General features: G+C 34.2%; 180 protein-coding genes, 1 tRNA gene and 2 pseudogenes. 109 read left to right on the top strand and 74 right to left on the bottom strand.

Annotated elements, in window-relative coordinates; genetic code table 11:
* Positions 1-127 precede the first annotated feature (127 nt).
* From B0A65_RS13235 to B0A65_RS13200, 8 genes are all read left to right on the top strand, one after another.
* Positions 128-592 carry a hypothetical protein gene (locus B0A65_RS13235; protein ID WP_074662209.1) on the top strand — a complete coding sequence of 155 codons (465 nt, stop codon included), beginning with the start codon at positions 128-130 and terminating at the stop codon, positions 590-592.
* Positions 593-787: 195 nt separating this feature from the next.
* Positions 788-2,494, top strand: a complete 1,707-nt coding sequence (locus B0A65_RS13230; RefSeq protein ID WP_074662206.1) for a PAS domain S-box protein — start codon at positions 788-790, stop codon at positions 2,492-2,494.
* Positions 2,495-2,498: 4 nt separating this feature from the next.
* Positions 2,499-2,885 (top strand): response regulator, encoded by a 387-nt coding sequence (locus B0A65_RS13225; protein WP_074662203.1) that lies wholly within the window; start codon positions 2,499-2,501, stop codon positions 2,883-2,885.
* 244 nt (positions 2,886-3,129) lie between these two features.
* Positions 3,130-4,134, top strand: a complete 1,005-nt coding sequence (locus B0A65_RS13220) for a hypothetical protein (RefSeq protein ID WP_083370490.1) — start codon at positions 3,130-3,132, stop codon at positions 4,132-4,134.
* A 156-nt stretch (positions 4,135-4,290) separates the two neighbouring features.
* Entirely contained in the window at positions 4,291-4,830 is a 540-nt protein-coding gene (locus B0A65_RS13215) for a hypothetical protein (RefSeq protein ID WP_074662199.1), read from the top strand.
* Positions 4,831-5,006: 176 nt separating this feature from the next.
* Positions 5,007-5,408 (top strand): hypothetical protein, encoded by a 402-nt coding sequence (locus B0A65_RS13210; protein WP_123890347.1) that lies wholly within the window; start codon positions 5,007-5,009, stop codon positions 5,406-5,408.
* 162 nt (positions 5,409-5,570) lie between these two features.
* Entirely contained in the window at positions 5,571-6,311 is a 741-nt protein-coding gene (locus tag B0A65_RS13205) for a DUF2625 domain-containing protein (protein WP_207556431.1), read from the top strand.
* A gap of 164 nt (positions 6,312-6,475) precedes the next feature.
* Positions 6,476-7,453 carry a toxin-antitoxin system YwqK family antitoxin gene (locus tag B0A65_RS13200; protein WP_074662189.1) on the top strand — a complete coding sequence of 326 codons (978 nt, stop codon included), beginning with the start codon at positions 6,476-6,478 and terminating at the stop codon, positions 7,451-7,453.
* A 241-nt stretch (positions 7,454-7,694) separates the two neighbouring features.
* On the opposite strand, the gene B0A65_RS13195 is transcribed toward B0A65_RS13200, so the two are convergent.
* Both B0A65_RS13195 and B0A65_RS13190 read right to left on the bottom strand, forming a co-directional pair.
* Positions 7,695-8,927 carry a relaxase/mobilization nuclease domain-containing protein gene (locus B0A65_RS13195; protein WP_074662185.1) on the bottom strand — a complete coding sequence of 411 codons (1,233 nt, stop codon included), beginning with the start codon at positions 8,925-8,927 and terminating at the stop codon, positions 7,695-7,697.
* Positions 8,912-9,304, bottom strand: a complete 393-nt coding sequence (locus B0A65_RS13190) for a plasmid mobilization protein (protein WP_074662390.1) — start codon at positions 9,302-9,304, stop codon at positions 8,912-8,914. The genes B0A65_RS13195 and B0A65_RS13190 overlap by 16 nt, the downstream gene beginning before the upstream one ends.
* 717 nt (positions 9,305-10,021) lie before the next feature.
* On the opposite strand from B0A65_RS13190, the gene B0A65_RS13185 reads away from it, so the two are divergent.
* Positions 10,022-12,409, top strand: a complete 2,388-nt coding sequence (locus B0A65_RS13185; RefSeq protein ID WP_074662182.1) for an arylsulfatase — start codon at positions 10,022-10,024, stop codon at positions 12,407-12,409.
* Positions 12,410-12,486: 77 nt separating this feature from the next.
* Here B0A65_RS13185 and B0A65_RS13180 read toward each other — a convergent pair whose 3' ends face one another.
* Positions 12,487-12,882 carry a helix-turn-helix domain-containing protein gene (locus B0A65_RS13180; RefSeq protein ID WP_074662178.1) on the bottom strand — a complete coding sequence of 132 codons (396 nt, stop codon included), beginning with the start codon at positions 12,880-12,882 and terminating at the stop codon, positions 12,487-12,489.
* Between the two features lie 171 nt (positions 12,883-13,053).
* Here B0A65_RS13180 and B0A65_RS13175 point away from each other — a divergent pair, with 171 nt between their 5' ends.
* From B0A65_RS13175 to B0A65_RS13160, 4 genes are all read left to right on the top strand, one after another.
* Complete coding sequence (locus tag B0A65_RS13175) at positions 13,054-13,902, top strand: hypothetical protein (protein WP_074662175.1); 849 nt, start codon at positions 13,054-13,056, stop codon at positions 13,900-13,902.
* Between the two features lie 4 nt (positions 13,903-13,906).
* Positions 13,907-14,260 (top strand): hypothetical protein, encoded by a 354-nt coding sequence (locus B0A65_RS13170; protein WP_074662171.1) that lies wholly within the window; start codon positions 13,907-13,909, stop codon positions 14,258-14,260.
* Positions 14,261-14,455: 195 nt separating this feature from the next.
* Positions 14,456-14,725, top strand: a complete 270-nt coding sequence (locus B0A65_RS13165) for a hypothetical protein (protein WP_074662168.1) — start codon at positions 14,456-14,458, stop codon at positions 14,723-14,725.
* Between the two features lie 4 nt (positions 14,726-14,729).
* Positions 14,730-16,388, top strand: a complete 1,659-nt coding sequence (locus B0A65_RS13160) for a recombinase family protein (RefSeq protein WP_074662164.1) — start codon at positions 14,730-14,732, stop codon at positions 16,386-16,388.
* 589 nt (positions 16,389-16,977) lie between these two features.
* On the opposite strand, the gene B0A65_RS13155 is transcribed toward B0A65_RS13160, so the two are convergent.
* The gene (locus B0A65_RS13155; RefSeq protein WP_123890345.1) at positions 16,978-17,211 is read right to left on the bottom strand and encodes a hypothetical protein; all 234 of its coding nucleotides are present in this window, start codon (positions 17,209-17,211) and stop codon (positions 16,978-16,980) included.
* Positions 17,212-17,498: 287 nt separating this feature from the next.
* Here B0A65_RS13155 and B0A65_RS13150 point away from each other — a divergent pair, with 287 nt between their 5' ends.
* Positions 17,499-20,747 carry a hypothetical protein gene (locus B0A65_RS13150; protein ID WP_074662157.1) on the top strand — a complete coding sequence of 1,083 codons (3,249 nt, stop codon included), beginning with the start codon at positions 17,499-17,501 and terminating at the stop codon, positions 20,745-20,747.
* Between the two features lie 22 nt (positions 20,748-20,769).
* Here B0A65_RS13150 and B0A65_RS13145 read toward each other — a convergent pair whose 3' ends face one another.
* Both B0A65_RS13145 and B0A65_RS13140 read right to left on the bottom strand, forming a co-directional pair.
* The gene (locus tag B0A65_RS13145; protein WP_074662154.1) at positions 20,770-22,599 is read right to left on the bottom strand and encodes a UvrD-helicase domain-containing protein; all 1,830 of its coding nucleotides are present in this window, start codon (positions 22,597-22,599) and stop codon (positions 20,770-20,772) included.
* Between the two features lie 4 nt (positions 22,600-22,603).
* Positions 22,604-24,523: an ATP-dependent nuclease gene (locus B0A65_RS13140; RefSeq protein ID WP_074662150.1), complete on the bottom strand. Its 1,920-nt coding sequence runs from the start codon at positions 24,521-24,523 to the stop codon at positions 22,604-22,606.
* Positions 24,524-24,741: 218 nt separating this feature from the next.
* On the opposite strand from B0A65_RS13140, the gene B0A65_RS13135 reads away from it, so the two are divergent.
* The 5 genes from B0A65_RS13135 (at position 24,742) to B0A65_RS13115 (ending at position 30,339) form a co-directional block, all read left to right on the top strand.
* Positions 24,742-24,981 carry a hypothetical protein gene (locus B0A65_RS13135; RefSeq protein WP_074662147.1) on the top strand — a complete coding sequence of 80 codons (240 nt, stop codon included), beginning with the start codon at positions 24,742-24,744 and terminating at the stop codon, positions 24,979-24,981.
* Positions 24,978-25,751, top strand: coding sequence for a hypothetical protein (locus B0A65_RS13130; RefSeq protein WP_074662143.1), 774 nt, complete (start codon positions 24,978-24,980; stop codon positions 25,749-25,751). Before B0A65_RS13135 ends, B0A65_RS13130 begins: the two co-directional genes overlap by 4 nt.
* 304 nt (positions 25,752-26,055) lie before the next feature.
* Complete coding sequence (locus tag B0A65_RS13125) at positions 26,056-27,030, top strand: putative phage abortive infection protein (RefSeq protein WP_123890343.1); 975 nt, start codon at positions 26,056-26,058, stop codon at positions 27,028-27,030.
* A complete protein-coding gene (locus B0A65_RS13120; protein ID WP_074662136.1) occupies positions 27,030-28,181 on the top strand; it encodes a hypothetical protein in 1,152 nt (383 codons plus the stop codon). The genes B0A65_RS13125 and B0A65_RS13120 overlap by 1 nt, the downstream gene beginning before the upstream one ends.
* 7 nt (positions 28,182-28,188) lie before the next feature.
* Positions 28,189-30,339, top strand: a complete 2,151-nt coding sequence (locus tag B0A65_RS13115; protein WP_074662133.1) for a hypothetical protein — start codon at positions 28,189-28,191, stop codon at positions 30,337-30,339.
* Between the two features lie 216 nt (positions 30,340-30,555).
* Here B0A65_RS13115 and B0A65_RS13110 read toward each other — a convergent pair whose 3' ends face one another.
* The 6 genes from B0A65_RS13110 to B0A65_RS13085 all read right to left on the bottom strand — a co-directional run bounded on the left by B0A65_RS13110 (position 30,556) and on the right by B0A65_RS13085 (position 38,685).
* A complete protein-coding gene (locus tag B0A65_RS13110; protein WP_074662130.1) occupies positions 30,556-34,677 on the bottom strand; it encodes an NACHT domain-containing protein in 4,122 nt (1,373 codons plus the stop codon).
* A gap of 187 nt (positions 34,678-34,864) precedes the next feature.
* Entirely contained in the window at positions 34,865-35,938 is a 1,074-nt protein-coding gene (locus B0A65_RS13105; protein ID WP_074662127.1) for a hypothetical protein, read from the bottom strand.
* A 232-nt stretch (positions 35,939-36,170) separates the two neighbouring features.
* Positions 36,171-37,481 carry a PcfJ domain-containing protein gene (locus B0A65_RS13100; protein WP_074662123.1) on the bottom strand — a complete coding sequence of 437 codons (1,311 nt, stop codon included), beginning with the start codon at positions 37,479-37,481 and terminating at the stop codon, positions 36,171-36,173.
* Entirely contained in the window at positions 37,478-37,858 is a 381-nt protein-coding gene (locus B0A65_RS13095) for a PcfK-like family protein (RefSeq protein ID WP_074662120.1), read from the bottom strand. Before B0A65_RS13095 ends, B0A65_RS13100 begins: the two co-directional genes overlap by 4 nt.
* Before the next feature lie 28 nt (positions 37,859-37,886).
* The gene (locus tag B0A65_RS13090) at positions 37,887-38,246 is read right to left on the bottom strand and encodes a DUF7222 domain-containing protein (protein WP_074662388.1); all 360 of its coding nucleotides are present in this window, start codon (positions 38,244-38,246) and stop codon (positions 37,887-37,889) included.
* 46 nt (positions 38,247-38,292) lie between these two features.
* Positions 38,293-38,685, bottom strand: coding sequence for a single-stranded DNA-binding protein (locus B0A65_RS13085; RefSeq protein WP_074662116.1), 393 nt, complete (start codon positions 38,683-38,685; stop codon positions 38,293-38,295).
* Between the two features lie 300 nt (positions 38,686-38,985).
* On the opposite strand from B0A65_RS13085, the gene xseA reads away from it, so the two are divergent.
* From xseA to B0A65_RS13070, 3 genes are all read left to right on the top strand, one after another.
* Positions 38,986-40,422, top strand: a complete 1,437-nt coding sequence (gene xseA, locus B0A65_RS13080) for an exodeoxyribonuclease VII large subunit (RefSeq protein ID WP_074662112.1) — start codon at positions 38,986-38,988, stop codon at positions 40,420-40,422.
* Positions 40,397-40,606: an exodeoxyribonuclease VII small subunit gene (xseB, locus tag B0A65_RS13075; RefSeq protein WP_394335683.1), complete on the top strand. Its 210-nt coding sequence runs from the start codon at positions 40,397-40,399 to the stop codon at positions 40,604-40,606. The genes xseA and xseB overlap by 26 nt, the downstream gene beginning before the upstream one ends.
* Positions 40,607-40,937: 331 nt before the next feature.
* Positions 40,938-41,186, top strand: a complete 249-nt coding sequence (locus tag B0A65_RS13070) for a hypothetical protein (RefSeq protein ID WP_074662109.1) — start codon at positions 40,938-40,940, stop codon at positions 41,184-41,186.
* A gap of 379 nt (positions 41,187-41,565) precedes the next feature.
* Here B0A65_RS13070 and B0A65_RS13065 read toward each other — a convergent pair whose 3' ends face one another.
* The 4 genes from B0A65_RS13065 to B0A65_RS13050 form a co-directional block, all read right to left on the bottom strand.
* Positions 41,566-41,802, bottom strand: coding sequence for a DUF6965 family protein (locus B0A65_RS13065; protein WP_074662107.1), 237 nt, complete (start codon positions 41,800-41,802; stop codon positions 41,566-41,568).
* A 213-nt stretch (positions 41,803-42,015) separates the two neighbouring features.
* On the bottom strand, positions 42,016-44,007 hold the full coding sequence (mobC, locus tag B0A65_RS13060) for a conjugal transfer protein MobC (RefSeq protein ID WP_074662104.1): 1,992 nt from the start codon (positions 44,005-44,007) through the stop codon (positions 42,016-42,018).
* Positions 44,008-44,027: 20 nt separating this feature from the next.
* Entirely contained in the window at positions 44,028-45,311 is a 1,284-nt protein-coding gene (locus B0A65_RS13055; protein WP_074662101.1) for a relaxase/mobilization nuclease domain-containing protein, read from the bottom strand.
* Positions 45,299-45,688, bottom strand: coding sequence for a plasmid mobilization protein (locus B0A65_RS13050; RefSeq protein ID WP_074662098.1), 390 nt, complete (start codon positions 45,686-45,688; stop codon positions 45,299-45,301). Before B0A65_RS13050 ends, B0A65_RS13055 begins: the two co-directional genes overlap by 13 nt.
* 339 nt (positions 45,689-46,027) lie before the next feature.
* Between B0A65_RS13050 and B0A65_RS13045 the strand changes: the two genes are divergently transcribed.
* The 3 genes from B0A65_RS13045 (at position 46,028) to B0A65_RS13035 (ending at position 48,379) form a co-directional block, all read left to right on the top strand.
* Positions 46,028-46,318: a hypothetical protein gene (locus tag B0A65_RS13045; protein ID WP_074662096.1), complete on the top strand. Its 291-nt coding sequence runs from the start codon at positions 46,028-46,030 to the stop codon at positions 46,316-46,318.
* A 193-nt stretch (positions 46,319-46,511) separates the two neighbouring features.
* Entirely contained in the window at positions 46,512-48,053 is a 1,542-nt protein-coding gene (locus tag B0A65_RS13040; protein WP_074662093.1) for a MauE/DoxX family redox-associated membrane protein, read from the top strand.
* A gap of 62 nt (positions 48,054-48,115) precedes the next feature.
* Positions 48,116-48,379: a DUF6520 family protein gene (locus B0A65_RS13035; RefSeq protein ID WP_074662091.1), complete on the top strand. Its 264-nt coding sequence runs from the start codon at positions 48,116-48,118 to the stop codon at positions 48,377-48,379.
* A gap of 62 nt (positions 48,380-48,441) precedes the next feature.
* On the opposite strand, the gene B0A65_RS13030 is transcribed toward B0A65_RS13035, so the two are convergent.
* From B0A65_RS13030 to B0A65_RS13020, 3 genes are all read right to left on the bottom strand, one after another.
* Positions 48,442-50,949 carry a S9 family peptidase gene (locus B0A65_RS13030; protein WP_207556430.1) on the bottom strand — a complete coding sequence of 836 codons (2,508 nt, stop codon included), beginning with the start codon at positions 50,947-50,949 and terminating at the stop codon, positions 48,442-48,444.
* Between the two features lie 94 nt (positions 50,950-51,043).
* Complete coding sequence (locus B0A65_RS13025; RefSeq protein WP_074662086.1) at positions 51,044-52,435, bottom strand: RagB/SusD family nutrient uptake outer membrane protein; 1,392 nt, start codon at positions 52,433-52,435, stop codon at positions 51,044-51,046.
* 13 nt (positions 52,436-52,448) lie between these two features.
* Positions 52,449-55,478, bottom strand: coding sequence for a SusC/RagA family TonB-linked outer membrane protein (locus B0A65_RS13020; RefSeq protein WP_074662083.1), 3,030 nt, complete (start codon positions 55,476-55,478; stop codon positions 52,449-52,451).
* Positions 55,479-55,991: 513 nt separating this feature from the next.
* Here B0A65_RS13020 and B0A65_RS13015 point away from each other — a divergent pair.
* From B0A65_RS13015 to B0A65_RS13000, 4 genes are all read left to right on the top strand, one after another.
* Positions 55,992-56,243 carry a helix-turn-helix domain-containing protein gene (locus B0A65_RS13015; protein WP_074662081.1) on the top strand — a complete coding sequence of 84 codons (252 nt, stop codon included), beginning with the start codon at positions 55,992-55,994 and terminating at the stop codon, positions 56,241-56,243.
* A gap of 288 nt (positions 56,244-56,531) precedes the next feature.
* On the top strand, positions 56,532-57,722 hold the full coding sequence (locus B0A65_RS13010) for an ABC-three component system protein (RefSeq protein WP_074662078.1): 1,191 nt from the start codon (positions 56,532-56,534) through the stop codon (positions 57,720-57,722).
* Positions 57,719-58,213, top strand: a complete 495-nt coding sequence (locus B0A65_RS13005; protein WP_074662075.1) for a three component ABC system middle component — start codon at positions 57,719-57,721, stop codon at positions 58,211-58,213. The genes B0A65_RS13010 and B0A65_RS13005 overlap by 4 nt, the downstream gene beginning before the upstream one ends.
* Before the next feature lie 2 nt (positions 58,214-58,215).
* Positions 58,216-60,141: a DUF3732 domain-containing protein gene (locus B0A65_RS13000; protein WP_074662071.1), complete on the top strand. Its 1,926-nt coding sequence runs from the start codon at positions 58,216-58,218 to the stop codon at positions 60,139-60,141.
* A gap of 176 nt (positions 60,142-60,317) precedes the next feature.
* Here the strand turns inward: B0A65_RS13000 and B0A65_RS12995 are convergent, their stop codons facing one another.
* Both B0A65_RS12995 and B0A65_RS12990 read right to left on the bottom strand, forming a co-directional pair.
* Positions 60,318-60,494, bottom strand: coding sequence for a histone H1 (locus tag B0A65_RS12995; protein WP_074662069.1), 177 nt, complete (start codon positions 60,492-60,494; stop codon positions 60,318-60,320).
* 75 nt (positions 60,495-60,569) lie between these two features.
* Positions 60,570-62,249, bottom strand: coding sequence for a helix-turn-helix domain-containing protein (locus B0A65_RS12990; protein WP_074662066.1), 1,680 nt, complete (start codon positions 62,247-62,249; stop codon positions 60,570-60,572).
* Positions 62,250-62,583: 334 nt separating this feature from the next.
* On the opposite strand from B0A65_RS12990, the gene B0A65_RS12985 reads away from it, so the two are divergent.
* The 19 genes from B0A65_RS12985 to B0A65_RS12895 all read left to right on the top strand — a co-directional run bounded on the left by B0A65_RS12985 (position 62,584) and on the right by B0A65_RS12895 (position 78,031).
* Positions 62,584-63,276 carry a hypothetical protein gene (locus B0A65_RS12985; RefSeq protein WP_074662063.1) on the top strand — a complete coding sequence of 231 codons (693 nt, stop codon included), beginning with the start codon at positions 62,584-62,586 and terminating at the stop codon, positions 63,274-63,276.
* Between the two features lie 321 nt (positions 63,277-63,597).
* Positions 63,598-64,485: a helix-turn-helix domain-containing protein gene (locus tag B0A65_RS12980; protein WP_074662061.1), complete on the top strand. Its 888-nt coding sequence runs from the start codon at positions 63,598-63,600 to the stop codon at positions 64,483-64,485.
* Between the two features lie 36 nt (positions 64,486-64,521).
* Positions 64,522-65,715 (top strand): hypothetical protein, encoded by a 1,194-nt coding sequence (locus B0A65_RS12975; RefSeq protein WP_074662060.1) that lies wholly within the window; start codon positions 64,522-64,524, stop codon positions 65,713-65,715.
* A gap of 91 nt (positions 65,716-65,806) precedes the next feature.
* A complete protein-coding gene (locus B0A65_RS23690; RefSeq protein ID WP_074662057.1) occupies positions 65,807-66,001 on the top strand; it encodes a YqaE/Pmp3 family membrane protein in 195 nt (64 codons plus the stop codon).
* A gap of 237 nt (positions 66,002-66,238) precedes the next feature.
* Complete coding sequence (locus B0A65_RS12965; RefSeq protein WP_123890341.1) at positions 66,239-66,697, top strand: hypothetical protein; 459 nt, start codon at positions 66,239-66,241, stop codon at positions 66,695-66,697.
* 183 nt (positions 66,698-66,880) lie between these two features.
* Positions 66,881-67,165: a DUF4134 domain-containing protein gene (locus B0A65_RS12960; protein WP_394335684.1), complete on the top strand. Its 285-nt coding sequence runs from the start codon at positions 66,881-66,883 to the stop codon at positions 67,163-67,165.
* A 12-nt stretch (positions 67,166-67,177) separates the two neighbouring features.
* The gene (locus B0A65_RS12955; RefSeq protein ID WP_074662054.1) at positions 67,178-67,492 is read left to right on the top strand and encodes a DUF4133 domain-containing protein; all 315 of its coding nucleotides are present in this window, start codon (positions 67,178-67,180) and stop codon (positions 67,490-67,492) included.
* 33 nt (positions 67,493-67,525) lie between these two features.
* Entirely contained in the window at positions 67,526-69,994 is a 2,469-nt protein-coding gene (locus tag B0A65_RS12950; RefSeq protein ID WP_074662052.1) for a TraG family conjugative transposon ATPase, read from the top strand.
* Between the two features lie 13 nt (positions 69,995-70,007).
* Positions 70,008-70,691 carry a conjugal transfer protein TraI gene (locus B0A65_RS12945; RefSeq protein WP_074662050.1) on the top strand — a complete coding sequence of 228 codons (684 nt, stop codon included), beginning with the start codon at positions 70,008-70,010 and terminating at the stop codon, positions 70,689-70,691.
* Positions 70,692-70,706: 15 nt separating this feature from the next.
* Entirely contained in the window at positions 70,707-71,321 is a 615-nt protein-coding gene (locus tag B0A65_RS12940) for a hypothetical protein (protein ID WP_074662049.1), read from the top strand.
* Positions 71,322-71,331: 10 nt separating this feature from the next.
* Positions 71,332-71,967 (top strand): hypothetical protein, encoded by a 636-nt coding sequence (locus tag B0A65_RS12935; RefSeq protein WP_074662381.1) that lies wholly within the window; start codon positions 71,332-71,334, stop codon positions 71,965-71,967.
* Between the two features lie 67 nt (positions 71,968-72,034).
* Positions 72,035-73,174: a conjugative transposon protein TraJ gene (gene traJ / locus B0A65_RS12930; protein WP_207556432.1), complete on the top strand. Its 1,140-nt coding sequence runs from the start codon at positions 72,035-72,037 to the stop codon at positions 73,172-73,174.
* Between the two features lie 19 nt (positions 73,175-73,193).
* Positions 73,194-73,814 (top strand): conjugative transposon protein TraK, encoded by a 621-nt coding sequence (gene traK, locus B0A65_RS12925; protein ID WP_074662045.1) that lies wholly within the window; start codon positions 73,194-73,196, stop codon positions 73,812-73,814.
* 5 nt (positions 73,815-73,819) lie between these two features.
* A complete protein-coding gene (locus tag B0A65_RS12920; RefSeq protein ID WP_074662043.1) occupies positions 73,820-74,086 on the top strand; it encodes a hypothetical protein in 267 nt (88 codons plus the stop codon).
* 4 nt (positions 74,087-74,090) lie between these two features.
* Entirely contained in the window at positions 74,091-75,383 is a 1,293-nt protein-coding gene (gene traM / locus B0A65_RS12915; protein ID WP_074662041.1) for a conjugative transposon protein TraM, read from the top strand.
* A 12-nt stretch (positions 75,384-75,395) separates the two neighbouring features.
* Positions 75,396-76,256, top strand: coding sequence for a conjugative transposon protein TraN (gene traN, locus B0A65_RS12910; RefSeq protein ID WP_074662038.1), 861 nt, complete (start codon positions 75,396-75,398; stop codon positions 76,254-76,256).
* 17 nt (positions 76,257-76,273) lie between these two features.
* Complete coding sequence (locus B0A65_RS12905) at positions 76,274-77,434, top strand: hypothetical protein (protein ID WP_083370487.1); 1,161 nt, start codon at positions 76,274-76,276, stop codon at positions 77,432-77,434.
* Between the two features lie 2 nt (positions 77,435-77,436).
* Positions 77,437-77,727, top strand: a complete 291-nt coding sequence (locus tag B0A65_RS12900; protein ID WP_074662036.1) for a hypothetical protein — start codon at positions 77,437-77,439, stop codon at positions 77,725-77,727.
* Between the two features lie 25 nt (positions 77,728-77,752).
* A complete protein-coding gene (locus B0A65_RS12895) occupies positions 77,753-78,031 on the top strand; it encodes a helix-turn-helix domain-containing protein (protein ID WP_074662033.1) in 279 nt (92 codons plus the stop codon).
* A 350-nt stretch (positions 78,032-78,381) separates the two neighbouring features.
* On the opposite strand, the gene B0A65_RS12885 is transcribed toward B0A65_RS12895, so the two are convergent.
* The 6 genes and pseudogenes from B0A65_RS12885 to B0A65_RS12860 form a co-directional block, all read right to left on the bottom strand.
* Positions 78,382-79,689, bottom strand: coding sequence for a site-specific integrase (locus B0A65_RS12885; protein WP_074662028.1), 1,308 nt, complete (start codon positions 79,687-79,689; stop codon positions 78,382-78,384).
* A 292-nt stretch (positions 79,690-79,981) separates the two neighbouring features.
* A tRNA-Tyr gene (locus tag B0A65_RS12880) sits at positions 79,982-80,062 on the bottom strand.
* A 564-nt stretch (positions 80,063-80,626) separates the two neighbouring features.
* Positions 80,627-81,013, bottom strand: a pseudogene (locus B0A65_RS23685) (peroxiredoxin family protein); the annotation flags it as partial.
* 18 nt (positions 81,014-81,031) lie between these two features.
* Complete coding sequence (locus B0A65_RS12870) at positions 81,032-81,793, bottom strand: DUF4369 domain-containing protein (RefSeq protein WP_074662025.1); 762 nt, start codon at positions 81,791-81,793, stop codon at positions 81,032-81,034.
* 257 nt (positions 81,794-82,050) lie between these two features.
* Entirely contained in the window at positions 82,051-82,491 is a 441-nt protein-coding gene (locus B0A65_RS12865) for a KTSC domain-containing protein (RefSeq protein ID WP_072973585.1), read from the bottom strand.
* A 298-nt stretch (positions 82,492-82,789) separates the two neighbouring features.
* Positions 82,790-83,041, bottom strand: coding sequence for a hypothetical protein (locus B0A65_RS12860; RefSeq protein ID WP_074662021.1), 252 nt, complete (start codon positions 83,039-83,041; stop codon positions 82,790-82,792).
* 86 nt (positions 83,042-83,127) lie between these two features.
* Between B0A65_RS12860 and B0A65_RS12855 the strand changes: the two genes are divergently transcribed.
* The 10 genes from B0A65_RS12855 to B0A65_RS12810 all read left to right on the top strand — a co-directional run bounded on the left by B0A65_RS12855 (position 83,128) and on the right by B0A65_RS12810 (position 92,117).
* Positions 83,128-83,667 carry a hypothetical protein gene (locus B0A65_RS12855; protein ID WP_074662018.1) on the top strand — a complete coding sequence of 180 codons (540 nt, stop codon included), beginning with the start codon at positions 83,128-83,130 and terminating at the stop codon, positions 83,665-83,667.
* Positions 83,667-83,816, top strand: a complete 150-nt coding sequence (locus tag B0A65_RS23290; RefSeq protein WP_086065325.1) for a hypothetical protein — start codon at positions 83,667-83,669, stop codon at positions 83,814-83,816. The genes B0A65_RS12855 and B0A65_RS23290 overlap by 1 nt, the downstream gene beginning before the upstream one ends.
* An 85-nt stretch (positions 83,817-83,901) precedes the next feature.
* On the top strand, positions 83,902-84,135 hold the full coding sequence (locus tag B0A65_RS12845) for a hypothetical protein (protein ID WP_074662015.1): 234 nt from the start codon (positions 83,902-83,904) through the stop codon (positions 84,133-84,135).
* The gene (locus B0A65_RS12840; RefSeq protein WP_074662010.1) at positions 84,125-84,505 is read left to right on the top strand and encodes a YchJ family protein; all 381 of its coding nucleotides are present in this window, start codon (positions 84,125-84,127) and stop codon (positions 84,503-84,505) included. Before B0A65_RS12845 ends, B0A65_RS12840 begins: the two co-directional genes overlap by 11 nt.
* Positions 84,506-84,611: 106 nt before the next feature.
* The gene (locus tag B0A65_RS12835; RefSeq protein ID WP_074662006.1) at positions 84,612-85,730 is read left to right on the top strand and encodes a vWA domain-containing protein; all 1,119 of its coding nucleotides are present in this window, start codon (positions 84,612-84,614) and stop codon (positions 85,728-85,730) included.
* 140 nt (positions 85,731-85,870) lie between these two features.
* Positions 85,871-87,334, top strand: a complete 1,464-nt coding sequence (locus tag B0A65_RS12830; protein WP_074662003.1) for a sigma 54-interacting transcriptional regulator — start codon at positions 85,871-85,873, stop codon at positions 87,332-87,334.
* 173 nt (positions 87,335-87,507) lie between these two features.
* Complete coding sequence (locus B0A65_RS12825; RefSeq protein ID WP_074662000.1) at positions 87,508-88,101, top strand: 2OG-Fe(II) oxygenase; 594 nt, start codon at positions 87,508-87,510, stop codon at positions 88,099-88,101.
* Positions 88,102-88,153: 52 nt separating this feature from the next.
* Positions 88,154-89,008 (top strand): DMT family transporter, encoded by an 855-nt coding sequence (locus tag B0A65_RS12820; protein WP_074661998.1) that lies wholly within the window; start codon positions 88,154-88,156, stop codon positions 89,006-89,008.
* A gap of 465 nt (positions 89,009-89,473) precedes the next feature.
* Positions 89,474-90,760, top strand: coding sequence for a Glu/Leu/Phe/Val family dehydrogenase (locus tag B0A65_RS12815; protein ID WP_242670277.1), 1,287 nt, complete (start codon positions 89,474-89,476; stop codon positions 90,758-90,760).
* A 133-nt stretch (positions 90,761-90,893) separates the two neighbouring features.
* The gene (locus B0A65_RS12810) at positions 90,894-92,117 is read left to right on the top strand and encodes a sterol desaturase family protein (RefSeq protein ID WP_074661995.1); all 1,224 of its coding nucleotides are present in this window, start codon (positions 90,894-90,896) and stop codon (positions 92,115-92,117) included.
* Positions 92,118-92,531: 414 nt separating this feature from the next.
* On the opposite strand, the gene B0A65_RS12805 is transcribed toward B0A65_RS12810, so the two are convergent.
* Positions 92,532-94,130 carry a DUF6377 domain-containing protein gene (locus B0A65_RS12805; protein WP_074661993.1) on the bottom strand — a complete coding sequence of 533 codons (1,599 nt, stop codon included), beginning with the start codon at positions 94,128-94,130 and terminating at the stop codon, positions 92,532-92,534.
* Between the two features lie 485 nt (positions 94,131-94,615).
* On the opposite strand from B0A65_RS12805, the gene B0A65_RS12800 reads away from it, so the two are divergent.
* The 6 genes from B0A65_RS12800 (at position 94,616) to B0A65_RS12775 (ending at position 105,003) form a co-directional block, all read left to right on the top strand.
* The gene (locus B0A65_RS12800) at positions 94,616-95,137 is read left to right on the top strand and encodes a DUF5004 domain-containing protein (RefSeq protein ID WP_074661991.1); all 522 of its coding nucleotides are present in this window, start codon (positions 94,616-94,618) and stop codon (positions 95,135-95,137) included.
* A gap of 88 nt (positions 95,138-95,225) precedes the next feature.
* Positions 95,226-96,308 (top strand): hypothetical protein, encoded by a 1,083-nt coding sequence (locus B0A65_RS12795; RefSeq protein ID WP_074661988.1) that lies wholly within the window; start codon positions 95,226-95,228, stop codon positions 96,306-96,308.
* Between the two features lie 119 nt (positions 96,309-96,427).
* Positions 96,428-99,448, top strand: coding sequence for a SusC/RagA family TonB-linked outer membrane protein (locus B0A65_RS12790; RefSeq protein ID WP_074661984.1), 3,021 nt, complete (start codon positions 96,428-96,430; stop codon positions 99,446-99,448).
* Between the two features lie 24 nt (positions 99,449-99,472).
* Positions 99,473-100,984 (top strand): RagB/SusD family nutrient uptake outer membrane protein, encoded by a 1,512-nt coding sequence (locus B0A65_RS12785; protein ID WP_074661981.1) that lies wholly within the window; start codon positions 99,473-99,475, stop codon positions 100,982-100,984.
* 724 nt (positions 100,985-101,708) lie between these two features.
* Positions 101,709-102,953 carry a glycoside hydrolase family 71/99-like protein gene (locus B0A65_RS12780; protein ID WP_074661977.1) on the top strand — a complete coding sequence of 415 codons (1,245 nt, stop codon included), beginning with the start codon at positions 101,709-101,711 and terminating at the stop codon, positions 102,951-102,953.
* A gap of 25 nt (positions 102,954-102,978) precedes the next feature.
* Positions 102,979-105,003, top strand: coding sequence for a glycoside hydrolase family 97 protein (locus B0A65_RS12775; RefSeq protein ID WP_074661975.1), 2,025 nt, complete (start codon positions 102,979-102,981; stop codon positions 105,001-105,003).
* A gap of 198 nt (positions 105,004-105,201) precedes the next feature.
* On the opposite strand, the gene B0A65_RS12770 is transcribed toward B0A65_RS12775, so the two are convergent.
* Complete coding sequence (locus tag B0A65_RS12770; RefSeq protein ID WP_074661972.1) at positions 105,202-106,116, bottom strand: hypothetical protein; 915 nt, start codon at positions 106,114-106,116, stop codon at positions 105,202-105,204.
* Between the two features lie 171 nt (positions 106,117-106,287).
* On the opposite strand from B0A65_RS12770, the gene B0A65_RS12765 reads away from it, so the two are divergent.
* Positions 106,288-106,764 (top strand): MarR family winged helix-turn-helix transcriptional regulator, encoded by a 477-nt coding sequence (locus tag B0A65_RS12765; protein WP_074661970.1) that lies wholly within the window; start codon positions 106,288-106,290, stop codon positions 106,762-106,764.
* 139 nt (positions 106,765-106,903) lie between these two features.
* Entirely contained in the window at positions 106,904-108,325 is a 1,422-nt protein-coding gene (locus B0A65_RS12760) for an MATE family efflux transporter (protein ID WP_074661967.1), read from the top strand.
* Positions 108,326-109,040: 715 nt separating this feature from the next.
* On the opposite strand, the gene B0A65_RS12755 is transcribed toward B0A65_RS12760, so the two are convergent.
* Both B0A65_RS12755 and B0A65_RS12750 read right to left on the bottom strand, forming a co-directional pair.
* On the bottom strand, positions 109,041-109,475 hold the full coding sequence (locus B0A65_RS12755) for a DUF6526 family protein (RefSeq protein WP_074661965.1): 435 nt from the start codon (positions 109,473-109,475) through the stop codon (positions 109,041-109,043).
* Between the two features lie 362 nt (positions 109,476-109,837).
* Positions 109,838-110,326, bottom strand: a complete 489-nt coding sequence (locus B0A65_RS12750; RefSeq protein WP_074661962.1) for a DNA-deoxyinosine glycosylase — start codon at positions 110,324-110,326, stop codon at positions 109,838-109,840.
* A gap of 205 nt (positions 110,327-110,531) precedes the next feature.
* On the opposite strand from B0A65_RS12750, the gene B0A65_RS12745 reads away from it, so the two are divergent.
* Positions 110,532-111,566 carry a helix-turn-helix domain-containing protein gene (locus B0A65_RS12745; protein WP_074661960.1) on the top strand — a complete coding sequence of 345 codons (1,035 nt, stop codon included), beginning with the start codon at positions 110,532-110,534 and terminating at the stop codon, positions 111,564-111,566.
* Between the two features lie 106 nt (positions 111,567-111,672).
* Here the strand turns inward: B0A65_RS12745 and B0A65_RS12740 are convergent, their stop codons facing one another.
* The 18 genes from B0A65_RS12740 to B0A65_RS12655 form a co-directional block, all read right to left on the bottom strand.
* A complete protein-coding gene (locus tag B0A65_RS12740) occupies positions 111,673-112,872 on the bottom strand; it encodes an NAD(P)/FAD-dependent oxidoreductase (protein WP_074661957.1) in 1,200 nt (399 codons plus the stop codon).
* Complete coding sequence (locus tag B0A65_RS12735; RefSeq protein WP_074661954.1) at positions 112,869-113,399, bottom strand: low affinity iron permease family protein; 531 nt, start codon at positions 113,397-113,399, stop codon at positions 112,869-112,871. Before B0A65_RS12735 ends, B0A65_RS12740 begins: the two co-directional genes overlap by 4 nt.
* 1 nt (position 113,400) lies before the next feature.
* The gene (locus B0A65_RS12730; protein WP_074661951.1) at positions 113,401-116,214 is read right to left on the bottom strand and encodes an AsmA family protein; all 2,814 of its coding nucleotides are present in this window, start codon (positions 116,212-116,214) and stop codon (positions 113,401-113,403) included.
* Positions 116,215-116,388: 174 nt separating this feature from the next.
* The gene (locus B0A65_RS12725) at positions 116,389-117,267 is read right to left on the bottom strand and encodes an MlaD family protein (protein WP_074661949.1); all 879 of its coding nucleotides are present in this window, start codon (positions 117,265-117,267) and stop codon (positions 116,389-116,391) included.
* A 26-nt stretch (positions 117,268-117,293) separates the two neighbouring features.
* The gene (locus B0A65_RS12720) at positions 117,294-118,073 is read right to left on the bottom strand and encodes an ABC transporter ATP-binding protein (protein ID WP_074661946.1); all 780 of its coding nucleotides are present in this window, start codon (positions 118,071-118,073) and stop codon (positions 117,294-117,296) included.
* Positions 118,073-118,834: an MlaE family ABC transporter permease gene (locus B0A65_RS12715; RefSeq protein WP_074661944.1), complete on the bottom strand. Its 762-nt coding sequence runs from the start codon at positions 118,832-118,834 to the stop codon at positions 118,073-118,075. Before B0A65_RS12715 ends, B0A65_RS12720 begins: the two co-directional genes overlap by 1 nt.
* Positions 118,835-119,106: 272 nt before the next feature.
* Positions 119,107-121,377, bottom strand: a complete 2,271-nt coding sequence (locus B0A65_RS12710; RefSeq protein WP_074661942.1) for a glycosyltransferase — start codon at positions 121,375-121,377, stop codon at positions 119,107-119,109.
* Entirely contained in the window at positions 121,358-122,437 is a 1,080-nt protein-coding gene (locus B0A65_RS12705) for a glycoside hydrolase family 130 protein (protein ID WP_074661940.1), read from the bottom strand. Before B0A65_RS12705 ends, B0A65_RS12710 begins: the two co-directional genes overlap by 20 nt.
* A gap of 569 nt (positions 122,438-123,006) precedes the next feature.
* Entirely contained in the window at positions 123,007-123,474 is a 468-nt protein-coding gene (locus tag B0A65_RS12700) for a DUF1440 domain-containing protein (RefSeq protein ID WP_074661937.1), read from the bottom strand.
* A gap of 35 nt (positions 123,475-123,509) precedes the next feature.
* Positions 123,510-124,019, bottom strand: coding sequence for a DinB family protein (locus B0A65_RS12695; protein ID WP_074661934.1), 510 nt, complete (start codon positions 124,017-124,019; stop codon positions 123,510-123,512).
* A gap of 9 nt (positions 124,020-124,028) precedes the next feature.
* Positions 124,029-124,415, bottom strand: coding sequence for a VOC family protein (locus tag B0A65_RS12690; RefSeq protein WP_074661933.1), 387 nt, complete (start codon positions 124,413-124,415; stop codon positions 124,029-124,031).
* A gap of 304 nt (positions 124,416-124,719) precedes the next feature.
* Positions 124,720-124,902 carry a hypothetical protein gene (locus tag B0A65_RS12685; RefSeq protein WP_074661930.1) on the bottom strand — a complete coding sequence of 61 codons (183 nt, stop codon included), beginning with the start codon at positions 124,900-124,902 and terminating at the stop codon, positions 124,720-124,722.
* Between the two features lie 11 nt (positions 124,903-124,913).
* A complete protein-coding gene (locus tag B0A65_RS12680; RefSeq protein ID WP_074661928.1) occupies positions 124,914-125,294 on the bottom strand; it encodes a DoxX family protein in 381 nt (126 codons plus the stop codon).
* 602 nt (positions 125,295-125,896) lie between these two features.
* Positions 125,897-127,315 (bottom strand): TolC family protein, encoded by a 1,419-nt coding sequence (locus tag B0A65_RS12675; protein ID WP_074662374.1) that lies wholly within the window; start codon positions 127,313-127,315, stop codon positions 125,897-125,899.
* A gap of 130 nt (positions 127,316-127,445) precedes the next feature.
* On the bottom strand, positions 127,446-130,613 hold the full coding sequence (locus B0A65_RS12670; RefSeq protein WP_074661925.1) for an efflux RND transporter permease subunit: 3,168 nt from the start codon (positions 130,611-130,613) through the stop codon (positions 127,446-127,448).
* An 11-nt stretch (positions 130,614-130,624) separates the two neighbouring features.
* Entirely contained in the window at positions 130,625-131,842 is a 1,218-nt protein-coding gene (locus B0A65_RS12665) for an efflux RND transporter periplasmic adaptor subunit (RefSeq protein WP_074661922.1), read from the bottom strand.
* Positions 131,843-132,030: 188 nt separating this feature from the next.
* Positions 132,031-132,624, bottom strand: a complete 594-nt coding sequence (locus tag B0A65_RS12660; protein ID WP_074661920.1) for a TetR/AcrR family transcriptional regulator — start codon at positions 132,622-132,624, stop codon at positions 132,031-132,033.
* Between the two features lie 617 nt (positions 132,625-133,241).
* Positions 133,242-134,171 carry a ketopantoate reductase family protein gene (locus tag B0A65_RS12655; RefSeq protein WP_074661918.1) on the bottom strand — a complete coding sequence of 310 codons (930 nt, stop codon included), beginning with the start codon at positions 134,169-134,171 and terminating at the stop codon, positions 133,242-133,244.
* 99 nt (positions 134,172-134,270) lie between these two features.
* Here B0A65_RS12655 and B0A65_RS12650 point away from each other — a divergent pair, with 99 nt between their 5' ends.
* Positions 134,271-135,107 (top strand): helix-turn-helix domain-containing protein, encoded by an 837-nt coding sequence (locus B0A65_RS12650; protein ID WP_074661915.1) that lies wholly within the window; start codon positions 134,271-134,273, stop codon positions 135,105-135,107.
* Positions 135,108-135,143: 36 nt separating this feature from the next.
* Here the strand turns inward: B0A65_RS12650 and B0A65_RS23285 are convergent, their stop codons facing one another.
* Positions 135,144-136,064 (bottom strand): GNAT family N-acetyltransferase, encoded by a 921-nt coding sequence (locus tag B0A65_RS23285; RefSeq protein WP_074661912.1) that lies wholly within the window; start codon positions 136,062-136,064, stop codon positions 135,144-135,146.
* A gap of 510 nt (positions 136,065-136,574) precedes the next feature.
* The gene (locus tag B0A65_RS12635) at positions 136,575-137,498 is read right to left on the bottom strand and encodes an SMP-30/gluconolactonase/LRE family protein (protein WP_074661910.1); all 924 of its coding nucleotides are present in this window, start codon (positions 137,496-137,498) and stop codon (positions 136,575-136,577) included.
* 416 nt (positions 137,499-137,914) lie between these two features.
* Here B0A65_RS12635 and B0A65_RS12630 point away from each other — a divergent pair, with 416 nt between their 5' ends.
* The 6 genes from B0A65_RS12630 (at position 137,915) to B0A65_RS12605 (ending at position 143,124) form a co-directional block, all read left to right on the top strand.
* Positions 137,915-138,094: a type II toxin-antitoxin system HicA family toxin gene (locus tag B0A65_RS12630; RefSeq protein WP_074661907.1), complete on the top strand. Its 180-nt coding sequence runs from the start codon at positions 137,915-137,917 to the stop codon at positions 138,092-138,094.
* A 21-nt stretch (positions 138,095-138,115) separates the two neighbouring features.
* Positions 138,116-138,511 carry a hypothetical protein gene (locus tag B0A65_RS12625; RefSeq protein WP_026983304.1) on the top strand — a complete coding sequence of 132 codons (396 nt, stop codon included), beginning with the start codon at positions 138,116-138,118 and terminating at the stop codon, positions 138,509-138,511.
* Positions 138,512-138,704: 193 nt separating this feature from the next.
* Positions 138,705-139,718, top strand: a complete 1,014-nt coding sequence (locus tag B0A65_RS12620; protein ID WP_074661904.1) for a zinc-binding alcohol dehydrogenase family protein — start codon at positions 138,705-138,707, stop codon at positions 139,716-139,718.
* 99 nt (positions 139,719-139,817) lie between these two features.
* On the top strand, positions 139,818-140,261 hold the full coding sequence (locus tag B0A65_RS12615; RefSeq protein ID WP_074661902.1) for a cupin domain-containing protein: 444 nt from the start codon (positions 139,818-139,820) through the stop codon (positions 140,259-140,261).
* Positions 140,262-140,377: 116 nt separating this feature from the next.
* Positions 140,378-141,697, top strand: coding sequence for a gluconate:H+ symporter (locus B0A65_RS12610; protein ID WP_074661899.1), 1,320 nt, complete (start codon positions 140,378-140,380; stop codon positions 141,695-141,697).
* A 5-nt stretch (positions 141,698-141,702) separates the two neighbouring features.
* Positions 141,703-143,124, top strand: a complete 1,422-nt coding sequence (locus B0A65_RS12605) for a gluconokinase (protein WP_074662373.1) — start codon at positions 141,703-141,705, stop codon at positions 143,122-143,124.
* Positions 143,125-143,394: 270 nt separating this feature from the next.
* On the opposite strand, the gene B0A65_RS12600 is transcribed toward B0A65_RS12605, so the two are convergent.
* Genes B0A65_RS12600 through B0A65_RS12590 form a run of 3 tightly spaced genes read right to left on the bottom strand, consistent with a single transcriptional unit; the run spans position 143,395 to position 144,655 of the window.
* Positions 143,395-143,832, bottom strand: coding sequence for a VOC family protein (locus B0A65_RS12600; protein ID WP_074661897.1), 438 nt, complete (start codon positions 143,830-143,832; stop codon positions 143,395-143,397).
* 5 nt (positions 143,833-143,837) lie between these two features.
* On the bottom strand, positions 143,838-144,338 hold the full coding sequence (locus B0A65_RS12595) for an SRPBCC family protein (protein ID WP_074661894.1): 501 nt from the start codon (positions 144,336-144,338) through the stop codon (positions 143,838-143,840).
* Positions 144,335-144,655, bottom strand: a complete 321-nt coding sequence (locus B0A65_RS12590; protein ID WP_056192532.1) for an ArsR/SmtB family transcription factor — start codon at positions 144,653-144,655, stop codon at positions 144,335-144,337. The genes B0A65_RS12595 and B0A65_RS12590 overlap by 4 nt, the downstream gene beginning before the upstream one ends.
* Positions 144,656-145,008: 353 nt before the next feature.
* On the opposite strand from B0A65_RS12590, the gene B0A65_RS12580 reads away from it, so the two are divergent.
* Complete coding sequence (locus tag B0A65_RS12580; protein ID WP_083370485.1) at positions 145,009-145,983, top strand: 3-keto-disaccharide hydrolase; 975 nt, start codon at positions 145,009-145,011, stop codon at positions 145,981-145,983.
* A 172-nt stretch (positions 145,984-146,155) separates the two neighbouring features.
* Here B0A65_RS12580 and B0A65_RS12575 read toward each other — a convergent pair whose 3' ends face one another.
* Positions 146,156-146,968 carry a hypothetical protein gene (locus B0A65_RS12575; RefSeq protein ID WP_074661886.1) on the bottom strand — a complete coding sequence of 271 codons (813 nt, stop codon included), beginning with the start codon at positions 146,966-146,968 and terminating at the stop codon, positions 146,156-146,158.
* Positions 146,969-147,346: 378 nt separating this feature from the next.
* Here B0A65_RS12575 and B0A65_RS12570 point away from each other — a divergent pair, with 378 nt between their 5' ends.
* Positions 147,347-147,895, top strand: coding sequence for a type 1 glutamine amidotransferase domain-containing protein (locus B0A65_RS12570; protein WP_074661883.1), 549 nt, complete (start codon positions 147,347-147,349; stop codon positions 147,893-147,895).
* Positions 147,896-148,022: 127 nt separating this feature from the next.
* Here B0A65_RS12570 and B0A65_RS12565 read toward each other — a convergent pair whose 3' ends face one another.
* From B0A65_RS12565 to B0A65_RS12540, 6 genes are all read right to left on the bottom strand, one after another.
* Positions 148,023-148,697: a hypothetical protein gene (locus tag B0A65_RS12565; RefSeq protein ID WP_074661881.1), complete on the bottom strand. Its 675-nt coding sequence runs from the start codon at positions 148,695-148,697 to the stop codon at positions 148,023-148,025.
* Between the two features lie 87 nt (positions 148,698-148,784).
* On the bottom strand, positions 148,785-149,390 hold the full coding sequence (locus B0A65_RS12560) for an XAC2610-related protein (protein WP_074661878.1): 606 nt from the start codon (positions 149,388-149,390) through the stop codon (positions 148,785-148,787).
* A 209-nt stretch (positions 149,391-149,599) separates the two neighbouring features.
* Positions 149,600-149,770, bottom strand: coding sequence for a hypothetical protein (locus tag B0A65_RS23530; RefSeq protein ID WP_242670276.1), 171 nt, complete (start codon positions 149,768-149,770; stop codon positions 149,600-149,602).
* Positions 149,771-150,007: 237 nt separating this feature from the next.
* A complete protein-coding gene (locus B0A65_RS12550) occupies positions 150,008-150,430 on the bottom strand; it encodes a hypothetical protein (protein WP_074661875.1) in 423 nt (140 codons plus the stop codon).
* A 327-nt stretch (positions 150,431-150,757) separates the two neighbouring features.
* The gene (locus B0A65_RS12545) at positions 150,758-151,168 is read right to left on the bottom strand and encodes a hypothetical protein (protein ID WP_074661873.1); all 411 of its coding nucleotides are present in this window, start codon (positions 151,166-151,168) and stop codon (positions 150,758-150,760) included.
* 109 nt (positions 151,169-151,277) lie between these two features.
* On the bottom strand, positions 151,278-152,081 hold the full coding sequence (locus B0A65_RS12540) for a hypothetical protein (RefSeq protein ID WP_074661870.1): 804 nt from the start codon (positions 152,079-152,081) through the stop codon (positions 151,278-151,280).
* A gap of 596 nt (positions 152,082-152,677) precedes the next feature.
* Here B0A65_RS12540 and B0A65_RS12535 point away from each other — a divergent pair.
* The gene (locus B0A65_RS12535; RefSeq protein WP_074662370.1) at positions 152,678-153,592 is read left to right on the top strand and encodes a hypothetical protein; all 915 of its coding nucleotides are present in this window, start codon (positions 152,678-152,680) and stop codon (positions 153,590-153,592) included.
* A gap of 494 nt (positions 153,593-154,086) precedes the next feature.
* Here B0A65_RS12535 and B0A65_RS12530 read toward each other — a convergent pair whose 3' ends face one another.
* The 3 genes from B0A65_RS12530 to B0A65_RS12520 all read right to left on the bottom strand — a co-directional run bounded on the left by B0A65_RS12530 (position 154,087) and on the right by B0A65_RS12520 (position 159,968).
* Positions 154,087-155,175 (bottom strand): efflux RND transporter periplasmic adaptor subunit, encoded by a 1,089-nt coding sequence (locus B0A65_RS12530; RefSeq protein WP_074661868.1) that lies wholly within the window; start codon positions 155,173-155,175, stop codon positions 154,087-154,089.
* Between the two features lie 113 nt (positions 155,176-155,288).
* Positions 155,289-158,570: an efflux RND transporter permease subunit gene (locus B0A65_RS12525; RefSeq protein WP_074661865.1), complete on the bottom strand. Its 3,282-nt coding sequence runs from the start codon at positions 158,568-158,570 to the stop codon at positions 155,289-155,291.
* A 12-nt stretch (positions 158,571-158,582) separates the two neighbouring features.
* A complete protein-coding gene (locus B0A65_RS12520; protein ID WP_074661863.1) occupies positions 158,583-159,968 on the bottom strand; it encodes a TolC family protein in 1,386 nt (461 codons plus the stop codon).
* Between the two features lie 163 nt (positions 159,969-160,131).
* On the opposite strand from B0A65_RS12520, the gene B0A65_RS12515 reads away from it, so the two are divergent.
* The 3 genes from B0A65_RS12515 to B0A65_RS12505 all read left to right on the top strand — a co-directional run bounded on the left by B0A65_RS12515 (position 160,132) and on the right by B0A65_RS12505 (position 162,709).
* Positions 160,132-161,169 (top strand): sensor histidine kinase, encoded by a 1,038-nt coding sequence (locus B0A65_RS12515; RefSeq protein WP_074661860.1) that lies wholly within the window; start codon positions 160,132-160,134, stop codon positions 161,167-161,169.
* Positions 161,169-161,867, top strand: coding sequence for a LytR/AlgR family response regulator transcription factor (locus B0A65_RS12510; protein ID WP_074661857.1), 699 nt, complete (start codon positions 161,169-161,171; stop codon positions 161,865-161,867). The genes B0A65_RS12515 and B0A65_RS12510 overlap by 1 nt, the downstream gene beginning before the upstream one ends.
* A 368-nt stretch (positions 161,868-162,235) precedes the next feature.
* On the top strand, positions 162,236-162,709 hold the full coding sequence (locus B0A65_RS12505; protein ID WP_074661854.1) for a hypothetical protein: 474 nt from the start codon (positions 162,236-162,238) through the stop codon (positions 162,707-162,709).
* A 159-nt stretch (positions 162,710-162,868) separates the two neighbouring features.
* Here the strand turns inward: B0A65_RS12505 and B0A65_RS12500 are convergent, their stop codons facing one another.
* From B0A65_RS12500 to B0A65_RS12470, 7 genes are all read right to left on the bottom strand, one after another.
* Entirely contained in the window at positions 162,869-163,633 is a 765-nt protein-coding gene (locus B0A65_RS12500) for an SDR family NAD(P)-dependent oxidoreductase (protein WP_074661850.1), read from the bottom strand.
* 532 nt (positions 163,634-164,165) lie between these two features.
* Complete coding sequence (locus B0A65_RS12495) at positions 164,166-164,891, bottom strand: SDR family oxidoreductase (RefSeq protein WP_074661847.1); 726 nt, start codon at positions 164,889-164,891, stop codon at positions 164,166-164,168.
* A 251-nt stretch (positions 164,892-165,142) separates the two neighbouring features.
* Entirely contained in the window at positions 165,143-166,066 is a 924-nt protein-coding gene (locus B0A65_RS12490) for a helix-turn-helix domain-containing protein (protein ID WP_074661844.1), read from the bottom strand.
* Between the two features lie 237 nt (positions 166,067-166,303).
* Positions 166,304-166,867: a 2'-5' RNA ligase family protein gene (locus B0A65_RS12485; protein WP_083370484.1), complete on the bottom strand. Its 564-nt coding sequence runs from the start codon at positions 166,865-166,867 to the stop codon at positions 166,304-166,306.
* Between the two features lie 15 nt (positions 166,868-166,882).
* The gene (locus B0A65_RS12480) at positions 166,883-169,144 is read right to left on the bottom strand and encodes a CocE/NonD family hydrolase (protein ID WP_083370483.1); all 2,262 of its coding nucleotides are present in this window, start codon (positions 169,142-169,144) and stop codon (positions 166,883-166,885) included.
* Between the two features lie 92 nt (positions 169,145-169,236).
* Positions 169,237-170,604: an alginate export family protein gene (locus B0A65_RS12475; protein WP_074661839.1), complete on the bottom strand. Its 1,368-nt coding sequence runs from the start codon at positions 170,602-170,604 to the stop codon at positions 169,237-169,239.
* 358 nt (positions 170,605-170,962) lie between these two features.
* Positions 170,963-171,277 (bottom strand): hypothetical protein, encoded by a 315-nt coding sequence (locus B0A65_RS12470; RefSeq protein WP_074661837.1) that lies wholly within the window; start codon positions 171,275-171,277, stop codon positions 170,963-170,965.
* A gap of 345 nt (positions 171,278-171,622) precedes the next feature.
* Here B0A65_RS12470 and B0A65_RS23620 point away from each other — a divergent pair, with 345 nt between their 5' ends.
* Entirely contained in the window at positions 171,623-171,757 is a 135-nt protein-coding gene (locus B0A65_RS23620; protein ID WP_262490030.1) for a hypothetical protein, read from the top strand.
* A gap of 127 nt (positions 171,758-171,884) precedes the next feature.
* Here B0A65_RS23620 and B0A65_RS12465 read toward each other — a convergent pair whose 3' ends face one another.
* Entirely contained in the window at positions 171,885-172,916 is a 1,032-nt protein-coding gene (locus tag B0A65_RS12465) for a helix-turn-helix domain-containing protein (RefSeq protein WP_074661834.1), read from the bottom strand.
* A 107-nt stretch (positions 172,917-173,023) separates the two neighbouring features.
* Here B0A65_RS12465 and B0A65_RS12460 point away from each other — a divergent pair, with 107 nt between their 5' ends.
* The 3 genes from B0A65_RS12460 to B0A65_RS12450 all read left to right on the top strand — a co-directional run bounded on the left by B0A65_RS12460 (position 173,024) and on the right by B0A65_RS12450 (position 178,146).
* Positions 173,024-175,411 carry a TonB-dependent receptor gene (locus B0A65_RS12460; RefSeq protein WP_074661831.1) on the top strand — a complete coding sequence of 796 codons (2,388 nt, stop codon included), beginning with the start codon at positions 173,024-173,026 and terminating at the stop codon, positions 175,409-175,411.
* A 31-nt stretch (positions 175,412-175,442) separates the two neighbouring features.
* Positions 175,443-176,669: a DUF4374 domain-containing protein gene (locus B0A65_RS12455; protein WP_074661829.1), complete on the top strand. Its 1,227-nt coding sequence runs from the start codon at positions 175,443-175,445 to the stop codon at positions 176,667-176,669.
* Between the two features lie 73 nt (positions 176,670-176,742).
* The gene (locus B0A65_RS12450) at positions 176,743-178,146 is read left to right on the top strand and encodes a PepSY-associated TM helix domain-containing protein (RefSeq protein WP_074661826.1); all 1,404 of its coding nucleotides are present in this window, start codon (positions 176,743-176,745) and stop codon (positions 178,144-178,146) included.
* Positions 178,147-178,228: 82 nt separating this feature from the next.
* Here B0A65_RS12450 and B0A65_RS12445 read toward each other — a convergent pair whose 3' ends face one another.
* Positions 178,229-179,179, bottom strand: coding sequence for an alpha/beta hydrolase (locus tag B0A65_RS12445; RefSeq protein WP_074661823.1), 951 nt, complete (start codon positions 179,177-179,179; stop codon positions 178,229-178,231).
* Between the two features lie 437 nt (positions 179,180-179,616).
* Here B0A65_RS12445 and B0A65_RS12440 point away from each other — a divergent pair, with 437 nt between their 5' ends.
* The 9 genes from B0A65_RS12440 (at position 179,617) to B0A65_RS12400 (ending at position 190,941) form a co-directional block, all read left to right on the top strand.
* A complete protein-coding gene (locus B0A65_RS12440; RefSeq protein ID WP_074661820.1) occupies positions 179,617-181,212 on the top strand; it encodes an MFS transporter in 1,596 nt (531 codons plus the stop codon).
* Positions 181,213-181,254: 42 nt separating this feature from the next.
* Positions 181,255-182,571: an MFS transporter gene (locus B0A65_RS12435; protein WP_074661817.1), complete on the top strand. Its 1,317-nt coding sequence runs from the start codon at positions 181,255-181,257 to the stop codon at positions 182,569-182,571.
* Positions 182,572-182,659: 88 nt separating this feature from the next.
* Positions 182,660-183,496 (top strand): 5-dehydro-4-deoxy-D-glucuronate isomerase, encoded by an 837-nt coding sequence (gene kduI / locus B0A65_RS12430; RefSeq protein WP_083370482.1) that lies wholly within the window; start codon positions 182,660-182,662, stop codon positions 183,494-183,496.
* A gap of 5 nt (positions 183,497-183,501) precedes the next feature.
* Positions 183,502-184,296, top strand: a complete 795-nt coding sequence (locus tag B0A65_RS12425; RefSeq protein WP_074661812.1) for a gluconate 5-dehydrogenase — start codon at positions 183,502-183,504, stop codon at positions 184,294-184,296.
* Between the two features lie 17 nt (positions 184,297-184,313).
* A complete protein-coding gene (uxaC, locus tag B0A65_RS12420) occupies positions 184,314-185,720 on the top strand; it encodes a glucuronate isomerase (RefSeq protein WP_074661810.1) in 1,407 nt (468 codons plus the stop codon).
* Between the two features lie 149 nt (positions 185,721-185,869).
* Entirely contained in the window at positions 185,870-186,892 is a 1,023-nt protein-coding gene (locus B0A65_RS12415) for a sugar kinase (RefSeq protein WP_074661807.1), read from the top strand.
* Between the two features lie 11 nt (positions 186,893-186,903).
* Positions 186,904-187,572, top strand: coding sequence for a bifunctional 4-hydroxy-2-oxoglutarate aldolase/2-dehydro-3-deoxy-phosphogluconate aldolase (locus tag B0A65_RS12410; RefSeq protein WP_074661805.1), 669 nt, complete (start codon positions 186,904-186,906; stop codon positions 187,570-187,572).
* Between the two features lie 221 nt (positions 187,573-187,793).
* Positions 187,794-189,236 carry a tagaturonate reductase gene (locus B0A65_RS12405; protein WP_074661802.1) on the top strand — a complete coding sequence of 481 codons (1,443 nt, stop codon included), beginning with the start codon at positions 187,794-187,796 and terminating at the stop codon, positions 189,234-189,236.
* 88 nt (positions 189,237-189,324) lie between these two features.
* The gene (locus tag B0A65_RS12400) at positions 189,325-190,941 is read left to right on the top strand and encodes a UxaA family hydrolase (protein ID WP_074661799.1); all 1,617 of its coding nucleotides are present in this window, start codon (positions 189,325-189,327) and stop codon (positions 190,939-190,941) included.
* A 224-nt stretch (positions 190,942-191,165) separates the two neighbouring features.
* Here B0A65_RS12400 and B0A65_RS12395 read toward each other — a convergent pair whose 3' ends face one another.
* A complete protein-coding gene (locus tag B0A65_RS12395) occupies positions 191,166-192,194 on the bottom strand; it encodes a LacI family DNA-binding transcriptional regulator (RefSeq protein WP_074661797.1) in 1,029 nt (342 codons plus the stop codon).
* 286 nt (positions 192,195-192,480) lie between these two features.
* Here B0A65_RS12395 and B0A65_RS12390 point away from each other — a divergent pair, with 286 nt between their 5' ends.
* The 16 genes and pseudogenes from B0A65_RS12390 to B0A65_RS12315 form a co-directional block, all read left to right on the top strand.
* Complete coding sequence (locus B0A65_RS12390; RefSeq protein WP_074661794.1) at positions 192,481-193,920, top strand: glycoside hydrolase family 28 protein; 1,440 nt, start codon at positions 192,481-192,483, stop codon at positions 193,918-193,920.
* Positions 193,921-193,951: 31 nt separating this feature from the next.
* Entirely contained in the window at positions 193,952-197,083 is a 3,132-nt protein-coding gene (locus B0A65_RS12385; RefSeq protein ID WP_074661791.1) for a SusC/RagA family TonB-linked outer membrane protein, read from the top strand.
* Positions 197,084-197,096: 13 nt separating this feature from the next.
* Complete coding sequence (locus B0A65_RS12380) at positions 197,097-198,800, top strand: RagB/SusD family nutrient uptake outer membrane protein (RefSeq protein ID WP_074661789.1); 1,704 nt, start codon at positions 197,097-197,099, stop codon at positions 198,798-198,800.
* A 97-nt stretch (positions 198,801-198,897) separates the two neighbouring features.
* On the top strand, positions 198,898-199,833 hold the full coding sequence (locus B0A65_RS12375) for an alpha/beta hydrolase (protein ID WP_074661786.1): 936 nt from the start codon (positions 198,898-198,900) through the stop codon (positions 199,831-199,833).
* A gap of 13 nt (positions 199,834-199,846) precedes the next feature.
* Complete coding sequence (locus B0A65_RS12370) at positions 199,847-200,812, top strand: DUF4861 family protein (RefSeq protein WP_074661784.1); 966 nt, start codon at positions 199,847-199,849, stop codon at positions 200,810-200,812.
* 4 nt (positions 200,813-200,816) lie between these two features.
* Positions 200,817-202,028 carry a glycoside hydrolase family 88/105 protein gene (locus B0A65_RS12365; RefSeq protein WP_074661781.1) on the top strand — a complete coding sequence of 404 codons (1,212 nt, stop codon included), beginning with the start codon at positions 200,817-200,819 and terminating at the stop codon, positions 202,026-202,028.
* Between the two features lie 17 nt (positions 202,029-202,045).
* Positions 202,046-203,266, top strand: coding sequence for a glycoside hydrolase family 88/105 protein (locus tag B0A65_RS12360; protein ID WP_074661779.1), 1,221 nt, complete (start codon positions 202,046-202,048; stop codon positions 203,264-203,266).
* A gap of 21 nt (positions 203,267-203,287) precedes the next feature.
* The gene (locus B0A65_RS12355) at positions 203,288-204,511 is read left to right on the top strand and encodes a glycoside hydrolase family 88/105 protein (RefSeq protein ID WP_074661776.1); all 1,224 of its coding nucleotides are present in this window, start codon (positions 203,288-203,290) and stop codon (positions 204,509-204,511) included.
* A 164-nt stretch (positions 204,512-204,675) separates the two neighbouring features.
* Complete coding sequence (locus B0A65_RS12350) at positions 204,676-206,274, top strand: glycoside hydrolase family 43 protein (protein ID WP_074662365.1); 1,599 nt, start codon at positions 204,676-204,678, stop codon at positions 206,272-206,274.
* A 7-nt stretch (positions 206,275-206,281) separates the two neighbouring features.
* Positions 206,282-208,294 carry a pectate lyase gene (gene pelA, locus B0A65_RS12345; protein ID WP_074662362.1) on the top strand — a complete coding sequence of 671 codons (2,013 nt, stop codon included), beginning with the start codon at positions 206,282-206,284 and terminating at the stop codon, positions 208,292-208,294.
* A gap of 24 nt (positions 208,295-208,318) precedes the next feature.
* A complete protein-coding gene (locus B0A65_RS12340) occupies positions 208,319-209,668 on the top strand; it encodes a glycoside hydrolase family 28 protein (RefSeq protein ID WP_074661774.1) in 1,350 nt (449 codons plus the stop codon).
* A 120-nt stretch (positions 209,669-209,788) separates the two neighbouring features.
* Positions 209,789-210,532 carry a rhamnogalacturonan acetylesterase gene (locus B0A65_RS12335; protein ID WP_074661771.1) on the top strand — a complete coding sequence of 248 codons (744 nt, stop codon included), beginning with the start codon at positions 209,789-209,791 and terminating at the stop codon, positions 210,530-210,532.
* 564 nt (positions 210,533-211,096) lie between these two features.
* Complete coding sequence (locus tag B0A65_RS12330; protein ID WP_074661768.1) at positions 211,097-213,121, top strand: collagen-like domain-containing protein; 2,025 nt, start codon at positions 211,097-211,099, stop codon at positions 213,119-213,121.
* A gap of 290 nt (positions 213,122-213,411) precedes the next feature.
* Positions 213,412-216,669 carry a hypothetical protein gene (locus tag B0A65_RS12325; protein WP_074661765.1) on the top strand — a complete coding sequence of 1,086 codons (3,258 nt, stop codon included), beginning with the start codon at positions 213,412-213,414 and terminating at the stop codon, positions 216,667-216,669.
* 203 nt (positions 216,670-216,872) lie between these two features.
* Positions 216,873-218,168 carry a peroxiredoxin family protein gene (locus tag B0A65_RS12320; protein WP_207556429.1) on the top strand — a complete coding sequence of 432 codons (1,296 nt, stop codon included), beginning with the start codon at positions 216,873-216,875 and terminating at the stop codon, positions 218,166-218,168.
* A 619-nt stretch (positions 218,169-218,787) separates the two neighbouring features.
* A pseudogene (locus B0A65_RS12315) lies at positions 218,788-219,269 on the top strand (hypothetical protein); the annotation flags it as partial.

The raw sequence follows: 219,269 nt of genomic DNA, 5'->3' as shown, positions 1-219,269 counted from the left end.
CCAAACCCGCTGTAGTACCAGAACGTTATGCGTCAGTTGAAACCGAACTTACGCAGAAAAATTGTTTCCAAAAGAATAAATATTTACGCAAAAATTACAGAAACTGTAATGTCGAAACCAATAGAAAATGAATGAAATAACTTTTGAAATTAATTCTAACCAAGAAGTTTGGGAACTATTTGACAAAAATCTAAATTCAATATTTATTCATAGATTCAGTCCAAATCAGGTCATTGAATGGTGGAAAACAGATTTGAAAACAAAAAGCGGAACGGAATTCAAAAACTTATCAGTAAGACAAATGGAGTTTGACATTCAAACTGATTTAAGTGAATTAAAAAATATACTTGAGTTAAATACTGATCAATTGAGAATCTACCAATTCGACAAACCTATTTCAGACTCTCTTAAAATTGAAAGATTACCTGAAAAGTCTCTAAATCAGATTTTAAAGCAAAACGGATTAAGACACTACTTTTTTATTGATTTTGAAATTATAACTATTGGTAGTTTTGAAACTGATTTTATTAAATCAATTGAAACTAATCCAACCTTTGAAAGTAGAATTGCTGAACGAAAAAGAAACCTTTAAAGAGAATAATCAAGTTCAAACAACCGAACGCATAACAACTACTACAACGGATTTGGGCAATTGGCTTAATGGAAAGTTGGTTTTGTATTTGGTATGATTTGGCAAATCCGAGGAATGGTCTTAATTTAGTCCCAAACCCGCTGTAGTGCCAAGACGTTATGCACAAGTATAGACCAGACGATAAATAATTGAAAAATGAAAGCGAATAAACAAGACTCAAATATTTTCTTTTACCAGCAGGCTTCAAAACTCGCTAGAATTGGAAATTGGGAATTTGATGTTGCGGGTAACAAAGTATACTGGTCCAACATTGTCCACGAACTTCACGAAACAAACCCGAAAACTTTCACGCCTGATTTAGAAACAGGTCTAAGATTTTATAGGGAAGATTTTCGATCAATGGTAAATGACACTTTACAAAATAGCATTGAAACTGGTGCTGTATTTGACTTTGAAGCTGTTATAATCACTAAGAAAAAGAACGAGCGTTGGGTTCGGGTTATTGGAAATGTAGAAATGATTCAAGGGAAATGCCAACGGATATATGGCAGTTTTCAGGATATTCACGCTTACAAGTTGCTGGAGCTTCAAATTCGTGAGATTTTGGGAAGTATATCTGACGCTTTTTATGCTGTGGACAAAAACTGGAAGTTTACTTATTTCAACAAGGAAGCTGAGAACTTACTCTTAAAGAAAGCTGAAGATGTTTTGGGCAAGAATATTTGGGAATTATTTCCAGCCAGTGTAGATACCACCATTCACAAAATTTATAAAAGAGTCGCCCGTTCAAAAAAGAAGGAATCCTTTGAATACTATTACCCGGGAGATGAAAAATGGTATGAAATAAATGCCTATCCATCACAGGGTGGTGTATCTGCATACTTCAGGAATATAGATAAAAGTAAGCAGGAGGCAGAAAAACTTGATAGAGCCTATCAGGAGAAAATCAACATACTGGAAAGTATCGGAGATGCTTTTTTCAATGTAAACAAAGATTGGGTAGTAACTTATTGGAACAAAGAATCCGAAAAGGTTTTAGGTAAGAAAAGGGATGCCATCATTGGCAAAAACCTTTGGGATGAATATCCTGATGTCATTGAAACTGGCTTTTTCCGCCAATATCACAAAGCCATGGAAACTCAGCAAAATTTGACCTTTGAAGAGTTTTACCCGACATTGAATATGTGGCTCGAAGTGGCGGTATATCCATCAACCAACGGACTGTCTGTTTATTTTAAAGACATTACACTAAGAAAAGAGTCGGATATAAAACTGTTTCAATCCAATGAACGCTTTGAAAAAGTTACCGAAGCGACCCATGATGCGATATGGGATTGGAATATCACAGAAAACACCCTCTATTGGGGAGCTGGTTTCAAAAATCTGTTTGGATATCAAATTGAAAAAACCACCCCAACTTTAGAATCCTGGTCCAATCACATCCATCCTGAGGATCGGGAATGGGTATTGCAAAGTATTTATGGAGCACTCGAAAAATCTGACCAATCTAACTGGATTGGCGAGTATCGTTATCAAAAAAATGACAGTACTTTTGCCGATGTGATTGACAGGGGTGTTGTAATCAGAGATGGAAGAGGAAATCCTATCCGTATGGTAGGAGCCATGAATGATATCACGGAGCGAAAGAATTTTGAAATAAGCAGAGATAGATATGCGAAACAAATTGAAATACAGAATGAAAAACTCAAAAATATTGCCTGGACTCAGTCACATATAGTACGGGCTCCTCTTGCAAGAATGTTGGGGATTATGAATGTTATTGAGGATAATAATAAAAGTCTTGATGATACTTTAATGTGGTTAAAACATTTGAGAGATTCCGCAAATGAATTGGATGAAATTATAAAAGACATGGTTGATAAGGCACAACACTTAACATAAAGAAATGAACAAAACAGTACTTATAGTAGATGATGATCCAATTATCAGGTTAATTATCCAAAATATGATTCATAATTTGGATAGTTCCGTTAATTGTCATCAATGTGTTAACGGAGAGGTGGGTTTGACCGCATTAGAAACACTACAAAACTCAACCGATATTATTGTTGTCCTATTGGACATAAATATGCCCGTATTAAATGGATGGGGGGTTTTAGACGGCCTGCAAAAAATAAATCTTGATTCTTTTAATAAATTTCAACTTTACATTGTCACTTCCTCTATCGATGAAAGCGATAAGATAACAGCTCAATCGTATCCTGTGATTAAGAAGTTTTATCACAAACCGCTTACAAAACAAGATATCGAAGAAATTTTGAACTCACACTAATTAACTTGATCTTTACCTAGGCAATTTGACTTTAAATATTTTAATAAATAGACAAATACCTGTGCATAACAGCTACTACAACGGATTTGGGCAATTGGCTAATGGAAAGTTGGTTTTGTATTTGGGATGATTTTGCAAATCCGAAGAATGGGCTTAATTTAGTCCCAAACCCGCTGTAGTGCCAGAACGTTACCTGTAATTTTATATACGACCTTATAAACCTTGAATGAATAAAAAAATTTAAATGTTACAGCAAAACAGAATTGACAATCCTAAAACTATTGATTTTGATTATATTGATAAGGAGTTAAACGAGGGAAAACATGTTATAGTACAATTTTCAGAGAATGTTTATTCAGACGAAAACCTTTATATACTAAATAAACTATGTGCAAAATATGATGTGAATTTTGGCATTCGTTTCTATGGTCATTATTCGAGCACTTTTGATTTTAAGACAATCCTGAAAATTCCAGAAGTAATATGTCTTTATTTAGATTGCTTATTAGAAGCTGATAATATTATTGCTTTAAATTCGCTTCACAGATTACAAAAACTTTCGTTAGGTGTCTACGAGTTAAAAGAGACAGAGATACTAAATTATGAGAATCTTAAAGAGCTAACGGAACTGATTCTAACGGAGACAAAGACTCAAGCGCTAAATCTGGATTATTTGAAAGATTACAAAAATTTAAAATATTTGATAATTGGAGGCCATACAAAAAATATTCAGGCACTAGGAAATCTTATAGACTTAGAATATTTGTCCTTAAATTCAATAAAAAAAACTTCTGTTGAATTTATAAATAACCTAAAAAATCTGAAAACTTTAAAATTTATACTCGGAGGTCGTGAAAATATCGATGAAATCAACGACAACCAAATTGAGCATCTTGAAGTTGTTTGGGTAAGAGGTTTTAATGATATTAGCAATATTGGAAAATTCAAAAAATTAAAGTTTCTGCTATTGGAAGATAATATTAAGTTAGAAAAGGTTGAGTTTAATACTGAAATGCCTATGCTGAAAATACTATCTATATCAAACTGTAAGTCATTAAGTTCCCTGAAAGGTGTTGACAATTTATCCTCTCTCGAACGAATAGGTATTTATCAAACAAATATTAATTTCGAAACTTTCATTGAGCAAGATTTACCTACTAATCTTAAAGCAATTAGATTTTATACTTCAAAAAACAAACTAAATGAGCAAATAAAAATTCGACTTAAATCGAAAGGATATACAGAATAAAAAACTACAGGTAACAGCCGTTTCTCGCAATTGCGAATTTTGTGGTAAGTTCAAGTTTGCGTTTCGCAAGAATTTTTATCTTTAACAGAAAATAAAAATTTCCGAAGTTCGCAACTGACGAGAAGCGACGGAACGTTAGTGGCAAGCACAGAAAATATGGCATATATCAACGAAGTAAATTATCAAGATACAATAAGAAAAAAATCTATTGTTTTCAAATCAAAATGGTTTGATTTAATAGATTCATTTTTAGTTATTGTAATGTCGTGTTTTTTCATAGTTTGCTTAATCTTAATCTTTCGGGAAGCAGATTTGAACAGTCCAAATGATAGTTTTGTTGCATATTGGATTTTACCTTTTGCAATGGTTTTTACTTTATTTAGTCTCTACAAGAAAATTAGAGAAAAAAGACTTTTAATTATTGAAACTAATCTGAATAAGATTGAAGCAAGAAAAGAAATAGTTCATATTGTGGAATCTTGGGGGTGGAAAATTTATCGAAATAATGCAAATTATTTGCAGGCAACTACTGGTATGGGTCTTGCAGATTGGGGAAAACAAGTAATAATAATTTACGCTGATAAAAAGTTATTCGTAAATGTGATGTCGGACAATCCTAAAATTAGAATGCCTGTTTTATTTTCAGACAAATCAATCAAAAAAGATATAGAAAGGCAAATAACAGCCAGCCACTAACAGCTACTACAACGGATTTGGGCAATAGGCTTAATGGAAAGATGGTTTTGTATTTGGGATGATTTACTTTGTCTGTTCGCTTCGGCTCGGGTGGCAAATCCGAAAATAGGGCTTAATTTAGTCCCAAACCCGCTGTAGTGCCATAACGTTATGTGAAATCGCAAAAATGAAATCTTATGAATGCAAATCGTTATTTTCTGATTATAGTGATGATTTTTGTTTTTAGCTCTTTTAAAAAACGTGAAGCAACATTAATTGGAATTTGGAAACCTGAGTATTTTGATGAAAAAACTAAAATCGCAACATATAGCCAAAGTTCAAGTTTTAAAAAGAAAAGCGCAGGTATTCAATTTTTTACTGATGGAAAATTAAAGGTTAAACAAAGCACAGGTACCTGTGGAACTATGGATGCTAACGAAAAGATTAATTATGAAATAGTTGAGGGAACTTGGACAATAAGTTCTGATTCTATAATTGAATTAAAACATCCTCTTTGGGGACAAAACTTAACTGAGAAATATAAATTAAAAGAGTTAACAGAAAATAAATTGGTAGTGCAAATAATAGGTTTGCAATAGCAACTTCACATAACAGCCACTACAACGGATTTGGGCAATTGGCTTAATGGGAAAATGGTTTTGTATTTGGGATGATTTGGCTAATCCGAAAATTGGGCTTAATTTAGTCCCAAACCCGCTGTAGTACCAGAACGTTACTGACTATTTAAGACAAAACTGCAAATGAAGAAATTCACATTTATAATTTTAGTACTGATTTCTCTAACAACATTTTCTCAGACAAAAATGCGTCCTATCGAAGAACTAATAAACGAAAATGATTCTGGTTGGCCATTTGTAACAGAATGGATAAAGTCAGCAAAAAATAAAGTTGAAATCTTATCAGTTGACAAACAAAAGGCAAATGACGCTTTATATAAAACCCAAGTTACGACTCGTTCGCCAATGGGTTCAATCGTATTTGAAACAGGAGGAATTTTAGTTGATAATGGTTGGATTAGAATTCTTGGTTCAGGAAGTGAGAAACTAAAAAGAAGTTTGCCTGAATGGAATCTTGGAAAAGGTTTTGCTGAATTTGGACAACCATCATCATTTTTACTTGTTGCAGACGATGCAATTGGCGGTTTCTTTCTATTGAACGGTGGCGGACTTGGAAAAGACTTAGGGAAAATTTACTATTTGGCGCCTGACAATTTAGAATTTGAACCTCTTAACTTAACATATACGGACTTTTTAAATTTTTGCTTCAACAATGACTTAGACGAATTTTATAAAGGTTATAGGTGGAAAACTTGGAAAGATGATGTAGCAAAATTAGATTGTGATAGAGTTTTCAATTTCGTTCCATATTTATGGACAAAAGAAGGCAAGAATATTGAAAAAGCATCAAAAAAGGATGTGCCAATTGAAGAACAATACAGTCTGAATTTGGACTTTAGAAAGCAATTAGGAATAGAAAAATAAACAACCAGTAACAGCTACTACAACGGATTTGGGCAATTGGCTTAATTGAAAGTTGGTTTTGTATTCGGGACGATTTGGCAAATCCAAATAATGGGCTTAATTTAGTAGCAAACCCGCTGTAGTGCCAGAACGTTAGCGGTAACTATACCGAGAAAGAAAAACATATGACAAAAAAACTACTTACAATATTTATCACAATTCTAATTTATGGCTGTAATAATACAGACATAAATGACAAAGAAAAAAGAAATGAAAATTGGGTATATTGGATAGACACAAAGACTGGTGAAGCATCTTGGATCCCTGTTGGTGATAAAACAACAATAGAAGATGGAAGTTTTACATCATTCTATAATAATGGGAATATTTATCAAAAAGGTAAATTGAAAAATGGTAAGGGTATTGACACAATATATGATTATGATCTCAACAATAATCTTTTAGAATATGAAATCGTTAAACCTGACACTTTACTTCATTATTACATTAATGACGGACCTTACATTTCATATCTTCAGAACGGAAAAATTTTAGAAAAGGGAAATGTCGAAAATCATAAGATTGGTAACGAATGGACGAAATATTATGACAACGGTAAAATTGAGTGGACTAAAAAGCTTATAAATGGAACTGGTTGGAACCGTTGGTATTATGATAATGGACAAATGTCAGATCTTAATTATCATCTAAGCGGGAAAACCCACGGTGAAGTTAAAACTTGGTATAAAAATGGTAAAATTAAAGAAATTTCACATTGGGATAATGGCTTACAAAGTGGTTTATTTCAATTCTTCTATGAAAATGGAAAACTAGAAGAAAAAACAAATTGGTCGCTTGGTAAACCTGAGAAAACCGAAAGTTGGTATGAGAATGGTCAAAATAAAAACATTAAATTTTATAAATCGGGACTCATTGATGGAAATTATAAACAATGGTATCCTAATGGTAAAATTCAAATAAACGCAAATTATTCTTCGGGAAAAAAAAACGGAGAAGCAACTGTCTACTACGAAAATGGCCATCTTCAAACCGAACAATTTTATAAAAATGACCAACGAAATGGAATTTGCAATTGGTATGATGAAAATGGGAAACTGACAAAAACAGAAACATATGCTGAGGGACAACTTGTTGGTGAGTAAAAATAACTACCGCTAACAGCCGTTTGGCAAGATTGCGAATTGTGTGGTAAATTCACGTTTACGTTTCGCAAGAAATTATATCTTAGACAGAAAATAAGCAGTTCCGAACTTCGCAACCTCGCCAAGCGCCAGAACGTTAGCGGAAATTTTAGAAAACGAAGTCAACAAAGATTTTTTTTTAAATGTTATTATTAATCATCTTTTAGATAAAAATTATTGTGAACTTTTTGACATTTTGTTTTTAGATTCCTCTTCGAATTCTTTTTTTCTTCTTTTGTTTAATTTTTTTCGGTATATATTCATTTATGTTTTCGATACGAAATAGAATATCGGTAGTGCTATTTTTTAAATTACTTTGAGTATCGCAGATTTCTGAAAAGTGTACAGATTTCTGATGATTATGGTTTTGTAATGACTTGTTTACTATACATTTTTCCGTAATTCCTTTCGCGCTAAACTCTTTTCCGAGCGCGCTACCGTTGAAAACACAATTTGTTTTATGATCAACATAAGTTATTCCATAAAGCTGTCCATCTTTACTTTTTCTTAAAACAACATGAATGCCTTCGCTTTGAATAGAGTTTACTAATTTTTCTGGAGTTATGACTTTTTTATCATAGAAAGCGAGTCTTATAGCATTTTTTACATGGTTTTTATGTGATTCTTTTTTTATCTCATTAATCTTAAATCTTTCTTCTAAAAATTTCAAAGTCGGCTTATTGTAAAAATCGCTGGCCTTGATTGGCACTCCAACTGGTTTGGAATTTTCATCAAGTATTTTGTAAAGCAGTCCGTTGTTTTTAAAAACTCGAGAATCTTCAGTTCCTCTATCAGCATGAACATTGTATTGGTTTAAAACGGCATTGAGTTCCGGAAGACTTGAATATTTGTATTCAAATAAAACTTTGTTTAAAACTCCATTGATAGCCTTTTTGGACTCTGCTTTTCCATATTCTACTTTGCGGTTTGCAATAGGCTGTAAAGAAATTTGCTCTTTTGTTTTTCTTCCTTCTGCTTTTACAAGTCCAAATGTTTCTTCTATTTCTTTCCTGGCAGGTTCTGATTTTCTAATCCCCAACAAATGAAGATCAATCCTTTTGCCGTCTCTCTGAATATTATTTGTAATCACATGCAAATGAGGATGTCCTGCATCATAATGCTGATAAACCAGATAAGGCTGTTTACCGAATCCGATTTTTTCCATGTAAACCTTTGCAATTTCATTAAGTTTTTCTTTAGAATGGTTTTCCGAAGGATCAAAATTTAATGATATGTGTACAGCGTTTCGCTTAACGTTTTCGTTAAGCGAAGCCTGTTTTATAAAACGGTTGAGTTTTAAAGTAAAATTAAGTCTGTTGAGTTCCAGAGGAAAGTTAATAGCACTTATGCATTCTGCCTTTCCTTCTTTTACTTTTATCTCATTGTAGTTTAAAATACGCTGTACTGAATTACTGGTTTTTATAACTGCAACCATTGCTCTGAGAATTTTTGAGAGTGTATTTTAATTTCCTCCATTTTTTCGAATAGCTTTTTTTTATCTACTTCAAACCAGAATGCCTGTGTTTTAAATTCGGATATAGTCTTAAAAGAATTCATCTTTTTGGCAATCTGGTTGATGTTATTCCCTATTGAATTAAGCTCATTATTGAGCGTTATTGTTTCTTCTATATAATCATCAAAAGAGGCATTGCGGTAAGTTGTTACAATAGGTTTGTTAAATAAGTGCCTTCTTATAAGGTCACTTAATTTTCGGCAGGTACTTGCTCTAAATCTTTTTTCCAGTTCGGCATATTCCAGAGGAGTGAATCGCAGTCCCACGATTCGTGTTCTGTTTGAATTTTCTCTTTTCATCATGTTTCATTTTCATTGTTTTCAAACTCTTTTCTTTCTAGTGTCTCCACCACCGAGTTCCGAGGTAAAGGGTGGCAAGATAGGCGGTTGTTTAACAACCGTTCATCTTGCCAGACCACAGGAACGAGGTGGTCTTAGATATTTTTAAAGTTTAATACTAAATTAAAATGAAGTTTTGACAATTCCTATCCTGACCATATTTTACCTATGATAGCCGTGAATGGTAAAATTAAAAACATATTATAAAAAAGAAAAAAGGAAAAAAAGAAAGCAGTTAAAAAATGAGTATTAAGCAATTGAGGTGCTATAAGTCCCGAAGGGTGGCAAGTCGAGGAACGAGACTTGTCATTATGCGCACCTCATTTGCTTGATACTTAATAATTTTGGTTTTGTTTTTATTCTTTAATACTATCATATTTATTCAGATGTTATTGCAGCCAACTTATAAATCTAGAGCCTTGTTTAATCTAAAGGAAGATATACTTTCATATTTTTCAAGGAGGAACGTAATAAGTATTTTTATACAAAGGGATGCGAAAATTAAAAGTTCTATCTTTTTATTGACGACAAAAATTTAATTCTAATTCATTTGATTGTTTTTTATGTTGCATTTTATAAAATGAAACCTATTTTAATATTAAGACCTAAGTTGTTGTTTTATAATGCGATAACTTTATAGTCTCACCTACATTTAATCAATGTAAAAACAGTTTGACTATGAAAAGTAATATTTTACATGCAGCTATAATCACGATATTTGCTTTTGGCTTAGCAAATGCACAGGACAAATCTTCTCCTGCTAATTGGCCTGACCGAACGGTTTTACCAATTGAGCCTTATCAAAAAGTGGGCAAGGTAGCCCCGACTATTAAGGATTCTGATCCAATCGAATGGCCTAAGGAAATTAGCGCACCAGAAGGAGCTCCAAATGTATTGCTAATTATGATTGATGATGTTGGTTTTGGAGCGAGCTCGACTTTTGGTGGCCCGATCCCGACACCAAATTTCGATGCGCTTGCCAAAAATGGACTACGCTACAATCGTTTTCATACCACAGCTGTTTGTTCTCCTTCAAGAGCCGCTTTAATAACCGGAAGAAACCATCACACTGCTGCAACAGGTATTATTATGGAATTCTCAACGCCTTATCCGGGTTATAACAGCCTAGTGCCGCGTACTGTGGCGACCGTAGGTAAAATATTGACAGATAACGGATACGGTACCTCATGGTTTGGTAAAAATCATAATGTTCCGGACTGGCTTACTACGCCAGCCGGACCTTTTAATTTATGGCCAACAGGTTTAGGTTTCGAATATTTTTATGGATTTCTTGGTGCTGATGCGCATCAATTCAGACCGGCTATGTTTGAAGGAACAAAACCCGTGGATCCTTATTTAAAAGATGAAAAAGTAGATAGTGAATATATTTTAGATAAAGATTTGGCAGATCATGCCATTCACTGGATCCAGACACAAAAAAATGTTTCACCAAACAAACCTTTCTTTGCCTATTACACACCTGGAACCGCTCACGCACCGCATCAGGCTCCAAAAGAATGGATTGCAAAATTTAAAGGAAAATTTGATCAGGGATTTGATAAACAACGTATCGAAACTTACGAGAATCAAAAGAAATTAGGTATTATTCCTGCTGATGCGTTATTAGCGCCAACACCTCCGGAATATCAAAAATGGGATGCACTATCTCCTGGAATGAAAAAAGTAGCTGCCAGAGAAATGGAAGTGTATGCCGCGATGCTTGCGCATTGTGATTATCAAATTGGAAGGGTAATTCAATCTGTCAAAGATTTGGGAGAATTAGACAATACCCTTATTATTTTTATAATGGGTGATAACGGTTCGAGCGCCGAAGATCCAACAGGTCAGGGATTAACAAGCGAAATTGGTGTTTTGGTAAATGGACTTGTTGATACAGAAGACTATATGGTAAAACATTTGGATGATTTTGGAGGTCCATGGATGGCTGAGCATTTTTCGATGAGCTGGGCGCATGCCATGAATACTCCTTTTCAATGGGATAAAAAAATAGCATCACATTTAGGAGGAAGCCGTACTGGAATGGTTATTTCATGGCCGGCAAGAATCAAACAAACAGGTCAAATACGAAGCCAATTTTCTCATCTTACAGATATAGTCCCTACGATCTTGGAGGCAGCAAATATTCCCCAACCTAAAAAAGTTGATGGTTTTGAACAGCTTCCTATGGCAGGAAAAAGTCTTGTTTATACCTTTGATAATGCAAATGCTCCTGAAACCCATACAACACAATATTTTGAAGTTATTGCAAACAGAGGTCTTTATAAAGATGGATGGATGGCAAATACAACACCAAGAAACCTTCCGTGGCAAGGACATCCTGTACCTTCTCAAGATCCGGTAAAAGACTATAAATGGGAGTTGTATGATCTGACAAAAGATTACAGCCAGACAAATGACATTGCTGCAAAAAACCCGGAAAAGCTAAAAGAAATGCAAAAAGCATTTATGGAAGAAGCACAGAAATATGAAGTATTTCCGTTTGATGATCGTTACATCGACAGGGTTAATCCTGAAAATCGCCCAAATCTAAATAAAGGCAGAACCAAATTTACTTTTCATCAGGGCGTTTCGCGTATCACAGAAGGAATGGCACCAAACATGAAAAACACATCATTTACCATTACTGCTGATGTTGAAGTAAAAGCTGGTCAGGAAGGAATTATTATAACACAAGGTGGCTATTTTGCAGGATTAGCATTAATGCTTCAAAAAGGAAAGCCAACTTTCGCATATGCTTTTTCTCATTATCCTGAACATAAATGGACTGTACAATCGCCTACAGCGCTAACAGTTGGAAAACACACAATTGTAGTCAATTTTGATTATGCCGGCGGTGGTGTTGGGAAAGCAGCAAAAGTTACATTAATGGTTGATGGTAAAAAAGTAGCAAGCGGAGATATTCCAAGAACGGTTCCAAGTAGATTTTCAGCAGATGAAACATTGGATGTTGGGGAAGATTTCGGTACACCTGTAAACAGAACCTATGAAGTACCTTTTACTTTTCAGGGAAAAATTAATCAGGTTACCGTTGATTTAAAACCTTAAGATAACTATTTTTTAAATAGAAAAGAGACTCTAAGGAGTCTCTTTTTTTTGAATTAATATATCTTCTTAAATGAAGGTTATTTTGCCTTTAGTAATTTTTCTAAGTATTCAACTTTATCTTTTTCAGCTTGAACTAAACGTTCATATAATTCAACTACTTTATCAAGTGGGTTAAAATTGGGTTGTATGTTAATTGCGTTAATTGTTGAACTATCATGACTTGTGAAAGTATTGTTGATAACGTTTAATACAGTTTCATCACTATAATTTTTAATAGCTTCCGCAGATACTCCTAATACTTCAGCAATAGCTTTTAATTTATCCTCATCAACTGTTTCACTTCCTTCAATATTAGAAACAGACTGCTGGCTTACACCAATAGCAATAGCTAAAGCTTCCTGCTTCATTCCTCTAAGCTCTCTGATTCGGCTTATATTTCTTCCAATATGTTTTGGTTTTGTAGCTGTGTTCATGATTCAAAGATATTTAAATTTCCTTAAAATTTTCTGTTTTGGTAAAACACAAGCATTCATTTGTGTTATACAATTCCCTTTAGTTCGGTACGGTACAATCAATTGCTTACTTGCTATGTATTAAACAAAAATACAATTTTTCAGACAAGTATTAATTAAAAAAGTAAAATTATGAAAACAATTGACAGTACAGGATTGCAATTAATCAGCACCATTATTATCGAAAGAATTTCAACAAGCGGGATTTACTGCTTTGGAGAAAAAAAGAAAACTCAGGCAGTTCAGAATCCATTTCAGGAATCTCTATCCAAACACAAAGAGCACACACATTTTTATTTATTAGTTATTACTAATGAAATTATTGAAAACGCTTCATGTGATATTGCCGATACAATTAAGACAAAAACAGACGGACGTTATACTGTTACTCTACTTCTTCATAAAACTACGTCAGTAAGATTTTTAGCACCCCATAAAATGTTCTTCTTTCATGAAGTATTAACTAAAAGCCAGATGGTTTATGAACATGTGAATGTACCTCCAAATATTGCCTTTGATGAAATACCCATACGCAATTTAGAATCTATGCGCTCGCATTGGAACAATAGAAAAAGAATTGCTGAGGTATATCTTGAAAGTGAAAATCAGATTGATGGAAGCGACACGGAAGTTATACAGGAAGCTATGATGCATATTGCTGTTGAGCAATTATGCTTAGGGCTGATTGATGTTTTTCTAGGATATAATCCCAATCATTTTTCTATTGCCTATTTATTTGACCTATGTGAAATTTTCACAGACTTAACTTCCGAGACATTTCCCCGCAATACTCAGGAAGATAAAAAGCTTTTTGATCTTATAAAAGCGCATCCTAGCAAGCTTCGTTGGACTAGATTGAAAACAATGAATTTTCTTCATACGGAATTATTGCAGAAAAGATGTAATCTCTTTCAACAAAAAGCAATTGAATTGGCAGAAGCAGAATTAAATCGCTTGGAAAGTCTAAAATTTAAAAACTAAAGTCATGGAAACAGAAGAAAAAGATTTGCGCAGGGATTTTGTGAGCCTTATGAACAGGATTAATTATTTCACAAAGTTAAAGCCGGATCAAGAGAAAGAAAATTCGTTTGTTGTAGAACTAAAAGTTTCAGGTTATAATGAACTAAGTTTAATGATAGCAGATTTGCTTAAAGTAAGCATTCTGGCTTTAGAAAGTGATCCTCCTTATGTTTCAGAGCTGATACGAAATCCCGAGATAAATGTATTGGGAATAATAGAATTAGCTCTTCAGTTAATGCCACAGAGAGAATTTGAAATATTTGATGAATTGCACCAGTTTTATCTAAGTCAAAAGCTTGACTCAATTGCCGAGAGCTAATAATTGAGAAAATAGACTTTTATCATGAGTAAATTTTACTTATGACTATCAGTATTTTAGATTTTATCTTTGTAGTATCCCCACCATATTTTGATGGGGATAAAATGAAAAATAGGGAGTAGCTTTATAGCGATAAATGAAAGTTGAACAAAAAAGACCAGTGATGGTCTTTTTTTAATGAAGAGGAATTTTATAATGAAAAACGGAGCAACGGATGAGAAGAGAAGAATCACCCGAGGAAAAACTTTTGTAAATTTACAAATTGAAAAACAGGGGGTTAGGTTTGATGAAAGAGGAAGGATTGTTTGTGATGCAGAAAAAAAGCCCAAAACGAATGACGGGAAATTAACAATTGAAGAATTAAGAAGATGCAGAGGTTTTGAAGAAATTTCAGAATCAGATGGAAATGAAATAATTGAAAGCTTATTTCAATTAGCGATGATAGTTTATAATTTTAAAATGTAAAATTATGGGAATTGAAAGTTTTAAAAAATTTCAAAAAGAGAAATTAGCCCAAAGAGCTGAGGTAAAAGAAATCTGGGGTTATACTAGAGTAAGTTCCAAATTACAGCTGGTAAACAACAGCCTTGAAGAACAGCGTATAGAAATAATACAATTTGCTTCTAAAAATGGATATACACTCAAAAACATACTTGGGGGTACTTACGAAAGTGCATCAGGGGATTTTACCAGAAAAGAATTTACAAGATTATTAGAAGAGGTTAAAAGCGCAAAGCAGAAACCTTTTGCAATCGCTATCAAATTTATCAGCAGGTTTTCCAGAACTGGTGGCAACGCTATTAGTATTGTTCATGAACTGGTGGATAAACTAGGCGTGCATTTAATTGAAACTTCTTCAGGTCTCTGCACTAATGACGAATACAGCAAACTTGATATTTACAGCAAGCTTTTAGATGCCAGAAGGGAAAACATGGACAGGCTCGAAAAAACAATCCCAGGCATGAAAGCACTGCTCAGATCAGGAAACTGGCTTGGCAAAGCCCCCAGAGGTTACACCATGAGAGGAAAGAAGGTTGGAGATTATTCCTTAATGCAGGAAAAGCAGTCTATCACGATAAATCTGGAGGGAGAGATTTTAAAAAAAGCTTGGAAATGGAAGCTCGCAGGAGAGAGGGATTTTGTAATAAGAGAGAAACTAGAAAAACTTAATTTAAATATTACAAAACAATCACTCGGCTCTATGTGGAGAAATCCATTTTACTGCGGAATATCTGTCAATGCACTTCTTGAAGAGCCAGTGAAAGGAAACTGGACAGGATTAGTAAGTGAGGAAGATTTTCTGAAAGTTGACGCGATGCTCTCTGAAAGTAAAGTGCCAGTTAAAGAATACTCCAAAAGCAAGATCAATGAGTTCAGACCATTGACAGGTTTTTTAAGATGCGAATGCGGAAGCCTTCTCACAAGTTATGTGGTAAGAAAAAAGAATGCGCATTACTATAAATGCCAGAAATGCAGAAATGCCAGTTTTAACGCATTAACCACATCACATTCAAAAACGGAAGGATTGAATGATTCTTTTGAAAAACTGTTATCAAAATATACATTAAGTTCTCAATTTGTAGAACCTTTTAAATTTCAGCTGAATAAACTTTTTGAGATTGTGGAAAATGAAGGCAGGGAAGAGATGAAAGGTCTGCTTGCTAGGAAAAAAGATTTAGAATCGAAAATTGAAAATTTGGATAAACGCTATTTTGACAATCCGAATTTTGGGGATGAAAAATACAATAGATACTCACTTCAGTTTGATACGGAATTAAAGGATGTTGATCTTCAGATTGCCTCAAATAAAAAAATAATATCTAACCACAGCAGACATATTGATAAAGTGGTCGAAAAGGTTACAAATATCAATAAATACTGGAGAGATGGAGATATTGACAGTAAAATAAGAATCCAGAATTTAGTATTTCCAGAAGGATTGTCAATTAGGGCTGAAAACAGGGAATATCTAACTGGAAGAGTAAACTCTATTTTTGGCTTAGCCTCAACGTTTACAGGTATTGAGAGAGGTAGTAAAAAACAAAAAACCCATCAAAAAGTTGATGGGTTATTCTCTGTAGAGGGAGCGAGACTCGAACCAGTTAGCATAATAAAATTGCTAAATTAAAAATAGCGTATAATATATTCGAACCTAAACTTCTTAGGACTTGATTTTTCAGGGATTTTAGTTTTGTAAATTGCCTTGTGCCACGATTCTGCCACAAAACTCAAAGACTAATTTTTTGTATTATTTTTTGATTAGCATTATATAGAACCTTGATTTTAAACCCGTTGTTTTCCGGAGCTTTGCTACCTATAAAAAAGGTAGATCTTCTGTTGTTCTCACGATTTAGAAAAAATTTTCAAGTTAAATTAATTTTCATACTGGAGTCACAGGGATTACAATCTAACACCTAATTCCTATATTAATTTTTATAGATAAGCTTGAAAAAAGCCCTGAAGCCTTATGTTGAAAGGGATTGTTAAAAAATGATCTTGTGTTAATATCTATACTCATTTTTATATTTTGAATATTTTTTTTGATAAAACTGACCTTTTTTTATTAAAAGTTGATCTATAAGAATAGCCCAAGGTGTTCGACAGTTGAACACCTTGGTAATTGTAGTTATTGCTTAAGTTAAGGTTTGCTCATCGATACTTTTTAGTAATGCTTCATATTGACCAGAATCTTATTCTATTATTTTTTGTTCTCAGTTTTAAATCCAACCCTCACCATAACTACCTGTTTCATGTACCCATGTTTTAGAGCAAGTATTACATTTATAATAATGTTCATCGACATTTCCAAACATTGATTTTACTTCTTTATAACTAGTTTTTACTAATTTTTTGTGAGGAGAAGTGTACCTTTGTTTTCCTACAAGATTTTTACAATCCTCGCAAAGGACAATATTATTTTCCTCTGTACTTTTTAAGTTCTTATTTTTCATCAAAATCGTTTTTATTAAAGATTTGTATTTATCATTTCAAAATGACAGTTATTTAGTCTTTTATGAAAATCGATAGTAAATTTAGTTATTAATCTATTATACAATCTTTTATTATGCTTATACAATAAAGTTTTTTTTAACGTAAATTTATAATTAGAAAAATTAGCTGATTTTTTAGATTTCAGCTAAAGGGAAAATCATTTTAGACCAAAAGAGTAGTTAACTTGTCAGTTTTTTCTAGATTTGTAAGAAGACAAAATATCTATTTTATACATTACCAAAATTAAATGTCACTATCAAAACTTTCAATTTTTTCGAAAAAAACAGATGCTAATGAAGTTGTAAAGGGATATGAGTACCAAAAGTTGAGGACTCTTGAGAATTGGCTCAGCAATAAAGTCCATAATCGTGACGAAATAATTTACTGCGAATATGAGGATGACATTTTTGAGAGGAATATTAATGCAGGTGTTTCCAAATTTACGCAGATAAAATTATATGGATCTAGGCCTTTTAGTTTTAAAAGTGAAGAAATTACTAAGGCTATAACCAATTTTTTTATGCTGTTTGTTAAAGGCGAATATAGCTTTGATTCCGTTGAATTTGTTTTTGAAACAAATACAGGAATTGCTGCTAAATATGGTGATAATGATTCAGCGCTACTAAAGGATTGGTTTGAAAACCAAAATAATATAGATGCAATATTGCTTAAGAAAATCACAGAGAAAGTTAAGTCAATAGTTGTTAAGTATATAAACGAAGAGCTTCCTAAGGCCCAAAAAATCAGCAAGGCGGCAGCTGAGTCCGCAATGATTGATTTCAATGCACTGCCTGATTCAGTTTGGGAGGATTTTGTCAAATCAATAAAATGGATATTTAATGATATTTCTCCTGATGAAGCTGTTGAACAGGTTGTCAGTTCTATTAAAAAGTATATCAAAAAGTTGTCTTTTCCAGTTATTGCCGAAAAAATTGATACTGTGTTTACGACTTTATATTATGAAGTGACAGTAAAGATGTTCCAAAATACACCAGAGGATAGATGCCTGACAATCCACAGGATGGATGGGCTGATATTAAATCTTGGTGATGAAGCCGATAAGCAGTATAATATTGCATTGGAAGCTTGGAAAGATACCGAGGAAATAAAATATTTTAATCTTGCTGAATTTTTAGAAGTATTGTATTCTGCAAAACACTGCCGAGAATCAGCGTATCTTAAAACGCATGCTGCTATCTGGCAGAAATTGTTAAGTAAATTTATTCATTTTGCCCAAACGCCAGACCGATATAGGCACATGGCAGTATATGAGTTTTTGTGGGGTTCATTGCGTCCAATACCGGGGAGAAAACCACAAGGAACGCTTTTTGGGTGTAACGAACTAATAGAGTTATATTTTTCAGAATCCACAAAATTTGATGACCATGAATCCGTTGAAGACAGCTTATATTTACTGCATATTATTAGATTTTCGATAGAATATGATAAATCGGATCTGGATATTAGTAAAACTGAGAAGTGGCTTAATGATATAGAAGAAGTTGTTAATGCAAAATTGCAACAGAAGCACGGACCTAACGAAAGATGCTATTGGCTGGAACTGCGTGCTGCTTTTTACAGTACTAATTTAGATTTTACACAAGAGGTTTTAGAAAGCAGTATTGTCTTTGATACTTATGATGAGCTATTGGAATTACTTCCAAAGGCAGCATTATATAATGTAACGAGGCTCAGCAATATTTTAAACGAAGCGGTGAAACAACTGTTAAGAGCAGAAGCCAGCCGTGATTACATTGAAAAGCTGGAAAGTGTTGCAGATAAATTAATGTCGTTTGTTTCTCAAAGAAACGGTAATTATCAATATGCTAAGACTTATGTCGAAAGAGGTGCTAATTATTTAAACTCAACCAATTTACGTGATATCTCCAGGGCATTAAATTATTTTCATAAGGCAAAAGATATGTTTTTCCAGGAAGAAACTAAGGAAGGATACGTTTTGTCATTATTAAATATCAGCCAGCTGTATGCAGCTCTGAATATGAATTTTGCTGCAAAATATTATGCACTTAGTGCGGCCTGGTTTAGCATAAATAACAAGCCTGAAAAATTGGTAAAGAAAATAACCGATGCGTTTGGAATGCTTGTGTATTATGATTTCACTCAGGGTTCCTGGATACATGCATTGGAAATATTTGAATTTTTTGTAAGGGTAAGGGTAAATTTTGATCCAAGATCTATAGAGGAACTAGACGAGATACTGGGAAAATCATTTATTACTGTTGCAGGAATATTAACAATGGCACCTAAGATTTCTCCAGAACTTAATGGTTTTATTGAATCTCAAAAATATCAAATGAGCGATTTCTTTGCTCATTACATGGAACCTTTAATAAAGAGATACCAACAGATAATTCAGGATAGGGGACTAAAGGCACATTTAGAGAATAAATTAAGCAGTCCGCCAATTAATGATATAGGAGACATAAGAAAAATTGAATTTAAGGCATTAGGCAGTTTATGGATCATTTCATTTCCAAATACATGGCGTTCTAACGCATTAGGTGAAGAATTTACGGCGGTACTACAGGTTTTATTGGTTGAACTGGCAACAGCTGTTAAAGACCTGCACTTTTTCCGAACCGATATTGAAATTGAAATATTAGAGTCAGATAAATCAAAACAGCCTCAGCAGCATGCTTCGAATCAATCTTTTAAATGGACAGTTTATAGCTGTACTGTAAATCTTCCTGGAGCCGACAAAATAACAATGCAGAGTTCGAGTGTTATTCAAAGTATAAAATATGTGCTGCGGGATCTCAGCATGATTAAAGATGACGAGGTTTTTAATTTTATAGATGGTCTTTATAAGAATGAATCTTTAGCGGGAAAAACACTGACTAATGATCTCTATCAGAGAATTTACAGAAATGTTTATTCGGAAGAATCTTTTAAAGAATCAATGCAAAATTTGTTCTCGGGTAGTGGTTTTGAAATTAAACATAAAGAAAGTAAGGTACTCCGCTGGAATGATACAATCAGCCCGCTTTATCAAAAAGAGGAATCTCTAAAACAGATAGAAGGCAGATACAAAAATTCTATAAAATCGCTGTATCTAACCATTGAAAAACTTAAAAAGCAAGACGGGTATGACAGCTGGCTTAGCGGCCTAAGGGAGCAGGGATGGCTGGACTGGCAGATTTTATTGGCGATGCATAATCATGTGATAAGCTATAAGACTTCCAGATTTATTTCGGGAATGACATTTCAATCTGATTTGGAAAGGCAGGAAGTTTTTTACAGCAATTTTCATAATTTAAAAAAGAAAGATGAAAGTGAAATTTATGTTGATTTTCATTTAGATTATTTTCAAGGGGAGGTGTTTCAGTTTCAATTGCATCAGACTGTATTCTTAGTTTTAAAAGCATTGAATCTGGAAAACAGAAGTAGATTTCCAAATTTTCCTGCCATGAAAGATTTTTTAAATCATCGTTTTAATTTTGCTGTTGATGATTTAGAAGGCTTTAGTCCTCTTTAAAATTGCTAGAAGCCATCAATTTCTATGGGGTTAAACCAGCGATTGCGGGATCCGGAATTGGTTGTATTACAACATCAACACCAAATTTTTTTTTCAGCTCAACATCGGATATGCTGTCCGGGAATGCCATTGCCAGCAGATGCTGCGGTCTGGAGCAGGCAACATAAATTATTCTTTGTTTTTCGCTTGGAAATGTAGTTGTCTGGCTAAAATCCTTGAACGTAATGCTTTCCTTGCCGCTAACCTTATCAAAAAAGCACAACATGGCATCCATGGTACTGCCTTTAACCTGATGTACAGTTGTAATAGGAATATTTGCCTTTTTAGAAGCGGGTTTATTGAAATAGTTATCCACTTGTTCTTTTTTCAAGTCTTTCATCGTAAACCCATCCATTCTTTGCTTAAAAGTAAAAGCTTCCGAAGCATCAACACCGAATTTGTCTACAAACGCTTTCAAACAAAGTGTTGTCCAATCTTGTAAAGAATGTGATGTGGCTGGCAATTGATGGAAAAAAATCAAAAGCAGTGAGTTGAAATTTGAATCTGTTTTTCTTTCATTAAGTAATTCCTGCCTGTCATTATATGACAGGTTTGGATGTTCTAAAGTTGTGACAATAGCTCGTATCTCTGTAATGGCATTCCTAACATGCCCTGACTGAAAGTGAAAGATAGCTTTTAATATCAGTATTGGAATGAATGTCTTCCACGGATTAATATCAGTTGTATTTCCTGTCATTTTATCCTTAAGGGTGTTGCCTCGTACTACCACATGGCAATTTAAAAGACCATGATCGATACATTTTTGTTCAAAATGCTCCAATATATCCTTCGGGTTTGTGTCATTATATTTATAGACAATAATGGGTAATTTTTTGTCTTCGACTCCAAGAGAGTTAATTTTAGGATCTTTGGCAGTTCTCATTATACTAAAGCAGTCTATAATACGCTGAACGGATCTCCTGTTCTCATTTAAAGGCAGTCCGGTCCATCCAGCTGCAGTATACTTCGCTGTAAAAAGAGCTGGTTTAGCGCTTCGCCATTCGTACAGGCTCTGATAAGGATCTCCAATCATCTCTATATTGGAAAGACCTAAAGATACCAGTACATTAAATATTTCATGCTGAATATCAGAGTTATCCTGCGCTTCATCAATCAGTATGTATGGAAATCTTTGAATCAGTAAGTGGCCAATCCGTGGGATATCCCTCAGCAGGGTTAGTGCAAAAAAGGCGCTGTCAAGGTTTGATATTAGGCCCTTCTTCTTTTTAATTTTCATAATTGCTGCACCGTAAGCCTGAAAATCTGCATCAGCGACATTTTTTGGAACAGTTCCCTTAAAATTATATCTTCCGGTGGCATCAATCCACACAGCACTTGGTGTATATGAGCGTGCAAGCTGAGTGCCACTTGTTGTTGTGAATCTTCGTATTTCCGGTGAAAAAGCTTCCTGCTGTTTCCCATCCTTGAAATAATATACTTTACAGATACTATCAATTTGTTCTGCACTTTCTGCTATTTTCGGCCTCAGGCAGCCTGTTTCCATCAAATAGAAAAAGGGTAAGGTTATATAAGTATTTACAAAACTGTCAAGTGTAGATACTAAATGTGGGTATTCCAATTGATCACTATAAGATTTCCGGTACTTGTCAAGTATTTCGTCTTTGGCATTATTTGTAAAAGAAAGACATGCAATACCGGAATATTTTCCATAAGTATCCAGACATTCTTTTTTCAGCAAGGAAAGTTTATGTACAAGGCATGTCGTTTTTCCGCTTCCAGGACAGGCGCTCAGGATAATTTTCCCCCTCGCATCAAAATATGCCTTTCGCTCTAAAGTTATGTCAATTGTCATTGTATTATTTTTTCAAGTGGTTAAATGCCTCCACGATGTATGGCGGTACAACAAATGAAGTTTTTGCTTCAGCAATATTCTCGATGATATGAAGTGCAAAATCCTGTGCAAATACTGCTTTTCCCGGCATACATTTCCACATAAGGATTGCTAACTTTTGCTGTTCTTCTTCACTAAATTTTGACTTTAGGGAGCTTAGGTAAGGATCCATATGAAGGGCAACATCTGCGCAATTTGCCTTTAAATATTTGTAGAGGAAATTATTTTGCAGATCGGCGAGATTGTTTGGAATATTACTGTAGCAAAGATCATATTCAAGAGTCTGAAATGCTGCATTTACACTAATATTCGTTTGTTTATTTGCCACAGATTCTAGGTTTTTTATACGGTTACGGGTATTTGGCGCAATTAAAGATTTGTGAAGCGTTATATGGTTTTTATAGCTGTCTGCAACAAGATTATCGATATTATATATTTCCTCTTTTGATTTCGGGAACCGATCATCATCGGTGACTATAGCTATCTTTTTAGGAAGCTTTTTTTTGTTATCAGTACTGTTGAATAAGAACATGAAAGGATAAAAAGATATTCCGCCAACATTCACCATTTCAATACTATAATCTTCAAGGTTAAAACCTTCGACATTACAGAATGCAGAAAGCAGCAGTTCTTCCGAAATTCCCTCTACGAAAAGACAGGATTTAGCAAAAAACAACTGGGATTTGGTGACGTCTACATAACGCTGTAACTGCTTCATTTTGAAATTTATATCATCCTGCAGAAGTGGTTTTGTTTTGGATGTATCTTGAATTATCTTCTCGGACTCGCGGTCATTAAAAATCTCCTCGACAGTATAAGCATCATTATCCAAAACAATAAGATTGGAGAAAGGCACTTTTGAAGTAAGTGTCGGTGAGTGGGTTGTAATAAAGAGCTGGCTGTTTTCAGAACTGTTGGACTCTTTTAGGAAATTATAAAGGCTCAGCTGAAGCTGGGGATGTATGTGAGCTTCAGGTTCCTCGATTAACAACGCAAAATGAGGAATCGGGTCCTCTTTGATACGTTCTTTGATATCTCCCAGCACGGTAGCTATATAAATAAGGTTGTTGAATCCCAGACTGTTCTGCATCAGATTGAAACCCTCGTCCGAACCGGTTTTCATATCATGAGGTAGGTAGGGCTTAATTACATTTACAATATATTCGATTCTTGACTGTTCAACATGCAGACCGATCTGGTTATTATTGGTATTTTTATATATACTTTTTAAATTACTGTTTATATTATCCCTTGTTTCCTGGACTTCTGGTCTCTTTAATAACTTATCATTGGCTTCCTTGATAATTTCTTTAAACTTTTCCTCAGTTTTCTTCTGTTCTACAAGCCGTTTGATAACCTTTCCCAATAAATTTCCTCTTGTAGTCAATAGGTCTCTTGTGCTGTCTCGTATAGCACTCAAATAGTAGTGCTGGAAGAGCTGAAAGGTGTTATAATCGGCTTTTTGACCTTCAATAATTCCTGTAAAAAATGAAAATTTTGGATTATTTTTATCCTTTTTGTAACGCAGTTCTATTCTGGCGTAATCGTTTTTACTATCTGCAGGGTCAATTACCATATATTCATAGAATGCACCTTGCTGCTGCGGGCTTAATCCTCGGAATTCGTAACTTATGGTTATAAGATCAGTTGTATCTATTAGTAGTGCTCCTGCTGTATCAATTGAAATAGTTTCATGGAAATCTTCATTGGAAACGGTCAGTTCCCTGATAGGCTCGCCGATATTATATAAAAGACGTATAGCATCAATAAGTGCTGACTTACGTGCTCCATTTTCTCCGATAATAACATTGATCTTTTGTGAAAAATTGACTTCAAGATGGCGTATACCTTTATAGTTGTTGATGGTAATCTTTGATAAGTACATTCAAAATTATTTTAATTAATTTGCTTTTAGTTTTATTCTAGACCTTAATGCTAAAAATAAGATTCTATCTATTCACGGCACTATTTTATAAAAAAAATGATTACGAAATGCAATATACACTATCTTGGAATATCTTTTAAAAATGATGATAAAAAACCGTATTTATACCTGTATTTGTAAAACGCAGATGTACTATTTTGCATCTTAATTTTTTTTATATGTCACAAAGAATTATAGCTTATTCTCCTAATATGAAAGGAGATCTCGATGACGATTACACCTTATTTGAAGATGGCTCCATACTTCATGAATATGATGCTCATAGATATCCAGGTGGATATAATCTCAAGAAGAATTATTCAATACAAGAAGTTAATCATGAAGTTAAGAGAAGACTTTTTGAAGCTGCAAAACTCGAAGAGAAGGATATCGTTAAAAAGCTTTTGGGTTTGAAATGAAAGATAGTAATAGAAAACCTAACTATGATTTGAATCCAGCAGAATTATATAATTTTTTGAAGGAAAAAAAAATACTAGAATTATATCATGCAAATACGGTTGCTACTTCGTTATTATACTTGGAGCAAAAAAGCCTGCTTTCCAGACAGTTCGTAGAAGAAAATAATTGGTATCAGACTTTACAGTATACTGACGAGAAAGATAAAGCCCTTGGTATTTATGATAATATATTTCTTGATATGGTTGATATTCATTCGTACTTATCTCGACCTAATTTTTACGGTCCGTTTCTCTTTATTTTCGATATCGAAATTTTAGTTTCTGGTATAATTGAAGCAGTGAGGATCACTAAAAAAAATCCAGCGAATTGGGATCCTGCTGGTAGAACAGAAGATTGGTACTATTCAAATATCGAGGATTTTAAAGCTGACTATATGAAAGGTGATAAAATTGCAGATGTTGGAAAAATGATTATTCTGCAAAACTTAAATGGAAAACTTCCAATTGTACCTTACTGCTCAAGAATTATTCTCGATAATCCAGATGTGCATGTCACTATAGATAATCAAAAGATTTATCTCATTAATATTATAAAGGAGTATTTTGAGCCATATCTTCTAGATTCACATTATAAAAAAATAGATAAGGGGACTAGGCATAAAGATCTAGTTATAGGTTGCTCGTGCTGGAAGAAATATGGATCAAAATTCAATAAAGAACTCGCTGATTTTAGAAGATTATTTCATAAAACTCCTAATCTTAATCTGTAGCATATTTTGATAAATCCATATCACCAACTGAACAATTTTGTCTTAACATAGTATTTAATTTTGGTGATAGCTTGGTTGAAGAAGATAAAGAATTTATTAGAGTAGCAATATTTGAATAATGTTGATTTGCCACAGATTAATAGGTATTAGCAGTATTCCAATTTTTCCAGTTGATAAAATAAGAATATAATTATTCATAATATCAACTTTAGTAAGTTTAGATAAAAAAAGATGAGACACTTTTAATTATATTTACCAGAAATATTCTTTCAAAATTTAAGGTCTAATTAAAAAAATAAGTACTGTGAATAAAGAAAATGAAGCAATAAAGTTTGGTACAAGATTAAGCATCCTTTATATAATATTAGGTGTTATTGGTTTTGTGTTAATTATATTGCCAATGGTTTTTTATTCTAATGATAAATTGGAAAGCATTGGAATTATTGGTGATACAGTAGGTGGTATTTTAAGCCCAATTTTTGCTGTTCCTGCAACAATATTAACGTTTCTAGCTTTTTGGGTGCAATTTAAGGCAAATCAAGAAGTTCAATATCAATTTAAAATTCAGCAGTTTGAGAGTCAATTATATGAAATGATTCGCTTGTATAGAAATAATGTCGAAGAAATAAGTATTGGGAAAATTAGTGGTAGAAAATGCTTTGCTAGAATGTTGGATGAGTTTAAATTCATCTATTATGAGACAGAATATTATTTTAGAGATAAAGAATTAGAAGAGATCCTATTAAATGAGATTTCATACTACATTTTTTATTTTGGTGTAGGTAATAATATTAAAGAAATTTTATATGCAAAGTACCAAAATATCAATATTAATGATAATATAGATAATTTAATAACGAGACTTGAAAAGTATAAAGGTGAGCATATAATGGAAAATAAGATTATTTTCTATGATGATCGAAATATATTAAGAGAATATAATTTTCACTACATTCCTTTTAAAGGCCATATTTCGAGATTAGGGCACTACTTTCGCCATTTGTTTCAAACTGTATCCTATATCGTAGATTGCGAAATTATTGATGAAAAAACCAAATATAAATATATTAAATTGTTGAGGGCGCAACTTTCAAATTATGAATTAATTCTCTTGTATTTCAACGGCATTACAGATATGGGAATTGATTGGGTAGAAAGAGGATATTTTACAGATTATAAATTTCTTAAAAATCTGCCATATCAATTAATAAATTACAGTGTTAATCCTTTAGAATATTTAGGTGAATTAAATAATAACGGGGAAAAAATATTTGATTAATGGATATAAAAATAAAAAAAAATATAAGTTTTGAAGATATTGATTTGAATTATAAAATATTAAATAAATTCAAGAATGTCAATTTAGTTATTTCTAAGGATTTACAAATTAATAAATTTGGTATCCAGAGCGAACTGATATTGTTATTTATTACATGGTTTAGAAAATCAAATGGTAAATTAATATTGAATACAAAATCCATTGAATCTTCCGCATTGGATGATTTTGTTAATAAACATTATAATTTTTCAATAATAACTTTAGCTTTTAATAGAGGTATATATAATTTGGATAAATTGAATATTAGTAATGAAATTGTACCCTTTATTAAGAGAAAATTAAATGAAATTGAATCAAATCTTTTTTGGGGAAAAGGAGATCATAGTTATATCATAGCTCTCCAGAAGTCCTTAAACCCATATCCGAAAGCATTTTATCATAATGGTAAATTAAAGTCAAAAGCTGATTTCGAGAATCTTGCTAGCTATTTAATTTCAATTTCAATACAAACCAAGAACCTCTCCAATAAAGATGATAATAGATTACTCGACAGCTTACCAGTTGTAGGCCAGATTGTATATGAATTAATTGAAAACACTCATTATTGGTCTTTAACTGATTTTAATAACGAAGAAATAGGTGACGGTTATGGCCTGCGAAATTTATTAATATCAAATCATCATGGTGATTTAGAAGAATTAGTTAAAGGTGCGAAAGATGATGATTTTTTCTCTGCTTATTTATCCAATTTAAAAAATCAAGGCTATTCAAATATAGTTGAAATATCAGTAATCGATTCTGGTTGTGGTTTGGCAAGTAAATACTCAAATAAAGCAATTGAAAATTTTGCAAACTTTAGTGAGGTTTATGATGAGATTCAAAATTGCTTAGTAAAGTTTCATTCCTCTGAAAAAGAGAGTCCATATACAAGAGGTTTTGGATTGCATACAATAATGGAATTATTAAGTGAGAAGACTGGTTATTTGAAGCTACGAACAAATGGCTTAAAATTGTACAGAGACTTTAATAAAAATAAATTTGAAGGGAATAATTATGTTTTAGATAACTATTTCGAAAATGAAGTAAATTATAATTTCAAGAAATATCTTAATGAGGGAACTTTGTTTACTTTTTTCATACCTCTTAAATAGCCTGTAAATGTTTATAACATCTTATATAAATAGCAAGCAACAAAATTGTTGTATTATCTTTACTACACAGCAGGTTAATATAGATATAGATACCCCTATTAAAGATTATTTGTCAGAAAATATTAATCCAGAAATAGCGTACATTATTTTTAATTCAGAAATCAGTAATGTTGATAAAAGTGTTTTTGATAGGTTTAATTCATCAACGGTAAAAGTCTTTATTACTTATAGTTTGAATGGGGATTTTCAATTTGAAAATACAGTTGATGCAATTAAAGAGAAAGTAATAATTGAGCAAATCAAAGAACAAGTTTTAAAAGGTATTTTTTTAAAACATGATAGTATATTAAAAGCTAGTAGCGAATCATATTTTGTTGTCGCTTCACGAAAATTCGCTACACACTTTGTGAGAATTGCTAATTTGTTTAAAAATAGTAATGAGATAAGTATTATTTCAATTTTATTACTACCGTATATTACTAACAATATTGATTATATTTATTGTGATACTCCAACTATCTTCTCGTTAATTTATTCAAGTCTACTGTACAAACTTAAAGAAAACAAGGATTACAAAATTCCAGAAATTAGATTTTATTCGTCCTCGGATTTAAAATCTGAAGACTTTGATAAAACTAAAAATAGTATCTATATAATATCAACTTCGATAAATGGAACATTACCAACAAGAATTGTTGAATTTGGTATTGATTGGTCTAATATTATTGTTTTGTTTAGTTTTGATGAAATTAAAAAACCTCGGTACAAGTATTTATTTAAAGATAAAAGAAACGAGTTAATAGATCAAAGTTTTTATTCTTTACCTAAAGAAGAGTTTGAAAAAAAATACCCTCACAAAATATTCCCTATAAAATTTGAGGATCAACAATTTATTCCGACTCAGCCAATGGTTTCAAAATTTTTACTTGCGAAAGAAGATGCTCCGGATTTTGTAAATCTATTTCATAGTAACTATGGTAAGTATAATATTATAAGCTGTTTTAATGATTTAAATGCAATAGGTAATAAAAGAGATTTGTTTTTTGATATTACTAAACTTTTAGATGGAGAGAATTATTTTACAAATAAACTACACAAACAAGTAATTAATAAGCTGCCCAGTACAAAATTAATTTTCATATATATTGATAATGAAAATTCAAAAGCTTTATCGGATTACATTATACGAAAATCTAAAAGAAATATAATTAATAAATCAATAAGTGAATTCGAAAATGATAAGACTTTAGATGAAAACGGCAAATACAATTTTTATGTAATATCTTCCTGCATTTCCAATGGTAAAAAAGTTTCGAAATGTAGTATGCTTTTGAGAAAATTTAAAGACGCAAATATTAATTTTATATCTGGTTTTGTACGATGTAATGATAAAATTATTCTTCGAAATATAAAGGCAAATTTAACTTACGGGGAATATAGCTTTAGTACATATAGTTTTTATGCAATTGAAGAAATTTACCTGCCAAATGAAGACAGCTCTTCTTTATCTTGGGAGGGAGAGAAAAAGTTAATTGAGGAGGTTTTGAATGATCAGTATTCACAATTAAATATAGATAGAAGCTTGCCCTTAATTAAATATCTTAAAAAGAGAATAAATGTGTTAAATGGTAATGGGTTAATTAATGAACTTTATTTGCCTTCTATCAAATTGAAATCATTTGAATTAAACAAAAATTTTGCATTTTTTAAGGATACAGAATGGTTGCCTAAAGATATTAATCAGTCACAAGTGTATTTTACAATTTTGAGTGTCCTTCATAATTACAGACTTATAAAAGGGGTAAAGCAAACGTTATATGAAAGATATATTTTAGATCCTGAAAATTTTATTCGATTTAATGATAGTATTATTAGAGCAACATTTTTAAGATGCTGCACTAAAGAAGAGTTAAATTATGATTTAGATTTTAAAGCAAGTGAAAAAATGTTAAACATAATTTTAGGTTTAGTTAATGATTTAAGTAAAGGAGATAATATAATATATGAATTTTTGTTAGCAATATGTTTAAACAGGGTTAATTTGGATGTAATTCATTTAAAAGTGCTGCATTCTAAATTAATAGCTAGCAAGTATTCTTCTGATTATATATTGAAGTTTTATTTGCAATATATAAATGAGAAAATAATTTCATGTTAGAAATATTCATTTATATTATTCTTTTAAAAATATAATGCAACTAATTTTTCACCTAAAAAAAAATGATACTAAAACAAGTCGTAGCATTATTTAAAATTATAGATTATCTAAATGATAACAAGAAAGAATCCATGAGGCAAAGTTAATCAAAAAGCATGATTTTGCAATGCTCAACTTCAATGCTTACGGGTGTTGGCGAAAAAATATACTTTTAAACTATTTTATAATTTCTTCCACTTTCTGTAAAGCCTCTTTAAAATTCATTGCTTTAGACTGCGAGTTGATGTAGCTGTTTCTCGATTTGTCAATTAGGTGATTGATGAGATATAATTCATTATCAGAATTTTGTACTATGGCCATGGATTTTAGAAGTCCTAGCTCATCTTGAGTTAAATTGTAACTTTCTTTATTTTTTGATAAATTAGTAACATAGGTCACTATAAAATTTTCCAGTCCATCAAAGCCTAACTTTTCAGTTTCTCTCTTGTTAAGTTTACCCAAAAGATTTCCTAAAATTTCGTAATTGTCTATAGCATCATAATTCGAATACGAAACCTGATTTAGCGAAGGTAATTTGTCCTTACTTAAAAAATCAGAAACGTAATTGATTGCAAATAAGGAGTTTAGTTCAAACAGGACCGACAAAGCACTTGAACTATAATAATTCTTTTCATCCTCTATGTTTTCTTCAAGGTATTCAACTGCTTTCTGTTGACAGAAAGCTTGCTCTATTTTCAGTTTCATTAACAGTTGAATGGCTGACCAGTATTTGTGACTAGTAACTTCTGAACATAGATTTTTAAGCAGTTCATAATCTCCCGTCAGGGATATGTACTGCTCTAATTTCTTGTCGATATTATAATTGTAATCGGGCATCAAAAAATGTTCCCTGATTTTTTGAAATGCAGCACTCAGATTATTGTCCAACGCATATTGAATATGGATATTCAGGGGAAGAAACACCAGGTTTTTGGTATTAAGATTCTCTATAATTCTTTGGTTAAAAAGATGGTCATTATTGATTTTAAGCTTTAGCCATTCAAGTCTTTTAACTTCTTCGTCAGAGTTATTTACGTCAATGAATTCGATGCAATTTAAAAGAAAATCCTGCGAAAGGTTAAAATCAAATCGTGTTACAAAGAATAATATTGCTTTGAGTTTGCCATAATCCTCAAGGCCTCCGTATCGATCACTGCTGACATACTTTATTATTCTGTCGAAGCGAATTTTATGTGAGGCTTTTTTGCACCAGCTGTCCAGGTATGTTTTCTGACTACTGCTGATATTAAATTTATTATGTGTATCGTTTGAGGAATGAATTTGGGATTTTATTTCATTAATTATTATAAAATCATCTTTCAGCATGTGAGTGATATCGTTAAATTGTACCGCTTTGTCATGAATGTGTATAAGTCTTCTTAATATCGAAATACAAATATCTAGCTTATTACCACCGCCATTTTTACGAAACCAATCCGTTTGAATTTTTCTTATCAACGCGGAATCAATTGAAGCACCATACTCTGCAAAAACAGTTTTTATTTTTGAAATTAATTTGGTTTCGTTAAACAATATATCAAAATTGTCTTGTGGCAGATTTTTGAATTTTGTCACCCGGGTTTCATATTCTTCTTCTGATAACAGAACGTCCTTAAAGACAAAGCCTTTCTCGAGCATAGAATTATTAAAATGTTCTGCCAGTTTTCTTCTCCCGTGATTTGCTATTACATTTCTGTATAAGTCCAAATTAGTACTTTCAATTGAACCATCGGCAAATTTTTCAATGGCTAGATTAATATTTTGCTCATCGGCTATAGAGGCTAAGAAATAGCCAATCCTGTCGAAATGGATATTATCAGCCAAGTACTTAAAACCTTTTAATTGACTCTCCGGAGTCAGTCTTAAAATCAAAACCCTAAGAGCATCATCATTGATACTGAAATTTGCATTTTCAAAAAAGTAAGAGAGTAGGTCAGTTATAAAACCTTTATGGACATCTTCAAAATATAGACATCTTTTTATTATTTTTTCTATAAAGTCACTACTGCTATAGTTATCCTTAGTCTCGTCAAAATAGTGTTCAATCAGGGCAATGAAATGGGCATGATTTTCAAATCTCAGAATTAGTTCTTCCAGTATCCAACTAGTTCCTCGTATTACTTCATCCTTAACAATTCGTTCAATGTATCCGTTTTCCCTTAAAAATTCATCCTTAATGTACCAAAAGAAACTATCAATTTGCGGATAATAGTGAATTAAGGAAAGTAGAGCTCTGTTTACTTGTTTATTTGTTTCACTTTTAAAAAGGTCAAAAATATTTCGTAAATATTGTTCGTCCTGATCGCAAAGCTTTTGATCGGCAATGCAATCTATTATATGGGATTTAATCATTTCTGAGATCTGGGAGTCTTTTAGAAAATTTAAAAAAGCTGTTTTAAGATTTTCTTTACTGCCCATTGGAATAGAAAAATAACTTAAAAGCTCCAGAGCAGAAATGATTACCCTAAAATGACTTTCCTTATTGTTTATTATTGAAACCAAAAAATGGAAATTTTCTTCACAGTCACCAAATTCTGCGATTTCTTTTACTGAAAAGGTTGCAGATGAGATCCAAAAAGTTTTTTCAATACACTCTGTTTTAAAATATTCCTGAAAGACTTTAACCCGGAAATTTTCGGTCCTATTTTTATCGGCCTTAATTAGTAATTCAGGGTTGTGAGTTGAGAGCCAGTCGATCAGTAAATTATACTTATCACTACTTAAAATATTAATCAAAAAAGTAATTGTATTGAATAATGTCGGGTGCGTTTTATTAACTCCTTCAATGGAAATGAAATTAATTATCTGTTGAAAATCTAAATCACTAATAGCTGTTGCGGCAAAATATTCCTGATAATTTTTATGAATAAATTTGAAGCTACTGTTGTCAAATGAACTTTCAATGAAGCTTAACTTTGTGAATTTTTTATAAGTGATCCCAAAGAGATTTTTCAATTCTTTTTTATCTGCAGAAGTCTTTTTTGTGAGTTCTAAAACAAGGGCTAAAATTTTATAAAGTTCAAAATTCTCCGGTGGAAGTTCTGCTTTAATATCTTCAAAAATTTCTGAAGGTGTAACAGGCAATGCTGTATGATTTTTATAGTATCTGCCCAGCATTTCAAGTTTAAAGGGATCTTCCAGAACATCTTTAAACTTTACAGGGCTGATTTGATCAAATTTTTCCAGAGGAATTTTGTACTTTTTGCTTAACAAGTCGAAACTTTCCTGCGTACTTAGATCATTTAAATAAAAAACTGCTGGATTCAATGATTTTAGCTCATCCCCGTAAGCATATGTCCTGCATGAAATAACTATTTTGAAACTAATGTCGGTAGATGTCAGTAAACTTGTAATCTGTTTATTAAGCTGACTTTTAAATTCAAATTCATCCAATGCATCAAGCAGCAATACAATCTTCTGACTGGAACTCCAGTCACTTGGTAAAACGTCCTGAAATGTATTAAATTTATTGATATTTGCCAGGCTAATAAAAATTGGTGTTATTTCCTTTTCAATAATTTTCTCCTCGAAGTATTTGGAAATATTAATAAGCTCAGTTGTTTTACCGCTTCCTGGTTCTCCTAATAATAAAACAATGTCGTTGGTTTTGATTAAGTCCAAAAGACTTTTGTCCTGGAATGAAAAAGAAAACTTATTTGTTTTTAATTTCCTTTTTAAGTAGTATTTATTTTTAGGGTTAGATGCCTGTTCTAAATATTCCTTTCTCTTTTTTAAGGAACTAAAATTTGGAATTTCACCTTTAGAAAATAATAACTTGTGAAAGTATTCCAAAATACTATTATGGGTGTCCAGATCAGGCTTGGTAAATGTTTCACCGTATACTTTACAAAATATTTCCTCATTGAGCGACAAAATATCCTGAACATTATTGTTAGGTGTTAAAATGATTGTTTTGAATGGCTTAGTCTGGTTAAAGTAATCTTCCAAATGCTTTGGATTTGAATCCTGCGTACATTTGTTCAAATCAATTTTTGGTGACAAAAAAATGAATATTGAATTATTTTTATCATAGTCAGATCTGTCAAATTGTATTAATTTTTCATGTAATTGTGACTGTGCGAGCTTAGATTTATGGTAATTTTTGCACTCGATAAAAATGCCTCTTTTAAAAAAATCATCATTTAAAATAGCAACTTCAAATCCCACATCAAATCCAAACTGATAGCCGGATTTTTGTATCCAATTATTATTTACCTGAATATTTAATTGTTTAAATAAAAACAAAAAAAAATCCAATGTAATTTTCTCAAAGCTACTACCTAATTCCTGACTTGACATATTTAATAAATTTCTCTCAAATATATTAAAATACTATTGGAAGTCAGCATCATTTGGATCTGATTTGGAGTTGAAAAATAGTAGACAATCATTGAAAATCTGGGGATTAATTACAGGTTAAAATTTCTGAAATTATTAAGATAAAGAGGAAGTCTTTTGTAATGGTGCATTTTGGGATTAAACTCCCCTATGTAGCCTGATTTTTCATAAATCCAAACCACGCTTCAGGATTGTATTGCTCCATAGTTTCATCAATTGCACTAGAGCCATAAATCTTGTCAATTGCCCCTCCTGCGGTACCGATTAGAAATCCTAATGTTGGATCAGAAGTCAACATTGTACCCATTATAGTTGTTACCACTGAGACACCACCAAATCTTAGCCAGTCAATCCATTCATTTTTTGACGGAAGTTTTGATAGCGTCGTTTCATAGGCATCCCTGACATCAACATCTTTTTCTATATTTTCCTGAAGCCACTTTCTTAAATCAGATGCTTCGTGAGAATTAACGATATCTATCATCTTCTTAGTCGGATCAGAAGATGCCATTAATACGTTAATTAAACTAGGACAATTTTTATAACTATGTAATTTATCTATCATTTTACCTGAACCACTATTGAGTACAGGTGTGGATAATTTACTTTCTCTCAGAAATGAAGCTTTATCACATACATCGAGATAATAAAGCACTTCTTCATCGAATGTTGTTGATAATAGTCCACAATTCCAAAGTTCTCGGATTTTGTCAATTGCCTGATTGAACCCAATTTGAACATCCATACTAAAAAATGAGTCCCTTTGAATTCCGTGGTTATAAAATAGATCTTTTATTTCGTTTTCAAAAATTGAAAATTCATTGTCTGTAACTGTAGGCTGTAAAAGATTGTCTGATATCTGTTTTGCGATAATTTTACCAGATATGTCTTCTTTTAGTACATGTTTGGGAAATTTCGAAAAATGTTTTTCAATATGGTTAAGCCAATCCTGCTTGTACCCATTTTGGTATAGAGGCAGATAGAAACTTATTCTTTTATTTTCCAGCATTTCTGCCATTTCATTTTTGGTAAAGCACCCATATAATTCTTGTAGAGTCCATGCATCTGCCCTTATACTAACATTATCATGCACTAAGAACAAATCTGCAATTGTTGCTAAAACTTTCAATTCGGGCCTGTCCGAATATCCGCCTGTAAGCTTTAAATATTGCTTTGAAGGGACAAAAAGATCTCCTGCAAAACCAGTTACTTTTGGTATCATATTTTTGATTGTATACTATAAATGATTGATGTGGGAATTATGTCTAAGACGAGCAAATTTAATAATTTCCTAAATAGGGGAATCAGGTAAAAATACTTGGTTTACTTTATAAGTTGACGAGATGCAATATATTTATTTTATGAACTCTTTATGATTTTTCACCTCTCGGAGAAATAAACATGTCTGGGTATTACTAAGCGGAAAAACCGAAATTTCTTCGGTTTTTCCGCTTTTAGCAATTTTCTACTTTTTTCTTTTTCATTCTTGAACGAATCTGGTAAAGGTTTTTACACATCAGTTCCATAATGACTTTATGATGTTGTGAATAACTATTTTTATTACCATGGCATTGAGTAATTTCCATTTTAGAAAGAGAAACCTCTAGTGTTTCAATTGGTTTATTATCAATTCTTGCAGATAATATCAATGAATCTTTCTTTTTAAAATATTCATTTGTGAAAATGCAATGATGCAAAATATCTCCTTCGTCGAGGAAATCTTGTACATTTTCCAATACTCTAATTGTTAGGTTTTCATCTTTAAAAATAAGTCCGAAAAATTGCTTTTTTTCCTTCATATATTTTACCTGTGCTTGCTCGATTTCAGAACGCATTTTTAAAAGATATTTTTTTCTTTGCAACTCCCTTTTTTTGACAACCAATCTGTCATGAGCATCATGGAGATCTATAGGACAGACATAAGCGGGACTGCTGAGGTCTTTTTTAAACCAATTGAGAAGAGCAATATAATCTTCCCAAATTTTAAAATCCTCAATTTGGTACTTAGATTTCAGGCAGGTTTTAACCGCTTGCCAATTCTGTTTAATATTCTGATAATGCACATTAAGGTAGTAAGAAAGAAGTGAAGTCTGTGATGACTTTAAAAGCGTTTCAGTGATTGTATCTTTTAAGAGTGAAGTAAATAAAATCTGCGGAGCGATATTATAAAAACCACTTTTAAATCCGTTTCTTTTGAGTACAGGCAGAACTTTGATGTTTGGATAAATTTTATAAGGATTAATGCGAAATTTTGGAGAGTCCTGAAAATCTCTAGGACGGATTTCAAGAGGGGAATAATATTGCCATGCATCGTAAACATTTGAAAATACATTTGTAGTTAAGGACATTGTACGTACTTCGCCTTTAAAATTTATCCAATGTTGCATTACTTCCTTGTGAAAATAAGTTGGACTTGTATTTTTTTTCATGTGTTTGTGCGAACAGATAATTCGCACTACCTGAAATCCGCCACATACATCCAAAACGGCGGAATATTCAATTTCCTTAAAATGAACCTGATTGTATTGTTTCATTTTAAGCCTTCCTTCGCAGACAGTACATTTTATGTATTTATCACAGGATTTGCTTTGAGATTGAGGTTTCCAAGAGTGGGTGCATTCAAGGCAATTGAATTTTCCACGAGAGAGTACACCCCATTTAAGGAAAATGTTTTTTTCTGCCCAAGTATACACCTGAGTCTTAATAGGCTTAAGTGTAGCACTTAAATCAACTATCTCTTTCTCTATAATGGTTTTAGGTTTCATAGGTCAAAAAGTGTTAAGGTTTTCTCTACGTGTTTTGTCACTTGTTTTACTATAGTTTTCGACTGAGTAATCGGAGTGTCTAAGGGAGCGGACGAGAATAAATCAGCCACTACAGGCGGATTTGTGACCACTTTACAGCTAAAAGGAGCAGGAGCGACAATAGTGTCATCGGTGTAATATTTGACAGCCATGTCAAAGATTTCCTGATTGTCAAAGGCGCATAATCCTGTTTTTTTGACTTCACCGAAAATATAATTGATACAGCTTTCGATGTTTTTGGATACTTTACTGAGGTTTGGCGCAAAGACTAAGTCCGTTTGTGCCAAGTCGCTTAGATAATTTTCTATAGCGGTTTTAAATTGTTCGGAAGCTTTCATAAGGATAGATTTAAGATTGAAAAAGTGCTTACTCAAAACTGTTTCTGTAGATGTCAAAACAGTATTCCTCAAAGCATAGCCAACACATAAAGGTGTAGTGCGGACTTTCGTAACGGTTTGCAATTGGTTCCCCAAGGGAATCTTCCAAATCCTTTCTTATATCTTCGAGATCGTCAAGATGATTGATGTAAAAATCTTTGCAGTCAGAGTGATAAATAAATTCCCCTATCATACCGCTAACACAGCCACCACGTTGCATATCTTCCAAGAATGATTTAAGCTGTTCCTTCTTTTTTCCATCATAGCCTTCCATGTTGGCTAAGATTATCTTGTCAAACTCTGCGCTTACTGCGTACTCTCTGTAAATTGATTTTTCTAAGGCTTTCATAACTATTGATTTTTTGGCGTTGATATTCAATATTGGCTTGTAGGATTTAAAATGGGAGGTCATCGGGTTCATCCTTGCCGTTTTGCTGTGCTTTAGGATTTGGAGTGATTTCAGGTGTTTGTACTTTTTTGGCAAAAACCAAAATCTTAAGATTGTTCGTGTGAAAAGTCAAACTGCCTAAAGCCTTTCCGTCAGAGGATGTGTAAACATTTAGACCGATTCGACCAAAAAGCTGAACAAGAGCGCCTTTTTTTAGATAGTCAGCTGATTTGCTGTTTAGCCAATACGAACAATCGATATAGGTTACAATTTCTTTGTACTCGCTACTGTCTTTTGGCTTGTAGCTGTCATTTATGGCAATAGAGAAATTAACAACCTGTTTGTCATTTGAAATTTTGTGCACGGTGGCATCTTTTGTAATACGTCCTGTGATTTCCATGATTGAAAAATTTTATGATTAGAGATTTTTTTAATTTCTTCATCCCTGCCTTTCAAAAATTGTTTTCAAAAGAAAAAACGGGAAAAAAGAAAGCACGAGTAAAGTGTCCGGATAAGGAAGCCGGAGTGCTATAAGTCCCGAAGGGTGGCGCTAGCCGTTATGCGCATGCAGGTGACGGCGGACACTACTTTAGCTGCCCTTTTAACCCGTTTTGAATGAAAATAAAACTGTCCTTTTTTAGCCTTTTTGAGATTCCGTCCTAATATTTGTACCTTAGCAGGCAGTAAGAAATCCCGATCAATGGAACCCCAGCAGTATATCAGACTATCAGCGCTAAATGATATGATCCATGACACGATTAGCTCGCGTTTTGAAGGACAGCGTTTCTGGGTACTTGCCGATATCACCAATCATTCCTTTAAAGCCGATAAAAAGATTCATTACTTTGAGCTGGTGGAGAAGGCGCAGAATGGTAACGCCATTACAGCTAAGATGATGGGAAAATCATGGGGAGGAGGAGCTATTCGTATTGAGGAGTTTGAAAAAAATACAGGACAAACCTTTACCAACAACCTTCATGTCCTAGTTCAGGTGAGCGTGGATTATCATCCTTTGTACGGTTTATCAGTTAGTGTGCTGGATATCGACAGTAATTTTATGCTGGGAATACTCGAGCAGCAGCGAAATGCTACCCTTGAGCGCCTGGTCAGAGAAAATGAGTATATCCAAAAAGAAGGAGATGGTTACTCGACGTATAACAGCAGGCTACAGCTTCCTGTCGTAATTCAGAGGATAGCTGTTATATCTTCGAGCAGCTCGGCAGGGAATGAGGATTTCCGGCACACGATGCAGCATAATAATTTTGGATATGTTTTCCAGATTGATGACTATTATACCGTCGTGCAGGGGGATAACAATGCAAAATTATTCTTAAATAAACTCATTGAAATTTATAATACAGGGATAGCGTATGATGCTGTTGTGATTAACAGGGGAGGAGGCTCACAGTCTGATTTTCTGATTTTTGACAATTACAATATTGGAAGGGCAGTAGCCAAGTTTCCCATTCCGGTCATAACGGGTATAGGACACCAGAAAAATGTAAGTATAACGGACCTGATGGCACATACGAATACCAAAACACCAACCAAGGCGGCTGAGTTTATCATTGCACATAACCGAAGTTTTGAGCTTGAAATATTCTCACTGCAGCAAAATATAATCATAAAATCACAGAAACTTTTTCATGTCCATTACAAAGAACTAAGCGAGCTCAAGAACGACATTACTCGTTATACAAAAGAACTCATACAGATGCATGGGGAAGAGCTGACCCGAACTAATCATCGGATTATAAGCAATGCCAAGTCAGTATTGTATGAACACCAAAAGAGACTTATTTTAACTGTACATCAGCTGGCACAGAGCCCTAAAATGCTGATACAGCAGAATAAAAATGATTTAGTGAATATAAAAAATAGTATAAAGAATACAGCGAGTGAGTATCTTCGCCATGAGAAGCTCACTTTGGACTACCACCAGAAAAGTATTCAAATGATGTCCCCGAATAATATCCTTCGCAAAGGTTATGCTATTGTGAAGGTAAATGAAAAAATTATCAGCAGCGCCGAAAATATAGAGGCAGGGCAGGAGATAGAAGTGATCCTAAAAGACGCTAAACTTAAAAGTACCGTTAAAGAAAAAATACAATATGATGGAAGAGAAACTGACCTATGAGGCGGCAAAGTCCGAGCTGACAGCCATATCAAAAGAAATAGAAAACGAAGAAATATCAGTTGACGAATTGGCTTCAAAGGTAAAAAGGGCATCAGAGCTTATTGAGTTCTGCCAGACCAAGCTTAAAAACACAGAAGCGGAAGTTAATAAAATCATAAGCAGGATGGAGAATCCTGAGAACTAATAAGGGAAGGTATATAATAGACAAAAGGTTTCTTCGTTATGAAGATGTATAAACCGAATAAACAGGAATACTTAAAATTAAAAATTTTGATATTCAATTTATATATGCCTCTTACTTTATAAGTCCCATTAGAATATAATGGGATTTTTTTTGTCTTTTTATTCCATAATAATTAGAATAAAGCTGTCCTGTTTTTAGAAATAACAAGCTGATAGCCTCTAGGATTGGTAATGAAAGTACCAATATATTTTATTGAATCTTGAATTAGATATCATTAAATAATTTTTATATTTGATATCAAACAGCATCAATATTATTTAAATTAATTGCAATGGAAAAGGGGATGAAGCTTAAGGTTCGAAAAGAACTGGACGGCAGGCAGCAGTCAAATATTATTAAATTAAAAGGAAGTCTGATCTCAAAGGGCTACACAGAGATCATACATATTCTGGATCAGGATGATGAATTTCATATCAATTCTTTTGATATTGAAATGGGAACGGCTGGTGAAGTACAAGAATTTATCACTGCATTTATTGCCAAAGAAAACCTCACTGACAGCGTATCAATTTATAAGTAATCATTGCTTGTCGGATTTGAAATTCGAAAAAAAAATATGAAAAGTCACCTTTCAAAAGATGCTTCTTAATATTAGGATACAGTATTATATGGCAACGTTCAACAATTTAAATTTCTGTTGTATACCGAAAATTAAGATTGATACTGAGCAGCATCTCTATATTATTGAAAGTAGGAGTGTTTCTGATAAATATTCTGAAAATGCCTTTATAATAAAAAAGGATAGGTGACCTTGTACGAAAAAACTATTTCCAGTGTTTTGACAAAGTAAGTTTGACCCATCTCATAAAAGGCGGTAGCAAAATAAGATAACCAAAAAGTAAAAAATATAAGGGTGTAAGTGTAAAGACGCACTTAAAAAAGAGGATGAAATTTTGGCCTTATTCGGTTTGATTTTCGCTTTTAGGTTCCTGTGAATTTCGTCTAACAAGAAGATAAAAATCTTTCAAATGCCACCATGCCGGGCACATATCAAGACTTCCTTTATAATTGTTTATAGTTGAGTAACAGCTTTTGAGAAAAACCTGAGAGTTTGTGATTTTTGCCCAAGGCTTCCAATCCACTTCTTCTGGTGGAGGAGTGGCTTCAAAGTAGCGTTTTATTTCATCTGGAGTCATACTGCAAAATTAAGTAAAAAGCCCAACCAGGGCAAGTGTCAAGCCCGTTTTTGGATTTAAAATTCGCTGGATTTCTGCAGTGTTATCTTCACCTGTCTAAGGGTCATCGATTTAGATGATAAAAGAAATCGAATTAAAATTAAGTTAAAAGTTTAGTACAAAAATTAAGCCCCCAGAAGTTGAAAATCATAAGAGAGGATAAAGAAAATTAGATCAGGTTTTCTTTTTTTTCAAAAGTAGATGCAGACGGCTGTGGTCTTCAGAGATTGCATTAATTTCAGATTCTACAAGTTCCTGAATATCCATTTTAATCTGATCATAGACCCTGTTAACTATTGTATTGTTTAGGGTTCGAACAGGGGGGAAATCTATGTAGTTTTCTGTTTCCTTTTGCAGTGATTTATGATCGTTTATAATTTGTGCGTGAAATGTCTTAAGATCAATTCGGCAGTCGGGATTATCGGCAGTCATACCAACAAATTCACCCGAACTAAGAGAGGAAATTTTCGAGGCAGGAACGGCAGATTCAAGCTGACGCGAACGGCTGATTGAGGTATCAGAATTGTTAATTGAAAGGCTTTCGCGATCCTGCATAATTTTCCCAAAACGTTCCGAAAGCTGCTTGGCAGTATCCCCTGAAACCTGTCCTGAGATAATGTTTCCGGTGATGTTCATTACAACATCGGCCTGTTCGCGGCCATAATCTTTTTTAAGCTGGCTAAGGTCCTGAATGCCTAAACATGTAGCCACTTTATTGCTTCTGGCTGTAGCAATGAGGCTGTCTATATTGTTGAGGTAAACGGTTGGGAATTCGTCAAAAATCAGACTGCTTTTGAGTTTGTCTTTCTGGTTTACCTGTTTAATAAGGCGATTGATAAATAGTGAAAGGACAGCTCCGTAGGTTTGTATTTTTTGCGGATTATTTCCCATACATATGATTTTAGGTTCAAGGGGATTATTTATATCAAGGGAAAAATCGTTACCGCATAATACATAATATAGCTGAGGTGATGATAGTCTTGACATGGCAATTTTAGCCGAGGCGATTTGTCCCTCCAGTTGCTCTGACGCTTCATTTTGGAAGGCGCTGACAAAAGGATTAATAAGTACTTCAATTTCTTTTTCAGAGCGCAAAAGGCTAAAGAGGTTATGATATTCCAGCTGCATGAGCTCGATTACATGAGGCAAGGTGCAAAACTCTCCATTGTTGTGTTTTTTCAGATACCATATAACGGCAGTTAGAAAGTTAATGGGAGATTCAACAAAAAAATCTCCCTGCTTTTTGATCCATTCGCGGTTAAGTCCCAGAAGAATAGTGCGAGCGGATTCAGCAGCATCGGTGATGCCTGTCATTGATGAAGGTTCCAATGGATTGCATCTGTGACAGCGGTTAAGGTCGTCAAAATTGATGACAAAGAACTTTGGCTGAACAGCATACAAATGCCTGAATTTTAGGTAAGCGTTGTATGTAATTTTAGTGAGGTCATCAAATTTAAAATCATAGACAAACATTGTAAAGCCTTTTGAGATATGCTGGGTTATAATATGTCGAATGACAAAATAGGATTTACCGGATCCCGGTGACCCGCATACTAATAAACCGCGAAAAGGATTTATAATGTTGATCCAGCTTTTTCGGACTTTATCACGTAGATGATACTCAGCAGGGAGATTGATGGAATACTCATTTTGTAAAAGTCTTTCTTCTTGTGGAAATGTTTCGTTTTCTTTATTGAAAATGTCTTTACCATTTAATGTCCTGGTAATAATTCTGCTAAGTAGTGTTCCTCCAGAGATCACGAGGAGATAACCCAGGGAGGTAACAAAAATATACAACACGAAAACGGCTAAGTTTTTAGATTTCATCCATAGAATAAAAAAGCTTCCAAAGTATAAAAAGAGCCCGGCCAAGATAAAATATAATGCGGTTTTTAGCTTTAACTTTTCATCTTTACGTCCTTTGGCACCAAGAAGGGAAATAATTACTAGTAGCAGAACCAGCAACTTGGATTTATGAAAGTAACTAAAGAGACTTGTTCTGTAAATATTTTTCAGAATTCGGTCGCTGAACTTTGATGTAAAGCCGAGTTCAGCAAAAAGAGTGTAACCGTAATAATAAAAATGAATGACCAGAAGCGCAATGCTTATAAGACGGGTCATATCTAAAATTTTTCTCAGTGCCTGTTCATTTTCTCCGGTCTGCATAACTGAATTTTTTAAGTTTGTTAATTATTTGAAAGCCCTTTTCTTCTCCTTTTTTTCTTTTTTCTTTTCAGGTCAGACGGAAGAGTACTGCCTGGAAATTCTCTTTTAAAAAGTTTTATAATGAGCTCCTGTAATAGAGGTGTAAAAAGGTTTTTTGATTCGAGTATCCCTTGTATTTCAAAGAGTGTTTTAAGAGGTGACGGAAGTGAAATTTTGCCAGAGATAATATTCTGAATAATTTCTGATTCCGACTTCCTGCAGTTCTGTTGTATAGCAGCAGCTGAGAATTCTTTTCCGAGTTCACTTCCATTACATACCTGTTTTGAAACATGATCCACGTATGTTAGTCCGTAGATTGATCCATTTTGGGCATGCCTCTTAATCATTGTAATTCCCTGCTCTTCCAATGCCTTTGAAAGTTCCTTTATTGAAGGTCTTTCAGATTGAAATACAGCCCTTATGGCATTTTTTATCCTAAGCCCTGGCCTGGAATTTTTAAGGGTGTTTTCTTCGAATTTTTTCTCCAGGAACTTAAGTGTTGGCCGGTTGTAGAAATCACTTGCTTTAATAGGTACTCCAGTGGTTTTTCCATCTTTATCGAGTATTCGGTAGACAAGTCCACCGCCTTTAAAAACACGGGAGTTTTCCCGGCCTCTGTCAGCTGCTACATTATAAAGATTAAGAACGGCATTGAGCTGTGGCAGGCTTTTATATTGATAGGTATTTAGCACAAAATCCAGAACCTGCGAGACTGCTTTTTTGGACTGAATTTTTCCATATCCTACTTTGGAGGCACTAATGGGCTGAATTGCGAAATTAATTTGTTTTTCTCTTCCTTGGGCTTTTATAAGATTAAAGTCTTTTTCAATTTTTACCCGGGCAGTTTCAGACTGATTCCGCCCGATATTTTGCATGTCAATTCTTTTGCCGCTTGGCCCTACTTTAACCGATACGATGTGAATGTGCGGGTGTCCGGCATCAAAGTGCTGATACACCAAATAAGGCTGCTCTGCGAAGCCGATTCCAGTCATATAACTAGAGGCAATATTCATTAATTTCTCATGGTCCAAATCTTTTTCCGATGGATGGAAATTCAGAGAAATATGTACACTTCCGCGTTTCACATTTTCATTGAGTTCCAATTGTCTAAGCAGCAGATTTATCTTTAACGAATTGCTTAACTGATCATGGTCTGCAGGATAATTTCCCTGACCAATGCACAGGGCTTCACCCAAGGCAACTTTGTTTTCATTATATTGAAATATCCGACGGACTGATTGTCCGGTTTTAATTATTGCAACCATTTTTCTGCGAGTTTAAAAACGCATATTTGTATTTTCTCAATTGATTCGAAGAGCCTTTTTTTCTCTTCCCGGGATGACAAAATCCAAGCCTTAAATTCAGGAATTTGATTGAGAGTGTGCAGTTTTTTCACTGCCTGATTATAGTTGTTTCCAACTGCATTAAGGTCACAGCGAAGCCTGCTCATCTCTGTAATAAAATCATCTAGGGATTGGTTTCGGTATTTTAAAACAACAGGTTTACCAAGCAGATTTTTTCTGGCAAAATCACTGAGTTTAGGACAGAGTGATTTTTCAAATCTGCCTTTCAAAAGATCCATCTCTGCTGGGGTTAATCGCAAATGAATCCATTTGTTTCGGTTTGTATTTTCCTTTTTCATTTATTCTTCTTTTCATTTTCTAATACAGTTTTAACATAATAGGGTCTCTGCCGGCGAGTTTCGAGCCAAAAGGCAGCCAGATAGCGGTTGTGATACAACCGGACATCTGGCCGACTGCGCAAAAACGGCAGTCTTTTAGCTGTTTAAAAAACAACAACATTTAAAATTCCAAAGCAGCGGTAAAAATTTCTGGAATTCCTCTTAAAACTTTTAAAGAGGCAAACGAAGTTAATAAAGCCTTATGAGATACACCTATGATGAGTATATTATACTTATCAAACTATTAGAGGGTATTTCTACCTTTAGAGTCTTGATTATTAATTTAAAACGTGAAAAATTATGATTACAAAAAATGATGTTGCCAAGGTGTTTGATACAGTTTTGAGTACCCCCGGCATGAGTGAGACGGTGAAGATTGATTTGAAAATTTCACGAAAAAATGTGTTGCTTTTGAGCCATATAATTAAAATGTCGCTGGGATCAAAAAAAGAAGATTCAATGCTTCTAGAAAGTATTTCTATCGATAGCGAGCAGGACCTTAAAAGCATTTCTGAAGAATGCCTAATAAAAGCTGGGCTTGTAGAACTTAATGAAAAGCTTTTAAATCTTAGCGAATCAGTGAAACAATAAATTGCTGTTAGTTATAAAGTTCTGATGCTTAATAGATAATTGTGTATCTATTAAGCATTTTTTGTATGAAAAATTGCCTGATTTGGAAAAACTTTGGCTTGATTTGGATAAGTGGAATTTGAAGCTGCTGATTTACATTTGTTTATGTTTTTTTTCTGATTATGACCGATGGAATCTATAAAATTTAATTACCATGAAATTAAACGAAAAATATAAAAATCTAATTATAGAGGTTATTTGCCTTTTGTTCGTACTGTTGTTTGTTTATGCAGCAGCCAGTAAGCTAATGGATTTTCAGCATTTCAGGATTGAATTAGGACAGTCTCCGCTTTTAAGTGCTTTTGCTCAGTGGCTCGCTGTGCTGGTTCCTTTAGCTGAATTTATGATTTGTTTACTATTGATTGTTCCCAAATACAGACTGGCAGGATTATTCTCTGCTTACGGATTAATGGTAATGTTTACCGTTTATATTTTTATAATACTCAACTATACTTCATTTGTGCCATGTTCCTGTGGAGGTGTTCTGGAAAAGCTTGATTGGAAATCTCATATGATTTTTAATCTGGTCTTTGTATTTCTTGGCGTATTGGGAATTATTTTCTATAATAGTAGTACTAAAGCGAAGAGCCATTTTATAAAAAACAGAAAGTTAATAGGACTGTTTTCCGTCGTAACAATAAGCGGGATAAGTTTAGTGATTGCACTATTTATGCTTTCTGAAAACTTGGTACATTATCATAATAAACTAACCAGAAGATTCCCTCAGACTCCTATCCATCAAACTGCAATTACAGATTTAAAACTTAATTCTTTTTATTTTGCAGGTATTGACAGTACGCATGTCTATTTAGGAAATACCACAGCTCCATTAGTGATTACAACATTGAATTCTAAACTGCTGCAAACGCAGAAAAATATGATTGATCTAGATCATAAAGAACTCCCCTTTCGAGGAATTGCGGTCATGATAGAACCTCCTTATTTTTTTGTTGTAGACGGTACAGTGCCGTGCATTTTTAGGGGTAAAATTAACAATTGGAAAGCCGAATTGATTCATAAAAAAGGAGAGTACTTCACAACAGCCAAGATCATCGATTCCAATACAATAGCTGTTGTGTCTGCTAATAAAACTAACGGTGACAATGTTCTTGCTGTTGTCCAATTACAAAATAATGGACTAACGATACTAAATCCAGAGATTCTGCAAAAACAAACTGATGGTGTTTTTGATACAGATGGTATATTATTATACAGTAGAGAAATGAAAAAAATCATTTATCTATATGCCTATCGCAATCAATTTACACTTGCTGATAATCGCCTGAAAATTGATTACAGAGGAAACACAATAGATACGATTACAAGAGCTCAATTACATATTGAAAAAGACAAAAAATATCATCAAAGGCAGTTTTCCAAACCTCCATTATTTGTTAATAAAAACAGTGCTGTTTACAACAACTTGCTGTTTGTCCATTCCGCTATTCCTGGCCGGTATGAAGATGATAAAATGTGGAAAGATTCTAGCATCATTGACGTTTATGATCTTAAGAATAAAAGTTATGTTTTAAGTTTCTGTATTAGCAATCATGATGGAAAAAAAATGCGCTATTTTAAAGTAATAAATAATCAAATGTATGTGCTTGTTGGGACTCATATTATTCGATATAGACTGGATTCAAAAATAACATCACATTACACAAATCAAAATGTAAATAATCTATTGGCCAAGTAGCAGGGAACTGATCGAAAACCTGTAAAAAAGAGTAGATCATTAACCATATAAATTATATTATTATGAAAACTAATTTTTTAAAAACTATTTTACCACTAGCAGTAATTGCAGTGGGATTGACAAGTGCAGCAAGCACTTCGTCTCTGAATAGAAGTTCAAAATCCGTAGCTCAATTGGGCTACCGACACATTGCAAATCCAGAAAGCTGTAACGCTGTACAGGAGTGTGATGAAAATGGTAATTTTAATTGTAAAATCGGCTCAAATGGCCCACAACTTTATGATTCTAATTGTGTAACACCTCTGAAAAGAAGTACAGTAAATTAAATCGTAAAAATGATGCCGTCATCTATTTATAGGTGACGGCATTTTTTTGGATATTTATGATACTATTTACTGAAATCGCTGTTCATCCAGTCTTGTTTTTTCTCATTTTTTAAATAATGATTAAACCATTGCAAAATGCGGACATTCAGATCTTCTGCATTTTCTTTAATTGCCATTTCATGACCTTCATTAGGATAGACCAGCAATGTATGATCTTTGTCTAAACGCCGTAAAGCCAGGTAAAACTCCATGCTTTGCAAAGAGTGAATATGTCTGTCATTTTCTCCTACCCATCCTAATAATGGTGTTTTAACGTTCGGTGCCAAAAGCACAGGAGAATTTTTTAGATAGCTTTGCATATCTTCAAATAATGATTTTCCAATCCGGATTTGATTCTCTTCAGCACGATAGAAATCCGGCTGTTTTCTAGATCCGCTTACATACAAATAGCTGCTAACCAAATCTGTCCATGCAGCTCCGGCAACTGCTGTTGCAAAGCGATCGGTTTGTGTTATGATTAAGTCGGTCTCATAACCTCCAAATGAATGTCCTATTATTGCGACTCTTTTGGAATCTATATCACCTTTGTCAACAACTGCATCAACAGCACTTAGCACACTTTTAGTTACTGATTCCGCCAAATTACCATAGTCATAAACTATGTCTGGATACAAAACAAAATAACCATTATTAATAACATTTGTAACATTGAATCCATCCTCGGTTAATAGGGAAGGATTTACGTAATCATTTATATAAGCAAATTGACGTTCATATAGATGAACCACCATCGGATATTTTATACCTACCTTAAAATCTGAAGGATAACATAAAAAGCCTTTTATTTTTAAACCATTTACCTTATATTCAATAGGCTCATTTCTACCCCAATAAAAACTTTTCTGCTGCGGGTTACTTTGCATTATCTCCATTGGCTTATCCTTGTATAACATTAGCCTTGGAGCCAATTCAAAACTCTGATCTGTATACAGGTAAATATCTTTGTTAGTTGCTTTTTTAATCTCATCAATTTTCTTGTCTTCCCAAACCATTTCTTTCATTCCAGTTTTTAAACTCCAATGACTAAGTCCATTTTGACCTGTTTCTCGGTTGGCAGTTTGTAAAAGGAAGCCTTTTTTAAGATTGAGAAAATACTTCTTGGATTCCGTACTACTGTAATATGGATCTGAATTGAATACCTTAATTCGATACGATTTTTGTATTTCGCGTCCTTTAGTAAGCCTTTTTTTAACGCTGCCATCAAGTGAAAGTTGCCACAAATCATACCGGTCGTAAAGTATAATTCCATCATTTTCAGTCCATCCTCCAATTCCATATGAAGGAGCATCAATAGGCATGTTATAATCTTCCCGAAAAAAAGATTCTGATAAACCCTGCGATATGTTGGTGTGTGTATCTTTAGAAATATCATATATCCAGCACTGCTGACCTTTCGTGTAAAACAAGTAGTTTCCGTCAGGTGATCCTAGAGGCAGAAAATCACCGGTTCGATGTTCTATTACAAGTTTCTTTTTTCCAGTATTTAAATCTAGTATATATAAATCAAAAGGTTCTGATTGATTCGTATTAGGTTCATACGCTGCAGGATCATAAATGAAGGCATGCTTGTAATCAGCACTTAGAAAACCGGAAGGAAAATGCTTATCTGTTATTTGCTGGACTTTATTTTTATCTACAAACCAAATTGCCATTTTGTCGTTTAATTTATAATCCCCCTTATGCTTTTTGAAATCGAACAAAAGCTTGTCTTTTGTGTTCCATATTTGCACTGAATTGGGATTAATAATATCATAATCGGCTGGATTTTCCTTTAACCAAAAAATTACGCGTTTGCCATCATTGGAAAGTATAGGTTTTTTGTAAATTGGATTTGAGATTTTCATGGCATACGGAAAACCATCTACGATCTTTGAATCCAATATACTGAGTTTATCCTTGGTTATATTGAAATTAAAAAGCATTGAATCAGAAACTTTATTTTCATTAAAAACGATCGAATTTTCTTTCCATTCCAGACCAAGAAACGGGGCTGCATGATTAGCTATTATTGTTTTAATTTCGATTGTATTTTTTAACTGCAGCATTTCAATGCCATAAGTATTATGTTTTGCAACACAGTACACAATGCCATTTTTAGCCGGATCAAAACAGTAATTGGTTATGTCAAAAACTTCACGGACAATTTTGCCCTTTTCATTCCTAATTTCCAGTTTGAGTTTCCTGTTTATTTGTCCTGTAAAAATTGCCAAGTACTTATGATCTGCTGAAAAATCAAAATCGTTATTACATGGCACATTATAAACTACGCCTGATTTAAGATTTTGCACAATAAGTGTGTCCCGTACAATGCAGGCAAAATTCGATTCTCCATTAAATTTTCCGCCTGTCCCATCTGGAAAAACAAACTTTTTGCCGGACCTGTTTTGCTGGACAAATAACGTATCTGCATTCCTGTTATTATAATTTAAAATATAGCTGGACCAATTTCCATCATTGGATATCTGATCGGGAATCAAGGTACTCCACAAATCATAATCCTTTACGGTCATGATTTTTTTTTGTTTAGCCTGCCCCCATAATAGGGGACAGGTTACTAAAACAAAAATAAAAATGGATGCTCTTAAAAAGCGGTCAATTATTAAATTAATAGCCTGCATTTTGAGGAGAAAGATTAGGGTTTAACATTAATTCGGTTTGCGGTAACGGAAGCAATCGATACGTTGTCTTCCATTGTGGCTTAACAGGTGAAAGCACTTCGTCCAGTTTGCCAAACCTTTTAAGATCAAAAAAGCGATGGCCGAATTCAGTAAAAAATTCCAGACGACGTTCGGCTTGTAGAGCATTCATAATTTCATTCGGAGTTGTTGCAGCAGTATTTCCAAGACCTGCAAGATTTCTGGTTTTGTTAAGATCTTCCTTGGCACCTATAAGATCACCGGTACGGGCGCGGGCTTCCGCTCTGATTAAATACTGTTCTGCCATTCGGAAGACTATCGAATATTCCAATGATGTAGCAGTATTAGATTTTTCTTTGTATTTGTATGGATGGTACCAGGTTGATGTTCCATTGCTTACGGCTTTTAACCACTTCGTTTTTCGTAAATCATCATTGCTAAAGGCATTTACTAAATTTTCTGTAACTGCCACTGAAGGCGGAGGTCCCTGAATAAAAATAAATACATTGCCCTGATATGTATTAGCACCCTCTTGATTAGACATAAGCTGCCATATCGTAGCTTTGCTTTCTTTTTTAAACTCTAGATCCAATGATGCTGGCCAAACATATAAATCAGTTTGGTTTAGCACTGCTGACGCCATATTTGAGGCTTCTTCCCATTTCTCTGAATAGAGATAAACCCTTGCCAGTAGTGCCTGAGCGGTACCTTTATTTGGACGAACCCTATTGCTTCCATTGTATTCGTTATGTAAAAGATCAACGGACTGTTCTAAATCTTTCTGAATTAGATCATAGACTACTGTTTCGGGCATTCTATGTGCCGTACTATTGCTTTTATAATCAGTTGTAGAGATATAAGGAATTGGTCCATAAATGTTTAATAGATAAAAATGAATTAAGGCCCGTACAAAAAGCGCCTCACCTGTGAGTCGCCGTTTATCATCAACAGGTAAAGACTTAGCTTTTTCCACTCCTTCTATTACTGCATTAGCCGAATAAATTTGAGTATAACTGCTGTTCCATAATACTGCTATTTGAGGATCTGTGGCTAAAAGAGTGTTGTTGTAGTAATTTGCTGGTCCTGTCCCTGAAACTCCATAATATTTAAGCTCATCAGTATATAAGCCTAGTTGGCTGCAAATTCCAGATGGATAACCGGTCAGTATACCAGTGTCCCTTATTTTAGAGTAAATATCTACCATTGCTGCGTTTGCAGTAGTTTTGTCTTCAAATACAGTACCTGAGGTCAATTGAGATGAAGGAAGATCCACTTCTGTAAAATTTGAGCAGCCATACAGAAGGCATAGCAGAACAAACGGCAGAATAGAAAGGTATATTTTAAAATTGGCGGTTTTCATGATAAAAGATAAATTAAAAAGTTAATTGTATTATGCTTGAGAATACGCGCAGCGGAGGTAGATAGCCCGAATATTTAAACTCTGGATCAATTCCCTTGTATTTAGTTATGGTGAAAACATTTTGACCTTGAAGACCAATTTTACAACTGAATTTTTTAGTCCAATTTTGTGGTAATTGGTAGGTCAAAGAAATATTTTTTAAACGAATATAAGAGGCATCGCTTATAGCTGCGTCACTTGAAGAAAACTGGTAATAGGCCAGAGTGCGATTTCCGTCGCTATCGCTATAAGCCTGATAAGGACCCAAATCATTTGGATTTTGCCAACGGGATAGGACTGCCAATGGCTGATTTGTCATTGTACCAGGCATAGGAGTGTAAAAATTAGTATTTAAATTTTCCTGTTTAACAAACTGAAACAAAAAATCGAGATCTACATTTTTGTAACGAAACTGGTTTTGTAGTCCTCCATAGTATTTCGGGGTCAGATTTTTAATGGTTTTTTGGTCATCACCGAAATTTACCGAGCCGTCTCCATCTGCATCTTTAAATTGATAAGTACCCGTAGCAGGATCAAGTCCAGTATAATGGAAAACTTTTATAATATTTAAAGATTGTCCGATTACATACTGATTTTTAAATGATGATGTTTCGAGTCCAGGAAATGAAATCAGCTCATTTTTAGTACTAGTGATATTAAAACTTGAAGTCCAGCTAAATTCGCTGTTTTTAATATTTATCGTTCTTACAGTGAATTCCAACCCACTATTTTGCACGACCGCATCTAGATTGGCCTGCATAGAGGAAAATCCTGTTGTACCTGAAAGCGGTATTCCGACAAGCTGATTAGAAGAACGGTTCTGGAACCATGCAACGGTTGAAAATATTTTATCGTTTAAAAAGCCGGTTTCAAGCGCAAATTCCAATTTTTTGTTTGTTTCCCATCCAAAATCAGGATTAAATAACCTACTTGGCTGCAGCCCTGAAACACCTTGATATTTGGTTGGTGTTGTGCTGTAAGTGTCTAAGTACTGATAATCACCAATTTGGTCATTTCCTGTGACGCCATAACTTGCACGAAGTTTTCCAAAACTTAAAAAAGATAACCGTTCTTTAATCACTTTTTCTTCACTAAACACCCATGCAACGCCAAAGGCTCCAAAATTGGCAAATTGATTGCCAGGCCCAAAACGGCTGGAACCATCACGTCGGCCGGTCAGATTAAGTAGATACTTACTTTCCCAATTAAAATTTACCCTTGCATAAAAAGCTTCGTATTTATATAAATTTTCATCACTGCTTAAAACTGTATTTCGGGCTGCTGATGCAGGATTTTCCATAAGACTGTTGCTGGGAAATCCGATGGCATAATTCACCAGTTTACTTCCTTTTTGCTGTTGAAAAGTTGTTCCCACTAAGGCATCTATATTCATTTTGCCAATCTTACGAGTCCAATTTATTTGAGGCTCAATTATCCATGAACTCCGATTAAGGTTATTTGTAAAGACAATAGAATTTTCGCTTCCTGAACCATAGGCAGGGTTTAAGGCAGTGGAAGGACGCAAATTCAATTGTTTCTGAGTGAGGTTAGTATATCCAAAACTGCTTTTTGCAGTAAATCCTGCTCCGATATCATAAGATAAAAGTGCATTGGCAAGCAAATCATAAGTCTGCCCCTTAATTTTACCTTCCAGCGGAGCTATTGGGTTATCAAAGGTGTTATTTTCCCAATTTAGATTTCCTGAGGAGTCATATAGGGAAGGTGCATTGGGAACCAACAAAAGCGCTGTAGAAGTGATATCAATAGCTGGTAGACTGCTTGATTGCGCAGTATAAATTGATGAAAAGTTAATTTTAAATCTTTTGTTTTCTGATTCGTGATTTAGACTCAAGTGCCCGCCTGCTTTTATATAATCAAAACTCCCTGGAAAGACCGTAGTTTCTCTGCTATAATTACCACTTAGCAAAAAATGTGTCTGTTCAGATCCCCCTGAAAGTGAAGATTGCAGGTTAGTATACGTTGCAGTACCTCCGATCAGCTCCTTTTGCCACTTTGTATTACGGTTCTGATCCCAAGTACCATTAATATCATAAGCATAATCTGGATATTCAGTTAAACCATCATTAGCAAAAGCTTCCCTGCGCATGGTTAAATACTCTGGAGTCTGCAAAACATCCATGAAGCGAGCAACCTGACCGAATCCATAAGAATAAGTTGTAGAGAAAGTCGTTTTGCCTTCTTTGCCTTTTTTGGTTGTGATTAGGATGACTCCATTGGCGCCCCGAGATCCATAAATTGCAGTCGCATCGGCGTCTTTAAGTACTTCTATGGCGGTAATATCACCAGGGTTGATACTATTTAGAGGACTATTCTCAGCAGGAATATTACCGGAGGTCATATTACTTCCAATACTCTGAGAAGAGTAAGGTACACCATCAATAATATATAATGGATTGTTTCCATTGAAACGCAAACTATTCTGCCCACGGATTTCAATCTCGAATCCACTCCCAGGTAAACCTGTATTCTGGGTTATATTCACTCCGGCCATTCTTCCCTGCATTGATGCCAGAACATTTGTCACGGGCTGAGTTTCTATATCTTTAGAGGTGATACGAGCGATGCTTCCTGTTCGCTCTTTTTCTTTAACGGAATAATACCCCGCATTTATTTTTACTTCCTGCAGAGTGGTGGTGTCGTACTGAAGAGAAATATCAATTTTTTTTCTTCCCTCAATAGGAACTATTGCTGTTTTAAATCCTAAAAATGATACGACGAGCGTATCGTTTGGACTTGCCGCAATGGAAAATTGACCATTATAATCCGTTATTGCGGAGATTTGTGATTTGTTTTTTACACAGACCGAAACGCCTGGAAGCGGAGAAATGTTATCTGAGACGATTCCCTGAATGGCATACTGTAAAGAAGTTTTAAAATTCCGGTTAGAAACTGCGGCCGAAGATGATGAAAAAGACAGAAGAAAGCCAGCAAAAATTAGGCAATAAAGCGCTCTTCCATCCTTGTAGAATGAAAAATAATTCATAATATTGGGATTGGTTAGTTAAATATGCATTTGATTAGCTATGGTCCTCTATACTAGTTTAGTCGCTGTGGTAGAGGGCCATTTTTATGAATTAAGGAGACGGCTTAATGATCATAATTAAGAGTTTTTACTTCACATGTAAATAGTTTAAAGGTTTGACTTGTAAAGGCGAAACTTAAAAAAAAGAAGAAATACCGCTAAGAATAATAAGAGAGTTTTGAGCATAAAAAAGCGTGGTACTCAGCTTAAACGTCTCTGGTACTTGGCATGACCTCCACGAATAAGTGAGCCCACGCCAATAGACGTGAGCATCATACTTATCATCTCGTGGTTAAACTGCCAAGTTTCGAGCCGAGATTCAAAGCGAATGCTTCAAATATTTTAAATGAAGGATCGCAAAAATACAATTCATTACTGAATATGAAACAAATATAAAAATATTTTTCAAATACTGGCATATATCCCAATGATATTTTTATCGATAAAACGGAAATTGCTTGAAAACTTAATGAAATGGAATTAAATGCAGATTTGCAAAAATATATAGGAAAACGAATTTCTGAGATAAGATCAAAAAATAACCAAACACAACAGGATATTGAATTTTTGACCGGTATTGATTCTGCTGAGGTTAGTAAATACGAAAGTGGTAAACGAAACTTAACATTAAAAACTTTAATGAAATTCGCTAGTGCTTTACAAGTACATCCTAAAGAATTGTTTGATTTCGAATTTGATATAAAGAAATATCGAGTTGAAGAATAAATGAAAAAAAAAATCTATAGATGCTTCGGCATCTTTTTTTATGCTCAATAATAATCTAAAACAGGTATTTATACTGTGTGGTTTTATCTATTAAAAAACTAATTTGCCATTAATAAATCCCATTATGGAAAACCGTAAAATAGAATAAAATTGGTTTTGTAGGTTTGTTATTAAAAATAGATTAATAGCATAAAGTTTTTGAAAAACTGATGAGTTGGAGCCATTTTATGGCAGGAATAAATTAGTTGTATACAATGTAGAAAAACCTCCTGAATAAAATTAAGATATATGACAAAAACAATTACTGACTTTTCTGCCAAAGAACCATCTTTGGGTTACTTCTACCAAATTAAATATGCTTTGTTAATTTTACTTACGTACTCTAAAGAACTTGACAACCCAAAAGTCAGAATTGAAAATCTAGATGACATTGAAATTGAGGATGTGAATACTTTACAACTTTTACAAACTAAATTACATATTAAAAACAAGGCGAATTTAACTGATGCCAGCGTAGACTTTTGGAAAACAATTAGAATATGGTCTGAGCATATAAATAATGGCTTAATTGACTTAGAAACTACAATTTTTAATTTAATTACTACCGAAGAGATTCCTACTTCTAGTTTGCTTTATAAATTCAAATCTAATATATCTTTAGACAGCGAAATTTTAGAAATAATTAAAAGTCTAGACAAAATTTCAATGGAATCTTCAAACAAGACTAACGAAAAGGCATATTTAGCTTATCAAAGTTTATCTGTCGATAATAAAAAAAGTTTAATTAAAAGAATTAGGATTTTAGATAATTCGATCGGAATCACCGAAATTAATGGTAAAATAAAAAAAGAACTTATTTATTCAACATACCCTAGTTCTTTAGATGCTTTTCTTGAAATATTAGAAGGATGGTGGTTTGCAAAATCAATAGACAATTTAACATCCCGAATCGACTCCATTAGTTCAAGTGAATTACAGCTAAAAATAGCTAATATCAGTGATTCTTTTCAAGCAGATAATTTACCTAATCATTTTTCTGTTCAATTAGAAATAACAGACGAAGATGTAGAAAATTTAAAGGAGAGAAATTTTTTAAAACAATTGGACCTAATAAAGATAAATGCTAATTCAAAAACTTTGAAAAGAGCAATCAGTGATTTCAGAAGAGCCTTTGAACAACGTTCTAAATGGTTAAGGCTTCAATTATTAAACCCCGATGAAGAAGAACAATATGATGTAAAACTATACGATTATTGGCAAAACATCTTCGATATAATGTGTGACGAAGCAGAAGAAAAAAGCATCGAAGAAGTCATTGAACTAGGAAGAGGATTTTATATCGAACAATTTGCCAAAACTTGTCCACAAATCAAAATTCGAGAAAAGTTCAATGAGGACTATTTGACACGAGGAAGTTATCAAATGCTTTCAGATTCTAAAAAAATTGGCTGGCATCCAAATTACAAAAAAGATATATGAATATAGGTTGGACAGAACGAAATACAATTGTTGCAAATTTATTTAACCCTGCGTTTTGTGGGGAAATTATTAGAGCAACTGCAAAAGAATATAACAAACATACTAATACTAACTTTCCGTATGCATTTGCCTTTTTGGTATTACCAATAGTACTGCACAAAGCTACTAGAGAACGTATGCCAAGGTCAGTTAGAACATACTATTTTGTTTGGGTAGAACAAAATGACGATTTGTTTTTTGATTTTCCCAAACGTACACGAAGTATGGTAAAATATACAAAAGAAGCACTATTATTTTTACTTGCCCATAACAAAATTGAACTTAATGAAAAGGCTGAAATACTAGCAACTGATGAAAAAGTAAAAATAATAAATAAGGAGGAATACCAAGAATACAACGATATATTAAAAAAAGCAGAAATGCTTGGTAAATGGTTGTCTTCAACAAGTGATGTTAAATCAATATACTCATTTTTAAGAATAACACCATAATTATGCAAATACAGAAAATCATATTATATAGCCATAGTGGTGAAAAAAGAATATTGCCATTTGAACTTGGCAAAGTAAATATTATAACTGGAGAATCTAAATCGGGTAAATCTGCTTTAATTGAAATAATTAATTATTGTTTAGCTTCAAGTGGTTGTGATATTCCAGAAGGTATTATACGTGATACCGTATCGTATTTTGCAATCCAAATTATTTTTAATGATACAGAGACAGCATTTATAGCTCGTGAAAACCCGAATGTCAAAGGTATTCAAGCTTCAACTACTGTCTGCCTCCTTCGGAATATTGGAGAAATTCCTCCTAATTTAGAAGATATAAATTCTAATTTAAATGTAGATGCTTTAAAAGATTTTTTAACCCGTAAAATTGGTATTTCTGAGAACGTCCACGTTCCTGATTCTCTAACAAGGGAACCATTAAAAGCTAACTTTAAACATTCACGTTTTTATTGCTACCAGCCTCAATATTTAGTTGCGGACCCATACCAACTTTTTTATAACCAAAATAAGGAATTTGTTCCGCAATCCATAAAAGATACGCTTCCTTACTTTTTAGGAGCTGTCAATGAAAATTCATTAGCAATTGAAAGTGAAATCACTCAATTAAAAAAAAATCTTAATCGATTAGTTAGAGAAAATCGAGAGTCAGAAAAAATAAAATCAGAAGGAACTAGTCAAGCATATTCCTTAATAGATGAAGCTAAAGAAATTGGAATTTTAGAACAATCTGTTAATCCTCAAAATCAAAGAGAGGCGTACACTTTCCTTGAATATGTTTCAAATTGGGAGTTTCAACCACTTACAGTAAAGGCCGAAAATTCTGCATTAAAGGAACTAATCGATAAAAGAAGTGAATTAAAAGTAGAACTAGGTAAAATATCTGATAATAAAAAAGCAGCAACCGACTATCTAAAGAGCTCTTTTGGATATTCGTCAGAAGCAAAACAACAAGAAATCAGGCTTGAATCAATCAATTTGTATAATAATTCAAATCACGATAAGTCATTGTGTCCTTTATGTGAAAATCCACTTACTAATTCAATACCTACAATAGAAAACATAAATCTTTCTTTAGCAAATATCAAAGAAGATTTAAAATTTACAAAAGCTGAAAGTCCTAGAATTCAATCATATATAGATTCAGTAGAAACACAATATCATTCTGTAGAAACAGAATTAAAAAGAATTGAAAAAAGCATATCTGCTTTATATGTTGAGAATGAAAAAGCTAGAACTATAAGAGATTTAAATTTACGAAGAGGAAAAATAATTGGTCGAGTAAGTTTGTTTTTAGAGAGTGTTTTAGTTGAGCAAGAAACAGAAAATATTAATTCTAAAATAGAAAATCTAAAATCTCGAATTACTGAATTAGAAAAAACTGTTGACAGCGATAATGAAAGAGAAATCCTGTTATCAATATTAAATAAAATTAATTTACAAATGAGTAAATGGGTTGAAGATTTAGATGTTGAATATGAAAATAACCCAATCAGGTTTGATATAAATAAATTAACTATGTTTATTGACTCTGACACTAAACCAATTGCGTTACCTCAAATAGGGAGTGGTGCGAATTGGGTTGCTTATCATTTACTTATTGTATTTGCACTTCATAAACATTTCATTCAAAACAATAGACCTGTGCCAAGTTTTATAGTTATTGACCAACCTACACAAGTATATTATCCGCCAGAAAAAAATGAGAATGTCGTTGAAGTAAGTGCAGATGAAATAGCAGTTAATAAAATGTTCGATTTTATGTTTAATGTAGTTGAATCATTGACACCAAGATTGCAAGTTATTATTACAGACCACGCCTATCTTAAAAACGAGAGATTTGAAAAATCAGTAACTGAAATTTGGAGGGATGGTTTAAAATTAATCCCACATGAATGGTTAGCAAACTAATTAAAGCACTGGATATAACAGCACTTACAAGAAATAGGCATTACATTGGTTTAATAAAGCTTTGTGCTTTGCATCAAGTTCAGTACTGGCAATTGGGCGAAAAAACTTTTAAAGTGTGACATGAAATTAGCCTTTCAGGATTCTGAAAGGCTAATTAAGTAAAAGTGAAGATAAATTTATTTCTTAGATTCCTCAATAGAGACTTTTCTAAACTCTTTTAAAAGTTTCTCAATTTCTAAAGAAGATTTTCTAGCTCTTGCACCAGCAGCTTTAACTCCTTTTTCTGATAGAGATTCTGATTCAGTTTTAAACGTTTCGATTTCAGCATTAATTTTTGCTATAAGATCATTCATGATAAATGTTGTTTTTTAATTACGGGGCAAAAGTAAAATTTTAAGTCAGAATTAAAATAGACAGATAAATAAATATCATAAATGTTTCTCTTTTCGTATCTGCTTTATAAAAAATGCGGTGGGCATTCCTGTTTTTGCTTTAAAAACCTGTGCAAAGAGCTGTGTACTACTGAAACCTGCCTCTTCAGCTAGTGCCTTATTTTTGAAATTTCTTGCTTTTTCGTTAGATTGAAGCAATGAAATTATGTAATCTATCCTAAGATCATTTATATATTCCGTAAAAACTTTATCACGATAATGGCGAATTATATTTGATAAGTATCTCGGATTAGAGTTAAAAGCTGTTGAAAGTTTAGAAAGATTCCAGTCTTTTTGAATAAACTTCTTTTCTCTTTCAAATTTTTCTAATTGTTTTAGTATGAAAGAAACTGTATCAGGATTTATATCTAGAATAGCCGGTTTTTCATTTTTTTGACGGGGTTTATTAATTTCGTCATTGCTATTCAACATCCATTCGTCATAATTTTTTTGATATAATTTTCGATTTCTATAATAACGAAAGGTCATAAAAAGAAAGCAGAGAAATAATAAAGAGGTAAAAATAACCAGCTTAGAATAATTATAACTTTTATTTTGAAGCTGAATCTGTATTTTTTCTTTTTCCAATACTAATTCCTGTGTTTGGTATTCTTTATTTATTTTTCCAACTAAATATTTAAAGGTATCATTTAAGACACGATCAGCTTTAAGAAGCTGGTCGATGTAATAAAGCTGCAGTTTTGGATTTTCGTTGTTTTTATAATAGTTGATAAGTAGTTCATACATTTCTCTTAAATCTGGGCGCAGGTAGCCTTTAGTATTAAAAAGATAATCGACTTTTTTGAAATACGGAATAGCCAGTTCAAATTTTCTAAGTTCCCAATAACTTTTTCCGATGTAAAAATACCCAACGGACTCATTTCCAAAGTCTTTTTTCTCCTTCATTTCGTCAATTGAAGACTGAATATTTTTTATAGATAATGTATAATTCTTTTTAAAATAGTCATTGATGCCTTCGGAATGAATAAAATATACTTCCATTTCTTTAATTCCAAAAGATTTACACTCTTTTAAACCTAAAGAATTTGTTTCTGTACAAAGACCATAATTTCCTTTTCTGTTGTAACATAATCCTAATGAATGTAGAGAATTTAGGTAAGGTCTTGGTTGCTCTTTTTTAAAATAGGAGATACATTCTTTAAGCAAAGAGATAGCTTCATCATAGTAACCCAAATAATATTTGACCAGTGCAATATGATATTTTAATTTGTACACTAGGTAATCATCATTTGTTCTGGAAATATAATTATTTGCAGTTAAGTAATTATCAAGAGCTGAGTTGTGCCGTTTTAAGCTGTAGTACACAATTCCTTTTGTTAGATAAGCAGATCCAATTAGTTTGTTATCATTGGATTTTTTAGCTACGTATACCATGCTATCTGCAAATTTAGTTCTCAACTTTTCTGGGGACGCATGCATTAGATTTTGATACCCTTTTACAATTTCATTCCATTTTTGTTCTTTTTGAGCTTTATGGAGATAGCTATACAAATAAACAGCAGCTTTTGAACTGTCTGTTTCAAATTGATCAATTCTTTCTTCTAAATAATTGTAGCTCTTTGTCTGCAAAGAATCGGGTATTTTAAAATTGCCTTTTTGAGAAAAGACAAAGTGAGAAATAAATAATAGGGATAATAGCAATTCAATACGTTTCATACGAAGAGAAGTTTTGGGGATAATTAATTTAAACTACCGTAGGAAATAAAAAAAAGTAAAGACAATATAAATTTACAATTTCTTAACTCAAATATAATATAAACAATTGTATTTTAATGTATTACTAGTAAAAAAGAGGGTGTGGATTTTCGGAAAATCCATACCTTTTTTTCTGAAAACCCATACATAACGTGTTGCAGGAGACTTTTCAAGAGAATAGATTTGTCCTGAATTCAAAAGCAAATTGTTCGGCATCGTGCTGAATAAAAGTTCTGCTTATCCGGATGAAACGAACTGAGAAGAAATTCTCATTCACCATTCAAACAAACTTATTATGAAAAATTTATTAATCACTTATGTATTATTATGTCTTTTAACTTCATGTACCTCTGATTCGGATTCTAACCCAATTGAAGTTAACAATGTATCAATCGAAAAATTAGGAAATGCTCAAATTGGACCAGAAAATAAGTTAAACCCTTTTGATAAGAAAGGGGCACTCTATTATGGTGCTCTTGCAGATTATCAAAGTAAAAATCAGGTTCCAAACTCGATAAAAGAAATAACAGAACAAATTAGATATATTTCAAGTAAGATTGGGAAAAAAAATATTACCCAAAAAGGCATAATAGTATTTAATGATTCTATTGTTGAATCAATTATGAGCGATCCGGATAACTGTATGATTAACATTGTACAAAATAGCCAGCTTGCATCTAATGCGAAAAGTACTTTAATAAATTTTCTGCAGGGTGTAATCAATCACCGACAGTTAGATTTTACTATTACATACGACTATATAGTAAACTTTGAAGAAACAATTACGGACGATACTTCTTTTGATGAAGAAGAAACTGAAACGATCTTAACGATCACTTCCATTTCCAGATATTCACTTTATTCCGAAACAGAACGAAAAGATAAGGATTGGGATCTTTCTGCAGGCAATAAACCTGCAAGAAAATTCTTTGTATCAAATGAGACATCTATTATTTCCATAATTGCTTTACTTAAAAGTATCCTTTAGAATGTTTTCTGATTAACTATGAGCTATTGTAAAATGAAACCACGAATTATTCTTTATACTCTCTTGATCATTTTTAATCTTGTCAGCCTTTATTTCATCATAGCTCTTTTTGGCTATGATGAAATAGTAGGTTACCTTTTTAAAGGAGGCAAGAAAATTATTGATCCTAGTAAACTGGCTTATTTGTTTTTTCTGACATGCCTTTTGAATTTGTATTTTTTATCACTAATACTGATTGAAAATTATTTCAAAGATTAAGACATTACGATTCTGAAGCAGTTTATTAATGAAATCTATTGAATCATTAAAAACGAAGTCATCATGATTAAAGATTTGCTAAATATTGACTTAAAAGAAGTGTTTAATGAAGGTTTAGATATTTATATTATTAAAAAGTATGATATCAAAACATCTTTTGATGAAAGTTTTAAAACTAAAAATTTATCTGTTATTTTAATAAAAACTGGAACCTTTAAAATTCAGTTGGAAGATATAGTTCAGGATTTATCTCCTCGGGACATATTGATTATTCCTGAAAATTCAGATTGTACTGTACTGGAAGTAAATCAAAAGCTTCAATTATATATAATTTTGTTTTCTTCTGAATTTGCTTTTAAAAATTGTCTAAAAAAGGAACTAGTTGAATCTTTTTATTTTTTTATTAGAAACACACCAATTCAAATAGCTTTGGAAGAAAAAGAGTTTTTAGTATTATCTCTAATATATAAGCTTATTTACTTTGTTCATAAAGATAACCTTAAGAAAGGATTTGATAATGAATTGCAACGGATCAGTTTTAATTTATTTCTTTATGAGCTAAAACTAATATATTTAAAATATACTTCAGATTCATTTTTAAATTTTTCCAGAAAAGAAAGTTTAATGATTCAATTTATTACTGTTCTATCAATCCATTGTAAGAAGCAACATTATGTCAGTTTTTACGCAGGAATTTTATTTGTTACACCTGGACACTTGAATAAAATTGTTAAACAAATGACAGGTAAAACAGTCAAAAATCTAATTACAGAAGCACTTATTATAGAGGCGAAGAATCTTCTTGAAGATTCATATTTAAGCATTAGTGAAATTGCTGAAGAATTAGAATTCGGCAGTATTTCCAGTTTCAGCGTTTTTTTCAAAAAACATACTGCTTTAGCACCTACGGAGTATCGTTCGAATTCTATCGAGAAATTCAAGCATCGTTAGTTTTCCTTGTATTAATTTTTAAAATTAGACAATACTATGATGAATAAAATATATCCTTTAGAATGGTTTGACACATTAATATCACAAACACTAAGCCCAATTAATCCTATTATTGATAAGCTCTCTAAAAAAGATTTTATGATTATTTCAGAGCATATTGAAAAGGAATCAAAAAATATACAAAACTCTCTGAAAAAGGAAATTTTTCTACTACGCAGAAAAAGAGAAGTACGTCTTCAGGTTAGAAAATACCATTCGAATCTTGTCTACCTTTTAGATACCATTATAGAATATCAAAAAACAGAGTTTGATAAAGATAGCCAGTTCTCAAGCGTTTTTGAATTACTACAAAATAAATTAGAAGAACTACTTTTAATTGTTGAAAGTCGATTTTCAGATTATTTAAGTCTGGATGAACGAGTTCCAATAACTTATTTGATGCTTTCAAGAAATGAACTGGAAGTTAATTTAAAAAGACTTTCTGCAAAGGCATCCGAAAATTTAAATACCACTAGTTTAAAAATTGTAATTCATAACGTTATCCATTTTCTCGGATCGTTCTCGAAAAAAAAAATAACCTACCGTCAGCTATTATATCATAAAGACCTATTGAAAGGAATTAAAAATATAGAAAGTAGCAAAGAGGTAAATCTATTTTCAGAAATTGATAAAGTGCTAATTGAAAAGAATTTTAACAGTAGAGATTATATAGATTATATAATTGAACATGTAAAAGAGGAGATTGAGGTTGAGGAATCTCTGCCAAATCGCATAACAAAACTGCTTTTCTATCAAAAAGAATTTGACAGGATTTATTCGAACGAAAAAATATCGTTTGATCCGTGCAGGAATAATATAAAATATGTTTTACAAAACTGGTTTAAACAGGAAATTAATTATTTTGAAAGAAACCTTGAATTTAATGTCAAAACAAATCCTGATGATGAAATTATTTTAAAACCTTCCAATGTACCGGAAAGTAAAATTGAATGTGATTTATCTGCTGATCAGATTGCTTTAATTCTTAGAGCTGCTGATGAATCAAGGATTGTCAAAGCAAGGTCAATGAATCATTTCTTTAAAATGATAGTTCCTTATTTATCAACTCCTTTTAAGAAAGAACTTTCCTATCAATCGGTTAGAAGCAAATCATATAATGCTGAAGATCGTGATAAAGACATAGCAATTCAGACTTTAGAAAAAATTATTAAAAAAATTAATTCATATTAGTCACAATATCAATTGTTTAATCTGGAGAGATTAATAATAAATGAGTAACAAATTTTATTATTTACGACACATTATAAAAAAAACTTAGATCATGACCTTAATAGCAATATTTTTTCCATGTATTTCTTTTCTTTTAAGAGGAAAGATTTTGACAGCATTACTCTGTTTAATTTTACAGATTACTTTGATAGGCTGGATTCCTGCGGCAATATGGGCAGTTGTATCTCTGCAGAATTCAAGAGCCGACAGGCGCAATAATAAATTAATTAAAGCTATGAGAAAATAGCAGAATACTGCCCAATTAAATGTAATGCTCGCTAGAAATAATAAATTTTATTGTTTCTAGCGAGCATTTTTTAGGCTGTAGCCTCAGTATTTACTAGGGGTACAAAAAGGTACAACAAAAGTTGTACTTGTAGAAACTTCATAGTAGTTGTTCCTTTGACATGTAAATAAACCGTAAACCTTGTTAGAAACAGTTTATAAAGCAGAAGATGATGTGTAACTATAAATGAAGATGATTATGCTTTCAAATATTTCCTGGAGTAACTATGCAGTTACAGTTGTAGTATTACTAATTTTTTGGTACCTTTTTTTAATGTTTAAATTCTATTCCGGCTCTTTAAAAGAGTTATTAAACGGAAGACGAAAACTTTACTTTTTTAAAACAAAATCTAAAACGGAGAATAATCAGATTAAAGATCTGTTTTCGGAATTCAAAGAACCTTTCGATACTTTGGAAGATGCCAGAGAACTCGCTGCAAGATTAGAAAAGGCAGTTGTTGAATCAAGGCAGACCCATATTTCTGGGGAAGTATTCAAAAATTATATCAAATGTATCCTGGAGGAATATCCTTATGTAAAGAATTCTTCTCTTCGGGAAAAAATTAACTCCCTTTTGGTCTCAGAATGCGAAAAGCACCCGCAGCTGACTTTAACTTACCCGGAAATGGATGAGTTGTGGGATGAGACCATTTCTTAAAAAAATACAGAGGAATATTCCCCGTCCGCTCTAGTGCGGTATGGTAGTATGTGACAAAGGAGAATAGCTGATGTGACGGCGGTATTCCTCTGTTTCTTATTTCGATATGTAACCTTTAAATGATGAATGATGAAAAAATGCAGATGGAAATTAAAAAGTTTATTACAGAAAAGAAAGTTGCTGATGACTTCTTTTCTCTTAGCGGTATTAATAAACGGAAACGGTTTTGCCCAAGACGGAGTAGCCGGAATTAATGAAGCCAACCAAAAAGTGCGAAGTTATTTTGATGCAGGTACGGAATTGATGTATGCTGTTGGTGCTATACTTGGCCTTATAGGAGCGGTAAAAGTCTACCAGAAATGGAATGCAGGAGATCCAGATACCGGAAAAGTTGCGGCAGCTTGGTTTGGAAGTTGTGTATTTCTAGTTGTGGTAGCGACAGTAATTAAATCCTTCTTCGGGGTTTAAATAAAAGATCTTATGAGTAACAGTGTTTACCAGATCAACAAAGGAATCAATCAGAGCATAGAATTCAAAGGTTTAAAAGCTCAGTACATCTGGTATTTGGGTGGAGGTGTTGTAGCACTTATGATTCTTTTTGCTGTGATGTACATAGTTGGCTTACCATCTCTCTTTTGTGTTGGACTCGTTGGAACAGCCGGTGCTTTTCTTGTTTTTAAAATATACAAAATGAGTAATCAATATGGAGAGTACGGCATGATGAAGGCAGTGGCCAAGAAGCAGATTCCAAAATGCATTAAAGTTTACAGTAGGGGTATTTTTATAAAGATATAGCTACAGAGCGTTAAATATAAAAATGAAGAGAAGATGGAGAAGAGGATGGAAGATTTACTGCCGATCATGGCAGTGGAACATGATTGTATTTTATCAAAGCAGTGCGATGTAACAGTGGTATTTAAGGCTGAATTGCCTGAGATTTTCACCTTATCGGACCAGGAGTATGAAGCATTTCATCAGTCGTGGATCAAGGCAGTTAAAGTGCTTCCAAAGTTCTGTGTTTTTCATAAGCAAGATTGGTTTTTAGAAAATGGCTACCGAGCTGACTTTACAAGTGATGACAGTAGTTTTCTAACCAGAAGCAGTGAGCGGTTTTTTAATGAAAGACCTTTTTTGGATCATTCCTGTTACATTATGCTGACCAAGAAACCTCAGGGAAGAAAGAATTCAAGCTCGCTTTTTTCAAATCTTCTTCGACACTCAATAGTACCTGAAGAAACTTTAAAAGCGCAGATGCTGCAGGATTTTATTGACTGCACCGGCCAGTTTAAAAGAATTATGGAGGACAGCGGTTTTGTAAAGCTTACAAGACTAAAGAACAATTTACTTAAAAGTGAAAGCCGAAAATTGGGGCTGATTGAAAAATACTGTTTTCTATCAGAACGGGATGATTCATTTGTTTTTAAAGATATCAGGTTTGATGAAAGTTTAGCGGTCGGCGATAAACACTGTCAGCTTTTTACCCTTGGGGATGCGGCTGATCTGCCGGCGTTGTGCGGTTCGAGAATCAACTTTGATCGGTATTCGACTGATAAAACCAAATTCAGTATCGGTTTTGCATCCACTTTGGGACAGCTTTTATCCTGTAATCATATTTATAATCAGTATCTGTTTATTGAAGACGCCCAGAAAACTATTCAAAAACTCGAAAGCAAAAGGTTACGACTTCAGTCTTTATCGGCATACAGCAGGGAGAATATGATTGCAAGGGATGCAACGAATGATTTTCTCAATGAAGCAATATCCCAGCAGAGACTGCCTGTTAAAGCGCATTTTAATGTCCTGGCTTGGAGCACAGATAAGGAAGAACTGAAGGAAATTAAAAACAAAGTATCATCAGCTCTTGCTCAGATGGATGCAGCGGCCAAGCAGGAAACTGTTGGTGCTCCGCAGATTTTCTGGGCAGGTATGCCGGGAAACGCGGCTGATTTTCCAATGAATGACACGTTTGACACCTTCACCGAGCAGGCAGTATGTTTTCTAAATATGGAAACAGGCTATAGGTCCTCGCTGAGTCCGATGGGTATAAGGCTTGGAGACCGCCTTACAGGAAAACCTGTTCATGTTGATATCAGTGATGAGCCTGTGAAAATGGGTATCTGCACCAATAGAAACAAGTTTATACTGGGGCCTTCAGGAAGCGGTAAGTCATTTTTTACCAATCATATGGTCAGGAGTTATTATGAACAGGGAACCCATATTGTACTGGTAGATGTTGGACATAGCTACAAGGGGCTCTGTGATATGGTTAAGGGGTATTATTTTACGTATGATGAGAAGAACCCGATTCGTTTTAATCCGTTTTATATTTCAGAAGGAGACAGTCTGGATACCGAGAAAAAAGAAAGCATTAAAACACTGCTTCTGGCGCTTTGGAAAAAAGACGACGAAACTTTTAACCGAAGTGAGTATGTGGCTCTTTCCAATGCTTTGCAGTTTTATTATGAAAAACTGGATAAAGAACAGGAAATCTTTCCGTGTTTTGACAGCTTTTATGATTTTTTAAAAGATGAGTTTGTAAAGATTTTGGAAACTGACAAGGTGAAGGAGAAAGATTTTGATATTACCAATTTCCTGTATGTACTAAGACCATACTACAAAGGAGGAGAATTTGATTACCTGCTAAATGCTACAGAGAATTTGGAGCTTTTAAAAGAGCGTTTCATTGTATTTGAACTCGATAATATCAAGGATCATCCTATTCTTTTTCCTGTTGTGACGATCATTATCATGGAAGTCTTTATCAGCAAAATGAGAAAGCTAAAAGGTATTCGAAAAATGATACTCATTGAGGAAGCATGGAAAGCAATCGCCAAGGAGGGAATGTCCGAATATATCAAGTATCTCTTCAAGACTGTCCGTAAGTTCTTTGGAGAGGCCATAGTGGTTACCCAAGAAGTGGAAGACATTATATCATCACCAATTGTTAAACAAGCCATTATCAATAACAGTGACTGCAAGATCCTGCTGGATCAAAGTAAGTACCAGAATAAATTTGATCAGATACAGGAACTGCTTGGTCTCACTGAAAAGGAAAAGGCACTTGTACTGTCTGTTAATAAAGCTAATGATCCTGATAAGAAATACAAGGAAGTGTTTATTTCGCTAGGAGGGATGCTTTCAAAAGTGTACAGGACAGAAGTTTCTTTGGAGGAATATCTTGCTTATACAACGGAAGAAAGCGAAAAAGTAAAAATGAATGCTTATGCCCAAAAATTTGGAGGTGACATCAAAAAAGGCATCGCAGCAATGGCTCAGGAGATAAGAGAAGGAACCTAAATGAAAATGAAAAATGAAAGCAAAAATAATTACCTGTCTGATCTGTCTGCTTCTTGTCAGCACTCCGGCAAGACCTGCAGAAAAAACGGCTGTACTGCCGATACTTGAAATTGTAAAAGCGGTCACCAAAAAAGTGATTAAAGCAATTGACCTTAGAATTCAGAAACTGCAGAATAAAACTATTTGGCTTCAGAATGCCCAAAAGAAAATTGAAAATGCGCTTTCTAAATTAAAGCTAGATGAAATCTCAGACTGGACAAAGAAGCAGAAAGATCTTTATAAAGGTTATTACGAGGAACTTGCTAAAGTCAAATCTATTATTACCTATTACCAACGAATAAAAGATATTACTAAAAAGCAGAGCAGACTCGTTGCCGAATATGAAAGAGCCTGGAACCTGTTCAAGCAGGACAGTCATTTTAAAGAAAGTGAAATTCAGTATATGGAGCGTGTTTATTCGGGTATTTTGGAAGAAAGCCTTAAGAATATTGATCAGGTCTTTTTAATATTGGATTCCCTCACAACCCAGATGAGCGATCTGAAAAGACTCGAAATAATCAATAAGGCTGCAGATCAGATTGATGCTAATTACGATGATCTTACTCTTTTTAATCAGCAGAATGTAATGCTTAGCCTTCAGAGAGCCAAAACAGAAGCAGATGTAAATCAAGTTAAACAATTTTACGGAATTCCGTAATTCAAAAAAAATATCATGAAAAAAATTATTGTACTGTTCCTTGTTGGACTTTTTCTAAATCAAGAAATACAAGCACAGGCAAAGCAGCGAAAGGAACTGCTCTTGCAGATTGCAGCGCTTCAGGTTTACATTGAATACGCCAAAAAAGGGTATTCAGCGGTATCAAAAGGACTGAATTTTATTGGTGACGTGAAGAGAGGGGAAGTAAATCTGCATGATGATTATTTTACTTCACTTTTGAAGATTAATCCGAAGGTTAAGAATTATTATAAGGCTGCAGAAATTCTTTCTATGCAGTTTAAAATCATGAAAATCTATAAAAGGACATATGCCGATCTAAAAGGAAATGATCTGTTCCACGGGAGTGAACTGGATTATATAGAGCGTTCTTTTCAACGATTGCTTGAGAACTGCAGCGCGACCCTTGACCAGCTCTTGATACTAACAACGGATTCAAAACTGGAACTCAAAGACGACCAGAGAATAGAGCGGATTGATGCACTGCATAAAACCATGCTGGAGGATTATAATTTCTGTTTGTCTTTCAGTCGTGAAGCAAAGCTTTTGTCTTTGTCAAAATCGCGCGAAAAAAGTGATACGGAGCGGATAAATTCTATATACGGCTTATAAAATGATAGTTATGAAAAAATTAGTGATTTTAATATTGATAGTATTTCTAGTATTTGTACCTAAAAAGGCAAATGCGCAGTCAGCGGAAATCCAGCAGTTAATCTTAAACATTGAAAAATTATCCCAATTCAAAAAGATTTTAAGCGATATGAAAAAAGGATATGAACTGCTTTCACGAGGCTATAAAGCAGTTAAAGATATGTCAGAAGGAAATTTCAATCTGCATAAAACTTTCCTCGACGCTCTTATGCAGGTGAGTCCAGTTGTGAAGAATTATAAAAGAGTAGTGGATATCGTTAATTTTCAGATGCTGCTAGTGAGGGAAAGCAAAAATGGATTGAACCGCTTTGTGAAGAGTGACAGTTTCAGCTCGCAGGAAATCAAATATTTTGAAAAGGTTTACGGAAATCTTCTGAGCCAGAGTTTAAGGAATCTCGATGAGCTTACTATGGTTATTACCGCTGATAAACTCAGGATGTCTGATGATGAAAGACTCCAAGCGATAGATGAGATCTATCTACAGATGCAGGATAAGCTTTTGTTTCTAAGAGATTTTAATAAATCATCAAGTATTCTGGTACTTCAGAGAGCAAAAGAGGCAAAGGATGTTTATGCTTCCAAAGAACTTCAGGAATTAAAAAACTAGCAAGATGAATATTTATAAATGTTTTAAAACAGTTTTTTTTATAACTGGAGCGCTGCTGACGCCTTTTATGGTACAGGCACAAGGATTCGGAGATAATATGCAGAGCCTTCACTCAGTTTTGGATCAGCTTTACGATGAGATGATGCCTTTGTGCAGTAATCTATTAGCTGTAGGGCAGGGGATAGCTGGATTTGGTACAATCTGGTATATAGCTTCCCGCGTATGGAGGCATATTGTAAACGCCGAGCCGATTGATTTTTATCCACTGTTCAGGCCCTTTGTAATCGGATTTTGCATTATGATTTTTCCATCAGTATTGTCACTAATTAACGGGGTTATGAAACCTACCGTTACGGCAACGGCGGCAATGGTAACCGGTTCCAATAATGCTGTTGCAGTCCTTCTTGAAGAGAAAGAAAAAGCCATCAAAGAAACAAATGCTTGGAAAATGTACGTAGGGGCGGCGGGAACTGGAGATCGGGATAGATGGTATAAATATACCCATGATGAAGATCCTTCCAATGAAAGTATGCTGGCGGGAATTGGAAACGATGTCAAATTTGCGATGGAAAAAGCTTCGTATAACTTTAGAAATTCTGTCAAGGAATGGATGAGCGAGGTACTCAGAATTTTGTTTGAGGCTGCGGCCTTGTGCATTGATACGCTTAGGACATTTCAGCTCGTGGTGCTTTCTATCCTGGGGCCTCTTGTATTTGGAATAGCTGTTTTTGATGGCTTTCAGCATACGCTTACTGTCTGGCTGGCAAGATATATAAATATTTACTTGTGGCTTCCAGTGGCCAATATATTTGGAAGTATTATCGGCAAGATTCAGGAGTTGATGCTCAAACTTGACCTGTCCCAGGTACAGTCCACAGGAGATACCTTTTTCAGCAGGACCGATATGTCGTATCTCATTTTTATGATTATAGGCATAATAGGATATTTTACTGTGCCGTCGGTGGCGAATTACATTGTTCATGCAGCCGGAGGCGGTGCTTTAGGACAAAAAGTTACTGGTTTGTTAAGCACTTCAACCAGCTCAGTTGTTTCGAGAACATCACAAGGAGCTGGCATGGTGCTGGATTCAATGGGCAATGCAGCAGGGAGGATGTCACAGAGTATGTCTTCATCAGCAGGGAGTTCTCCCTATTTTGAAGAGAAAGGAAACTATATGAGCGATAAGCTTAAAGGAAACTCGAAATAAACTTAAAAAGAATAAGCCCATGTTTACCAAAATGAAAAATATAGATACAGCATTCCGGTATGTAAGAGGATTTACAATGCTCGTTATTGTGGGGTGTATTGTCATCTGCTGTTATACTCTTTATAAAAGTTTTGAGTCTGTAACCCAGATGCAGGATAAGGTTTATATACTGGCCAACGGAAAAGCACTCGAAGCTTACGCTTCAGAACGAAAGGATAATGTACCGGTAGAAGCAAGGGATCATGTGAAAACGTTTCACAAGTTTTTCTTTACCCTTGATCCCGATGATAAGGTAATTAAAACCAATGTCACAAAAGCGCTTTATCTGGCTGATGACAGTGCCAAACGGATTTATGACGACCTGAAAGAAAATGGCTTTTATTCCGGAATTATCTCGGGAAATATCAGCCAAACCATTCAGATTGACAGTATCGCAATCGATACCCGTGAATATCCCTACCGCTTTAAATGTTTTGCAAAACAGAATATCATAAGGACTACCAGTATTTTAAAAAGGAGTCTTCTTACAGAAGGAGGCCTTAGGAACGTATCGCGAAGTGATAACAATCCGCACGGTTTTTTAATCGAGAGATGGAATACCATTGAAAACAAAGATTTAGCTGTTGAGAATAGAAAATAACCATTATGAAATCATTATTCAAAAAACGTGAAACGCCTTTTACTTATCATAAATATTACACATTTATGCAAGAGAAATGGGCTGAGAAAATGAATGTAATGACCTGTGGTCTTTCCAAAGCAAAGCTTATGTACCTGCTGGTTTTATTTACCGTTCTGACAGCCGGTTATTTCATTTACAATATTTATGCAGCGCTTTCAAGGAGTAATTCTCTTCAAGTCAATAACACAGCTGTTATTTCAAAAATTAAAAGTATCAATATTAAAAAGTAAAGTCATGGAGCAAAAAACAATATCAATTAAAGAAACCAAGAAGCGAAAATTGCTTCTGGTTCTTCCTGTCATAACACTTCCTTTTATCACTATTCTGTTTTACACTTTGGGAGGAGGACAAGCGGAAGCAATGGAAGCTAAAAATGATATAAAAAAGGGATTTAATTTTAACCTTCCTATTCCAAAATTTAAAGAAGATTCGGCGCTTGATAAAATGAGTTATTATGATCAGGCAGCAGTAGATTCTATTAAACTTCAGGAGCAGATTAAAAAAGACCCTAATTATTCCAATCAAAAAATAGCAGAAGAATCCCTAGGAGAATTTGCAGATACCGATTTTACAGCAGAGCGTTTTCAAAAAGGAAAAATGGCTTTTAATTCATCATCATTTCAAGATAGAAATGAGCAAAAAGTGTATGAAAAACTAGAGGCACTTCAAAAAGCGATCAGCCAGCCTGCTTTGCCTGGCAATTACGGTCAGGATATGAGGGAGTTCGAAAACTATGGTTCTTCAAAAGGAGTCGCCGATGAGGTTAAAAATCTGGAGAAAATGATGGCCACGATGGGAGAATCTCAGCAGCCTGACCCAGAGCTTAAACAGCTTGGTGGAATGCTTGAGAATATATTGGATATTCAGCATCCGTCCCGTGTACAGGAGCGTTTAAAAGAGTCCTCAGATAGTAAAAAAGGTAAAATCTTTACGGTTAAACATAAAAAAGAAGAGGATAATATCACTTCGCTACAACAAAATGACGTCCCCGCCAATTTTATACAATCAAATTCATTTTATAGTATCGATGAAATTATAGATCCCGGTCTCTTTCAGAATTCGATTGAGGCCGTAATACACGAGACCCAGACCATTGTAAATGGTTCAGTGGTAAAACTGAGACTCATTATCGATGTAATGCTGATGGGCACTATAATTCCCAAGAACACTTTTTTGTACGGTACGGCTTCTTTAAAAGGAGAGAGACTGGAAGTTAAAATCGATAACATTCAGTTTCGAAATTCAATTTTCCCTGTTGAATTAACAGTTTATGATATCGACGGAATTGACGGCATTTATATTCCAGGTGCCCTCAGCAGGGATGTTGCTAAAGCTTCGGCGGACCGGTCTATTCAGACCTTTGGAATGACAGGGCTAACAGATTCCTGGGGAGCGCAGGCTGCCGGAATGGGAATTGAAGCAGCTAAGAGCCTTATTAGTAAAAAAGTAAAACTCATAAAAGTGGTTGTGAAAGCAGGATATAAAGTGCTTCTGTATGATGAAAAACAAAAGAATTTAAAACCATAAAAAAAATAGAAGATGAAAATAATTAATTATTTGTTTTTAACCAGTTTACTGCTGGTTTCTGTTCTAGTTTATCCGCAGTTAAATAGCAGGGAAACTGTCAATGAAGATCAGTATGAGAATCTTCAGATCGGGTACTCTAAAACAACAAGCATCGTTTTTCCTTACTCAATTAAAAGTGTAGATAAAGGAAGCGCTGATGTGCTGGTTCAGAAAGCCAAAGGAGTGGAGAATATACTACTGTTGAAAGCAGCTAAACAGTATTTTTTCCAGACCAATCTGACAGTGGTCACTACCGACGCCCGATTGTACGTATTTGTACTGAATTATAATGAAGACTGTCCCGACTTAAACATAAAAGCAGAAAATGCTGCGGCTGCCAGTAAAGATGTTTTATTTTCAATGGAGAACGAAAATCAAAAGAAAATAGAACAGCTGGCCTCACTTGTCTTATCAAAAAAGAAAAAGACCAGCGGATTAAAAAAATCGAAGTTTCAGATTAGGCTTGAGGTAAACGGTATTTTTATTCATCAGGATGTTTTGTATTTGAGGGTCGTATTTGAAAATAAATCCAAAATTAATTATGATATCGACCAGCTGCGTTTTTTTATAAGGGATCAGAGAAAATCGAAACGAACTGCGTCACAGGAAATAGAAATCTTACCGCTGTATACTACTTCATCATCTGCTGTAATTCCCTATAAGTCTGAAGTAATAAAAGTCTATGCACTAGAGAAATTTACGATTCCTGAGAATAAGTATCTGACACTTCAGCTCATCGAAAAGAATGGCGGAAGGCATTTAGAGGTTAATATTAATAATAATCTGACCGATAAAGTATTTCCAATTGCGGAATACAGCAGTAGTGCTTATTAAGCTTTAAAAAATCAATTATGACTATAAATATTGCAGATGCTGAAATGCTGTCGTCGTTTGCTGAGGAAATGGCTTCTTACGGATATCACTTCGCAGCTTTTCCTTCAGATCAGATAACTGATTCCGGTACGATTGAGTTTTTTAGAACCTCATTGGATGCACAGGAATACTGTCTGGTGATGACTAATGATGCGGACTATTTTGAAAATATGCCGATTGAATCGCTCATAGGCGACTTAAACATACTTATGAAGAGCGGGATTAATACTTCATGCAATGAGGCATTTGATCTTACTGCATTTGCCCGATTGGAAAGGGAGAAAAAGGAATTATTAGAAAATAACTTAAATATAAACACAATGAATCAGAAAAATTTAGAATACTTGAAAGACCAGTTAAAATATACTGGATTTGGTGAGACGTTCGAAGCTGAACTGAAAGAGAACATGCTCAAAGGAGATAAGGATTTTAAAATTATCCACACCGGCATTATGAATAATGGTGTCCCAAACAAAGATACCTTGACAGTTGAATTGAACTTTAAGAAGTCAGACCAGACTGATATGTATTTTTTTAATTCCTATCATGTGAATCTGCAGAAAGAGGAAAATAAGCCGGGACTGGAGCAAACCTTTTATATCAACAAAGACAGCAGTAGCATAACTATGAAAGAGGCTTATAATTTAATGGAGGGCCGATCTGTCAATAAAGACCTAAAAAATAAAGAAGGTGACGTTTACAACGCTTGGTTAAAATTCGATTTTAAAGAAACTGACGCCGACAGTGCGGGTAACTTTAAACTGAATCAGTATCATCAAAATTATGGATATGATCTGGAAGCCAGTCTGTCAAAACATTCTATTAAGGAACTTGAGACACCGAAGTTTAAGGAAGATCTTTTGAATTCGCTGAAAAAAGGAAATCTGCAGTCGGTAACTTTCGTGGTCAGCGGTGTTGAAAGTAAAATGTATGTAGAAGCAAATCCGCAGTTTAAAACGGTGAATGTTTATGACGGAAATCTTCAGCGAATTAATCACCGTGAAAGTAAGGAGCAGAAACAAGGTGAAGCTGAAAACAAATCTGTTTCAAAAGAACAGAAAAAGAATATTGACGCTGATTCAGACTCTGAACCTGAAAATAAAAAGAATAATAAAAAAAGTAAATCGCATTCGATTTAGTAATGGACAGTTTAAAACCCCTATCTGATTTTTTCTCTGCTGTTGAAAAAGATTTTCGCATCAGTTCAACGCATATCGCCATTTATGCGGCACTGCTGAAATTTAGATCAGATATGGGTTTTATTAATCCTATTGCAGCATCCGCAGATGATATTAAACCGATTGCGAAACTTTCTTCATCGAAAGTATATCTAAGGTGTATAGGTGAACTTAATGAATACGGCTATATAGTTTATGTGCCGGTAAAGAAAAGAAGGCAGAAGAGCAAGATTTATTTTTTAACCGAGCAGTAAGTAAAATGAATTAAAAAATTAAGTTATGAGTAAAGCAGTAACGAAAGAAGATTTAAGACAATTTGGACTGGTGCTTTTTGACAAGATACAAACTGCATTTGCCAACGCAAATTTTGCTGATAAGAGTTCGATGGATTCTGAGTGGCTTAAAAGCAAATCAGTGAGAAAACTACTTGATATTTCTGCCGGTTCTGTGCAGAACCTAAGGACGACTGGCAAAATCCGCTTTAAAAAAGTCTTGGGCTCGTATTATTATAGTAAAGAAGATCTTCAAAAACTTTTTAGTAATGAATCGAACCCATGAGCCCACTGAAAATCAAGTAATGAATTACTTATCAATTTATATGGATGATTCAAGATTGAGCGTTTGGCATCTGGCCATTTTAATGGCAATTCTAAGTTTAGGATATAGGCAAGGGGAGGAGAAGATAATCAAAGTCAGCCGCAGTAAGATTATGGCATTGTCCCATATAAATACAATACCTACATATCATAAATATTTTAAACAACTTCAAATATTTGGATACATTATTTACCGGCCTTCCTATCATCCAGGTTATAAAAGTGAAATTGAACTACATGAAAATAGGTTATCTCAAGAGTTGTGAGATAACCTATTTTTTTACCATCTATTTAGAATTATCAGTTTATTAATTAAGATGAAATGTTATACTTCTTTTTAATGGCTTGTATTTCTTTTTCCAATCTGCTAAGTACAGCGATGTCCGTTTTGGATATCTTAGGAGCATCTTTGTTTAGCTTTTTTTTAAGCAGTGACATTTCTCTTCCAATTGTTGCCTGTTCTGTTATAGCATAGGCTTCGGTTTGTTTGACAGACGAATGGCCAAGCATTTCTTTAACAACATTGATAGGGACATTATTGTTTAATGTAACTGTACTTCCAAAAGTCCGGCGTGCCATATGAGTGTTAAGTGTAAAAGGGAAACCGCATAGAATTGCGATCTCTTTAAGATACTCGTTCATTTTCTGGTTGGAAGAAACAGGTAACACAGTACCGCGCTGCAGACACAGAGGGTGGTCTTTATATTTCTCAATAATTTTGAGAGCCTGAGGAAGCAGTGGGACATTTGTGGTGGAATTCGTTTTTTGTCTCTCAGACATGATCCATAAGTTCCCATCAATGCCTTTTTTAATATCGGTTTTTTTCAATTGATATGCGTCAATATAGGCCATTCCTGTGTAACATTGGAATACAAATACATCTCGAACAACATTGAGCCTGTCTGTGGTAAAATAATGTCTTTCCAATTCATATAACTCCTGTGTCGTAAGGGGTTTTTTTACCATTTTTGTTTTACGTCCTTTAAAGTTCTTAAAAGGGTCTTTTAAGATTATTTCCTTATCGATTGCTCGAATGACAATCTTTTTGAAATTGGCAATGTATTTAAGTGTTGTATTGTTGCTGCAATTTCGGACTGTTCTAAGGTAAAACTCAAAGTCTTTTATAAATTCCAGATTCAGATCTGTAAATTCAATGTCTGTGCTTTTAAACTTGAATTTAATAAAAGCTGTTAAATGGTTTTTTGTGATAGTAAAGCGGTCAAGGGTCCCTTTAGCATATCCTTTTCCCAGCAGGGCTGTCATTTCATTATTGTGTTTTTGAAATTCCTCCAGCAGTTTAACCCTTGGAGTAATTTTTCCCAGAACGTAATCCATAACCTTTTCTGAAGTTATGGGTTTTCCGCTGTACATAATCTCTGTTTTGTATTCATTGACTTTTAAAATCAGTGAATCCAAAAAGAAGTTAAGGGATCTTGCATCTTCTTTTGTACCGATTGCTCTTTCGGTTTTTTGGTCCCAGCGGGTGCTGTCCCATTTACGTTTGGTGGATGTTTCCTTTGGAATTCCGTCTACAGTTATTCTAAGATAAACTGTTCTAATTTTACTTTCATTGCGGGGGATTTTCAAAAAGAAAACCAACCCAAAGCTGCTTTCTAACATAATTCAACTTTTTAGATTAATAAATGTAGAATTATAGCATCAAAAAAACAAGTCGTTAACCTCCTTAACCCCTGTATTTACAAGTGTTCAGGTGCAATTCTGTGGCACATTTTGCAAACACCCAAATGTGCCACGATTCTGCCACAAAACTTTTGAGTGTTTTTACAAAGTTTGAAAAGTGTCTTAAAAGCAAAAAACCTGCGAATCCTAGGATTTGCAGGTTTTACCACGTTTTTTATGGGTTTTTGAAAAGATTGAAAAAGTGACCTTTTTACTTCTTTTACCCTTTTTGTGGGGAGAGCAGGATTCGAACCTGCGAAGTTCACACAGCAGATTTACAGTCTGCCCTCGTTGGCCGCTTGAGTATCTCCCCGATCTCAGCATTGATGCGCTTTGTTGTTCTAAGCGGTTGCAAATATATAAACGTTTTTGATGTTTACAAACTAAAATCGCACTTAATTTTAAGTTATTTTTCAATTAATTTTTAAGTTGTTGGTATTGAATAAAATAAAAAAGCCTGTATTATGAAGTTTTTTTTGATTTGTACAGAATATTGCTCTTTTTTGTCAAAAAGGACTAGTGTTTTCGATCTAAATTTTAGAACTTCTTAAGTCTTTAATAATATTTTCTCTTAGGTTTCAAGTGTAAAAGTTGCTGAAATTAATTCAATATAATATTCAGTAGAAATTGACGCTTCCTAAAAAGATAGGGTTGAAATGCTTGCCCAGGTTAAGTTATCTTTTAAAAAAGCATCTTTCCCTCATTTACTTCTTTATCTACAAATAAACGTACCGTATTTAATTCTTTAGTAGTGTATTCTTTTAACTACTGGTAGCAACATTGGTTGAAGTTGCTTTTGTTAAATTTTTAGTTTGGTATTGTATAAAACAAAAAAATCTCCCTGGGGAGATTTTTTGTTAATGCATAATATTTATTATTATTTGGCTAATAGCTCTAAAATTTTAGCTCTTAATTCAGGACCTCTTAGGTCTTGAGCAACTACTTTTCCTGATGCATCAAGAATAAAAGTTGCCGGAATTGATTGAACACCATATTGTGCAGCGATTGGTTCGTCCCAAAATTTAAGGTTCGAAACATGTGTCCAGGTTAAGCCATCTTTTGCAATAGCTTCTTTCCACTTGCTGGCTTCTTTATCTAAAGAAACTCCAATTATATTTAATCCTTTAGCATGTAATTCTTTGTAAATAGCTACAACATTCGGATTTTCTTTTCTACATGGTCCACACCATGAAGCCCAGAAGTCAACAATAGTTACTTTTCCTAAACTTTCTTTAAGTGAAACAACTTTGCCTTCAGGATTTGGAGCAGAAAAGTCTGATCTTCATTTAGCGCTACCAACAGGAGGAGCTGTTGCACCAACTGCAGGCATTTTTGCTTGACCTATTTTTGTTTTTACATCTTTACCAGGAGTAGTGTTTTTTAAAGACTCATCTAAAGAATTGTATATAGCTTCTGTTTTTTTAATATCAGCAGAAGGATCACCTAACATACCTTGAACGATTAGAACAGAAATGAAAGATTTTGGGTGAGATTCAGCGTAAGTAAGGTATTTCTTTTTAGAATCTGCCTGAACTTCCGTTTGAATAGTCATGTATTGTTTCATCAAACCGTTGATCGTTGCAGTATCTTGAGCTTGTTGAGCTTGTTGCATTTTCTGAGTATTATTTTTCTGAAAATCGATTAATTTCTTTTGAGTTTTTGTAAGCTCATCATTAAATTTTACGAATTCATCATTGCTGTAAGTACCTGCAATTTTAGTTTTGTGAATACTGTCTTTATCAATTGCAACAGTGATTTCTCCTGTTTCTAAGATGAAAGGAATTGGTCCGTTTGCATCCTGAAGAATTAATGTGTGGAAAGATGGTTCTGCTACTTTTCCTTTTATTTCGAATTTTTCGTTTTCAACTTTTACTGTATCAAGGGCAACTGCCATTTTTGTTGTTGGATCTGTACCTTGAAGAATGATAGTTTTCCCGTTTGCGATTCCTTTTGCAGTTCCTGTAATAAGGTATTCTCCGTCTTTAACTTTGCTGCATGACATTATCGCAACTGAAGCGGTAAGTAAAAAAAGTATTTTTTTCATTATAAAATTAATTAGTTAATTGATTTGTGCAACAAAAGTATCTAAAAATATAAAACATAAAGAATTTTGTAACCTAAAATTTTGTTATAGTTTTTTGGGGTACAACCATCATGTTTTCAGGGTGTTTGTTGGTGTTATATGATTTAAAACTCTTAAATTAATGCTTATTTATACTCAAGCTAAGTAATTTTCTGATTTTAAAGCATAAAAAAAGCACTCTGTTTACAGAGTGCTTTTTGGTATATTCTAGCGTAAAACTATTCTTGATTTGTTTTCTTTCTCCATGTGAAAGAGTTCAAAATGTGTCTTTTTGCGAATCTTCCAGGAGAGTCAGCATTAACCATTTTTACGTAAGTTGCTTTAGGAACACTAATGTATTCATAAACACTTCCGTTAGAAAAATCGATAATTAAACGACCTTCAACAAACTTATAATCTGTAATTGAACAAGTTGAAATTGTTTCAGTATATTCTGGTAAATTTGCTTTAATCGTCTCAGGATTAATACTTACCAAAAAGTGATAAGCCTCAATAATCGCTTTACTTTTTTCTTCTGCTGCTTTTAAACCAGCATCATCACCTTGAAATTTATCAGGATGAGCTTCTTTCATCGCATTACGATAAATGGTTTTCAAATCTTTTAACTCAGCAGTTTTGTCTACGTTTAGTAACTTGCGGTATTCAACTATTTTTTTCATAAATAAAAGGTAACTTATTGTCTATTAGTTTGAAATGAGTTTTTTTTACTTCAAAACGACAAATTTTTTGCAAAGGTACACTTTTTTTTAACTTTTTACTTTTAAGGTAAAAAATATTCGAAAAAATAAAGACTGTACGTTGATTTTAACCGCAAAGGGCGCAAAGTTTTTTATTTCTGCAATTGTAAAACGCAAAAGTTCGCAAAGCTGTATGTTTAAGCTTTGCGAACTTTACGGTTAAGTTACACGCATTTCAACCTGAAACTTGAAACCTGAAACCTGAAACCTGAAACAAATTTTATTTGTTTTCCGGTTTATGATTGGCTTTATCGAAGTTTTTAGATTTCTTAGGATATTTATCATAACTAATATCACTCGGATTTTCGATCACCGATTTAATCGTAACCCAATCTCCAAGATTAAAATTTGAATGCGCTATTTTGTAATCTAAAAGATATTCCCCACAAAAATAATTGTTGTTTTCATCTTTTTCGATGATACCGGTATAAACTCCTTTTTGGGGCATTTTTTCTTGTGAATCCTTAGACATAACTTTTAATTTTTAAATTGATGCAGCAAAGTTAATCAATTAATGTTTGTTTTAGGGAGTTCGCGACAATCTCAGTATATTTGCATATGCAAAAAAACTTCAGGCCACATCCAAATTCGTTCAAAAACACCTTTTGTGTTTTTCATGAAGTGCTTCCGGAGGTAATTGAAGGCTTAAAAAAACAATTTGAAAGTAAGGCGGGAAGTGCCTACTATTATACTGAAACCGGAATGTACAGAGTTTCGAATCACTGGGGAAGATTAGCCAATAGTAAATGGCGTTTAATTGCAATGGAACCGGAAACATCTTCGAAAACAAAAATCGGTTTTGCAGCCTGGAGTGAATTTTATCCTGATAATGCAGAAGAGAAACTATATTATATTGAAGCCAATTTTGATATGAATACAGTAATCTATCAACATAAAAATAATCCGGTCTATGATAAAAAAGCGATTCTGAGAACGAGTTTTGAAACGACAAAACGTATTAAACAAATCAGAAACCTGCAACAATTAACTTCCTGGGCAAAACATTTTGATGAAGATATTGATGTTTTGAGAGAAACGATAATAACAGAATTGATTTATACCGAGAAAACATTAGAAGAAATTAAAAGAGAAATATAATGGGACGCAACAACGAAAAGAACATCAAAGCTCACAATGACAAATTGCACAAAGCCCAAAATAAAAAGAAACAGGCTGAAGTTGCACGCAAGGAAAAGCTGAAAGAAATTGTAAAAAAGTTCAACGAAGATAAAAAGAACGAAGAGTAATAATAGTTTCAAGTTTTCTTTGTTTCAGGTTTCAAGTTGTTGATACCAGAAACAAAAGAAACATGAAACATGAAACAAATAAAATATGAATAGTAAATTCGAAGATTTAAAAGTGAGTGTGCAGGAAATTATTGATTTGATTGCTGCAAAACAAGATAGAGAAGCAAATAACAAATTACTTGATGTCAGTGATGTTTTAGACGAAATGCTGGATCATGCTGAAGAAGATGAAGAATTAAGAGAAATTAGCAGATACCAGGTTTTATTGAACCAGTTGCATGTTAAGATCAATGGAGAAGAGGCGGTTGATGGAGAATAAAAAATGTTTTTGTGATACTGGTCAATTATTTGATGATTGCTGCGGATTATATCTTATAAACAATCAAAAAGCAGCAACGGCGGTAGCTTTAATGCGTTCAAGATATTCTGCTTATGCCACTCATAATGCAGAATATCTTTTAGAAACTACTCATGTTTCAGAAAAAAAAAATTATTCAAAGAGTGAAATTCTAAAATGGGCCACATCTAATAAGTGGCAAAAATTAGAAATTTTAAGCTTTACTGAAAATAAGGTGGAGTTTAAAGCGTATTTTTTAGATTCAAATAGTCAGCGACAAACCCATTATGAATTCTCAACATTCAAATTTGAAAATGGTGCGTGGTATTATGTTGATGGAAAGTTTGAATAATTGACAGAATTTGCCTCATTTTCAACTACTTTTGCCTAAATATTTTAACTAAAAATTAATAAACGTTTCTTTTTTCGTAATTCTAAAAAGCTGTAATTTTAGAACTATGAAAAACGAATTTAAAAAAGGTTTTTATTTTAAGTCGTACGAAGCCCCATTTCAGTCTCCGTTTGAAAAACTTTTTGGCATTTTCAAAGAGCTTATCACCCATACTTCGGGCGATTTTGATGAAGCTATAGACTGGCTTCGGGAGTTAGATAAAGAATATAAACTGACGGATGAGAACTACACGATCGATGATTTTATCGAAGATTTAAAAAAGAAAGGTTACATAAAAGACGAAGCAAAACCTGATGGCACTGCTGGTTTTGGAATTACGGCTAAAACAGAACGAGCAATCAGACAACAAGCCTTAGATCAGATTTTTGGCAATTTGAAACGTTCCGGAAACGGAAATCATAAAACGAAACATGCCGGAAATGGAGATGAACATACCGGAGAATTCCGTGAATTTAATTTTGGAGATGGTTTAGAACGAATTGCTTTAACCGAGAGTTTGCGTAACGCGCAAATCAACAATGGTGTAGAAAGTTTTATGCTGACCGAAAATGATTTGGTTGTTGAGGAAACACAGTACAAAGCGCAAATGAGTACGGTTTTGATGATTGACATCAGCCACAGTATGATTTTATACGGAGAAGACCGAATTACGCCTGCAAAAAAAGTAGCGATGGCGTTGGCCGAATTAATTACAACACGTTACCCTAAAGACACGCTTGATATTTTAGTTTTCGGAAATGATGCCTGGACGATTCCTATTAAGGATTTACCCTATTTGCAAGTTGGCCCTTATCATACTAATACAGTTGCTGGTCTTCAATTAGCGATGGATATTTTGCGAAGAAAGCGAAATACCAACAAACAAATTTTCATGATTACCGACGGAAAACCAAGTTGCGTTCGCGAACGTGATGGTTCCTATTATATGAACAGTAACGGGCTTGATGAATACATAGTTGACAAATGTTACACACAGGCGCAACAAGCCAGAAAATTACATATTCCTATTACAACTTTTATGATTGCAAACGATCCGTATTTGCAGCGTTTTGTGAATCATTTTACAGAAGCCAATCAGGGAAAAGCATTTTATACCGGATTGAAAGGTTTAGGTGAAATGATTTTTGAAGATTATGAAACGAATAGGAAGAAAAGAGTGAGGTAATTTAGGCTCAAAGGTTCATAGCAGCAAAGGTTCAAAGGTTTTCTGTAGAGGCGCAAACTGTTCCTCCACGCAATTCAAAATATAAAAAATAACAAATTGAATTTTAAATAATTTAATCTTTCAATTTTTAAATCATCAAAATGGAAATAAATACTATAAAAACACTAGGTCAATTAAAGGCTTCAGGATATAAGACCACAAGTATCAAAGATGAATTGCGAAATAATCTTCGTGAGAAAATCAAATCCGGAACTCCGGTTTTTGAAGGTGTTCATGGTTTCGAAAATACGGTAATTCCAGAATTGGAACGCGCTATTTTATCCCGACATAATATCAACTTATTAGGACTTCGTGGTCAGGCGAAAACTCGTTTGGCTCGCAAAATGATCGAATTATTAAATGAATATATTCCGTTTGTTTCGGGTTCAGAAATTAATGACGATCCGTTAAACCCGATTTCGCGTTTTGCAAAAGATTTAATTGCCGAGAAAGGAGATGAAACGCCAATTTCGTGGTTGCACAGAAGCGAACGTTTCTTTGAAAAGCTAGCCACGCCAGATGTAACCGTAGCCGATTTGATTGGAGATGTGGACCCGATAAAAGCAGCGAATTTAAAATTATCGTATGCTGATGATCGCGTGATTCACTTCGGAATGATTCCAAGAGCGAATCGTTCTATTTTTGTTATCAACGAATTACCCGATTTGCAAGCCAGAATTCAGGTAGCATTATTTAATATTTTGCAGGAAGGCGATATTCAGATTAGAGGTTTCAAATTGAGAATGCCGTTGGATATGCAATTTGTATTTACGGCAAATCCGGAAGATTATACAAACAGAGGAAGTATTGTTACGCCTCTTAAAGACAGGATTGGTTCTCAAATTCTGACACATTATCCGGAAAGTGTTGCCATCGCCAGAACCATTACAGAGCAGGAAGCAAAATTAGACGAAACCCAAAGCGAGATTGTTTACGTACCAAGTCTGGCTAAAGATATTCTGGAACAAATTAGTTTTGAAGCGCGTGACAGCGAATACATTGATAATAAAAGCGGTGTTAGTGCCAGAATGAGTATTACGGCTTACGAGAACTTAATTAGTACAGCAGAACGTCGCGCCTTAAAAGCCGGAGTTGATCATACGATTTTGCGCTTGTCTGATTTCATTGGAATTATCCCTGCCATTACAGGAAAAGTAGAATTGGTTTACGAAGGAGAGCAAGAGGGAGCAGCTGGGGTGGCGCAAAATTTAATTGGTTCAGCAATCCGAACTCTGTTTCCTGATTTCTTTCCGAAAATTGAAAAATTAGAAAAACCTGGAGAAAAAACACCATATTCTGATTTGATAGAATGGTTTTTTGCAGAAAGTGGTTTCGAATTGTTAGATGATGCTTCAGATGCTGAATATAAAAGTATTCTGGATGAAGTAACACCATTAGATACTTTATTAAAGAAATATCAGCCTCAGTTAGATAAAAAAGACCACTATTTCATGAAGGAATTTATTTTATGGGCTTTGGTAGAATATAAAAAATTAAGCAAAGATCGATTTGCACAAGGACATCAGTTTAAAGATATGTACGGAAGTTATATAAGTAAATTATAAATTGTACATATGTAAATTGTGAGAAGTGAGATGTGAATTGTGAGTTTTATTTGTTACTTATAATTTACATCTCACTTCTCACTTTTCACAATTTACAAAAAATAAGTGATTACCAGTTTTATTTCGGCTACCTTGCTCCGTTGGCTGTATTTGCAGTTTTTCCCAAAAATAAAATGGAAGAAGGTTTTGAAGATTTGATTGCAAGTTATATCGAAAATAAAGTAGGTATTTCAGAGCATTTTTTAAGTAGGGAACTAGCAGGTAATCTTAAACAAAATCTACTCGATTTAAATCAGAGAAATTTGTTGTCTGAAGCAGGAATAGGTAACTCTGAGAAACTTTCATACGACGGCGCGGTCAGAAGTGATTCAATTTATTGGCTCGATAAAAAGCATAATAATGTTTTCGAAAATGAATTCTTCGCGCAAATTGACGCTTTCATTATTTATTTAAATGAAAGCTGTTATGCCGGAATCACCGGTTATGAATTTCATTATTCATTATATGAAAAAGGCGATTTTTACCTGAAACATCTAGATCAATTCAAGAATAACCCAAGTCGAAAGTATTCTATGATCAGTTACCTTAATAGTAATTGGCTGGAAAGTGATGGAGGAGAATTGATGATTCATCAGGAAAATAACAATCAAAAAATTTCACCTACTCAGGGTAAAACCGTTTTCTTTAAAAGTAATGAATTGGTTCATGAAGTTTTAGTTACCCAAAATACCAGAATGAGTATTACGGGTTGGCTGAAAAGTGATTAATTTGGAAATTATAAGCTGGAGAAGTGCTATTTTTGCATTCAAATTTTATCCTATGTTATTTCTTATTCTTAGTATTCTTTGCAGTGTAATTGTTGGAGTTGTTTTTAAATTCACTCGTAAATTTGATACTAATCCAATTCAGATTGTAGCATTCAATTATGTAACGGCATTGGCACTATGCTATTTTACTTTCAGTCCCAATTTAAACGAAGTTGATGCAAAAGCACCATGGAATATTTACATTGCGATTGGAATATTATTACCAGTCGTTTTTCTATTTTTAATCGCTTCCATAAAACACATGGGAATCGTAAAAACGGATGCAGCTCAGCGTTTATCTCTTTTTATTCCAATATTAGCAGCCTGGTTTATTTTTAAAGAAGAATTTAATTCCTATAAAGTAATCGGACTTGTGATTGGCTTTTTGGCACTTTTATTTATCTTAAGAAAACAATCTGAAAACGCAGAAAATAAATGGATTTATCCAGCGATAGTTTTATTAGGTTTCGGAATAATAGATATTCTTTTCAAGCAAATTGCATTATATACCACATTGCCTTATCCAACATCTTTATTTGTTGTTTTTACGATCTCCTTAATAATCGCTATTGGAATTGTGGTATTTGAAATGATCACAAAAAAGGAAAAACTCACCGTAAGAAATATTCTTTTCGGCGGTTTAGTAGGACTATTTAATTTCGGAAATATATTGTTTTACCTGAAAGCGCACAAAGCTTTTTCAGAAAATCCATCAACTGTTTTTGCGGGAATGAATATGGGAGTGATTGTTCTCGGAAGTTTGGTTGGTCTCTTTTTTTTCAGGGAAAAATTATCCAAAATTAACTTCATCGGTCTTTTTTTGGCCTTAATTGCGATAGTCTTTATTGTTATTTCGCAATTTAAGTAAAAATTTTCTGTAGTCTAATTCGTTTATTTACAGCTCTTTTGAAGTTAAGTTTTAAATTATTTAAAATAAACTCGACTAATTCTATAGAATTTAAGAAATATATTTATAAATTTGTCCCAACAATGAAATACTCTAGTCAAAATATCATTCAGGTTATGTGCGCCACCACGTTGTGTTGCATGGTGAACTATGCAGTGAAATGGCGTTAATAGAAAATCACTTGTTAGTTATTTTTTTTTTTAGCCTTTCATGCACCATGAAAGGCTTTTTTTAGAACTATTAAAAAATAAAGAAATGAGATCCAATAGAAATACGAATATTATGATGCAGTGCTGTCTGATAAAAATTCCATGTTGTCGAATGCGATGATTAGGGAGGAATAAATGCTTTTATACTATAGGGTAGAAGTATTTTCATGATAAAAAAAGGTACAAATCAAATATTCAAATTTAAAAGATATACAATATGAGCACAGAAATAATTAAACAGAACCCCTTTCAATCAATGATTGATCGTTTTAATATCGCAGCCGATATTCTTAATTTAGACGAATCAATCAGACAAAAATTGCAGCGTCCGGAAAAACAAATCGTGGTTAATTTTTCGATTGTGTTAGATAGCGGAAAAGTTCAAAATTTTGAAGGATATCGCGTTATTCACAATACTGCATTGGGACCATCAAAAGGTGGAATTCGTTACGATCTAGCTGTAAATCTGGACGAAGTCAAAGCACTTGCCGCCTGGATGACCTGGAAATCTGCCGTGACCGGAATTCCTTTTGGAGGAGCAAAAGGCGGAATTATTTGTGATCCAAGAAAACATTCTAAGGCGGAATTAGAAAAAATTACCAGAGGATACACTAAAGCATTAGCGGATATTTTTGGACCAAATAAAGATGTTCCGGCACCAGACATGGGGACAGGTCCAGATGAAATGGGCTGGCTAATGGATGAGTTTTCGTTACTTCATGGTAAACCTATTCATGCCGTGGTAACTGGAAAACATTTACATTCCGGAGGTTCATTAGGAAGGGTAGAAGCAACCGGAAGGGGTGTAAGTATTATTACCTTATTAGCCCTGCAAAAATTAAAATTAAGACCAGCAAGATCTACTGCGGCTATCCAGGGCTTTGGAAACGTAGGATTGCATTCGGCTTTATTTTTACACGAAAAAGGATTGAAAATTGTTGCCGTTAGTGATGTCTCAGAAGCTTTTTACAATCCGGATGGGCTTAATATTCCAGAGTTAATTTTGTATTACAATCTGAACAATAAAAATATTAAAGGTTATCCGAATTCAGTAGCTATCCAACATGAAGATTTGTTGTTGTTAGATGTTGATGTATTGATTCCGGCGGCCAAAGAAGATGTTATTACGCAGAAAAATGCTAAAGATATTAAAGCTAAAATTATTGTTGAAGGAGCTAACGGACCCGTTTCTTCTGATGCAGATAAAATATTGCATGACAATAATGTTTTGGTTGTTCCGGATATTTTAGCAAATGCAGGTGGTGTAACGGTTTCTTATTTTGAATGGCTTCAAAATTCGCTTTTAGAATCATGGAGAATTCATCAGATTAATACCCGTTTGGAAGATATTTTAGAAAAAGGTTTTGAAACTGTTTTCAGAATCGCCTTAAAACATAATGTGACGCCAAGAATTGCAGCCTATATTATTGCATTGCAAAAAGTGGCCGATACACAATCAGTGAAAGAGGTAGCATTAGATGCTCCGAAATTCAAACAGAATTAAATATTGGTTTGGGAGAAAGATTTTTTACCTATTGAAATCGTTTTTGGTTAGTAAGCGAAATTAATTAGTAAAAATATCTTTCTCTTTTGGTTTATAAAAGACTTTATCCTCTATTAAAAAGTAATTTTTAAAAATGAAACATATTAATTTTCTTGCCTTTGCAATGCCTGCTTTTTTCCTTTTTTTATTTTTGGAATATAAGCTGGCACAACGAAAAAAGAGACCTGAAGTTTTCAATTATGAAAGTTCGGTTTCAAACATTAGCATTGGTATTGCCGAGAGATTAATTAACCTTTTTATCTCAGCCAGTTTTTATCAACTTTATTATCTGATTTATGATAACTACAGACTTTTTGATATTCCGGCTAACATTTTTGTGTGGTTTGCTTTAATTCTCGCTACTGATTTTGTTTGGTACTGGTATCATCGATTAGGTCACGAAGTCAATTTTTTCTGGGCAGCTCATATTGTCCATCATCATAGCGAAGAATTTAATTTTACGGCTGCGGCCAGAATCACCACGTTTCAGGCTATTATCCGTACGGGATTTTGGTGCATATTGCCTTTTGTTGGTTTTCATCCAACAATGGTAATTACGATGTTAATTGTTCATGGCGCGTATTCCTTTTTTACGCACACCCAGCTTATTGACCGAATTAAATGGCTGGAATATGTTTTTGTAACTCCTTCTGTACATGGTGTTCATCATGCCTCTGATGAAAAATACCTGGATAAAAATTACGGCGATATGTTTACTTTTTGGGATCGTCTTTTTGGAACTTTCCAGGAAGAAGAAGAAAAACCAAAATACGGATTGACACATCCCTTAAAAAGTTATAGTTTTCTATGGCAGCACTTTCATTACTATTTTGAGATTTATGAATTATGGAAACGGTCAAAAGGTTTTAATGCCAGATGGAAAGCTGTTTTTGGAAGTCCCGCACATATGGATCAGGATATTCGGCCAACGCTGGAAAAGCGTTTTTTACAAGATAAAACCAATCCGCACCAAAGATTGAGATTTAGAAATTATCTGTATATCCAATTGGGAATATGTACGTTGTTTCTAACTGTTTTTACGTATTATTTTGAGTACTTAAATGATTTTGATAAAGCTTTTGTATTGGCTTTTATTTTAATCACATTAGTTAATTGTGGCGCATTATTAGAACAGCGAAAATGGATTTATTATCTGGAATATGCGCGACTTTTTATGATCACAACTTACTTTTTATATGAAGAAAATCTAACGGCATTTTTCTTTGTTCCGTTAGCGATAATGATTTTTGCAGAGCAGTTGTTTTCGTTGAGCAAACGGTATCAGAATGTTGTTTTGCAGTTAGAGACGTCGGAGTAGAGAATATAGAACATAGAACATAGAATATAGAATATAGAACATAGAATATAGAACAAAGAACAAAGAGGAAAGAAAAGCGACATCTCAAAAGTTGTCGTTTTTTTGCCTCAGATTAAAGGCTTAAAATGATTTTTTAAATTATTACATAGAGTCCCAGCGGGACGTCATGTTTATAGAAATATTTACAATGATGTGATCAAGCCCCATCGGGGTGACATGTATATTTCGCTCCGCTGGAGCTTTTACTCAAAAGCATAGTATTATTTGCTATAAACATAATGCTTCGCTGAAGCTATGCTTGATGAACGCATAATAAGTGCTTCAGCTGTTGCTGAGTCTCCTTTGTTGAAATGGAAATATCTTTTGTAAAGTAAAAAAAAACTTAGTCCCTTAGCATCTTTGTATCTTAGCAACTTAGATAGTCTTAATCGCCATAATCTTCTCTTCAAAAGTATCTTTAAAATCAGATTTACTTTTGATTCTTGTTTTGTACGTATAAATGGTAGCTACAGAAAGTTCCAGGAATTCTGCCATTTGACTACTGTCCTGAATTCCTAATCGATACAAGGCAAAAATCCTTAGTTCAGTGTTTAAAAGTTCTCCTTTTTTAACGATACATTTATGATCATTTGGGAACAAATGATTAAAATCTGTAACGAATGTTGGGAACAATTTCAGGAAGATTTCGTCAAACTGATGAAAAAGATTCTCGCGTTCTTCCTTTACATTATAACGTTTTAAACTCGCAATAACTTCATCTGTTTTCTTGGTAATGATTTTATGAAGTGTACTTTTCTGAATGTGATCGATTTTATTAATGAATGCTGAGGTAGCCTTAATAAAATATGTAATATATTCCTCTTTTATTGCATTGGCTTCACTCAGACTAATATTCATTTCCTGAAGTTGCGCATACGAAGAAGCCATTATTTTTCTGGCCTTATTTCTTTCTTTTAATTGTTTGAAAATGATAATCAGGAACAAAACAATAATTACGGTAAGAATCGTCAATAAAATAATGATTCTTTCGAGTTTATCATTTTTTTCTTTTACGTTATTTAATTGTGCTTTTTCAATAATAGGTAAGATCGACGAAATCTCAATTTTTCGATGTCTGGCATTATAGAAAGTGGCATCATCCATCGCAATATTGATGTATTCGTTGGCTTTATCCAAATACCCCATTTTAAAGAGTTCATTGGCTAGATTTCGAAGCGCAACCGTTTCTTTGGTCGCATTTTTAACATCGGCAATAGCGGCAAGTGCGAGGTAGTAAATGGCTTTTTTTGTATAGCCTCTTTCCGAATAAATATAGCCGAGACTCGACGTTGCAATTCCGTAATAATCAGGTGGTAATTTATAGTTGTTGATCCAGTAACTAAAGGCGAATTCGGCACCACGCCAGTCTTGTTGTTTTAATCTTTTTAAGCTTTCGGCTGCCCAATATTCATTGGTATTAGTTCCAATTAATTCTAAAGCTTTTTTCAGAAAATGATTTCCTTGTTGTACATAATGAATATTAAAACGCTGATCGCGGTTATAATCGGCTAAATCATAATAGGCTCGGGCTTTAATGGAATAATATTCGAATTTGTTTTTTTGATCTAGTTTTTGTGCATCAATAACATTCAAAGTATCGATAGCTTCTTTAAAAAGTCCGGATGAAAGTAACACGAAACCTTCTTTAATTCGGCTTTTAGCCAAATATTTAGGGTCTTTTAAAACGATGGCTTTGACTTTTGCTTCTTCCAAATAATAATAAGCAGAGTCGTATTTGAATGATTTATATTCATCAAACAATGACATATAAGTATTATAAAGCTGCTCATTGTTCTGGCTCACTATAAATTTTGATACGTTTTTTTTTAAGGCTTCTATTTTGTGATATTTCTGTTTCAGGTAAATATCTTTTTTAAGAAGGACTTTATCTAATTCTTCCAGAACAGGATTTGTCTCTTTCGCAGTTAGAGAGAAACCTGCAATGAAAAAAAACAGAATGTATATTCTTCGCATGGTTTTGTTTTGGTTAAGGATAAAATTCTTTTTTGGTTTGTTTGAGTTAATTCGTTTTTTAATTCAGGACAAAAATCTTTATAGTTGATGATGTAATAGCTTTAAGAACCTGGTAATTCTCTTAATAACAAAGCTATAAATTTTGGATCATCGGTCAAAAATAAGATCTAAATGTTAAAAGTAGTCTAATAATTTGCAATTATACAATAAAAAGCAATAATATATATGTATAGTGAAAAAAACATCGACTTTAATTTACATATTGTCATAAATACCATTATTTATAAGCTATTTTTCATCTCAACAACGTCTTGATTTTTGCAAACACAAAAATATTGTAAAATATTGATTTTTAAGTGGTTGTGCTTGTAATTATTTGAATTACATCTTGATTTTTATCAGATATTTTTTTTTAGGTTTTTTTAACATCTAGTTTCGTTCTGTCTTTAAGGAGACAAAAAAACTAACAAACAAACCACAAATTTATGAGATGTAAAAGTATTTATTGGTTAGCTGTTATTATGTGTCTGTTTGCCATTGGCTGTGACAGTATTGATGACGGAAGCTATGTTGATCCGATTACCCTTTATGAGAAAGTAAACGGAAATTGGGGATTAACAAATTTAAAAATGGTAGATGAATCTGCGAAAGCAAATGCCATCGAGCCAAACGAAGAAAACTTGAGTACGTACTTTAACTACGAGGATTTTAAAATCAAATTCAGCGTAGACGAAAAGAACCAGCCAACAAGTTATGAAGTGACGGGCAATGTTCCGCCTTTATTTGCTCCAAAAGGATATTGGAAATTAAGTTCCGATTTTCAACAGACAAATGCCAGTGCAGTCAAAATCTACCTGTACAGCGATGCTCAAAAAACACAAAAAACAGATGAACTTCTATTGACATCAGTGCCTGGTAGCAATGATGAAATGGAATTTCAATTAGTGCATTCCTCTAACGGAACTCCTTTTGTGTCTTATGTATTCAAATTAAATGCTATTAATTAAAAAGTAATATGAAATCGCCATGATTCCAGTTAAACTAGGGCAAAGAATGACGATACCATATTCCGATAAAAACAAATATTAAATACATATGAAAAAGTTTATATATACAATTTTATTTGCCCTTTTGATGGCTCCTAATTTTATTCAGGCTCAAGAGGAAGCCGGAGCTGTGGGCAGTATAATGTCTTTTCCGGTAGTTTATAAATACGATGAAAAAGTGACATGGTATTTTGATCTTTCAGGAACTACATTTGCAGAAACTGAAGATCTTTATATCTGGATTTGGTCGCCATCTGAACCAGATGCAGGACATTGGGAAAATTCTTCAGATTTTGCCAAACTGAAATATGAAGGAAATAAAGTTTGGAGTTTTACTTTAACCCCAACCGTTTATTTTTCTAAAACACCGGCTGAAATAGCAGCAAGTGCTGGATTTTGGTTTCGTTTAAAAAACAAAACAGGATCAAAACAAAGCGGTGTCGCCAACGTGCCCTATACTGATTTCTCTTCGTTTTATACAGCCAACGAGTTAATCAGAGCGTATCCTACAAAACCAACAATCGATAAGGGAGTTAGTATTTTGTTTAATGCCAATTTGGCTCCGGGATTTGCTGGTGCGACAAGCGTACACATGCATAGTGGATTGAACAATTGGGATATAAAACAAGAATACCAAGCGTGGCTTCCGGACATTGTAGAAAAGACAAAACTAAAAGACTTAGGAAACGGGTTCTATAAAATGGATTTAGTTCCAAAAGACTATTATAATGCTCCTGACGGTTATGTAATGGAAAACCTGGTTTTCCTTATGGTAAAAGACGATTGGGCCGGAACTACGCCGGATCAGGTTTTATATGCTGGGGAATATATTCCGCCACCACCACCGGTATTTGGATTTTACCCGCTGCAAATTAGTCAAAAAGATTTTCTTGGAATGTCTCGTAAAAATAACGAACCGGGTGTCACTAAATTAATTTATACGATTAACGCGGGCACTAAAGTAATTGCAGGTGAATTTACCGGAGGAACAGCTGAGATAAAAGGATTTGTCAATTTGGTTTCTGAGCTTAACGGAATTCCTGGTTTAACTGAAATTCATGTTTTGGTAAAAGACAATAAGGACAAAACGATTTCGGATACCACGATTCCTCTTAAAACTTTAGACAAATAATTCACTATCAAATTAAAACGTCAATTCTAATGAAATGAGCATGAAATAAAAAATGTTCATAATTCGAATAGTAGATATGCGAATTACAGATGACCGATTAAAACAAAAAATAACTACATATGAATAGTAAAAATAAAAAAATAGTCCTGCAGCATCTGTGGACTACTAAAACTGTGGTATTCCTGATTTTCATGCTTTTTCTTTCGGCAGGAATGTTTGCTCAGGAAAAAAAGCAGGTAACAGGTACCGTTTATGACAATACAGGAACTGTATTGCCAGGTGCTTCGGTAATTGAGGTGGGTACTAAAAATGCCACCACAACAGATTTTGACGGAAAATTTACTTTGTCTGTAGCCGTAGGAGGTTCGATTGAAGTTTCGTTTATAGGATCAACAACTCAGAAAGTACAAATTACATCAGGAACAAAAGCAAATATTGATGTTCGTTTACAAAACGATGGTTATCAATTAGCAGAAGTTCAGGTTGTTTCTGTTGGATACGGAACTCAAAAAAGATCAGATTTAACAGGAGCTATTTCAACTGTAAAAGCAGATGATTTAGTTAAAGGAAATATTTCATCAACAGAGCAGGTTTTACAAGGAAAAGTGGCGGGATTAAATGTTATTCGTCCTTCGGGAGATCCTGCAGCGGGTTCAACTTTACGTTTACGTGGAGGAACTTCATTAACAGCAAGCAACAGTCCGCTTATTGTGGTAGATGGAATTGCAGGTGTTGATATCAATGTGGTTCAGCCTTCTGATATTAAATCGGTAGACGTTTTAAAAGATGCTTCGGCGACCGCTATATACGGATCAAGGGGAGCAAATGGTGTTATCATTATTACAACAAAATCAGGAACAAAAGGTGTTTCTGTAACCTATAGCGGATTATCAAGTATAGGTTACGTAAATGACAACCTGGATCTTTTATCAGCAAACCAATGGAGAGGTTATGTACGCCAAACCGGAAATAAAGACGCTGTTGATTACGGAGGAAATACAGATTGGCAAAAAGCAATCGAACAAACGGCGATTTCACAATCGCATACTTTAAGCATTAATTCTGGTAAAGCAGACAGCGGTTTTAGAATGTCCCTTTCGTACTTAAATAATGAAGGGGTTATCAAATCGACGGGACTTGAAAGATTGAGCGGAAATGTTAGTGGATACCAATATCTTGGAGACAATAAACAGGTGAAATTTGATATGGGTTTATTCGCTAATATCGATAAATGGCATCCCTTAGATTACAGAATTTTTGAACGTTCCTATAATTTAAATCCAACAATTCCGGTATACGATGCCAACGGTGAGTTTACTTCAGTTGGAGGAACAATTTATGAGAATCCGGTTGAAATTTTAACCAATAGAACTGTTGATAATGAAAGACACAGACTTTTAGGATATTTTAAAACGGAGGTTAAGTTTTTAAATGATTTTACCGCTGTAGCTAATATTTCATTAGAACATAATGCCGTTCAGGGAAGTACCTATAAACCATCTTATGCTGTTATGGAAGGAAGAACTGAAGATGGTTATGCCCAAAAAACGTACGCAGAATACACTAACGCACAAGGAGAATTGTATGTGAATTACAATAAAACTTTTGGAAAACATACTGTTAGTGCTTTAGGCGGATACTCTTATTTAGAGAATATTTACGAAGGTTTTGGCGCACAAAGAAGTGGTTTTGTTTCAGATGCTTTTAGTTACAACAATTTAGGTGCAGGATATAATTACCGTTTGGGAGATGTTTATTCCTATAAAGGAAAATCAAATCTGGTATCTTTTTACGCTCGTGCTAATTATAGTTTTGATAGCAAATATTTGTTCACTGCCACAGTAAGACGTGATGGTTCAAGCCGTTTTGGAGAAAATAATAAATGGGGAACTTTTCCATCAGCTTCTGCAGCGTGGAGAATTTCTAACGAAGAATTTATGAGTTCAACAAAAGGCTGGCTAGGTAATTTAAAATTAAGAGTGGGTTACGGAGTTACAGGAAATCAGGATGGAATTGGCGAATATAAATCGCTTTCAATCTTAGGAGTTGGAAATGACAGTTATTATGATCCGGTTACGCAAACCTGGAGTCTGGCGTATTCTCCAAAACAAAACCCGAATCCTGATTTAAAATGGGAATCTACAAAACAATTAAATATTGGAGTTGACTTTACATTATTTGACAGAATCACAGGATCATTCGAGTATTATTCAAAAAACACCGAAGATTTATTATACACTTATGAAGTGCCTCAGCCTCCTTATTTAGTTGGAACGATGTTAGCAAACGTAGGTGAAATGTCTAATAAAGGAGTTGAACTTACATTAAATGCAGATATTGTAAAAGGAGATAAATTTACCTGGAATGCTAATTTAACGTTAGGACACAACGTTCAAAAAATAGAAAAATTATCGAATCCAACGTATCAAACTGATGTAATTTACAGTGGATCTTTACACGGATTAGCGGGTATGTCAGGACAATATTCTCAAATTATTGCTGAAGGATATCCTGTTGGAACTTTCTGGGGATTCAAAAATGCAGGACTTGATGCCGATGGTAAAATTCAGTACTATAATGCGGCGGGAGCAGTAGTAGCAGAAAATGCTTTAGTTGATGCTGATAAAACAGACTTAGGAAATATTCAGCCAGATTTGACAATGGGAATCGGAATGAATTTTACTTATGGAAATTTTGATTTGGGTGTTTCCGGTTACGGAATGTTTGGACAAAAAGCCTTGAATGCTACCAATATGATGTTGAATGATCCTAACAGATTACCATCGTATAATGTCCCGGATGATTTCTTAAACAGCGGTATAACTTCGTCTCCAAAATATTCAGATTATTGGTTAGAAGATGCTTCTTTCTTTAGACTTCAGACACTTTCAGTAGGTTATACTTTTCCTTTGAAATCTAAATCATCAAAATTCAGAGTTTATGCTATGGGAGAGAATCTGTTTGTAATTACCGGATATAAAGGTGTAGATCCTGAAATTGGTTTAAATGCGCAAGATGGGATAAATCAAACAGGAGTAATGGATACAACTGGATTAGCGGCACCCGGAATTGACAGATACAATAATTATCCGCGACCAACAACGTTTTCTGTTGGATTAAATTTTACGTTTAATAATTAAGCGATTAACTCAAAAATAGAACAAATGAAAATCAAAATAACAGCAGCATTATTAATAAGCATGCTCTTTACGATATCATGTACCAATTTAGATGAACAATTATATGATAAAGTAGAAGATGGAAATTTTGGAAATACTCCCAAAGAAATTGATGCATTAGTTGGAGGTGCGTATTCTTCATTAAGAGGATTTGCAGATGGGATATCCAATAATTATCCAACGTGTGAGTATGTATTCTTTTTAACTGAAACCGTTTCTGATGAAGCTACCATTCCTACCAGAGGAACAAACTGGTACGATGGCGGACAATATCAGGATGCTCAAAAACATACCTGGAAAGCAGACAATCGTATGATTCTTTCGGCCTGGCGCTATAATTATACCGGCATTGCGAAGATCAATTCGATCATTTATCAAATCGATAAATCGTCTTTGACTGATGCGGCAAAAGCACCAATTTATGCTGAATTAAAAGCTTTAAGAGCATATTACTATTACAATCTTTTAGATTTATTCGGGAATGTGCCAATCGTAACCAATTTTGAAGATACGGCATTACCATCCAATTCTACTCGTAAACAAGTGTATGATTTTGTAGAGAAAGAACTGTTGGATGCTATTCCGCACCTAACGTCAAATGTGGTATATTCTAAATTTACAAAAAATGTTGCGTATTCTCTTTTGGCTAGATTATATCTAAATTCTCAGGCTTTTATCGGAACGGCACGTTGGCAGGATTGTATCAATATGTGTCAGAAGGTAACAGGTTATACTTTGGCACCAGATTTCTTTGCCAATTTTGCGACTGAAAATCAAAAGTCACCTGAAATTATTTTTGCAATTCCATACGATTCAAAAGCGGGAACAGTAGGTAACTATATGTCTTCTATGTCTTGTCATTACTTACATAAATTGACGATTTCTCCAATTGGGGATTATCCTTGGAGTGCGAACGGAATGTGTGCACAGCCGGGTGTTTATTCTGCTTTTGCAGATACAGACAGAAGAAAAAAATGTATGGTTGCCGGAGATCAGATCAATTTAGCAACAGGTACCGTAATTACTATGGATAACGGTGAGCCTCTGACGTATACAGAAGAAGTAACAAGTGTTGCCGATGCTAAAGAAAATCAGGGAGTTCGTTTGGGTAAATATGAAATGAAAGCAGGAGAACAATGGGAACGCGATCATGATCTTGTTGTAATTCGTTATGCTGAAATCCTGATGATGCAGGCAGAATGTTACGTTCGCTTGGGATCTGCTGATTTGGCAAAACCATTTATACAACAAGTAACGGCTCGTGCCGGAGAAGAAATGCCGGCAACTATTGATCTTAATTTTATAGATAAGGAATTGCTTAAGGAATTTACTTTTGAAGGAAGAAGAAGAACTGATAATATTCGTTTTGGAACATTCTTCCTGCCATGGTGGGAGAAAGGAGCAACTGAAAAATACAGAGCGATTTTTCCAATTCCAAGCACTGTTTTAACTACAAATAAAAACCTGAAACAGAATCCTGGTTATCCTCTGAATTAGGTTATTAACTGTCAGTCTTCCATGTTGGTTAGTCGTGGAAGGCTGACATATTTAAAAAAAAGATTTTACGCCACTCCCGATAGCTATCGGGATAAAGGATTATTAGGATTGAAAAATAATTTTTGTCTCTCGCAGATTCCGCAGATAGTGCTGATTTATGTTGATGAGTTTGAATAATCTTGTAGAATCTGCTTAAATCATTTTAATCTGCGTGAAAATTTTAACCATAGAGTAGAGAAATTAAAATGATTAAAAAATCTGTAAAACTCTTTTAATCTGTCGCAAAAAAAATCGGCACTATCTGCGAAATCTGCGAGATAAAATTTTAGCCACAGATTAAAAGATTAAAATGATTAAAAAAATTTCACGCAGATTTTCGCAGATTAAAGCAGATTTAAAAAAATGTAATTATAAAAAATCTGCAGGATCTGCTTAAATCATTTTAAATCTGCGTGAAATAATTTTAGCCAAAGACAATAAGGATTAAAAAATCTGCCAGATCTGCCAAATCTGCGAGAGAAAATTTTAGCCACAGATTAATGAATTAAAAAGATTAAAAAATGTTTCACGCAGATTTTTGCAGATTTAAGCAGATTTAAAGAAATATAATTATAAAAATCTGTAGAATCTGCTTAAATCATTTTTAAATCTGCGTGAAATAATTATCAAGATGGGAGCAAAAAAAATAACCACCAATAGTCATAAAAACAAATAGTATTTCAATATGAAAAGATATATCACATTATTGTTTTTTGGTATCATGAACATTTTAGTCGCCGCTGGATGCAGCAGTGATGACAAAGGTCCCGATAAACCGACAGAACCAGAAACAATTCAGCCTGTTGCGATTGAAAAAACAAATAGCACCAAAATTTATGTGCATTACATGCCCTGGTTTGAAACCAATGAAAGTAGTGCCGATAAAAAATGGGGATATCACTGGACAATGGCAAACAAAAATCCGAATACGATAGGTGCAAACAATCGTCGGGAAATTGCCTCTTATTATTATCCGCTAATTGGTCCTTATCATTCAGGCGATAAAAATGTGATTGAAAATCATTTATTATTGATGAAATATTCAGGAATTGATGGTGTTTTGATCGATTGGTACGGCACTTATGATGTTAATGATTACAGAATGGTCAAAGAAAATACAGAACAGCTAATTGCCATGTTAGAGAAAGTTGGGCTTGAATATGCTATTGTTTACGAAGACAGAGTAACAACCAATGTTGTGAATGCGGGAAAAGCAATTTCTGTTACAAGCGCTGCCAAAACTGATTTAGCCTATATGGAGAAAAATTATTTTGATGATGCTAATTATATCAAAATAAATGGAAAACCTCTATTGCTAAATTTCGGTCCAATCGTATTACAAACACCAGCTGAATGGACAAATGTTTTTGGTGCGCTAACTACGAAACCTACTTTTTTAACGCTATGGGATCAATCTGTTGAAGCAGGTGCGAATGCTTCCGGTGAATATGCGTGGGTTTATAAAAACAGTACTTATTTAACTAATTGGTATACTAATACAAAACCAAAACTTGCTGTTGCGATGGGAAGTGCTTATCCTGGTTTTAAAGATTTTTATGCCGAAGGTGGTGGTGGCGCAGCGATTGGATGGACGATTGAGCATAATAACGGAGCTACCTTGGATGAAACGCTTGCACTAGCCAAAAATGCCAATTTAAATTACTTGCAACTCATTACATGGAATGACTTTGGCGAAGGAACGATGTTCGAGCCAACAGTAGAATTTGGCTATACATACATTGAAAAAGTAAAAGCCTTTGCCGGTGTCAAAAATACTGAATCTGTTTTTCCGGACATCAGTAAAATGTATAATCTTCGAATCGAGAAAAAAGGTGAGGTCAATGCCCAGAATAAATTAGATCAGGCTTTTAATTATTTTGTTTCTATGCAGCCTGCAAAAGCGAAACAATTAATTAGTGAAATAAAATAAGAGTTGTAATTAATACAATTAAATAATGAAAAACATAAGATATAGCTACTGTCTAATCCTTTTTGCGTCGATTTTGATTTACGCTTGCAGTGCCAGTACTAAAAAAACATACAAAATCAGCTCTCCGGGAAAAAATACCGAATTAGTTTTTGAATTAACAGCTTCAGGGCAACCGCAATACAGTTTTACATCCAATGGAAAATCGGTTATTGAGCCTTCTTTAATGGGATTTGAATTTCAGGGAATCGAAAAAATGACAGCAGGTTTTGAAGTGGTTTCCTTCGAAGAAAAAACTGCCGACGAAACCTGGGAACAGCCTTGGGGAGAATTCAAAAAAGTGAGAGATCACCACAGCGAACTGATTGTTCATTTAAAAGAAGCAAAAGGAGAAGAACGTATGGTTGATATTATTTTCAGGGTTTTTGACGATGGAGTAGGTTTTAGGTATTTTTTCCCAAAACAACCTCATTTAGGGAAAGTGAAAATTTCGAATGAAGTTACAGAATTCACTTTTAAGTCGGATAATGATGTTTGGTGGATTCCGGTGCATCGTGAAAACAGTTATTATGAAAGCACGTATCGTAAAACTCAAATGAGCAAAACCGATACAATTAATACTCCGGCGACTTTTGAAACGAAAGAGAAATTGTTTGTAGCGATTCACGAAGCCAATTTAACTGATTTTGCTTCGATGACACTTTTAAAAACAAGCGACAAACAATACAAAAGTGATTTAGTGCCTTGGGCCGACGGTGTAAAAGTTTATGCTGAAACACCCTTTCAAACACCATGGAGAACGATCGTGGTTGGAAAAACGCCAGGTGATGTTGCAACATCGACTATTATGCTGAATCTGAATGAGCCTTCAAAAATTGAAGATCTTTCGTGGATTACGCCTTCTAAGTATATTGGAATTTGGTGGGGAATGCATTTGGAAAAATTTACTTGGGGGCAAGGACCGAAACACGGTGCAACAACTAAGAATACAAAAGAATACATAGATTTTGCTGCGAAAAACAATTTTGACGGCGTTCTGGTAGAAGGCTGGAACGAAGGCTGGGACGGCGACTGGACAGCCGATGGATCTGCTTTTAGTTTTGTGAAAGCGTATCCCGACTTTAATTTGGAAGAAATAACTAAATATGCGGCCATTAAAAATGTTCGTTTAATTGGACATCATGAAACGGCAGGAGCCACAAAAAACTATGAAAGCCAATTGGAAGATGCTTTTAAATTGTATCAGAAAATGGGTGTGAATTCGGTTAAAACGGGTTATGTCAACAAATATTTAGACAAAAAAGAATGGCATGATAGCCAATATGGAGCACGTCATTACAGAAAAGTAATTGAAACGGCGGCTAAATATCATATTATGATTGACAACCATGAACCAATGAAAGGAACTGGTATTCAGCGTACGTATCCGAACTTTATGTCTCAGGAAGGCGGAAGAGGACAAGAGTATAATGCCTGGTCTGTTGATGGCGGAAATACTCCGGAGCATTTAACAACTTTGCCTTTTACAAGAATGTTATCAGGACCGTTTGATTATACACCAGGGAATTTCAATTTTGATTATAAAACGCCATCGGGAGCAAGAGTACAGACCACTTTGGCAAATCAACTGGCCTTGTATGTTATTATTTTCAGTCCGTTGCAAATGGCTTCAGATTTGCCTGAGAATTACGAAGGAAAACCAGAGTTTCAATTTATAAAAGATGTTCCGTGTACCTGGTCGTATACGAAAGTTTTAGATTCTAAAATTGGAGAATATACCACAATTGCCCGCAAGGATTGGGACGAGAAAAACTGGTATTTAGGCGCTATTACAAACAAAGAGGCAAGAGATCTTAAAGTGCAATTGTCCTTTTTGGATGCTGGAAAAGAATACGAAGCCGAAATTTATGCCGATGGAGCAGGAGCAAATTACAAAACGAATCCGTATCCGGTAGCCATTTCAAGGCAAATAGTAAACAGTAAAACAACATTAAATATTAAACTCGCAGCTGGCGGAGGAACAGCTATAAAATTTTCTCCAATAGAGAAATAATTGAGTTAGTTTAAGTTAAGTTTGAGTTTGAGCGATGAACCCGATATCTTTTTAGAAGATGTCGGGTTTGTTATTTTTTCAGTATTACAGTTATATGAATAGTAGATTGAAGCATTTTATGTCATTTCTCCTTCATCGAAATGACAATATTATGGATAATTGGAATTTGGAATTTTCTGAAAATTGGAATTTATTTTTTTACTTTTTAGTAACCGAAACGTGTTTTCCAAAAGTGTAGGCGGCCGTTAATGTGGGGCCATTATATCCCCATTTTAAATAACCGTTAAGTTTTTCTTTTTCAACGTCAACTCTTATGTTTAAACCTGTATAACCAGCTGTTAAACTGAAATTTTTGTAGACATTGTATAAAAGTGAGAGGTTATAACTCCAGATTCTTCCGTCAACGTCGTTAACTTTTAAAGAAAAATAATTTGCATTGGCATAAAGACCAAATTTTTCGCCTAATACAAATTCACCCCAAATTCCAATATCAGGCAAAGGCGCTGTAAAGTCAAAAGTATCGTGGTATTCTGCTTGTGCTGTTTCTCCATCAAATCGTAATCCAATATCGCCCAATAAAACGTGCGCACCAATAAGTGCTCCTATTTCATATTTTGGTTTTGCAATAATGGCATAACTGTAATAAACACGAACAATTTGATTGTCCATAAAGGCTGAAACCTTTGCGTTTAATGGGTAAGTATGGTCGCCAAATTCAATATCACGTTGTAATGTCTTGGTTGAGGTTCTTTTTAGATAGAAAAATTCAGAACCAACTCTTGATCTTTTGGAGATTCTCCATTCAAAAGAACCATCAAATGAGGTAGAATTTTTATTAAATCCCAAATCTTTCTCGAAATCAATCATGTTTCCAAATTCCCCGTTATTACTTCCAACTTCTACCTGTGTATTGTTCGTAGGAAAAAATACTCCGGCAGTAAATTTAAAGCGTCTGTTATGCCAGGGCAGGTCTTCAGGATCATAATTCTGAGGTGTATCAGACTCATTTTGTACGGCAGGTAAAGTATTCTCGGTAGCGATTTCAGCAGTATTCTGAGCGTTAGCCGAAAACCAAAAAAGGGAAATAATCAAAAAAGAAAATAATTTTTTCATGAGATTTATTTTTAAATTTTGGTGGATAATTTTAACAATTAAAGTTAACAAAAAAAATCATTCATTTCTTTTTTTATTCGTTTTATTATTGATAATTCTTCTGGTTATCAGTTGAGTATATGTTTTTGTTAAAATTAGTTGACATGTCACTCTTTTTTGTAATTTTGCATTATGACAGACACAAATACAAATTCAGAACCTTTTGGTAAAGCTTTTAGTGCTGAAATAGCAGACAGTTTTTTATTTCAGATTCACCGAATTAAAAAAGCACTTTTTCGTCGTACGAATGCTTTAATGAGTGAAGCCGGAATTACTTTGCAATTAGAACAATTGCCGCTAATCATGATTTTGCAACATAAAGAATTGTCTCAAAGAGAACTTTCTGATAAGACTATGCGTGACAAATCTTCGATATTAAGAAGCATTAACGCCTTAGAAAAAAAGAGTTTGCTTATTGTCAGAAAAGATAAAACTGACAAACGAAAAAATGTGGTAAGCCTTACGGAAGAAGGAATTGTTTTGGCTAAAAATATTCGTTTGTTAATGAAAAAATCAGAAGATGAGGTGCTTTCTGTTTTTACAGCAAAAGAAAGAATTGAGGCCTTGCAAACCATTAAAAATTATGCTGATAGATTGGAGAGAATATAGAGTATAGAGAATAGAATATAGAATATAGAAGAAAGAAGAAAGAAGAAAGAAGAAAGAAGAAAGAAACTTATGCCGTTGACTAGTAGATTTTAAGACTAAAATCATTTTAATCTGTGGCAAAAAATTATAAAATAAAAAAATGAATAAAAAAGAATTATTAGAAGGACCGATATTGTCTTCATTATTAAAATTAGCTGTGCCTATTATGATTGCCAATCTTTTGCAGGCTGCGTATCAATTGGTTGATGCTTTTTGGGTAGGCCGTTTGGGTGGAGATGCTGTTGCGGCTGTATCTGTTAGTACTCCGGTTATATTTTTAACGATCGCTTTAGGAACGGGTCTTGCCATTGCAGGATCTATTTTAATTGCACAATATTTTGGTGCCGGACAACAGGAAATGGTCAATCATGTGGCAGCACAAACGTTGCTGATGGTGATTTCTGTCTCAGTTGTGTTATCGATTATCGGGTACTGGCTGAGTCCGTATTTTCTGAAGTTGCTTAATGTTACACCAGAGGTTTATAATGATGCATTAGGTTTTATGCGTGTCGCTTTTATCGGATTGGTTTTCAGTTTCAGTTTTATGATTTTCCAATCGGTTATGCGTGGTGTGGGTCGTGTGACTTTACCGGTTTACATTGTTTTGGGAACTGTAATTCTGAATTTTGCGCTTGATCCCTTGTTTATTTTTGGATGGAATTTTATTCCGGCAATGGGTGTAAAAGGTGCTGCTTTGGCAACCTTGTCGACTCAAAGTCTGGCGATCGTTATTGGTTTCTTTATTTTGTTCAGAGGAAAACATGGCATTCATTTGCAGCTAAAAGATTTTAAACCGGATTATAAACACATTAAAAAAGCGTTTAAAATTGGTTTTCCATCGTCTATTGAGCAATCTATGCGTGCGATTGGTATGATGGCGATTACTTTTTTGATTGTGCATTTTGGTACAACAACGGTTGCTTCTTACGGAGCGGGTTCTAATTTAATTCAGCTGATTTTAATTCCGGCCTTAGGGCTTTCTATGGCTATCGCTACTTTAGTGGGTCAAAATATTGGTGCGGGAAATATTGCGCGCGCCGCTCAAATTGGAAAATTAGGGGGGTATTTAGGTTTTGGTTTGCTTAGCGGACTTGGGATTATTGCCTACGCTTTTGCTCCTTATTTAATTGCCTTTTTTGTTCCGAATGATCCCGCTGTAATCGAAGGTGGAACTCAGTTATTGAGAATTACTTGTCTTTCCTGGGGATTTCTTGGTTTACAACTTTGTTTAACCGGAGTTTTCAGAGCCGTGGGAAATACAACGCTTCCAATGATTTTGACTTTGGTTTCGCAATGGGTGATTCAGTTTCCGCTAGCGTATATTTTATCGCATAATACGTCACTTGGTAAAGTCGGAATATGGTGGGCTTTTCCTATCTCATCTGTATTAACGGGATTAATTACGTTACTTTTTTATGCTAAAGGTGACTGGAAAAAAGAACGCTTAACCGGAAAAACAAATAAATTGATTGATAAGGTGGAGAAGGAGATTGTGAAGGAAGGATTTGAGAGTGTTAAGTAAAGGTTCTAAGGTACTAAGATGCTAAGGTTCTGAGGTTTTTTCTGGAGGTTCAAAGGAGCAGAGGGGCAAAGGCTCAGAGGTTTTTTCTGTGAAGGTTCTAAGGTACTAAGATGCTAAGGTTCTGAGGTTTTTTCTTTGAAGGTTCTAAGGTTCTGAGGTGCTAAGGTTCTGAGGTTTTTTCTGGAGGTGCAAAGGAGCAGAGGGGCAAAGGCTCAGAGGTTTTTTCTGTGAAGGTTCTAAGGTTCTGAGCTGCTGAAGTTCTCAGTTTTTGAATAGGCTCCAGCTTTAGCTGGAGTTTGTAGCCAAATTAATTATAAGATATTAACGTAGAGGCGCACAGCAGTGCGTCTCTTTTTTGTTATTTAAAAATGTTTTGAAATTTTAAAACAATAATTGTCTTATGAAAGCCGGACTGCGTGAGGGATAGGAATAAGCTACCGAAGTAGCATGGATAGCCCGACAGCTTTTAAGAAAAGGCCCAATGAACGCAAAGTTGATTGGGCCTTTTTTTAAAAGGTGGCACGTCAAAAATATCAATGTCAATATCAATATCAATGTCAATATCAATGTCAATGTCAATGTCAATATCAATGTCAATATCAATGTCAATATCAATGTCAATATCAAATTTCAATTAGGAAAATTAATAATGACAATAGCTAATAATCAAATTACTCCTGAGTTACTTTTTATTGAAATTGATTTTTGCAATTGTTTACACTCTATTATAATCGGCTTTCCAGTGGACGATGGCTTTTTTTATGGAGTCTCCGGGAAGGCTGTTTTTTATGGTATCTTCGATTAGTGGAATTAATTCGTTATCGGGTGCGAATCTTAGGGCGAATATTTGATCGTCGGTCAATTTGTATTCAAATTCTTCGAATCTTTTTCCGGTTAGGGTGAAATAACGATAACGAAGTTCTAAGCGAACGATTCGGTTTTGCAAAATTAAAGCGTAATGCTGGCGCAACATAAAGGCAAGACAAAACAGAAATATAAAAGCGACACTTATAAAAGCCCAAATTAACGGTTGATCTGTCGTGAATGCCAGGTAAATACTGGCAATGAGAAAGATCGTTAAAATGGGATAATAAACAAAATGATGGGGAGTGTAAAAACGTATGTGGTTGTAATAAGTTTGAATTTTCATAGTTTTTTGGATTTAGATTTAAAGTTAAAAAAAAGAAAAGCTACCCTATGAATAGAATAGCTTTTTTTTCAAAATAAACTAACATAACCAATGTTTCTTATATATAAACCCGAAAGTTTTGCCTTTGGGTTTCTTAATGTTATCTGTATTTTTCAAAAAGCCGTAATTGCATGTAAATCAGTTTTAATGGCTTTATTTCATTTAAGTAAAATTAGATCTAAAGGAGATGTTTTTTGTTATATTTTAATTTGATTATGTTATATGATTTCAATATTTTTTTTGAGAGAATAGAGAGTAGAGAATAGAGAATAGAGAATAGAAAATAGACTTTAGATACAAGAGACAAGATGCAAGAGGAAGGCTTACAGCCTAAAGCTCATTGCTGCTTGCCATTCTTTTAGTTTTGACTGGAAAGATTTTCCTGCGTTGGCGGGGCTGGTTGACGGTAATGTGATGAGATTATACTCTTTTTTTAGGTGCACGTATTTTTTGAAGAAAGCTGCCGCTTTTTGACCATTGAAAAGTATGGTTTTGATGTTTGGATGTTCTGCAAGGAAGGTTTCGAAATCATTGGCAATTTCGTTTTTTATGGCGCTGTCGAGACTTCCTACGCGGTCGCAGAATTGGAGCACGTCCCATAATGCAATATTGTTTTTTTGTAAAAGGGCTTTTCTGGTTTGATAGTCATTTGAGAAATCTTCTTTTAGAATAGGAAACATAAACTTCCAGAAATTATTCTGATTGTGTCCGTAATACTGATTTAATTCTAACGATTTTGTTCCGGGCATTGTGCCTAAAATCAAAATGTTAGCGTCTTGAGAAGTGATTGGGGCGAATGAAAAGCTTTTCATGTTTTGTTTAGATGTTCTCGAAATTAATAACTGTTAAAATAATCATTTATAAGTAATTATAAAACAAATTAGAAAAATTATATAACATTTTTTGCGGCTTGCTAAACGAACTTTGAAGTTCTGGATTTCCTGGTATTCTATCACTTTTTGAATTCTTTTTTACTGAAATCTAAAAACGTTGAATCTCAATTTAATTACACGCAACATGAAAACAGTTATTATTAATACAGAAAAAATTGACGCTATTTTTGAACAGTTACACTCTAATTTTGGAGGAAAGGTAACTTCTGATTTAGATGAATTTACTTTAGAAATTAATAATAGTACTGCCAGAGGATCTATTATTGGTGCTTCTTTCAATGATAATATTTCGTATGTACAGTTCGATATGAATTTTGCTGTTGATGTTCGAATTGATATTACAAATGTAGCGTCATCACCAATTTATTTTGCTTATTGTTCACAAGGAAGCTTGTCACATAGTTTTGGAGTTTCTGGAGAGGAGAGAAGGTTTAAAACTTTTCAAACGGCTATTACTACCTCAAAAGTAAACCAGGATAATGTTTTGTTTTTTGAAAAAGAAAAGAATACAAAATTCACTTTGATTATTGTTGGCACTCAGGCTACTGACCACCAACTCTATGCTCTTGATAATTCATTGAGGGATAAGGTGAAAGAAACTTTTTTTGAAAATAATAATGCAGAGGATTTCTTTTATCTGGGTTCTTACAATCTTCAAATTGCTGAAAAAATAGAACAACTAAATGCTGTAACTCAAACCGGAATTGTTAGAAAATTACTGAAAGAAGGTATTCTGAGAATTATTTTAGCAATGGAAATTCAGCAACATACAGACGATTTGAATGCTTTCTCAAAAGATGCAAATTGTTTGACTTTAAGAGAAATGGAAGAAATAAAAGAGCTTTCAGAATTTATAAAAAACTCTCCGGAAGAGCCTTTTACTATTAAATCATTGAGTAAAAAATCTGGTCTTTCTCCAAATAAATTACAGGAAGGTTTCAAAATGATTCACAACCGCACGGTAAACGATTATATCACCCATATGAGAGTTTTAAAAGCAGAACTTTTAATTAGAACTTCTGACTTAAATATCTCCGAAATAGTATACTGCATTGGTTTTACCAGCAGAAGTTACTTCTCAAAAATCTTCAAACAAAAATTCAATTGTAGTCCTAAGGAGTATAAATTTAATTTGAATCCGCTTGCTATTACTGCTTAGAAAAGTTGCTAAGATTCTGAGGTACTAAGATTCTAAGGTTTTTTCTTAGCTCCTTAGTATCTTAGTATCTTAGTATCTTAGTACCTTAGTACCTCAGAACCTTTAATCACCTTCCAAACCTATAGTACTCCAAATCCTTATTCTTCTTATTATTAAGCGAATCCAATATAGAGTTCATTCCTAAAACGCTAAAGGTTATTCCGTTGCCGCCAAAACCTAAAACGTAATGTTCGTTTTTATCCGGATTTGGTTTTCCGAAATACGGAAGTCCGTCCTGGGTTTCTCCAAAAGTTCCTGCCCAGGAATAATCGATTTTGAAATTAATATCAGGGAATTTTTTCTGAAATTGTTTTAATAAAAACTGTTCTTTTTTAGGTAGTAATTTGTCTCGCCTGACAGGATCTTTAAACTCTTCATCGCCACCTCCCATAATAATGCGGTTATCTGCTGTGATGCGAAAGTAAAAATACGGCTCAGATGTATCCCAGAAAATAGCATTTTTAAAGGAATTGGGTACTTCTGGCAAAGCTTCGGAAGCAATTACATACGTACTTTTAAGATCTACTACTTTTTCGGCTAGTGTTTCCGTGCTTTCATAACCGCTGCAATGTATAATGTGATTTGCAGAGATAAGATGCCTGTTTTCAGTATGCGCTATTAGTTTTTTCGTTTGATTTTGGATGGAGGTAATATTGGTGCGGTCAAAAATTAGCATTCCTTTTTGTTGACAATAATGTAGCAAATCATTCGCCAGGCGATAGGGATCCATAACGGCGGCAGTTTGCGATTCGATCGCTGCCATGGCATTTAATCCCATTTTTTTTAAATCAGATTTCTCAAGCCAGCTGACATTAAAACCATATTGTTTTCGGGTTTTGAATTCGTGTTTTAAATAAGGTATATCCTTTTTATAAGAACAATAATAAATGCTTTTTTTAAACTCAAACTGGCAGTCGCTTTTAATGGTTTCGACTATCGTTCGCAAATCAAAAATAGCTTGTTTTCCATTTTTATAACTTTCAACAGCACATTCTTCTCCTCTTAATTTTATAAGTTCGTGCAAAGGCACATCAATTTCATATTGTAGAAGCGCAGTGCTTGCAGCGGTGCTTCCGTTGCAAATGTCACGACGATCTACAAGGACAACTTTTTTTCCTTCGTTGATTAATTTATAAGCAATAAGAGCACCTGTTATTCCGCCGCCAATAATTAAAATTTCGGTATTTAAATCCTGATCAATAGACGGATAACTGTATTTCATGGCGCTTTTTAAAGGCCAGAAGGTTTCTGTTGAACGAAGTTTCATTTCTTAGTTGGCTTTTTTGCAGCTTTGACAGGTTTTGCAGGTTCAGTAGTTCTTTTAGCAGATTTTAGCTGGCTTCTGTTTTTGTCTTTTCTTTCGTGCTGATCCTGTGCTTCAGCGATTGAATGTGAAGTTCTTATACTTTCATCTTTTTTGGCCAGGTCACTAAGTCTGTGGTAATATTTTTGAACAATAATCATTTCTTCTTCGGTCATACTTTCAATGTCTACCAAGCTGTTGCTTGAATATTCATTTGAAGCCACTAGTTCATTTAGTTTTAATTGAATAGCAAGCGAATCTTTATTTTGCGCTTTCTGAATTAAAAAAACCATAAGGAAAGTGATAATTGTCGTTCCGGTATTAATTACCAATTGCCAGGTCTCAGAATAATTAAAAATTGGCCCTGAAGCTGCCCAAATCACAACAAGTAAAAAAGCACCAATAAAAGCTGGTGTGCTTCCTGCAGCTTTTGAAACATTGGTTGCGAATTTTTCGAAGGCACTAGCGCCTTTTGGTTTTTTCTTTTCCATTTTATTTAACTTTTTGTTTGCTTACTTTTTCTTCCCGTATGACTTTGTTATTTTTTTCGTCATAAACGGCATCATCTATTTTTTGTCCTGTTTTACTAAAAACTTTTATTTTTGGTTCATCATGGGTTCCCGTTATGACAATTGGAAAACCAATAATTCCAAACGGTGGCAATCCCAATCGCATTCTTAAATCTAATAATCCGTCAAAACTTGTTGTACCTTTTATTGTGGGTCTAAAACTGGCCACACTAAAGGTAAAGGGCTCGATATGAATTAAATTATTATCGATTGTAGATTTAACCTGAATTCCTTTCATATCAGGATTGTCTAAACCTTTTTGTCCTGTTTGCGAACTAATTCCATCAAATAATTTTAGACCTTTAACCTGAACATCACGTAAATCTATAGTCCCGCCACCTTCGAGAGATTCGTAAATTGGTCCCATATTTCCGTTTAAATCTCCTTTAACGGTATAATCAACAGAAATAATTCCCTGTGCTTTTTCGGCTACTGTCACCATATCATGAAACATCGGAATTTCTTTGTAGGCTCTTTGTACACTAAAATCTTTAGCTGTAAAATGTGCATCAAAATGTGCCGAAGTTGGCGTTTCGTCTTTATAAGAAGCATTGATTCCTAAAATACAATCGATGATATTAAAAGTGGCGTTATCTAAAAAGAAACCGCCTTTTGCAATTCCGACTTTACCTGAAAGTTTATTTAAAACAAGTCCCTTATATTCGACTTTATCCGCATTTGCAGTAAGCGCGACATTTAAGTTTTTCGGAATAATAACAACCCCGCTCATTTTTGGATGATCTTCTTTAGCATATTCTACTTCGAGGTTGCGGTCTTTATTTTCGCCTTTTTCAAGCGCCATAAATTCATCAACATTAATCAGTTTTGATTTCATGTTGAAGTTTCCACTTAAAGTTCCGTGCGATTCGAGAAAATAATTTATGGTATTCAGAAGATAACCGTTAATATCAAAATCAGATTTTCCGTAAGTAGCATTGAATTTTTCAAACCACATTTTCTCATTCTGAAAACGGAAATTTCCCTGTTTGATAAAGAAGGCCTTCGGAAATAATTCTGATGTTGCTTTGATATTTCTCAACAAGAGAGTTCCGCGATTATCGAGTTTATCATATTGCCCGGTAGTAGCATAACTTTGTCTTCCTATCAAGGAAAGATCGGCTTTGGCATATCCGGTTACATCAAGTCCTTTTTTCGAGAAAACCTGATAGATTCTACCCACGTTCAATTCGCCTTTTATTTTAGCATTATAAGCCAAATCACCGTAATCTGATAAAGTTGCATTTACATACATCGGGTTTCCTTCAAAGACAAAAGAAGCGGGCGCAACGGCAACAATTAAATCCTGAAAAGTTCCTGCTTTGTTTAGTACATTCGCAACAAACGTAATATCGGTAATAGGGTTAGGATAGGATTCGGTTTTTAGCCAGCCCTCACGCAAAGAAATTCCGCCAATGGTTTTAGGAAATAATTTTTTTGACATACTAAAAGAGCCCTTGGCTTTAACGTCTGTTTTTAAAATACCTCTTAAATCAATTGTGTTTAAACCTATTGCGGCATCAACAACGGCAAGATCTAATGCTCCTTTTACGCTGGCATCGACATTCATTTCGGTAAGTCCTTTGCTGCGTAAATAAGCGTTGAAATAATCTTTTTCTCCAACTTTAAATTTTAGAGTTCTCAAATTGATTATTAATTTTTCAGGATCCAGCTCTGGCAATAACGCATTTAAATCCATATTAAAATCAGTCAGCGGAACCGGTGCATTTTGATAATTGATGGCGCCTTTATCAATTTTAAGATTGAAAGCTAAATTTGGTTTTTGTTTTTTTGCCACATTATAATTTCCTTTAAAAGTAAAGAGCAAATCACTTCGCCCGGAAATTTCGGTTTCTTCCAGCCAGGTCAAATATTCAGGTGGCATAACCGATAATAAATCTTTGACAGTTGTATTTTCTGAAGCAGCTTTAATATTGATTTTATAACCATCTCTCAAAATGGTGAATAAGCCCGTAAATTTTAAAGGCAATTTATTGATTTGGAGTTCGTTTTTTTGCAGAATAAAGGAAAGTGCATGTGTATTGATTCGGGTAATTAAATCGGCATGAACTTTTTTTCTTCTCACATAGCCTGTTCGGTCATAATAAAAATCTAGTTTATCAATATCAGCATCCGTACTTAAATCGAAAATATCTTCGCTCAGATTTCCTTTTCCAACATAATTGAAACCGTTTGCATCAACCAAAATTTTAGCCGAACGGTCATTGTATTTAACGTGACAATCTTCAAGGTCGATGCGTTCTAATCGAATCGCAGTTCCTTCCTCTGGCTGGTCTTGATTTTTTATATTTTTTGGATCAGAAATGTAAATATTATAATTAGCTTCTCCTTTTTGATTGACCATTATATTAATCATGGCTTTAGAAACGTATAGCTTGTTGATTTTTACTTCATTGTCAAAAATTAATCGTTTCAGATTAATACCAAAAGCCACTTGTTCTGCTTTTAGTAAAGTATCGTTTCTGAAAGGCGCTGAACCCGTCATTGATAAGTCATCAAGTGATACTGTTAGTGATGGAAAATGGGTAAAAAAAGACAATCGGGACTTCGAAAAATCCATTTTAGTATCAAGACGTTCGTTAGCGATTTTTTTTACTTCGGATGCGACAGTTCCTGGAAATAGTAAGGGGATTAAAAACAATAATAGCAAGATACTTGCTATTACGATTCCTGCTATTTTCAGGATTTTAAGGCTTATATTTTTATAGGAGGCTTTCATGACTATCTTTTTAAATTCTAATTATCCATTTATTGAGATTGTTTTTAATGTATTGAGAAATAGTCTTTTGGGTTTAAAAAGGCATTTTACTTGTTTTAAAAACATCTGAGCTATGTGTTAGAAAAGTTCTTTTATGAGCATAAAAATCTTGTTTCTATGTTGAAAGAAACTAAATTACGATTTAGCTTTATCAGCCGCTTTTTTGGCGTCTGCTTCCTTTTGTTTTTCTTCTTTAGCTTTGTCCTCTTTGGCTTTTTCTTCTTTTTGCTTTTCCTCTTTGGCTTTATCTTCTTTCGCCTTTTGTTCTTTATCTTTCGCCGCTTTTTCAGCTTTTTCAGCTTGTTCTTCTTTTTTATCTTTGGCTTCTTCGGCTTGTTTTTCTTTCTCTTTTTCTTTCTTTTTAAAATAACCTTTAAAAAGGAAATTACTTTTAGCCGCTTCCATATTTTCACTAAAACCTTTGGTACCGCTTTCTAAATTTGATAATGTATTTGAAACGCTATTGGCCATTTTATCATCACGAACCAATCTTGCCAAAGCTCCGTTTCCGTTATTCATACTATGGCTAAAAATGGCTAATTCTTCAGAAATAACGCCTACGTTATCCATGCTTTTTTTGACACTTTTCATAATGTCATTCATTTCGATTCCCTGGATAGAAGCCAATTTTCCTCCGTTTTCAATCTCCTTTGTAGATTTTACACCTGGGGAAATAGTTAAGACTTTATCGCCCATTAATCCATCTGAACCAATACTGGTGCGGGCATCTGTTTTGATGAATTCTCTAACTTCATCTTTTATAACCATTGAAACGACTACCGACGAATCATTTATTAACCTGATTTCTTCGACTGTTCCGATATTAATTCCTGAAAAACGAACATTGTTTCCGACTTCTAAACCGCTTACGGTTTTAAACTGGGATGTAATGTTGAATGTCGAGCCAAAAAGGTTTTTTTGTTTTCCAATAAAGTAAACTGCCAGTATAAAAAGCAGCGAGCCAATTGTTACAAACATTCCTAATTTCCAAGTATATCCAGATTGCTTCTCCATGATTTCTAATAATTTATTTTTTTGGTTTATTCAAAAAAAGAGCGAACCCATTCGTCTTCGTCTTTTTCTAGTTCTTCGTATGTTCCTTCAGCGTGTATTGCACCATCTTTCAAAACCATAATTCGGTCGGCTGTGAGTTTTGCACAAGCCATATCGTGTGTAATGATGATAGAGGTCGTTTTTTGCTTGTGTTTGATATCTAATATTAATTCGCTGATTTCTCTCGATGTTATCGTGTCTAAACCTGTTGTAGGTTCGTCGTATAAAATAATTTCCGGCTTTAAAATTAAAGTTCTGGCCAAGCCAATTCTTTTCTGCATTCCTCCCGATAATTCAGAGGGCATTTTGTCAATTGCATCACCTAATCCAACGTTTTCCAGAGCTTCCATTACTTGACTTTCAACTTCTTCGACCGTCAATTCGCTTTTGTGTTTTTTTAAAGTGAAAGCTAGATTTTCTCTAACTGACATGGAATCGTATAAAGCACCACTTTGGAATAAAAAACCAATGCGGACTCTGATCTCGTTTAATTCCTTTTTACTCAGATTCAGTACATTTTCATTAAACACTTTAATTTCGCCTTTATCGGGTTCAATCAAGCCTACTATACATTTGATTGTAACTGATTTTCCAGAACCGGAACGGCCTAAAATCACTAAATCTTCGCCTTTATTGACCGTTAGGTTTACGCCTTGTAAGACCTTATTGTCTTTACCAAAAGTTTTGTGCAAATCCTTGATTTCAATCATAGGAGTTTTGACTTTTTCTTTTGTTTTTGGTTCTATATTTTCTTTCTCTTTAATCATTACACAAAAAATAAATCGGTTATTTGAACTGCGACCATATCCAGAATAAAAATGGCTAAAGATGCCGTTACCACTGCGGAATTTGCTGCTTTACCTACACTTTCAGTTCCATTTGCGGCATTAAATCCTTTATAACATCCAATCATTCCGATAAAAAATCCGAAGAAAAATGTTTTAATTGTAGCTGGAAACAGATCCAAAAACTCGAGTGATTGAAAAATTTGAGTCATATATCGGTATAAATTCACATCGCCATGAATATTAACCCCAATGTAACCTCCAAAAATTCCGACAGCATCTGCAAAAAATACTAATAACGGAACCATTAAAGTGCAGGCTAAAATTCGTGTTACAACCAAGTAATTATAAGGATTAATAGCGGAAACTTCCATCGCATCGATTTGTTCTGTTACTTTCATGGAACCTAATTCGGCACCAATTCCCGAAGAAATTTTTCCAGCACAAATCAATGCCGTAATTACCGGTGCAATTTCTCTTATCAGCGAAAGCGCAACCATTCCGGGCAACCAGGATTCTGCTCCAAATTTGACTAAGGTTGGTCTGGATTGTAAGGTAAGTACCAAACCCATAATAAAACCTGTTATCGCAACTAATGGCAATGACTTATAGCCAATAACATAACATTGTTTCAAAAGCTCTTTGGCCTCATAAGGAGGAACAAAAACCTCCTTAAAAAACTGCTTTGCAAACAAGGTTGCATTTCCTATTTCGGTGAATGTATTTCGTAAAGTGAGAATCATAGATGTTCTTGTTTTTGTTTGAAAACCGCTATATATCAGCTTTTTATAAAATTGACTATACCTTGATTTTCAAGTAATAAAGTTATCTTAAAACCCAAGAAACACCATTACAGAACTTTGTAGGAACTTTATATAATTAACATTGAAAAACACAATAATTGTGAGGAATTAACGTTAACTGAAAACTTTTTAAAAACAAAAAATCCCTTCTTCGAAAAAAAGGGATTTTCTGGGTTTATAACATTTTGGCCAGTTTTATTGCCGTTATGATATTAAGAGTTAATTGCTACACCTGAATTTGATTTCATTAACGGAATAACTTTAGTATCAGATAATTTAAGATTTTCCATTATTAATCGGGATGTTAAATAACATACTGTTGATTCTGCACCCTGGTTTAAGTTTACATTTTCTTTTTCAAGGCCATCATAACCACCACCGCTTACCGGATTATACATCATTTGATTTAAGTGATTTTTTCCTAAAAACCAGTTAAAGGCCGTTTTCATTTTATGTTTGTATTCCGGCGTTCCAAAAGCATCGTAAAACGAATTCAGCGTATGAATGGTGTATGCCACATCAATTGGCTGTTCGCCATATTCTTTTGCTTCTGAACCTCTGTGCAGCCATCCATTATTAGAAATAACTTTGAAGTTTTTATTGATAAACATTTTCGACATTAAGAAGTCCAATGAATCCATTGCTACTTTCTTGTAAATAGGCTTGTTGGTTACTAAATAGGCAAACAACATTGATTCTGGCAAAATTCCATTTCCGTATGTCATATAATTTTCAAACCATTTCCAATCACTTGAAGCGTGAATTTCATAGTTAGAAAGCAATTTTGCATTCAATTTATTGATAATCGCTGCTACATATAAATTAGGAATAGTAGAATGATATAAATAAAGTCCTTTTGTTGCAAAACCAATCGAACGTGGCGACTGAATAGTTTCTGCCCATTTTAAGGAATTCAATAAAACTTTTGATGCTTTTTTAGAAATAGATTCAGGTAAAATATCACTCATTGAAACTACAGTTCCTAAGGCCCATAAACCTCTTGCATTTGAATCTTCCAAATTAACCTCGGCATTTTGTTCAATATGTTCTCTGTTTTCCTTATCGACATAATTGATGAAATTTCCTTTTGGTTGTTGACATCTCTCAATAAAATCAAGATAGATTAAAATATAAGGCAGATCCTCTTTGTCTTTTGTCAGTTTATAATGCATGCAGAAAGCAATTAAAGCTCTTGCATTATCATCTAAAGTATAACCTGATTCAAGATCTGGAATTGAAATTTTACTGAATTGAATGATTCCCAAATCGGTAGTTAATTTTTTGATATGTCGTAACTGAATTGAAGGATAGCTAAATTTAATTTCGGCTGTATTCTCCATTAAGCTTTTATAGGTATTCATGTGTGTAATCGCTACATTTTCCCAGGAAGAGGCACGTGTTTTTGTAAAGGCGTTAATTCCCATTTCTCTACGCAAATTATCATCTGAAAGTAACTTGATTGTTGCTTCTGAGAATTGATCTACGTTTCCGATATCAACCAGAATTCCACAATCTGAAGTTAACACTTCTAAAGTGTGCGGAATTTTTGAAGCCACCATTGGACAGGCACAACTCATGGCATAAGAAAAAGTGCCACTTACAGCCTGATTTGGATCTTTGGAAGTAAACAAATAAACATCAGTTGCCTGTAAGTATTCTAAAAGTTCGTTTGTGTCGAGATACTCATTGATAAAACGTACGTTGTCTTTTAAACCTAAATCGGCCACTATACCTTCTAATTTGTCACGATAAGCATCAACACCATCTTTTATTAAATTTGGATGTGTTTTTCCGATAACCAAATACAAAACATTTGGTTCTTTTTCGATAATTTTAGGCAGAGCCTGAAGTCCTGTTTCAATATTTTTACCTTCTCCTAAAAGTCCAAAAGTTGAAAGTACTTTTCTGTCCTGAATACCGAATTTTTGTTTCGCCTGATCGGGAGTTTCATAAATTACAATGTGAGTTCCGTGTGGTACACAAGTAATAATTTCTTCAGCAATGTCATAATCTCTCATCAAAATTTCTTTTGATTGATTCGTCATTACAAAAACGGAATTACTGTAACTCAACAATAATTTTACGAAGGTTTTCAATTCATTATTCGGATTTTGAATAACAGAATGAAAAGTATAAGTAACCGGTTTTTTGATTACGTTTAAAAAGTCTAGCAAATAATCACCATAATTTCCTCCAAATAAACCAAATTCATGTTGAATATGAACCAGTTTTACCGATTTGTCGTTATTGATTTGTTCGGCAACTTTAGCATATTCGGCTTTATCTTTTGTGTTTAAAGTAAACGCTTGTGTTGGTTTTACCTTTGGCTCATTGACCAATTCACAAATTTCACAAGTTACTGATTTACCAAAAACATCTGTAATTCCTTTAATGGTATCCTGCGTATAAGTAGCTATTCCACATTGCGTTGGTGGAAATGTTGATAGAAAAACTATTTTCGATTTATTTGTTATCGTTTTCATTGGGATGCTGTTTTAGTTCGTTTAATAAGTCGTTTAGGTTCAAAGAGGCCACCGCAATCTTGTCATCGGCGGCACCGTAATAAATATATAATTGGTCTTCAAAAATGGCTGTCCCCGTCGGGAAAACCACATAATTGACATAACCGTGTCGTTCGTAATATTCTGCAGGCGTAATAATTGGTTTTGGCAATCGGCCTATAACTTTCTGCGGATTTTCAAGGTCTAATAAAACTGCCGAAGCATGATAAACCAATCCTTTTTCTCTTTTTTCTGCTGAGTGATAAATTAACAACCATCCGTCTTTAGTTTCAATAGGAGGAGCTCCCGGACCAATATGACTTGTTTCATGTTCGTACTTAGGTTCCAATACTACATAATCAGGAAGATTCTCTAAATACGTTTTCCAATATTCTGGTGTCAATTCACTTTTTTTCTCATAAGAGAAAATTTGAATGGATGGAAATAATCGGTGTAAACCCACAAATTTTCCATTTATTTTCTTCGGAAAAAGCACCACATTCTTATCCCAAACCAATAGATGCTCTTTCATTGTATGCGTCAAAGGATAGTTTCTTGCTGTATTAACAGCTACTATTTTTGCAACGCTGGAATTCTGTAAATGATTTTTAATATAATTTGTAAAATCATGTAATAAAAACTTTGGCGTTATAATTCCTTTCTTTTTAAACTTAACGAGGTCTTTTGATGTAGCCAAAGCGCCACTGGCATTTATACCGTCATAAGTAACATACGTCATATAAAAAGTATCATCAATTTTTGTGATACGCGGATCTTCGACACCGTGAATTTCATAAATATATTCTGGTACAAAAATCGGTTCAGTATGTCTTTCAACCAGAGTAGTCGGACCTTCAAATCGACAATATCCTATAGTTGAAAAATTTCCCCTTTTAGCAGCTCTGTAAAAAATGTGTACTGTATTTCCATCTTGGTAAATTGCCGGATTTAAAACGCCCAATTCCTCAAAAGCAAGATCTGTCTTTTCTAAAATCACGCCGAGTTTTGTAGCTATAATGGTTTCCGTTGCTGCTAATTCCATATGTTTCTGTTTTATAAGATAAAATTACTTTACGAATACAGGCATAATTGATCCAATCGATCAAAAAATTGACTCAAAAGGATAGATGTGGGAATTATATAATAAGAAGAGGGGGATTATAAAATTAATGTAAAAAACTGACTAATAGAGTATTGCAATACCAAATAAATGTTAATATTAAAACCTTTTATACTATTCATAAAAAAAGCGAAACCAGATTATTAGTTTCGCTTTTTTTGATAGTAAAATTTTTATATCTGTAAGTTTTACGCTTCAGGTTTTTAGTCGCAGTCTCAGTCTTAGTTTTCAGTGGCAGTTTACAGTCTCAGTTTTCACTGTTTACTGCGACTGTGACTGCAAACTTTTCAACAGTCTCAGATTTCACTGTTTACTCCGACTGTGACTGTACACTTTTCAACAGTCTCAGTTTTCACGGTCTACTGTGACTGCGACTGAAAACTGCGACTGTGACTACAAACTTTTCAACAGTCTCAGTTTTCACGGTCTACTGTGACTGCCACTGAAAACTGCCACTGAAAACTGCCACTGAAAACTGCGACTGACAACTCCTAATGACGTAGCGAATAATGCTTCTTTGTAATAAAGGCAATTGGAATTCCGATGCAAAATATCAAAATTATAATAGAAAGAAATAGAGGAAAATCAAGATGTTTTTCGGGTAGAACAGGAAATACTGTTGGTAAAACTACCAGATTCATTATGATCCAAACAAAAATGCCATATAAAATGCCGGATAATAAAGTATTCTTTTTTAGAAAAGTGAAGTACGGATAGATAGTAAAATAAAACCAGGCAAAGGTCAACGCTATCAAATAATGTAATAATAATCCATACAGCGCCATTTGTGATCCGCCGGAATAGGCATCTTTTTTAAATATCCCGGAAGCTATGGATTGAAGGATTTTAATAGCAGTCGTTTTTTGCAAGACAACGGCATAAACTATAATTGCAGCAAGCATGTCGAGCGTGCCGGCAATTAAACCAGATAAAAAAATTGTTCCGTTTTTTGATTTCATATGTGGTTTGAGGTTTGGTTTTGAAAGTTTTGGTGTTATATTTTGTTCACTATTTTATAAATCTCATTCAATTGATGCGTATGTCTTTGCGTGTGGATAAGTGCGAAAGAAAGCCATTCCAAAATAGTAAATTTTTCAAATCCGGGAACCTGAGAGTCAAGACAAGTCAGGGTTAAATCGTGGATTGCCGATAATGTAAGTAAATCAGCTTCTTTATTAAGAAGTTCCAATGTTTGCTCACCTTTATTGTAATCGATAATTTCAGGTAATAAATAATCTGGAGCGTTCATTTTTATGTTGAAGTTCAAAAACAGCGCTTCAATATCTTTAATGTACAAATCAGGTGTGCGGGTAGTTTCTTCTGTTTTTCCCAGAAATAATGCTGCATACCCAGAACAGGCCTTAAGAATATGTTGCGTGGTTTGTCCTGCCGTCCAGCTTCCTTCATAAGGAACCGTATTCAACTCGGTTTCAGAAAACTTAGAATGGATTTCGCTTAAATTTTTGAATGTTTCGACAATGTTGGTTTGAAGTGTTGTTTTCATCTTTTTGATTTAAATTGTGAATTCATTTACTGATGTGATCCACCAGACATTTCCAAAAGGATCTGTTACGCCGCAAGTACGGCCATATTCCTGATCGCTTAATCCCATCAATTCTGTTGCGCCTTCCTCTAATGCTTTTTTGAAACTTTCGTCGGCATTCGGAACATAGACAAATAAGTTTGCCGTTTGCGGTTTCCAATCGTTAGCGGTATCGGCAAACATAATAGTGCTACCGTGAATATTAATTTCAGCATGCAATGCAGTTCCGTCATCGCGCAATTGAGGTGCGTGTAAAATAGTAGCATTAAAAACGTTTTTTGTGAAGTCGATAAATTGTAATGCACCATCTAAAATTAGATATGGCATTATCGTTTGATGGTTTTTTGGAATATTCATTTTTTGTGATTTGATGATTAGCGATTACCCAAATTTACAATTTTAAATTAAATATTTAAAAATCAAATGATTATGTTTTGATCTGTTAGCTTTAATTTTTTTTAAAAAAATCTAAACACATAGAAATATAGATTTTATATATAAAAAAGGCAACAAAAAAACTAGTTGTTACTACATAGTTAATGTGTCTTTATACTAGTGAAATGACTTTTTAAGATTCCTAAGCGCTATGTTTCTATGTGTTAAAATGAATTATAATCAAATGATTATGTTTTTGTCACAAAAGCACTTCGCAATGAAATCCCTACGAATCAAGAAGTTCGATAATTTTTTTATGTGAAATGGAAGCACCATGAATGCGCAGGATTTTATCACAATCTTCCAAGTCAAAATTGATAGCACTGTTTGGAAAATGCTCAAGAAGTTTCCCCACAATCACAATAGACTGCTCGACTTCCTGAACATTTGTTTTGAAAACTTCTATCATCGCCTAAAAGTTTATAACGCAATATTTTTATAGCGTTCGATTTTATGATAATAATGATACGATATAGCCAGAATCACTAGAAAGATAAGTGGGAAGAAAGATTGAAAATTAATTCCGTCAACAGCAAAATGGCTTATAGACGCAAATATGAAATCAAAACCAAATCCGGCATAAGCCCATTCTTTAACGTTCTTAGGAATCTGTGGAATTACCAGAACTAAAACACCTAAAATTTTAAAGACAACTAAAGCATTCCCAAAATATTCCGGGTAACCTAAATGTCGAATTCCCTCTTTAGCCATTTCAGATTGAGAAGTCAAGGCCGGCATAACACCTTCAAACAGGAAAATAATAATTGTAGTAATCCAGAAAATAATCTTTGCTTTTTTCATGTGGTTTTTGTTTTAAATAGTTATCAGTTAATTATTTAATACAAATCTACTAATGTTATTTTTCTTACGGAATAGTTATTTACGACTATTTTAGGGGCATTTGGGACATTTGGTAGTTTTCAGTCCCGGTTTTCAGTTTTATGAGGAGAGAATAGAATATAGAATATAGAGAATAGAGGCAAGAAACAAGAAGCAAGAGAATAGAATATAGAATATTGATGAAAGAAGCACAAAATCTGCTGGATCTGCAGAATCTGCGAGAGTTTTTTTTTAACACAGTAACCACACAGTTTGTCATCCCGAGGGACGAGGGATCCCCGCAAGAAACTCCACAATCAAAATCGCCAATCTTTGTCGAGCTACTCGCGGGGATCCCTCGTTCCTCGGGATGACAAAAATGGCGATAACCTATGAAAGCAATAAAAGATAAACAAAGAATCCGCCAAAAACCGCGTCATCCGTGTTCCATTATCGACAGTATCCAAAATAAAACTTTGCGAACATTGCGTAAACCCTTAGCGCCCCTTGCGGTTAAGTCAAAAAAAAACGCTGCAAAACCGAAGTCTCACAGCGTCATCTCAAATAAATAATTAAAACGGGTATTATCTCCAACCACCACCCAATGCGCGATATAACTCGGTATTGGCAGAAAGTTGTGCTCTTTTTATATCAGCTAACTCTAATTCGCTTTGCAATAAACTTGCCTGCGCAGAAAGTACTTCAAGGTATTCTGCCATTCCGTTTTTGAATAACAGATTGGCATTTTTAATTGCTTGTTGCAGCGTTTTTACGCGTTCTTGCAAGAAAGCTTCTTGTTGTTGTAATTTTTCAACAGCAACCAAAGCATCTGCAACTTCACTAACGGCTACTAAAACAGATTGTCTGAAATTGATAACCGCCTTTTCTCTTTCAACAACAGCAATATTATACTGTGTTCTTATTCTTTTATTGTTCAATAAAGGCTGCGTTAAACCTCCGGCAACCGTTCCGAATAATGAAGCCGGAATAGTAAACCAATTGCTTGCTTCGAATGAATTCACACCACCTTGCGCCGTAATTCTCAAGGCTGGATAAAAATCGGCTTTTGTGATTCCGACATTGGCATTAGCTACTTTTAAAGCCAATTCGGCACTTTTTACATCCGGTCTTCTGCTTACTAAGGATGACGGAATTCCGACAGCGGCATTGTTTTTTACAGCAATAGTGCTCAAACGAATCGTTCTTTGTTTTGAATCAGGGAAAGATCCTGTCAATACACTCAAAGCATTTTCCTGGATAGCAATGTTTTGTTCCAATAGCGGAATCAATTGCGCTGAGTTTAATTTCTGCGCTTCCGATTGTTGAATAGCTAATGAAGTAACTTGTCCGGCATCATATTTTAATTTGATGATACTGGTTGTACTATCATTCAGTTTTAGGGTTTGTCTGGCAATTTCCAATTGTGCATCCAACATCAAAAGATTGTAATATCCTTTAGAAACATCGGCAACAATAGTGGTTTGCAATGCTTTTTTTACCTCTTCAGATTGAAGATATTCAGCAAAAGCGCCTTTTTTCTGATTCTTGATTTTTCCCCAAATATCAGCTTCCCATGAAAGCGTTGCTCCGGCTGTAAAATCATTAATGTGATTTTGCCCTAAAGCCTGACCCAGGTTTTTCCCCGTAAAACTATTGTCTGACGGATTGCTGGTACTTGCAGTAACACCCAAATTTATCTGAGGAACATTATTCCATTTTGATTGTGTGAATCGATATTGTGCAATTTCAATGTTTTTGGTAGCGATTTGTAAATCGTTATTTCGAACTACCGCACTGTCAATAAGCTTGATAATATCTTTCTCTGTAAAGAAGTTTTTCCACTCCAAATCGGCAATACTCGTCGTATCTTTTGAAACCGATGCATTCCTGAAATTCTCAGGAAGTGCATCTTTTGGAGTTTCAATATCCTTCGAAACAGAACAGGATATCAATGTGGTGATCAAAATAGCGACCATCACGATTTTGGTTATATACTTTTTCATTTTATAAGTTGTCATTAAATTTCTGTACAAGTATCTTTTTTAGTTTCAAGATCTCTTGAGATTCTGTACGATATATAGCCGATGCCGAAAATGATGGCCACCAGAATTGTCGTTATATAATTTTCCATATTTATTTTTCTTCTTCGTTATGAACTACTGCTACCGGTTTTCCGGTAACTTTTTCTTGTAAATGTTGGAATACGATGAATAAAACCGGGATGATTAACAACCCTAGAATTACTCCTGAAATCATACCTCCGGCGGCACCAATACTAATAGAGTGGTTACCTTGTGCTGATGGTCCTTTGGCACTCATCATCGGAATTAATCCTACTACGAAAGCCAGCGACGTCATGATAATTGGACGTAAACGTAATTTGGCTGCATCGATAGAAGCTTTAACCAAGGCCTGTCCGGATTTTCGTTTCTGGACGGCGAACTCGACAATCAGAATCGCATTCTTGGCGAGCAATCCAATTAACATTACCAAGGCAACTTGTACATAAATGTTATTTTCAATTCCTGTTAAACCAATGGCTACGAATACTCCAAAAATTCCTGCAGGTATAGATAAGATTACTGCTAAAGGCAAAATGTAACTTTCATACTGTGCGGCAAGTAAGAAATAGATGAATATCAAACACAGTAAGAAAATAGTTGCCGATTGACCTCCGGAAGAAATTTCTTCACGGGTTTGTCCTGACCATTCATAACTATATCCTGCAGGTAATTGTTGTTTTGCCACTTCTTCAATCGCTTTGATGGCGTCTCCTGAACTAAATCCTGGTTTCGGAATCGCATTAATCGAAATCGAATTAAACAAGTTGTATCTCGAAGCGGTTTCAGAACCATAAATACGGCTTAGTTTTACTAAAGTGTTTATCGGAACCATTTCGCCATTTTTGTTTTTCACAAAAACTCTGTCAATTGCTGAAGGATCTGCTCTGTCGGCAATATCAGCCTGAACTACAACTCGGTAATATTTACCAAATCTATTAAAGTCAGAGGCTTGTGCACTACCAAAATAAGCCTGCATTGTTTGAAGGATATCTTTTACTTTAACACCTAACTGATCTGCTTTTTCGTCATTGATATCTAATTGTAATTGAGGATAATCGGCTTTGAAAGAGGTAAAGGCTACAGCAATTTCAGGGCGTTTCATTACTTCACCAATAAAGTTTTGTGATATTCCACTAAACTTATCCAGTTTACCTCCGGTTTTATCCTGAAGAACCAAATCCAATGCCTCAACGTTACTAAATCCGGGAACAGTTGGGAAACTAAATACGAAGAAACTTCCTCCGGAAATCGCGCCCAATTGGCCACGAACCTGATTCATGATTTCGTCAATATTTTTAACCTCGCCACGTTCTTCATTTGGTTTAAGCAATACGAATACTACGGCTGATGATGGGCTTGTAGAATTTGTCAATAAGTTGAAACCTGAAATAGCGGTTACAAATCGTGATGCATCTAATTTTTTTAATGTGTTTTCTGCTTCTGTCATTACTTTCTGAGTTCCGTCTAATGATGTTCCGGAAGGCGTATTAACAGCAATTGCAATAAAACCTTGATCTTCTGTTGGGATAAACCCGGCAGGAGTAGTTTTTACCATTACAATTGTAGCGAAAGTAATTAAAGCCAATCCACCTAAACTAACCCATTTGTTGCGAATTAAGAATTTTAATCCCCCAACATAACGGTTGGTCAATGCTTCAAAACTATTGTTGAATCCGGTAAAGAATTTCTCTTTAAATCCTTGTTTTTTGTATGGCGCATCTCCTTCGTGTGCAGCATGATTATCTTTTAAGAATAAAGCGGCAAGGGCAGGTGATAATGTTAAAGCGTTTACGGCTGAAATTACAATTGCAATCGCCATCGTAAAGGCAAACTGACGATAGAAAACCCCGGTTGAACCTTCCATAAAACCGACCGGCAGGAATACAGCAGCCATTACCAGCGTAATCGAGATAATAGCACCCGTTATTTCGTGCATTGCTTCATGTGTGGCTACTTTTGGAGACAGATGTTTGTGCTCCATTTTCGCATGCACGGCTTCGACGACGACAATCGCATCATCCACCACAATACCAATCGCCAGAATTAAAGCGAAAAGCGTTAGAAGGTTGATCGAAAAGCCGAATAACTGCATGAAGAAGAACGTTCCTAAAATTGCTACAGGTACAGCAATGGCCGGAATTAATGTTGATCTGAAATCCTGCAAGAAGATAAAAACAACTATAAATACCAGTATAAAAGCTTCAATCAAAGTATGTTCAACCTGTTCGATAGATTGGTCAAGAGATACTTTTGTACTGTAGAAAATATTGTGTTTTATTCCTTGTGGGAAATCTTTAGAGGCTTTCACCATCAATTTATTAATCGCAATCTGAATTTCATTTGAATTAGAACCTGCTAACTGAATAACACCAATTACAACTCCTTTTTTACCGTTCAAACGAGTTAAACTGTTATAAGAGTAAGCACCAAGCTCGACTCTGGCAACATCTTTTAAGCGAAGGATAGAACCATCTGCATTCGAACGAATGGCAATGTTTTGATAATCCTCCGGTTTAGTAAGTTTCCCTTTGTATTTAATTACGTATTCAAAAACTTCTTTACTTCTTTCACCAAATTTACCCGGCGCAGCTTCCAAACTTTTGTCCTGAATAGCGGCCATAACTTCATTTGGCGTCACATTGTAAGTCGACATTTGAGTTGGGTTTAACCAAACTCTCATCGAGTAATCTTTAACTCCACCAAAAATACTGGCAGAACCTACACCCGGAATACGTTTGATTTCCGGAATAATATTAATTTGAGCATAGTTGGCAACAAAAGTCTGATCGTATTTCGATTCGTCTTCTGTGTACATACCAATCGCCATGATGAAACTGTTTTGTTGCTTCGCGGTAATTACACCTTGCTGAACAACCTCTGCAGGCAACTGACTTGTCGCCTGAGCAACTCTGTTCTGCACGTTAACTGCGGCCTGATCGGCATCTGTACCTAATTTAAAGAAAACAGTAATTGCAAGTGTACCATCGTTACTCGCTGTTGAACTCATGTACGTCATGTTTTCAACACCATTTATAGACTCTTCCAGAGAAGGCGCAACCGAACGTAAAACTGTTTCGGCATTCGCTCCCGGATAAACCGCCGTAACCAAAACCGAGGGAGGCGCAATATCAGGAAACTGTTGTAAAGGCAATTTTGTAAGTCCAAGTACACCCAGGATCACCAATAAAATGGAGATTACGGTTGCCAGTACAGGTCTTTGTATAAATATTTTGAACATTGTCGTAAAAATTATTTTTTGTTAATTATTTGGGCAACTTCAGCAGTCGATTTTTGAGGCTGGATAACTTGTCCTTCCTGAAGTTTGTCGATTCCGCTTAAAACAATTTGGTCGCCAGATTTTACACCTTCGCCAATAAGATAGTTAGTTCCGCTTTTACCAATAATCGTGATTGGCATTTTGTTTACTTTATTTCCTTTGTTCAGGGTATAAACAAACACTTTATCCTGCATTTCGATAGTAGCCGATTGTGGTACCAGAATCGCATCGTCATGATTGATTCCTAAACGAATTTTTCCTGTATTTCCAGAACGTAATGTTCCGTTTGCATTAGGGAAAGTTGCTCTTAAAGTAATCGCACCGGTGTTTTTATCAAATTGACCATCTACCATATCAATTTTTCCTGTTTGTGCATAAGCATTATTATCAGCCAAAATCAAAGTTACAGGAGGTAATTTTTTGATTTTATCACCCAATGTATTTCCGGCATATTGTGTTTTGAATTTGATGAAATCAGTTTCACCAAGAGAGAAGTAAACAAAAACTTCGTGTACATCTGAAAGTTTGGTTAACGGTTCAATATCAGTAGCCGAAACTAAACTTCCTTGTTTTTTAGGCAATCTTCCTATGTAACCACTAACAGGGGCTGTCACATTAGTATATCCTAAATTAATTCTGGCAGATGCTACCATTGCTCTTGCTTGCTCGATATTAGCAGCAGCAATTTTTTGAGAAGCTTTAGCTGTTTTCAATTGATAATCAGAAACTACTTTGTTTTGTACTAAAGGAGTTAATTTATCAACTTCTAACTGTGCATTAATCAAAGCCGCTTCAGAAGCATGAAGGCTGGCCAAAGCATTGTTCAATTGCTCACGGAAAGGACGTTCGTTTATTTTGAATAAAGTTTGACCTTTACTTACATAAGCACCTTCGTCTACTAAAACGCGATCAAGGTTTCCGCTTACTTGTGGACGAATCTCTACGTCTACAGTTCCTTGTATCGAAGCTGGATATTCAGCATCCGTAACAGCATCAGAGTTTTGAATCGCTAAAACTGGCAAGAGTGGAGCTGCCGGAGCAGGAGCCTGCGCTTTATCGGCACAACTGCTTAGTACAAGTGCCAGAATAAAACTGGTTATAATTACATTTTTCATTTTCATATTGGTTTTAATTTGTTGGACATTCATTTGAGTTAAAATCTTTTGTAATCTGGCATTCCGGGTATTCATGTTTAATTGAATTAAATTATCTAACGTTGTTAAGTTAAAGGGCGCAAAATTCCGTATAGTGAGCCCATTGCGATTCCTTAAGAAATCGGTATTAAATTATTTATCACTGTTAAGTAAATAGTAAAAAAAGGTTACTAAATTACTCTAATTAAATTTCCTAACACTGTTAAGTGAAATGGAAAATTTTTTTACTGTATTGATTTAATGATACCACCAATCGCATCTTTCAGGATTTGATTGTTGATCGTTTCCATTACTTCGCTTTTGTTAATAATGTTAATCGCAATTAAACCGTGAATAACAGAAAAGAAAGTAAAATATTTTTGTTTGATAACTTCAGGGCCGGGGTTACTGTTTTTCATAATTTCAGCAATCACCGCGGTGAATAAATTATAAGGTGCTTCTGCAGCCGAACATTGCTGAGAACAACAATTCATTTGCACACCAAACATTACCTGATACATTTCAGTATCTGTAAAGGCAAAATCCCAATAAGCCATCCACATGGCTTCAATTTGGTCTTCCGGTTTATCAAATTTTGCTTTGGCACTTTGCAATTCCTTCGCCAATTTAATAAAACCTTTACCGGTTAATTCGTTTAAAATAGCCTCTTTATTCGAGAAGTATTCGTAGATAATAGGGGCAGTATATTCAATTTTGTCAGCAATCTTTCGCATACTCAGACCTTGCCATCCTTCTTCTTTTACGATAGAATAAGCAGCTTCAAGAATATTATTTCTTGTCTCTTCTTTTTGTCTTAATATACGATCTTTACTTGCCATTTTGATGAGTATTAAATAATCTAACACTGTTAGGCAAATGTAATACCGATTTTCTGATTATAATATAAATTCGTTATAATTTTTTCTTATCATAACATAGATACTGAAAAATAAGGCTTTCCAGAGGTTTTGAATTATAAAATATTTTGATTTTAATGAAATTTGAATCCCTTTTTAACATTTTTTAAGATTTACTAATTCGCAAAAACGTCGTCAAAAGTAAAAAGGAGAAATAATTTGATTTAAACCTTATAAATTTTCAGGAGCAGAAATTTCAATTTCATAATACGTTTAGTCCCGCTATCCACTATATTCCCGATTAACAAAAACTACGGCTAAAAAGCCTTGTTTTTCTAAATCGGGAGATACCGCTTCAAATGAAATTCACTGAACTCCGATTAAAATAAATGCTAAGTGAAGTAATCGGGGCTAGACGAGAGGTTTAATTTTCATAAGACGATAATCAAAAAAATACAAAACCTAGACTGGACTGAAGTCCAGCTCTACAATATCGATCATTCCTACGGAATTTTAAAATCTATGTGCGTAATCAAAAAGAGCCAGAGGCTCTAATAATATTGTAGGGCTGGACTTTAGTCCAGTTGAGATGTATATAATTAAGAAACGCTATACAAAGCCATTATTTTTTCATTGACAGCATTATAAAAAGGAGTTTCAATTCCGTATTTTTTGGCATTTTCAATAACAAAATCAACCAGAAATTGTTTTTCAGTTTTATTGTTGTTTTCAAAATCCAGTTGCAAAGACGATTTCGATTCAAACGGAAATTTAGTCAATAAACCTTTGGCGGTTTCAATGTCTTCGTTGGTCAGATTTATATTGTTTTTGAGTGCAAGAGATTGAATCTCAATCATCATATTTTCCAGAATATGCAGTAAGTTTTGATCTTCCAAAAGTTGCCCAAAACTAACTTTATAAGCAGAAGTTATAGCTGCAACCGGTGCAACGAACAAGTATTTCTTCCACAGTGTTTCGTTAATGTTTTCCAGATACGTAATATCTAAACCTCCGGCTAGTAATAAGTCTATTAAAGGTTTATTTTCTTTTCCACCAACGAAAATCTTTCCTGGTCCGCCAACATGTTGTACATGTCCCGGTTTCTTAACATTAGAAGCAACATAAATACAGCCTTCCATAATTTGTCCTGTTTCAGGCAAAGTCTCACGGATAATTTCTTGGGCATTTACTACATTTTGCAAAGAGATAATAATCGTTTTCTCATTTATACAATCTTTATAAGCAGATAAAACCTCTTTTATAGAATAAGATTTTGAAGTAAGAATCAAAACATCCAAAATTCCTATTTCTCTTGGATTATCAGATATCAAATCAGGAAATATAGTTTCCTTTTCACCTTTAGATTCAAATACTAAACCTTCCTTTTCAATGTTGCTTTTGGTTTCGCCTCTGCAAATAAAAATGATTTTTGTGCTACTGTCTTTGTATTTTTTTGCCAACGGAGCACCAACAAATCCGCCGATTCCACCAATTCCAAGAATTCCTATTTTTATTGTTTCTGAGTTCATGTTGTCGTTTTAGGTTTTTAATTATCGATGCAAAGTAAATGGGTTAACATTTATTAACTGATGTAATAATATAGGTTATATTTGTAAAAATTAAGGATTATGAAAGACACCTTTTTTATTTATAAAGATTTCGAAATTTATTCTGTCGAAGAATTAACGTGGAAAAAAGAAATTCATCGACACAATTTTTTTGAATTACTTTACATTGAATACGGAACCGGAAATCACATTCTAAATTCAATTCCTCATCATTATAAGGAACACGATATTTATTTGCTTACGCCAAAAGATTATCATTCGTTCAAAACCTTAAAACCAACAAAGTTTCATTGCCTGCGGTTCTTACCTAATTTTTTTTCGAATAAAAAAGAAATCGAAGAGATCGAGAAATTGTTTTATTACCACAATCAGACCAATGGAAATTTAATTTTCCTTGAAGAGGATAAGGCGTTTTGCGAAACGCTTATTATAAAAATATTAAACGAAGTGGCGAAACCAAAAGGGCAGAACGAAGTTATAATCAAAAGTTTAATGACTGCGCTCATTCAGATCATTCGTCGAAATGCCATTTTAAATGAAAATAATCTAAACTTACAAACTACCGAAATACTGAAGATTGACACGATTTTAAGTTACATCCGATCGAATATTGCCAATCCACATTTGTTGAAGAAAAAAGAAATGGCAAGTCATTTTAATGTCTCGATCCATTATATAGGAGAGTATTTTAAAAACCATTTAAATATTACTTTAAGAGATTATATCGTGCAAACTAAACTTAAAGTGGTAACCGAAAAACTGAGCAAAAGCAATTTAACTTTCTCAGAAATCAGTAACGATTTGGGTTTTATTGACAGCAGTCATTTCAATAAATTCATGATGAAAAGCACGGGAATCTCTCCATCAGAATTTAAAAAATCATTAAGTATTTTTTAGCAACAATGTATCCTGCCAAGAAATGCTGATCTGTTTTTATTTAACCAAATCCATTTCGACATGCTCAATTCCGGCATCCAGGAAATAGTTATTGGTTTGTCTGAACCCGTTTTTAATATAAAACGGACTAGCATTAACCTGAGCATACAGATAAATTTTCTCTTCATTACGCAAATCTTCCAAAATTTTTTTCAGAGTAGCTTCTCCTACTTTTTTTCCGCGATACGAATCCAAAACCGCAATACGTTCAATTTTTGCTCCTTTCTCCATTATTCTGTAACGCGCCGCTCCGGCTGGTAAACCATTTACCGTTGCCAGATAATGAATCGCCTCAGCATCATCCATCGATTCCCGTTCCTGCGATACATTTTGTTCTTCAACAAAAACTTGCCTTCTAATTGCAAAGGCGATCGATTCTAGTTTTGCATCTTCAATTTTTTCTACTTTAATATCGTTTTCTACTTCTTTAAGGGGATTCTGTAGGTTCATTTCTTTAATAGTTGTCATTCGGTCAAAAAGATTTTTTGTTTTTAAATTTTGATTTACTTCGTTTATGGCTTTGTACAAATTATTTTCTGTGTCGGTCAATTCCATTAAAGCCTGCGTCATAACAGCCCATAACGGTTGCAGGTGTTGTATGAGTTCATTTGCCTTTTCAGTAAGCGTAATTAGACGCTTTCTTTCATCTTTGGCATCTTTAGCAGAGCCAATCAGTTCTTTCTTTTCTAATTCCTTTAAAAGAGAAATCGTAGTAGGATGGGAGTATCCAACTTCCTGGGAAAGCTCTACCACACTAATGGCCTTTTTCTGCGAAAGCACATAAATTACCGGAAACCATTTGGGTTCAAAATCAATATTCTGACTTCTGTAAAATAGCTGCGCCTCTTTTCGCAGGTTCTCCGTCAAACGCTGCAAGAGATTGCCTAATACCAATGATTGTGACTTTTCTAATACCATAACAAATAATTTGTATGCGAATTTACGTAGTTAACTACATATATTCAAAATGAGAAAAGAAATTTTAAGTTTTATTTATAAAATATAGGATTTAATCTGGGTTTTAGCTTTTAGGAGCAGAGGAACTAAGCTTTTAAGACGACTTGTCCCGCTATCCGCTATATTCCCGATTTAGAAAAACTACGGCTAAAAAGCCTTGTTTTTCTAAATCGGGAGATACCGCTTCAAATGAAATTCACTGAACTCCGATTAAAATAAATGCTAAGTGAAGTAATCGGGGCTAGACGAGAAGTTTAGTTTTTATAAGACGATTATAAAAAAATACAAAACCATAACCTAGACTGGACTAAAGTCCAGCTCTACAATATCTGTCATTCCTTCGGAATTTTAAAATTGCTATAAAGATTCAAAAAGAGCCGGAGGCTCTAGCAATTTTGTAGGGTTGGACTTTAGTCCAGTTTAAATAATAGAGATTTAATATATTAAGAAACGCTATTTTCATTTGCATAATTATTTCATTCCCGGAACATTCATTTCTAACGTATAAACACTTTTACTGGCAGTAATAAATAATGTTTTAAATTTTTTTCCTCCAAAACAAACATTGGCAGTCCAAGGCTCAGGAACATCAATATGGGCTATTTTTTCTCCCTTTGGATTAAATATAGTAACTCCTTTTCCGGTTAAGTAAATGTTTCCGGACGCGTCTCTTGTCATTCCATCCGAACCTGATTCAGTAAACAGCGTTTTTTTGTCCAAAGAACCATCACTGTTTATTGTATAAGAATACGTTTTGTTGGCCCCTATATCCGCTACGAATAACATTTTACCATCCGAAGTTCCAATAACACCATTAGGTTTTATAAGGGCATTGTCAACGTTAGTAATTTTAGATTTATCAGGAGCTAAATAGTAAACACATTCTTTTTCTATTTCTTTGGAAGTATGTTTCCAATAATCTCTTTGGTAAAAAGGATCTGTAAAATAGATACCACCTTTTGGATCAATCCAAAGATCATTGGGGCCATTCAGCCTTTTTCCTTCGAAGTTGTTTACTAGTACAGTATAATTTTTGTTTTGGTCTATTTTCCAAATTTCATTTTTTTCATCGGCGCAAGCCAAAAGGTTGCCTTCGTGATCAAAATACAAACCGTTAGCTCTTCCTGCGTTTTCCATAAAAACAGAAAGTTCGCCATTAACCGACCATTTCATGATTCTATTATTAGGCTGATCGGTAAAATAAATATTTCCTTTTTTATCTACTGCAGGTCCTTCCGTAAAACTGTATTGATCAGATAGTTTTGTGAGAACTGCGCCTTTTGCTATTAGGTTATGGTTGCTGTCTTCTGATTTCTGAGCGGATATAAAATTTGTAAAAATAAAAGCAATAAAAAATAGAAGGTTTGATTTTATTTTAAGGCGAAGGTGGTTCATAATGAAAAGGAGTATAGATTACTTTGAAAAAAATGAAAGGCTAATATAGTATGTTTTGTACAGTTCTCATGTTAATTTCTTTGTAGTCATAATTAAGATTCCATTGTTAGCATTGGGATATTCTTTTTTAGGAGCAGAATAATTATGTTTTTTAAGACGACTTGTCCCGCTTTCCGTTTCAAACGAAGTTCACTGAACTCCGAAATTAAATAAAATTAAGTGTAAATCCTTTTGTGTNNCACAAAAGGATTTACACTTCTATCAGGGCTAGACGAGAGATTTAGTTTTTCAGAAGTTAATAATTATAAATAATTTCCTACATTTTGTTTTAACATGCTATCTTTGATTTTTAAAATTTGTAATAAAAAAATAATTTAAGATAGTAATTCTACTATCTTTGTAAAACGATTTGGATAGTGAAATCAAAAGAATTTATTAGAGAAGCTTTGCGAAACGGTTGGGTATTCGTAAGGCAAGGCAAAGGAAGTCATGAGATTTATCAAAAAGAGGATAAACAAGTTGTTATTCCGAATCACGGATCAAAAGAAATTGGAAAAGGATTAGAACAGAAATTGAGAAAAGAGATGGGGCTTTAGCATCTTAAAAAATAGGTAATTATGAAAACAATTAAAATTATTATCGAAAGAAACGAAGATGGCTTTTGGGGCTATGCTGAAAATGAAAAAGCTATAGTCGGTGGTGGTAACACAGTTCAGGAATGCAAACAAGATGTATTAGACTGTATTGAGACATTAAAAGAATTAGATGAAGAAAATAAACCAGGTTTTTTAGATAAAGATTATATGTTAGTTTATAAGTTCGATACGGCGAGTTTATTAAATTATTACAAAGGAATATTTACAAACTCAGCACTTGAAAGAATTACAGGCATAAATCAAAAACAAATTCAGCACTATGCATCAGGTCATAGAAATCCAAGATTAGAACAGCGTCTAAAAATAGAAAGCGCCTTACATAATTTAGGAAAAGAACTTTTAGCAGTAGAATTATAAGATAAAAAAAGCAAACAAGTAAAAATTCCGTAGGAATGCCCAATATTATAGAGCTGGACTTCAGTCCAGTTTAGGTCCAACATTAATAATATCACACGGTAAACATGTACCAATTCATAACGAATTTGTACAATTCCCAAATCCTTCTTTGTGAGTATCTTTGTATTATTAGTTTAAATCAAAAGATATAAAGATGAAAGCAATAGGATTTAAAACCTCATTACCAATAGATAAGGACGATAGTTTCATTGAATTTGAAACGCCAAAACCAATTCCGGGAGCGCATGATTTATTAGTTAAAATTGAAGCCGTTTCTGTGAATCCGGTAGATTTTAAAATTCGCCAGAATAGCGCCAAAGAAACGACTTTAGAAACACCAAAAATTATAGGTTGGGATGCTGTCGGAATTGTAGAAGCTGTTGGTGATCAGGTTAGTTTATTTAAAGTAGGAGACGAAGTTTATTACGCAGGAGATTTGACCAAACAAGGCAGTAACGCAGAATATCAAGTTGTTGATGAACGTATTGTGGGTAAAAAGCCAAAATCTCTTTCTATAGAACAAGCTGCAGCGATGCCGTTAACCGGTCTAACAGCCTGGGAAATCTTGTTCGACAGAATTCGTATCCATCCGGAAAAAGACAAAGGAAAAAGCATTTTAATCATTGGCGGAGCTGGTGGAGTAGGATCAGTTGCGATTCAATTGGCTAAAAAAGTGGCCGGATTAACCGTAATAGCTACAGCGTCGCGTCCTGAATCTATAGAATGGTGCAAACAACAAGGCGCCGATTTCGTAGTGAACCATAAAAATTTGATTGAAGAAGTTCGTAACGCAGGTTTTCAGCATGTCGATTTTATTCTCGATTTTGTTGATGTGAATCAATATTGGAATGCATTCGTAGAACTGATAAAACCGCAGGGACATATTGGTTCTATTAGTGATCCTGTAGAAAATGTGAATCTTCGTCAATTAAAAGGTAAAAGTGCCAGTTTTCATTGGGAATTGATGTTTACACGTTCCATGTTTCAAACCGAAGATATGATCGAACAACATCATATTTTAAATGAAGTAGCCGATTTATTAGATAAGGGTACAATGCAGTCTACTTTAAAAACGACGCTGAATGGCCTGACTGTTTCCAATTTCAAAAAAGCACACCAGTTACTGGAATCCGGAAGTACTATCGGAAAAATTGCGATTAAATTTTAAGGGAAATGATAAAACAAGAGGCAAGCTAATAAGCTTGCTTTTTGCTTTTAATTGCGCCACCTAAAAGCATTTTTTTGTATTATTACAAGAAAAAAGAAAATGAAACCAGCGGCAACCATCACCCTTGCAATTCTTGCATTATTCATGCAACAAGCTGCGCAAGCACAAGAAGTAAAAAAAGAAACAACTTCAACTGAGCCAAAATACACCATTGAAAATTGCGTTAACCATTTTGAATTAGACAAAGCCACGAAAACAAAAGTGGGTTATCAATATTGGTTTGCTGATAAAAATTTCACTCAGGAAAACACGCTCAAAATGAGTATTGTCGAACCCGGAAAATCAACGCATGCACCGCACCATCATGTCGAAGAAGAATTTTTCTTTATTCTCGAAGGCACAGCACAATTCTACCTTGACGGAAAAACCATAATCGCGGGACCAAATACCAGTTTTTACTGTCCATCCAATATGGAACATGGAATCAGTAATGCCGGAAATACGGATTTAAAATATTTGGTGATTAAGAAGGATTTGAAGTAATAATCTGATTCTCAATTTTATTTCACATTTTAAATTAGAATTGGCACAATTAAAAGTATAGAAAGTAATATTTTTACTAAACAACTACTTAATTAACCACTTATTACATCCGATACATGTCTCTACTGATTCTGATTGCCAGTATTTTGTTGTTATTGATTCTCATTTCGGGTGTAAAACTCAATGCCTTTATTGCCTTAATTATTGCCGCTTTTTTTGTGGGAATTGCAAAAGAAATGCCTTTTCCCAATTTAATTAATTCTATTCAGCAAGGTATTGGGAGTACCTTGGGGTCTCTAATTTTAATTATTGCATTCGGTGTTGTTTTAGGGAATTTGCTTTCAGACAGTGGTGCCGCCCAGCGAATAAGTTCGGTAATGATTCGGTCATTTGGAGTAAAGCATATCAAATGGGCAATGGTAATCACAGGTTTCTCTGTCGGAATTTCGATGTTCTACAATGCTGGCTTTATCATTTTGATTCCAATGGTTTTTGCCGTGGCTAAAAGTACCAAACAGCCTATGATTTATTTGGGTATCGCAATGGCTTCGGCGCTTTCAATAACACATGGTTTTCTGCCTCCTCATCCCGGACCAACGGCAATTGCGGTTATCTTCAAAGCAAACATCGGAAAAACATTGCTTTACGGACTTTTAGTTGCACTTCCTGCGCTTTTTGTTGCCGGAATTGTTTTTCCTGAATTCATAAAAAAAATCCAGGCATTTCCCCCGAAAGGCTTATTCGAAAGCAAAACTTTTACAGAAGACGAAATGCCCTCTTTTCAAATTAGTATTTTAACGGCTTTAGTTCCGGTTTTTTTGATGGCGACCGCTACTTTCAGCGAATTGCTATTACCTGAAGGAAGTGATTTGCGCGCTCTTTTGCTTTTTATAGGAAATCCAACCACTTCAATGCTACTTGCGGTGCTTTTTGCAGTTTACTCCCTGGGAATTTTCCGTGGAAGAAAAATGCAGGATATTATGGATAAATCAGGTACTGCTATGAGTTCGGCTACGATGATCATTTTAATCATTGCTGCCGGTGGTGCTTTTAAACAAGTATTGATAGACAGCGGAATGGGAACCGATATAAGTACATTTTTCGAAAAATCATCACTTTCTCCTTTGTTGTTAGGCTGGCTGATTGCGACTATAATCCGAATTGCATTGGGATCTGCGACAGTTGCAGGATTAACGGCAGCAGGAATTGTACAGCCTGTGGTAATCGCCTCTGGTGTAAGTCCGGAATTAATGGTATTGTCTATTGGTGCAGGAAGTTTAATGTGTTCGCATGTAAACGATACCGGATTTTGGATGTTCAAGGAATATTTTGGCATTAGCGTTTCAGATACTTTTAAAACCTGGACGGTTATGGAAACCATAATAGGAGTAATGGGATTAATAGGCGTATTGGTATTGAATATATGGATCAAATAAAAAAAATGGAATCATTTTATATAGGAATCGACATTGGAACCACGGCCACAAAAGCCATTTGTTTTGATATACACGGAAATGTAATCAGACAGGTTTCGAATGCCTATCCGATGTATCATCCAAAACCGGACTGGAGTGTGCAAAATCCACAAGAGATTTTACAGACCGTTATTGATTGTATTGCGGAAATTACAAAAGGAATTCAGCCGGAGTTTATTAGTTTCAGTTCAGCCATGCAAAGTATTATTGCCATTGATGAAACTGGTAGACCTTTAACAGATGCTATTTTATGGGCTGATAATAGAGCCAATTCCATTGCCGAAAAACTTAAGGATTCTGAAAAGGGAAACCATTTTTATCAAAAAACAGGAATCCCAATTCACCCTTTTTCACCCATGACCAAAATTGCATGGTTTAAAGAATTTGATTCCGATATTTTTTCTCAAACGTATAAATTTATCAGTATTAAAGAATATGTGTGGCATCATCTCACCAATGAATATTATACAGATACTTCAATGGCTTCCGGAACTGGACTATTGAATATCCATACTTTACAATGGGATCCAGAAATTTTGGAGTTTTTAGACCTGAAATCGGGCCAATTATCTACAGTTTGTGAGGTAACACATCAAAGCAAAGGCGTTGCAGATGATTTTCTGTACGTAATTGGAGGTGGCGATGGTGCTTTGGCCAATCTGGGAACGGGAGCCATGAATAAAGGTTGTATTGCTCTAACCATTGGTACCAGCGGAGCAGTGCGATTACCCATCGATAAACCGTATCTGGACGAACAAATGCGTACACAATGTTACCATTTGATGGAGGATCAATATCTAGTTTTAGGAGCTGTTAATAACGGCGCGATTGTTTTGCAATGGCTAAGAGAAACTTTATTGAAAACCGATCAGTCTTTTGAAAGTCTTTTTGAAGAAGCAGAAAAAATTCCGGCTGGTTCTGAAGGATTGCTTTTTGTGCCGTATTTACTAGGCGAAAGAGCACCAATTTGGGATGCAGCGGCACAAGGATCACTTTTAGGAATGCAGATTACCCATACTCAGTCTCATTTAGTAAGAGCGACTTTAGAAGGTATTTTATTTGGACTTTTTCAGATTACTGAAATTTTGCTTCCGGATTCGGAAAAAAGAAAACAAACCAAAGTGATGACCAGCGGTGGATTTGGAAAAAGTGAACTTTGGCTCCAAATGGTGGCCGATATTTTTCAGATGGAATTAGAAACCTCCCAGACTATTGAAGGTTCTGCGTGGGGCGCTGTCCTCATAGGTATGAAATCGATAGGGCAGAATATCACGTACGAAAACAAAACCGGAAAAACTTTTTATCCTAATATAGCTCATAAAAGTGTTTATGAAGCTGCTTTTACTAAGTTTAAAAAAGTGTATCCGGTATTGAAAGATTTCTTGTAATTTTTTCCCACCATATAAATGATATAAGGAAATTAGTGGTTTGGCGAAAAAGCTAAATCTTAGAAAAATAAGTTTTTTTTAATTTCTTTGCGAGTAAATAAAACATAGCCCACGGTTTCAACCGTTGGGAAGAAATCCATTTCTATAAGAGTATCCCACGTTTAAAACCGTGGACTATGATTAAAATGTGAATAAAAACTTTGCTCCTGAAGCCTCGGGACTGACTTAGCGAATCTCCGTGTCTTCTTTGTGTAACTCTGTGAAATTTTCTTATCCCTTTTCAGCATTCGAATCAAAATCCACCATCCATTGCACACCAAATTTATCTGTAAACATTCCAAAGTAATTACCCCAAGGACCAAAACTTATCGGCATTTCGATTTTACCACCAGCCGAAAGTCCAATAAAAAGTTTATCGGCTTCTGCCTGGCTTTCTGCAGTGATGAAAATTCTATTCCTGTTATCGTTTTCTGTAACTTTCCCCATGATTTGCATAACATCGCTTGCCATTAAAGTGCTGCCTTGACTTATAGGCAATGCAATGTGCATGATTTTATTAAGCTCATTTTCCGGTATTGGATATTGTTCACTCGAGATGTCTTTATAACGCTTAATCGTTGTAAACTCGCCACCAAAAACCGATTTGTAAAACGTAAAGACTTCTTCGGCATTTCCGTTGAAATGTATGTAAGGATTAATAGCTGCCATGATCTCTATTTTTTAGATAAAGTTTCTAATAATTTGTCTAAGTTATCAATAGACATTTTAAAGCCTTCTGAAAAGCCCATTTCAATCATTTTCTCTAAACGTTCAAGAGATTCATTAAAAATACTAATATTCACTTTTGTGATGCCGTTTTCTTCGCTGAAATTGTAATTCCAATCAGAACCGGGTAATTCACGGTTTTCATTCTCGTCTGAAAAAGCATTATACATTTTAAAATTAGTTTTCGGAGTTATCGAAGTAAATTCCTGTACAGCCCAGCGTTCATGTCCTTCCGGACTTACCATAGCATACAATCGTCTTCCGCCAACTTCAAAATTCATGTATTTTGTTCTGGCAGACCACGGTTTTGGTGCAACCCATTGATCCAAAAGTTCAGCTTTTGTAAAAGCATCCCACACTAGCGGCAATTCTGCTGCAAATTCTCTTATTATGTATACCGTTTTGGTTGGTTTATCAACGGTAAAATCAAATAGCAAATCGTTTTTCATTTTTTCTGGTTTTTTAGTGTTACTAATAGTTCGTCAAGCTGATTAAACTTGGTTTCCCAAATTTCTCTGAATTGTTTAATCCATTTATCAATCTCTTTCATCTTTTCAATTTCAAGTGAATAGTAAATTTCTCTGCCTCGCTGTTCCTGTTTTACTAAATCACATTCCGTAAGAATACGGAGATGTTTAGAAACAGATTGGCGTGTCGTATTAAAGTTCTCCGCAATGGCATTGGGTGTCATTGCCTGTAGCGCAATCAAGGTTAGAATAGACCTTCTTGTCGGATCAGCTATTGCCTGAAAAATGTCTCTTCTCATAGTATTCAAATTTAATTATGAAGCCAATCAGTTGCAAATATACATGCAACTATTCGGTTTCGCAAATTTTTTTAAAGTTTTTTTTTTAAAAGCGATTTTAAAGGTTGCTAAATGAGGTTATTTCACAGAGTTACGCGAAGGTGACACAGAGATTCGCTGAGTTTTTTGTCTTAAGGCTTATGAGTTGATCTCGCAAAGTCGTAAAGCTTATAATTACCTATTGGTTAAATCTTAGTCTCCTGTAAATTTGGGAAGGTTTATTAAACTTAATAAATAGAATCAGCTCAATCGCTTGTTCTCGCGAATCAATATTTATCGTAAATTGACTAACTTTAATTTCCAAAAAAAACTTTATGAACCAGAAAACCACAACCAAATCAGTTACGAATTTCTCTCGCAAGAATATCATAATGAGTTTATTATTAACTTTTTTTCTAGCAATAATCAGCAATAATCTTTATGCAGTTGAAAAAGATACTCTAAAAGGCAGCTGGGATATAACAATTGATGTCGGCGGAAAACCGGCACCAGCATGGTTAGAAATCAGGCGCTCGGGTCGAACAACGCTTGTAGGACAATTTATGTGTGTAGTAGGCAGTGCCCGCCCAATATCTGAAATCCATTTGAAAGATGGAAAGTTTAGTTTTGCAATACCGCATCAATGGGAGCAGGGAAGCAATGATCTTCGCGTAGAAGGTAAAATTGAAGGTGAAAAAATATCCGGAACCCTACAGACTGTGGATGGTAAAACGCAAAATTGGACAGGTGTTCGTGCGCCAACACTTCGGCGAACTGCTGTGCCAGTTTGGGGCAAACCCATTCATCTTATCAAGGACAATTCAGTCAAAGATTGGCATGCAGAAGGAACCAGTCAATGGGTTGTAGAAAAGGGTATTTTACGAAGTCCAAAATCGGGTGTAAACCTTTTTACCAACGAAAAATTTAATGATTTTAAACTTCATATAGAATTTCGAATTCCAAAAGGCAGTAATAGCGGCGTGTATCTTCGTGGTCGTTACGAAGTGCAGGTAACCGATGGTAAAGGATTGGAACCCGCGTTGGATCAAATGGGTGCCATTTATGGACTTCTGGTTCCAAATGAAATGGTTGCCAAAGAAGCCGGCGAGTGGAATAGTTATGATATTACCCTGATTGGTAAAATGGTAACGCTTGTGGCTAATGGTAAAACTGTAATAAGCAATCAGTATATTCCCGGAATCACTGGCGGAGCGATAGACAGTAACGAAGCCGAACCCGGACCCATATTTCTTCAGGGTGATCATGGTCCGGTAGAATATCGTAATATTATCATTACACCAGCTAAATAATTTTTTGTTTAAAGTTTATAATTTCACAGAGTTTCACATAGAAGGCACAGAGATTCGCAGCGTTTTTTTCTTTAAAGCTGGCGAATTAAATAATAAGAAAACCTGCAATTGCCGGATATGCAAAGCTAGTAATCAATTTCACGCTGATATTTTACATCTGCGGTCTGTATCTTTAATTTTCCATCCAACTGCGGAATTTGATATTGTTCCAGCTGTAAATGGAAAGACTGACACCAGAATTTTTTTCAATATTTTTAGTAGAATAATTGTTTAAAAGAGTTGCGAGTTTGTTAAATTCCTGAGCATCCTTATATTTAAAAAATCGAGTAGGATGATTGACCCAATTCCCGGTCGTTGTTATGGGATATGGAATTCTTCCTTCGCCCTCGAACGTAAATTCTGAAAAATCCGGGTTTTGCTTTATCAACGCATAAAAATCAGTATAAATTTGCGTATTATTTTTATTTGTTCCGCAAAGGTAGGCAAATGAATTCGTCGGAATTCTAAAAGTTTTGTTGTATAATGAAGTTGTGAAGTGCTTTTCAATGGGTGTAATCGATATTTTTTGAGCATTGATGTTTATGGAATACTGATCAATTTTGTCTCCGTTTATAAATGTAATCTTGTCTGTGTTTTCTGGTAAGTCGATATAGGAAATTGCTGGCCCAATTGCAGTAAAACAGCCACCGGGTTCTGTTATTTTGTCGAATCGTACGACTAGTTCGTTTCCTTTTGTAAACTGAGTAGTGCTTATACTATAATTGATGCAGGGAAATTCCTCTTCTGTAATTAGTTTTAATTTTAAAACAGACGGTTTTGAGACGTCTGTACCAGGAAATATTTCCTCTGGCATAAAATTAATAGCTGTGATATTAGATTTCTTGGTAATATACTCACGATATTCTGAGCTATTGTTCTTATTGTCATCAGAACTGCAGGCATTAATCATAAATCCTATCAGGATAAGTAATGTAATTTTTCTCATAACAGCTGTTTAATTACATAGATGAATTTTTTTACAAAAGGTTGCGTAAAATGGCTAAAGACTTTTTAAGAATTACATTTAATGATATTCTCTGCCTATTTTATTTAATACACATTCAATATGATTATTTAGAGGCAACAGTCACAAAGCATTGGAAGCTTTTCATAACAACATTCATTTCTTAACTTTCATTCTATAAAATAGGAAACTAAAATTACATCAATTTTATATAATTTCAATTTTATTTTTAATAAAAATCTGTAATTCAATTAATTAACTTTTATTAAAGAAAGGTTTAACAGACTCTGTTTTCGCTGGCTGTCTGAAATGACTAATTTTAGGTAAATCAAATTAATAACGTTTTAAATATTTAAAATTATGAAAAAGAATATAGCCATATTAGCAACAAACGGTTTTGAAGAATCAGAATTAGCATCGCCTAAAGCCTATCTCGAAGAGCAAGGTTGGAACGCAGATATCATCAGTTTGAAATCAGGAACTATCAAAGCCTGGAAAGACGGTAATTGGAGTAAGGAATATAATGTTGACGTAGTATTAGATCAGGCAAATGAAGCAGATTACGATGCGTTGGTTCTTCCGGGTGGAGTTTTAAACCCTGATTCATTGAGAAGAGAAGAGGCTGCAGTAAATTTTGTACGTTCCTTTTTTGAAAGTAAAAAACCAGTAGCGGCTATTTGTCATGGCCCTCAAATTCTGGTTGATGCTGCTGTTTTAGAAGGTAGAAAAGTGACTTCGTTCTTCTCTGTTAAAAACGATTTAATAAATGCCGGAGCACAATGGGAAGACTCAGAAGTAGTCGTAGACAATGGACTAGTAACCAGCCGAAACCCGAATGATTTGCCCGCTTTTAATAAAAAAATGGTAGAAGAAATTAAAGAAGGAAAACACGAGCGTCAGACAGTTTAAGAAGAAGTTTTTATGTTACAAAAAATGCAAGATCAATTTTGGTCTTGCATTTTTTTTAATTTTCAGTTTAATTGCTGATAATTACATTGCCATACAGAATTATTCTTTTTTTGTTTGCGTGCGGAATTTAATTTCTGAATTTATAATGATATTCTTTTTCTAATATTTTTTGCTCAGATTCTGTTAATCTCATAAAAGAAACACATTGACCATATCCATATTTACTTTCTCCAAGGCATTCTACGATTCGAATATTTTTTATTTTAATTTGATTTATACAGATATCAAATATTTTACCGTCTAACCAATCATCAGAATATTCAGGTTCAAATTTTATAATTTCATTATTAGATTTAAATTGAATTGTAATGGGGCCAGATTCGCTTTGCCATTTTTCTTCAATATTTTCAGGATTGAATGTGCCTTTTGATATTACAGAAAACATATTAATTACGTCTCTATAAACTTTATTCTGTGCGCAAACATCAGACTCCAAATCCATGTAAAGCATTTTGTGTTTATCAAGACATCCCAAGTCAAATTCATCTATGTTCATGCCGGGATCGTATGGCTTTTTAAACATTTCTGAATATTCTTTTATTCTGTTTGAATGAAGTTTATTATACACTTCAGTATCTGTCAGGTTTTGAAATTCCTCATAGAAACCACACTTCCTCAAAACAGCTATATTTTCAATGACTTTTTCTTTTGAAATTTTCTTTTCGACATTCACTTTTTTGTCTTTTCTTGGATTGTTGCACGAAATAAATATAAGGAAAACTAGAATTGTGATTTTTTTCATGGGATAAAAATATCATAAAAAAATTATAAGTGGACTTTTTATTTAGATTGGTGCCAATACTTTGCGTGCATGAGCGGGACGCTAGCGCTAGGGTATTAATCTGAACTTTTTATATTTCCATTTTTTAAATTTTTCATTATATTCAAATATATTTTCAGATAATTGATAGGCATTTGCATGAACGTACGTAACTAATTGTTTGCTTTTTGTAATAAATTTTGATGGAAAAAACTTCATTTCTGTAGATAAAAAATTATCTAATGTGAAGTCTTTATTTTTGCCCTGAATGTAAAAATTATACGTTGGACCTCCATTCCCTCCAGAATCGTTTTTAACTGCAAAATCTTCTTTGCCATCAAAATTAAAATCTGCAATTATTAAATCTCCAAATTCATTATCAATAATTTCTGCGTTTTCATTAATTCCAGTTGAATAAGATCTTACTGTTTTGCAATCAATAAATGTTTTTTCAAAAAGGAAATTTGACCCAAAATTAAATTCCTGTTTCTTATTTGATATTTTGTTATAGACTATAATTTTCACAGCATTACTATCAATTTCTTCTTTAGGAATTGTTATTTTTCTAACTCTTATTTCAAAATTAAATTCTTTAGATAAATTTTTGTATAAACAGGATTGCCCCAAGATTATTTTTGAGCAAATTAAACAAACCAACAAAATAATATTTTTCATTTCAATTTAGGTTTTGTTACAATTAATTGCAAATGTCGAAATAAATATTTTTTAAATAAATCAAATATTTAAGTGTCTATAAAAAAGGTTGTTTCGCAAATTATTTTTTACTTATTGTCCACTGTATCTTTTGTGGTTACCCCCTACCATACAGGATGCCGCTGCCATAAGGATTAGAGGACTTGGTTTCATAAGAAGGTTGGAATTTTTTACCCTTGCCACACGCTTACTTCAGAGACAATTCCATTATCGAACTTCAAAATTAGTGAGCCTGTATTTATTCCTGTATGAGTGTAACCTAGATAATATCTAAAAGTATTTTCTTTTGTTAGATTTTCGTCTGGTTTTCCTAACAAAGTTATGATTTGACTTTTAGACATTCCAATTAAGTTATTATTGTTTCGCAAACTATTCATCATATCCCAGCGTAATGACCAATTGTCTTCTAAATCTAAATCAGCATTTTTCCATTTTTTAGAATCGAACTTTCACCAGATATTTTTCCGCGTAGCCCAAAAACGCAAACAATTATAATAATTGCAATTAGAATGATTTGATTTATTTTCTTCATGTTTTAAATTAGATTGTTGTATCTCTGTTTGCACTAGTAAACTTTTCTAATTTTCTAACAATAAAAAGCCCAATAAAATTCCTTTTGGCTCCTTCTCGTCAAAATATTTAATTGTTAAATTTGTTTCGGTTTTTGAAAACAATTTTTGAATGTCACTTTTTGGTATTTTTAATTCTTCGTTATTTTCAAAGTTATATTCTGATACTAAATTTTTTCCATTAAAGAATTGTATTTTTTGTTTTCCAAAGGATTGAGTATCGCGAAAAAAGATAACTCTGAAATCTTTAAAATCATCGACTTTCTTTATAACGCCGGTAGGTTTGTAACAATCGAATTGATTACTACGAAACAATAATTCAGAACCTTTATAAATCTGCCAGTTCGTAATGGTATCCGTTTTGGTTTCTGCAAAACAAGTTTTAGAAGAAGCTAAAAAACAGAATAGTATTAAAATTTTTATGCATTTCATTTTGCAGGATTTTTATTTAAAGCCAGCTAGTGTTTCACTCTCTGATACAATCAAAGAAAACACTTTTTCAGTAAACTTTGATTAGATTTTTTGTAATTTCAATTTTAATTAGGAGCTGATCCCGCTATACGCTACAATCTTTTGTGCCGAACCCCGGCACAAAAGGATTTCCACTTCTATCGGGGCTAGGCCAGTCATTTTCATAAGAATATTTTCCGTTAGTTTGTCATTTCGAGGAACGAGAAATCCTCGCAAGTAGCTCGACAAAGATTGGCGATTTTGATTGTGGGTTTTTCGAAGATTTCAGGTGCAGTACTAAAAAAAATATCAATTAAAATATTCTTTTAATACTTCATCCTCCTCTACAATATGATCTGTAATATGAAATACTTCCTGAATCCAAGAATGTTCTAATGCCTCTTTTCTATCTAAAATATTTCCAAGTAAATCTTGTTTCCAGGGTGAATCTTCCTTATCCATTAAACCAACCTGATAATTATCTTCATTAGTCCAAATTCTAAATGGAAATGCAAATCTATTTTTTGGTTCATCAGTGTCCCAATCGCCAATACTAATTATTCCTAGTGCATGTTTGTCGTCATGCCCTTTTGTAAATTTTAAATAGTAAATAGCAAATGCGTCTTCGTCTTTATAAACAAATCTAGTGAGTTTTACAATTTCATTGCTGCAACAAGTACAGATTTCTTTATTGGGTTCTTCGAATTCGATTCTTATCATTTGGTTTTGTTTGCAGTATTTAAAACAAATATATAATTTAAATTCTTTGCGTTCACGAGCGGGACGCTCGCGCTAGCGGGGGGGTGTAACTTATGTGCAAAAAAAAAAATTATCCAAGTTCTACATTTACATTCTCAGTCGGAATTGGATGACCTATGAATTTCAATAATTTTTTTACTGCGTAATCTACTGTTGCTTCATCGTCATTCGAAAACATTATATTCAGCAATGCACAGTATTCCTTATCGTTTGCAAAAATTGTAATTTCCTCAATGCTATCTTTACTTGTGTCAAGTTCTCTTAAACTAATATGAAAAAAATTCTTTTCAGTGTTGTAGGTGAAATGTATATGTTTAAATACTTTCCAGTTATTTTCTTCTTTACACTGATTAAAGTCAGTAATGTAAAACATAGTATTAGGAAGTCTGATTTTTCCTTCTATTGAACGTATAAATAAATCTGCTACATCTAATGCTTCTTTAACTTCAGTCTCTTTTGGCATTTGATAGTAATGTTCTAGCTTATTTCTAATAGTCCTTGCTTTGGAAACTAGTAAACTGGGAGCAAGATTTAAACTATGTATCAACTTAAGTTTAAATGCAATATCATTTGCATCGAAATCAAATAACTTGGCAAAATTTTCTAAATCTTTATTCTCATCTTTTATTTTGATACCTACAATTTCCAACAAGTCGTCAACTTGACAATCTATAGCCCTTTTAGAATTTGTCAAACTGTTAATATAACCTCTATCTTTACTATCTGAAAGGTCTTGTCTAGCGAATCTTAAGAAATCTTTGGGATTAATATCAAATGACGAAGCTTTCATTCCTTCACCACCTTCTATCACTATTAACAAATCTGTTAAATTAAGTTTAGAAGCCTTAATAATATTTAAAAGTTTATCTTTCATTTTAATAATTTATTAAGCTAATGTAGGTTATTTTCTAAATTATAAAAAGCCAAAACGTTTTTTGGTTGCTTGGCGGGTGTTATGTATCTCTCGATACCAAAACCCAAAAACACCTAAATTTGACCAAAACAAAATAAGCTCCTGCTGGCGCGAGCGTCCCGCTCGTGAACGTAATCTAAATCAATAATTATAATGCCTGCTTAATATAAATCTTCCATCAAAAATATAAATTTACCAAGCTAAACAATCACGTAATTATACCTGATTCTTATTTCTGAAAACAAGATCCCTAGCCCCGTTGGCCCCGAAGTGTCGGGAGGAAAATCCTTTTGTGGTGGGGTTCACCACAAAAGATTGGAAGGAACAGCGGGAAATAGCTTCTTATTAAAATTCTAATAATTAAATTCGAAATTCCAATCTTTGTCGAGCTACTTGCGGGGATTCTTCGTTCCTCAGAATGACAAACTGTGCGAGTAGATCATGCTTAAGGAGTTTTTTGGGAGATGCTCCGGAGGAACAAAAGATATTATAGTTATGTTTTATATTTGTGGCTACATCATGATAACGAATCAAAACCAATAAGCAATTATAATAAAATGAGCAACTCACAATTTACAAGATATGAAGACAACAATACGGTATGGTTGTCTCAAAATAGCAAACAAGAATTTGATTTTACTGATTATGGCGTAACGCCCACTATTCTTAACAGTGAAGCTGAAGTGGGTCAGGCGATGTTAAATGAACTTTATAGTACTGGGAAGTCAAAAGAAGGTGATATTAATATTGCGCTTCTGGGTGGGAGAGGTGCTCAGGAGTTACACCGTTTGTTGGGAGCGTTAGCAAAGTCAACGGAACAGGATGAGCTACTGGCGAGGTTGAATGTATTTACTCAGGATGCACTTGCTCCTTTGAGCATGAATAATGGTTTAAGTTTTGTTAGGGATTTTGAGCGTATTTTAGGTGAGGCCTTTTTCAAAAAGATAAAAAGCTTTACACCAATGCGAACCGATACAAAAGATTTAGAGTCGGCACTTGTGGAGTATTTGACTAAATTGGAAGAATTGGGTGGTTTAGATATCTTTTTTATTGGTCACGGTCCGGAAGAAAATCAGGCTTCACATTTGGCGTATATTAAACCTTTCTCTGGAGCGCAATCGCATCATATTGCTGGGATAATTCCAATATCGAGTAGTATTTTGGAGCACCACATTAGCAAGTTTAAAGCGGGAGGAAGCCTTATCAATGAAAACGATGAAAAGGAATGTCGATCTGCTGAATATATTCTCACTTTAGGGCCGGCTGCGATATTACAAGCCAAAAAAATCGTTCAGTCTGTAGTAGATGCCGATTCTGCTCCTGCTAAAATTCAAACGTATGCAAATGTGCTTAATACAAAACTAAGTTCGAATAAAGTGGAAGCTTTAGAGCAATTGAATAAAAATCCGGGGTTGTGGATTAGGTTGCATTCTAATGCTAAGTCTTTTGTATTGCCTGGTTTGGGGTTGTGATTGAATTCAAAGTCTAAAGTCAAAGTCTAAAGTCAAAAGTCCAAAGTCCAAAGTCCAATCTTTGTTGAGCTACTTGCGGGGATTCCTCGTCCCTCGGAATGACAAAAAATGAGAAAACTTTGGACACTTAATTCACAGTTTGAAGTGAAAAACTTTGCGACTTTGCGTCTTTGCGCGAATATTTCTGCGGCTTTGATTAAAGAACTTAGCCAATCTTTGTAGAGCTTCTAGTGTGGTCCTTCTCCCGAAGCCTCGGGATCAGGATGACAAAAAATGATAACAAAAACCTTAGCGAACCTCCGTGCTATCTTAGCGAATCTCTGTGAAACTTCCAAAACCTCCCCAACTTACGAAAACAAAAAAAGGGCGGTACCGATAGCACCGCCCTCTTAGGCAAATTTTAATTTACATTTTAAAACCAAATCTAATTTTAAAATGCCGCAATGAATTGCGTACAGTTTTTGGTAATCACTAAACGGAAAGCAAAACGTAGGTTATTCGTTTATGATATCGCCTTCCTTAGTTTCTTCGCTGGCAATTTTTACCAGTTTGTCTTTGCGATTTAAGTCGCCAAATATTTCGATTTTATCGTCAATTTCTCTTCCTCTTTTTACATTGACTCTTGTGGCTTTATGATCCAATACTTTAATTACAAAAGTACCTTCAGCTGCATTTACCAAGGCCGTTTTCGGAATTACGAAGGTGCTGTCTTTCGCGTTAAGCGGTAACAAAACTTCGGCTACCATTCCTGGTAATAAATCTTTTTTAGTGTTGTGAACATCCATTTCTACGCGCTCAGAACGCAATTTTAAATCTAAAGCGCCAGACATTCTTGTGATGGTTGCTTTAAACGTTTCCGGTAATGATTTTACATTAAAACTCATTTCGTCACCAGTGTGTAAATATCCCGTGTACAATTCCGGAACAGAAACCGCCAAACGCAATTTATCCTGCTGCTGAATCGTCAATAAAGGCAAATCTGAACCTTTTCCTGCCGGACCAACAAATGTTCCTAAATTGACATTTCTTGCTGCAACAACACCATCAAACGGAGCGCGAATCTCCAAATAACCTCTCATAATCGAAACTTCTTTGTGTCCTGCAACCGCAGCCTGATATTGTGCGTAATCAGAATTTTTCTTTCCGCTGGCCATTTCTAAATCATTTTTAGAAATTGTTCCTTCTACTTTGCTGGTTTCGTACAAACGGTTGTACGTACTTTTGCTGGTGGCGTAAATCGCTTCCATCGATTTCAATCTTGATTCAGCTGCAGCCAGTTGCGAACTGATTTCAGGCGCTTCTAAAACGATCAAAAGCTGTCCTTTTTTTACTTTAGTACCAATATCAACTTTGAGTACTTTTACGAAACTGCTTACTTTCGCATACAAATCGACTTGTTGAAAACCGGTTAATTCGGCTGGCAAACGCAATTCGGTTGTTAGTTTTTCTTTTTCTAACAGAAACGTTTCTGTTTTAGGTTCCAATTCTGCAACAGGCGCTTCTTCTTTCTTAGAATTACAGCTGTTCAGGAAAAATAGTGCTGCAAAAAACAGCGCGCTTGATTGTAATATTTTAGTCTTCATTTTTTGATTTTATATGATAGAATATAATGTAATGTCTTGTTCAGTAAATAAACGGAAAGGCTAGCAGTGTTTCAAAATATTTCCACCGCGGGAGACTTTCAGCTTTATGACTTTCAAACTTTCGGCTTATTTAATGATGAGATATAATGGATGCTTTCTTCGTCTTCAGGATCTAAAGAAACCGATTGTGTCGTTGTTTTTTCTTGCGCCCAGGCAAAAATTAACGGTAAAATTAATAAAACTGCAAAGGTTGAGAACATTAATCCTCCAATAACCGCTCTTCCTAAAGGAGAAACCTGATCGCCACCTTCGCCATGACCAATTGCCATTGGCAACATTCCGGCAATCATCGCCACCGAAGTCATGATAATCGGACGAAGACGCAGCGCCGCAGCTTCACGAGCCGACTCTAAGGCGTTTCCGTTTATCTTACGCAATTGCTCGGCATTGGTAACCAATAAAACGGCATTTGCGATCGAAACCCCAACCGACATGATGATTCCCATATACGATTGTAAGTTTAGGGTTGAACCTGTAATCGTCAGCATTAATAGGGCTCCTAAAACCACCGCAGGAACGGTTGTTAAAATAACCAGTGACACTTTGAACGATTGGAAATTAGCGGCTAACATTAAGAAGATTACAAAGATGGCAACCAATAATCCTACTTGCAAACTACTTAATGTTTCCTCCAATACTTTACTTAAACCAATTGGGCTAATGAATAAACCGCGCGGTAATTCTCCCAATGAGCTTATTGTTGCAGCTACGTCTTTTGAGGCCGTCCCCAAATCGGTCTGATAGATGTTTGCTGTAACGGTAATGTATGGCATAGCCCCTAAATTGTCATTTTCACCGCTAACAAAACCGGGTGTAATTTTAGCCACGTCACTTAAAACAGGACGAAGCGAGTTTTTCAATACCGGAATTTCTCCAATATCGGTTTTGCTTTTCATTTGGTTTAACGGAACCTGAACCTGAACGTTGTATGACAATCCGGCTCTTTCGTCAACCCATGTATTTTTCTCGGTATATCTTGAAGATGAGGTCGAAGCCACAAGTGATCTCGAAATATCATTCATATCAACTCCTAATTCGGCAGCACGTGTTCTGTCAATATCAATATTCATTGCTGGATAATGAATTGGCTGACCAATTTGAACGTCTCTGAAATACGCTATTTTTTGTAGTTTTTCTACAATTTTGTTGGCGTATAATTCATTTCGTTTTTTGTCTTTTCCGGCAATACGAACTTCAATTGGAGTAGGAGAACCCTGGCTCAAAACTTTGTCTGTCAATTCGATTGGCTCAAACGATAGTTTTACATCTGGCAACACTTTTTTAATTCGCGCTCTGAAATCGTCTTTAAAGTTATCCATATCCGTGTGATATTCTTTCAAACTCACCTGGAATACTGCTTCGTGAGAACCAGCCATGAACAAATAAATCGGGTTAATCGAGAACAACGAAGGGTGTTGCCCTACATATACAGACGAAATTCCGATATGTTCTTTACCGACCATTTTTTGCAATTCCTTCAAAACGATAATCGCTTTTTCTTCGGTACGCTCTAAACGGGTTCCATCAGGAGCACGCATTCTCAGCTGAAACTGACTTGAGTTTACTTTCGGGAAAACATCTTTTCCGATGAATGTAATAAAGGTAACCGCAAGCAATGTAGCACAAACAAGATAGATCAGAGCAGCTGCTTTTTTGTATGGAAACAAGCGATCTAAAGTTCTCATGAATCGGATTCTGAAACGCTCGAAAGCACCTATTTTTCCGTTGCCATCTGTGTCGTTTCTTTCAACGTAATCTTTTTTCTGCGTGATTAACTGTTTCTCAGATTCGGGTGTTAATCCGCATTTGTTAAATTCGGCTTCATCGTCTGTAATTTCCGGACCATGTTCGTGTTTCTCGTGTCCTTTCATTAACCAGTTCGCCATTACGGGAACAAAGGTTTGCGAAAGTAAAAATGAAATTACCATTGAGAATCCAATTGCTAATGCCAATGGCAAGAACAACGCTCCCGGAATTCCAACCATCGTAAATGCCGGAGCAAAAACCGCTAGTATACAAAGTAAGATCAATAATTTAGGCAAGGCAATTTCCTGACAGGCATCCCAAATGGCGAGTGCCTTGGGTTTTCCCATGTCGAGATGCTGGTGAATATTTTCGATCGTTACGGTACTTTCATCCACTAAAATTCCGATTGCCAAAGCCAATCCGCTTAAAGACATTAAGTTGATGGTTTGCCCAAATAATTTCAGGAATAAAACTCCGGAAATAATCGAAATTGGGATGGTTAAGATTACGATCAAAGCCGCACGTCTGTCGCCAAGGAAAAGTAAAACCATTAATCCGGTTAAAACCGCACCGATAATTCCCTCTGTAATTAAACTTTTCACCGAGTTGATTACATAAACCGACTGGTCAAATTCGTATGATAATTTTACATCTTCAGGAAGTGTACTCTGAATTTTAGGCAATTCAGCTTTCAGTTTCTGAACCACATCCCAGGTGGAAGCATCACCGGCTTTTGCAATACTGATATAAACCGAACGTTTTCCGTTTACCAAAGCATAACCCTGCGTAATATCGGCACCGTCTTTTACGGTTGCAACATCGCCTAATTTTAAGTTTTGAACACTTCCTTTAAACAACGGAATATTTTCAAAATCTTTAACTTCCTTAATGGTATTATTGGTTGGTGTAATATAATTAGTATTACCCATTCTCACGTTTCCGGATGGAGCTGTCTGGTTGTTAATTCGAATGGCTTCTACAATTTGGTCCGGCGTCATATTGTGCGAACGCAATAAATCCGGATCTACGTTAACCTCTATAGTTCTTGGGCTTCCGCCGAAAGGTGCCGGAGACAATAATCCCGGAATCGAAGTAAACGAAGCACGAACGTAAACGTTGGCTAAATCCTGTAATTCATTATTCGATCTGATTTTACTGCTCAAAACCAATTGTCCAATTGGCAAAGACGAAGCATCAAAACGAATGATAAACGGAGGCTGAGTTCCCGGAGGAAAAGCCGCCTGGATTCTGTTGGAAAGCGAACTCAGCTCGGCAGCCGCCTGCGCCATGTTCGTGTTTTCATAATAGGTTAATTTCATAATCATTAACCCCTGAATATTTTTGGTTTCAACCGATTTTACCCCATTTGCAAAAGGTAAAATGTTGACGTAAGTTTTGGCAAAATAAGCCTCCATTTGGTCTGGTGTATAACCTCCAAAAGGGTGCGCGATATAAATTACCGGCAAATTCATTTTCGGTAAAATATCTACCTTAATGTCCTTGATGGCACCAATTCCGAAGAAAAATAAACCAGCCACCAATACTAATATGGAGATGGGTTTGCGGAGTGCAAAACGTATTAAATTCATTAGGATCTATAATTAAAATTCATTTATAAATAAGTCGAAATTGCCTGATGCGGCTACTTTTAGCAAATACGATTGCCACACATTGTTGTTGACGATATCACGGTCAATTTCGGCACGGTTTAACGTAAACATGGTTTGTGTCAAATCGGTTAAATCGGTTAAACCGTTTTTGTATAAAGTCGATTTTTGCAGATACGCTTTTTGAGCTGCATTGACCTGAATTGGTGCTTCGGCAAAATTCTCGAGCGTGATTTTTATTTTATCTTCTGCAAAACTCATTTGCGATTTTAATTCTCTGTCGGCCTGATTGTATTCTTCTTTCAAAGCCTGAGATACGAATTTTTGAGCGCTTACCTGTCTGCTCATTCTGAATGGAGTAGTTAAGTTCCAGCTAATCCCAATTCCGACTAAATAGTTAGAACGATCCGGATTAACACCATCCCAGTAATTTCTGGTGAAAGCCGTCTGATCCTGAATATAATTCGTGTCAAATCCAGAAGCACGGGTTTGTACAACCCCAAATGCACTCATCGTTGGGTAATAAAAACGTTTGTATAATTTGGTTTGCTGATCGCTGTAATCAATTCTTGTTTTATAATATTGAAGCAACGGATGAAGACTATCAGTAGTTTTTTCGGCTGTTAAAATCGCTTTCGGAATCTGATTGACAAACAAAGTGTCTGTTTTGAAATCCTGTGGCGCAACGCCCATTAAATCGACCAATTTATTGTTTTGTTCTTTTACAAAGTTTCGGGCCAGGTTCAAAGAAATTTTAGCTTTTGAAACTTCGGCTGTGGCCAATGTAGAATCAACTCCTGCTAATAATCCGTTTTTAACACGCGCAACAGCTGTCTTTTTGAAAACTTCTGCGCGGCTTAAATTCTTTTGTTGCGAAATTAATAACCTTTGGCTTGCCAGTAAATTCAAATAAGCAGCAGAAATTTTGATTTCCTGCTGGAACATTTCCTGTTGCAAATCTTTTTCTTTGGCCTGAACATCAACTTTAGCCAAATTGATTTTTTCCTTCGCTTTTCCGAAAGTGAAAAAGTCCCAGTTCATGTTGACTAAGTAAAGAGCTCCAAAAGCAGAGTTCCAGTTTTGATTCGGTAAAGCAGGACCTGAAGAAGCAGCGGCCAAACCATTTAATCCGTAAAGAGCACCATTTTGTCCGTTGATCGTTCCGTAATCTTGTTGCGCTGATAAATTCAGATTCGGTAAGTAATCGCGTTTGGATTGTTTAAGAGTCTCGCGCGAGGCATTGGTGTAATTGCTTTTTGCCCGGATAGAACCGTAGTTTTCAAGACCTGTTTTAACTGCTTCTTTTAAAGACAAGGTTTGTGAATAACCAATTGAGGCAAAAATCAAGAAAAATAATAAAGTAATTTTTTTGAAATACATAAAACTCAAAGTGTGAAATTATCTCCCAAAATTATTTCTCTTACGCGGATATAGGCGTTCTTAAATGATGTAATGCGATTAAAAATGACGAATTGAATTTGTCATTTTTTGGAAATAATAATTAAATATTTGTACGTACTTTGTAAACTATTTGAATATTAAAATGAATAAAAAGTTTGATAACATTCTGGATAATAAGTGGTGGCAGGAAATTGCCGTCGTCGCGTTTTCCTTTACTATATATACACTGAAAAACGACTGGATGTTATTTAGTTCAATGACATCAGTTTTAATGGGGATTTTTTTCTATTGCATTTTATACATGCACGCCCAGTTCAATCGCTTTTTTCTTCTTCCGATATTATTCAAAACCCAACGTCCTTTAACTTATATTTTTCTAACGCTTTTTGGCGTGTTCGTGTTTTCGGTCATTTTATATGAGATTACTATGCTCGATATGTTCAGCAATTGTCGCTTGTATCAAAACTCGCATCAAAGAAGTTATGTCTATCAGCTGGCGAGTGTTTTAGGAACTTTGGTTTGTATTTTGAGTCCGATTATTGTTTTTAAATTCTACAGAATTCACAGAAAACAAACCGATGAAACGTTGTTGTTCAACCAAATGCAATTGAATTCCTTAAAAGGACAATTGAATCCTCATTTTTTATTCAATACGTTCAATACACTTTACGGAATCAGTTTAGAATTTCCGGAAAGAACGCCTGATTTGATTATGAAAGTGTCGCAACTAATGCGTTACCAATTGGAAAGCAATAACAAACAATGCGTATCTTTAGAAGAAGAACTGCAATTTATAAACAGTTACGTACAACTCGAAAAAGAAAGAGTAGGATACCGTTGTGATATCACTTACGATTGTAAAATCGACAATGAAAACGCCTATAAAGTATCACCAATGTTGTTGATCGCTTTTATAGAAAATGCCTTTAAACACGGAACCTGCGCGATCGAAAAATGTTTTGTAAGAATCATAGTTACGGTCGAAAACGGATTGCTGCATTTGCATGTTGTCAATTCAATTCCTACGAAAAAAACGGATGTTGTTTCGACAAAAATTGGCTTAAAAAATACGATTGAACGTTTGAATTTAATTTATGGAAAAGAATATAAATTAAACATTCAGGAAGATAAGAACACCTATATCGTTGATTTGAAATTGCAACTTAAAAAGTTTTTGTAATGAAAGACCCAAAGAAATGTATAATTGTGGATGATGAGCCGGCAGCGCATTATGTGCTGGCGAATTACATCAAACAGAATCCGCAATTAGAATTGGTTTTTCAGGGTTATAATGGCATTGAGGCAATGGATTATTTGCGCGAAAATCACGTTGATTTAATGTTTTTAGATATCAACATGCCGGAAATTTCAGGAATGGAATTGTTGAAGATTATTCCAACACATCCTAAAACTATTTTAACGACAGCTTATTCAGAATTTGCTCTTGAAAGTTACGATTATGGCGTAATTGATTATTTGCTGAAGCCTATCTATTTTCCGAGATTTCTGAAAGCGGTAGATCGTTTTTTCTCGACGGAAAATGCAAAGGCAAAAGAAGAGGAAGTTGCTGTAAATTCTATCAGTGTAAAAGTGGATGGCTATTTTATGGACATTGAACTGGACCAGCTTTTATTCGCACAGAGTTTTGGAAATTACGTGAAGCTGCACACGATTAAAAGAACCTATTTAGCTTCAATCACCACAAGCGAATTAGAGAAATGCCTTCCTGAAAAAAGCTTTATGCGCATTCACAAATCGTATATCGTCGCTTTGGATAAAATTGATGTGACCGAAAAAGATTTTGTAATTATTAAAAACGAAAAACTCCCAATAGGGATTACTTATAAACGAGAATTGTCGGATCGACTTAAAAAGTAGTGAAAAATGTGAGATGTAAAAGGTAAAATGTGAAATGTGAGTAGTAAAAGTTTATTGTAAATTTTAAAATTGCTACGTTTTACATCTCACATCTCACATCTCACAACTCACAACTCACAATTCACAATTCAAAAAAAGTTTGCTTACTAATTCAGTTATTTAAGAAAAAGCCTGTAGAAGATTAAATTCTTTGCAGGCTTTTTTGATTTATGTGATGACCATTTTTTAATGTTTATTTAAAAGTGTCTTTATTCTTTTTAAAAATAAAGTCTTGTCTTAAAAATATATTTAAAATCTATTTTTTCTTCACTAAAAAGTAGTAATTTTAATACGTTAGTTTTTAGATAATTAATTTAAAAGTTGAAATCATGAAAAACGTATTGATAGCTGCTTTGTTTTTATGCAGTGGCTTTTTGCTGGCACAGGAAGGAACTAATATGAAAGAGAAAATAACACCGCCGGAAAAAGTTTTATTTACTTTTCAAAAAGAATATCCAAATAAAATACCAGTTTGGTCAATGGAATATGTTGGAGACGATAATGATGAAGTACGTTACGAAGCAAAATTCAAAACTGATAAAAATCAGGAAGCACTTGCTGTTTATGATAATCTAGGTATTTTAAAAGCTTATGAATTACAGATTCCATTAAGTCAGTTACCTGCAAAAGCACAGGCGTATTTGAAGAAAAATTATGCAGCAAAAGCGATTAAGGAAATTGCGGTGGTAGTAGATTATAAAAACAAAACGACTTATGAAGTGATGGTAGAAAAAGATTCCAGATTTTATGATGTTGTTTTCGATAAAAATGGAGGTTTTGATGTCACAATAGAGAAAAACTAAATTACGCTTACTTACTAATTCAAATATATTGAAACAACAAACCCGATAGATTTTAATGTCTATCGGGTTTTATTTTTAAATTATAAAACCGTTAGGTTTCATTTATACAATGAATTGTCATTTCACTTTTTACCATTCACAATTCACAATTCACAATTATTACAACATCATTCCACCAGAAACCTCAATACGTTGTGCGTTTACCCAACGAGCGTCTTCCGTACATAAAAAGGCAACTACACCACCAATATCGTCGGGTAAACCAACTCTTCCTAAAGCTGTTGCTGCCGCTAAGTTTTTGTTTAACTGTTCATTGTCGCGAACCACGCCTCCGCCAAAATCAGTTTCGATGGCACCTGGCGCCACAACATTTGCTCTGATTTTTCTTTCTCCTAATTCTTTTGCCTGATATTTAGTCAAAGTTTCGATCGCGCCTTTCATTGAAGCATAAGCCGCATAACCCGGGAAAGAGAATCTGGCCAAACCAGTTGAAATATTTACGATTCCACCACCGTCATTCATTACGTTTAAGGCTTTCTGTGTTAAGAAAAATGGACCTTTGAATTGAATATTGGTCAATTGATCAAACTCTGCTTCTGTTGTTCCGATGAATGAATTGTGAATTCCAATTCCGGCATTGTTTACCAGAAAATCGAATTTATCGGTTTTAAAAGTACTTTTCAGCACTTCGGAAACACTTTCGAAGAAAGAATCAAAAGTACCTGAATCGGCTACATTCAATTGAAGTGAAGCTGCTTTTTGACCAAGACTTTCAATTTCTTTTACCACTGAATCCGCTTCTTCTTTTTTACTGTTGTACGTTATGATTACGTCAATTCCTTTTTTTGCAATCGCAATTGCCATGTTTTTTCCTAAGCCTCTGCTGCCGCCTGTTACTAAAGCGATTTTTGTATTTACTGCCATTTTATTTTAGATTTTAGATTGTTGATTTTAGAATATAGAATATAGAATATAGATTGTTAATTATTGAAATATTTGCCACAGATTAAATTGATTAAAAAATCTGCTAATCTGCTAAATCTGCGAGAGAAAATTTAACCACATAGAAACATAGATTTTTTTGCTTTTAATAAGACAATTGAAAGAAACTAGGTTTCTAACACACAGCTATGTGTTTTTAGTTTAATGAAATGCCTTTTTTAAGCGTTTCAATTATCTATGTTTCTATGTGTTTAAAAATATTGCCACAGATTAAAGGATTAAATTGATTAAAAAATCTGCTAAATCTGCTAAATCTGCGAGAGAAAATTTAACCACATAGAAACATAGATTTTTTGCCTTTAATAAAAGTATGGAAAGAAACTAGTTTTCTAACACACAGCTATGTGTTTTTAGTTTAATGAAATGCCTTTTTTAATCGTTCCAATTATCTATGTTTCTATGTGTTTAAAAAAAATATGCCACAGATTTTTAATTTTTAATTCTCAATTTTTAATTAATTCCCGTGTAATGCCTCAAATGAAGCTTTTAATTCAGGGACACTTGCGTTTAATCTTGTTTCGCTGGTGCCGTAAGTAAGTTCGCTTTTTCCGTTTTTTAGTTGTTCGAAAATAGAAACAATAAAGTCGGCTACACTTGGATGTGAGTCATGTAAACCAATTCCACCCAAATCGGTGTTCAAAGCAGGTGGAATAATTTCGATAACTTCAATATTTTTTGCTTTTAAAATATGACGCAGTGAAAGTGTAAACGAACGGAAAAAAGCTTTTGTAGCCGAATAAACCGGAACTTTTGCGAAAGGCGAAAAGGCCAATCCTGAAGTTACATTCATTACCGTTTTAAGTGATTCTAGTTGAATAAATAAAGACGTTAAATGCAAGGGCGCTTCTATATTTGTACTCAATTCTGTTTTCATGCTTTCGTAGAAATCAGCATCGGTAACAGAAACCCATTTTTGGATTCCGGCATTGTTGATTAATACATTTAAATCAGGGTGATTTTCTGCAATCCATTCATAAAGTGCGATGCGCTCTTTTTCATCTGATAAATCGCATACTTTTGTAATTACGGTTGGGAATTTTGCTTTAACTTCCTCTAAAACCGATTCTCTTCTTCCGCAGATAATTACGGTATTGTTTTCCTGAATAAAACGTTCGGTCAGGCCAAGTCCAATTCCGCTTGCACCGCCTGTTATTAAAATTTTGTTGTTTGCTAAGTTCATCTTTTTGATCTTTTAAATTGATAAGACAAAGGTAGGAGTAAAGCACAGTTGGGGAATTGTAAATATCAAATCGAAGTTTGCGAAATTCAAATCGGTAAACAAAAATCAATATCAATGTCAATATCAAAAAACAATTTCAATTTCAATTTCAATATCAATATCAATATCAATTTCAATATCAATTTCAATATCAATTTCAATATCAATATCAAAAAATCTAAAATCTAAAATCTGCAATCTGCAATCTAAAATTAGGAACGGAAAGCTAAAGGCGTAAAGGAAGTTTGTTTTTTAAAGAAGTTGGAAAAGTGTGCTAATTCTTCAAAACCTAGTGAAAAAGCGATTTCAGAAATGTTCCAATCGGTTTGTTTTAAAAGGATTTTGGCTTCGTTTATCAAACGAGTGCTGATTAATTCGGTTGTGGTTTTTCCGGTGTTTTCTTTTAAAACCTTATTCAAATGATTCACGTGAACGGATAATCTTTCAGCGAAATCTTTGGCTGTTCTGAGTTCTAATCGCTGATGTGGCGATTCAATAGGGAATTGCCTTTCTAATAATTCGGCAAATAAAGAAGAAACTCTCGCCGCCGAATTATGTTTGGAATACAATGCTGTTATAGGTTGTAATTTTTGTCCAAAGTGAATTAACTCCGCCACATAATTCCGAATTAAATCGTATTTGTAGATATAATCAGAATTGATTTCTTTTTGTATTTTATTGAAAATCAATTCTACTTCGAAAACTTCTTCATCGGTAAGCTGAAAAATAGGATAGCCGTCAGCAGCAAATATTGGAAGGTCATCCAGATCAATTCCGCTTTTGTTTTTGGATAAAAATTCACTGGTAAAAACGCAAAATTGACCGGATTGATTGGTGTCCTGCGGTAAATAGTTATACGGGATTTTTGGTGTAGCAAATAATAGTCCCTGTTTTTCGATGTCGATTATTTTATCGGCATATTCAGCACGATTTTTTCCCCGAATTAAACTGATTTTATAGTAAGCCCTTCTGTCATAAGGCATACCGGGTTTGTCTTTGAGTCTTTCATAAAGTTCTTTAATGTCAAATACATTAAAGTGACCAATTTCTTTTTTGATGTCGTTGGGCAATAATGAATTGGGTTCAACGGAGGAACCTTCGGTAATATCCTGGTAAAATGAATCTAGGGATTTCATAGGTGTGAATTGTAAAATTCAAATATACGAAAAATAAAAGATTGTTTTTTTGTTTCAGGTTCTTTGCTTTGTGTGGATTTAACCGCAAGGTGCGCAAGGGTTTTACGCTAGGTTCGCAAAGCTGCCTTATTTAATCTCGCAAAGACGCAAAGTCGCAAAGTTTATTTCCTTTGCGACTTTGCGTCTTTGCGAGAAATCACTAGCGCCCTTTGCGTAAGGCCCTTGCGCACCTTGCGGTTAAAAAAGACTCCCCTGAATTAATTCTGGCTGAGGATTACTGCCAAAAGGAAAAGTTTCTAATATAAAATATTGTTTTTTGATAGGATCAAATTCTCTTAAAATAATGGTATCACATAAAAAACTCATATTAATTGTCTTGAATAAATCACGCGCAATTTTTATATTTTCGGGTGTTAGATTTCGTCCTATTGAAATATGCGGGTCGTCGCTTCTGTCTTTACTTGAAATCAGAAGTGCGTCCTGAATTTTTTTCATCATGGGTTTTAGGCATAATTTAGATTCTTCACTGGGAGATATGAAGAACGTCCGACTTTCTTCATATGCATCAAAATGATCTAAATAAATTGGAACGGGAGTTAAAGTATCAGCAATTTTAAAAAGTTTTTGTCTGTATTTTTCAAGCTGATTTTCATTTGCTTTAAAACCCCCAATGGTAATGTGAGCCACAGAATTGCAACTGTTATACCATTCAATTTTATTAAATAATTCTAATTTTAGTTTTTTGATAAACGCAATTCCATCTTCTGAAGGATGAAAAACAACTGAATATTTCTTTTCCATTATATAAAAATGACTTTATAATTTCAGGATCGGGAGCGTAATTGTACTGTTACTATACCATTTTATTTCTAATGGATCTTTAGCATCGGTCATGTCTTCAGAACTTACATCTTTGCCTGAACCGTAATTTACTTCCCAATTTGGATTTTTATTAACTCCCAAAACAATAATAATAGAACTTCCTTTTTGTAATTCTTTAGAAGTTATAAAAGTCTGATTGATATCAATAGTTTCGATTTTGTTAGGCACTAAGAGTTGTCTTTTAGTGCGGTCTTTTGCTAAACTTGCTCTTTGTATATTATTGCTTAAAGCAAAATATTGGCCGTTTGCCGTTTTTTCAAAAAGTTGTAATTCAACATCGATGTCTTTTTTATTACTGCTTATTTTTAAGGAAGCTTTTAATGAGCCACTTATAATCATAGGTTCTGAAATTGGATCACTTTCAAAAACTAACAAGTGTTTTTCAGGCTTAAAAATAGAATCACTAACATTAGGAAATCCATTTACATAATCATCGCTATAAATATTAATTTCAGAACGATCTTTAAAATCAACTGTTTGATTAATAGAGGTTGTTTTTTTAGGAGCTGTTTTTTGTAGTGAATATTTAGTGTTGTTGCAGCTAAGGTAAAAAGCAAGATCCTGATTGTGCATTTTATCTAACGATGGAACACTTTTCCATTCGTTTTTGCCCATGATTTGAAAGTTTACTTTATCTTTTAAAACATCCGGACGTTTAGCCCCTTTTAGAATATAGTCAAACCATTGGAAAATAATAGCATTAATTGGAATATTTGCTACTTCATCAATTTCATATCCTCCTAATTCTTTTTTTGGATATCCTTGTGAACCTATATGGTCATAAGGCCCAATTATTAAATAATAGTTGTTTGTTTTATTGTATTTCTGATATTGATTGTAATAATACAGAGCACCCAGCTGATCGTCGTCATAATAGCCTGTAGTACTCAATATTGGAATATTGATATTGGCAAAAGCTTCTTTTTGAGGCGTCATGTTTTGCCAATAAGCATCGTATGTTGGATGATCTAACCATCTTTGAAATAACGGAGAAGTATTACCTTCTACCTTATCTAAAGTTCTAAAACTACTACCGTTTTTATAATATTGAGAAAAAACGTCATCCCATTTTTTATTGTCTTGAAAATCATTAAGATCTGTTAATTTATTATTTGCGACGAAATGGATCCATCTTAATGCATAACTCATAAAAATACCGTTTTGCATCGGAAAGTCGATTCCTGCACCAACAGATACTGAAGGGACAATTGTTTTTAAGGCAGGATGCACTTTTTTCATGGCACTCCACTGTGCAAATCCCAGATAACTCCCGCCGTATAAACCAATTTTGCCATTGCACCAAGGTTGTTTGCTGACCCAATCCAGAATGTAATAAGCATCATCACCATCGTGTTCGTAAGGCTCAATTGGATCATTACTTAAATTTTTACCTCTTGTATTGGCAATAAAGCCAACATAACCCAAAGTAGCTATTTCTTTGCATTGCCTAAGTTCATTTCCGGCATAGATAGTGTATTTCATTACTACAGGTTGTGGACCGGATACATTTCTTAATTGAACCATAGTGCCAGAAATTGTGCTTTTGTTTGGTAAGGTAATAATGATGTCTTTATCGATTATATAAGTATCGCTTTCTATTTTTTTAATTATTTTACTTGCAATAGAAAGCGTTCTGCTGTAAATAAAATATCGTGAATAATGGCGACATAAAACTGCTGCATCTTCTACGCTGATACTGTCGCTTGTTTGAGCAACTTTCAGTTTCGATTCAAAATTGGTTTTCATATCAGCCAATTTTATATCATAATAACTCTCAGTCCAATTTTTTCCATCATTAGTAAAGCTGTTGTATAATTTGTAAAATTCAGTTGTAAAGTTTTTTTCAAAATCTGAATTTGAGCCAGGTGCTTTTGTGATTGTTCTGGCATATGTTTTATAGATAAATCCCAGCGGTCTATTTACAATACTGTCGCCTAGTATCTCTTGAGAGTAGTTAACAAAATTTCGCTCCATGTCTTTGTAATCTCCGGCAACAAATTGTATTCTGGCATAGCTGTCTAAAAATGTTCCTTTATTCGCATTTTTATAGGTAGGTGCTACTTTTTTTGCCAGTAAAGGCATATTTTGACTGATGCTTATGCTATCACTGAATTTAGATTTATCGAAATATATTTTTTGTGAAGTTCCTATTTGAAAGGAGAAACAAATCAGTAGTATTAGGATGTTTTTCATCATGCCTGAAAATTATTTTTGAGGTTTTGCTTTAAATTTGTTTTCTCAAAAATAGTTTAAATTTCTTATAAATATGATGAAGGTTTAAATTGTATTTAAAATTTAAATTGAGCCGTCAGCGCTGCATAAAAATAATCTTTTCCTGTTCCGACTTCTTTTAAAAAGGAGCCAGCATTAAACCAACCCGATTCTAATGTAAAAGTCAGAAAATCATTTGCAGAATAATCTAAATTTGTAATCAATTGAGAGCCTATAAAGCGTTCTGTAGTATCTTTTCCGGAATATAATAATTGCATATTTGGAGCATAAATACCATCACTAATTGATTCTCTCCAAAAAATATCATAATCAAAACCAAGGCCTAGCTTTTCTGTTAAAGTAAAATTAATTGAAGGGTGAATGTCAATTAAGTTGGATGGACCAATTAATGCAACTAATCCAAAATAGGCGCCTCTCGGATATAACGGATTAAAAGTTTGTAAATGATTATCATCTGAATGTTTATCTCCGGAAATAATTTCTGTTTTCAAACCAATTTCAGGACTGAATTTTACTTCTGTAAAAGTATAACAGGCAAAAGAGGAAAGCGTCCAGGCCGAGATTGCTTTTTCATTGATATTTCCGAATTGATATAATCCTTCAAAATCGTATTTCCAGTTTCCTTTATTTTTCCAGATTCTACTTCCGACAGACTGACGATTTTCTTCTCCGATAGCATCATCAAAAACGGCTTTCTTTTTCCATAATCCTAAATAATAGAAATCGATATTTTGAATGAAGGGAACTTTATGAAGCACAGTATAACTTCCCCAGAATTGTGCGTTTTCATTAAAACGGTCGTTAAAAGTTCCTTGTTTGTTGGCTACAGGATGTGTGAAAAAGGCATCTGTTTGCCAATTATTCTTTTTGTAAAATAATTTGATTGCATCAAAAGCAAGTCGGCTGTTTGGGCCTTCTCGAACTGCAATGAGACGCTGCGAACCATACGACATTTCCTGTCTTCCGGAACGTAATGTCAATCGTTCGCTTGTATTATGAATAAAATCAATATCCAAAAATGCCTGATGGAAATCTAATTCATTTTCATCAACAGGGCTTGGATCAATTTTACTGTTTGCCAAACTACTCTGCAACTCCACAAAAGTTCTGAATGCGCCTAAATGTACATCAGCATGAAGCAGATAACGAGAAAGTAAATAACCATCACCTTCATCAGACTCATCGCCCCATTTGTCGTTTAGGGTGTAGGTGTACTGCAATCTTGCTTCGCCGCCAATCGTGGCGTAATATTTACTGTTTTGACTAAGTGGAATGTATTTGATTTTTTCATACCAATTTCTGCTAGAATCTTTCAAATAAGTCAGATCATCATCATATCTTAATTTTTGAAATGTCATTTTTTGTTGCGCATTGGCAGAATAAAAGAACCCCAAAAGCAGTAATATTCGGAATAGTGTTTTCATAACTTAATTTTTTTGATAATCTTCAGAATAAGTTATCGGGTCCTGAGCGAAAATTAGCAAACAAAAAATTAAAAGTAAAGTTGATAGTACCATTTTTGGATTCATAATAAAATTGGTATTACTATTAATTTTTTCATGATAATTAAATTTTGTTTAATGATAAAAAGGTTTTCAAAAAATTAAATTCGGTTTGATTTTCAGTTTAATACGTTCAAAAGCAGTGCCTTGTTTGTAAGGCGTTGATTTATAGAGAGTTTTTCAAAAAAGACAATAGAGGTTTTAACGATATATCGTCAATTGATGGGCGATCTTCGTAAATGTTTTAATAAAAAGGCGGTAATGAGAAAAATTTTAGGATCTAAATTTTTCCTTTAAGATATAATCGGTGTTGTATTTCTGATTTTAATAAACCACTTCCTCCTCCAAAATGCTCAATTACTTCGACATCGGGTTGTTGTTGTAAACAAAATGAAGTAAATTCTTTTTCGACATGGTCTTCGATTCCGGAACTCAGCAAAACTATGTCAATTTTGTTGTTGAGAAAATATTCCTGAGCAGCTTTTTCATCGTTGAAGCCTACCGCATTCCAGTCTTCGTAAGCATTCACCAATCGAAGTAAAATCTCCAATATTGGTTCGTTTTTTCCGAGTATTAAGAATTCAAATATTTTCATAATTGTTTATTTTTAAGGTTCTGAGATTCTAAGGAACTAAGGTTCTAAGTTTTTTTTCTTTTCACTTGTTGTCTGAACTTCTAATTTGCTTTACAAATGTATTTCTTAATTTGTATTTTCAACTTAATCTAGGACAAGAAAGAAATCTTTACATTTTACAGTCAAAAAAAACAAACAAATGTATTTCATAATTTCTTAGTTGAATTTAATCGAGAACAAGAAAAATTTGTAAGATTTTGAATTTTCATGTTTTTTAAGGTAAGAAATTAAATTTAAGGAGCTTAAAAAACGAACTCGATAAAATGAAAATTAAACAAATGTTAAAAGTGAAAAAAAAGTGGAAAAATGAGGAAAACCGTAAGTTTTTATGGAAAGTTGCTTGTAGTTTTGCCTCGTAGAAGTTCAAAAAGTTATGCTGCTTTACCTTTTTTAACAGCATATGATCTTCTTAAAACTGTTTTTGGAGAAACATTTTTTTAATGAAAATTTGACAATTCATTTTACGATGAATTCATTGTGTAAATTTGCAAGACATACAATAGAGTCTAATTTTTATGGGGTTTTTAGATTTGGTTACACGTTAGCCAAATTTAAAAACCCTTTTTTTTTAACTTAATAATATAATCCCTGATATCCAGAAACGAATAACATCCCAGTTGATTTTAATTTTTTGAGGAGAAAAACCATAAAAACTCTTAAATGCGGCTGAAAAATGGGAGACATCTTTGTACCCGCATTTATAAGCTGCTTCACTTACGGTTATGGATTTATTTTGGAATAATTTCTTTGCATGTTCCATCCTTAGTTTTATGATATAACTTTTGACAGTAGTGCCAAAACAAGCTTTAAATCCTTTTTTTAGTTTAAATTCATTTAAGGAAATTAATCTCGACAGTTCGGTCAATGTTGGTGCATGAACATAGTCTTTTTCAAGTATTTCCTTGGCCTCTGCTAATTTGTTGTAATCATCTTCATCAATGTGATCTTTTTGTTTTGGTAATGGAATTATGGTTTCAAGCTGATGAATTAGCAATTCTTTAATTTTTGCTTCAAGATACATTTTCTTTAAGGCACCATGACGATTACAAACTTTTATTTCATGAATTATCCATTGAATTGCCGGTGTAAACGGGATATATTTTGACGTTAAATAACTTGATTTTTTTAGTAAAATGTTTTTTGAAAATTTTTCATGAAGTTCCCAGTCTTCATTGATAATAGTAGAATAAAAATCTTTAGATAAAATAATAGACAAATAATTAATTTGTTCAAATGCCGGAATTTTATAAGTGGCTTTGTAATTATGCGTATAGAAAATATTATGGGTATTTTCCTTAGAAAATTTCTCAGTATCTAAATTGTCAATATAGGTTTCAACATTGTTGCAACAAATAAAATTCATTACTACGGACTCTTCATCAATTTCAAAAATAATAGTTTGTGGAGTTGTAAAATACATCTGAGTATCAAGAAGAACCATTCCGTTTGTGATAAGATGTCGACTTTTTATTTCTTCTATACCGGTGTTTTCGATATGTATGTTTTCTTCGGTTAAATGATTTTTTGAACAATAATGACTGCCAATTTCAATTTGAATGACTGCTTCCTGGTGCGCTAAAAGTTTCGATTTGATTTTCAAAATATAATCCGTTTTTACAAAATAATAATCCGTTTTTCCCTATATTTTTTCGGGTTGTTGATGGTACTTTTGCGGCAAAGTTATTTATAATTAGTCTAATTAAAGATATGACAACTCACAAATTTTTATTTTTTATTGTATTTTTCCTTTTTTCGTTCTTATCATTTTCCCAACAAAATCAGGGTGTTTCAGTTACTGGACAAGTACTTGAAAATTCTGGGCAAACAATTCCATATGCTACACTGGCTATAGAAAAAACAGACTTAAGTATAATTTCTGATGAAAACGGAAAATTTATTTTCAAAAATGTAAAGCCTGGAAAACACATTTTAAAAATTACTGCAATAGGTTTTGCTCCTCAAAAAAAACTTATTGAAGTTTCGGGAAAAAATCCACTGCATTTTTCAATTCCGCTAGAAAGTGAATTGAACGAATTAGAATCTGTAACCGTATTGGGACGTTCTCAAACGGAAAAAGTAAATAAACAAGCCTATAACGTTACCGCCATTGATGCTAAAAAACTTCACAATTCTACTCTTGATTTAGCACATGCGTTAGACAGAGTTTCCGGTGTACGTGTTCGTGAGGCGGGCGGAGTAGGATCAAGATCAGAACTTTCTATTAATGGTTTTCAGGGCAATCAGGTCAAAATTTTTATTGATGGAGTTCCGATGGATAATTTTGGATCTTCTTTTCAAATGAATAATATTCCAATAAACCTTGCGGATCGGGTAGAGGTTTATAAAGGTGTTGTGCCCATTTGGCTGGGAGGAGATGCTTTGGGCGGAGCAGTAAATATTGTTACCAACAGCAAGCCCCGTACATATTTTGATGCTTCTTATTCTTTTGGATCTTTTAATACACATCGCACAAGTGTAAATGCGGGCTATACGTCTAAAAGTGGTTTTACAACTGAGATTAATGCTTTTCAGAATTACTCAGACAATAATTATTGGGTAAATGTAGATGTAGCAGATTTGAATACAGGAGCGTATTTTCCGAACCAGCGTGTTAGAAGATTTCATGATAAATACCGTAACGAAACGGTGATTTTGAATGTTGGTTTAACCGGGAAAAAATATGCTGATAAGTTATTATTTGGTTTCACAGCCGGAGAAAATAAGGCAGATATTCAAACTGGTGCCAGAATGGTCAGTGTGTTTGGGAAAATTTATCGAAAAGGAAATATTTTAATGCCAACTTTAAAATATCAGGTCAAAGATTTCTTTACTAAAGGCCTTAATTTCAATCTTACCGCAAATTACAACTTTGGAGAAGAACAAAATATTGATACTGTTTACAGAAGATACAACTGGTTTGGTGATTATAAACAATATGAAGGTGCAGGAGGAGAAAGGAGCCGTACGCTTCGTAAGTTTCAAAACAATAATGGAGTAGCAACAGCCAATGCTACTTATGCATTGGGAGAGCGACACTCTTTTATGCTAAATAATACTTTTACAACTTTCGATCGTAAAGAAAGTGATGAATTGGTTCCGGAATCTCTTGTCTACAAACAACCTAAAAAGACACAAAAGAATGTTTTAGGTGCAGGATATAAATTTGATTTTAACCAAAAGTGGAGTACATCTGTATTTTTAAAAGAGTATTCCTTGAAAACAACGTATTCCAGAAGTTACAACCCCTCAGGAAACGCCGGAGATATTGCGTATCAACAATTTGTTGATAATACATCTACAACAGGTTATGGAGCCGCGACGAGCTATTATATAAAGCACAATTTGCAGATAAAAGCTTCTTTTGAAAAAAGTTACAGGCTGCCAACTCCAGAAGAAATTTTTGGGAATGTAAATGATAATTTAGAAGGGAATCTTGCCTTGAAGCCAGAAACCAGTAATAATTTTAATATTGGCGCGAGTTATCAAACCAGCTTTAACAAAGTAAATGCCTTGTCATTTGATGTAAATCTTTTACACAGAAATGCAACTGACTTTATTCGCCCAACGCTGAATAACAATCAGACTATGACGACAAATGTTAATCAGGGCAAGGTTACCAATTACGGTATAGACGGAGAGGTTCGCTATTCGTACCGAAACAGATTTACAGCGGGACTTAATGCAACGTATCAAAACATTCGCAATATGACCGAATACGAACCGAATCAAAATTATGTATCCCCTTTTTACAAAGACAGAATTCCAAATATGCCCTATTTATTTGGAAATGCAGATGCTACTGTATTCTTCAATGATCTTATAAAAAAAGGAAACAACTTGTCTGTAGGCTATAATTTGCTGTATGTACACACTTATTATTTGTCATGGCCAAGTATGGGAAGCAAGGATAGTAAATTGGAAATTCCGCAACAATTTAGTCATGATTTAAACGCCGTTTATACGCTTGCAAACGGAAAATATAATGTTGCTTTTGAATGTAAAAATGTATTTGATAATATGCTGTATGACAATTTTTCATTGCAAAAGCCAGGAAGGGCATTCTATATAAAATTCAGATATTTTTTCACGAAATAAAATTATTAATTTTTAATACAACCATAATACTATGAAAACAAATTGCAAATTAGCTTTATTAGCTGCCTTAGCGTTTACGACATTCTCTTGTAGCAGTGATTCTGATAAAGCAGGAAGTGAAACAGGAGGGGTAGACACAGGAAAAACAAAATATATTATCACTGCCACGACAGGTGCAACCGGAATTGCAGATTATTTATTGACTACAGATGATGTTGCTACCGGATCTATCACAACGACTGGTAACGGATTAGAACAAGACGGAACTTACCGTTATTACATAACAGCACAAAACAATTTTTTTAGTTTATTGTACGGGCAGGGAAATCCGGGAGCTGTTACAACTTATAACTTGACTACTGAGGGAAAATTAGTTAAAAAATCTAATTTTCAGGCAGAAACAGTTCATGTTTTTGCAGCTGTTAACAAAGATATTTTAACGATAAAAGTACCAAGAAGTGGTGCTTCAATCGCTTCAATGTATAAAATTGATGCTGAAAAATCACTTATTACTGGTGAAGTACAACAAGACACTAAAAAGTTGGCCGGAAACGGAGAAAGAGCATTCTACACCTGGGCAACTCAGGTTGGAGATAAAGTTTATATGCCGTATATGAGCATTAAGGGAGATGGAGTTGATAATTTCGGAACCTCAAATCCAGATAGTACATGGGTAGCCGTGTACAATTATCCGGAACTTAAATTAGAAAAAGTAATTAAAGATAATCGTACCAGTTATTTAGGGGCTTATTTTACAAACGGATTATTTCAGGATGAAAACGGAGACGCTTATGGTTTTTCAGGTGCGATTGCTACTAGTAATGCAGTTTTAACTTCTACAAAGCCATCAGCAATCGTAAAAATTAAAAAAGGAACTACTGATTTTGATAAAACGTATTTCTTTAATGTACAGGAAAAATCAGGAGGTTACAAAATCTCTGCTACAAACTATATTTCAAAAGGGAAATTCTTATTGTTAATGTACGGAAATGCAGGTAAAAATAATGGGGTTCCTAAATTAGCTATCGCCGATGTTTACAATCAGACTTTTACATGGGTGACAAATGCTCCTGCAACCTTAACTTCTGTTACAAGCCGCTATAACATTACGACTGAAGATGGAAATTCTGCCATAGTAGGTATCAATACTCCTGAAGGAAATTGGATCTATAGCATTAATGGTACAACAGCCGTGGCGACCAGAGGTATGAAAGTGGAAGGTGGACAGATTACTGCAATAGCGAAATTAAAATATTAAAATTGTTTTTTTTGGACCGTAAGCTTTTCGGGGCTTACGGTTTTTTTATTTATCTTTTATACTCTTTATCCATATGTTTTCTTCTTCTAAATCAAATCCAAATAAGAAAAAAAGTAAAAAATCGCTGTTTAAGCGTGTTATGGCCTGGCTGCACCTATGGCTCGGATTAGCATCCGGAATTATCGTCGTGATTGTAAGTCTTACCGGCTGTATCTATGTTTTTGAAAATGAAATTAAAGATTTTATTGAAGACTGGCGTTATGTAACACCTCAGGAAAAAGCTTTTTTATTACCATCGCAATTAATTCCAGTTGCAGATAAGGCAATGAAAGGCAAACATGCTACCAGTATTACTTTTGGCGGAAAAGAGGATGCCGCTATTGTGGGGTATTTTACTCAGAAAAAAGAAGCAAAAGACAAAGAAGTAAAAGACAAAAAAGGTAAAACCAGAGAAAGAAAACCGGATCTGGCTAAAAATGCCGGTGAAAAAGGGAAATCACTGAGAAAAGGAAAAGAAGAGAAATCTAAAAAGAGAAGAGGCGGAATCTTTAGCAGTGTTTATATGAATCCTTATACTGGTGAAATACTCAATATTAAATCGGTTTCAAGAACAGATTCTCCGGATTTTTTCAGGTTTATATTAAACGGACACAGGGCTTTGTGGTTGCCGTATGATATCGGTCGGCCAATTGTGGGTGTTGCTGTTTTAATTTTTGTATTTCTTTTAATCTCAGGTTTGGTACTTTGGTGGCCTACAAAATGGATTAAATCAATTCGTGATAAAAGTTTTAAAATCAAATGGTCAGCAACTTTTAAACGTGTCAATTACGATATGCACAATGTACTTGGTTTTTATAGTATGATTTTTCTTTTGTTTATTTCAATAACCGGTTTAGTATGGAGTTTTGGTTGGTGGAGTAAATCATTATATTGGGTAACTTCCGGAGGAAAGCCGTTAGTTGAAAGCAGAGAATCTTCTAAATCAGATACAACCCATGTTAAAACTTTTGCATTAACGACAGTAGATAAAGTTTTATTGAATATTTCAAAAGAGAATCATGAGGCAGCAGGAATTATGGTTACTATACCAGAAAAACCGGCTGACGCTATTGGTGCGTTTGTTTACAAGCAGAAAAATACATTCTATAATATGGACCGTTATAGCTTTGATCAGCAAACCTTAAAAGAAATATCAATAAAAACGCCTTTTTCAGGGAAATATATGGAAGCTAATATTCCGGATAAAATTCGCAGGATGAATTATGATATTCATGTTGGAAGTATTTTAGGATTAACCGGAAAGTTTATCGCTTTTTTTGCCAGTTTAATCTCTGCCAGTTTACCAATTACCGGGTTTTTAATATGGTGGGGAAAACAGAAATTTGGAAAAAAAGCGCCAGCTTCTCCAAAAGTTGCTGCCAAAGCCACGCCCATTATCAGGCCAAAAGTAGTTCCTCAAAAGGAAGTATCTGTTTAAGTAATTTTTTAGATAATCACTTTTGTATTTTTTTTTGAGAATGAAAAAGGCGAAACTTTTAAGTTTCGCCTTTTTTGGTTGTTTACTTTTTAGTGAAATATCCGTGAGCGGTAAGCCATTCTTCACAATCTCTTGTCCAGAATTTACTGGTATCTTTTACACCCAAACCAAAGCCATGACCGCCGCTTTCGTATAAATGTAACTCAGATGTAACTCCGTTTTTTTTAAGTGCCAGATAGTAATTAATACTATTTTCTGGTAAAACAACTGTATCATCTGTCGCATGTACGATAAAAGCGGTTGGCGTTTGTGCCGTTACTTTTTTCTCATTAGAAAAGGAATCTGTCAAATCCTGCGATGGATTATTGCCTAATAAACTTGTTTGAGATCCTTTGTGTGTTATGTCGTTTTCCATAGATACTACAGGGTAAATAAGAAGCGAAAAATCCGGGCGTGCACTTATTTTTGATGAAGTTTCATATACTCTCTCATCGTAATGAGTAGATGCTGTCGCTGCTAAATGCCCGCCTGCAGAAAATCCCATAATACCAATTTTATTCGGATCAATGTTCCATTTTGCAGCATTTAAGCGTACAATACGAATGGCTTCCTGCGCATCCTGCAACGGACCAACGGTTTTATTGGTCATGATTAAATCACTCGGCAATCTGTACTTCAAAACAAAAGCAACAATTCCTAAGCTATTAAGCCACTCTGCAACTTTAGTACCTTCTTTGTCAATTGCTAAATGCGAATATCCACCGCCAGGAAGAATAATTACTGCGGTTTGATTTTGCTTGATTTCTTTTGTGAAGAAGATACTAAGTGTAGGTATTGAAACCTGGCTTGTACTCTGCACTTTTCCGTCTTTTATAATTTCTTTTTCCTGATAATCGGGAGCTTTAATTTCTTGTGGAATTGTTTTCCATAGTGGAATTACCTGATTTTGTGCTTGTAGCTGACTTGTTATTCCGAAGAATAAAACCAGGTTAAAAAGTGATTTACCAGTTATGAAGTGTCTTGCGTTTTTCAATGTTATAAGTCTTTTAGTTTTAATTAATTTAATGAAACAGATCCAAATTTATGTTTTTTTATTCATTTCTCAACTTTGCCGTAATACAAGAGCTTTATATTTAGCATAAGAATAAGCTTCATAAATAGATTTGAAAAGATTGATTTTAGTACAATTGTGACATATAAAACGGACAAATTTCACATGTTCTTATTTAACATATATATTGTTTAATGTGTAATTTTGAGTTCTTTTTTTTACGTGAAATGTTAATTTAAAGTACTAAAATAATTTTTTATACAATTTATTTGTATTATTAAGATTTAAAAGTATATTTGTGCAATCGATTACATTAATTGTTTTTTGTTGTACTAATCACTTGATTTTGAAGTTGTGACTTAAAAATAAATGGATTGTCCAAAATACCAAAAATTATAAATTAGAATAAAACCGTTACCATGAATCAAACAAATGAAATTTCTATTAGCCAAACTAACAAATCAACAGGAAGATATCGTTGGAGTATATGCGCATTGTTGTTTTTTGCAACTACTATCAACTACTTAGACAGGCAGGTTCTTTCTTTGACATGGAACGATTTTATAGCACCTGAATTTCATTGGACCAATAACGATTACGGAAATATTACCGCATTATTCTCTATTTTTTATGCAGTCTCCTTACTTTTTGCCGGAAGGTTTGTGGATTGGTTAGATACCAAAAAAGGTTTTTTATGGGCAATTGGTATCTGGTCAATTGGTGCCTGTTTGCACGCATTTTGTGGAATCGCAACTGCAGGAATTATTACAGGAAACTGGTTTGTAGGTTTTGAAGGTGCAAAAGAATTGATTCACAACGTTAATGATACAGGAATGGTAATTAACGTAAGTGTTAGTTTATTCATTTTTGCCCGTTTTGTTTTAGCAGTGGGTGAAGCAGGAAATTTTCCAGCGGCGATCAAAACAACTGCTGAATATTTTCCTAAAAAAGACAGAGCCTTCTCTACTAGTATTTTTAATGCAGGAGCGACTGTAGGAGCATTAGCTGCTCCAATTTCGATTCCGTTTATTGCAAAATCTTTTGGATGGGAAATGGCATTTATAATCATTGGTGCTTTAGGTTTTGTATGGATGGGATTCTGGATGTTTATGTATGATAAACCGGAAAGACACTCAAAAGTGAGCCCTGAAGAATTAGCTTACATTCAGCAAGATGATATAGCAGATAGCAAAATAGTGGGATATGTTGCTGATACAAGTACAAAAGTTTCTTTTGTAGATTGCTTTAAATACAAACAAACTTGGGCTTTTGCCTTCGGAAAATTTATGACAGACGGAGTTTGGTGGTTCTTCTTATTCTGGACACCAGCTTATTTAAGTTCTGTTTACGGAATGGATTCTACTGAAGCAGCTTTGCCATTATTTGTTTTATACATGATTACTTTACTTTCTATCATTGGTGGTTGGTTGCCAACTTACTTTGTTGAAAAGAAAGGCATGAACCCATACGAGGGAAGAATGAGAGCGATGTTAATTTTTGCATTCTTTCCATTATTGGCTTTAGTGGCTCAGCCTCTAGGATATATTAGTTACTGGGTACCCGTAATTATTATTGGAATTGCAGGTGCAGCACACCAATCATGGTCAGCTAATATTTTTACTACAGTTGGAGATATGTTTCCTAAAAAAGCCATTGCAACTATTACAGGAATTGGTGGATTAGCCGGAGGTTTAGGTTCAACTTTAATTAATAAAGGATCAGGAGTTTTATTTGATTTTACACAAAGAAACTGGAGTTTAATAAACGGACAATCTTTGTTGGAGAAATACCCTCAATTTTTAAATCCGGAAACTGAAAAGATATTTTTAAAAGAAAAAGGTGTTGCTAATTTAGGAGATTTTTTAAAGTTATTGTCAGAATCAGGAGATACTGTTGTGAACGGTATTAACTCAGGATATATGATCATTTTCTCAATCTGTGCAGTTTGTTATTTAATTGGATGGGTTGTAATGAAAACTTTGGTTCCTAAATACAGACCAATTACGGATTTGTAATACATCCAGACCAAGCTAACTAACCAACCAAACCATAGAACTATGAACGAAGCCAATGCAGCAATAGGAAAATATCGCTGGACAATATGTAGTTTAGTCTTTTTTGCTACGACAGTAAATTATTTAGACAGAAATGTAATTAGTTACCTTCGACCTTATTTGGCAGAGTCCTTCCACTGGACTCCGGAACAAGAGGTAATAGATTATTCGAATATTGAATTAGCTTTCAAAATAGCGTACGGACTCGGAATGTTGGTTGCCGGAGGGATCATTGATAAATTAGGAACTAAAATTGGTTACGCCATTGCAACCGGTTTATGGAGTTTGGCAGCAATTGGCCATGCATTGGCAACAGGAACGCCAGGATTTTTAGTTGCACGTGTGTTTTTGGGAATTACAGAGGCAGGAAATTTTCCTGCAGCGATAAAAGCCACAGCTGAATGGTTTCCGCAAAAAGAAAGAGCTTTAGCAACCGGTATTTTTAATTCCGGAAGTAATATTGGAGCTATAATTGTACCATTATCTGTACCATTTATTGCAGAGAATTATGGCTGGCAATGGGCTTTCATCTTAACAGGAATTGTTGGTTTTATCTGGCTTGTATTATGGTTCATTTTTTATGAAGTGCCAGAAAAACAAAAACGTTTATCTCAGGCTGAATTAGAGTATATCAATTCAGATAAAATTGTAACAACTGAAGTAGAAGATACTGAGAAGGTTTCATGGTTTAAATTGCTTTCTTTTCGCCAGACCTGGGCTTTCGCCATCGGAAAATTACTTACAGATCCCGTTTGGTGGTTTTATTTGTTCTGGTTGCCGGATTTCTTAATGAAGGAATACAAACTGACGGCTACCGGAATTATCTGGCCTTGCGCTTTGGTTTATGTTATTGGAAGTGTAGGAAGTATTGGTGGAGGATGGTTACCGTTAAAATTGATAGAAAAGAACTGGCCGGCATATAAAGCTCGTAAAACAAGTATGTTAATTTATGCTTTTGCCGTTTTACCGGTATTGTTTTCGCAATATTTAGGAAGTATAAACATGTGGTGGGCCATTTTGGTAATTGGTTTGGCTGTTTCTGCGCATCAGGCATGGAGTGCCAACATTTTTACAACAGTTTCAGATATGTTTCCAAAAAAGGCAACTGCTTCAGTAACAGGAATCGGAGGGATGTTTGGAGCACTTGGCGGAATTTTACTAACTTTAGTGATTCAAAAAAACATGTTTGTTTATTATACTAAAATAGGCAAAATCGAAACAGGATACTTTATCATGTTTTGTATTTGCGGAGCCTCTTATTTACTGGCTTGGCTGATTATGCATATTCTGGTTCCCCGAATGAAAAAGGTAGAAGTGTAAATTTTACACAAATAAATTTTCATTTGTATTATGATATTTGAAGATAAAAATATAATTTTGTGCAATCGATTACATTAAAATAAAAATTATGACAAAATATAGTTCAAGATACGCGTCAAGCCCTGAAGCAGTAAAACAATATGATACTCAGCAGTTGAGAAATGAATTCTTAATTGATGACTTAATGCAGGAGAATGAAATCATATTGACGTACTCTCATTATGATCGATATATTGCTGGTTCTGCGGTTCCTGTAAAAGATCTTACTTTGGAATCTATTGATCCTCTTAAAGCGGGTTATTTTTTAGAAAGAAGAGAGATGGGAATCATCAATGTTGGAGGAAGCGGTTCTATTGTGGTTGAAGGAACATCTTATGAATTAGGTTTTAAAGATGCTTTATATATCGGGAGCGGAAATAAAGAAGTAATTTTTAAAAGTACGGACAGTAAAAATCCGGCTAAATTTTACATAAACTCTGCACCAGCTCATACACATTATCCTACTGTAAAAGTAAGTTTGGAGCAAGCTAACAAATTGCAATTAGGTACAATGGAAACTGCAAACCACCGTACAGTAAATCAAATGATTATTGGAGGTGTTGTTACCACTTGTCAGTTACAAATGGGAATGACAGAATTACGACCAGGAAGTGTCTGGAATACAATGCCGGCTCACGTACACGATCGTAGAATGGAAGTTTATTTCTATTTAGATATACCAGAAAATCAGGCTGTTTGTCATTTTATGGGGCAACCGCAGGAAACAAGACATATCTGGATGAACAATCATCAGGCAGTTATTTCTCCGCCATGGTCGATTCACTCAGGTTCAGGAACTTCAAATTATACTTTTATTTGGGGAATGGCCGGTGAGAATTTAGATTACGGAGATATGGATGTTTGCAAAATAACAGATTTAAGATAATAATTATGAGTAACTCATTATTTGATATAAAGGGAAAAGTTGCCTTGATTACAGGAAGTACACACGGACTGGGGATGGCAATGGCAAAAGGATTAGGTGAGGCAGGAGCTACAATTATTGTCAACGGAAATTCTTCTCAGGAAAAAATTGATGCTGCTGTGACCGAACTTAAAAGTGAAGGAATAAATGCAGTAGGTTACAAATTTAATGTAACCGATGAGCAGGAAGTTAAGACTGCTATTGCAAAAATTGAAAGTGAAGTAGGACCAATTGCTATTTTGATTAATAACGCCGGAATTATCAAAAGAATTCCACTTATTGATATGGAAGTTGCTGATTTTAAAGAGGTAATTGATATTGATTTGGTTTCTCCTTTTATTGTTTCTAAGCACGTTGCTAAAGGAATGATCGAAAGAAGACAAGGAAAAATAATCAACATTTGTTCGATGATGAGCGAATTAGGTCGTAATACTGTAGGTGCTTATGCTGCTGCAAAAGGCGGTTTGAAAATGCTGACAAAAAACATGGCGACAGAATGGGCAAAATACAATGTTCAGATCAACGGAATTGGACCTGGTTATTTTGCTACTGAACAAACAAAACCAATTAGAGTTGATGGGCATCCTTTTAATGATTTTATCATTAGTAGAACTCCGGCCGCAAAATGGGGAGATCCGGGCGATTTAGCAGGAGCTGCTATATTCTTATCTTCTAAGGCAAGTGATTTTGTCAACGGTCATATTTTATATGTTGATGGCGGAATTTTAGCAACTATCGGTAAACCATCAAACGAAGAATAATTCTCAATTACAAAAAAATGAACTCAAATAAAACATTCATAAACGATAATTTTTTACTTGAAAATAAATATGCTGAAGAGTTGTATCATAATTACTCAAAAAATCAGCCTATCATAGATTACCACAATCACCTGAATCCACAATTTATTGCTGAAGATAAAATTTTTGACAATATCACGCAGGTTTGGATTAACGGAGATCATTACAAATGGCGTGCAATGCGTACGTTAGGTATTAACGAACAATTTGTAACCGGAAATGGTTCTGATAAAGATAAGTTCTTAAACTGGGGAAAAACAGTTCCGTATACAATGCGTAATCCGCTGTACCACTGGACACACTTAGAGCTGGCACGTTATTTTGATATTTATGATTTATTGAATGAAAAATCAGCTGAGAAAATATATATCGAAACTTCTGAAAAAATAAAATCAGAAGCTTACAGTACACAAAACTTACTTAAAAAAGTAAATGCAGAATTGGTTTGTACTACTGAGGATCCAATTGATAGTTTAGAGTTTCATCAAAAACTAACAAAAAATCCAATCGGAACAAAGATGAGTACTGCTTTCAGACCCGACAAAGCGATCTTAATCTCTAATGAGGGCTACAACGCATATCTGGATACATTGGGGGATGTATCCGGAATTGCGATCAATACCTATGCTGATTTACGTGACGCATTGAGAAAAAGAATAGAATTCTTTAATCAAAACGGATGTAAATTAAGTGATCACGGTTTAGATCAAATTTATTTTGAAGAATTTACAGAAGCTGAAGTGGCTTCTATCTTCAAAAAGAAAAGAGAGAACAGAATTGTAACTCCGGAAGAAGCATTGAAATTTCAAAGCGCAATTTTATTGTTCCTTTCAGAAACATACCATGAATTTGGTTGGGTACAGCAATTTCACTTAGGGGCGTTAAGAAACAATAATGCCCGTATGCACAGGATTTTAGGTCCTGATACAGGTTGGGACTCTATTGGAGATTATCCACAAGCACAAAAACTATCTTCTTTCTTAAATGCATTGGATAGCAAAGATAAATTGACAAAAACAATCATTTATAACCTGAATCCGGCTGATAACGAAGTTATGGCTACGATGATTGGAAATTTCAATGACGGAAGCGTTAGAGGTAAAGTACAATTTGGTTCAGGATGGTGGTTTTTAGATCAGAAAGACGGAATGACAAAACAATTAAATGCCCTTTCAAACATGGGATTAATTAGCTGTTTTGTTGGAATGTTGACAGATTCAAGAAGTTTCTTGTCTTTCCCAAGACACGAATATTTCAGACGTATTTTGTGTAATCTTTTAGGAGACGAAATTCAAAGAGGAGAATTGCCTGCTGATATGGAATGGATTGGGAAACTGGTTTCTGATATTTCATATAACAACGCAAAAGAATATTTCAAGTTTTAATTTAGAATATAGAGCATAGAATATAGAAAAAAGAAGCAAGAAGAAAGATTTTTTTACATAAGACATAGTTTTTATTAAAGTCAATGCTTTATTTTCTTAATCTCTTAATGGTAAAAAAAATCTTTTTACTGGTAAAATAATAAAACAATATGAGTAAAATAGTTGCATTCGGCGAAATTATGTTGCGTCTTTCTACAGAGAGACACCTGCGTTTTTCACAATCTACAGCATTTGGCGCTTCTTATGGAGGTGGTGAGTTTAATGTTTGTGTGTCATTGGCGAATTATGGTTTAGATGCAGAGTTTGTAACACGATTACCTGAGAATGAAATTGGCGGATCTGCATTGAAAGAAATGCGAAAAATGAACGTAGAATCTAAAAATATTATTTTTGGAGGAGAACGTTTGGGAATCTATTTTCTTGAAACAGGTGCCGGAACCAGAGGAAGTAATGTAGTGTATGATCGCGCACATAGCTCGATGGCAACTATTGAAAAAGGACTTGTTGACTGGGAAAAAGTATTGGAAGGTGCTACCTGGTTTCACTGGAGTGGAATTACACCTGCAATCTCTCAAAGTGCTGCCGAAGCATGTTTGGAAGCTATTAAAGTAGCACACAAAATGGGAATTACGATTTCTTGCGACTTAAATTACAGATCAAAATTATGGCAATATGGTAAAACACCAAGTGAGGTGATGCCGGAAATGCTTCAATATAGCAACGTTATTTTAGGAGATATTGACACAGCTTATTTTATGTTGGGAATTCCTAAAGTAAATCCGAACTATCAGGATGAAAAATCGCTTCCAGTATTATACACGAAATTGTTTGATTTGATTCCGAATTTGAAAACTGTTGCGACAACTTTACGTTATTCCGTAAGTGCTTCACACCAACGAATTGGAGGTGTTTTATTTAATGGAAAAGCAATTTATCATGCTGCGGTGAAAGAAGTAACGCCCGTTGTAGACAGAGTAGGAAGTGGTGATGCCTTCATGGGAGGATTGATTTACGGATTGTCGCAATATGAAAATGACAATCAAAAAGCATTAGATTTTGCGGTGGCTGCTTGTTGCTTAAAACATACCATTGCAGGAGATTATAATTTAGTGACCTTAAAAGAAGTTGAAAATATGCTTGGTGGTGATTCAGCAGGATTAGTATCAAGATAAACAATAAAAAAATGGCAAAATATTCAAGAATTGAAGTAGCGCAGCAAATGAAAGATAACGGAATGGTACCGTTGTTTTTTCATTCGGATATTGAAATAAGCAAGAAAGTTTTAAAAGCCTGTTATGATGGTGGTTCCCGATTAATGGAATTTACCAGCAGAGGAGATTTTGCTCATGAAGTTTTTGGAGCTTTGAACAAATATGCTTTGGCTGAATTACCAGGAATGATGTTAGGAGTTGGCTCTATAACAGATGCTGCTTCAGCTTCTCTATATATGAGTTTGGGTGCTAATTTTATTGTAACACCGGTTTTTAGAGAAGATATTGCAATTGCCTGTAATCGTCGTAAAGTATTGTGGTCACCAGGTTGCGGAACACTTTCTGAGATTGCAAGAGCGGAAGAATTAGGTTGTGAAATTGTAAAATTATTTCCAGCTGATATTTACGGACCAGAATTTATAAAAGCAATAAAAGGACCATGTCCCTGGACCAATATCATGCCGACCGGAGGAGTTTATCCAACTGTTGAAAGTTTGTCTTCATGGTTGAATGCAGGTGCAACTTGTGTGGGTCTTGGTTCACAATTAATTTCAAAAGATATATTAGATAAAAATGACTTTGACGGCTTGAAAAATAAAGTAAGTCAGGTTTTGGATATCATCAAAAATATTAGAAAATAAATAAGGAGTAATCATACCGATTCCTTATTTAGATTGCAGTTTTTTTTAGATTTTAACGTTTTGTAATTGAACATTACGCTTGCTAAATACAGCTTGTCACTCCTCACAGCAAATTGTATTTTACTCTTACAAGTGTAATGTTTCTTTTACAATTAAAAAGAACTTCTTATAAAGCAATAAGGTATTTATCGTGGTTATTTATAACACTTTAATGAATTAAAATGAAACAATTAAACAGAAAAAATACAGGATTAGAAAAGTTACAGCCAATTAAAGTAGTTCAGTTTGGAGAAGGAAATTTCCTAAGGGCTTTTGTTGATTATGCTTTTCATAAACTTAATAAAGAAGTTGATTTTAATGCCGGTATTGCAATGGTTCAACCTTTGAAAGACGGTATGGTAAATATGATTAATGATCAGGACGGTCTTTATACCTTGTTTATGAACGGTATTAAAAAAGGTGAAAAAATACAAGATATTGAGTTAATTACGAACATTGTAAAAGCTATAAATCCATATACTCAATTTGCAGATTATTTAGCTTTAGCCAAAGAAGAAGAACTTCAGTTTATTGTTTCGAATACCACTGAAGCTGGAATTGAATTCATTGAAAGTGATACTCCCGATATGCAACCGCCAGTTTCATTTCCTGCAAAGTTGACTGTTTTATTATATGAAAGATTTAAACATTTCAATGGAGATGCTTCTAAAGCAGTAACTATCATTCCTTGTGAATTGATTGATTATAACTCAGAGACGCTAAAAAAATATATTTTACAATATGTTGATCTATGGAAATTAGAAGATGCGTTTAAAACATGGGTATCAGATTCCTGTACGTATCATAGTACTTTGGTTGACAGAATTGTTCCTGGTTATCCAAGAGCTGAAATTGAAGAATACAATAATAAATTAGATTACCAGGACAACTTGATTGTTGCTGCTGAACCTTTCTTCCTTTGGGCTATTGAAGGTGGTGATGCTTTAAAAGCAAAATTACCTTTTGATAAAACAGATTTGAATGTAAAAATCGTTGATGATATACGTCCTTTTAAAATGATTAAAGTTCGTATTCTAAATGGTGCACACACAGCAATGGTTCCTTTTTCACTTTTGTACGGTAACAAATTAGTAATGGAAACTGTTAACGGAGATTTTACTGGAAAATTCGTAAACAATGTTATTAGTGAAATTAGTGAAACACTTGATATGGACAAAAATGAAATTACAGCCTATTCTGAGGAAGTAATGGACCGATTTAAAAATCCATTTATCAAACATGCACTTGCTGATATTGCATTAAATTCTATCTCAAAATTCAAAGTAAGAGTTTTACCTAGTTTATTAGGATATTATAATGCAAACAATAAATTACCTGTTAATTTGACTTTTTCATTAGCGAGTTTAATTCAGTTCTATAAAGGAACCTGGAATAACGAAGCATTACCTGTAAAGGATTCTCCGGAAATAGTTGAAGCATTTAAAGATGCGTGGCAATTAGGATCTGCAGATTTAGTTGTAGCGAAAGTATTAGCTAATACTGATTTCTGGGGCGAAGATTTAACTAAAGTAAAAGGTTTGTCAGAAGCTTTAGTATTGGCCTTAAATGAAATTGAAGAAAACGGAATAGAACAAGGATTTGCTAATTTCAGCAAACAATATTAATTGGAACAGTTTCTAAGATTCTAAGTTGCTGAGTTTTTGCGACGCAACTTAGAATCTTGGAAACTTAGCAACTTAAAAAAAAACGATCATGCAAAAAAAATTAATAAAAGTAAACCCTTCAGATAACGTTGCTGTTGCATTGGTTAATCTGGTTGCTGATGAAGTAATCAACTTTGAAGGACAAGATATCACTATCGAATCTGATGTGAAAATGAAACATAAAATTGCGATGGTTCCCTTTAATGTGGGAGATCGTATTATTATGTATGGTGTTTTGGTTGGTAAAGCAAGTGCAAGAATTGAAAAAGGAGGATTGCTTTCTACTGCAAACGTAAAACACGAAAGTGATAAGGTAACTGGTAAAACAGAAACTATTGGTTGGAATTCGCCAAATATCGATAAATGGAAAGACAGAACGTGGCAGGGCTATCATAGAGAAGATGGGCAAGTAGGAACTGAGAATGTTTGGTTGTTTTTTCCTTTGGTTTTCTGTGAAAACAGAAATATCGAAATCTTAAAAGATATTTTTGAGAAAGAATTAATGAAACCAAAAGAAAACGATTATCAATTATTACTTCGTTCTTTGGTAAAAACAGAAACGGGTGGTACTGGTAATGAAGCGGCTTCTAACGAAGCTAATTTATTCAATAACATTGAAGTGAAATTCATCACGCACCAGGGTGGATGTGGTGGAATTCGTCAGGATTCGCATAGTTTGGCTAAGTTATTGGCTGGATATGTAAATAATCCAAACGTTGCCGGAGCTACAGTTTTAAGTTTAGGATGTCAAAATCTTCAAATTCAGATCTTTAAAGATGCTTTAGATGCAATCAATCCAAACAGTAATAAGCCTGTTTTAATCTACGACCAACAACAAATCGGAACAATTGAAGCGATGTTGGGAAGTGTTGTAAAAGATACTTTTGAAGCGATTAAAAAAGCGAATGATATAAAAAGACAACCAACTCCATTATCTAAATTAAGAATCGGTTTAGAGTGTGGTGGTTCTGATGGATTCTCTGGAATTTCAGCTAATCCAACATTGGGAGTGTTATCTGATAATTTAGTTGCTTTAGGAGGAACTACAATTCTTTCTGAATTTCCTGAATTATGTGGAGTAGAACAGGAATTGGTAAACCGCTGTGTAGATGATAAGGATGGAAAACGTTTCTTAGATTTAATGCAATGGTACGAAAAAACAGTTGTTGATGCAGGTTCAGGATTTGACATGAATCCATCTCCGGGTAACATTAAAGACGGTTTGATTACAGATGCAATGAAATCGGCTGGTGCTGCTAAAAAAGGAGGGACTTCACCAATTGTAGGTGTTTACGATTATGGAGAATATATTAATGAACCAGGCTTTACATTGTTGTGTACACCAGGAAATGATGTGGAATGTACAACTGCAATGGTTGGTTCAGGAGCAAATATGGTTTTGTTTACAACAGGTTTAGGAACTCCAACAGGAAACCCAATTGCACCGGTTGTAAAGATTTCATCAAATACTGATTTAGCTAAAAAGATGTCTGATATTATTGATATTGATACTGGTGGAATTATCACCGGAGAAAAATCAATCAACGAAATGGCTGATGAAATGCTTGAGTTTATTATTGATGTTGCAAGTGGAACAATTAAAACTAAAGCTGCAATCTTAAATCAAAACGACTTTATTCCTTGGAAAAGAGGAGTTTCTTTGTAGATTTTTTTTACCATATAAGTCATATAAGTTCATTTAATACTATATGTACAATAAAGGCAGCTCATTTAAGAGCTGCCTTTATTATTTTTAAACCTCACCATATAAGTGATATAAGTTCATTTAACTTTGTGTATATTTTGTACTACAGCATGATTTTGAAGTAGCTTAAAACAAAAAAGCAGCTCTTAAATGAGCTGCTTTTTTCTATTTATGGTAAAAAAACCTTAAAAGTTAGTTCTTGACGAAGATTTACGAATGTGTAATTCTGGTGCGAGTACTACCTTTTTTTCGATTTTGATAGTATCTGTTTTGTCCACCTGTTCAAGGAAAACGCGTGCAGACATTTTCCCCATTTCAAGTGGGGACTGATCTACAGAGGTAATCGATAATTCCATGAATTTGGTAAAAGGCTCATTACTAAAGCCTGCTACGCAAAATTCTTTCGGAATACTGATATTTCTTTCTTTTAATTCCTGAATAGCTCCTAAAGCGGCAAAATCACTTGAAGAAAATATAGCGTCTGGAGGAGTTTCTAATTGTAATAAGATATTTACGGCATCTTTTCCGGCTTCAACACTACTTTTAACAGGGACAACGTATTCCTCCTTAAATGGCATTCCGCTATCCAATAACGCTTGTTTGTAGCCCAAAAACCTGTTTTTGAAAATTTCAAGAGATTGATCTCCTGATAAATGGGCAATGTATTTGCAGCCTTCACTTATCAAGTGTTTTGTAGCAATATAACCGCCTTTAAAGTCATTAATTGTTACAGAACTTACGCCATCAATATGTTTGCTACGGTCAAAAAAGATAAGTGGAACATTTTTTTCTAAAACATTATGAAAGGCGCCATCATTTTCAGTACTTACTGCAGTAACAGACATCAATATACCATCTACCTGCGCATCTATTAAAGTGTATAGATTTTCGCTTTCTCGTTTAAGATCTTCATGAGTCTGACAGATGATAACCTGATAGCCATGAGGCTGAAGTTCTTCTTCAATACCACGAATTACCGAGGCGAAAAAGTTACTGTCAATACGCGGAACAATAACACCTATATTATTACTTCGACCGCTCTTTAATGCTAAAGCAAGTTTATTTTGCTTATAGTTCATTGATGCAGCGGTTTTAATTACCAGGTCACGCGTGCTCTCTTTTATCTTAGGATTGTTGTTCAATGCCCTGGATACTGTAGCTGCGGTGATATTTAATTTTTTGGCAATATCATAGATGGTTATTTTTTCGCTCATTCAAAAATAGTTTTTGATTAATTTATAGACAAAAATACATTTTTTTTATATAATCTAATACATAATGTTATCGATTACCATAATTTATAATTAAATCGTTTTCGATCCTACAATGATAATAAATTATCTCTTTTTTTACACAAACTGTAAATAAATTTACTAATAAAAATTAAATATATAATTTTTTTCTAAATTAATTTGGTGTATCCAATGTATTTTTCTATTTTCGTGTAATCGATTACATAACAGTTTATTTTTACTTCTGAAAACACTAATTCCATCGTAAATGATTTCAAATAAGGCTTTAACGTTAAGATCAATTGTACTTTTTAGTGCGGTAACTATATTGATTTTGTCTTGTGGTAAACAAGTTTCTTCAGTTTCGGAAACTAGTCCGTGGAAAAAAATGGATTTAATTATAAAAAGTATTCCGCAAACAAGCTTTTTGAATAAGGACTATTCTATAACTGATTTTGGTGCTGTAGCCGATGGAAAAACAATGAATACTGAAGCTTTTGTCAAAGCTATTAAAGCGTGTGCTGAAAATGGTGGAGGAAGAGTAGTTGTTCCAAATGGAAAGTTTCTTACAGGAGCAATCCATTTAGAAAGTAATGTGAATTTACATTTAGAAGATAATGCTGAAATCCTTTTTAGTATAAATCCAAAAGATTATCCAATCGTTCATACTTCATGGGAAGGAACAGAAGTAATGAATTATTCTCCTCTTATATATGCTAAAAATAAGACCAATGTTGCTATAACCGGAAAGGGGACTTTGAATGGTCAGGCAAATAGCTCAAATTGGTGGGTTTGGTCTGGCGGTAAAAGTTATGGATGGCAAAAGGGGATTCCGTCTCAAAATGATCCTTCGAACAGAGAAGTTTTGGTAGATATGGCTGAAAAAGGAGTACCGGTATCAGAAAGAGTTTTTGGAGAAGGACGTTATTTAAGACCAAGTTTTGTTGAGTTCTTTGAATGCAATACAGTTTTAATTAAAGATGTAACCATAATAAACGCTCCATTTTGGATTCTTCATCCTTTAAAATCAAACAATATTATTATTGACGGAGTAACAGTAAACAGTCACGGTCCAAATAATGACGGTTGTGATCCTGAATATTCTCAAAATATAATTATTAAAAATTGCACTTTTAATACCGGTGACGATTGTATTGCAATAAAAGCTGGAAGAGATGCAGATGGAAGAAGAGTAGCGATCCCAAGTAAAAATATTATTGTACAGAATTGCAAAATGATTGATGGCCACGGAGGAGTGGTTATTGGTAGCGAAATTTCGGCCGGAGTAAACAATGTATTTGTTGAAGATTGTATAATGGATAGCCCGAATCTGGACAGAGTAATTCGCATCAAAACAAACTCAAAAAGAGGAGGCGTGATCGAAGATGTTTTTGTTCGAAATCTTGAAGTTGGAACAGTAAAGGAATGTGTTTTAAAATTGAACATGTTTTATAATGTATACGGAGCACAAACCGGCAATTTTATTCCGGTAATCAGGAATATAAATCTGGAAAACATAAATGTAAAAAATGGTGGAAAATATAGCGTTTGGGCTGAAGGCTATAAGGAATCTCCTGTAGAAAATATCACTCTTAAAAACGTGGTTATTCACAAAGTAGATTCCATTTATAAATTGAAAAATGTAAAAAACATAAATTTTATTAACACTTATATCAATGAAAAAAAAGTAGAACCAATTAAAAATTAATAACTATCACTTTAACCAATAAACCAAACTTATGAAAATTAAACCATTCTTAAAGAAAAGAATAAAATACAATCTTGTATTTTTATTTTTCTTAAATCTCCTTTGCAGTAATGCAATAAACGCTCAGTCGAGTGTAATAGAAGGAAAAATTACTGATGCCGCTGGATTATCTTTGCCAGGTGTGAACGTTCTTGAAAAAGGAACAAAAAACGGAACTTCAACAGATTTTGAAGGAAGTTTTAAATTAAACGTAACAAATAGTAAAGCTATTTTAGTAATTTCATATTTAGGCTTTCAAACACAAGAAGTTAGTGTAGCTGGTAAATCTAAAGTAAATGTGAGTCTTGCAGAACAATCAAATTCTCTAAATGAGGTTGTTGTTGTTGGATATGGTACAGTGAAAAAAACGGATCTTACCGGTTCTATAAGCACTATTAGTGCCGCAACAATTACAGAAAGAAATACGATTAATCCATTAGAAGCGATTCAGGGAAGTACACCAGGTGTACAGATTTCGTCTAGTTCAGGACGTGCTGGTGATGGATTTAAAGTGGTAATTAGAGGAAATAATTCATTAGTAACAGATTCTAGCAACTCTACTGTTGTGGGTTCAACACCTTTATATGTTGTAGATGGTGTACCGATGGATGGAATTGACTTTTTAAATCCGCAGGATATCGCCAGAATGGATGTCTTGAAAGATGCTTCATCTGCTGCTATTTATGGTTCAAGAGGATCGAATGGAGTTATTATTGTTACCACAAAAAGTGGTGCAAGTGCTAAGGCAGGTGTTAGTGTTACTTTTGATAGTTCTTATGGAACAAAAACGGCTACAAGATTACCAGATATGATGACAGGTGCAGAGTGGTGGAAATTTCATCAGGTTGCCTATATGACTGCTACTCCTTTAACGCAAACTCCGGCGCAACTTGCTGCTTTGGCAGGAAATCAAAGTCCTTTGTTAGTAACCAGAGCCAATAGCGGTTATAATTTTGATTGGGCAAACGCTGTTCTAAAGCCAGGGATGACTCAAAATAACTACTTAAATGTTTCAGGACGTTCAGAGTCAGGTATGTCTTATAATTTAGGTTTTGGTATTCAGGGTGATGATGGTTTGGTTGATCATGATTCAACAGATAAATACTCATTTAAATTAGGTTTAAATCATAAAATTAATGACAAGTTTTCTACAGGTGCTAACGTAACTATTGCCCGTATTGATACGGAATTAGGTAGTGATTTGGCTATGCAGGATGCTTTCAGATTAAGTCCACTTATGTCTCCATGGGCTATAGATGCAGCAGGAAATGAATTAGTTGGTACTAACTTTTTCCTGCCTGGTAAATTAACATATCCAAATGGTTCTTTTGCTATCAACAAAACGAGTAATGTCAATCCCCTGATGGAAATTGCTAATTCATTGCAAACAGAGAAAACATGGCAGACTGTTGGAAACGTTTATTTTCAATATCAACCTTTAAAATGGTTAACGTTTAAAACAACTTTTGCAGCGGGTATTCAGGATACACAAACAGATGTCTCTAATACAGCAGAGACAAATGCGGGAGTTACTTTAGTAAATAAAAATTCTGCCTCTATAAAAAATTACAATAACTTCAATTATACCTGGGACAATCAGGTTGACTTGAAACACACCTTTAATGATGTACATGATTTTAGTTTACTATTATTACAGAGTTCTTACTCAAATGTAGATGAGAATTCGTATGCATATTCTAATAATCAGCCTTTTAACGTTGGATCAGAAAATTTGGGTTCAGGTGTTCAGACTAGTTATCTTGTAACTTCAGGATACGCAAAAAATACTTTGAGTTCTTATGCAGTACGTCTAAACTATACTTTTAAAGATAAGTATTTATTTACTGCTTCAAACAGATGGGATGGATCATCAGTTTTGTCAAAAGAAAATAAATGGCAAAATTTCCCTTCAGTGGCTTTAGGATGGAAGATAAGTAAAGAATCGTTTTTAGAAAATAACAGTGTAGTTTCTGATTTGAAATTAAGAGCGAGTTTAGGATATACAGGTAACGACAACGTTGCACCTTATACATCTCAGGCATTATTGAATCAACAAACTTTTTATGCTAACGGTACTGCAGTAGTTCCTGGATGGCAGTCTGAAACATTGGCAAATGAGAATTTAACTTGGGAAAAAACAAGAGAGATCAACTTAGGTCTTGACTTTGGTTTCCTGAAAAACAGAATTACAGGTAGTGTTGATGTATATGACAGATTATCAGACGACTTAATTTACAGACAACAATTGCCTTATGAAACAGGTTGGAAAAATACTTTTGCTAATGTTGGTTCTGTAAGTAACAAAGGTATCGAGGTTTTGTTAACCACTAAAAATATTAAAACTAAAAATGTGAATTGGGAAACTACATTTACTTTTACAAAAAATGTAAATGAGTTAGAATCTATCTACAATCAGGATAAAGTAAGTGATATTGGTAATAAATTGATCTTGGGTTCTCCTTTAAATCCAAATTACAATTATGTTTATGACGGTGTTTGGCAGGAAAGTGAAGCAGCAGCAGCAGCTTCATACGGAATGGCTCCTGGACAGGCAAGACCAAAAGACTTAAATGGTGATGGTAAATTTAACGCGGATGATAGAACTGTAATTGGCAACCCAAACCCAGAATGGCAAGGAAGTGTTTACTCTAGATTAACTGTTGGTCAATTTGATTTTAATTTTTCAGTTCTTACCAGTCAGGGACAAACAGTGTTGAGTACTTTCCACCAGAATTTTGCTGATGTGAGTGATAGAGGGCGTCAAAAAATTGCAATGGATTTCTTTATTCCAACAAATGGAGCTGGTATTCCGGCTAATGCTAATGAAACAAATCCAAGACCTGGTCCTGTAGCTACAGGTGCTGGAGCTTTCTGGACTTCTAATTTTGGTTATTACAGAGAAGTTTCTTATGTAAAAATCAAAAATATATCACTTGGATATACGTTCAATTCGGAGTTACTTAAAAAATTAAAATTGAGTAACCTTAGACTTTATGTAAATGTTTTAGATCCATTTGTATTTACAGATTTTGATGGATATGATCCAGAGTGGGCAGGTTCAGCTTTTGGTGTTAACCGTCCGGCTTCTATTACTACACAAATGGGATTAAGTGTTAAATTTTAATTAAAGAAATAAAATGAAAAAAATAATATTAATTTTAGGAATAATAGTTTCTACATTTTATTCATGTAGTGATTTTATTGAAGAAGAAAGTTTATCAAATGTGCCTGCAGATGCAACTTATAAAACAGCAACAGGATTTCAGCTATTGGTAAATTCAGATTATGCGAGACTTAAAGGTATCTACGGAGGTAATCCATGGTTGTTTTGTTCAGGAACAGACATGTATGCCGAAGGAAGAACTCCGGAACCGGCTGGATTAAGTCAATATACTTTATTAATACCATCTGCAGTCAATGTAGAAGATTTATACAACTCTTGTTATCAGCAAATTCAGTCTGTGAATAAAACCATTTATTATTCAACTATCACAGAACAAACTTCAAATTTAAGTATGCTTGTAGGAGAAGCTAGATTTTTGAGAGCAAATGCTTATTTTTTATTGGTTCAAACTTACGGAGGTGTACCAATTATTTTGGATAATATTACTTCGCCGGTTTTAAGCTTTAAAAGAAATACTGCTGAGGAAGTGTATAAACAAATTATTGCAGATTTGGAGGCATCATTAACTACTGTAGGAACAGGTGCTTATGCCACTACAGGAAAAGTTAATAAAAGAGCCGTACAGGATTTATTAGCAAAGGTTTACCTGACAAGAGGATACGAAACTTTTGCGGCTCCTACTGATTTTGCAACAGCGGCTAACTATGCCGATGCTGCTATTGCAGGACAAGCGCTAAATATTGCTTTTGATCAATTATTTGCTGCTACAGCTACAACTAATAATGATTTAAATGCTGAAACTATATTTTCTGTTCAGTATGATAAAGCTTCAACAAGTACTGACCCTACAAAATTAGGAAATAATCAATTTTATTATTTTAGTTCTTATTTAGGAGGGTCTGAAACTGGTGCTCCGTTAAGAAGTTATAATTTGTGTCCAACCGGATACGCGTTAGGATTATATGAAAAAGGTGATAAAAGATGGGAAGCTACCTTTATGACTGAGATTTTGGAAGAAACAGTAACGACTAATGGAAAAGCGGTAACAACTCTTTATTTTCCTTATTATTCCGGACGTGCTGCAAATCCAAGTAATGTAAAAGTAAAGCACTTTTTTGAGCCAAAATGGTTTACAGCTGCAGATAAAGCGGCTTGGAATACTGCAAATGCAGCAAGAAAATCAGCTTCTTTTGTATACCATCCTTGGGGACAATATTCAGCGGAGCATACTGTTAGTACAGATCCATTTTCTAGTAATGATTGTTACACTATTCCTGTTAAGAAATTTGATGATCCAACAGCAACAACACCTATCAGTACAGGTCCTGTAAGTACAAGAGATATTATTGTTGCCAGATTAGGAGAAACATATTTGGTTGCCGCTGAAGCTTATTTAAAAGCGGGTCAGCCAGGAACAGGTTTAGCGCGTTTGAACGAGGTAAGAAGAAGAGCTGGTGTGGCAAATGCTACTACTGCTCAGTTTAATATCGATTATATTTTAGATGAAAGAGGTAGAGAATTATTAGGAGAGTATCACCGTTGGTTTGATTTGAAACGTACCGGTACACTTGTTGCAAGGGCTTCTGCTTATAATTATAAAATAAAAGCGGCTAATTTTGTTGGAGTAGATGGAAAACTTAAAATATTAAGACCAATCCCACAATTAGCATTAGATTTAAATCAAAATAAAGATTTTCCTCAAAATCCTGGTTATTAGTAATTTGATAATTTTTTGAGAAATTGTTTTTTGAAGATGTTAAGAAGGAGTTTGACAAATTGCTCAAACTCCTCTCTTAACTAAATTTTTTTTTAAGATGAAAAAGATATTTTTTTTACTAGTGATGATTTCTAATACTATTCTTGCCCAGAGCAATTATAGTATCGATACTTCCTATACTATAAAAAGTACTTACAATAAATTAATTAAAAAGTATCCTTCAATTACGATTCCACAATTAAAGAATAATACCAATATTACTGAAATTAAAGACGTTGTATATCAGCAACATAAAGACAGAGCATTGCATTTTGATGCTTTTTTCAACACTCTACAAAAAAATAATCCTGCTGTAATCATGATCCATGGTGGTGGATGGAGATCAGGAAATAAAAATCAAATGCAGGACATGGCCAGGGAGATTGCTTCCAAAGGTTATTCTTGTTTTGCAATTGAATACAGATTATCTTTAGAAGCTAAATATCCTGACGGGGTTATTGATGTAAAAAATGCAATTAAATTCATAAAAGATAATGCCAAAAAATTCAATGTAGATCCAAACAAAATTGCAGTTTTAGGTTGCTCTTCAGGAGGACAAATGGCAGCTTTGATTGGTACAACAAATGATATTTTAGATTTTGAAGATAAAACGTTTAAAAGCAAATCTTCTTCAAAAGTGCAGGCTATTATTGATATTGATGGAGTATTAGCATTTAAACATCCAGAATCTTCAGAAGGTGATATGGCATCATTTTGGTTAGGTGGTACATATGATGAAAAACCGGAAAGCTGGAAAAATGCATCAGCTTTAAGTCATGCAAATAAAGGTTCTCCTCCAATACTGTTCATAAACAGCAGCTTTGCCAGATTTCATGCAGGCAGAGATGATATGATTGCTATTTTAAATCAATACAAAATTTATAATGAAGTAAAAACAATTGAAAATTCACCCCATTCCTTTTGGTTTTTTGAACCTTGGTTTAGTGAAACGATTGTTTACACCACACAATTTTTAGACAAAATTTTTAAATAATTCCGCATACAAGATGAAAACAAAAATCACAATAACAAGCTTACTTTTATTAGGTTCAATGGTCGTAAGCGCTCAAAAATATGATATTAAAACAGCAAAAACGTACGCTGAGATATCTTCTAAAACAGATGGAAAATGGGAAGGACGCAAATATAAAGGCGGAACAGTTTTTAAAAATGTTGACAGACTAAAATTAGCTCCTGAACATACAGATCATTCTTTTGATATTCGTTATGAAGGTCCAGGCTGGGAAAGTAACAGAATTGGCTATCGCTTGTATTTAGACTGGAGAAATGCCATTGATATATTTGGAAAAAAGACATCTGAAATGATTTTGCCAAGAGTAGGGCAGGACAATTTTGATTCGTATCATGAAATGAGCGATTGGGGAGCTGATATTCTAAAAGCCGGAAAAGCAATTGGAATTGGTTCTATAGACCGTTATTTAAACAACGAAAAATTACACTTTCGTGAAGTAGATTCTACAATTGCAACAGTAGTAAACAAAACGACTGAATCTGGCGTAAAAGTGAATTATTATGGCTGGAAAACAGCTTCGGATAAAATCGATTTTATTTCAGAATTAACGATTAAACCGGATCAATTGTATACGCAACATACGATCAAAGCTTCAATAGAAATTAAGGGAATTTGTACCGGAATTGCAAAACAAAAAAATACGGATCTACTTAAAAAAGAAAGCAAAAATAAAAAATGGGCTTACATCGCTACCTATGGTGAGCAATCATTGGTTCCTGATAAGTTAGGAATGGCAATTTTTTATCAAACTAGTTCGATCGAAAGTAGTCCTGAAACAGATTTAGATTATCTTTTGGTCTTTAAACCGACAACAAAAGCAACTACATTTTATCTTTTAGGAGCTTGGGAACAAGAGAAAAACGGGATAAAATCTAAAGAAGAATTCGTTAAATATTTAGATGAAAAATTGGAGATATTGAACAAAAAAGCAAAAATGTAATTTCATGCTTAGGACTCTTTTCATAAAAAAGAAATACACCATTTGGGCAATTGTTTTCTTGCTTATAGTAAGCAATAAAACAATTGCTCAAAATGAGGTTAATAAAATTCCGTATGATTTAAAATGGTCAGAGAGAACTGCTCTTTCTATCTTAAATAAATATCCTAATGCCTGGCAATTGGATGGAAATGACAAGCCAAAATGGGATTATAAAATGGGTTTTGTATTGTCTGGTTTTGAACAATTATATCAGAAAACAAAAAATGAAAAGTATCTCAATTATATAAAGGATTATGTCAATATAATGATTGACAGTAGTGGAGATATTAAAAAATATGATCTTAAAGAATATAATATCGATTATTTAAATCCAGGAAAACTGTTGTTTAATTTATATGATGTAACAAAAGATACACGTTATCTGAAAATTATCGGCCAGTTAAGAAATCAATTGGAAACTCAGCCAAGGACATCAAGTGGTGGATTTTGGCACAAACAAATTTATCCCGATCAAATGTGGCTTGATGGTTTGTATATGGCGGAACCTTTTTATGCGCAATTTTCTATGAAGTATGAAAAAGGAAAAAGCTTAGATGATATCGCCAAACAGTTTGAATTGGCACACAATAATATAGTAGATAAAAATACTGGTTTACCTTATCAGGCCTGGGATGAAAGTAAATTAATTGGCTGGGCAAATAAACAAACCGGAACTTCACCAACTATTTGGGGTAGAGGTATTGGCTGGTATATGGTAGCTTTGGTAGAAACATTGGAATATTTTCCAAAGTCGCACCCAAAATATAAAGTTTTAGTTGGCTATCTGAATGAAATAGCAAAAAATGTAAATCACTACAAAAGCCCGGAAGGTTTATGGTATCAGGTTGCAGATAAGCCTGAATTATATGGGAATTATGTAGAGCCATCTGCTTCCGGAATGATCATTTATGCTTTTGCAAAAGGAGCAGATAAAGGATATTTATCTTCTAGTTATAAAAGAGAAGCTCAGAAATCCTTCGATAGTTTTATAAAAGAATTTATAAAAGTGGATAAAAAAGGAGAAGTAAATATTCTAAATGTATCTTCAAATGTTGGTTTGGGAGGAAGACCTTTCCGAGATGGTACAAATGATTATTATCTTATGGCAAAGACCAAAGAAAATGGCGCAATAGGTATTGGAGCATTTTTGTTAAGCGCAATTCAATTAAATAGATAATTCTAATAAAGTTTAAAATGGTAAAGTATAAAAAGAAGAATCATTTTATTTACGTCTTGTTTATTGGCCTGATGTTTTTTGGATTCGGAAAAATAAAAGCGCAAGAGATTTCAAATTCAAATAGTGTTGTTGCTAAAAATTTAAAATGGTCAGAGCGAATGGCTCTTTCTATCCTTAAACGTGATCCTCAAGCGTGGCAGGTTGATAATAACGAAAAGCCAAAATGGGATTATAAATTGGGTTTATTAATGACTTCTTTTGAAAAATTATATCAAAAAACAAATAATCCAATTTATGCTCAATACATTAAAGAATATGGTGAATCGGTTGTAAATAGTTCAGGCGAAATTTTAAATTACAAACTCGAAGATTACAATATAGATAGTGTTAATGCAGGAAAAATGCTTTTTGATTTGTATTCCAGAACAAAGGACAATCGGTATTTAATTGCGATGCAAACGCTGAGAAAACAGTTAGAAACGCATCCAAGAACAAATTCTGGTGGCTTTTGGCATAAAAAAATATATCCGTACCAAATGTGGCTGGATGGGTTGTACATGGGAACACCATTTTATGCACGTTATACTGTTGAATTTGAAAAAGGAAAAGATCTTGATGATGTTGCGAAACAATTTGAACAAATTCACTTGCATACACTTGATAAAAAAACAGGTTTATTATTTCATGCCTGGGATGAAAGCAAGCAAATGCAATGGGCAAATAAAGAAACAGGAACTTCACCAAATTTCTGGTCACGTTCTATTGGCTGGTATATGATGGCACTTGTTGATGTATTGGATTATATGCCAAAAGACCATCCGAAGAGAAAGGAATTGATTGGTTTTTTAAATGAAATTTCAGTAGCGGTTGCTAAGTATCAGGATCCATCAGGATTATGGTATCAGGTTACAGACTCAGGTGCAAAAGAAGGAAATTATCTTGAAGCTTCAGGTTCAGAAATGTTTGTTTATGCTTTTGCAAAAGGAGCAAACAAAGGATACCTGCCTAAAAAATATAAAGATTTGGCCATAAAAGGTTTTGATGGTATCACAAAGAAGTTGATTACTGTTGATCCTGATGGTGAAGTACATATCACGCAAGTTTGTGCAAGCGCCGGTTTAGGTGGCACTCCATATCGTGATGGCTCTTATGAGTATTACATTAAAGAAAAAATAAAGGTTGATAATTCACACGGATTAGGACCTTTTATTTTAGCCGCATTAGAATTAGAAAAGTAGTAGAATTTAAATATATTTAAAATGAAGAACAAGAGAAAACAAGGTTATTTTGTATCGGCTTTATTAGTCTGTGTTATGGCTTTTACAAGCTGTAAAGTAGTTTCGCAAGAACCGGCAAGTAAGGACATCGTAATTTCTAAAGATTTAAAATGGTCTGATAAAATGGCGTTAACACTTATGAAACGTCATCCTGAAAGTTACATGATAGACGATTCTAAAAAACCAAAATGGGATTATGTTCACGCTTTAGTTTTACATTCATTTGAAGAATTGTACAAAAAAAATCCAGACCCTAGATATAATGCTTATGTAAGAAGTTATGTAGATCAATTTGTAGAAAGTGACGGATCTATTAAAACATATGAATTCGATAAGTATAATATTGATTTGGTTGTTCCGGGACGTTTGCTTTTTGATGTTTATCAAACTTCTAAAGAAGAGAAATATTTAAAAGCAATGCAATTAGTGCGCAAGCAATTAGCAGAGCAGCCAAGAACAGCAAGTGGTGGATTCTGGCACAAACAAATTTATCCAAACCAAATGTGGCTGGATGGTTTGTATATGGGAGAACCATTTTATGCACAATACACCGCTACTTTTGAAGGAGGAAAAAGTTTCGATGATATCGCAAAACAATTTGAGTTAATTCAATTGCACGCAACAGATCCAAAAACAGGATTATTATACCATGCCTGGGATGAAAGTAAACAAATGCCTTGGGCAAATAAGCAAACCGGAAATTCGCCAAACTTTTGGTCAAGAGCTTTAGGGTGGTATGTAATGGCTTTAGTTGATGTATTGGATTATATGCCAAAGGATCATCCAAAACAAAAAGAATTAGTAAAGTATTTAAATAATGCTTGCGCAGCTTTGGCTAAATTCCAGGATAAATCAGGTTTGTGGTATCAGGTAACAGATAAAGGTGGAGAAAAAGGAAATTACTTAGAAGCTTCAGGATCTTCAATGTTTGCTTACGCATTTGCAAAAGGAGTAAACAAAGGATATTTGCCTGCAAAATATAAAAAACTGGCCAATAAAGCTTTTGATGGTTTAACAAAAGTCTTAATCAAAAAGGTAGATGAAGATGGAGGTATTACATTGACAAATTGCTGTCAGGTTGCAGGTTTGGGCGGTACTCCTTACAGAGATGGTACGTATGAATATTATGTAAACGAAAGAAAAAAAGACAATGATCCTAAAGCAACAGGTCCATTTATTTTGGCCGCTTTAGAATTGAATAGATAATTATAAAAGCAATTTTTATGTTCAACAGAAACCTGACAGGTTCTAAAAACCTGTCAGGTCTAATGCAAAGTAATTAACCACAAGTTTTGTCATTTTAAGGTGCGGGAGAGATTTCTCCTCGATTGAAAGGACAAAAATTGGGTCATCTTAAATATCACCAAAGAATGAAAAATATAAAAATATTTTTTCTTGTATTATCAGCCTTTTCCATACAGCACAATTATGCTCAGGTTTGGGTGCCTGATAATGGAGATGGAACGTACACAAATCCTATAATTCATGCTGATTATTCAGATCCGGATGCCGTTAGGGTAGGTGATGATTTTTATATGACGGCATCGTCTTTCAACTGTATTCCGGGTCTACCAATTTTGCATTCTAAAGATTTAGTCAACTGGAAAATTATCGGATATGCGATGACCAGACAAATACCAATTGAAACTTTTGATAAAGTACAGCATGGTAATGGTGTTTGGGCGCCAAGTATAACTTTTCATAACAATGAATTTTATATCTATTACCCTGATCCTGATTTTGGAATTTACATGATAAAAGCCAAAAAAGCAGAAGGACCATGGTCTGAACCTGTTATGGTAAAAGCCGGTTTAGGATTGATTGATCCTAGTCCGTTGTGGGATGATGATGGAAAGGTGTATCTGGTTCATGCCTATGCAGGAAGTCGTGCAAAAATTAAAAGCTTGATCACGGTTTGTACAATGAATGAGGAAGGAACTATTGCTAATAATGATGAAGTGATGGTGATTGATGGTCATGAAAGTGAAGGTACAATTGAAGGACCGAAATTTTATAAACGAAATAATTACTATTATATTTTTGCTCCGGCTGGTGGAGTTTCGACAGGCTGGCAAACTGTTTTAAGATCAAAAAATGTCTTTGGTCCTTATGAGAAAAAGAAAGTTTTAGAACAGGGTAAAACGGCTATAAATGGTCCACATCAGGGAGCATGGGTACAAACGCAAACAGGTGAAGATTGGTTTTTACATTTTCAGGATAAAGGCGCATACGGAAGAATTGTACATCTTCAGCCAATGAAATGGGAAAATGACTGGCCTGTAATGGGGCAGGATTTTGATAAAAACGGAATCGGAGAACCAGTAACAACTTTTAAAAAACCAAATGTAGGCAAGAAGTATCCAATTGAAACTCCGGCAGAATCAGATGAGTTTAATGTGCCAAAACTTGGATTGCAATGGCAATGGCAGGCGAACGCACAAGTACAATGGGGATTTCCGACGAGTTTAGGATACCTGAATTTATTTTGTTTACCAACAATAAAAGAGAGTAATAAAATTTTTGAAGCGCCCAATTTGTTATTGCAAAAATTTCCTGCTGAAGAATTTACAACTACTACCAAAGTAACTTTTAATACAAGATTAAACGGCGAGTCTACAGGACTTTTAATTATGGGGTTAGACTATAGTTATTTGTGCCTTAGAAATGATAACGGAAAACTCTATCTAAATCAGAAAACAGGAACTTTTGATAAGAAAATTGATGAAACAGAAACCGCTCCGGTTTTAATTTCAAACACTACAATTTATTTGAGAGTCAAGGTCAAAAAAGGAGGAATCTGTAGTTTTTCTTACAGCCTTGATGATAAAAAATATTCTCCAATTGGAAATGATTTTACATCAAAAGAAGGAAAATGGATTGGTGCCAAAGTTGGACTTTTCGCCTTGAGCGAAAAAGTGACAAATGATTCGGGAAATGTTGCAGTAGATTGGTTTAGAATAACGAAATAAGATGAAAATGAATCCATTTAGAAAAATAGTAATACTTGTTTTATCAGTTTTAAGTTTTGGCCTTCATGCCCAAAATACGTATAAAAACTGGCCTGATATTATTCGAAAAAATGATGCGTCATGGTTTGGTACGGCAGAGGCTAAAGCAATTGCGGAAAACGTGCTGTTGTACCAAAGAAATATTGGTGGATGGCCAAAGAATATTCAAATGCAAAATCCGCTTAGCGAAACAGAAAAGCAAAAGCTGATATTGTTAAAAACTGACGAACATGAGGTTACAACGGATAACGGAGCAACCAGTCAGGAAATGCTTTTTATGTCTAAAATGTATGCTCAGGTTAAAGATGAACGATACAAAGAATCTTTTCTTAAAGGCTTAAATTATTTATTAGAAGCGCAATATGCAAATGGTGGCTGGCCTCAGTTTTATCCTTTGAAAAAAGGCTATTACACGCACATAACTTACAATGATAATTCGATGGTAAATATCTTAATTATATTGAAGGAAATCAGTGAGGAAACTAATTATTACAGTATAAAACCTTCTAAAGAAATAGTTGAAAAAACAAAAAAAGCTTTTGATAAAGGAATTGATTGTATTTTAAAAACACAATACAAACAAAATGGTGTTTTAACAGCATGGTGTGCGCAACATGATGAAGTGACTTTGGCTCCGGCAAATGCGAGAGCTTTTGAATTAGCATCATTAAGCGGATTCGAATCTGCAAAGATTGTATTGCTTCTAATGTCAATTGATAAACCGTCTCCAGAAATTATTACCGCTGTAAAAAGTGCTCAGGTTTGGTTTGAAAAAACAAAAATTACCAATTTAGAAGAAAAAAGAGTTTTAAACGATTCAGGAAAAATCATTGATAAAAAAATGATTCCTAAAGAAAATGCTGATCCTATTTGGGCCAGATTCATGGATCTTGGAACCAATGAACCATTCTTTTGCGACCGCGACGGAATCCCAAAAAAATCTTTGGATCAAATTGGATCTGAAAGACGAAATGGTTATTCCTGGTATTCTGATGCGCCAAGAGAAGTGTTGAAGAAATATCCAGATTGGGCAATTAAGAATGGAGTAAAAGTTGGCGCTAAAGATACTCCGGCAAAAAAAAACGATAAAGTCGTTCTAACTGTTGCACAAGACGGTTCGGGTGATTTTACTAAAATTCAGGAGGCGATATATGCGGCTCCGGCTTTTCCATATGAAAAAGTGACAATCAATATCAAAAATGGAGTTTATAATGAGAAAGTTAGAATTCCGGAATGGAACACACATTTAACCCTGATTGGAGAGAGTAAAGAAAATACGATAATTGCCTTTGATGATAATTTTAAGAAAATCAATTTAGGGCGAAATAGTACTTTTTATACTTATACTGTTTTAGTTGAAGGAGATGATTTTTCAGCATCAAACCTAACCATTAAAAATAGCTCAGGAGATCATGGTCAGGGAATTGCATTATCGGTTGTAGCTAATCGTGCAAAGATTTCAAATTGCGCTATTTTAGGAAATCAGGATACCTTGTACCTTTCAGGAAAAGAAGCAAAACAGTATTTTAAGGATTGTTATATCGAAGGAACAACCGATTTTATTTTTGGAGAAGCAACAGCCTTATTTGAAAACTGCACTATTAATAGCATTAAAAGTTCCTATATTACGGCTGCTTCAACACCTGAAGGAGTTTCGTTTGGTTTTGTTTTCAAAAATTGTAAGCTTATTGCAAATTCAGAAGCTACGGCAGTTTATTTAGGAAGACCATGGAGAGTTTATGCCAAAACGGTGTATATGAATTGTGATATGGGAAAACAAATTCGTCCTGAAGGCTGGGAAAATTGGTCTAAACCAGATGCCGAGAAGAATTCTTTTTATGCTGAATACAATTGTAAAGGCGAAGGTTTTCAGCCAACTAAAAGAGTTTCATGGTCACGTCAGCTGACAAAAAAAGAAGCTGAAAAATATACAGTAGAAAATATTCTGAAAGATGCAACACCAAATTGGTTTTCAAAATAAATCTAATTTATAAAAACTAAAAACATGAATTTTAGATACCTTATTTTTTTATTGATTTCCTGCTTTTCCTTTGCTCAAAATAATGATTTTCCATCAGCTAAAGTTGATTCGATAGTTAATAGAATTCAACTTCCGGTTTTTCCTTCTTATGAGATAAATGTATTAAAACTTGGAGCTAAAGGTGATTCATTGACAAACAATAAAGCTGTTTTTGATAAGGCTATGGCGTTATGTAAAAAAAATAACGGAGGAACTATTATCGTTCCAAAAGGGATTTATAAGATCAATGGGCCAATTCATTTTGTAAGCAATGTGAATCTTAAAATTGAAAAAGGAGCTAAAATTAAGTTTAGCGATAATCCACAAGACTATTTACCAATGGTTTTAACCAGTTGGGAAGGTACAATGTTGTACAATTATAGTCCCCTTATTTATGCATACGATTGTAGCAATATTGCTATTACCGGTGAAGGAACAATTAACGGAGAAGGAGGCAAAACCTGGAAAAGCTTTAAAACAAAAGAAGAATCGGGTAAAAACAAAAGCCGTGACATGAATCATACTAGTGTTGCTTTAAAAGAAAGAACATTTGGAGAAGGGTATTTTTTACGTCCTCAGATGATTCAATTTTTTAATTGTAGAAACATTTTAGTAGAAAATATCCGAATCGAAAACTCGCCGTTTTGGTGCTTACATTTACTAAAATCACAAAGTATTACGGTTCGTGGAATCAGTTATAAATCATTAAATTATAATAATGACGGTATTGATCCGGAATATGCAAAAGATGTTTTAATTGAAAATGTAACTTTTGATAATGGTGATGATAATGTTGCAATTAAAGCAGGAAGAGACCACGAAGGAAGAGCAAATACAGCAACTCCAAGTGAAAACATTGTCATCAGAAACTGTAATTTTAAAGGTTTACACGGAGTTGTGATAGGTAGTGAAATGTCGGCTGGAGTTCAAAATGTGTATGTCGAAAATTGTAAAACAGTTGGTTATTTAAAAAGAGGGATTTATATAAAAACGAATGCAGATCGAGGTGGTTTTATAAAAAATATTTTTGTTAGAAACATTCAGTTAGATGAAGTTGAAGATTGTTTATACATGACTGCTAATTATCATGGAGAAGGTAAAGGTTTTCAATCTGAGATATCAAATGTGCATTTTTCAAATATTACGTGCAACAAAGCATCAGAATCAGGAATAGTAATACAAGGATTTCCAGATAAAAAGATCAAAAATATATCCTTAAACAATATTGAGATTAAGTCGGCAAAAAATGCTATATCAAACGAGAACGCAGAAAACGTTCTGATGACCGATGTTTTTATTGGTAAAAGAGCAAGTGTTCCCTCATCGGCAAAATAGTTTTTTGAGGTTCAAAGAAAAAAAATAAAATGGACATAGTTTTTTTGAAAAGATAAATTTATAACATCAGAATTTAAAATCTAAAAAGTCTAAAATCTAACAATCTAAGCAGTCTACAAAATGAAAAAATACATATTAATTCTCTTCTTAATAACAACAACTTGTTTTGCACAAAAAACAACAGTCTATTGCATTGGAGATTCAACCATGGCAAATAAAAAAGATCCTGATAAAAATCCGGAACATGGTTGGGCACAAGTACTTCAACCTTTTTTTGCTGACAATATTGTTGTCGAAAATAAAGCTGTAAACGGTAGAAGTACAAAAAGTTTTATCAACGAAAAAAGATGGGATTCTATTTATAAAAAACTCAAAAAAGGAGATTACGTTTTTATAGAATTTGGTCATAACGATGAAAAAATTGAAGATTCTACCAGATATACAAATCCACACACAAGTTACAGATACAATTTAATTCGATTTGTAAAAGAGACCAGGGCTAAAGGCGCAACTCCCATATTGCTAACCTCTATCACCAGACGAAATTTTAATGAAAAAGGGGTCTTAGTTCCAACCCATGGCGACTATCCTTTAGAAACAAGATTAGTAGCCCAGGAATATAAAGTACCTTTCATAGATTTAGAATATTACACAGAATTACTGGAGCAATCTTACGGACCAATAAAATCGAAAGAATTGCATTTACATTTCCAAGCAGGAGAAAACGCTTATTATGATAAAGATAAGGCAGATGATACGCATCTTTCTGCGTTAGGTGCAACAAAAATCGCAAAAATTGTTATTGATCAACTTAAAATTTTAGAAGATCCCGCTATAGAAAAACTCAAAAAATCTATTAAATAGATTTTATACTTTCACTACTTTCGAAACTATAACATTAGTAATTATCGCTATGTTATAGTTTTTTTTTTACAACAAAACCGCTTAAAAGAAGATGCCTTAATATATAAGGATTATAACTTACAAGGGTAAATTTATTTCTGTTTAGATCGCAATTTTGCATTAACTTTCTAGGGAACCTTACCTTAACAGAGTGTTTATTGTTTTTTTTATTCTTAATATTTTTTACCGTTTAAATATTTTGATGTTTTTTTCGTAAAAATGGGAGAACCGAGATTCTCCCATTTTTTTTTTGTTTTAAATCCGGAATTTTCAATGTCGGATGATTTGTAAATAGTAATTGTATTCAATAGTATTTAGTCAAAGGATTATTTTTAACTACACAAAAAAATGTTGTAGTTTGTATTTTTTTGTAATATTATTCCTTAAAATATCTTAATATGTAATTTTTAAAACTTATGGTGGTATAGCGACGAGGTGTTAAAAGGGAACTTTGCATTTTCAAACTAAAAAGTTTGAGTTATAAGCCTTAAGAATATAATTAATTGTATAATAATTTAAGATGTTATGAAGAACAGATTACTCCCTTTATTTTTTGTTTTAGGAATTTATACTGCACATTCGCAAGTTGGTATCGGAACAAAAACACCAAATGCCTCAGCTCAATTGCATGTATATGCAGAAAATAGTGACAAAGGTATTTTAATTCCCTCTGTTAAATTAACAAGTACAACAGATACTGCTACTATTACAAATGGAAATGCAGAAAGCTTGCTAGTTTTTAATACTAATACTGTTTCAGATGTTAAACCAGGCTACTATTATTGGTTAGCTGGTAAGTGGAATAGAATAACTATTTCTGGTGAATCAGGTTCAGATATTGGAATTATTGGTGGTAATGGGGCGCCAGGTGAACCCGGAACTCCAGGTATCCCCGGTGAAATTAATATGTATATTGATAATGTAACGGGTATTGTCTATGTACGTGACCCTAATAATAGCTCAAAATGGATTCCGTTAAATGGAAAAGATGGAAGGGACGGTATTGCAGGAGCCCCTGGTTTGGCTGCTGGACCAGGCGAGCCAGGAAGAGATGGTACACCCGGAGCGCCCGGAGCAGGTATTACTACCTGGATTGATACAGAAACAGGAACCATTTATATCAAAGATTCTACAACAGGAGAATGGATTAAAGTAAATGGAAATGACGGAAAAGATGGAGTTCCTGGAGGACCTGGTGTACCGGGAAAAGATGCTACTCCAGCCGAAGGTGTTTCTATCTGGGTGGATACCAACACAAAAATTGTTTATATAAAAGATCCTGCAAGTGGACAATGGATCCAGATAAGCGGTAATAATGGAAAAGATGGTTTAGATGGATCTAATGGTCTGACAGGAGGAAATGGCGTTCCAGGTGCACCCGGTACTCCTGGTATTCCCGGCGAGATCAAAATGTACATTGATAACGTTACAGGTATTGTATATGTGCGTGACCCTAATGATGCATCTAAATGGATTCCGTTAAATGGAAAAGATGGAAAAGATGGAATTGCAGGAGCTCCAGGTTTTGCTGCCGGACCTGGTGAACCAGGAAAAGACGGTACGCCAGGTGCTCCGGGAGAAGGAATTACAACTTGGATAGATACAACAACAGGTATTGTATATATAAAGGATACAACCACTGGAGAATGGGTTCAGGTAAGTGGAAAGAATGGTAAAGACGGAGCTGATGGTAAAGTTGAAACAGCAGAAGGTAACGGTTCACCAGGAAATAAAGGTGAAGATGGTTATCCAGGAGAAGGTATAAATCTTTATACAGATATAACTAATAATATAGTATATGTCCAAAATACTGATGGAACATGGACTTCAATTAATGGAGCGAAAGGAGATAAAGGAGATTCTTTTAAATATACTGATTTCACTTCTGATCAGTTGGCAGGATTGAAAGGAGAAACGGGACCACAAGGACCTGAGGGGCCAATAGGAGAACCTGGTACACCAGCGATTAATTATACTGCTGGTACCGGGATCTCAATAAATGGAACAGTAATTTCTGCTATTCCAACTGCAACAAGTATAACTGGAGGGCAGTCGCTGACTTCAAATACACCAGGTATTTTAAGTGTAACAGGTGGTGATGATGTATTGTTGAAAGCAGCTTCATTAGATATCCTACCAGCAACAGTTGATGGGCAGGTATTAACTACTGTTGTGGAAGGTACTACAAAGAAGGTAGAGTGGAGATCTCCTGCATCAAATAATGTAATGGGTATTCACCTAACTAGTGTTAATTACACAATACTTCCAACTGATTATACTATAATTGCCACTCATTTAGACAATGACATTACAATTACTTTACCTGATGCTGCAAGTAATTCAGGTAGAATTTTAGTAATCAATCAAATGGATGTTACAAATGATTCGGGTGCGGAAGTAACAGTAAAATTCAATCTTCCTGTTGTTTATTCTGATACTGTGAGAAAAAATCAAATTATTTCGGACTACTATTCAACTAGTACAGGAGGTAGTCTTAAAGTTACGCTACAGTCAGATGGTAATAACTGGTATGTTATTTCATTTATGTAATATTAATAACCATAGTTTACAATCATTGTAAACTATGGTTAAAATATTTAATTAATTAAAAAAATAAAGAGATTACCCCTATTTAATCCTGGGTAGCATAGGCTCTTTTATAACTCTCGTAATTCAATATCGAAAAAAATAAAAAAAATAATTAGTTATAATTTGTTGATTTATAGTTATTTAATGTGTGTTTGTTAAATGAATAGATAGCATTTTACATTAAAATATACTATGAGAAAGAGATTTATTCTCCAATCAAATTAATAAGTATAAATGTAATTTAAATACAAATGAAAAAAAATATATTCAGTTGTTGGCTTTTCTTGTTGGCCGTTTTTTCTGTATCCATTGTAAGTGCACAGGTTACCATAGGTAATACAAAGGGTATGTTAAAAACTGCAGAAGACTTTTCTGCACTTGAAGTTCTCAGCAATGGAAAAGGAGGATTGCGTTTGCCGCAATTAAGTACTAATCAAAGAAATACTTTATCACTTGGTGCAATTTCAGATCCAATAAAACAAGGCTTAGCTAACGGTCTTTCTATTTATAATACTACAACAAATTGCGTAGAATACTGGAACAGCAATCGTTGGATAAGCTTATGTGAAGGTACAAGCCAGGCCATAATAAGCCCTGAACCATGTACTAATGTATCACCAGATGGAACAGGCTGTGACCAGACTTTTACAATTACTGATCCTGATTGTCCAAACGGTCCTTTTGCTATTTTGATAGTTTCAGGAAACGAATATGCTACATTGACAGATGTAAATGCAATCAGAGGTACATTCAAAGTAGTTTTCAAACAAAATGATTCAGTAACACCTCACTCTGTATTGGTGAGAGTAACAAGCTCTTGTAGTAACCAATTTAAAGACTTTATCTTTTTACAGAATGGGGTAACTTGCGAAGCATTAGGTACTGCGCCAACGATTAGCCCTGCAGGCAGTAATTTAAATTTATGTTTGGGAGGAGCTGTTTATTTATCAGTTCCGGAAAATAGTGTTAATGTAGACAGAATTATCTGGACCCGCAACGGTATAGAAGTTGCACGGGGTGTAAATTTTTATGTAGCAACTTTAAAAGGGGTTTACAACATTTCGCTAGGTGCAGCGGGGTGTAATGTAAATTCAGGCAATGAGCGTATTATTACTGAATCGGGAACCGCGCCGGGAGCAATTAATACAATTATTACTTCAAATAATGGACTAATTTGCGGACCAGGCGGCAGCATCACATTAACGGCAGTTGGTGCCTCAGGTTCTGTGTCATGGTTTAAAGATGGCGTTTTGCAAAGTTCTAAAACGGGGACAAAAATTACCTTGACAGGAACTGCAGATACAGGAAACTGGTTTGCAGCAGCAGGTAGTCAAGGATGTTATAGCAAGCCTTCTAATACGGTAAAAGTTATAGTGACAGATCCTTCAGGAACACCAATTACATTTAATATGTCAGATGTATTGGTAAACAATAAAGCGATTAATACTATCACTTCTTTCTGTCAGGGCGGAAGTTTAGTTTTGAAAGTAAATAATCCACAGCCAGGGGTTTCATATACTTGGTACAATGATGAGACTATTATAACAAGCCCTTATACGATTCCGGCGGGACAAGCTAGTATCTTACTTCGTATGGTAGCAACTGATAATAGCGGTGCTGCCTGCCCAGTAGAGGCGAGAAGTACTGAAGTTTCTGTTTCGGGTGGTTCAGCTCCTGGAACACCTAGTATTACTGGTACTGGCGTTATTTGCGACGGTACGGCAGATTTGACAGTTGTACCAAAAGAAACAGGTAGTTTTACGTATCAATGGTATAAAAACGGTATTCTTGTGCCTGTAACTACCCAAACCATTAGTGTAACAGATCCGGGTGCTGTATATAGTGCAACAGTGACGAATCCGACAGGCTGTGTGAGTGCTCTTGTATCTAAAACAATTGCAACAGAGGTATCTAGTTTACCAGTTCTTAGCTGGGTAAGCACTGGTACTACAGCAAATTATGGAGATAAAATTACTTATCAGTTAGCGATAGAAAATGGCCCAGCAACTTATGCATGGTCAGTAACCGGAGGTGCTTCTTTTGTTGGGACAGGTACAAGCATCAATGTTACTTTTCCTTCAAGCGGTTCATCTGTTCAAATTAAAGTAAAAGCAACTAATGCTTGCGGTACTTCGGCAGAACTGACAAAAACAATATTACTAAGTGCAGCTTGTCCAACTCCAGTTGTAAGTGCAGCTTCACAAACTGCTTTTTCTACTGTGGTTGGTATTGGCATACAAGCCCGAGTTTCAGTAACTCAGGGAAATCAGCAAACTTACCAATGGTATAGTAATACAACAGCATCAACTACTAACGGAAGCGTCATAAGTGGTGCGACACAAGCAACTATTAACTATAGTCCGGTAAGTGCAAGTCCATCTGTTGTTTATTTATATTGTATTGTCAAAAATGGATGTTCAGGTACACCTCTAGCTTCATCAACACCTCTTTTTACTGTAAATGTAACAGCTGATCCAGGAAATCTTGCCTTAGGTTCGGGTATTTTTACAGGAAAAACATGTTTTGATATTAACAAATCTAATTATGATGGCTCATGTGGTACACAAGTCGCACGTAATGCCAATATGACTAATTTTCAGACACAAAACGTACAGCAATATGTATTTACAGCAAGTGCAACAGGTACCAAGAAAAATCTTCGTTTTGTAGTTGTAGACCCTTTGGGAGCTGTACAAAGTACAAATGCCGATGCAATGGCTCTTCCTGGTTCGCTTGCCAATAGTCAGGTTGTAACACTTACTGTTACCTACAAAACTAATTTGAGTGATATTGGAAGCATAGCTTATGGAAAATCAACAGATCAGTCAGTAAACGTAAAAATTTATGCCGTTTACAATGATGGAAACAGCGATTTTGCACTTCCATTAAATGTAAAAATTCAGGATTGTGCCTGTTGTGGTGCTTTTGTTGCCGCCGGGGTATGGAAAAACTTTATGTGCCATAATTTAGGTGCTGACCAGACTCTTGATCCGAATGTAATAGCACAAGGGTTAAGAGGTGATTATTATCAGTACGGCCAAACTATACCAATGGCAAGATCTATAACTACAGGACCATTAGCGCCTTTTGTTAATGTAGCAGGTAATAGTTCGTGGCAAGGAAATGCTAGTGAGCCAAAAGGAGTTAATGATCCATGTCCGGCAGGATATCGTATCCCAAGCATTGCAGAATGGAATGGAGTTGCAGCCAATAATACGAGCACTTTCGTTACTAGCAGCAATCCGAACACTATGATATATATGGGAACGAAAATAGGAAGTCAGCTATTTTTGCCATTTGTAGGATCTTATCAGCATGATGGTCTATTTAGAGGTTATGGTGAAGGAAAATATGCTGCAGCTGATAAGGTTGGGTATAAAAATCGTACTGTAACAACATGGATGCTACAATTAAGTGGTTCCGCCTCGAATCCTACACCTTTTACTGCTGAAACTTATACTACTGGCGGACCATTTTGGGGACTTCCTATACGTTGTATTGAACAATAAATTGAACGAATAAATTCTAAAATTATAAAATAGTAACATGTCTGCAGGCCGAGTTTTACTGCTGCCTGCAGAAATTTACTAGAACGGCTCTATGAAATAAGTATGAAATATTGATGAAAAAAGAATTAAGCTGCTTATTTATAAAAAACTGCTTTTGTATGAGGTACAACTTAGATCTAAAAAGATACAAAATGAATTTTTTTATGTTACTGTTTATAAGTTTTTTAGGAACGCTTTCTGTAAAGTGTCAAACTATAAATATAGAACTAAAACATTTCCCTGCTAAAGACTACATGTATTTAATCATGCATGGAGACAAATTTGATACAGTTGCCCGTGGGAAAATGGACCAAGCGGGAAAAACCATTCTTGTTTTTAAGAACAAGTTTAAAAACTATAAAGGAATGTCACGTTTTATTCTTAATGATGGCAGCGGTTTCGACTTGGTAGTTAATAAAGAAACTTTTACAGTATTTTGTAACGATGAAGTTCTCAATGCTGATAACATTAAGTTTATGAAATCGCCAGAAAATGAATATCTTAAAAGTCAATCCATACTAAAACAAAAGCTTTTGCAAAAAGCCCAGCTTGCCGTGGACGTATTTGCTTTGTACAATGAAACTGACGCTGTATATGCTCCTTTCATAAAAGAACAGGAGCAATTAGATGAGCAGTATAAAAAGCTTAGGACTGCTAATGAAAAGAATCCATTGTATGCTGCACGAATGATGGAAATATTTGATTTTTTAATAGGTAACAGTAACGATCTCCAAGATAATAGAGACAAAAAAATAGCACAAGCCAATAGTTTTGTATTAACCAGATTAAATATGGACGATCTGTATACCAGTAATTACTGGAATGATGTATTGAATAGTTGGTTAATGATGCAATTAAATCAAAATAAAGATGATGGAACATTACTAGTGGCTTTACAGCAAATTGGAATTAAAATAAGCGATAAAACCCAATTTACAGCTTTTGCAGAACTTGCAGTAAGACAATTGGCAAAAACAGGAAGAGATAATGTTATAGATTCTTTTGGTTCCTATGTGAGTCAATCTGGCAAAATAGCCATGCCTAGCCATAATTTATTGACTGTTATAGGAGGGCCACAGGCAGGTATGCAGGCACCTGATCTGCTCTGGAAATCAGAAAAATATACATTTGATAAAAAACAAAAAACAGTTCTGATTTTTTATGAAGCCGGATGTAATAACTGCGATAATGAAATCAATCTGTTGATTGGTAATTATCTCGAACTTCAGAAAAAAGGATATGAAGTTATTTCTGCAGCATCAGATATTGATTCTTTAGAAAGTAAAAAATATTCAGGCAGATTTCCATGGAATAAAAAATTTTGCGATTATAAAGGACCAGCAGGTTCTAATTTTATCAACTACGGCGTAATTGGAACGCCAACCATTTTTGTAATCGACGAAAAAGGAATAATTACGGGGCGTTATGCTCGTATTGCAGATACTCATATTTTGAATTAAAAGCAAGATCGAGACTTGATAAAGAGCTTTTACTAAACAGAACCTCTTTTTATGTTTGAACTTTTCAAAAAGACCGTTTAAGCGAATTATAAAATTATGAAAAGTAATTTTAGAAAGAAAATATTTCTTTTCGGAATTTGTTAATCTTCACCTCGATAAATATTACATCAATTGAATGGTTGATTTTTACTATAAAATAAAGAGCACATTTCATTTTTACTTAATAGAAAAGATTCAATTTATGCAATATTTCTTGTATTTAGTTAGCTAAATTGTCAGAAAAAAAAAGTTCAGTCTTTTTAATGAAGATAAAGCTAACATAACGATTCACTTAGTTGAACTCTTTAAATTGATCAGATAATCAAGGTGAGATTTTGTTAATTAGAATAAATTCCATGTTTTAAAAAGTGGAATAAAAAGCCAATCGGTGGTTTACATAATAAAGAATTTATCACATCTTAAAAATAGTATGACGCAGGTCTTCGAATACCCTAATCTATAATTTTAAAAACTTATGAAGGTAAAACAAAAAGATATTTAAAAAGAACTTTGCACCTTCAAATTAAGTTTTGGTTTTAAATACCTAAAAAATAATTAATTAGATAATAATTAAGATGTTATGAAAAATAGATTACTGCCTTTATTTACTATTTTAGGAACTATATCCGCTTATTCGCAGGTTGGCATTGGAACATTAAATCCGAAAATTTCTGCTCAGTTAGAAGTTTTTTCCAATAACAAAGGTATTTTGATACCACAGGTTGCCTTAACAAGTACAACTGATGGTAAGACAATTGTAAATGGTAATATAGTTAGTTTGTTGGTTTATAATACTACTGACAATACAAACATTACTCCAGGGTATTATTATTGGTTTGATAATAGATGGAATAGAATGTTAATTTCTGGAGATCTTACTGTTATCGCTGGAAATTCATTACCTAGTGCTAAAGGCGAATCTGGATATCCAGGTGAAAATGTTGCTATTTATACAGATAAGTCAACAAGTACTGTATATGTTCAAAATTCTGATGGGACTTGGTCTCCTATTAGTGGAAAGGGCCAAAAAGGAGATAAGGGTGACAAAGGGGATTCTTTTGA

The sequence above is a fragment of the Flavobacterium frigidimaris genome (assembly GCF_002217275.1).
GTDB lineage: Bacteria > Bacteroidota > Bacteroidia > Flavobacteriales > Flavobacteriaceae > Flavobacterium > Flavobacterium aquidurense.
Note: the sequence above shows the minus strand (reverse complement) of the source record. Positions and strands in the feature narration are given on the sequence as shown.

Coding starts and splice junctions, on each gene's coding strand:
- B0A65_RS12470 (WP_074661837.1), bottom strand. CDS start 171,277: ATGAAAATATTTGAATTCTTAATACTCGGAAAAAACGAACCAATATTG.
- B0A65_RS12520 (WP_074661863.1), bottom strand. CDS start 159,968: ATGTATTTCAAAAAAATTACTTTATTATTTTTCTTGATTTTTGCCTCA.
- B0A65_RS23620 (WP_262490030.1), top strand. CDS start 171,623: ATGAGGAAAACCGTAAGTTTTTATGGAAAGTTGCTTGTAGTTTTGCCT.
- traN (WP_074662038.1), top strand. CDS start 75,396: ATGAAAATAATTAATTATTTGTTTTTAACCAGTTTACTGCTGGTTTCT.
- B0A65_RS12475 (WP_074661839.1), bottom strand. CDS start 170,604: ATGAAAACACTATTCCGAATATTACTGCTTTTGGGGTTCTTTTATTCT.
- B0A65_RS12415 (WP_074661807.1), top strand. CDS start 185,870: ATGAGTAAAATAGTTGCATTCGGCGAAATTATGTTGCGTCTTTCTACA.
- B0A65_RS12360 (WP_074661779.1), top strand. CDS start 202,046: ATGGTAAAGTATAAAAAGAAGAATCATTTTATTTACGTCTTGTTTATT.
- B0A65_RS12905 (WP_083370487.1), top strand. CDS start 76,274: ATGACTATAAATATTGCAGATGCTGAAATGCTGTCGTCGTTTGCTGAG.
- B0A65_RS12395 (WP_074661797.1), bottom strand. CDS start 192,194: ATGAGCGAAAAAATAACCATCTATGATATTGCCAAAAAATTAAATATC.
- B0A65_RS12340 (WP_074661774.1), top strand. CDS start 208,319: ATGAATTTTAGATACCTTATTTTTTTATTGATTTCCTGCTTTTCCTTT.
- B0A65_RS12680 (WP_074661928.1), bottom strand. CDS start 125,294: ATGAAAAAAGCAAAGATTATTTTCTGGATTACTACAATTATTATTTTC.
- B0A65_RS12945 (WP_074662050.1), top strand. CDS start 70,008: ATGAAAGCAAAAATAATTACCTGTCTGATCTGTCTGCTTCTTGTCAGC.
- B0A65_RS13030 (WP_207556430.1), bottom strand. CDS start 50,949: ATGACCGTAAAGGATTATGATTTGTGGAGTACCTTGATTCCCGATCAG.
- B0A65_RS12575 (WP_074661886.1), bottom strand. CDS start 146,968: ATGAGAAAAATTACATTACTTATCCTGATAGGATTTATGATTAATGCC.
- B0A65_RS12745 (WP_074661960.1), top strand. CDS start 110,532: ATGAAAACAGTTATTATTAATACAGAAAAAATTGACGCTATTTTTGAA.
- B0A65_RS23285 (WP_074661912.1), bottom strand. CDS start 136,064: ATGGTATTAGAAAAGTCACAATCATTGGTATTAGGCAATCTCTTGCAG.
- B0A65_RS13015 (WP_074662081.1), top strand. CDS start 55,992: ATGGAATTAAATGCAGATTTGCAAAAATATATAGGAAAACGAATTTCT.
- B0A65_RS12595 (WP_074661894.1), bottom strand. CDS start 144,338: ATGAAAAACGATTTGCTATTTGATTTTACCGTTGATAAACCAACCAAA.
- B0A65_RS13200 (WP_074662189.1), top strand. CDS start 6,476: ATGACAAAAAAACTACTTACAATATTTATCACAATTCTAATTTATGGC.
- B0A65_RS13090 (WP_074662388.1), bottom strand. CDS start 38,246: ATGAAAGCCTTAGAAAAATCAATTTACAGAGAGTACGCAGTAAGCGCA.
- B0A65_RS12855 (WP_074662018.1), top strand. CDS start 83,128: ATGCAAAAAAACTTCAGGCCACATCCAAATTCGTTCAAAAACACCTTT.
- B0A65_RS12670 (WP_074661925.1), bottom strand. CDS start 130,613: ATGTTCAAAATATTTATACAAAGACCTGTACTGGCAACCGTAATCTCC.
- B0A65_RS13220 (WP_083370490.1), top strand. CDS start 3,130: ATGTTACAGCAAAACAGAATTGACAATCCTAAAACTATTGATTTTGAT.
- B0A65_RS12660 (WP_074661920.1), bottom strand. CDS start 132,624: ATGGCAAGTAAAGATCGTATATTAAGACAAAAAGAAGAGACAAGAAAT.
- B0A65_RS12515 (WP_074661860.1), top strand. CDS start 160,132: ATGAATAAAAAGTTTGATAACATTCTGGATAATAAGTGGTGGCAGGAA.
- B0A65_RS12550 (WP_074661875.1), bottom strand. CDS start 150,430: ATGAAATGCATAAAAATTTTAATACTATTCTGTTTTTTAGCTTCTTCT.
- B0A65_RS12675 (WP_074662374.1), bottom strand. CDS start 127,315: ATGAAAAAGTATATAACCAAAATCGTGATGGTCGCTATTTTGATCACC.
- B0A65_RS12540 (WP_074661870.1), bottom strand. CDS start 152,081: ATGAAAGATAAACTTTTAAATATTATTAAGGCTTCTAAACTTAATTTA.
- traK (WP_074662045.1), top strand. CDS start 73,194: ATGTTTACCAAAATGAAAAATATAGATACAGCATTCCGGTATGTAAGA.
- B0A65_RS13100 (WP_074662123.1), bottom strand. CDS start 37,481: ATGAAACCTAAAACCATTATAGAGAAAGAGATAGTTGATTTAAGTGCT.
- B0A65_RS13160 (WP_074662164.1), top strand. CDS start 14,730: ATGGGAATTGAAAGTTTTAAAAAATTTCAAAAAGAGAAATTAGCCCAA.
- B0A65_RS12375 (WP_074661786.1), top strand. CDS start 198,898: ATGAAAAAGATATTTTTTTTACTAGTGATGATTTCTAATACTATTCTT.
- B0A65_RS12525 (WP_074661865.1), bottom strand. CDS start 158,570: ATGAATTTAATACGTTTTGCACTCCGCAAACCCATCTCCATATTAGTA.
- B0A65_RS13050 (WP_074662098.1), bottom strand. CDS start 45,688: ATGAAAAAGGAAAATACAAACCGAAACAAATGGATTCATTTGCGATTA.
- B0A65_RS12605 (WP_074662373.1), top strand. CDS start 141,703: ATGGAATCATTTTATATAGGAATCGACATTGGAACCACGGCCACAAAA.
- B0A65_RS12410 (WP_074661805.1), top strand. CDS start 186,904: ATGGCAAAATATTCAAGAATTGAAGTAGCGCAGCAAATGAAAGATAAC.
- B0A65_RS12770 (WP_074661972.1), bottom strand. CDS start 106,116: ATGAAAAAATTATTTTCTTTTTTGATTATTTCCCTTTTTTGGTTTTCG.
- B0A65_RS12860 (WP_074662021.1), bottom strand. CDS start 83,041: ATGTCTAAGGATTCACAAGAAAAAATGCCCCAAAAAGGAGTTTATACC.
- B0A65_RS13165 (WP_074662168.1), top strand. CDS start 14,456: ATGAAAAACGGAGCAACGGATGAGAAGAGAAGAATCACCCGAGGAAAA.
- B0A65_RS13045 (WP_074662096.1), top strand. CDS start 46,028: ATGATTACAAAAAATGATGTTGCCAAGGTGTTTGATACAGTTTTGAGT.
- B0A65_RS12725 (WP_074661949.1), bottom strand. CDS start 117,267: ATGGAGAAGCAATCTGGATATACTTGGAAATTAGGAATGTTTGTAACA.
- B0A65_RS12610 (WP_074661899.1), top strand. CDS start 140,378: ATGTCTCTACTGATTCTGATTGCCAGTATTTTGTTGTTATTGATTCTC.
- B0A65_RS12400 (WP_074661799.1), top strand. CDS start 189,325: ATGCAAAAAAAATTAATAAAAGTAAACCCTTCAGATAACGTTGCTGTT.
- B0A65_RS12655 (WP_074661918.1), bottom strand. CDS start 134,171: ATGAACTCAGAAACAATAAAAATAGGAATTCTTGGAATTGGTGGAATC.
- B0A65_RS12815 (WP_242670277.1), top strand. CDS start 89,474: ATGAGCACAGAAATAATTAAACAGAACCCCTTTCAATCAATGATTGAT.
- traM (WP_074662041.1), top strand. CDS start 74,091: ATGGAGCAAAAAACAATATCAATTAAAGAAACCAAGAAGCGAAAATTG.
- B0A65_RS12695 (WP_074661934.1), bottom strand. CDS start 124,019: ATGAAAACAACACTTCAAACCAACATTGTCGAAACATTCAAAAATTTA.
- B0A65_RS13225 (WP_074662203.1), top strand. CDS start 2,499: ATGAACAAAACAGTACTTATAGTAGATGATGATCCAATTATCAGGTTA.
- B0A65_RS12825 (WP_074662000.1), top strand. CDS start 87,508: ATGGAAGAAGGTTTTGAAGATTTGATTGCAAGTTATATCGAAAATAAA.
- B0A65_RS12330 (WP_074661768.1), top strand. CDS start 211,097: ATGAAGAACAGATTACTCCCTTTATTTTTTGTTTTAGGAATTTATACT.
- B0A65_RS12900 (WP_074662036.1), top strand. CDS start 77,437: ATGGACAGTTTAAAACCCCTATCTGATTTTTTCTCTGCTGTTGAAAAA.
- B0A65_RS12485 (WP_083370484.1), bottom strand. CDS start 166,867: ATGGAAAAGAAATATTCAGTTGTTTTTCATCCTTCAGAAGATGGAATT.
- B0A65_RS12710 (WP_074661942.1), bottom strand. CDS start 121,377: ATGAAAACGATAACAAATAAATCGAAAATAGTTTTTCTATCAACATTT.
- B0A65_RS12750 (WP_074661962.1), bottom strand. CDS start 110,326: ATGAAAAGCTTTTCATTCGCCCCAATCACTTCTCAAGACGCTAACATT.
- B0A65_RS12835 (WP_074662006.1), top strand. CDS start 84,612: ATGAAAAACGAATTTAAAAAAGGTTTTTATTTTAAGTCGTACGAAGCC.
- B0A65_RS12495 (WP_074661847.1), bottom strand. CDS start 164,891: ATGAACTTAGCAAACAACAAAATTTTAATAACAGGCGGTGCAAGCGGA.
- B0A65_RS12785 (WP_074661981.1), top strand. CDS start 99,473: ATGAAAATCAAAATAACAGCAGCATTATTAATAAGCATGCTCTTTACG.
- B0A65_RS12635 (WP_074661910.1), bottom strand. CDS start 137,498: ATGAACCACCTTCGCCTTAAAATAAAATCAAACCTTCTATTTTTTATT.
- B0A65_RS23530 (WP_242670276.1), bottom strand. CDS start 149,770: ATGTCTAAAAGTCAAATCATAACTTTGTTAGGAAAACCAGACGAAAAT.
- B0A65_RS13130 (WP_074662143.1), top strand. CDS start 24,978: ATGAAAGATAGTAATAGAAAACCTAACTATGATTTGAATCCAGCAGAA.
- B0A65_RS12325 (WP_074661765.1), top strand. CDS start 213,412: ATGAAAAAAAATATATTCAGTTGTTGGCTTTTCTTGTTGGCCGTTTTT.
- mobC (WP_074662104.1), bottom strand. CDS start 44,007: ATGCAGACCGGAGAAAATGAACAGGCACTGAGAAAAATTTTAGATATG.
- B0A65_RS12810 (WP_074661995.1), top strand. CDS start 90,894: ATGAAACATATTAATTTTCTTGCCTTTGCAATGCCTGCTTTTTTCCTT.
- B0A65_RS12450 (WP_074661826.1), top strand. CDS start 176,743: ATGTTTTCTTCTTCTAAATCAAATCCAAATAAGAAAAAAAGTAAAAAA.
- B0A65_RS13115 (WP_074662133.1), top strand. CDS start 28,189: ATGTTTATAACATCTTATATAAATAGCAAGCAACAAAATTGTTGTATT.
- B0A65_RS13065 (WP_074662107.1), bottom strand. CDS start 41,802: ATGACTCCAGATGAAATAAAACGCTACTTTGAAGCCACTCCTCCACCA.
- B0A65_RS12865 (WP_072973585.1), bottom strand. CDS start 82,491: ATGAAAAAAATAGTTGAATACCGCAAGTTACTAAACGTAGACAAAACT.
- B0A65_RS13120 (WP_074662136.1), top strand. CDS start 27,030: ATGGATATAAAAATAAAAAAAAATATAAGTTTTGAAGATATTGATTTG.
- B0A65_RS12975 (WP_074662060.1), top strand. CDS start 64,522: ATGATGAATAAAATATATCCTTTAGAATGGTTTGACACATTAATATCA.
- B0A65_RS12705 (WP_074661940.1), bottom strand. CDS start 122,437: ATGGAATTAGCAGCAACGGAAACCATTATAGCTACAAAACTCGGCGTG.
- B0A65_RS12800 (WP_074661991.1), top strand. CDS start 94,616: ATGAGATGTAAAAGTATTTATTGGTTAGCTGTTATTATGTGTCTGTTT.
- B0A65_RS12380 (WP_074661789.1), top strand. CDS start 197,097: ATGAAAAAAATAATATTAATTTTAGGAATAATAGTTTCTACATTTTAT.
- B0A65_RS12545 (WP_074661873.1), bottom strand. CDS start 151,168: ATGATAAGAATCGAATTCGAAGAACCCAATAAAGAAATCTGTACTTGT.
- B0A65_RS13025 (WP_074662086.1), bottom strand. CDS start 52,435: ATGAAAACCGCCAATTTTAAAATATACCTTTCTATTCTGCCGTTTGTT.
- B0A65_RS12335 (WP_074661771.1), top strand. CDS start 209,789: ATGAAAAAATACATATTAATTCTCTTCTTAATAACAACAACTTGTTTT.
- B0A65_RS13145 (WP_074662154.1), bottom strand. CDS start 22,599: ATGACAATTGACATAACTTTAGAGCGAAAGGCATATTTTGATGCGAGG.
- xseA (WP_074662112.1), top strand. CDS start 38,986: ATGGAACCCCAGCAGTATATCAGACTATCAGCGCTAAATGATATGATC.
- B0A65_RS13055 (WP_074662101.1), bottom strand. CDS start 45,311: ATGGTTGCAATAATTAAAACCGGACAATCAGTCCGTCGGATATTTCAA.
- B0A65_RS13185 (WP_074662182.1), top strand. CDS start 10,022: ATGAAAAGTAATATTTTACATGCAGCTATAATCACGATATTTGCTTTT.
- B0A65_RS12535 (WP_074662370.1), top strand. CDS start 152,678: ATGAGCAACTCACAATTTACAAGATATGAAGACAACAATACGGTATGG.
- B0A65_RS12730 (WP_074661951.1), bottom strand. CDS start 116,214: ATGAAAGCCTCCTATAAAAATATAAGCCTTAAAATCCTGAAAATAGCA.
- B0A65_RS12940 (WP_074662049.1), top strand. CDS start 70,707: ATGAAAAAAATTATTGTACTGTTCCTTGTTGGACTTTTTCTAAATCAA.
- B0A65_RS12845 (WP_074662015.1), top strand. CDS start 83,902: ATGAATAGTAAATTCGAAGATTTAAAAGTGAGTGTGCAGGAAATTATT.
- B0A65_RS12505 (WP_074661854.1), top strand. CDS start 162,236: ATGAAAAACGTATTGATAGCTGCTTTGTTTTTATGCAGTGGCTTTTTG.
- B0A65_RS12650 (WP_074661915.1), top strand. CDS start 134,271: ATGAAAGACACCTTTTTTATTTATAAAGATTTCGAAATTTATTCTGTC.
- B0A65_RS12460 (WP_074661831.1), top strand. CDS start 173,024: ATGACAACTCACAAATTTTTATTTTTTATTGTATTTTTCCTTTTTTCG.
- B0A65_RS12490 (WP_074661844.1), bottom strand. CDS start 166,066: ATGAAATCCCTAGATTCATTTTACCAGGATATTACCGAAGGTTCCTCC.
- B0A65_RS12565 (WP_074661881.1), bottom strand. CDS start 148,697: ATGAAAAAAATCACAATTCTAGTTTTCCTTATATTTATTTCGTGCAAC.
- B0A65_RS13085 (WP_074662116.1), bottom strand. CDS start 38,685: ATGGAAATCACAGGACGTATTACAAAAGATGCCACCGTGCACAAAATT.
- B0A65_RS12590 (WP_056192532.1), bottom strand. CDS start 144,655: ATGAGAAGAGACATTTTTCAGGCAATAGCTGATCCGACAAGAAGGTCT.
- B0A65_RS12440 (WP_074661820.1), top strand. CDS start 179,617: ATGAATCAAACAAATGAAATTTCTATTAGCCAAACTAACAAATCAACA.
- B0A65_RS13020 (WP_074662083.1), bottom strand. CDS start 55,478: ATGAATTATTTTTCATTCTACAAGGATGGAAGAGCGCTTTATTGCCTA.
- B0A65_RS13235 (WP_074662209.1), top strand. CDS start 128: ATGAATGAAATAACTTTTGAAATTAATTCTAACCAAGAAGTTTGGGAA.
- B0A65_RS13180 (WP_074662178.1), bottom strand. CDS start 12,882: ATGAACACAGCTACAAAACCAAAACATATTGGAAGAAATATAAGCCGA.
- B0A65_RS12350 (WP_074662365.1), top strand. CDS start 204,676: ATGAAAAATATAAAAATATTTTTTCTTGTATTATCAGCCTTTTCCATA.
- B0A65_RS12775 (WP_074661975.1), top strand. CDS start 102,979: ATGAAAAACATAAGATATAGCTACTGTCTAATCCTTTTTGCGTCGATT.
- B0A65_RS13005 (WP_074662075.1), top strand. CDS start 57,719: ATGAATATAGGTTGGACAGAACGAAATACAATTGTTGCAAATTTATTT.
- B0A65_RS12530 (WP_074661868.1), bottom strand. CDS start 155,175: ATGAAGACTAAAATATTACAATCAAGCGCGCTGTTTTTTGCAGCACTA.
- B0A65_RS12665 (WP_074661922.1), bottom strand. CDS start 131,842: ATGAATACCCGGAATGCCAGATTACAAAAGATTTTAACTCAAATGAAT.
- B0A65_RS12615 (WP_074661902.1), top strand. CDS start 139,818: ATGAAACCAGCGGCAACCATCACCCTTGCAATTCTTGCATTATTCATG.
- uxaC (WP_074661810.1), top strand. CDS start 184,314: ATGAACTCAAATAAAACATTCATAAACGATAATTTTTTACTTGAAAAT.
- B0A65_RS13195 (WP_074662185.1), bottom strand. CDS start 8,927: ATGGTTGCAGTTATAAAAACCAGTAATTCAGTACAGCGTATTTTAAAC.
- B0A65_RS12320 (WP_207556429.1), top strand. CDS start 216,873: ATGTTACTGTTTATAAGTTTTTTAGGAACGCTTTCTGTAAAGTGTCAA.
- B0A65_RS12740 (WP_074661957.1), bottom strand. CDS start 112,872: ATGAAACTTCGTTCAACAGAAACCTTCTGGCCTTTAAAAAGCGCCATG.
- pelA (WP_074662362.1), top strand. CDS start 206,282: ATGAATCCATTTAGAAAAATAGTAATACTTGTTTTATCAGTTTTAAGT.
- B0A65_RS13110 (WP_074662130.1), bottom strand. CDS start 34,677: ATGTCAAGTCAGGAATTAGGTAGTAGCTTTGAGAAAATTACATTGGAT.
- B0A65_RS12995 (WP_074662069.1), bottom strand. CDS start 60,494: ATGAATGATCTTATAGCAAAAATTAATGCTGAAATCGAAACGTTTAAA.
- B0A65_RS23290 (WP_086065325.1), top strand. CDS start 83,667: ATGGGACGCAACAACGAAAAGAACATCAAAGCTCACAATGACAAATTG.
- B0A65_RS12355 (WP_074661776.1), top strand. CDS start 203,288: ATGAAGAACAAGAGAAAACAAGGTTATTTTGTATCGGCTTTATTAGTC.
- B0A65_RS12510 (WP_074661857.1), top strand. CDS start 161,169: ATGAAAGACCCAAAGAAATGTATAATTGTGGATGATGAGCCGGCAGCG.
- B0A65_RS12955 (WP_074662054.1), top strand. CDS start 67,178: ATGAGTAACAGTGTTTACCAGATCAACAAAGGAATCAATCAGAGCATA.
- B0A65_RS12425 (WP_074661812.1), top strand. CDS start 183,502: ATGAGTAACTCATTATTTGATATAAAGGGAAAAGTTGCCTTGATTACA.
- B0A65_RS12805 (WP_074661993.1), bottom strand. CDS start 94,130: ATGCGAAGAATATACATTCTGTTTTTTTTCATTGCAGGTTTCTCTCTA.
- traJ (WP_207556432.1), top strand. CDS start 72,035: ATGGTACAGGCACAAGGATTCGGAGATAATATGCAGAGCCTTCACTCA.
- B0A65_RS12870 (WP_074662025.1), bottom strand. CDS start 81,793: ATGAAAAAAATACTTTTTTTACTTACCGCTTCAGTTGCGATAATGTCA.
- B0A65_RS13000 (WP_074662071.1), top strand. CDS start 58,216: ATGCAAATACAGAAAATCATATTATATAGCCATAGTGGTGAAAAAAGA.
- B0A65_RS13010 (WP_074662078.1), top strand. CDS start 56,532: ATGACAAAAACAATTACTGACTTTTCTGCCAAAGAACCATCTTTGGGT.
- B0A65_RS13105 (WP_074662127.1), bottom strand. CDS start 35,938: ATGATACCAAAAGTAACTGGTTTTGCAGGAGATCTTTTTGTCCCTTCA.
- B0A65_RS12560 (WP_074661878.1), bottom strand. CDS start 149,390: ATGAAAAATATTATTTTGTTGGTTTGTTTAATTTGCTCAAAAATAATC.
- B0A65_RS12780 (WP_074661977.1), top strand. CDS start 101,709: ATGAAAAGATATATCACATTATTGTTTTTTGGTATCATGAACATTTTA.
- B0A65_RS12600 (WP_074661897.1), bottom strand. CDS start 143,832: ATGGCAGCTATTAATCCTTACATACATTTCAACGGAAATGCCGAAGAA.
- xseB (WP_394335683.1), top strand. CDS start 40,397: ATGATGGAAGAGAAACTGACCTATGAGGCGGCAAAGTCCGAGCTGACA.
- B0A65_RS13175 (WP_074662175.1), top strand. CDS start 13,054: ATGAAAACAATTGACAGTACAGGATTGCAATTAATCAGCACCATTATT.
- kduI (WP_083370482.1), top strand. CDS start 182,660: ATGACAAAATATAGTTCAAGATACGCGTCAAGCCCTGAAGCAGTAAAA.
- B0A65_RS12685 (WP_074661930.1), bottom strand. CDS start 124,902: ATGATAGAAGTTTTCAAAACAAATGTTCAGGAAGTCGAGCAGTCTATT.
- B0A65_RS12500 (WP_074661850.1), bottom strand. CDS start 163,633: ATGGCAGTAAATACAAAAATCGCTTTAGTAACAGGCGGCAGCAGAGGC.
- B0A65_RS13040 (WP_074662093.1), top strand. CDS start 46,512: ATGAAATTAAACGAAAAATATAAAAATCTAATTATAGAGGTTATTTGC.
- B0A65_RS13210 (WP_123890347.1), top strand. CDS start 5,007: ATGAATGCAAATCGTTATTTTCTGATTATAGTGATGATTTTTGTTTTT.
- B0A65_RS12700 (WP_074661937.1), bottom strand. CDS start 123,474: ATGAAATCAAAAAACGGAACAATTTTTTTATCTGGTTTAATTGCCGGC.
- B0A65_RS12965 (WP_123890341.1), top strand. CDS start 66,239: ATGCTTTCAAATATTTCCTGGAGTAACTATGCAGTTACAGTTGTAGTA.
- B0A65_RS13215 (WP_074662199.1), top strand. CDS start 4,291: ATGGCATATATCAACGAAGTAAATTATCAAGATACAATAAGAAAAAAA.
- B0A65_RS12735 (WP_074661954.1), bottom strand. CDS start 113,399: ATGGAAAAGAAAAAACCAAAAGGCGCTAGTGCCTTCGAAAAATTCGCA.
- B0A65_RS12885 (WP_074662028.1), bottom strand. CDS start 79,689: ATGTTAGAAAGCAGCTTTGGGTTGGTTTTCTTTTTGAAAATCCCCCGC.
- B0A65_RS12920 (WP_074662043.1), top strand. CDS start 73,820: ATGAAATCATTATTCAAAAAACGTGAAACGCCTTTTACTTATCATAAA.
- B0A65_RS12365 (WP_074661781.1), top strand. CDS start 200,817: ATGCTTAGGACTCTTTTCATAAAAAAGAAATACACCATTTGGGCAATT.
- B0A65_RS13070 (WP_074662109.1), top strand. CDS start 40,938: ATGGAAAAGGGGATGAAGCTTAAGGTTCGAAAAGAACTGGACGGCAGG.
- B0A65_RS12960 (WP_394335684.1), top strand. CDS start 66,881: ATGACTTCTTTTCTCTTAGCGGTATTAATAAACGGAAACGGTTTTGCC.
- B0A65_RS12830 (WP_074662003.1), top strand. CDS start 85,871: ATGGAAATAAATACTATAAAAACACTAGGTCAATTAAAGGCTTCAGGA.
- B0A65_RS12950 (WP_074662052.1), top strand. CDS start 67,526: ATGGAGAAGAGGATGGAAGATTTACTGCCGATCATGGCAGTGGAACAT.
- B0A65_RS12760 (WP_074661967.1), top strand. CDS start 106,904: ATGAATAAAAAAGAATTATTAGAAGGACCGATATTGTCTTCATTATTA.
- B0A65_RS12795 (WP_074661988.1), top strand. CDS start 95,226: ATGAAAAAGTTTATATATACAATTTTATTTGCCCTTTTGATGGCTCCT.
- B0A65_RS12625 (WP_026983304.1), top strand. CDS start 138,116: ATGAAAACAATTAAAATTATTATCGAAAGAAACGAAGATGGCTTTTGG.
- B0A65_RS13150 (WP_074662157.1), top strand. CDS start 17,499: ATGTCACTATCAAAACTTTCAATTTTTTCGAAAAAAACAGATGCTAAT.
- B0A65_RS13095 (WP_074662120.1), bottom strand. CDS start 37,858: ATGAAAGCTTCCGAACAATTTAAAACCGCTATAGAAAATTATCTAAGC.
- B0A65_RS12895 (WP_074662033.1), top strand. CDS start 77,753: ATGAGTAAAGCAGTAACGAAAGAAGATTTAAGACAATTTGGACTGGTG.
- B0A65_RS12385 (WP_074661791.1), top strand. CDS start 193,952: ATGAAAATTAAACCATTCTTAAAGAAAAGAATAAAATACAATCTTGTA.
- B0A65_RS12990 (WP_074662066.1), bottom strand. CDS start 62,249: ATGAAACGTATTGAATTGCTATTATCCCTATTATTTATTTCTCACTTT.
- B0A65_RS12580 (WP_083370485.1), top strand. CDS start 145,009: ATGAACCAGAAAACCACAACCAAATCAGTTACGAATTTCTCTCGCAAG.
- B0A65_RS12690 (WP_074661933.1), bottom strand. CDS start 124,415: ATGAATATTCCAAAAAACCATCAAACGATAATGCCATATCTAATTTTA.
- B0A65_RS12820 (WP_074661998.1), top strand. CDS start 88,154: ATGTTATTTCTTATTCTTAGTATTCTTTGCAGTGTAATTGTTGGAGTT.
- B0A65_RS12720 (WP_074661946.1), bottom strand. CDS start 118,073: ATGATTAAAGAGAAAGAAAATATAGAACCAAAAACAAAAGAAAAAGTC.
- B0A65_RS12620 (WP_074661904.1), top strand. CDS start 138,705: ATGAAAGCAATAGGATTTAAAACCTCATTACCAATAGATAAGGACGAT.
- B0A65_RS12985 (WP_074662063.1), top strand. CDS start 62,584: ATGAAAAATTTATTAATCACTTATGTATTATTATGTCTTTTAACTTCA.
- B0A65_RS12390 (WP_074661794.1), top strand. CDS start 192,481: ATGATTTCAAATAAGGCTTTAACGTTAAGATCAATTGTACTTTTTAGT.
- B0A65_RS13035 (WP_074662091.1), top strand. CDS start 48,116: ATGAAAACTAATTTTTTAAAAACTATTTTACCACTAGCAGTAATTGCA.
- B0A65_RS12715 (WP_074661944.1), bottom strand. CDS start 118,834: ATGATTCTCACTTTACGAAATACATTCACCGAAATAGGAAATGCAACC.
- B0A65_RS13230 (WP_074662206.1), top strand. CDS start 788: ATGAAAGCGAATAAACAAGACTCAAATATTTTCTTTTACCAGCAGGCT.
- B0A65_RS12790 (WP_074661984.1), top strand. CDS start 96,428: ATGAATAGTAAAAATAAAAAAATAGTCCTGCAGCATCTGTGGACTACT.
- B0A65_RS12405 (WP_074661802.1), top strand. CDS start 187,794: ATGAAACAATTAAACAGAAAAAATACAGGATTAGAAAAGTTACAGCCA.
- B0A65_RS12755 (WP_074661965.1), bottom strand. CDS start 109,475: ATGAAAATTCAAACTTATTACAACCACATACGTTTTTACACTCCCCAT.
- B0A65_RS13155 (WP_123890345.1), bottom strand. CDS start 17,211: ATGAAAAATAAGAACTTAAAAAGTACAGAGGAAAATAATATTGTCCTT.
- B0A65_RS13140 (WP_074662150.1), bottom strand. CDS start 24,523: ATGTACTTATCAAAGATTACCATCAACAACTATAAAGGTATACGCCAT.
- B0A65_RS12570 (WP_074661883.1), top strand. CDS start 147,347: ATGAAAAAGAATATAGCCATATTAGCAACAAACGGTTTTGAAGAATCA.
- B0A65_RS12980 (WP_074662061.1), top strand. CDS start 63,598: ATGATTAAAGATTTGCTAAATATTGACTTAAAAGAAGTGTTTAATGAA.
- B0A65_RS13170 (WP_074662171.1), top strand. CDS start 13,907: ATGGAAACAGAAGAAAAAGATTTGCGCAGGGATTTTGTGAGCCTTATG.
- B0A65_RS13190 (WP_074662390.1), bottom strand. CDS start 9,304: ATGAAAAGAGAAAATTCAAACAGAACACGAATCGTGGGACTGCGATTC.
- B0A65_RS13205 (WP_207556431.1), top strand. CDS start 5,571: ATGAAGAAATTCACATTTATAATTTTAGTACTGATTTCTCTAACAACA.
- B0A65_RS12765 (WP_074661970.1), top strand. CDS start 106,288: ATGACAGACACAAATACAAATTCAGAACCTTTTGGTAAAGCTTTTAGT.
- B0A65_RS13135 (WP_074662147.1), top strand. CDS start 24,742: ATGTCACAAAGAATTATAGCTTATTCTCCTAATATGAAAGGAGATCTC.
- B0A65_RS12480 (WP_083370483.1), bottom strand. CDS start 169,144: ATGATGAAAAACATCCTAATACTACTGATTTGTTTCTCCTTTCAAATA.
- B0A65_RS12935 (WP_074662381.1), top strand. CDS start 71,332: ATGAAAAAATTAGTGATTTTAATATTGATAGTATTTCTAGTATTTGTA.
- B0A65_RS12370 (WP_074661784.1), top strand. CDS start 199,847: ATGAAAACAAAAATCACAATAACAAGCTTACTTTTATTAGGTTCAATG.
- B0A65_RS12840 (WP_074662010.1), top strand. CDS start 84,125: ATGGAGAATAAAAAATGTTTTTGTGATACTGGTCAATTATTTGATGAT.
- B0A65_RS12435 (WP_074661817.1), top strand. CDS start 181,255: ATGAACGAAGCCAATGCAGCAATAGGAAAATATCGCTGGACAATATGT.
- B0A65_RS12455 (WP_074661829.1), top strand. CDS start 175,443: ATGAAAACAAATTGCAAATTAGCTTTATTAGCTGCCTTAGCGTTTACG.
- B0A65_RS23690 (WP_074662057.1), top strand. CDS start 65,807: ATGACCTTAATAGCAATATTTTTTCCATGTATTTCTTTTCTTTTAAGA.